Source organism: Herbidospora daliensis, assembly GCF_001570585.1.
GTDB classification, from domain to species: Bacteria; Actinomycetota; Actinomycetes; order Streptosporangiales; family Streptosporangiaceae; genus Herbidospora; species Herbidospora daliensis.
This window is the reverse complement of record NZ_BBXF01000002.1, coordinates 1-228,531: the sequence shown is the minus strand read 5'-3', so window position 1 is coordinate 228,531 and position 228,531 is coordinate 1. Positions and strand designations below refer to the sequence as shown.

At 70.4% G+C, this 228,531-nt stretch carries 215 protein-coding genes, 1 pseudogene and 1 riboswitch (1 of these 217 only partly in view); of the genes and pseudogenes, 112 read left to right on the top strand and 104 right to left on the bottom strand.

What is annotated here, in order from left to right; genetic code table 11:
• The 12 genes in view from AW274_RS07330 to AW274_RS07275 are tightly spaced (at most 24 nt apart) and all read right to left on the bottom strand, a layout consistent with a single transcriptional unit that may run on beyond the window.
• Positions 1–254: the start of a GAF and ANTAR domain-containing protein gene (locus AW274_RS07330; RefSeq protein WP_062430330.1), read on the bottom strand. The gene continues 373 nt to the left of window position 1, outside the view; only the first 254 of its 627 coding nucleotides appear in the window; the start codon lies at positions 252–254; its stop codon lies beyond the left edge, outside the window.
• A gap of 24 nt (positions 255–278) precedes the next feature.
• Positions 279–818, bottom strand: coding sequence for a cysteine hydrolase family protein (locus AW274_RS07325; RefSeq protein WP_062430329.1), 540 nt, complete (start codon positions 816–818; stop codon positions 279–281).
• Positions 815–2,014 carry a glycosyltransferase gene (locus AW274_RS07320; protein ID WP_062430328.1) on the bottom strand — a complete coding sequence of 400 codons (1,200 nt, stop codon included), beginning with the start codon at positions 2,012–2,014 and terminating at the stop codon, positions 815–817. Before AW274_RS07320 ends, AW274_RS07325 begins: the two co-directional genes overlap by 4 nt.
• Positions 2,011–2,916: a glycosyltransferase gene (locus AW274_RS07315; protein ID WP_062430327.1), complete on the bottom strand. Its 906-nt coding sequence runs from the start codon at positions 2,914–2,916 to the stop codon at positions 2,011–2,013. Before AW274_RS07315 ends, AW274_RS07320 begins: the two co-directional genes overlap by 4 nt.
• Positions 2,913–3,896 (bottom strand): glycosyltransferase family 9 protein, encoded by a 984-nt coding sequence (locus tag AW274_RS07310; protein WP_062430326.1) that lies wholly within the window; start codon positions 3,894–3,896, stop codon positions 2,913–2,915. The genes AW274_RS07315 and AW274_RS07310 overlap by 4 nt, the downstream gene beginning before the upstream one ends.
• Positions 3,893–4,837 (bottom strand): UDP-glucuronic acid decarboxylase family protein, encoded by a 945-nt coding sequence (locus AW274_RS07305; protein WP_062430325.1) that lies wholly within the window; start codon positions 4,835–4,837, stop codon positions 3,893–3,895. Before AW274_RS07305 ends, AW274_RS07310 begins: the two co-directional genes overlap by 4 nt.
• Complete coding sequence (locus AW274_RS07300; protein ID WP_083973922.1) at positions 4,834–5,700, bottom strand: glycosyltransferase family 9 protein; 867 nt, start codon at positions 5,698–5,700, stop codon at positions 4,834–4,836. Before AW274_RS07300 ends, AW274_RS07305 begins: the two co-directional genes overlap by 4 nt.
• Positions 5,691–6,368, bottom strand: coding sequence for an SDR family oxidoreductase (locus AW274_RS07295; protein ID WP_062430324.1), 678 nt, complete (start codon positions 6,366–6,368; stop codon positions 5,691–5,693). Before AW274_RS07295 ends, AW274_RS07300 begins: the two co-directional genes overlap by 10 nt.
• Positions 6,350–7,708 (bottom strand): PfkB family carbohydrate kinase, encoded by a 1,359-nt coding sequence (locus AW274_RS07290; RefSeq protein WP_062430323.1) that lies wholly within the window; start codon positions 7,706–7,708, stop codon positions 6,350–6,352. The genes AW274_RS07295 and AW274_RS07290 overlap by 19 nt, the downstream gene beginning before the upstream one ends.
• Positions 7,705–8,256, bottom strand: a complete 552-nt coding sequence (locus tag AW274_RS07285) for a D-sedoheptulose-7-phosphate isomerase (RefSeq protein WP_062430322.1) — start codon at positions 8,254–8,256, stop codon at positions 7,705–7,707. The genes AW274_RS07290 and AW274_RS07285 overlap by 4 nt, the downstream gene beginning before the upstream one ends.
• Positions 8,241–9,212, bottom strand: coding sequence for a glycosyltransferase family 2 protein (locus tag AW274_RS07280; protein ID WP_062430321.1), 972 nt, complete (start codon positions 9,210–9,212; stop codon positions 8,241–8,243). Before AW274_RS07280 ends, AW274_RS07285 begins: the two co-directional genes overlap by 16 nt.
• The gene (locus AW274_RS07275; RefSeq protein ID WP_062430320.1) at positions 9,209–10,837 is read right to left on the bottom strand and encodes a carbamoyltransferase family protein; all 1,629 of its coding nucleotides are present in this window, start codon (positions 10,835–10,837) and stop codon (positions 9,209–9,211) included. Before AW274_RS07275 ends, AW274_RS07280 begins: the two co-directional genes overlap by 4 nt.
• A gap of 142 nt (positions 10,838–10,979) precedes the next feature.
• On the opposite strand from AW274_RS07275, the gene AW274_RS07270 reads away from it, so the two are divergent.
• From AW274_RS07270 to AW274_RS07260, 3 genes are read left to right on the top strand one after another with little or no spacing between them, the layout of a single operon-like run.
• Positions 10,980–11,498, top strand: coding sequence for a D-glycero-alpha-D-manno-heptose-1,7-bisphosphate 7-phosphatase (locus tag AW274_RS07270; protein WP_062430319.1), 519 nt, complete (start codon positions 10,980–10,982; stop codon positions 11,496–11,498).
• A gap of 34 nt (positions 11,499–11,532) precedes the next feature.
• Positions 11,533–11,949 (top strand): CBS domain-containing protein, encoded by a 417-nt coding sequence (locus AW274_RS07265; protein ID WP_062336657.1) that lies wholly within the window; start codon positions 11,533–11,535, stop codon positions 11,947–11,949.
• A 25-nt stretch (positions 11,950–11,974) separates the two neighbouring features.
• Positions 11,975–12,529, top strand: a complete 555-nt coding sequence (locus AW274_RS07260; protein WP_062430318.1) for a hemerythrin domain-containing protein — start codon at positions 11,975–11,977, stop codon at positions 12,527–12,529.
• A 1-nt stretch (position 12,530) separates the two neighbouring features.
• On the opposite strand, the gene AW274_RS07255 is transcribed toward AW274_RS07260, so the two are convergent.
• A complete protein-coding gene (locus AW274_RS07255; protein WP_062430317.1) occupies positions 12,531–13,166 on the bottom strand; it encodes a class I SAM-dependent methyltransferase in 636 nt (211 codons plus the stop codon).
• A gap of 77 nt (positions 13,167–13,243) precedes the next feature.
• On the opposite strand from AW274_RS07255, the gene AW274_RS07250 reads away from it, so the two are divergent.
• A complete protein-coding gene (locus AW274_RS07250; protein WP_062430316.1) occupies positions 13,244–13,924 on the top strand; it encodes a CAP domain-containing protein in 681 nt (226 codons plus the stop codon).
• Here the strand turns inward: AW274_RS07250 and AW274_RS07245 are convergent.
• Together AW274_RS07245 and AW274_RS07240 are read right to left on the bottom strand one after the other, a co-directional pair.
• A complete protein-coding gene (locus AW274_RS07245) occupies positions 13,921–14,613 on the bottom strand; it encodes a VOC family protein (protein ID WP_062430315.1) in 693 nt (230 codons plus the stop codon). The genes AW274_RS07250 and AW274_RS07245 overlap by 4 nt on opposite strands.
• The gene (locus AW274_RS07240) at positions 14,614–15,498 is read right to left on the bottom strand and encodes an NmrA family NAD(P)-binding protein (protein WP_062430314.1); all 885 of its coding nucleotides are present in this window, start codon (positions 15,496–15,498) and stop codon (positions 14,614–14,616) included.
• Positions 15,499–15,581: 83 nt separating this feature from the next.
• On the opposite strand from AW274_RS07240, the gene AW274_RS07235 reads away from it, so the two are divergent.
• The gene (locus tag AW274_RS07235; RefSeq protein WP_198169086.1) at positions 15,582–16,190 is read left to right on the top strand and encodes a 2'-5' RNA ligase family protein; all 609 of its coding nucleotides are present in this window, start codon (positions 15,582–15,584) and stop codon (positions 16,188–16,190) included.
• A gap of 57 nt (positions 16,191–16,247) precedes the next feature.
• Entirely contained in the window at positions 16,248–16,481 is a 234-nt protein-coding gene (locus AW274_RS07230; protein ID WP_083973921.1) for a DUF3040 domain-containing protein, read from the top strand.
• On the opposite strand, the gene AW274_RS07225 is transcribed toward AW274_RS07230, so the two are convergent.
• The 9 genes from AW274_RS07225 to AW274_RS07185 all read right to left on the bottom strand — a co-directional run bounded on the left by AW274_RS07225 (position 16,478) and on the right by AW274_RS07185 (position 23,424).
• Positions 16,478–17,173, bottom strand: coding sequence for a siderophore-interacting protein (locus AW274_RS07225; RefSeq protein WP_062430311.1), 696 nt, complete (start codon positions 17,171–17,173; stop codon positions 16,478–16,480). The genes AW274_RS07230 and AW274_RS07225 overlap by 4 nt on opposite strands.
• 17 nt (positions 17,174–17,190) lie before the next feature.
• The gene (locus AW274_RS07220; protein WP_062430310.1) at positions 17,191–18,264 is read right to left on the bottom strand and encodes a VWA domain-containing protein; all 1,074 of its coding nucleotides are present in this window, start codon (positions 18,262–18,264) and stop codon (positions 17,191–17,193) included.
• Positions 18,264–19,226 carry a VWA domain-containing protein gene (locus AW274_RS07215; RefSeq protein ID WP_062430309.1) on the bottom strand — a complete coding sequence of 321 codons (963 nt, stop codon included), beginning with the start codon at positions 19,224–19,226 and terminating at the stop codon, positions 18,264–18,266. The genes AW274_RS07220 and AW274_RS07215 overlap by 1 nt, the downstream gene beginning before the upstream one ends.
• Entirely contained in the window at positions 19,223–20,083 is an 861-nt protein-coding gene (locus AW274_RS07210) for a DUF58 domain-containing protein (protein ID WP_062430308.1), read from the bottom strand. Before AW274_RS07210 ends, AW274_RS07215 begins: the two co-directional genes overlap by 4 nt.
• Positions 20,084–20,086: 3 nt before the next feature.
• Complete coding sequence (locus AW274_RS07205; protein WP_062430307.1) at positions 20,087–21,079, bottom strand: AAA family ATPase; 993 nt, start codon at positions 21,077–21,079, stop codon at positions 20,087–20,089.
• A gap of 16 nt (positions 21,080–21,095) precedes the next feature.
• Positions 21,096–21,842, bottom strand: a complete 747-nt coding sequence (locus tag AW274_RS07200) for a S1C family serine protease (RefSeq protein ID WP_062430306.1) — start codon at positions 21,840–21,842, stop codon at positions 21,096–21,098.
• 71 nt (positions 21,843–21,913) lie between these two features.
• The gene (locus AW274_RS07195; protein WP_062430305.1) at positions 21,914–22,510 is read right to left on the bottom strand and encodes an HNH endonuclease family protein; all 597 of its coding nucleotides are present in this window, start codon (positions 22,508–22,510) and stop codon (positions 21,914–21,916) included.
• 34 nt (positions 22,511–22,544) lie between these two features.
• Positions 22,545–22,988 carry a VOC family protein gene (locus AW274_RS07190; RefSeq protein WP_062430304.1) on the bottom strand — a complete coding sequence of 148 codons (444 nt, stop codon included), beginning with the start codon at positions 22,986–22,988 and terminating at the stop codon, positions 22,545–22,547.
• 10 nt (positions 22,989–22,998) lie between these two features.
• Positions 22,999–23,424, bottom strand: coding sequence for a helix-turn-helix transcriptional regulator (locus tag AW274_RS07185; RefSeq protein ID WP_232320027.1), 426 nt, complete (start codon positions 23,422–23,424; stop codon positions 22,999–23,001).
• 62 nt (positions 23,425–23,486) lie between these two features.
• Here AW274_RS07185 and AW274_RS07180 point away from each other — a divergent pair, with 62 nt between their 5' ends.
• Entirely contained in the window at positions 23,487–24,179 is a 693-nt protein-coding gene (locus tag AW274_RS07180) for a DsbA family protein (protein ID WP_083973920.1), read from the top strand.
• A complete protein-coding gene (locus AW274_RS07175) occupies positions 24,160–24,690 on the top strand; it encodes a vitamin K epoxide reductase family protein (protein ID WP_062430302.1) in 531 nt (176 codons plus the stop codon). The genes AW274_RS07180 and AW274_RS07175 overlap by 20 nt, the downstream gene beginning before the upstream one ends.
• On the opposite strand, the gene AW274_RS07170 is transcribed toward AW274_RS07175, so the two are convergent.
• From AW274_RS07170 to AW274_RS07160, 3 genes are read right to left on the bottom strand one after another with little or no spacing between them, the layout of a single operon-like run.
• Positions 24,662–25,612: a M56 family metallopeptidase gene (locus AW274_RS07170; protein WP_062430301.1), complete on the bottom strand. Its 951-nt coding sequence runs from the start codon at positions 25,610–25,612 to the stop codon at positions 24,662–24,664. The two genes, AW274_RS07175 and AW274_RS07170, sit on opposite strands and share 29 nt — an antisense overlap.
• A complete protein-coding gene (locus AW274_RS07165) occupies positions 25,609–25,962 on the bottom strand; it encodes a BlaI/MecI/CopY family transcriptional regulator (RefSeq protein ID WP_062336711.1) in 354 nt (117 codons plus the stop codon). The genes AW274_RS07170 and AW274_RS07165 overlap by 4 nt, the downstream gene beginning before the upstream one ends.
• Before the next feature lie 10 nt (positions 25,963–25,972).
• Entirely contained in the window at positions 25,973–26,560 is a 588-nt protein-coding gene (locus AW274_RS07160) for a dihydrofolate reductase family protein (RefSeq protein WP_062430300.1), read from the bottom strand.
• 155 nt (positions 26,561–26,715) lie between these two features.
• On the opposite strand from AW274_RS07160, the gene asnB reads away from it, so the two are divergent.
• Positions 26,716–28,554 carry an asparagine synthase (glutamine-hydrolyzing) gene (gene asnB, locus AW274_RS07155; RefSeq protein WP_062430299.1) on the top strand — a complete coding sequence of 613 codons (1,839 nt, stop codon included), beginning with the start codon at positions 26,716–26,718 and terminating at the stop codon, positions 28,552–28,554.
• On the opposite strand, the gene AW274_RS07150 is transcribed toward asnB, so the two are convergent.
• Positions 28,538–29,047, bottom strand: coding sequence for a hypothetical protein (locus AW274_RS07150; protein WP_062430298.1), 510 nt, complete (start codon positions 29,045–29,047; stop codon positions 28,538–28,540). The two genes, asnB and AW274_RS07150, sit on opposite strands and share 17 nt — an antisense overlap.
• A gap of 253 nt (positions 29,048–29,300) precedes the next feature.
• Between AW274_RS07150 and AW274_RS07145 the strand changes: the two genes are divergently transcribed.
• The 4 genes from AW274_RS07145 (at position 29,301) to AW274_RS07130 (ending at position 40,196) form a co-directional block, all read left to right on the top strand.
• A complete protein-coding gene (locus AW274_RS07145) occupies positions 29,301–30,158 on the top strand; it encodes a COG1361 family protein (protein ID WP_157519873.1) in 858 nt (285 codons plus the stop codon).
• Positions 30,151–39,027, top strand: coding sequence for a DUF7927 domain-containing protein (locus tag AW274_RS07140; protein WP_157519871.1), 8,877 nt, complete (start codon positions 30,151–30,153; stop codon positions 39,025–39,027). Before AW274_RS07145 ends, AW274_RS07140 begins: the two co-directional genes overlap by 8 nt.
• Positions 39,028–39,088: 61 nt before the next feature.
• Positions 39,089–39,598 (top strand): hypothetical protein, encoded by a 510-nt coding sequence (locus AW274_RS07135; RefSeq protein ID WP_198169085.1) that lies wholly within the window; start codon positions 39,089–39,091, stop codon positions 39,596–39,598.
• Positions 39,599–39,650: 52 nt separating this feature from the next.
• Positions 39,651–40,196, top strand: coding sequence for a CARDB domain-containing protein (locus AW274_RS07130; RefSeq protein ID WP_157519869.1), 546 nt, complete (start codon positions 39,651–39,653; stop codon positions 40,194–40,196).
• Here AW274_RS07130 and AW274_RS07125 read toward each other — a convergent pair.
• Positions 40,193–40,792: a TetR/AcrR family transcriptional regulator gene (locus AW274_RS07125; RefSeq protein ID WP_062430294.1), complete on the bottom strand. Its 600-nt coding sequence runs from the start codon at positions 40,790–40,792 to the stop codon at positions 40,193–40,195. The two genes, AW274_RS07130 and AW274_RS07125, sit on opposite strands and share 4 nt — an antisense overlap.
• A 91-nt stretch (positions 40,793–40,883) precedes the next feature.
• On the opposite strand from AW274_RS07125, the gene AW274_RS07120 reads away from it, so the two are divergent.
• The 4 genes from AW274_RS07120 to AW274_RS07105 all read left to right on the top strand — a co-directional run bounded on the left by AW274_RS07120 (position 40,884) and on the right by AW274_RS07105 (position 46,620).
• Entirely contained in the window at positions 40,884–42,917 is a 2,034-nt protein-coding gene (locus tag AW274_RS07120) for an MMPL family transporter (RefSeq protein ID WP_062430293.1), read from the top strand.
• Positions 42,881–43,966 (top strand): LLM class flavin-dependent oxidoreductase, encoded by a 1,086-nt coding sequence (locus AW274_RS07115; protein WP_369408613.1) that lies wholly within the window; start codon positions 42,881–42,883, stop codon positions 43,964–43,966. The genes AW274_RS07120 and AW274_RS07115 overlap by 37 nt, the downstream gene beginning before the upstream one ends.
• A gap of 19 nt (positions 43,967–43,985) precedes the next feature.
• A complete protein-coding gene (locus AW274_RS07110) occupies positions 43,986–45,287 on the top strand; it encodes an FAD/NAD(P)-binding protein (RefSeq protein WP_062430292.1) in 1,302 nt (433 codons plus the stop codon).
• A 70-nt stretch (positions 45,288–45,357) separates the two neighbouring features.
• Entirely contained in the window at positions 45,358–46,620 is a 1,263-nt protein-coding gene (locus AW274_RS07105) for a glycosyltransferase family 4 protein (protein ID WP_232320026.1), read from the top strand.
• Here AW274_RS07105 and AW274_RS07100 read toward each other — a convergent pair.
• The gene (locus tag AW274_RS07100) at positions 46,562–47,446 is read right to left on the bottom strand and encodes an RNA polymerase sigma-70 factor (protein WP_232320025.1); all 885 of its coding nucleotides are present in this window, start codon (positions 47,444–47,446) and stop codon (positions 46,562–46,564) included. The two genes, AW274_RS07105 and AW274_RS07100, sit on opposite strands and share 59 nt — an antisense overlap.
• A gap of 96 nt (positions 47,447–47,542) precedes the next feature.
• On the opposite strand from AW274_RS07100, the gene AW274_RS07095 reads away from it, so the two are divergent.
• Positions 47,543–48,598, top strand: a complete 1,056-nt coding sequence (locus AW274_RS07095; protein WP_062430291.1) for an NAD(P)/FAD-dependent oxidoreductase — start codon at positions 47,543–47,545, stop codon at positions 48,596–48,598.
• Positions 48,599–48,766: 168 nt separating this feature from the next.
• On the top strand, positions 48,767–51,952 hold the full coding sequence (locus AW274_RS07090; RefSeq protein ID WP_157519867.1) for a glycosyl hydrolase family 95 catalytic domain-containing protein: 3,186 nt from the start codon (positions 48,767–48,769) through the stop codon (positions 51,950–51,952).
• Between the two features lie 33 nt (positions 51,953–51,985).
• Here the strand turns inward: AW274_RS07090 and AW274_RS07085 are convergent, their stop codons facing one another.
• A complete protein-coding gene (locus AW274_RS07085) occupies positions 51,986–52,582 on the bottom strand; it encodes a hypothetical protein (RefSeq protein WP_062430290.1) in 597 nt (198 codons plus the stop codon).
• A 149-nt stretch (positions 52,583–52,731) separates the two neighbouring features.
• On the opposite strand from AW274_RS07085, the gene AW274_RS07080 reads away from it, so the two are divergent.
• The 4 genes from AW274_RS07080 to AW274_RS07070 all read left to right on the top strand — a co-directional run bounded on the left by AW274_RS07080 (position 52,732) and on the right by AW274_RS07070 (position 57,274).
• Entirely contained in the window at positions 52,732–54,729 is a 1,998-nt protein-coding gene (locus tag AW274_RS07080; RefSeq protein WP_062430289.1) for a sensor histidine kinase, read from the top strand.
• Positions 54,726–55,370: a response regulator gene (locus AW274_RS07075; protein ID WP_062430288.1), complete on the top strand. Its 645-nt coding sequence runs from the start codon at positions 54,726–54,728 to the stop codon at positions 55,368–55,370. Before AW274_RS07080 ends, AW274_RS07075 begins: the two co-directional genes overlap by 4 nt.
• 278 nt (positions 55,371–55,648) lie before the next feature.
• Positions 55,649–56,131: a DUF4365 domain-containing protein gene (locus AW274_RS38975; RefSeq protein ID WP_083973917.1), complete on the top strand. Its 483-nt coding sequence runs from the start codon at positions 55,649–55,651 to the stop codon at positions 56,129–56,131.
• Between the two features lie 9 nt (positions 56,132–56,140).
• On the top strand, positions 56,141–57,274 hold the full coding sequence (locus AW274_RS07070) for a hypothetical protein (RefSeq protein WP_157519865.1): 1,134 nt from the start codon (positions 56,141–56,143) through the stop codon (positions 57,272–57,274).
• A gap of 62 nt (positions 57,275–57,336) precedes the next feature.
• On the opposite strand, the gene AW274_RS07065 is transcribed toward AW274_RS07070, so the two are convergent.
• Both AW274_RS07065 and AW274_RS07060 read right to left on the bottom strand, forming a co-directional pair.
• Positions 57,337–58,314, bottom strand: a complete 978-nt coding sequence (locus AW274_RS07065) for an aldo/keto reductase (protein ID WP_062430286.1) — start codon at positions 58,312–58,314, stop codon at positions 57,337–57,339.
• A gap of 37 nt (positions 58,315–58,351) precedes the next feature.
• Positions 58,352–58,981, bottom strand: a complete 630-nt coding sequence (locus AW274_RS07060; RefSeq protein ID WP_062430285.1) for an HAD family hydrolase — start codon at positions 58,979–58,981, stop codon at positions 58,352–58,354.
• Between the two features lie 26 nt (positions 58,982–59,007).
• Between AW274_RS07060 and AW274_RS07055 the strand changes: the two genes are divergently transcribed.
• The 3 genes from AW274_RS07055 to AW274_RS07045 all read left to right on the top strand — a co-directional run bounded on the left by AW274_RS07055 (position 59,008) and on the right by AW274_RS07045 (position 60,974).
• Positions 59,008–59,829 (top strand): hypothetical protein, encoded by an 822-nt coding sequence (locus AW274_RS07055; protein WP_157519863.1) that lies wholly within the window; start codon positions 59,008–59,010, stop codon positions 59,827–59,829.
• A 57-nt stretch (positions 59,830–59,886) separates the two neighbouring features.
• The gene (locus tag AW274_RS07050; RefSeq protein ID WP_062430283.1) at positions 59,887–60,468 is read left to right on the top strand and encodes an HNH endonuclease family protein; all 582 of its coding nucleotides are present in this window, start codon (positions 59,887–59,889) and stop codon (positions 60,466–60,468) included.
• 74 nt (positions 60,469–60,542) lie between these two features.
• Positions 60,543–60,974, top strand: a complete 432-nt coding sequence (locus AW274_RS07045) for an ester cyclase (protein ID WP_062430282.1) — start codon at positions 60,543–60,545, stop codon at positions 60,972–60,974.
• On the opposite strand, the gene AW274_RS07040 is transcribed toward AW274_RS07045, so the two are convergent.
• On the bottom strand, positions 60,971–61,702 hold the full coding sequence (locus AW274_RS07040) for a GDSL-type esterase/lipase family protein (RefSeq protein ID WP_062430281.1): 732 nt from the start codon (positions 61,700–61,702) through the stop codon (positions 60,971–60,973). The two genes, AW274_RS07045 and AW274_RS07040, sit on opposite strands and share 4 nt — an antisense overlap.
• A gap of 49 nt (positions 61,703–61,751) precedes the next feature.
• Between AW274_RS07040 and AW274_RS07035 the strand changes: the two genes are divergently transcribed.
• Positions 61,752–62,921 (top strand): cytochrome P450, encoded by a 1,170-nt coding sequence (locus tag AW274_RS07035; RefSeq protein WP_062430280.1) that lies wholly within the window; start codon positions 61,752–61,754, stop codon positions 62,919–62,921.
• 23 nt (positions 62,922–62,944) lie between these two features.
• Here AW274_RS07035 and AW274_RS07030 read toward each other — a convergent pair whose 3' ends face one another.
• Complete coding sequence (locus AW274_RS07030; RefSeq protein WP_062430279.1) at positions 62,945–63,922, bottom strand: polysaccharide deacetylase family protein; 978 nt, start codon at positions 63,920–63,922, stop codon at positions 62,945–62,947.
• A 180-nt stretch (positions 63,923–64,102) separates the two neighbouring features.
• On the opposite strand from AW274_RS07030, the gene AW274_RS07025 reads away from it, so the two are divergent.
• The 3 genes from AW274_RS07025 to AW274_RS07015 all read left to right on the top strand — a co-directional run bounded on the left by AW274_RS07025 (position 64,103) and on the right by AW274_RS07015 (position 66,910).
• Complete coding sequence (locus AW274_RS07025) at positions 64,103–66,103, top strand: cellulose binding domain-containing protein (protein ID WP_062431745.1); 2,001 nt, start codon at positions 64,103–64,105, stop codon at positions 66,101–66,103.
• Between the two features lie 100 nt (positions 66,104–66,203).
• Positions 66,204–66,485: a hypothetical protein gene (locus tag AW274_RS07020; protein WP_062430278.1), complete on the top strand. Its 282-nt coding sequence runs from the start codon at positions 66,204–66,206 to the stop codon at positions 66,483–66,485.
• A 20-nt stretch (positions 66,486–66,505) separates the two neighbouring features.
• Entirely contained in the window at positions 66,506–66,910 is a 405-nt protein-coding gene (locus AW274_RS07015; RefSeq protein ID WP_157519861.1) for a PIN domain-containing protein, read from the top strand.
• 3 nt (positions 66,911–66,913) lie between these two features.
• Here the strand turns inward: AW274_RS07015 and AW274_RS41820 are convergent, their stop codons facing one another.
• From AW274_RS41820 to AW274_RS42580, 3 genes are read right to left on the bottom strand one after another with little or no spacing between them, the layout of a single operon-like run.
• On the bottom strand, positions 66,914–68,023 hold the full coding sequence (locus tag AW274_RS41820) for a shikimate dehydrogenase (RefSeq protein WP_083973916.1): 1,110 nt from the start codon (positions 68,021–68,023) through the stop codon (positions 66,914–66,916).
• Positions 68,024–68,072: 49 nt separating this feature from the next.
• Positions 68,073–68,714 carry a TetR/AcrR family transcriptional regulator gene (locus AW274_RS07005; protein WP_062430276.1) on the bottom strand — a complete coding sequence of 214 codons (642 nt, stop codon included), beginning with the start codon at positions 68,712–68,714 and terminating at the stop codon, positions 68,073–68,075.
• 24 nt (positions 68,715–68,738) lie between these two features.
• Positions 68,739–70,598 carry a sugar phosphate isomerase/epimerase and 4-hydroxyphenylpyruvate domain-containing protein gene (locus tag AW274_RS42580; protein ID WP_062430275.1) on the bottom strand — a complete coding sequence of 620 codons (1,860 nt, stop codon included), beginning with the start codon at positions 70,596–70,598 and terminating at the stop codon, positions 68,739–68,741.
• Positions 70,599–70,718: 120 nt separating this feature from the next.
• On the opposite strand from AW274_RS42580, the gene AW274_RS06995 reads away from it, so the two are divergent.
• On the top strand, positions 70,719–72,032 hold the full coding sequence (locus AW274_RS06995) for an MFS transporter (RefSeq protein ID WP_157519859.1): 1,314 nt from the start codon (positions 70,719–70,721) through the stop codon (positions 72,030–72,032).
• Between the two features lie 4 nt (positions 72,033–72,036).
• On the opposite strand, the gene AW274_RS06990 is transcribed toward AW274_RS06995, so the two are convergent.
• From AW274_RS06990 to AW274_RS06975, 4 genes are read right to left on the bottom strand one after another with little or no spacing between them, the layout of a single operon-like run.
• Positions 72,037–73,773: a glycoside hydrolase family 127 protein gene (locus tag AW274_RS06990; protein ID WP_062430273.1), complete on the bottom strand. Its 1,737-nt coding sequence runs from the start codon at positions 73,771–73,773 to the stop codon at positions 72,037–72,039.
• The gene (locus AW274_RS06985) at positions 73,766–74,545 is read right to left on the bottom strand and encodes a carbohydrate ABC transporter permease (RefSeq protein WP_062430272.1); all 780 of its coding nucleotides are present in this window, start codon (positions 74,543–74,545) and stop codon (positions 73,766–73,768) included. The genes AW274_RS06990 and AW274_RS06985 overlap by 8 nt, the downstream gene beginning before the upstream one ends.
• A complete protein-coding gene (locus AW274_RS06980) occupies positions 74,542–75,417 on the bottom strand; it encodes a carbohydrate ABC transporter permease (protein WP_062430271.1) in 876 nt (291 codons plus the stop codon). Before AW274_RS06980 ends, AW274_RS06985 begins: the two co-directional genes overlap by 4 nt.
• Positions 75,414–76,691: an ABC transporter substrate-binding protein gene (locus tag AW274_RS06975; RefSeq protein ID WP_062430270.1), complete on the bottom strand. Its 1,278-nt coding sequence runs from the start codon at positions 76,689–76,691 to the stop codon at positions 75,414–75,416. Before AW274_RS06975 ends, AW274_RS06980 begins: the two co-directional genes overlap by 4 nt.
• A gap of 149 nt (positions 76,692–76,840) precedes the next feature.
• Here AW274_RS06975 and AW274_RS06970 point away from each other — a divergent pair, with 149 nt between their 5' ends.
• From AW274_RS06970 to AW274_RS06960, 3 genes are all read left to right on the top strand, one after another.
• Positions 76,841–77,830 (top strand): LacI family DNA-binding transcriptional regulator, encoded by a 990-nt coding sequence (locus tag AW274_RS06970; RefSeq protein ID WP_062430269.1) that lies wholly within the window; start codon positions 76,841–76,843, stop codon positions 77,828–77,830.
• A 68-nt stretch (positions 77,831–77,898) separates the two neighbouring features.
• On the top strand, positions 77,899–79,266 hold the full coding sequence (locus AW274_RS06965) for a glycoside hydrolase family 43 protein (protein WP_062430268.1): 1,368 nt from the start codon (positions 77,899–77,901) through the stop codon (positions 79,264–79,266).
• Positions 79,263–82,499: a discoidin domain-containing protein gene (locus AW274_RS06960; protein WP_232320024.1), complete on the top strand. Its 3,237-nt coding sequence runs from the start codon at positions 79,263–79,265 to the stop codon at positions 82,497–82,499. Before AW274_RS06965 ends, AW274_RS06960 begins: the two co-directional genes overlap by 4 nt.
• Before the next feature lie 168 nt (positions 82,500–82,667).
• On the opposite strand, the gene AW274_RS06955 is transcribed toward AW274_RS06960, so the two are convergent.
• Entirely contained in the window at positions 82,668–83,540 is an 873-nt protein-coding gene (locus tag AW274_RS06955) for a hypothetical protein (RefSeq protein ID WP_063813164.1), read from the bottom strand.
• Positions 83,541–83,643: 103 nt separating this feature from the next.
• A complete protein-coding gene (locus tag AW274_RS06950) occupies positions 83,644–84,360 on the bottom strand; it encodes an SDR family NAD(P)-dependent oxidoreductase (protein WP_062430265.1) in 717 nt (238 codons plus the stop codon).
• 71 nt (positions 84,361–84,431) lie between these two features.
• Between AW274_RS06950 and AW274_RS06945 the strand changes: the two genes are divergently transcribed.
• Positions 84,432–85,340 carry a LysR substrate-binding domain-containing protein gene (locus tag AW274_RS06945; protein WP_062430264.1) on the top strand — a complete coding sequence of 303 codons (909 nt, stop codon included), beginning with the start codon at positions 84,432–84,434 and terminating at the stop codon, positions 85,338–85,340.
• Here the strand turns inward: AW274_RS06945 and AW274_RS06940 are convergent.
• On the bottom strand, positions 85,260–86,204 hold the full coding sequence (locus AW274_RS06940) for a phosphorothioated DNA-binding restriction endonuclease family protein (RefSeq protein ID WP_157519857.1): 945 nt from the start codon (positions 86,202–86,204) through the stop codon (positions 85,260–85,262). The genes AW274_RS06945 and AW274_RS06940 overlap by 81 nt on opposite strands.
• A gap of 64 nt (positions 86,205–86,268) precedes the next feature.
• A complete protein-coding gene (locus tag AW274_RS06935) occupies positions 86,269–87,435 on the bottom strand; it encodes an endo-1,4-beta-xylanase (RefSeq protein ID WP_062430262.1) in 1,167 nt (388 codons plus the stop codon).
• 253 nt (positions 87,436–87,688) lie between these two features.
• On the opposite strand from AW274_RS06935, the gene metH reads away from it, so the two are divergent.
• On the top strand, positions 87,689–91,225 hold the full coding sequence (gene metH, locus AW274_RS06930; protein WP_062430261.1) for a methionine synthase: 3,537 nt from the start codon (positions 87,689–87,691) through the stop codon (positions 91,223–91,225).
• A 94-nt stretch (positions 91,226–91,319) separates the two neighbouring features.
• Here the strand turns inward: metH and AW274_RS06925 are convergent, their stop codons facing one another.
• From AW274_RS06925 to AW274_RS06905, 5 genes are all read right to left on the bottom strand, one after another.
• Positions 91,320–91,706, bottom strand: coding sequence for a YybH family protein (locus tag AW274_RS06925; RefSeq protein ID WP_062430260.1), 387 nt, complete (start codon positions 91,704–91,706; stop codon positions 91,320–91,322).
• A 4-nt stretch (positions 91,707–91,710) separates the two neighbouring features.
• The gene (locus tag AW274_RS06920; protein WP_198169083.1) at positions 91,711–92,520 is read right to left on the bottom strand and encodes a sigma-70 family RNA polymerase sigma factor; all 810 of its coding nucleotides are present in this window, start codon (positions 92,518–92,520) and stop codon (positions 91,711–91,713) included.
• A gap of 40 nt (positions 92,521–92,560) precedes the next feature.
• Complete coding sequence (locus AW274_RS06915; protein ID WP_157519855.1) at positions 92,561–93,400, bottom strand: hypothetical protein; 840 nt, start codon at positions 93,398–93,400, stop codon at positions 92,561–92,563.
• A 90-nt stretch (positions 93,401–93,490) separates the two neighbouring features.
• Positions 93,491–94,171: a hypothetical protein gene (locus tag AW274_RS06910; RefSeq protein WP_157519853.1), complete on the bottom strand. Its 681-nt coding sequence runs from the start codon at positions 94,169–94,171 to the stop codon at positions 93,491–93,493.
• Positions 94,172–94,240: 69 nt separating this feature from the next.
• On the bottom strand, positions 94,241–94,732 hold the full coding sequence (locus AW274_RS06905; RefSeq protein WP_198169082.1) for a MarR family winged helix-turn-helix transcriptional regulator: 492 nt from the start codon (positions 94,730–94,732) through the stop codon (positions 94,241–94,243).
• Positions 94,733–94,796: 64 nt separating this feature from the next.
• Here AW274_RS06905 and AW274_RS06900 point away from each other — a divergent pair, with 64 nt between their 5' ends.
• Positions 94,797–95,936: an amidohydrolase family protein gene (locus AW274_RS06900; protein WP_062430256.1), complete on the top strand. Its 1,140-nt coding sequence runs from the start codon at positions 94,797–94,799 to the stop codon at positions 95,934–95,936.
• Here AW274_RS06900 and AW274_RS06895 read toward each other — a convergent pair.
• Together AW274_RS06895 and AW274_RS06890 are read right to left on the bottom strand one after the other, a co-directional pair.
• Positions 95,933–96,346, bottom strand: coding sequence for a hypothetical protein (locus tag AW274_RS06895; protein ID WP_157519851.1), 414 nt, complete (start codon positions 96,344–96,346; stop codon positions 95,933–95,935). The genes AW274_RS06900 and AW274_RS06895 overlap by 4 nt on opposite strands.
• Entirely contained in the window at positions 96,261–97,958 is a 1,698-nt protein-coding gene (locus AW274_RS06890; protein WP_157519849.1) for a CopD family protein, read from the bottom strand. The genes AW274_RS06895 and AW274_RS06890 overlap by 86 nt, the downstream gene beginning before the upstream one ends.
• Before the next feature lie 125 nt (positions 97,959–98,083).
• Between AW274_RS06890 and AW274_RS06885 the strand changes: the two genes are divergently transcribed.
• A complete protein-coding gene (locus tag AW274_RS06885; RefSeq protein ID WP_157519847.1) occupies positions 98,084–98,317 on the top strand; it encodes a hypothetical protein in 234 nt (77 codons plus the stop codon).
• On the top strand, positions 98,314–98,604 hold the full coding sequence (locus tag AW274_RS06880) for a hypothetical protein (protein WP_062430252.1): 291 nt from the start codon (positions 98,314–98,316) through the stop codon (positions 98,602–98,604). The genes AW274_RS06885 and AW274_RS06880 overlap by 4 nt, the downstream gene beginning before the upstream one ends.
• A 34-nt stretch (positions 98,605–98,638) precedes the next feature.
• Here the strand turns inward: AW274_RS06880 and mmuM are convergent, their stop codons facing one another.
• Genes mmuM through AW274_RS06865 form a run of 3 tightly spaced genes read right to left on the bottom strand, consistent with a single transcriptional unit; the run spans position 98,639 to position 100,700 of the window.
• Positions 98,639–99,451 carry a homocysteine S-methyltransferase gene (gene mmuM, locus AW274_RS06875; RefSeq protein WP_062430251.1) on the bottom strand — a complete coding sequence of 271 codons (813 nt, stop codon included), beginning with the start codon at positions 99,449–99,451 and terminating at the stop codon, positions 98,639–98,641.
• Positions 99,448–100,248: a GNAT family N-acetyltransferase gene (locus AW274_RS06870; protein ID WP_062430250.1), complete on the bottom strand. Its 801-nt coding sequence runs from the start codon at positions 100,246–100,248 to the stop codon at positions 99,448–99,450. The genes mmuM and AW274_RS06870 overlap by 4 nt, the downstream gene beginning before the upstream one ends.
• Complete coding sequence (locus AW274_RS06865; RefSeq protein ID WP_062336855.1) at positions 100,245–100,700, bottom strand: GNAT family N-acetyltransferase; 456 nt, start codon at positions 100,698–100,700, stop codon at positions 100,245–100,247. Before AW274_RS06865 ends, AW274_RS06870 begins: the two co-directional genes overlap by 4 nt.
• A gap of 18 nt (positions 100,701–100,718) precedes the next feature.
• On the opposite strand from AW274_RS06865, the gene AW274_RS06860 reads away from it, so the two are divergent.
• Positions 100,719–101,444, top strand: coding sequence for a GNAT family N-acetyltransferase (locus AW274_RS06860; protein WP_062431741.1), 726 nt, complete (start codon positions 100,719–100,721; stop codon positions 101,442–101,444).
• Here the strand turns inward: AW274_RS06860 and AW274_RS06855 are convergent.
• A complete protein-coding gene (locus AW274_RS06855; RefSeq protein ID WP_198169081.1) occupies positions 101,416–102,528 on the bottom strand; it encodes an alpha/beta hydrolase in 1,113 nt (370 codons plus the stop codon). The genes AW274_RS06860 and AW274_RS06855 overlap by 29 nt on opposite strands.
• A 116-nt stretch (positions 102,529–102,644) precedes the next feature.
• Here AW274_RS06855 and AW274_RS06850 point away from each other — a divergent pair, with 116 nt between their 5' ends.
• The 4 genes from AW274_RS06850 to AW274_RS06835 all read left to right on the top strand — a co-directional run bounded on the left by AW274_RS06850 (position 102,645) and on the right by AW274_RS06835 (position 106,019).
• Positions 102,645–103,214, top strand: coding sequence for a class I SAM-dependent methyltransferase (locus tag AW274_RS06850; RefSeq protein ID WP_062430248.1), 570 nt, complete (start codon positions 102,645–102,647; stop codon positions 103,212–103,214).
• Positions 103,215–103,462: 248 nt separating this feature from the next.
• Positions 103,463–104,209, top strand: coding sequence for a molybdate ABC transporter substrate-binding protein (modA, locus tag AW274_RS06845; protein ID WP_062431739.1), 747 nt, complete (start codon positions 103,463–103,465; stop codon positions 104,207–104,209).
• A gap of 35 nt (positions 104,210–104,244) precedes the next feature.
• Positions 104,245–104,991: an ABC transporter permease gene (locus AW274_RS06840; protein WP_083974220.1), complete on the top strand. Its 747-nt coding sequence runs from the start codon at positions 104,245–104,247 to the stop codon at positions 104,989–104,991.
• A complete protein-coding gene (locus tag AW274_RS06835) occupies positions 104,988–106,019 on the top strand; it encodes an ABC transporter ATP-binding protein (RefSeq protein ID WP_062430246.1) in 1,032 nt (343 codons plus the stop codon). The genes AW274_RS06840 and AW274_RS06835 overlap by 4 nt, the downstream gene beginning before the upstream one ends.
• Here AW274_RS06835 and murG read toward each other — a convergent pair.
• From murG to AW274_RS06820, 3 genes are all read right to left on the bottom strand, one after another.
• Complete coding sequence (murG, locus tag AW274_RS06830) at positions 106,007–107,146, bottom strand: undecaprenyldiphospho-muramoylpentapeptide beta-N-acetylglucosaminyltransferase (RefSeq protein WP_062430245.1); 1,140 nt, start codon at positions 107,144–107,146, stop codon at positions 106,007–106,009. The two genes, AW274_RS06835 and murG, sit on opposite strands and share 13 nt — an antisense overlap.
• A gap of 64 nt (positions 107,147–107,210) precedes the next feature.
• Positions 107,211–108,107: a sporulation protein gene (locus tag AW274_RS06825; protein WP_062430244.1), complete on the bottom strand. Its 897-nt coding sequence runs from the start codon at positions 108,105–108,107 to the stop codon at positions 107,211–107,213.
• A gap of 44 nt (positions 108,108–108,151) precedes the next feature.
• Positions 108,152–108,952, bottom strand: coding sequence for an ion transporter (locus AW274_RS06820; protein ID WP_232320023.1), 801 nt, complete (start codon positions 108,950–108,952; stop codon positions 108,152–108,154).
• Positions 108,953–109,038: 86 nt separating this feature from the next.
• Here AW274_RS06820 and AW274_RS06815 point away from each other — a divergent pair, with 86 nt between their 5' ends.
• The gene (locus AW274_RS06815) at positions 109,039–109,677 is read left to right on the top strand and encodes a LysE family translocator (RefSeq protein ID WP_062431737.1); all 639 of its coding nucleotides are present in this window, start codon (positions 109,039–109,041) and stop codon (positions 109,675–109,677) included.
• Positions 109,678–109,681: 4 nt separating this feature from the next.
• Here AW274_RS06815 and AW274_RS06810 read toward each other — a convergent pair whose 3' ends face one another.
• Entirely contained in the window at positions 109,682–110,398 is a 717-nt protein-coding gene (locus AW274_RS06810; RefSeq protein ID WP_198169080.1) for an SDR family NAD(P)-dependent oxidoreductase, read from the bottom strand.
• An 86-nt stretch (positions 110,399–110,484) separates the two neighbouring features.
• Between AW274_RS06810 and AW274_RS06805 the strand changes: the two genes are divergently transcribed.
• From AW274_RS06805 to AW274_RS41120, 8 genes are all read left to right on the top strand, one after another.
• The gene (locus tag AW274_RS06805) at positions 110,485–112,095 is read left to right on the top strand and encodes an ABC-F family ATP-binding cassette domain-containing protein (protein WP_062430241.1); all 1,611 of its coding nucleotides are present in this window, start codon (positions 110,485–110,487) and stop codon (positions 112,093–112,095) included.
• A gap of 64 nt (positions 112,096–112,159) precedes the next feature.
• Entirely contained in the window at positions 112,160–112,963 is an 804-nt protein-coding gene (locus AW274_RS06800) for a hypothetical protein (RefSeq protein ID WP_232320022.1), read from the top strand.
• A gap of 23 nt (positions 112,964–112,986) precedes the next feature.
• A complete protein-coding gene (locus tag AW274_RS06795) occupies positions 112,987–114,069 on the top strand; it encodes a saccharopine dehydrogenase family protein (RefSeq protein WP_062430239.1) in 1,083 nt (360 codons plus the stop codon).
• A 158-nt stretch (positions 114,070–114,227) separates the two neighbouring features.
• Positions 114,228–114,539, top strand: coding sequence for a hypothetical protein (locus AW274_RS41125; RefSeq protein ID WP_062350187.1), 312 nt, complete (start codon positions 114,228–114,230; stop codon positions 114,537–114,539).
• Positions 114,536–115,501: an alkaline phosphatase family protein gene (locus tag AW274_RS38960; RefSeq protein ID WP_198169079.1), complete on the top strand. Its 966-nt coding sequence runs from the start codon at positions 114,536–114,538 to the stop codon at positions 115,499–115,501. The genes AW274_RS41125 and AW274_RS38960 overlap by 4 nt, the downstream gene beginning before the upstream one ends.
• 118 nt (positions 115,502–115,619) lie before the next feature.
• Positions 115,620–116,918, top strand: coding sequence for an RNA polymerase sigma factor (locus AW274_RS06780; protein ID WP_062430237.1), 1,299 nt, complete (start codon positions 115,620–115,622; stop codon positions 116,916–116,918).
• Positions 116,890–117,537 (top strand): hypothetical protein, encoded by a 648-nt coding sequence (locus tag AW274_RS06775; protein ID WP_062430236.1) that lies wholly within the window; start codon positions 116,890–116,892, stop codon positions 117,535–117,537. Before AW274_RS06780 ends, AW274_RS06775 begins: the two co-directional genes overlap by 29 nt.
• A 57-nt stretch (positions 117,538–117,594) precedes the next feature.
• Complete coding sequence (locus tag AW274_RS41120; RefSeq protein ID WP_198169078.1) at positions 117,595–118,644, top strand: C40 family peptidase; 1,050 nt, start codon at positions 117,595–117,597, stop codon at positions 118,642–118,644.
• Position 118,645: 1 nt separating this feature from the next.
• Here the strand turns inward: AW274_RS41120 and AW274_RS06765 are convergent, their stop codons facing one another.
• Complete coding sequence (locus AW274_RS06765) at positions 118,646–119,125, bottom strand: inorganic diphosphatase (protein ID WP_030452941.1); 480 nt, start codon at positions 119,123–119,125, stop codon at positions 118,646–118,648.
• Between the two features lie 83 nt (positions 119,126–119,208).
• On the opposite strand from AW274_RS06765, the gene dacB reads away from it, so the two are divergent.
• The 11 genes from dacB (at position 119,209) to AW274_RS06710 (ending at position 129,834) form a co-directional block, all read left to right on the top strand.
• A complete protein-coding gene (gene dacB, locus AW274_RS06760; protein WP_063813304.1) occupies positions 119,209–120,591 on the top strand; it encodes a D-alanyl-D-alanine carboxypeptidase/D-alanyl-D-alanine endopeptidase in 1,383 nt (460 codons plus the stop codon).
• 23 nt (positions 120,592–120,614) lie between these two features.
• Complete coding sequence (locus AW274_RS06755) at positions 120,615–121,691, top strand: zinc-dependent metalloprotease (protein WP_198169076.1); 1,077 nt, start codon at positions 120,615–120,617, stop codon at positions 121,689–121,691.
• Positions 121,688–122,665: a tRNA lysidine(34) synthetase TilS gene (gene tilS, locus AW274_RS06750; RefSeq protein WP_062430234.1), complete on the top strand. Its 978-nt coding sequence runs from the start codon at positions 121,688–121,690 to the stop codon at positions 122,663–122,665. The genes AW274_RS06755 and tilS overlap by 4 nt, the downstream gene beginning before the upstream one ends.
• An 11-nt stretch (positions 122,666–122,676) precedes the next feature.
• On the top strand, positions 122,677–123,234 hold the full coding sequence (gene hpt / locus AW274_RS06745; RefSeq protein WP_062336902.1) for a hypoxanthine phosphoribosyltransferase: 558 nt from the start codon (positions 122,677–122,679) through the stop codon (positions 123,232–123,234).
• Positions 123,235–123,494: 260 nt separating this feature from the next.
• A complete protein-coding gene (gene ftsH / locus AW274_RS06740; RefSeq protein ID WP_062430233.1) occupies positions 123,495–125,501 on the top strand; it encodes an ATP-dependent zinc metalloprotease FtsH in 2,007 nt (668 codons plus the stop codon).
• A 5-nt stretch (positions 125,502–125,506) separates the two neighbouring features.
• Positions 125,507–126,091, top strand: a complete 585-nt coding sequence (gene folE, locus AW274_RS06735) for a GTP cyclohydrolase I FolE (protein ID WP_062336906.1) — start codon at positions 125,507–125,509, stop codon at positions 126,089–126,091.
• 94 nt (positions 126,092–126,185) lie between these two features.
• Complete coding sequence (gene folP, locus AW274_RS06730) at positions 126,186–127,043, top strand: dihydropteroate synthase (RefSeq protein ID WP_062430232.1); 858 nt, start codon at positions 126,186–126,188, stop codon at positions 127,041–127,043.
• Positions 127,030–127,473: a nuclear transport factor 2 family protein gene (locus AW274_RS06725; protein ID WP_062430231.1), complete on the top strand. Its 444-nt coding sequence runs from the start codon at positions 127,030–127,032 to the stop codon at positions 127,471–127,473. Before folP ends, AW274_RS06725 begins: the two co-directional genes overlap by 14 nt.
• Before the next feature lie 1,029 nt (positions 127,474–128,502).
• Positions 128,503–128,865: a dihydroneopterin aldolase gene (gene folB / locus AW274_RS06720; protein WP_062430230.1), complete on the top strand. Its 363-nt coding sequence runs from the start codon at positions 128,503–128,505 to the stop codon at positions 128,863–128,865.
• Positions 128,862–129,362, top strand: a complete 501-nt coding sequence (folK, locus tag AW274_RS06715; RefSeq protein WP_062430229.1) for a 2-amino-4-hydroxy-6-hydroxymethyldihydropteridine diphosphokinase — start codon at positions 128,862–128,864, stop codon at positions 129,360–129,362. Before folB ends, folK begins: the two co-directional genes overlap by 4 nt.
• Before the next feature lie 10 nt (positions 129,363–129,372).
• Positions 129,373–129,834 (top strand): DUF3180 domain-containing protein, encoded by a 462-nt coding sequence (locus AW274_RS06710; protein WP_062430228.1) that lies wholly within the window; start codon positions 129,373–129,375, stop codon positions 129,832–129,834.
• On the opposite strand, the gene AW274_RS06705 is transcribed toward AW274_RS06710, so the two are convergent.
• Positions 129,835–130,980: an NADH-quinone oxidoreductase subunit D gene (locus AW274_RS06705; protein ID WP_062430227.1), complete on the bottom strand. Its 1,146-nt coding sequence runs from the start codon at positions 130,978–130,980 to the stop codon at positions 129,835–129,837. It abuts the gene before it with no gap.
• Positions 130,981–131,017: 37 nt separating this feature from the next.
• On the opposite strand from AW274_RS06705, the gene AW274_RS06700 reads away from it, so the two are divergent.
• On the top strand, positions 131,018–132,199 hold the full coding sequence (locus AW274_RS06700; protein WP_062430226.1) for a cytochrome P450: 1,182 nt from the start codon (positions 131,018–131,020) through the stop codon (positions 132,197–132,199).
• 104 nt (positions 132,200–132,303) lie between these two features.
• Here AW274_RS06700 and AW274_RS06695 read toward each other — a convergent pair whose 3' ends face one another.
• Genes AW274_RS06695 through AW274_RS06685 form a run of 3 tightly spaced genes read right to left on the bottom strand, consistent with a single transcriptional unit; the run spans position 132,304 to position 134,907 of the window.
• Positions 132,304–133,476 (bottom strand): cation:proton antiporter, encoded by a 1,173-nt coding sequence (locus tag AW274_RS06695; RefSeq protein WP_062430225.1) that lies wholly within the window; start codon positions 133,474–133,476, stop codon positions 132,304–132,306.
• 7 nt (positions 133,477–133,483) lie between these two features.
• Positions 133,484–133,966 (bottom strand): cation:proton antiporter regulatory subunit, encoded by a 483-nt coding sequence (locus AW274_RS06690; protein ID WP_061291204.1) that lies wholly within the window; start codon positions 133,964–133,966, stop codon positions 133,484–133,486.
• Positions 133,967–133,971: 5 nt separating this feature from the next.
• Positions 133,972–134,907, bottom strand: a complete 936-nt coding sequence (locus AW274_RS06685) for an SAM-dependent methyltransferase (protein ID WP_062430224.1) — start codon at positions 134,905–134,907, stop codon at positions 133,972–133,974.
• A 120-nt stretch (positions 134,908–135,027) separates the two neighbouring features.
• Here AW274_RS06685 and AW274_RS06680 point away from each other — a divergent pair, with 120 nt between their 5' ends.
• The 7 genes from AW274_RS06680 (at position 135,028) to AW274_RS06650 (ending at position 142,406) form a co-directional block, all read left to right on the top strand.
• Positions 135,028–135,918, top strand: coding sequence for a Rossmann-like and DUF2520 domain-containing protein (locus AW274_RS06680; protein ID WP_062430223.1), 891 nt, complete (start codon positions 135,028–135,030; stop codon positions 135,916–135,918).
• Positions 135,909–136,739 carry a pantoate--beta-alanine ligase gene (gene panC, locus AW274_RS06675; protein WP_062430222.1) on the top strand — a complete coding sequence of 277 codons (831 nt, stop codon included), beginning with the start codon at positions 135,909–135,911 and terminating at the stop codon, positions 136,737–136,739. The genes AW274_RS06680 and panC overlap by 10 nt, the downstream gene beginning before the upstream one ends.
• A gap of 10 nt (positions 136,740–136,749) precedes the next feature.
• Positions 136,750–137,169 (top strand): aspartate 1-decarboxylase, encoded by a 420-nt coding sequence (panD, locus tag AW274_RS06670; RefSeq protein ID WP_062430221.1) that lies wholly within the window; start codon positions 136,750–136,752, stop codon positions 137,167–137,169.
• A gap of 48 nt (positions 137,170–137,217) precedes the next feature.
• Positions 137,218–139,719, top strand: a complete 2,502-nt coding sequence (locus tag AW274_RS06665) for an L-aspartate oxidase (protein WP_062430220.1) — start codon at positions 137,218–137,220, stop codon at positions 139,717–139,719.
• Positions 139,720–139,726: 7 nt separating this feature from the next.
• Positions 139,727–140,509, top strand: coding sequence for a type III pantothenate kinase (locus tag AW274_RS06660; protein WP_062336940.1), 783 nt, complete (start codon positions 139,727–139,729; stop codon positions 140,507–140,509).
• A 54-nt stretch (positions 140,510–140,563) separates the two neighbouring features.
• Entirely contained in the window at positions 140,564–142,021 is a 1,458-nt protein-coding gene (gene lysX / locus AW274_RS06655) for a bifunctional lysylphosphatidylglycerol synthetase/lysine--tRNA ligase LysX (protein ID WP_062431730.1), read from the top strand.
• A gap of 169 nt (positions 142,022–142,190) precedes the next feature.
• On the top strand, positions 142,191–142,406 hold the full coding sequence (locus AW274_RS06650) for a LuxR C-terminal-related transcriptional regulator (protein WP_030452964.1): 216 nt from the start codon (positions 142,191–142,193) through the stop codon (positions 142,404–142,406).
• On the opposite strand, the gene AW274_RS06645 is transcribed toward AW274_RS06650, so the two are convergent.
• On the bottom strand, positions 142,403–143,374 hold the full coding sequence (locus AW274_RS06645) for a C40 family peptidase (protein WP_232320021.1): 972 nt from the start codon (positions 143,372–143,374) through the stop codon (positions 142,403–142,405). The two genes, AW274_RS06650 and AW274_RS06645, sit on opposite strands and share 4 nt — an antisense overlap.
• Positions 143,375–143,376: 2 nt before the next feature.
• A riboswitch (cyclic di-AMP (ydaO/yuaA leader) is annotated at positions 143,377–143,527 on the bottom strand.
• 178 nt (positions 143,528–143,705) lie between these two features.
• On the opposite strand from AW274_RS06645, the gene AW274_RS06640 reads away from it, so the two are divergent.
• The 7 genes from AW274_RS06640 (at position 143,706) to AW274_RS06610 (ending at position 151,933) form a co-directional block, all read left to right on the top strand.
• A complete protein-coding gene (locus AW274_RS06640) occupies positions 143,706–144,215 on the top strand; it encodes an amino-acid N-acetyltransferase (RefSeq protein WP_062430218.1) in 510 nt (169 codons plus the stop codon).
• Between the two features lie 115 nt (positions 144,216–144,330).
• Positions 144,331–145,581, top strand: a complete 1,251-nt coding sequence (locus AW274_RS06635; RefSeq protein ID WP_062430217.1) for an RDD family protein — start codon at positions 144,331–144,333, stop codon at positions 145,579–145,581.
• Positions 145,582–145,768: 187 nt separating this feature from the next.
• On the top strand, positions 145,769–146,539 hold the full coding sequence (locus AW274_RS42575) for an RDD family protein (RefSeq protein ID WP_083973911.1): 771 nt from the start codon (positions 145,769–145,771) through the stop codon (positions 146,537–146,539).
• Between the two features lie 465 nt (positions 146,540–147,004).
• Complete coding sequence (locus tag AW274_RS06625; protein WP_062430215.1) at positions 147,005–147,346, top strand: histone-like nucleoid-structuring protein Lsr2; 342 nt, start codon at positions 147,005–147,007, stop codon at positions 147,344–147,346.
• Between the two features lie 396 nt (positions 147,347–147,742).
• Positions 147,743–150,253, top strand: a complete 2,511-nt coding sequence (locus tag AW274_RS06620; protein WP_062336952.1) for an ATP-dependent Clp protease ATP-binding subunit — start codon at positions 147,743–147,745, stop codon at positions 150,251–150,253.
• A 287-nt stretch (positions 150,254–150,540) separates the two neighbouring features.
• Positions 150,541–151,458 (top strand): TIM barrel protein, encoded by a 918-nt coding sequence (locus AW274_RS06615; protein WP_062430214.1) that lies wholly within the window; start codon positions 150,541–150,543, stop codon positions 151,456–151,458.
• Positions 151,459–151,477: 19 nt separating this feature from the next.
• Positions 151,478–151,933 carry a hypothetical protein gene (locus AW274_RS06610; RefSeq protein WP_062430213.1) on the top strand — a complete coding sequence of 152 codons (456 nt, stop codon included), beginning with the start codon at positions 151,478–151,480 and terminating at the stop codon, positions 151,931–151,933.
• A 1-nt stretch (position 151,934) separates the two neighbouring features.
• Here the strand turns inward: AW274_RS06610 and AW274_RS06605 are convergent, their stop codons facing one another.
• The gene (locus AW274_RS06605; protein ID WP_062430212.1) at positions 151,935–152,801 is read right to left on the bottom strand and encodes an iron-sulfur binding domain-containing protein; all 867 of its coding nucleotides are present in this window, start codon (positions 152,799–152,801) and stop codon (positions 151,935–151,937) included.
• Positions 152,802–152,878: 77 nt separating this feature from the next.
• Here AW274_RS06605 and AW274_RS06600 point away from each other — a divergent pair, with 77 nt between their 5' ends.
• The gene (locus AW274_RS06600) at positions 152,879–153,550 is read left to right on the top strand and encodes a hypothetical protein (protein WP_062430211.1); all 672 of its coding nucleotides are present in this window, start codon (positions 152,879–152,881) and stop codon (positions 153,548–153,550) included.
• A 148-nt stretch (positions 153,551–153,698) separates the two neighbouring features.
• On the opposite strand, the gene disA is transcribed toward AW274_RS06600, so the two are convergent.
• The 3 genes from disA to AW274_RS06585 all read right to left on the bottom strand — a co-directional run bounded on the left by disA (position 153,699) and on the right by AW274_RS06585 (position 157,092).
• On the bottom strand, positions 153,699–154,784 hold the full coding sequence (gene disA, locus AW274_RS06595; RefSeq protein WP_083973910.1) for a DNA integrity scanning diadenylate cyclase DisA: 1,086 nt from the start codon (positions 154,782–154,784) through the stop codon (positions 153,699–153,701).
• A gap of 59 nt (positions 154,785–154,843) precedes the next feature.
• Positions 154,844–156,277: a DNA repair protein RadA gene (gene radA, locus AW274_RS06590; protein WP_062430209.1), complete on the bottom strand. Its 1,434-nt coding sequence runs from the start codon at positions 156,275–156,277 to the stop codon at positions 154,844–154,846.
• A 116-nt stretch (positions 156,278–156,393) separates the two neighbouring features.
• Positions 156,394–157,092 (bottom strand): class I SAM-dependent methyltransferase, encoded by a 699-nt coding sequence (locus AW274_RS06585; protein WP_062430208.1) that lies wholly within the window; start codon positions 157,090–157,092, stop codon positions 156,394–156,396.
• Between the two features lie 53 nt (positions 157,093–157,145).
• Here AW274_RS06585 and AW274_RS06580 point away from each other — a divergent pair, with 53 nt between their 5' ends.
• From AW274_RS06580 to AW274_RS06555, 6 genes are all read left to right on the top strand, one after another.
• Positions 157,146–158,000, top strand: coding sequence for a sugar phosphate isomerase/epimerase family protein (locus AW274_RS06580; RefSeq protein WP_232320020.1), 855 nt, complete (start codon positions 157,146–157,148; stop codon positions 157,998–158,000).
• Positions 158,001–158,013: 13 nt separating this feature from the next.
• Positions 158,014–158,754 carry a class I SAM-dependent methyltransferase gene (locus AW274_RS06575; protein WP_062430207.1) on the top strand — a complete coding sequence of 247 codons (741 nt, stop codon included), beginning with the start codon at positions 158,014–158,016 and terminating at the stop codon, positions 158,752–158,754.
• A complete protein-coding gene (locus AW274_RS06570) occupies positions 158,751–159,338 on the top strand; it encodes a TetR/AcrR family transcriptional regulator (RefSeq protein WP_062430206.1) in 588 nt (195 codons plus the stop codon). Before AW274_RS06575 ends, AW274_RS06570 begins: the two co-directional genes overlap by 4 nt.
• Positions 159,339–159,407: 69 nt before the next feature.
• Positions 159,408–161,507, top strand: a complete 2,100-nt coding sequence (locus tag AW274_RS06565) for a (Fe-S)-binding protein (RefSeq protein WP_062430205.1) — start codon at positions 159,408–159,410, stop codon at positions 161,505–161,507.
• Positions 161,508–161,638: 131 nt separating this feature from the next.
• The gene (locus AW274_RS06560) at positions 161,639–162,424 is read left to right on the top strand and encodes a hypothetical protein (RefSeq protein WP_232320019.1); all 786 of its coding nucleotides are present in this window, start codon (positions 161,639–161,641) and stop codon (positions 162,422–162,424) included.
• Positions 162,421–163,494 carry a glycosyltransferase gene (locus AW274_RS06555; RefSeq protein ID WP_062430203.1) on the top strand — a complete coding sequence of 358 codons (1,074 nt, stop codon included), beginning with the start codon at positions 162,421–162,423 and terminating at the stop codon, positions 163,492–163,494. Before AW274_RS06560 ends, AW274_RS06555 begins: the two co-directional genes overlap by 4 nt.
• A gap of 445 nt (positions 163,495–163,939) precedes the next feature.
• Here the strand turns inward: AW274_RS06555 and AW274_RS06550 are convergent, their stop codons facing one another.
• Entirely contained in the window at positions 163,940–165,304 is a 1,365-nt protein-coding gene (locus AW274_RS06550; RefSeq protein WP_063813160.1) for a hypothetical protein, read from the bottom strand.
• 121 nt (positions 165,305–165,425) lie between these two features.
• Here AW274_RS06550 and AW274_RS06545 point away from each other — a divergent pair, with 121 nt between their 5' ends.
• A complete protein-coding gene (locus AW274_RS06545; RefSeq protein ID WP_198169075.1) occupies positions 165,426–166,586 on the top strand; it encodes a mannosyltransferase family protein in 1,161 nt (386 codons plus the stop codon).
• Complete coding sequence (locus tag AW274_RS06540) at positions 166,579–167,100, top strand: gamma carbonic anhydrase family protein (RefSeq protein WP_062430201.1); 522 nt, start codon at positions 166,579–166,581, stop codon at positions 167,098–167,100. Before AW274_RS06545 ends, AW274_RS06540 begins: the two co-directional genes overlap by 8 nt.
• Positions 167,101–167,105: 5 nt before the next feature.
• Here AW274_RS06540 and AW274_RS06535 read toward each other — a convergent pair whose 3' ends face one another.
• Complete coding sequence (locus AW274_RS06535; protein WP_062430200.1) at positions 167,106–167,900, bottom strand: alpha/beta hydrolase; 795 nt, start codon at positions 167,898–167,900, stop codon at positions 167,106–167,108.
• A 137-nt stretch (positions 167,901–168,037) separates the two neighbouring features.
• On the opposite strand from AW274_RS06535, the gene AW274_RS06530 reads away from it, so the two are divergent.
• Both AW274_RS06530 and AW274_RS06525 read left to right on the top strand, forming a co-directional pair.
• Positions 168,038–170,752 carry a helix-turn-helix transcriptional regulator gene (locus AW274_RS06530; RefSeq protein ID WP_062430199.1) on the top strand — a complete coding sequence of 905 codons (2,715 nt, stop codon included), beginning with the start codon at positions 168,038–168,040 and terminating at the stop codon, positions 170,750–170,752.
• Positions 170,753–170,849: 97 nt separating this feature from the next.
• Positions 170,850–171,917, top strand: a complete 1,068-nt coding sequence (locus AW274_RS06525) for a DivIVA domain-containing protein (protein ID WP_083973909.1) — start codon at positions 170,850–170,852, stop codon at positions 171,915–171,917.
• 257 nt (positions 171,918–172,174) lie between these two features.
• Here the strand turns inward: AW274_RS06525 and AW274_RS38950 are convergent, their stop codons facing one another.
• The 3 genes from AW274_RS38950 to AW274_RS06515 form a co-directional block, all read right to left on the bottom strand.
• Entirely contained in the window at positions 172,175–172,393 is a 219-nt protein-coding gene (locus tag AW274_RS38950; protein WP_083973908.1) for a hypothetical protein, read from the bottom strand.
• A gap of 140 nt (positions 172,394–172,533) precedes the next feature.
• On the bottom strand, positions 172,534–173,286 hold the full coding sequence (locus tag AW274_RS06520) for a GntR family transcriptional regulator (protein ID WP_030454864.1): 753 nt from the start codon (positions 173,284–173,286) through the stop codon (positions 172,534–172,536).
• A gap of 178 nt (positions 173,287–173,464) precedes the next feature.
• Positions 173,465–173,989, bottom strand: a complete 525-nt coding sequence (locus tag AW274_RS06515) for a VanZ family protein (RefSeq protein ID WP_062431726.1) — start codon at positions 173,987–173,989, stop codon at positions 173,465–173,467.
• A gap of 185 nt (positions 173,990–174,174) precedes the next feature.
• Between AW274_RS06515 and kynU the strand changes: the two genes are divergently transcribed.
• The gene (kynU, locus tag AW274_RS06510; protein ID WP_062430198.1) at positions 174,175–175,392 is read left to right on the top strand and encodes a kynureninase; all 1,218 of its coding nucleotides are present in this window, start codon (positions 174,175–174,177) and stop codon (positions 175,390–175,392) included.
• Here kynU and AW274_RS41110 read toward each other — a convergent pair.
• Together AW274_RS41110 and AW274_RS06500 are read right to left on the bottom strand one after the other, a co-directional pair.
• Positions 175,389–175,790, bottom strand: a complete 402-nt coding sequence (locus AW274_RS41110; protein ID WP_030454867.1) for a ClpX C4-type zinc finger protein — start codon at positions 175,788–175,790, stop codon at positions 175,389–175,391. The two genes, kynU and AW274_RS41110, sit on opposite strands and share 4 nt — an antisense overlap.
• A gap of 27 nt (positions 175,791–175,817) precedes the next feature.
• Positions 175,818–176,156 (bottom strand): MmcQ/YjbR family DNA-binding protein, encoded by a 339-nt coding sequence (locus tag AW274_RS06500; RefSeq protein WP_062430197.1) that lies wholly within the window; start codon positions 176,154–176,156, stop codon positions 175,818–175,820.
• Between the two features lie 70 nt (positions 176,157–176,226).
• Between AW274_RS06500 and AW274_RS06495 the strand changes: the two genes are divergently transcribed.
• Positions 176,227–176,508 (top strand): YiaA/YiaB family inner membrane protein, encoded by a 282-nt coding sequence (locus AW274_RS06495; protein ID WP_062430196.1) that lies wholly within the window; start codon positions 176,227–176,229, stop codon positions 176,506–176,508.
• Positions 176,509–176,513: 5 nt separating this feature from the next.
• On the opposite strand, the gene AW274_RS38945 is transcribed toward AW274_RS06495, so the two are convergent.
• The 7 genes from AW274_RS38945 to AW274_RS06460 form a co-directional block, all read right to left on the bottom strand.
• On the bottom strand, positions 176,514–178,319 hold the full coding sequence (locus AW274_RS38945) for a L,D-transpeptidase family protein (RefSeq protein ID WP_157519843.1): 1,806 nt from the start codon (positions 178,317–178,319) through the stop codon (positions 176,514–176,516).
• 69 nt (positions 178,320–178,388) lie between these two features.
• Entirely contained in the window at positions 178,389–179,408 is a 1,020-nt protein-coding gene (locus tag AW274_RS06485) for a polysaccharide deacetylase family protein (protein WP_062430194.1), read from the bottom strand.
• A 212-nt stretch (positions 179,409–179,620) separates the two neighbouring features.
• Positions 179,621–180,451 carry a formate dehydrogenase accessory sulfurtransferase FdhD gene (gene fdhD, locus AW274_RS06480; RefSeq protein ID WP_062430193.1) on the bottom strand — a complete coding sequence of 277 codons (831 nt, stop codon included), beginning with the start codon at positions 180,449–180,451 and terminating at the stop codon, positions 179,621–179,623.
• An 86-nt stretch (positions 180,452–180,537) separates the two neighbouring features.
• Entirely contained in the window at positions 180,538–181,404 is an 867-nt protein-coding gene (locus AW274_RS06475) for a 2Fe-2S iron-sulfur cluster-binding protein (RefSeq protein WP_062430192.1), read from the bottom strand.
• Positions 181,401–183,263 (bottom strand): NAD(P)H-dependent oxidoreductase subunit E, encoded by a 1,863-nt coding sequence (locus tag AW274_RS06470; protein WP_062430191.1) that lies wholly within the window; start codon positions 183,261–183,263, stop codon positions 181,401–181,403. The genes AW274_RS06475 and AW274_RS06470 overlap by 4 nt, the downstream gene beginning before the upstream one ends.
• A 7-nt stretch (positions 183,264–183,270) precedes the next feature.
• Complete coding sequence (locus tag AW274_RS06465) at positions 183,271–185,205, bottom strand: molybdopterin oxidoreductase family protein (RefSeq protein WP_198169074.1); 1,935 nt, start codon at positions 185,203–185,205, stop codon at positions 183,271–183,273.
• 37 nt (positions 185,206–185,242) lie between these two features.
• Positions 185,243–186,226 carry a 2-dehydropantoate 2-reductase gene (locus tag AW274_RS06460; protein ID WP_062430189.1) on the bottom strand — a complete coding sequence of 328 codons (984 nt, stop codon included), beginning with the start codon at positions 186,224–186,226 and terminating at the stop codon, positions 185,243–185,245.
• Positions 186,227–186,299: 73 nt separating this feature from the next.
• On the opposite strand from AW274_RS06460, the gene AW274_RS06455 reads away from it, so the two are divergent.
• From AW274_RS06455 to AW274_RS06425, 7 genes are all read left to right on the top strand, one after another.
• A complete protein-coding gene (locus AW274_RS06455; protein ID WP_062430188.1) occupies positions 186,300–187,493 on the top strand; it encodes a molybdopterin molybdotransferase MoeA in 1,194 nt (397 codons plus the stop codon).
• Between the two features lie 130 nt (positions 187,494–187,623).
• A complete protein-coding gene (locus tag AW274_RS06450) occupies positions 187,624–189,306 on the top strand; it encodes a thiamine pyrophosphate-binding protein (protein ID WP_062430187.1) in 1,683 nt (560 codons plus the stop codon).
• 8 nt (positions 189,307–189,314) lie between these two features.
• Positions 189,315–190,541: a formyl-CoA transferase gene (frc, locus tag AW274_RS06445; RefSeq protein ID WP_062430186.1), complete on the top strand. Its 1,227-nt coding sequence runs from the start codon at positions 189,315–189,317 to the stop codon at positions 190,539–190,541.
• Between the two features lies 1 nt (position 190,542).
• Positions 190,543–192,669, top strand: a complete 2,127-nt coding sequence (locus AW274_RS06440) for an acetate--CoA ligase family protein (RefSeq protein ID WP_062430185.1) — start codon at positions 190,543–190,545, stop codon at positions 192,667–192,669.
• Positions 192,670–192,906: 237 nt separating this feature from the next.
• On the top strand, positions 192,907–194,313 hold the full coding sequence (locus AW274_RS06435; protein WP_062431725.1) for an Nramp family divalent metal transporter: 1,407 nt from the start codon (positions 192,907–192,909) through the stop codon (positions 194,311–194,313).
• A 1-nt stretch (position 194,314) separates the two neighbouring features.
• Positions 194,315–194,872, top strand: a complete 558-nt coding sequence (locus AW274_RS06430; protein WP_062430184.1) for a hypothetical protein — start codon at positions 194,315–194,317, stop codon at positions 194,870–194,872.
• A complete protein-coding gene (locus tag AW274_RS06425; protein ID WP_062430183.1) occupies positions 194,869–195,888 on the top strand; it encodes a TerC family protein in 1,020 nt (339 codons plus the stop codon). The genes AW274_RS06430 and AW274_RS06425 overlap by 4 nt, the downstream gene beginning before the upstream one ends.
• A gap of 141 nt (positions 195,889–196,029) precedes the next feature.
• Here AW274_RS06425 and AW274_RS40045 read toward each other — a convergent pair whose 3' ends face one another.
• The 3 genes from AW274_RS40045 to AW274_RS06415 form a co-directional block, all read right to left on the bottom strand.
• A complete protein-coding gene (locus tag AW274_RS40045) occupies positions 196,030–196,206 on the bottom strand; it encodes a hypothetical protein (RefSeq protein WP_157519841.1) in 177 nt (58 codons plus the stop codon).
• 1,275 nt (positions 196,207–197,481) lie between these two features.
• The gene (locus AW274_RS06420; RefSeq protein WP_062430182.1) at positions 197,482–198,210 is read right to left on the bottom strand and encodes a GntR family transcriptional regulator; all 729 of its coding nucleotides are present in this window, start codon (positions 198,208–198,210) and stop codon (positions 197,482–197,484) included.
• 127 nt (positions 198,211–198,337) lie between these two features.
• Complete coding sequence (locus AW274_RS06415; RefSeq protein ID WP_157519839.1) at positions 198,338–199,618, bottom strand: MFS transporter; 1,281 nt, start codon at positions 199,616–199,618, stop codon at positions 198,338–198,340.
• A 99-nt stretch (positions 199,619–199,717) separates the two neighbouring features.
• On the opposite strand from AW274_RS06415, the gene sucC reads away from it, so the two are divergent.
• The 7 genes and pseudogenes from sucC to AW274_RS42910 form a co-directional block, all read left to right on the top strand.
• On the top strand, positions 199,718–200,869 hold the full coding sequence (gene sucC, locus AW274_RS06410) for an ADP-forming succinate--CoA ligase subunit beta (RefSeq protein WP_062430180.1): 1,152 nt from the start codon (positions 199,718–199,720) through the stop codon (positions 200,867–200,869).
• Between the two features lie 13 nt (positions 200,870–200,882).
• Entirely contained in the window at positions 200,883–201,752 is an 870-nt protein-coding gene (gene sucD, locus AW274_RS06405; protein ID WP_062430179.1) for a succinate--CoA ligase subunit alpha, read from the top strand.
• Positions 201,749–202,543 (top strand): hydroxypyruvate isomerase family protein, encoded by a 795-nt coding sequence (locus AW274_RS06400; protein WP_062430178.1) that lies wholly within the window; start codon positions 201,749–201,751, stop codon positions 202,541–202,543. The genes sucD and AW274_RS06400 overlap by 4 nt, the downstream gene beginning before the upstream one ends.
• Positions 202,540–203,409 (top strand): 2-hydroxy-3-oxopropionate reductase, encoded by an 870-nt coding sequence (locus AW274_RS06395; protein WP_062430177.1) that lies wholly within the window; start codon positions 202,540–202,542, stop codon positions 203,407–203,409. The genes AW274_RS06400 and AW274_RS06395 overlap by 4 nt, the downstream gene beginning before the upstream one ends.
• A 14-nt stretch (positions 203,410–203,423) precedes the next feature.
• Positions 203,424–205,130 carry a glyoxylate carboligase gene (gene gcl, locus AW274_RS06390; protein ID WP_062430176.1) on the top strand — a complete coding sequence of 569 codons (1,707 nt, stop codon included), beginning with the start codon at positions 203,424–203,426 and terminating at the stop codon, positions 205,128–205,130.
• Between the two features lie 14 nt (positions 205,131–205,144).
• Positions 205,145–206,683, top strand: a complete 1,539-nt coding sequence (locus AW274_RS06385; RefSeq protein WP_062430175.1) for an aldehyde dehydrogenase family protein — start codon at positions 205,145–205,147, stop codon at positions 206,681–206,683.
• Between the two features lie 404 nt (positions 206,684–207,087).
• Positions 207,088–207,231: pseudogene (locus AW274_RS42910) on the top strand (pentapeptide repeat-containing protein); the annotation flags it as partial.
• Positions 207,232–207,266: 35 nt separating this feature from the next.
• Here the strand turns inward: AW274_RS42910 and AW274_RS06380 are convergent.
• Positions 207,267–207,836: a dihydrofolate reductase family protein gene (locus AW274_RS06380; protein ID WP_062430174.1), complete on the bottom strand. Its 570-nt coding sequence runs from the start codon at positions 207,834–207,836 to the stop codon at positions 207,267–207,269.
• A 152-nt stretch (positions 207,837–207,988) separates the two neighbouring features.
• Here AW274_RS06380 and AW274_RS06375 point away from each other — a divergent pair, with 152 nt between their 5' ends.
• The 4 genes from AW274_RS06375 to AW274_RS06360 are packed head-to-tail and all read left to right on the top strand — an operon-like array spanning position 207,989 to position 211,437.
• On the top strand, positions 207,989–208,243 hold the full coding sequence (locus tag AW274_RS06375; RefSeq protein ID WP_157519837.1) for a hypothetical protein: 255 nt from the start codon (positions 207,989–207,991) through the stop codon (positions 208,241–208,243).
• 59 nt (positions 208,244–208,302) lie between these two features.
• Positions 208,303–209,370 (top strand): glycosyltransferase, encoded by a 1,068-nt coding sequence (locus AW274_RS06370; protein WP_062430172.1) that lies wholly within the window; start codon positions 208,303–208,305, stop codon positions 209,368–209,370.
• Positions 209,367–210,506 carry a glycosyltransferase family 4 protein gene (locus tag AW274_RS06365; protein WP_062430171.1) on the top strand — a complete coding sequence of 380 codons (1,140 nt, stop codon included), beginning with the start codon at positions 209,367–209,369 and terminating at the stop codon, positions 210,504–210,506. The genes AW274_RS06370 and AW274_RS06365 overlap by 4 nt, the downstream gene beginning before the upstream one ends.
• A complete protein-coding gene (locus AW274_RS06360; RefSeq protein WP_062430170.1) occupies positions 210,493–211,437 on the top strand; it encodes a DNA polymerase domain-containing protein in 945 nt (314 codons plus the stop codon). The genes AW274_RS06365 and AW274_RS06360 overlap by 14 nt, the downstream gene beginning before the upstream one ends.
• Positions 211,438–211,572: 135 nt before the next feature.
• On the opposite strand, the gene AW274_RS06355 is transcribed toward AW274_RS06360, so the two are convergent.
• A complete protein-coding gene (locus tag AW274_RS06355; protein WP_232320017.1) occupies positions 211,573–212,847 on the bottom strand; it encodes a carotenoid oxygenase family protein in 1,275 nt (424 codons plus the stop codon).
• A gap of 89 nt (positions 212,848–212,936) precedes the next feature.
• Between AW274_RS06355 and AW274_RS06350 the strand changes: the two genes are divergently transcribed.
• Positions 212,937–213,482, top strand: a complete 546-nt coding sequence (locus AW274_RS06350) for a PadR family transcriptional regulator (protein WP_062430168.1) — start codon at positions 212,937–212,939, stop codon at positions 213,480–213,482.
• Here the strand turns inward: AW274_RS06350 and AW274_RS06345 are convergent, their stop codons facing one another.
• On the bottom strand, positions 213,483–214,616 hold the full coding sequence (locus AW274_RS06345; RefSeq protein ID WP_062430167.1) for a hypothetical protein: 1,134 nt from the start codon (positions 214,614–214,616) through the stop codon (positions 213,483–213,485).
• Position 214,617: 1 nt separating this feature from the next.
• Positions 214,618–215,106: an NUDIX domain-containing protein gene (locus AW274_RS06340; protein ID WP_198169072.1), complete on the bottom strand. Its 489-nt coding sequence runs from the start codon at positions 215,104–215,106 to the stop codon at positions 214,618–214,620.
• 37 nt (positions 215,107–215,143) lie between these two features.
• Here AW274_RS06340 and AW274_RS06335 point away from each other — a divergent pair, with 37 nt between their 5' ends.
• The gene (locus AW274_RS06335) at positions 215,144–215,680 is read left to right on the top strand and encodes a cadmium resistance transporter (RefSeq protein WP_062430166.1); all 537 of its coding nucleotides are present in this window, start codon (positions 215,144–215,146) and stop codon (positions 215,678–215,680) included.
• Here AW274_RS06335 and AW274_RS06330 read toward each other — a convergent pair.
• The 12 genes from AW274_RS06330 to AW274_RS06275 form a co-directional block, all read right to left on the bottom strand.
• On the bottom strand, positions 215,658–215,990 hold the full coding sequence (locus AW274_RS06330) for a YnfA family protein (protein WP_062430165.1): 333 nt from the start codon (positions 215,988–215,990) through the stop codon (positions 215,658–215,660). The genes AW274_RS06335 and AW274_RS06330 overlap by 23 nt on opposite strands.
• Positions 215,991–216,004: 14 nt before the next feature.
• Complete coding sequence (locus AW274_RS06325; protein ID WP_062430164.1) at positions 216,005–217,165, bottom strand: NAD-dependent formate dehydrogenase; 1,161 nt, start codon at positions 217,163–217,165, stop codon at positions 216,005–216,007.
• Positions 217,166–217,265: 100 nt separating this feature from the next.
• Positions 217,266–218,186, bottom strand: coding sequence for a LysR family transcriptional regulator (locus tag AW274_RS06320; protein WP_062430163.1), 921 nt, complete (start codon positions 218,184–218,186; stop codon positions 217,266–217,268).
• Between the two features lie 56 nt (positions 218,187–218,242).
• Positions 218,243–219,718: an L-arabinose isomerase gene (araA, locus tag AW274_RS06315; protein WP_062430162.1), complete on the bottom strand. Its 1,476-nt coding sequence runs from the start codon at positions 219,716–219,718 to the stop codon at positions 218,243–218,245.
• Positions 219,715–220,362 (bottom strand): L-ribulose-5-phosphate 4-epimerase, encoded by a 648-nt coding sequence (locus tag AW274_RS06310; RefSeq protein ID WP_062430161.1) that lies wholly within the window; start codon positions 220,360–220,362, stop codon positions 219,715–219,717. The genes araA and AW274_RS06310 overlap by 4 nt, the downstream gene beginning before the upstream one ends.
• Positions 220,359–221,960 (bottom strand): ribulokinase, encoded by a 1,602-nt coding sequence (araB, locus tag AW274_RS06305; RefSeq protein WP_083974212.1) that lies wholly within the window; start codon positions 221,958–221,960, stop codon positions 220,359–220,361. Before araB ends, AW274_RS06310 begins: the two co-directional genes overlap by 4 nt.
• A 7-nt stretch (positions 221,961–221,967) precedes the next feature.
• Positions 221,968–222,972: a galactofuranose ABC transporter, permease protein YjfF gene (gene yjfF / locus AW274_RS06300; RefSeq protein ID WP_232320016.1), complete on the bottom strand. Its 1,005-nt coding sequence runs from the start codon at positions 222,970–222,972 to the stop codon at positions 221,968–221,970.
• Positions 222,969–224,000 (bottom strand): ABC transporter permease, encoded by a 1,032-nt coding sequence (locus tag AW274_RS06295; protein WP_062430159.1) that lies wholly within the window; start codon positions 223,998–224,000, stop codon positions 222,969–222,971. Before AW274_RS06295 ends, yjfF begins: the two co-directional genes overlap by 4 nt.
• Positions 223,997–225,496 carry a sugar ABC transporter ATP-binding protein gene (locus AW274_RS06290; protein ID WP_157519835.1) on the bottom strand — a complete coding sequence of 500 codons (1,500 nt, stop codon included), beginning with the start codon at positions 225,494–225,496 and terminating at the stop codon, positions 223,997–223,999. The genes AW274_RS06295 and AW274_RS06290 overlap by 4 nt, the downstream gene beginning before the upstream one ends.
• 62 nt (positions 225,497–225,558) lie before the next feature.
• Positions 225,559–226,551 (bottom strand): ABC transporter substrate-binding protein, encoded by a 993-nt coding sequence (locus AW274_RS06285; protein ID WP_232320015.1) that lies wholly within the window; start codon positions 226,549–226,551, stop codon positions 225,559–225,561.
• 134 nt (positions 226,552–226,685) lie between these two features.
• Entirely contained in the window at positions 226,686–227,879 is a 1,194-nt protein-coding gene (locus AW274_RS06280) for an MFS transporter (RefSeq protein WP_062430157.1), read from the bottom strand.
• Between the two features lie 139 nt (positions 227,880–228,018).
• The coding region (locus tag AW274_RS06275) for a hypothetical protein (protein WP_198169071.1) at positions 228,019–228,531 on the bottom strand (513 nt) is incomplete at its 5' end.

Sequence of the window (228,531 nt, the reverse complement as noted above, 5' to 3'; positions counted from 1 at the left end):
TCCCGCCCGAACCTGACCCAGCGGGGGTCGCGGGCGAGGTCGGGCACGGTCACCGGCCGCTCCGAGCGCAGGGCGGCCAGGCCGGGGCCGTCGCCGAGGAGGTGCTCGAGTTCGACCAGCTCCCCGAGTTCCGGCTGGGAGGCGACCAGCGCGCTCGTGGCACCTGAATGGGCCCAGACCGCCGCCGTCGCGCCGCAGCCACCCGACATCGCCGCCGCCTCGTCGGCCAGGGCGTGGAGCACGTCGTCTCGCATCAGATCTCCGTCACAGGCAGTCGGTCACAGGCAGTCGGCGGCCGGGAGCAGGTCGGCCCGCATGTTCCGCTCCATCATGCGCAGGGCCGCCGTCCCGAGGTCGTCGTGGATGGCCGCCACGCCGTCGACGGCGATCCGCACCGTGAACTCGCGCACGTAGGCGTCGAGGGCGCTGTAGAGCACGCACTGCTCGGTCACCTGGCCCGCCAGGACGACCGTCTCGACGTGCTCGCGGTTGAGCGCGTACTCCAGCGGGGTGCCGTAGAAGACGCTGTGGCGGACCTTCGGCAGGAACGCGAAGTTCCCCGGCGGCACCAGCGGTTCGACCAGGTCGGGCCGCCGGCCCGCCAGGGCGCGCCGGATCAGGTCGTCGCGGGTGGCGCTGAAGTCGCCGTGGTTGTCGTTGACGAAGATCAGCTCCACGCCGGCCCGCCTGGCCTTGTCGATCAGCCCGCTGATCGGGCCGATCGTCCCCTCCACGTTGGCGGCCAGCGCCTCGGCGTCCTCGTGGTCGTAGGGGTTGAGCACGTCCATCACGATGACCGCGGTCGAGGAGCCGCTCATGAGGCCGTGCGTTCCACGCGGCGCATCGCCTGGGCGTAGGCGGCGACGGTGTCCCGCGCCACCCGGTCCCAGCCGTAGCGGGTGGCGGCGCGGTCGGCTCCGGCGATCCCGAACGAGTCGCTCTCCAGGGGGTCGTCCAGCAGTCGCCGGACCGCCCCGGCGACGGCCGTCGGCCGGCGCGGCGGCACCAGCAGGCCGGTCACCTCGTTGACCACGGTGTCCTTCTGGCCGCCGACCGCCGACGCGATCACCGGCACCCCGCAGGCCATCGCCTCCAGCACGACCATGCCGAAGGGCTCGTACCAGGGCACGCAGACCACGGCGGCGGCCGAGCGCATCAGGCCCGGCACGTCATCGCGCGCCACCTGGCCGGTGAAGGTCACCCGGTCGGCCACGCCGACGCGGCCGGCCTCGGCCCGTAGCCGGGTCGCCTCCTCGTCGTGGTCGAGGTCGTCGACGGGCCGCCCGCCGCCGATGACCAGCTCGGCGTCCGGCAGGTACGGCAGCGCCTGGATCACCGTGTCGACGCCCTTGCGCGGCACCAGCCGCCCGATCGACAACAACCTCGGCCGCGCCCGGCGTTCACCGGGCTCGCCGGGACGGAACAGGCCGAGGTCGACCCCGCACGGCACCACGCGGGCGCGGTGGCGGGGCACCCCCATCCGGGCCAGCTCGTCGACCTCGTCGGGGCAGGTCGAGACGATCACGTCGGCGGCGCGGCCGATGGCCGTCTCGGCGGCGATGCGCTCGGCCGGGCTGGTGTCGGCCGGGCCCTGGTGGCGCCGCTTGACGGTGCCCAGCGCGTGGAAGGTGTGCGCGACCGGCACGCCCAGCCGCCCGGCCGCGCCGAGCGTGGCCAGGCCGCTCATCCAGAAGTGGCTGTGCGCCACGTCGGGCCGCTCGAAGGCCCACTGCTCCCGCAACCAGGAGGCGAAGTCGGGCACCCACGGCAGGATGTCGTCCTTCGGGATCGGCGCCGGCGGCCCGGCGGGCACGTGGGCGACCGTGACGCCGGGGCAGAGCGGCACCCGTTCGGGCAGGCCGGGGTCGTCTCTACGGGTGTAGACGGTGACCTCGTGGCCGAGCGCCGCGAGCGCGGTCGCCAGCGCCGCCACGTGGACGTTCTGGCCGCCCGCGTCCGGGGTGCCCAGCCCGGCCAGCGGGCTGGCGTGCTCCGAAACCATCGCGATCCTCATCGCACCACCTCCTTGAGCAGCCGGTCCCAGTCGGCGAGGAACCGGTCGAGTCCGTAGCGGCCGAGGGCCGCCGCGCGGGCCGCCTCACCCGCGTGGCGGGCGAGATCGGGGTCGGCGGCGAACTGCCGCGCCGCCTCGGCGAGCCGGTGGGGGTCGGTGGACAACACGCCCGCCTCGGGCGGCACGGCCTCCCCGGCCTCGGTCGAGGCGACCGCGACGACGGGCATGCCGAGGGCCATCGCCTCCAGCAGCGACAGCCCGAGCGAGGTCCACCGGTACGGATGGACGTAGACCCGCCGCCGCGCCAGTTCGGTCAGCATGCGGTCGTGGGGGAGGTCGCCCTGGCCGTTCTCCAGCGCCTCGGTGCCGATGCCGAAGACGTCCACGGGCGAGAAGAGGGGCAGCAGGTCGGTGCCGGCCACGCGGGTCCGGCGGACCGGCTCGTTGATCACGGCGGCCGACCGGGCGAGCTCGCCGGTGTAGCGCCCGCCGGGGTCGGGCACGCCGTGCTCGATCACGGTGGCGGCGGCCCGGCCGTTGTCCCAGAAGAGGCGGTTGAAGTGGGTGACGTGCACGAGCGGCCCGCCCCGGTCGGCCATGGGGTGGCGGGTCCGCACGTCGGGCGGGGTGTTGTGCTCGACGTACACCCACGGCACGTCGCGGCCCAGCCAGCGGCGGGCCAGCTCCAGCTCGTCGGGGCGCTGGAGGACGACGACGTCCACGTGCTCGTCGCGCAGCCGCTCCGGGGCGACCTCGCGAGCGTTGGCCGGCCAGTCGTAGGTGCGGGCGCGGCCCCTGCCGTAGGGGCCACGGTCGGGGGTGACCGGGACCAGGTAGTCGTGCGGGCCGTGGACGAACGCCGTCATCCAGGAGCCGTGCACGTGCCAGGCCAGGATCCTCATCGCCGGACCTCCTCGATCGCCTCGTACACCTCGGCCGGGACCACCGAGCTCAGGCACGGGTGCCCGGCGACCGGGCAGACCGTGGCCCGGGTCCCGGCGCAGGCGGCGTGCTGGTCGCCCAGCAGCCGGTGCGGGACTCCGTAGGGCGCCCACCTGACGGCGGGCACCGTCGGCGCGAACAGTGACACGACGGGCGTGCCGACGGCGGCGGCCAGGTGGGCGGGGCCGGTGTTCCCGGCCACCACCACGCGGGCCCCGGCCAGCACCCCGGCCAGTTCTTCCAGGGTGGTGCGCCCGCCGAGGTCGACGCCGTGCCGCCCGGCGACGCGGGAGGTCAGCTCGCGTTCGCCGGGGGAGCCGGTCACCACCACCGGGTGGCCGTGCCGGGCGAGCAGTTCGACCAGCTCGGCGCAGTGGCCCGGCGGCCACGCCCGCGCGGGCACCGAGGTGCCCGGATGCACGACGAGGTAGCCCGCGGGCAGGCCGGGATCGGGCAGCGGCCGCCGCACCGCCAGATGGAAGCCGCGCGGCGTGTATCCGGCGGCCGTGGTCAGGCTGAGGGCGCGTTCGGCCTCCGGAATGTCGTCGGGCACCCGGTGCCGCAGGTCGAGCAGCGAGCCCGGGTAGTCGTCGCTGATCGCGCCGATCCACGGCACCCCGGCCATCCGCAGCAGCAGCGCCAGCGGCAGCGGCGACTGGTGGAACGAGGTGAAGATCAGCGCCCGGTCGACGTCGTCGGCCATCTTGACCAGCAGCCGCAGGTGCTCCGGATCGACCGGGTCGGGTTCGGGCTCGATCCAGGGCGCCGGCCACTCCAGCACCCGGTCGACGCCCGGCAGCAGGTCGGCGGCCGACCGCCCGCGCGGGCCCGCCAGCAGGGTCACCCGGTCGGCCCCCGCCGCCACGGCGCGGACCGCCGGGCCCATCAGCAGCACGTCCCCGACGCTGTCGAGGCGGGCCAGCAGGACGTGAGCGCTCATCCCCTCGTCGGCTCCCTCTCCTCCGCGAACCAGCGGATCGTGCGGCGCAGCCCCGCCGTGGCCGGGACCGAGGGCCGCCAGCCGAGCCGGGCGGCGGCCAGTGAGGTGTCGGGGCAGCGCCGGTGCGGGTCGTCGACCGGACGGTCGACGTACACGATCGGGGACGACGACCCGGCCAGGTCGCGGATCTCCCTGGCCAGCTCGGTCATGGTCGTCTCGGCCGGGTTGCCGATGTTCACCGGGCCGCCGAAGTCGCTGTCGGCCAGGGCGAGGATGCCCGCGACGGTGTCGTCGACGTAGCAGATCGAGCGGGTCTGCTCGCCGCTGCCGGTGACCGTGATCGGCTCCCCGGCAAGGGCCTGGCGGATGAACGTCGGGATGGCGCGGCCGTCGTGGGGGCGCATCCGCGGCCCGTAGGTGTTGAAGATGCGGACGATCGCGGTGTCCATGTCGTGGGCGTGGCCGTAGGCGGTGGTGAGGGACTCGCCGAACCGCTTGGCCTCGTCGTACACGCTGCGGGGGCCGACCGGGTTGACGTTGCCCCAGTAGCCCTCCCGCTGCGGGTGCTCGAGCGGGTCGCCGTAGACCTCGCTGGTGGACGCCAGCACGAACCGGGCGCCCTTCTCCCTGGCCAGGCCCAGCGTGTGGAGGGTGCCGGTGCTGCCGACCTTGAGGGTCTCGACGGGATAGGCCAGGTAGTCGGCCGGGGACGCGGCCGAGGCGAAGTGCAGCACCAGGTCGACCGGCCCCGACACGTGCAGGAACTCGGTCACGTCGCAGTCGACCATCCGGAAGCCCGGCCGCTCCATCAGGTGGGCGACGTTCTCGGGGTCGCCGGTGAGCAGGTTGTCGAGGCAGACCACCTCGTCGCCCCGGTCGAGCAGCCGTTCGCACAGGTAGGAGCCGAGGAACCCGGCCCCGCCGGTCACGACGGTCCTCATGCGACGCTCACCTCCAGCCGGTCCCGGGCCGCGCCCAGCACCTCGGTCACCGTGATCTCCAGAAGCCCCGGGTCGGGGGTCCGGCCGTGCGGGTCGCCCGTGCGGCCGTGCCAGATGACCCGGTGGGGTCCCGGCGGCGGCCCCCACGCCGAGGGGGGCGTGGGGCCGAACAGCACCACCGACGGCGTGCCGTAGGCGGCGGCGAGGTGGGCCACGCCGGTGTCGCCGCAGATCACCAGCCGGGCCCGGCGCACCAGCTCGGCCAGTTCCGGCAGCGTCGGCGTCAGCACCGGCAGGTCTCCCGCGACCCGCGCGGCCAGGCCGCTCTCGCCGGGGCCGGCCGTGACGACCACGGGCCGTCCTTCGGCGCGCAGCGCGGCGGCCACGCCGGCGAACCGTTCGGGCGGCCAGCGACGGGCCGCGAAGGCCGCGCCTGGGTGGACGACGATCGGCCCGCCGCCCTCGTGCGGGCCGAGCCGGAGGTCGGCCGGGTCGGCGGGCACGCCGTACCAGCCGAGCAGGTCGCACCACCTGGCGACCTCGTGCGCGGCCGGGTTCCAAGGCGGCCCGGCCGTGTGGCTCATCAGCAGGCGGGGCTCGGCCGCGCGCAGCGCCGCGACGCTCTCGGGCCCCCGGCCGTGCAGGTTGACCGCGACGTCGCAGCCGGTCACCGGCACCGGACCGGGCCCGCGCACGTCGAGCCACACGTCCGCCTCCCCGCCCAGCAGTTCCCGGTACGTCGCGGGCGCCGCCAGCACCAGCCGGTGGGCCGGGAAGGCCCGCCGCAGGGCGCGCAGCGCGGGCAGCCCGGTGAGCAGGTCGCCGAGCCCCAGGCCGCGCAGCACCAGCAGGTCTAGGGCCACGACGTCTCCATCGAGTGGCAGACGACCAGTTCCCGCAACTCGCACCCGGACGGCTGGGACAACGCGAACACGACCGTCTCGGCGACGTCCTCGGGGCGGTTGAGCTGGGCGTCCGGGCCGGGTTTGTACTGGTCGGGGCGGCCGTCGAAGAAGCTGGTGCTCATGCCGCCCGGGATCAGCAGCGTCACGCCCACCGTCCCGGCCAGTTCCGCCGCCAGCGCCCGGGTGAACCCGACGACGCCGAACTTGCTCGCGCAGTAGGCCGTGGCGTCGCCGACGGCCTTGATCCCGAGCGTGGACGCGCAGGTCACCACCCGCCCCCGGCTCTCGACCAGGAACGGCAGCGCGGCCCGCACCACGGCGGCCGTGCCCAGCAGGTTCACCCGCACGACGCGTTCCCACGTCCCGGCGGGCACGTCGGTGAGCGCGCCGCAGGCGTCGGTCCCGGCGGCGGTGAAGACGCCGTCGAGCCCGCCGGCCGACCGGGCGAGCGACCGGACGGCCGCCTCGGTCGCCTGGCCGTCGGCCAGGTCGGCGCGGACGTGCTCGAAGTCCTCCGGCACGGCGCGGTCGATGATCAGCGGCCGCCCGCCCGCCTTGGCGACGGCCCGCGCGGTGGCCAGCCCGAGGCCGGACGCGCCTCCCGTGATCAGGATGTTTCCCAGCATCGATGTTCCTTCCAGAGGTCGGGCCGTCGGGCGGCGGCCGTGATGAGCCGGGTGGTGGAGCGTTCGGGCACCGTGTCGAGCAGCACCAGTTCGGCGCCGACGTCGGCCAGCACCGCCGACTCGGGCAGCGCCCGGCCGCCGTAGTCGGAGCCCTTGACCCACACGTGGGGCCGCAGGGCGCGGATGACCTCGGCCGGGGTGTCCTCGTCGAACACGACGACCCCGTCGACGTCCTCCAGCGCGTGGAGCACGGCCATCCGGTCCTCCTGCCGGGAGACCGGGCGGCCCTTGCCCTTGAGGCGGCGCACCGACAGGTCGGAGTTGAGGCAGACGACCAGCAGGTCGCCGAGCTCCCGGGCCCGGCGCAGCAGGCTGACGTGACCGGCGTGCAGCAGGTCGAAGCAGCCGCCGGTGGCGACCACCCGGCCGCCCGCCCGGCGCACCCGGTCGGCCCGGCGCAGCACGTCGGCGTCGCCCTCGGGCGCGGCGACCGGAACCGTCGCGACGCCCCCGGCCGCGACGAACGCGGTGGCCGCCGCGGTCGCCGCCACGGCCGCCTCGGCGCAGGTCGCCCCGCCGAGCAGGGCGGCGGCCGCCGCCGTGGCGAACCGGTCGCCCGCGCCGCAGGTGTCGCCGCTCGTGACCGGCTCGGGCACCGGCACGTGGAAACCGCGGTCGCCGGAGTGGAAGCGGGCGCCCTCGGCCCCGAGGGTGACCGCCACGGCCTCCCCGCCGAGCATGGCCAGCAGGCGGCGGGCCGCCTCGGCGGGCTCGCCGGAACCGGTCAGCGCGGCCGTCTCGGCCAGGTTCGGGGTCACCATCGTGCACTCGGGCGGCAGCGGGCCGCGCGGGTGCGGATCCCACACCACCGGGGCGGCGGCCAGGCCGGGCAGCAGCTTCGCGACCAGGTCGGCGGTGCCGCGCCCGTAGTCGGAGACGAGGACCGCGCCCGCCCGCCGCAGCACCGGCAGCGCCCGGCCGGTCAGCTCGCCCGCCACGCCGTCGCCGGAGTCGAGCCGGGCGAGCGTGTCGCCGCCGACCCTGATCCGGGTCTTGCGCACGGTCGTGCCGCGCATCGGCAGCGGGACCACGATCAGGTGCCGGGCCAGCAGGCGGTGCAGCAGCCGGCCGTCCGGGTCGTCGCCGAGCGGCGTGACCAGCACGACCTGCGTGCCGTCGGCCGCCGCCAGCAGCGCGGCCAGCCCGGCCCCGCCCGGCCGCACGCGCTCCGCCGCGTCCTCGATCACGGGCGCACCCGAGTCGGGCGCGACCCGGTCGCTGCGCCCGTCGAGATCGCAGTCCAGCAGGGTGTCGCCGATGACGACCAGAGGTCCGGTCACGGCAGCGCCTCCTCGATCGCCTCGCACAGCAGGTGGACGAGCACCAGATGCACCTCCTGGACGACGCACGGGCTGCCCGACGGGACCGGGATCGCGTCGTCGCAGAGGGTCGCCAGGTCGTTGGGCGGCGGGCCGGTCAGCGCCCAGGTCATCAGGCCGCAGTCGCGGGCGGTGCGGGTGGCGGCCAGCACGTTCGGGCTGGCCCCGCTGGTCGACAACGAGAGCAGCACGTCGCCGGGGCGTCCGTGCGCCCGCACCTGGCGGGCGAAGACCTCCTCCGGGCCGTAGTCGTTGCAGATCGCCGTGGTCGACGAGGTGTCGGCGTGCAGGGCGATGGCCGCGTACGGCCGTCGGTCGGCGCGGAACCGGCCGACGAGCTCGGCGGTCAGATGTTGCGCCTCGGCCGCCGACCCGCCGTTTCCGCAGGCCAGCAGGCGTCCCCCGTCGTCGAGGACGCCGGCCAGCTTGCGGCCCCACACGCGGACGCGGGCCGTCTCGTGCTCCAGCCGGTTCAGCGTGGCGGTCAGATCGTTCAGGTGCGGATGCACGCGCCTCCCCCTCTCACTCGGACCCGCAGTTCGCCGCCCAGCCGGTGCAGGCAGGCGGCGGGCGGTATCAGCACGCTGGTCGCGGCCATGCGCAGCACCTCCGACGGCGTCCTCGGTCCCGGGGCGATCCGGCTCCAGGCGAAGCGGGCGGTCAGCCCGGCCCAGCCCGCGAACGCGAGCCGGGCGGCGGCGGGGTGGCCGCGCCAGGCCAGGCCGGCGGCGGTCAGCCCGAGCGCGGTCGTCACCAGGTGCTGGCTCAACCGGCCGGGAGCGCCGACGCGGGCCCGCCAGCCGGGGCCGTGGATCCGGCGCATCAGCGCGTCGTCGGCGTTGCCGCGCTGCCGCCGCAGGCTCGCCCAGAAGCCCTCGTCCCTGACGGGGTGGACGGTGGTCCGCCGGCCGGTCACCAGCCGGTGCCCGGCCGAGGTCAGCCGCAGCGCCAGGTCGGCGTCCTCGCGGTAGGCGCGGGGGAAACGTTCGTCGAAGCCGCCCACGGCGGCCAGCGCGCTGCGCCGGAACGCCATGTCGGCGGTGATCCACCGGGCCGTGGTCAGGCCCAGGGTGTTGCGTTCGGCGTCGGTCGGCGGCCTGCCCCCGTCGAGCGGCACCACGATCCGGGCCTGCGAGCCCGCCGCCTCGGGCGGCAGATCGCGCAGGTCGTCGCCCAGCTTCTCGGCCCATCCGGGCCCCGGCAGCACGTCGTCGTCGAGGAAGACGACCCATTCGGTCGAGGCCGCGCGCCACCCGTGGTTCCGGGCCGCCGCCGGGCCGCGTCCGCCCGAGGGCAGGATGACGAGCGTCGCCGACGGCTCCCCGACGGGCAGCCGGTCGACGCGCCGCCACGGCCGGTCGTCGACCACGATGAGCGGGAACCGTTCCGGCACCGCCTCGGCGACCGCGCGCAGCGTGCCGCGGCCCACGGTCGGGATGACGACGGTGATCTCCGGTTCGCTCATGCCGACCTCCGCACCAGGAACGGCCCGAGGGCCAGCACGTCGACCGGCGCCGACCCGAAGCACTCCAGGGCGTCGCGCGGATCGTCGACCATGGGCCGCCCGGCCGTGTTCAGCGACGTGTTGACCACCACGGGCAGCCCGGTCAGCGACTCGAAGGCGTTCAGCACGGCCGCCATGAGCGGGTCGCGCCCCGCCGACACCGTCTGGATGCGGGCCGTCCCGTCGACGTGCACGACGGCCGGGATGCGGTCGCGCCACACCGGGGCCACGTCGTGCACGAACAACATGTACGGGCTGGGCACCGGCCCCCGCGAGAAGATCTCGGCGGCCCGGTCCTCCAGCACCATGGGCGCGACCGGCCGGAACTGCTCACGGCCCTTCACGTCGTTGAGCCGTTCGGTGTTGCGCGGATTGCCCGGGTGGGCCAGCAGCGACCGGCGGCCCAGCGCACGCGGCCCGTATTCGCTGCGGCCCTGGAACCAGGCCACGATCCGGTCCTGGGCGAGGGCGTCGGCCACCGCCACCGCGATGTCGGGCGGGCGGGAGTAGGGGATCTGGGCGACGTCGAGCCAGGCCGCCAGCTCGGCGTCGGTGAAGCCCCGGCCCAGGTCGGCCCCCGGCATCGGGGCGACCGGGTCGCCGTAGGTCTTCGCCAGGTGGAGCGCGCCGCCCAGGGCGGTGCCCGAGTCGCCGGCCGCCGGCTGGGCCCACACCTCGCGGAACGGGCTGCGCTCGAACAGGCGGGTGTTGGCCACGCAGTTCAGCGCCACGCCGCCGGCCAGGGCGAGCCGGTCGAGGCCGGTGCGGTCGTGCAACCACGCGGCCAGGTCGAGCAGCACCTCCTCCAGCCGGGCCTGGACGCTGGCCGCCAGATCGGCGTGCTCGCCGTTCCAGGCGCCGCCGCGCGGGACCTGCTTGGCGAAGACGTTCCAGTCGATCGGGTCGACGTGGAAGCCGCCGTCACCGGTCGCGCCGATCAGCTCGCGGAGCGCGGGGAGGTGCTTCGGCGTGCCGTAGGAGGCCATCGCCATGACCTTGTACTCGTCGCTGGAGCGCAGGAAGCCGAGGTGGTCGGTGACGTCCTCGTACATGAGCCCGAGGGAGTGCGGCAGCGCCTGGCTCGCCAGGACGGTCAGCTCGCCGTCGCGGTAGGCGCCCGCCAGGTGGGAGACCGCCTCGCCGCGGCCGTCGCAGACCAGCACGGCGCAGTCGCCGAACGGCGCGGCCAGCCCGGCGGAGGCGGCGTGGGCGACGTGGTGGGGGACGAACATCACCTGCGCGGGGTCGAGCCCCGGCAACGCGGTCGCCAAGAAGGCGGGGGCCCGCACGGCGTAGGCGGTGCGCAGCATCTCCCAGCCGCCGTCCTGACCCGGCCCGTCCTCCTCCACCAGGGCGGGATCGTAGGAGTACGCCACCCCGTCGAGGTCCTCCGGCCGCAGCCCCGCCTTCTCCAGGCACCAGGCCGCCGCCATTTCCGGCAGCTCCCAGGCCGAGAACGCCACCGGTCGTTTGCCGTGTTTCCGCCTGCTGAACCGCTCCTCCTCGGCGGCGGCGACGGTCCGCCCGTCGACGACCAGCGCGGCGGAAGGGTCATGGAAGATCGCGTTGATTCCCAGAAATCTCATGGGACCCGCTTTCGCGTTTTTCGCGTGGAGAACACCACTCGAGAAGCGCTCCTCGGAGTAGCGCTTCACCAGCGTCGGAAACGACCGCACCTGGTTTGGCGGCGTTGACATCTCCGGCCGGAGTCACGGGTAGCGCGAGATCATGCGCGCGATTCTGTTCGACCGGGATGGGACCCTGATTGTCGACCTCCCCTACAACAACGACGCCAAACGTGTGCTCCCGATGCCCGGCGCGCGGGCCGCCCTCGATCGCCTGCGGGCGGCGGGGGTGCCGATCGGAGTGATCACCAACCAGTCGGGGGTGGCCCGGGGCCTCATCACTCTCCGTGAACTCTCGGAAGTCAACGACCGGGTGGAGGAGCTCCTCGGCCCCTTCGACGTGTGGGAGGTCTGCGTCCACGGCGAGGACGACGGTTGCCCCTGCCGGAAACCGGCGCCGGGCATGGTCCTGTCGGCCGCGCGGCGGCTGGGGGTGCCGCCCGCCGAGTGCGTGGTCATCGGCGACATCGGCCGCGACATGGAGGCCGCACGGGCCGCCGGGGCGCGGGGCATCCTGGTGCCCACGGCCGTCACGAAGATCGGCGAGATCAGGGCGGCCGAACGGGTCGCCGCCGACCTTCTGGAGGCGGTCGAGGCGGCGCTGGCTTTTCAACCGCCGTGAGCGGGGCAGCGGGGTCGTGACGGAAGGAGAGGCCATGACCACCGCACGTGAGATCATGACCCCGAACGCGGAGTGCGTGAACTCCGATCAGACCATCGCCGAGGCGGCCGAGAAGATGCTCAGCCTCGACGTGGGCTCGCTGCCGATCTGCGGCGAGGACAACCGGCTCCAGGGCATGCTGACCGACCGCGACATCGTCGTGAAGGTCATCGCCCAGGGCCGCGACCCGAAGTCGTGCCTGGCCGGTGAGCTGGGCGGCGCCGAGGTCGTCACCATCGGCGCCGACGACGACGCCCGCGAGGTCCTGCGCACGATGGGCTCCCACAAGGTCCGCCGGCTGCCCGTGATCGACGGGCACACCCTGGTGGGCATGGTCGCCCTGGCCGACGTCGCCCGCGCCGTGCCCGACGCGACCGTCGGCGACCTGATGGACGCCCTCACCACCGACTGACCCTCTTCGAACTTCTGGAGACGAGATGAGCCAGACCGTCATCGACCTGATCATGGCCGACCACCGCGACGTCGAGCAGCTCTTCGAGAAGCTGAAGACCGAGCGGGAGAACCGCCCCGCCCTGGTGGCCGAACTGGCCGCCAAGTTCGTCGCGCACGCCCGCGCCGAGGAGGTCCACGTCTACTCCGCGCTGGCCAAGGCCGCGCCGAGCGAACGGGGCGAGGTGCACCACGGCACCGAAGAGCATCACGAGGCCGAGGAACTGCTGGCCGCGCTGATGGCGGCCGACCCCGACAAGGCGGAGTTCACCTCGGTTCTGGAGCAGATGGAGAAGGCCGTCAAGCACCACGTCGAGGAGGAGGAGAGCGACATCCTCCCCGTCCTCGCCAAGGTCGTGCCCGGCGACAAGCTGGTCCGGCTGGGCCGCGTGTTCAGCCAGGCCAAGGCCGACGAACTGGCCAAGCCGCCGAAGCCGCGCGGCCGGACCAAGGAGGAACTGCTCGAACAGGCCAAGGAGAAGAACGTCGAGGGCTACAGCTCGATGACCAAAGACGAACTCCTGGCCGCACTCGGCGAGTGAGTCAGCCGGTCGGCTTCTCCCAGGTCAGGAGGTAGCGCCAGAAGACCAGCCGCCGCACCCGCACCCCGGGCAGCAGCGCGGCGGCCTCACGGGCGACCTCCCGGGTGGTCAGCGGCGGGTTCAGCACCATGGGCATGGCGTCGTGCGCCGCGTCCTTGGCGAAGAACCCGCCGCCGCCGTTCAGCAGCCGTCTCGTCAGGTACGCCGCCCCGAGGGCCCGGTGCCCGGCCGCCGCGGCGAGTTCGAGGTGCGGCTCCCTGAGCAGGTCGAGCCGGGGCAGCGCGATCGCCGCCAGCACCCCGCCGGGCCGCAGGGCCGCCGCCAGGATCGGCAGCACCTCGCGCAGCGACATGTGGTGCAGGGCGCAGATCGAGAAGACCGCGTCGTAGCCGTCGCCCGGCAGCGGGTCGGTCAGGACGTCGCCGAGCACCCAGGAGACGTTGCCGAGGCCGCGCGCGGCGGCCTCCTCGATCATCTCGGGGGCGCGGTCGAGGGCATCGACGTGCGCGGCACGGGCGGCCAGTTCGGCGGCGAAGGCGCCGGAGCCGCAGCCGACGTCGAGCACCCGCGCGGGCTCCGGCGGCAGGTGGCCGAGCAGGAGCCGGTGGTAGTAGGCGTTGTGATCCCAGTCGAGCACAGCCAGAGGCTAGCCCAGCCCGATTGAGTAAAGGCGTACTCAAGCCGACGGCAAGGACGTCGGCGCACGCTCGCACCATGAGAAGCCTGCTCGTCCTCGGCGCGGTAGCCGCGCTCGCTTTTCCCGCCGCCCCCGCGTCGGCGACCACGTCGGCCCCCTGCGCCGACGCCGACCTCGTCTACCGCGAGAAGTCCGCCTTCCCCGACACCGCCCGCGGCCGCTACGACCACCTCATGCAGGGCAGCAAGATCGAACAGTCGGTGCTCTGCCTGGTCAACGCCGAACGCACCGCCCGGGCTCTCCAGCCGCTGAAGCGGTACGTCGGCCTCGGCGGCCGGCAGGTGCCGCTGCGCGCCGCCACCTCCAAGGAGGTCGCCGCCGCCGTCCGGATCCGCTGGTGGGGCACGGTCGCCCAGGTGGGCAACTGCACGCCGCTCAAGTCGGATCCGGCCCGCTGCGACGTCCACATCAACCCCGAGACCGGCACCGACCCGGCGGCCCGCGCGAAGGCGGCGGGCTACTGCCGCAGCGGCACGTCGTGGGCGGTCGGCGAGAACGCCTACCTCGGCTGGGGCCGCGCCTCCGTCACCCCCCGCGCCGCCGTGACCTGGTGGATGGGCAGCCCCCCGCACCGCGCGACGATCCTGACCCCCGGCTACACCGAGATGTACACCCGCGCGGCCTACGGCAGCGCCGACCCGTCGGTGTCGGCGACCCCGGCCATGACGTACGTGCAGATGTTCGGCCGCTGCGGCTAGGGACGCAACACGCAGAACTCGTGCCCTTCGGGATCGGTCAGGCACGACCACTCGACCTCGCCCTGACCGAGGTCGAGATCGAGGGCGCCCAGCGCCCGCACCCGCGCCACCTCGCCCTCGCGACCGGGCAGCAGATCGAGATGCACCCGATCGGGCACGGTCTTCACCCCGGGCGACCGGGAGAAGTCGAGGAAGGGGCCCCCGGCCGACCGGAACCCGGCGTGGTCGTCGGTCACGTGAAGGAGCTTCCAGTCGAGCGCCGCCCCCCAGAACCGCGCCATGGCCCGCGGATCGACGCAGTCGACGACGATCGCCGCGATGGGCCCGGTATCGCGGTAGACCTCCCTCGGCTCCAGCACGCAGAACTCGTTGCCTTCGGGGTCGGCGAGCACCGTCCACGGCACCTCCCCCTGCCCGATGTCGACGGGCGTCGCGCCGAGCTCCAGCAGCCGCCCGACGGAGGTGGGGTTGAGATCGAGGTGCACCCGGTTCTTCACCGCCGGCTTGCCCTCGGGCACGGGCACGACGTCGACGCCGACGAACACCGGGTCGGGCCAGACGAGCCCGCCTGGAGGCCCGACATAGGTGGTCACACCGGGACTGTAGGCACTCCACCCGAGCGCCTCGGCCCAGAACCGGCCGACGGCCGAGGCGTCGAGAGCCTTGATGTTCACCTGAACAGGTCGCATCTACGCGGCCGCTCCCGCGAACAGGTCGCGGTTGGTTCTGACGTACTGTTCGACGGTTTGGGGTTTGCGGCCGGTGATGCGCTCGATCACGTCGTCGGTGCCGGCGAAGACGCCGTTGCGGTAGTCGACGGCCACCTCCGACAGGTGCTGGATCAGGTGTTCCGGGCTGCCGGCCTTGCGTAGCGCCTCGGCGAAGGCGTCGATCTCGATCGGGTCGTAGCGGACCGGGATGCCGAGTTCCCTCGACATCGCCGCGGCGATCTCGTGGTGGTTCAGCTCGACCGGGCCGTAGAGCGGATACGTGTGGCCGACGTGGTCGTCGGGGGCCACCAGGATGGCGGCGATCACGCGGGCCTGGTCGCCGGCCGCGATCGGGGCGTGCCGGCCCTCGCCGAAGGGCAGGGGCAGCACGCCGGAACCGTCGATGAAGCGCCAGTTCACCGGCAGCCACTCGGCGAAGAAGGTCGGGCGCAGGTGGACGGCGCCCGCCGGGGCCCAGTCGAAGACGCGCTCGGAGAGCCAGTGCTGGCGGGCGGCGTCGCTCTTGGCGGTGCGGCGGGCCGAGATCTGGGACATGTTGACGACCACGTCGAGGCCCGTCTCCGCGCCCGCCTGGGCGAAGGCGGTGGTCGCCTCGACGAGGCCGGGGCGGATCGGGTAGACGAAGTAGGCGCGGCGCACGCCGGTCAGGGCTCGGGCGACGGCGTCGATGTCGAGCAGGTCGCCGCTGACGATCTCGGCGCCCTGTTTCGCCAGCCAGGCCGAGCGGTCGTCTTCGCGGTGGACCATGGCGCATACGCGCCGGCCCCTGTCGAGCAGGTCGCCGACCACCTGGGCGCCCGTCTTGCCGGTCGCGCCGGTGACCAGGATCGGGTTGTCGTTCATCACCGCCTCCTGCTCTCACACTAAGCGCTATGCGGGACGACCCATGGTGGCCGTTTGATCACCGAGGGTCGACACTGGACGGCGTGAGCGATGAAGAGCGGATGGCCGACCACTGGTGGTGGCGGCCCGGCTGGCGGGTGGGGCGGCGGGGGTACGCCTGGCATCTCACCTTCCGCGACGACCCCGACGTCCACCGCCTCGCGGCCGTCTACCGGCAGGGGCTGGCCGGGCTGACGGAGCTCGACCTGGTGCCCGACGCGTCGTTGCACCTGACCATGCAGCAGGTCGGGTTCGTCGACGAGGTCACCGACGAGCAGGTGCGGCTGATGGTCGAGGCGGCCAAGCGCAGGCTGTCGGTGCTGCCCCCGTTCGACCTCGAACTGGTCCGGCCGGTGATCACCCGGGAGGCGGTGCGCTGGGATCCGGTGCCGGTCGGGCCCGTCGTGGCGGTGCGGCTGGCGATCCGGCAGGCGATGGCCGAGGTGTGGCCGCTGGTGCCGGGCCGCGAGGCGGGCTTCGTCCCGCACGTCTCGATCGCCTACAGCAACGCGCCGGTCGCCTATGCGGCCGTCGCCTCGGCGCTCGCGCTGATCGAGGCGCCCCCGGCGCGGGCGCGAATCGAGAAGGCCGACCTGATCGTGATCCACCGCGACCAGCGCATGTACGAATGGGCCGAGCACGCCGCCGTGTAAAAGCGGTCCTTCCGGGGTAGCAGGGCATGCGATTGCCCCTCGAGAAGGATCACGCCCATGGGAATGTCGGCGGCTGAACAGCGCATCCTGACGGAGATCGAACACTCGTTGCGCACGAACGACCGGGCCTTCGCCACCCGGATCGACCGCATGAACACCGCCTGCGCCCATCGGAGCCAGAACCGGCTCGCCTGGCCGGGCACGGTGAAGAAGACGACGCTGCTGGTGCTGGCCGGGGTCATGACGGGGATCATGGTGGCCGTGCTCGTGCTGGCCGTCATCAACACCTAGTCGAGCCCGGCGCGCCCCTCCGCCCAGTACGCCTTGCCGACGACCTTGCCCGGGGCGGGCGTCCAGTCGCGGGCCGCGCGCCTGACCGGGCCGACGGTCGCGGCGTCGCCGGTGACGACCAGGTCATATCCGTCGGGCCGGGCGGCGGCGAGCAGGTCGTGCCGGTCGGCGGTCTTCGCCACGACCGTCGCGGTCACCCCGAGCGCGGCCAGCACGTCGGTGTACTCGGCTGGGTCGGCGGCCTCCAGCAGGTAGGTGACGCCGTCGGGGCGGGTCTGCCCGAGCACGGCGGCCAGGCCGACGCTGGTCTCGTCGCCGACGAAGACGAGCGGCGACGCGGCGGCGGTCAGGTCGATCGAGCGGCGCGGGCCGAGCAGTTCACACGGGTCGCCCGGCTTCACCCGGTCGAACCAGCGGGCGGCCGGGCCGGTGCCGTGCAGGTAGGCGACCAGCGAGACGGCGCCCTCGGCGGGGTCCCACGCGAACGGGGTGTAGGTGCGCATCGTCATGGTGCCGCGGTCGGTGCGCAGCTGGACCTTGCAGCCGGGCGTCCACGAGGCGGTCCGGAAGCGGTCTGATCGGAGTTCGACCCGCACGAAGTGCGCCGACAACGGCGTCTTGGCGGTGACGACCGCCTGGGTGAGGAAGGCGCCGCTGGCGAGGTCGGCGAGCCGTTCGGTGATCCGTGCCATGGCGCCCGACTCTAGCGTCACCGCGCCACGAGTTGGCGCCCCCGGTTCCACCACATCGACAGGCCCACTCCGGCGAACGTCAGCAGCGTGCCCGCCAGCACGAACCAGACCGTCGTCTCGCGTTCGGCCTCGTGCAGGCCGATCTCGCTGGGCAGGTCGGTCAGCACGTCGGTGAGCTGCCCGGCGTCCTCGGCGCGGAAGTACTTGCCGCCGGTGGTGTCGGCCACCTGGGTGAGGGTCGCCTCGTCGATCTGCATGATCCGGCGGCGCAGGCCGCTGTCGTCGCCCCAGCGGCCGAAGCCCCCGCCGCCGCCGCGCCAGTTGTCGCCGCTCACCTGGTCGGCGGTGCACACCATGGCGGCCGGTTCGGTCGTGCCGAAGCCGATCGTGAAGACCCGCAGGCGGCGGGCGGCGGCCTGTTCCGCGGCGGTGAGCGGCTCGACGCCGGTGGTGTTGGAGCCGTCGGTGAGCACCACGATCGTGTCGGGCTCGAAGCCGGTCTGCCCGGCCGCCGGGGCGCTCAGGTCGACGCCGGTCTCGGCGACGTCGGGGTTGTACTCGGCGATCGTGTCGATCGAGGTGAGGATCGCCTGGCCGATCGCGGTGCCCCGCGAGGTGCGCAGGCCGTCGATGGCCTCCAGCAGCTGGTCTTTGTCGGTGGTCGGCGGGACGAGCAGGCCGGCGATGCCGGCGAAGGCGACCAGGCCGATCCGGGTGCCGTCGTCGCTCTGCTCGACGAACGCGCGGGCGGCCTCGATGGCGGCCGTCAGGCGGTTGGGTTCGACGTCGGTCGAGCACATCGAGCCCGACGCGTCCATGGCCAGGATGATCGAGGTGTTGTCGGCCGGGACCGAGACCGTGGCCTGCGGGCGGGTGAGGCTGAAGCCGATCAGCAGCAGGCCGACGAGGAACAGCGCGACCGGGATCCGCCGCCGCCACGCGCTGCGGCCGGGGATCGCCGCCCGGATCAGCCCGACGCTGGAGACGACGATCGCGGAGCGTTTGCGGCGGCGGTCGAAGAACCAGCGCGCCAGCAGCAGTAACGGCACGACCAGCAGCGCGAGCAGGGCCAGCGGCCAGCTGAGCGACATCAGACGATCCTCCCGTGCCAGCGGGTGCCGAGCAGGCCGCCCAGGGTGAGCAGCAGCAGCCCGGCCCCGGCGAACGGAGCGGTCAGCTCTAGGGGCTCTTTCTTCATGGTGAGCCGCAGGTCGATGGCGTCGGCCGAGGCGGCCAGCGCCTGCGCGTCGGCGGCCTCGTGGTACTTCCCGCCGGTGACCTCCGCGACGGAGGACAGCAGCTCCGCGTCGAGCGCGGTGGCCAGGCGGAAGCCGTCGACCTCGACGGTCGAGCCCCGGGCCGTGCCGACGCCGACGGTCTGCACCCGCACCCCCGACGCGGCCGCGAGTTCGGCCGCCGCCGCGACGTCGGGGCCGCCGGTCTCCTGGCCGTCGGAGAAGACCACGATGGTCGCCTCGGGGAAGTAGCCGAGGCTCTGCGGCTGCTGTCCCTCCTCGGGCAGGGCGACCGGCTTGCCGGTGACGGCGCCGAGGCCGACGAGGATGGCCCGGCCGAGCGAGGTGCCGCCGCTCGCCGCCGCCCGGCCGATCGCGGCCAGCGCCGCGCCCCGGTCGTCGGTCGGGGCCTGGGTGAGCAGCGCCTGGTCGCCGAAGACGATGACCCCGACGTCCACCGACGAGGGTTGCCGGTCGACGAACTCCTTGGCGGCGGCCTGCGCGGCGGCCAGCCGGGAGGGCCGCACGTCGTCGGCCTTCATGCTGTTGGAGACGTCGAAGGCCAGCAGCACGGTGCCGGAGATGCGCGGCACGCTGACCTCGGCCTGCGGGCGGGCCAGCCCGGTCAGCAGGATCGGCAGGGCGGCGAGGAGGAGGGCGTACGGGAGATGCCGGCGCAGGCCGCCCCCGGCCAGACCGGCGAAACCGGCCGCCGCGAGGGTGGCGGTGCGCCGTCGCTGGATCGCGACGTACGCCGCCACCGCGCCGATCGTGAGCAGCACGCCGAGCGCCAGCATGAGCGGTTGGTCGAAGGTCACCGGGCCCTCCGTCCGTTGACCAGCCCGAGGAGGGTGGCCACCAGGTCGTGGTCGGTCGTGACGCGGTGGGCGTCGACCCCCGCCGTCCGCATCGCGGCGGCCAGCTGGGCCTCCCGCGCCGCGACCTGGTCGGCCAGCCGGCCGCGCAGCAGCGGGTCGCTGGAGTCGACGAGCAACTGCTCGCCGGTCTCGGCGTCCTCGACGACGATGAGGCCGAGGTCGGGCAGTTCGAGCTCCGAGGGGTCGACGATGCGGACCACCACCACCTCGTGGCGGTGGGTGAGCATGCCGAGCGGCTTCTCCCAGCCGGGCTCGCCGATGAAGTCGGACATGACGACGACCAGGCTGCGCTGCCGGATCGTCGCGGCGGCCAGCCGCAGCATGCCGGCCAGGTCGGTGCTGGCCTTCGCGAACGCGGTCTCCCGCATCAGATCTCTGGCCAGGCGCAGCACCTGGTCCCGGCCGCCGCGCGGGGGGATCAGGCGGTGCTCGGTGTTGTCGTACAGGATGGCCCCGACCTTGTTGCCGCCACGGGAGACGACGCGCGCGATGCTGACGGCCAGGTCGGTCGCGGCCGCGGTCTTCCCGGCGCGCATCGAGGCCGACCGGTCGACGACCAGCCAGGCGGTCATCTCGCGGTCTTCGGTGTAGAGACGCACGAAGGGCTCGTCGAGCCGCGCGGTGACGTTCCAGTCGATGTGCCGCACGTCGTCTTCGGGCAGGTAGCCGCGCAGGTCGGTGAAGTCGATGCCGGCGCCGCGCCACACCGTGCGGTAGGCGCCCTGCAACCGGCCGTCGAGCCGTCTGCTCAGCCGCCACTCCAGGCGGCGCAGCAGCCGGTCGGGCGGGGTGGCCATCGGTCAGCGTCCCCGGCCGGCGGGCCTCGGCACCGGCAGGTTCGCCAGGATCTTCGCCAGGATCAGGTCGGCGGTCACGTCGTCCGAGAGGGCCTCGTACGACAACACCAGCCGGTGCCGGAAGACGTCGAGGGCCAGGTCGAGGAGGTCTTCCGGGACGACGTACTCCCGTCCCCTGATGTAGGCCAGCGCGCGGCCCGCGAGCACCAGGTTGATCGACGCGCGGGGGCTCGCGCCGTAGGTGACGTAGCGGGCCAGGTCGCCTTGACCGACGCGGGCCGGGTCGCGGCTGGCGTGGGCGAGCTGGACGGAGTACTCGATCAGCGACGGGTCGACGTAGACCTGGTCGGCCTCCCGCTGGAGGTCCTTCAGGTTCTCGGGTTCGAGGATCTTCTGGATGGCGGCCGTGGGGGCGAGGGCCCGTTCGACGACCACGAACTCCTCGGTCGTGCTCGGGTAGCCGACCACGATCTTCATCATGAACCGGTCGACCTGCGCCTCCGGCAGCGGATAGACGCCCTCGTTCTCGATCGGGTTCTGGGTCGCCATGACCAGGAACGGATTGGGCACCCGGTGGGTCTCGCGGCCGATGGTGACCTGGCGTTCCTGCATGACCTCCAGCAGGGCGCTCTGCACCTTCGCGGGGGCGCGGTTGATCTCGTCGGCGAGCAGCAGGTTGGTGAACACCGGCCCGAGCTGGACCTGGAACTCGCCGCTCGGCTGGTGGTAGACGCGGGTGCCGACGATGTCGGCGGGCACCAGGTCGGGGGTGAACTGCACCCGCCGGAAGTCGCCGCCCATCGCCTCGGCCAGCGACTTCACGGCCAGCGTCTTGGCGAGGCCGGGCACGCCCTCGACGAGGACGTGCCCCCGCGCCAGCAGCGCCACCAGCATGCGCTCCAGGAGGGCGTCCTGGCCGACGATGGTCTTCTTGACCTCGTACAGGAGCTTCTCGATCGGGCCCGACGGGACGGTCTCGGGGTCGTTCCAACTCACGGGGGAGGGTCCTTCCTCACAGGGGCGGGGCGGGGCCGTCGCCGATCGCGGAGCCGATGGGCATGGCGAAGCCGATCCCGATGAACGTGCCGGCGTCGGTGGGGTTCGCGAGGGAGACGACGATGCCGATCACCTGGCCTCGGTCGTTGACGAGCGGGCCGCCGGAGCTGCCCGGGTTGACCGTCGCGTCGAACTGGATGTGCCCTTCGGTGCCGGCGACCTCGCGGTCCAATCCGGAGACGACGCCGGCGCTGGTGCTGAAGGTGAGGCCGAGCGGGTTGCCGATCGCGACGACGTCGTCGCCGACCTGGGCGCCGCCGCCGAGCGTGGCGGGCACGAGCGTGCCGGGGAGTTTCTCGGGCAGCAGGGTCGCGATGTCCTTGTCGTCGTCGCTGGCCGCGACCTTGGCGGCGGTCCGGCTGCCGTCGGTGTAGGCGACCTCGATGGACGAGGCCCCCGCCACCACGTGGGCGGCGGTGAGGATGGTGCCGTCGGCGTTGGCGATGACGCCGGTGCCGATGGCCGAGGTGGTCATGCTGGCGTGGTCGGAGCCGTCACGCTTGGTCTCGATGCGGACGACCGACGGGATGAGCGTCTGGTAGACCTCGGCGGCGGACAAGGGGGTGTCGGAGGGGGAGGGCGACGGGCTTGGCGAGGCGGCTTCGGGCACGTCGCCGCCGCGGACCAGGACCATGACGGTGATCACCACGGCCCAGACCACGGCGGCCGCGACGAGCAACCATGACTTCGGCCCTTTGGTCATGGAATCGACGGTACGTCCGACTCCTGAAAACTTCCTTAACGTGTTTTCACGGCCTTGAGCGCGGCCACTTGTCAGCACGTGTGGAGCATGACGCGCAGGGCCGCCCTCTCCCTCGGCGTGACCGACAGGTCGTAGTGGTCCTTCACGCTGATCCAGTCGCGGGCGTACGCGCACCAGTAGCCCCGCACCGGCGGACGCCAGTTGGCCGGGCTGCGGCCGCCCTTGGCGAGGTTGACCGCCTCGCTCACCACGACCAGCTCGGGCCGGGTGAGGTCGTGGGCGAAGGCGTGGCGGCGGGCCGGGCTCCACCGCCAGGCCCCGGAGATCCAGGCGTTGGCGAGCGGCACGACGTGGTCGACGTCGATCTCTGCCGAGTCGGTCAGGGTGCGGTCGTCGTAGGGGCTGTGCCAGCGGCCGGTCGCGTCGCCGCAACCGCCCGAGCCGGGCGACCGGTCGTCGCGCATCAGCACGGTCTGGCGGGTGTCGCAGCCCCCGGTGCCCGGCCGCCGCCAGCCGGTCATGAACTTCGAGCGCTCGTAGCGGGCCAGCACCGCGGCGCTGGCGGGCCGGACGTGCAGCCGCTCCAGCGCCGTGCGGGCCGGGAGCGTTCCAGCCGAGGTGGGCAGGGAGGTCGAGACGAGCAGGACGGTCATGAGAGCGGCGGTCATGACCCGATCGATACCCTGCGATTACGTTGCGTAGTCAGCAGGGCCAGCCGAGCTCCGGCTCGATCTGGTCACGGCGCTGGGTGAAGGAGAACCACGTGCCCGAGTCGTCGCGGAAGATGGCCTCGGTGCCGTAGGGGCGCTCGACCGGCTCCTGCAGGAACTCCACGCCGCGCGCCTTCATGGCGGCGTAGTCGGCGTGGATGTCGTCGGTGCCGAACACCCCGGCGCCCAGGACGCCCTTCGCGATCAGGGTCTTCAGCGCCTCGGCCGACTCGGGGTCGAGGGCGGGCGGGCCGGGGACCATGAGCGTGATCTCGACGTCGGGCTGGTCTTTCGCGCCGACGGTGAGCCAGCGCATGCCGCCCTCGCCCATGACCACGTCGGAGCGGACCTCCAGGCCCAGTTTCTCGGTGTAGAACGCCTTGGCCCGATCGTGGTCGAGCACCCAGACGTTCGCGATGGACAGTCCCTTAATCATGCTGTCGAGGCTAGTCAGCGGGGTGCGGCCCCGGCTTCTCCTGGATTGCGGTCTTGAAGGCGCCGTGCCAGAGCAGCGCGTAGCAGCCGGGCACCATCGCCGTGCCGGCGTGCCGCGACCGGTATTCGCCGGGCGTCAGGCCGGTCTCCTTCTTGAACGCCGTGGAGAAGGAGCCGAGGCTGGCGAACCCGACCAGGGCGCAGATCTCGGTGACCGACAGGTTGGCCGTACGCAGCAGGTTCTCGGCGCGTTCGATGCGGCGGCGGCTCAGGTAGCGGCCGGGGGTCAGGTCGTAGACGGCCCGGAAGAGCCGGACGAAGTGGTAGCGCGAGTAACCGGCGTGGGCCGCGACGGCGTCGAGGTCGAGCGGGGCGGCCCAGTCGCGGTCCATGGCGTCTTTGGCCCGGCGGACCTGTCGCAACTGTTCGAGCCGCACTTTACGATGCTCTCACAAGCCATCTTCTACATTGGGTAAAAGTTCAGTGAAGGGAGCGGGCCATGGGGAGTGTCCGTACCAAGGTCACGGCGATGCGGGAGAAGGACCGGCAGGCCGCCGCCCGGCGCCGGGCGCGGCTGGTCTCCGTGGGAGTGGTCGGCCTGTTCGTCGTGGTCATCGCCGCTTTCCTGGTGTTCGACCGGAACCAGACCGCCTCGGCCGACGGCCGGTACGTGCGCGAGGACAGCCACGTGTTGTCGAAGGCGGCCGACGGGAAGGCCACGCTGGTCGAGTTCCTCGACTTCGAGTGCGAGTCGTGCCGGGCCTACTTCCCGGTCGTCGAGGAGCTGCGGAAGAAGTACGAGGGCCGGGTCACGTTCGTGGCGCGCTATTTCCCGATCCCGAGCCACTTCAACGCCGAGCGCGCCGCCCGTGCGGTCGAGGCCGCGGCGCAGCAGGGCCGGTTCGAGGACATGTACAAGCGCATGTTCGAGACCCAGCAGCAGTGGGGCGAGCGGCAGGTGCCCGCCGATCCGCTGTTCCGGTCCTTCGCCCAGGAGCTCAAGCTCGACCTGGCCGCCTGGGACAGGGTGTACGCCGACCCGGCCACGCTGGAGCGCATCCGCAAGGACCAGGCCGACGGCGAGGCCCTGGGCGTGAGCGGCACGCCGACCTTCTTCCTCAACGAGAAGAAGATCCAGCCCGATTCGGTCCAGGCGTTCGAGGCGGCGCTCGATGCGGCCCTGGCCGGCTGACCGGGCCGCCGCGCGGTGGCTGCTGGGCGGCGGCCTGATCGGGTTGATCGCCGCGTTCGTCCTGACGGTCGAGAAGATCGCGCTGCTCAAGGACCCGTCCTACGTGCCGACGTGCAGCATCAACCCGCTGCTGTCGTGCGGGTCGATCATGAAGACGGCCCAGGCCGAGGTGTTCGGCTTCCCGAACCCGCTGCTCGGGATCGCCGGGTTCGCCGTCGTGGCCTGCGTCGGCGCGGTGCTGCTGACCGGCGCGGAGCTGCCGTCGTGGTTCGGGTGGGCGGTGCGCGGCGGCCTGCTGTTCGGGGCGCTGTTCGTACACTGGCTGATCTACCAGAGCCTGTACGTCATCGGCGCGCTCTGCCCCTATTGCATGGCGGTCTGGGCGGTCATGATCCCGATGTTCGTGTACGGCTGGTCGCGCAGCCCCTACCGGATCCTGATGGTGACCGGGTGGTACCTGCTGATCATCGCCCTGATCCTGATCAGGTTCTGGAGTCAGGTACGCATGTGAGCAGGTCGGCCGACGGGTGGCAGTCCCACACCAGCCACGGCGCGACCAGCACCGCCACCGGCCCGCTCAGCACCAGCACCGACGACGAGTAGGCCAGCACCGACACCCACCACACCGCCTGCCGGCCCCGGGCCAGCAGGCGGCGGACCCGCTCGACCACCCCGGCGTCGGCGACGCCCAGCCCCCCGGCGGGGGCCGGGGCCGTCATCGTCACCAGGGCGCGGGCCAGCGGGATCGGGTCGCGGGCGTGGTCGTCGGCGATCATCTCCAGCAGCACCGCGACGGCCTGCCGGGCGGTGCGCGCGAACGGCAACCACGCGAACGCCTTCGCGAGCGCCACGAACGGCAGCAGCACCAGGTCGTGGCGGCCGTTCGCGTGGGCCCGCTCGTGCTTCAGCACGGCCTGGAGCTCGGCCGCCGACAACGCGTCGACGGCCCCCTGGCTGAGCACCACCCGGCCGCCCGCCCCCGGCACGCAGTAGGCGAGGCGGCGGGCGCTCGGGAGGACGTACACGTCGACGTCGGGCAGGTGCTCGGCGGCCACGTCGACCAGCAGCCGCTGACGGCGGCGTTCGGCCAGCGCGACCACGGCGGCCCTGACCGTGTGGGCCGTCAGCCAGAGCAGCACCCCGGCCGACCAGGCCAGCGCGGCGAACTCGGGCCAGCCCAGGCCGTGGAGGCCGTGCCCCCACGCGAGCTGGCGGACGAAGGTGTGCATGCCGTGGGGGAAGACGGCGTCGAGCGGGGCGACCGCCGCGACCAGCCCGGCGGTGATCACGCCCAGCCCGGCCGACAGGGCGATCGCCTGCCAGAGCACCAGCGCCGCCCGAGGGTGCCGCCAGGTCCAGGCGGCCGTCGCGAGCCGCGACGCGAAGCTCATCGGCAGCAGCGCGACCAGGGCCGACAGTAACCAGGGCGTCATCGGGAGTCTCTCGCGTCGAGGGCCTCGCGCAGGGCGGCGGCGACCTCGGGGGAGACCGTGCCGACGAACCGCTGCACGGCCCCTTCGAGGTCGCCCGCCTCGTCGAGCGCGGCCCGCATCGCCTCGGCGACGACGGCGTCCTTCTCGACGGCGGCCCGGTAGAGGTGGGCCCGGCCGACCCGCTCGCGGGAGACCAGGCCCTTGTGGGTCAGCCGCACCAGCACGGTCAGGACCGTGGTGGTGGCCGGTCGCGACGGCAACTTCGCCGCCAGGTCGTGGGCGAAGACCCCGTCGGGGTGGTCCCACAGGGCGTCCATGATCGAGCGCTCGAGAGTGCCCAGCCGTGCCATGCCCTCCAGGCTAACGCCGGACGCGGTAGCGCAGGTGGGTGACGCCGACGCCCTGGACCACTTTGACCGGTCCGTCGAACTGGACCGGCGCGATGCCGAGGTCGGCGAACAGCGGGGTGCCGCCGCCGAGCAGCACCGGGACGAGCTCCACGCCGACCTCGTCGATCAGGCCGGCCTCCAGCGCCTGGCGGGCCATCTGGCCGCCGTTGACCACGACGTCCTTGTCGCCGGCGATCTCCTTCGCCGTCGCGACGGCCGCCTCGATGCCCTGGTCGACGAAGACGAAGTTCGGCCGCTCCTCCGGCACGCGGTGCGTCAGCACGACCACCGGGACGCCCATCGGGTGGATGCCGCCCCACGCGTCGGTCATGTCGTAGAGGTGGCGGCCGACGACCAGCGCGCCGGCGTTGCCCCAGTCGTCCTTCAGCAGGTCGGCGCTGACCTGCGACAGCCGCAGCGGCGGCACGTTCGGGCTCGCGCCGGGGATCTCGACGTCGCCGTTTCCGTACCACTGGAACAGCAGGTCGAAGCCGCTCTCGCCGGGTCCGGCGATGAAGCCGTCGAGGGACATCGTGCCGCCGGTGATGACCTTGCCCATCTTTGGTGTCTCCTTCGGATTCTTGGTCTTCCGTCAACGCGTCGTCCGGGTTGCCGTGGTTTCGACATCGGGTCGCCAAAAAACTTTTATCCGGGCATATCGAGCCCCCGGGTGCGGGTTGGCACAGGTGTGCGAGCGATTGGGGGATCGGGAGCATGTGTGGAATCACCGGCTGGGTGGACTACGAGCGCGACCTGACGGGGGCCAGGGACATCGCGCAGGCCATGACCGACACGATGAGCTGCCGGGGGCCCGACGACGAAGGATTGTGGCTCTCTCCGCATGCGGCGATCGGGCATCGCCGCCTCGCCATCATCGACCTCGCCGGAGGACGGCAGCCGATGATCGCCGAGGCCGACGGGCGCGAGCTGGCGGTGCTCACCTACAGCGGTGAGGTCTACAACTTCCAGGAGCTCCGCGACGAACTGGTGTCGCGGGGGCACGCCTTCCGGACGTACAGCGACACCGAAGTCCTCCTGCACGCCTACCTGGAGTGGGGCGAGGACCTCGCCGAGCACCTGAACGGCATGTTCGCTTTCGCCGTCTGGGACACCCGCAAGGAGCAGCTGATCCTGGTCCGCGACCGGATGGGCATCAAGCCGCTCTACTACTACCCGACGCACGACGGGGTGCTGTTCGGCTCGGAGCCGAAGGCGATCCTGGCCAACCCGATGGCCGAGCGGGTCGTCGACGCCGACGGGCTGCGCGAGATGCTCGCGTTCGTGAAGACGCCCGAGATGGCGATCTTCAAGGGCATGTACGAGGTCCGTCCCGGCCAGATCGTCAGGATCCGGCGCGAGGGGATCACCAAGCGGCGCTACTGGCAGCTGACCGCCTACGAGCACACCGACGACGTGGCGGAGACGGTGCTGAACGTGCGGGGCCTGCTCGACGACATCGTCGCCCGCCAGCTGATCAGCGACGTGCCGCTGTGCACCCTGCTGTCGGGCGGGCTCGACTCCAGCGCCGTGACCGCGCTGGCCGCGCACGACCTCAAGGCCCAGGGCCTGGGCAAGGTGCGCTCGTTCTCCGTCGACTTCCTCGGCTACACCGAGAACTTCAAGCCCGACGCCGCCCGCGCGACGCCCGACGGCCCCTACGCCCACGACCTGGTCAGGCACGTCGGCTCCGACCACACCGACATCGTGCTCGACTCGGCCGACCTGATCGACCCGGCCGTCAGGGCGGCGGTGCTTCGCGCCCGCGACCTGCCGGTCGGCATGGGCGACATGGACACCTCGCTCTACCTGCTGTTCCGCGCGATCCGCAGCCACTCGACGGTGGCCCTGTCGGGCGAGTCGGCCGACGAGGTGTTCGGCGGCTACCAGTGGTTCCACGACCCGGTGGCCGTCAACGCCGACACCTTCCCGTGGCTGGCCGTCGGCGACATCGTGGGCCACATGGATCTCGGCCTGCTCGACCAGGACCTGCTGCGGCTGCTCGACATCCCCGGCTACCAGGCCGACAGCTACCACGACTCGATGGCCGAGGTGCCGCGTCTCCCCGGCGAGACCGGGCTGCAGGCGCGCATGCGCGAGATCAGCTACTTCAACCTGACCCGGTTCGTGCAGATGCTGCTCGACCGCAAGGACCGCATGAGCATGGCCGTCGGGCTGGAGGTCCGGGTGCCGTTCTGCGACCACCGTCTGGTCAACTACGTGTTCAACGCGCCGTGGGCGATGAAGACGTTCGACGGCCGGGAGAAGAGCCTGCTCCGCGCGGCCTGCGCGGACATCCTGCCCGACTCGATCCTGCGCCGGGTCAAGTCGCCCTACCCCTCGACCCAGGACCCGTCGTACGGCGTCGCGCTCCGCGACGCCGCCCGCGAGCTCCTGGCCGGCGACTACCTGCCGAGCCAGGAGGTCATGGACCTCGTCGACGCCCGCAAGATGGTGAGCCGGGCCGACGGCGAGCCGCTTCCCAGGCCCCCGCTGGAGCGGCTGCTCCAGCTCGACGCCTGGCTGAAGGACTACGAGGTCAAGGTGAGCGTCTGAACCGGCGGCGGGTCAGCACGATCAGGGCGACGCCCTCCAGCGACGCCACCGCGCCGGCGAGCGCGAGCACCAGGAGGGCGTCGCCGTTCATTCCGGTGAACGGCAACTCCTCGGGACGCGCGCCGGTGACTCCGGAATCAGGCTTTTCCGGAGAAACGCCCGTGATGTCGGAATCGCGCGGAATTGCCGAATCGGCGTCGCGCTCATAATTCAGGCCGTCGACATTGCCGCGAATGCCGTCTATGCCGCCCCGGTGGCCGTCGTCGACATGATGAGTCATCGGCTTTCCGCGGTGCCCGTCCGGTTCCTCCCTTTCCGGTTCCTCCACGGGCGGGTCGACGGGCTTCTCCGGCTTCTCCGGGTCGACCGTGCCCTCTGGGGGCAGCACCCGGATCGAGACCCCCGTCGAGCCCGGATCCGGCGCGGCCAGCGCGGCTGCCGGTGTCACGGCCGCGAACAACAGGCCCGCCAGCGCGGCGATGCTTTTTCTCATTTCTCCCCCGTATATCCCTGCCCTCCGGCCCATATACCCAATTGGCGGAAGTAAGGCGCATCGGGGGAAGCTTTACGGAATATGACCCCGCTCAAAACCATGGGCGGAGACTAGGAATCCACGGACGATCTTGAGCAGTCCTCTTGGCGGTCGATTGACTACCTTCTCGAATTGATCGCTATGGGGGGCATTGCGGATGGTCAATTCGTTTCGGGGCGGCACGGCGGGATTCCTCGTCGTGTTGTGTCTTTTCTTGACCCAAGGCACACCGGTTCGGGCGGCCGAACCGGAGCCCGCCTTCTCGATGCAGGTCACGCCGACCCGGCTGGTCGTTCCATCGGGCACCTCCGAGCACCGGTTCGAGGTGAGCAACAAGGGCCGGGAGGCGTTCCAGGTCACCGTCGAGAAGTCCGACTTCGTCGCCGGTGAGTCGGGGGCGATGCGCTTCCAGCCCGGCGCCCCCTACGCGGCGGCGGACTGGGCCTCGGTCGAACCGGTCCAGCTGACGGTGCCGCCGGGGGAGACCCGGCCGGTGACGCTGCGCGTGACCGTGCCGGAGACCCCGGAACCCGGCGACCACCAGTTCGCGGTGATCTTCAAGGTCCCGGCGGCCAAGACCAACGCGAACATCCGCATCAACCGGGGCATCGCCGCGCCGGTGTTCGTCACCGTGCCCGGCGCGATCGACCGGTCGGCGGAGATCGCCGACCTGCGGGCGCCCGGGTTCGTGCTCGGCGGGCCGGTGCCGATCACCGCGCGGATCCGCAGCACCGGCACCGTGCACCGGGACTTCCGGGGGCCCGGCCGCCTCAAGGTGCTGGCCGGCGGGTCGGAGCTGCTGCTCCCCGACTTCACCGTCGTGCGCGGGGCCACCCGAGAGGTCGCGGCCTCCTGGGACGCCCCGCTCGTCTGCTTCTGCGACGTGACCGTGGCGGTCCCCGGCGGCAACAGCCGGACGGTGCAGGTGGTCGTCTTCCCGCTGCACCTGCTGGTCGTCCTGCTCGCCCTCGTGATGGGCGGCGCGCTGGTCTGGGTGGTCGTCCGGCACCGGTACCGGCGCCGGGTCGAGTCGGCCGCGCGTGAGCTGGCGGGGAGTGGCAGCCGTGTTTAAGCGGTTCCTCGCCGTCGCCCTCGTCGCCTCGGCCGTGCACGTCCCCGCGTCGGTGTCGCACGCCGCCGGGTCGACGCTCTTCGTGCAGACGTTCAAGAACAACACGATCGACCCCGCCTACCCGGTGACGATCCCGGCGCTGCCGGCCGGCTCGACCGGGACCAACGCCGCCTGCCTGTCGGCCGCCGGGAACCTGGTCGGGACCGGGCTGAAGAGCTGCCTCACCTCGACCGACCTGAACGGGTCGGGGGTGCTGCGGCTGACCAGCGCGGTCACCACCCAGCAGGGCGGCATCTTCGGCGCGACCGCGGTGCCGACCTCGCAGGGCCTCGACGTGACGTTCAACATGTACCAGTACGGCGGCGGCGGGGCCGACGGCGTGGCGTTCGTCGCCGCGGCCGTCGACCCGGCCAGCCCGGTGCCGCCCGCCAACATCGGACGGCCCGGCGGCTCGCTGGGGTACTCGCCGTTCTCGTCCGGGGCCGGGCTCGCCAACGCCTATCTGGGCTTCGGGTTCGACGCCTACGGCAACTTCAGCAACTCCTCCTACCAGGGCAGCGGCTGCACGAACCCGGCGTACATCTCGACCTCCGGGCTCGTCCCGGGCCAGGTCGTGGTGCGCGGGCCGGGCGCGGGCACCGCCGGCTACTGCGCGATCAACAGCACGGCCACCACGACGAGCTCGCCGGCCCTGCGGCTGCGCGGCACCACGCGGGCGGCCTCGGTGGTCCCGGTCGCGATCGGCATCAACCCGACGGGGAGCACGCTGAGCACCGCCGCCGGGCTCGCGGTCCCGGCGAACAGCTACGCGGTCCAGTTCACCCCGGTCGGCGGCGCCCCCCGCACGCTGACGGGCCCGCTGCCCTCCGTGTCGTCGGGCCTCTACCCGTCGTCCACGTGGACGACGGCGGCCGGCATCCCCCGGCAGCTCGCGTTCGGCTGGGTCGCCTCGACCGGCGGCGTCACCGACTTCCACGAGATCGACAACGTCGTGGTCAACAGCCTCAACCCGGTGCCCGACCTGACCGTGACGCAGACGAGCTACAACGGCTCGTCGCCGAAGCCGGGCGACCCGGTGACGTACACGGTCAGGCCGGTCGTGTCGACGTCGGGCGCGAACGAGACGCAGCCGATCTCGGTGACCGAGACGCTGCCCGCCGGGGTGGTGCCGGTGGGCGCGTTCGGCACCGGCTGGGTCTGCGGGGCCCCATCAGGGCAGAAGATCACCTGTACGAACTCCAACACCCCCTTCGCCACCGGCACCAACCTGCCGACGATCACCGTCGTCGGCATCGTCACCGGGAGTTCGGTGACACCGTCGACCGTGCAGAACGGGTCGACGGTGACGGTCTCCTCCAACGACGGCAACCCGGGCATCGCGACGACCACCACGGCGGGCACCATCCCGGCGGCGCCATCAGGCATCACGTTGTCGTCGACCAGCGGCACCATCGCGGGCGGCGGGAGCGTGATCGTCAGCGGCTCGAACCTGACCGGCGCGACCGCCATCGAGATCGGCACCACGGCCGAACAGCAGGCGGGCACGCCGGTCGTGCTGCTGCCGTGCTCCAGCGCGATCACCACGAACTGCTTCACCGCGAACGCCAACGGCACGCTGACGATCTCGCCGATGCCCGCGCGCTCCTCCGCCGCCGCCGTGACCGTGACGGTGGTGACCCAGGGCGTGGCCGGATCGGCCGCCTACACCTACACCTCGGCCCCGGGCACGGCCGCCGCGCCGACCGCGACGGCGGGCGCGACCAGCGCCACCGTGACCTGGACGGCTCCGGCCGCGAACGGCAGCCCGATCACAGGCTACGTCGTCACGCCCTACCTGAACGGCGTCGCGCAGACGCCGGTGTCCTACCCCTCGACCGCGACGACCCAGACGCTGACCGGGCTGACGGCCGGGGCCTCCTACACCTTCACCGTCGCGGCGGTGAACGCCATCGGGACCGGCACGGCCAGCCCGCAGTCGAACGCGGTGGTGCCCTACACCGTGCCGGGGCGGCCGACGATCACCGCGGCGACGGCCGGCGACCTGTCGGCCACGCTGACCTGGTCGCCGCCGGCCTCGAACGGCGGCAGCGCGATCACCGGCTACGTCGTGACGCCCTATCTCAACGGGGTGGCGCAGACGCCGATCTCCTACTCGTCCACGGCGACGACGCAGACCGTCACCGGGCTGACGGCGGGGGCGGCGTACACCTTCACGGTGACGGCGGTGAACGCCGCCGGGCCCGGCCTGCCGTCGACGCCGTCGGCGACCGTGACGCCGAACGCCAACCCGCAGCTCACCTTCGGGCCGCCACCGGGCGGGCAGGTGAACGTGGCCTACAACGTGCCGCTGACGATGACGGGCGGCACCGCGCCGACCACCTGGTCGATCAGCGCCGGGTCGCTGCCGCCGGGGGTGACGCTCAACCCGTCGACCGGCTTGTTGTCGGGCACCCCGACGACGGCCGGCACCTACAACTTCACCGTCCGGATCGTCGACGCGAGCGGGCAGAGCGACACCCGGGCGGCGACCGTGACGATCGCGGCGGCCCCCGTGCTGACCATTCCCGCGCCGCCGGCCGCGCAGGTGGCGGTGGCCTACAACCTGCCGCTGTCGGTGTCGGGCGGCACCGCGCCCTACACCTACTCGCTCGCGTCGGGGGCGCTGCCGCCGGGGCTGACGCTGAACACCACGACCGGCCTGATCTCGGGCACCCCGACCACGCAGGGCGCCTACGCCTTCGCGGTGAAGGTCACCGACGCCAACGGGCAGAGCGACACCAGGTCGGCGACGATCAACGTCGGGGCGGGGCCGCTCGTCATCACCAAGACGGCCAACCAGTCGGCGGCGACGCCGGGGTCGACGCTCTCGTACACGATCACCGTGGCGAACACCGGCCCGTCGGCCTTCACCGGGGTCACCCTGAGCGACCCGCTGGCCGACGTGCTCGACGACGCCACCTACAACGGCGACCTCGCCGCCTCGCTGGGCAGCGCCTCGCTGACCGGGCAGACCGTGAACTGGACCGGCAACCTGCCCGCCGGGGCGACCGCGACGATCACCTACTCGGTGACCGTGCGGACCGGCGGCAACGGGATCCTGACCGACACGGTCGTCTCGCCGACCTCGGGCACCAACTGCCCCGCGTCGAGCTCCGACAGCCGCTGCCGGTCGACGGTCACGCTCCAGGCGCTGACCATCGGCAAGACCGCCGACACCGCTAACCCCACGCCGGGGGCCACCGTGACCTACACGGTCACGGTCACCAACACCGGGAAGACGGCGTACTCCCCGGCCACGTTCTCCGACGCGCTCGCAGGAGTGCTCGACGACGCGACGTACAACAACGACGCGACGGCGACCTCGGGCACCGTGACCTACGGTGCTCCGACGTTGTCGTGGTCGGGCAACCTGTCCGCGGGCGCGTCGGCCACCATCACCTACTCGGTGACGGTCCGCGACCCCGACCCGGGCGACCGCGCGCTGACCAACACGGTGACCTCGGCCAGCCCGGGGAACAACTGCCCGTGCACGGTCAGCGTCACGACGCTGGTGCCGAGGCTGACGATCACCACCGCCACCGACGTGTCGAGCACGACGCCCACCGGGGTGGTGCGCTACACGGTCACCGCCACCAACACCGGGCAGACGACCTACCCGGCGGCCAACTTCACGCTGGCGCTGGCGGGCGACGCGACCTACGCCAACGACGCCACCGCCACCTCGGGCAACCTGACGCTGAACCCGAACGGGACCATCACCTGGACCGGCCCGCTCGCGCCCGGCCAGTCGGTGACCGCGACCGCCTCGGTCACCGTCAACAACCCCGCCTCGGGCACGCTGACCAGCAACGTCACCTCGACGACGGCCGGCCTGAACTGCGTGTCGTGTACGACCTCCGTACCGATCCTGCAACCCAGGCTCACCCTGACCAAGACCGCCGGATCGCCGACCACCACACCCGGCGGCACGGTCACCTACACGATCACCGCGACCAACACCGGTCAGACGCCCTACCAGGGCGCTACCTTCACCGACTCGCTGACGGGCGTGCTCACCGACGCCGTCTACAACGGCGACGCCTCGGCCACCTCCGGCACGGTCGCCTACAACGCGCCGGTGTTGTCGTGGACGGGCGACCTCGCGGTGGGGGCGTCGGTGACGGTGACGTACACGGTGACCGTGAAGAACCCCGACCCGGGCGACCGGCTCATGTACAACGCGGTCGTGTCGCCGACGCTGGGCAGCACCTGCCCGCAGGGGTCGTCGAACCCGAACTGCACCACCGTGGTGAACGTGCTGGTCCCGGGATTGACGATCACCCGGCAGGCCGACCGGAGCAGCGCCGCCCAGGGCGACGTGATCAACTACACGATCACCGCGCAGAACACCGGCCAGACGCCCTACACCGGCGCGAGCCTGACCGACCAGCTGGCCCAGCTCCTCGACGACGCCGTCTACAACGGCGACGCCGTCGCGAGCACCGGCACGGTGGCGTACACCGCCCCGAACCTGACCTGGACGGGCAACCTCGCCGTCGGCGCGACCGCGACGATCACCTACTCGGCGACGGTACGCAACCCCGACCCCGGCGACGGGCTGATCACCGGCACGGTCGTCTCGACCGTCGCGGGGTCGACCTGCGCGACCGGCTGCTCGTCGACGGTCCGGCTGTCGCGGCTCGCCCTGAGCCAGGGCTTCACCGAGACGAGCACCACCCCGGGTTCGGTCATCCACCTGAGCGCGACGTTCGCCAACACCGGCCAGACGCCCTACACGGGCCTCACCGTGTCGGCGTCCAGCGCCGACGTGATCGACGACGCCACCCCGAACGGCGACCAGGTCGCCACCTCGGGCAACCTGGTCCTGGGCCCGACCGGCATCAACTGGACGGGCGACATCCCCGTCGGCGGCACGGTGACCGTCACCGGCACGCTGACCGTGAAGAACCCCGACACCGGCAACAAGATCATCCGGGGCACGCTGGTCTCCGACGCGCCGGGCAGCTCCTGCCCGACCGGCGGGGGCGACCCGGCCTGCACCGCCCGCGTCGACGTGCTGATCCCGGCCCTGACCATCACCACCACGCCCGACACCGCCACCCAGGAACCCGGCGGCGTCGTCCACTACACGACGACGATCACCAACACCGGCCAGACGCCCTACACGGGCGTCACCGTGACCGACGACCTGAGCGGTGTGCTCGACGACGCCGTCTACAACAACGACGCAGCGGCCACCTCGGGCACGGCCGCCTTCGCCACGCCGCAGCTGACCTGGACGGGCGACCTCGCCGTCGGGGCCGCCGCGGTCGTCACCTACAGCGTGACCGTGCGCGATCCCGATCCGGGCGACAAGCAGCTCATCAACGCGGTCACCTCGGCCGCGCCGGGCAGCACGTGCGTGTCGGCCTGCGTGTCGCGGGTGGTCGTGCTGACGCCGGCGCTGACCATGGCGACCTCGGCCGACCGGCAGACCGCCGTCCCTGGCGACACCGTCACCTTCACCACGACGATCACCAACAGCGGCCAGACGCCCTACACGGGCACCACGGCGCTCACCGACCTGTCGGGCCTGCTCGACGACGCCGCGTACGGCGGCGACGCCGTCGCCACGTCGGGCTCGGTGGCCTACACCGCGCCGAACCTCACCTGGACGGGCGACCTCGCCGTCGGCGCCAGTACGACGATCACCTTCACGGCCGTGGTGAACAACCCCGACCTGGGCGACAAGCGGCTGACCGCGGTGACCACCTCGGCCGCCAAGGGCACGAACTGCCCGGCGGGATCGGCCGACACGCCGTGCGCGGTCACCGTGGTGGTCACCGACGCGACCGACCTGACCTTCACCAAGACGGCCGACCCGGCCTCGGTGGTGCGGGGCGGGGTCGTGACGTACACGATCACCGTGGCCAACTCCGCCGCCACGACCTACGTGGGGGCGGCCTTCACCGACCCGCTGGCGGGGGTGCTGGACGACGCGTCGTACAACGGCGACCTGGCCGCGACGTCGGGATCGGCCGCCTTCACCGCGCCGAACGTGACCTGGAGCGGCAACGTGCCCGCCGGGGGCACGGTGACCGTCAGCTACTCGGTGACGGTCGACCCGGCGGGAGGCTCGGGCGATGACCTGCTCACCGGCACGCTCGTCTCCCCGTCACCGGGCGGCAACTGCCCGGCGGGCGGGACCGACCCGCGCTGCTCGGCCACGGTCACCGTGTCGGAGCTGTCGATCACCGCGTCGTCGAGCGCCGGCAGCGTCAAGCCGGGGCAGACGGTGGAGCTCACCGCCGTGTTCACGAACACCGGGCAGACGCCCTACTACGGGATCCGGGTGGCGATCCCGGTCGGCGACCTCGTCGACGACGCCACGCCGACCGGCGAGACGACGCTCACCTCGGGCACGTTGTCGGTCGAGGGTCTCGACCTGGTCTGGACGGGTGACATCCCCGTCGGCGGCAGCGTCACGGTGGCCTCGCCGTTCACGGCGAACGCGCCGCCGACCGGGAACCGGCGGATCGCGACCCGGCTGGTGTCGGCCGCGCCGGGGTCTACCTGCCCGGTGGGCGGCACGGACCCGGCGTGCGCGGTCGACATCCCCGTGCTGGTGCCGCAGCTGACCATCGCCAAGACGGCCGACCGCGCGACGGTCGAGCCGGGCGATGTGGTGGCGTACACGATCACGATCGCGAACACCGGCGAGACGCCCTACACGGGGATCAGTGTCACCGACCCGCTGGCGGGCGTGCTCGACGACGCCGTCTACGGCGGGGACGCCGCCGCCACGGCCGGTTCGGTCGTCTTCGCCGACTCGACGCTGACCTGGACCGGCTCACTCGCGGTCGGGGCGTCGGCGACGGTGACGTACACGATGACCGTGCGGTCGCCCGACCCGGGCGACAAGATCATGGCGAACACGGTGACGTCGGACGCCGAAGGGCTGTCGTGCGGGGCGTGCACGAGCAACGTCCAGGTGCTCACCCCGGCGCTGACCATCGTGAAGACGGCGAGCCCGGCCTCGACGGCGCCCGGCGGGACGGTGACCTACACGGTCACGGTCACCAACTCCGGGCAGACCAGTTACCCGGTGGCCACGTTCACCGACGCGCTGGCGGGGGTGCTCGACGACGCCGTCTACAACGGCGACGGCAGCGCCACGAGGGGCACGGTCGGCTTCTCGGCGGGTGACATCGGCTGGACGGGCGCGCTGACCCCCGGCCAGTCGGCGACCGTCACCTACTCGGTCACGGTACGGAACCCCGACCCGGGCGACCGGATGTTGTCGAGCCGGATCACCTCGCCGACGGTGGGAAGCAACTGCGGCGCCGATCCGCGCTGCGAGACCGACGTGCCGGTGGCGGTGTTCACCGTCGTCACCGCCACCGACCGGACGGTGGCGATGCCGGGAGACGTCGTCCGCTACACCGCGACCGCGACCAACACCGGCCGGACCACCTTCTCGCCCGCCGACTTCACCCTGTCGCTGGCGGGCGCGCTGGCCAACGCCCAGTACAACAACGACGCCACGGTCAGCAGCGGCACCCTGACCTTCAACCTCGACGGCTCGGTCACCTGGAACGGCACGCTGGCCCCGGGCGAGTCGGTCACCGCGACCGCCTCGATCACGGTGATCGACCCGGGCGGCGACGGCGGCACGCTCACGAGCGAGCTCACCTCGACGACCCCGGGCCTCGACTGCCAGGTCTGCACGACCGAGGTCACCGTCCTCATCCCGGAGCTGACCCTGACCACGGTCGCCGACCGGCAGACCGCGACCCCGGGCGACGTCGTGACGTACACGATCACCGCCGCGAACACCGGCGAGGCGCCCTACCAGGGCGCGACCTGGAGCACCTCGCTGGTCGGCCTGCTCGGCGACGCGGTCTACGACGGCGACGCCATTGCGACCTCGGGCACGGTGGCCTACGCCGAGCCGCAGTTGTCGTGGACGGGCGACCTGGCCGTCGGCGCCGTCGCCGTGGTCACCTTCTCGGTGCGGATCAAGGACCCCGACCCCGGCGACGGCCGGCTGGTCCAGGAGGTGGTGTCGCCGACGAGGGGCGCGACCTGCCCGGGCGGCCCGTCGTGCTCGACGACCGTACGGGTGCTGACGCCCCAGCTCACGATCACCAAGCACGCCGACGTGGCGAGCATCGTGGCCGGCGGCATCGTGCACTACACCGTGACGGTCGCCAACACGGGGCAGACGCCGTACGCAGGGGCGACCTTCACCGACCCGATCGGCACGGCCATCTACGGCGGCGACGCCTGGGCCTCCTCGGGTTCGGTGTCGCCCATCGACGACGAGCTGATCTGGACGGGCGACCTGGCGGAGGGCGCGAGCGCGACCGTCACCTACTCGGTGCGCATCGACCCGGCCGCCGGGGACGGCACCCTGACCACCACGATCACCTCGCCGACGCGGGGCTCCAACTGCGCGGTGGGCTCGGCCGACCAGCGCTGCTCGACGAGCATCGCCGTGATCGCCCAGAGCATCGCCGTGGCCGACCTGACCAGGAGCTTCACCCTGACGGGCCCACCTGACACCACCCAGCGCGGCGACGACATCGTGACGATGAACGTCATCACCAACAGCCCGACCGGCTACACGGTGACCGTACGCTCGTCGGCGCCCGCGCTGACCTCGCCGGTGACCGGGGCCTCGATCCCGATCTCCGCGCTCAAGGTGCGCTCGCCCGAGACCGCCGGCTTCGAGCCGCTGTCGACGACGACGCCGATCGTGGTGCATCAGCAGCCGGGGCCGTCGGCGCAAATCGGGGATTCGCTGTCGAATGATTATGAGGTCGATATTCCTTTTGTCCCGAGCGGCAACTATTCGGTGACCCTCGACTACATTGCCAGCACATCGTGAGTTTAACTACGGGAAATCGCGGTGATCATGGCGTCGAGGTTAATCGAAAGGGATGGCACAAATGCCTGACATCAGAATCGCGTGCGCGGCTTTCGCCTGCCTGGCGGGCCTGCTGCACGTCGCGCCCGCGGCGGCCGACACGGCCACCGGCAACACCGAGGCGATCGTCGTGGTGACCGATGAGATCACGCTCACCGAGCTGACCCCGTCGTTCACGCTGACCGGTGCGCCGGGCGCGGTCGTGACCACCGCGTCGCCGGTGACCATGCGCGTGACCACGAACAACTTCGCCGGTTACACCGTCACGGTGCAGCCGACGACGCCCAACCTGCTGCCCTCGATCGCCGGCAGCACCGACGTCATCCCGGCGTCGCTGCTCGAGGTGAGCGGCCCGGCCCAGGCGGGCACCTTCGCCCCGCTGAACCCGGGAACGCCGGTCGTGGTCGACACCAAGGCGTCGGCCTCGGCGCCCACGGGCGACATTATCGCGAACAACTACCGCATCACCATTCCGTTCGTCCGCCCCGACACCTACACGGGCACGCTGAATTACATCGCCACCACGCTCTAATGCCGGAGAATGGCCGGCGGAATATCCGTCCGCCGGTCCTTCGGAGGAGCACGTGATTTTCAGCGGAATGGCGGCCCTGGTGTTGTTCGCGACACCCGCCGCGCAAATCGAACCGAAGACGCCGCAACTCACCATCGCGGTCGAAGGCGGCAGTGACGCGGTCCAGCAGGGGCAGCGGCTGACGTACACGACGACGGTGACCAACACCGGCGCCGCCGACGCCAAGTCCCTCGACATCAGCCAGACCGTCGACCCCGGCCTGACGCTGGTCTCGTCGTCGCCGTCGGGCAAGGCGGCCGGCGGCCGGGTGCGCTGGACGCACCCGCTGCGGGCCGGCGAGACCGTGACGTTCAGCGTGACCATGGACGTGAAGCGGCTGGCACCCGGCCTGAAGCGCCTGGCGGTGGTGTCGTGCGCGGCCCGCGCGGGTGCGGCGCGGCCGCTGGTGTGCGCGACCGACTCGGCCCCGGTGACCGCCCCGGCTCCGGTGGCGATGAAGACCCAGAGGTCGTCGGTGCCGGTGGCGTGGGGGGCGGGCGCGGCCCTGCTGCTCGTGCTGCTCGTGCTCGTGTGGCGGCGCCGGGCGGGCGCCCGCTAGCCGCCGAGCGAGGTCAGATATCCCCCCAGCACCTTCTTGAGCTCGGCGATCTCGGCCGGGCGCTCCTCGTCCGGCGCGGCTGTGACCAGCGGCGTCATGGCCTGGAAGATCCGGACCAGCACCCGCGCGCTGCGTGCCCGGTCGGCGGGGGCGAGGCCCGGCACCCGCGCGCCGAGGATCGCCTCGACCTGCCCGAGCATGGCCGCCTGGATCGGCTGCGACGACTCGGCCAGCGCCGAGGGCATGTCGGGCCGGGCGAACAGGGCCTTGAACCCCGGGTTGGCCAGGTTGAACGCCACCAGCGGGTCGACGACCCGGTCGAGCAGCTCGCCGAGGTCCATGGCCGCGACGTCGGCCTCACCGAACGCCGCCGCGTGGGCGGACGCCATGTCGGCCACGAACCGGTCGGCCAGCGCGCGGGCCACCGCCTCCTTGCCCGGGAAGAACTGGTAGAGCGAGCCGGGCGAGATCCCGGCCCGCGCGGCGATGGCGTTGGTCGACGCCTTCTCGTAGCCCAGTTCGGCGAAGGCGTCGGCCGCCGCGTCGAGGATCTCAGCCATCCGCCGCTCACCGCGCGCCTGCCGGCGTCGCTCCATCACGATCTCCCTTGAAAATGCGAGCGACCGCTCGTATTGTTCAAACGCGAGCGATTGCTCGCAAAAATCCTACCAAGGGGATCGATTCGTCGTGCGCGGAGCCAGCTGGGTGCTCGTGGTGGGCCTCCTGATCACGCTCGCCGCCGGGGCCGTGGCCGCCGGAACGCTCAACGCCCTGTCCCTCAACCGCTTCGAGGCCCCCGGCTCGGAGTCGATGCGGGCCAAGGAGGTGCTCGCCGACCGGTTCGGCACCGGCAGCCCCAACCTCGCCCTCCTCGTCACCGCCAAGCAGGGCACCGTCGACGACCCCGCCGTCGCCTCGGCGGGCCGGGAGATCACCCGTGAACTGGCCGGGCGGACGGGCGACGCCTGGTCGTACTGGACCCGCGGTTCAGCGACCCTGCGCAGCCAGGACGGCCGCCAGGCGCTCGTGCTCGCCTGGGTGCCGGGCGACGCCGACACGGTCCGGCGGACCCTCCTGCCGGTGCTCACGCCCGCGTTCACCCGCGACGGCCCGCTGGTCAGGGTCGAGGTCGGCGGCGGCGACGAGGTGTTCCGGCAGGTCATGGAGCAGGCCCGCACCGACTTCCTGCGCGCCGAGCTGGTCGTGCTGCCGATGGTCCTGCTGCTGCTCTGGCTGGTCTACCGCCGCTTCGCCGCCGCGCTGGTCACCCTCGCCGTCGGCGTCGCCGCCGTGGCCGGATCGCTGGCGCTGATCCGCGTGGTGACGCTGTTCACCGACGTCTCCACGTTCGCCGCCAACCTCGCCCTCGTCATGGGCGTCGGCCTGGGCGTCGACTACGGCCTGTTCGTCGTCTTCCGGTTCCGCGAGGAGCTCGGCCGGGGCGCGCAGGTCGCCGAGGCGGTCGCCCGGACCGTGCGGACCGCCGGGCGGACCGTCGTGTTCAGCGGCGTCACCGTCGCCGCCGCGCTCGCGGTCCTGCTCGCGTTCCCGTTCCCGTTCCTCCGCTCTTTCGGGTACGCCGGCCTCGCGGTCGTCGCCGCCGCCGTGCCGAGCGCGACCGTGCTGCTGCCCTCGGCCCTGCGGCTGCTGGGCCACCGGGTGACCCGGCGGCGCCCGGCCCCCGCTCCGGTCTTCTGGGGCGAGGTGGCCACCCGGGTCATGCGCCGCCCGCTGCTGCTGGGCGGGGCCGCGCTGGCGCTCGTGCTGCTGCTCGGCTCGCCGTTCCTCGGCATCAGGTTCGGCCTCCCCGACGACCGCGTGCTGCCCGCCACGGCTCCGGCGCGTGTCCTGTACGACCAGGTCAGGGCCGGTTTCCCGGTGGAGGAGGCGGACGCCGTCCAGGTCGTCGCGCCCGCCGGGACCCTGCCGGCCGCCTACGCGGCGGAGCTCTCCCGGATCGCGGGCGTCGCGCGGGTCGATTCGGCCGCCGGGTCGTTCACCGCCGGTCGGCCGGTCGAGGCCCCGTCGGGCGTGCGTTTCACCGCCGGAGACGCGAGCCGGCTGGTGGTCGTGGCCTCCGAAGCCCGGCTCGACCTGGTCGCGGACATCAGGGCCCTGCCCGCGCCGGTCGGGGTCGTCGTCGGCGGATATCCAGCCGAGCTGGCCGACTACCGCGACGGCGTCGTCGGCCGCCTGCCGCTGGTCGCCGGGCTGATCGTGCTGGTCACCTGCGTGGTGCTGTTCGTCATGAGCGGCAGCGTGGTGGCCCCGCTGAAGGCGGCGGTGCTGAACCTGCTGAGCCTGTCGGTCATGTTCGGCGCGCTGGTCTTCCTCTTCCAGGACAGAACGGGCAGCATCGAGCCCAGCATCCCGATCCTGATGTTCTGCGTCGCCTACGCCCTGTCCATGGACTACGAGGTCTTCCTGCTCTCCCGGATCAAGGAGGAGTACGACCGCACCGGTGACGTCGTGAGCTCTGTACCGAACGGAATCGCGCGGAGCGCGCCGCTGGTCACCGCGGCGGCCGCGATCCTGGCGGCCTCCTTCGCCGTGTACGCCGCCTCCGGCGTCGTCTTCCTCCAGATGCTCGGCGTGGGCATGGCCCTCGCGGTCGTGGTCGACGCGACGATCATCAGAGGGGTGCTGCTGCCCGCCGCGATGGCGCTGGCCGGGCAGGCGAACTGGTGGGCCCCGCGACTACTGACAAGGAGACGCCGCTGATCCGCATCGGGATCTTCCTGGTCGGCGCGCTGTTCCCCGGCCAGACCTCGGGCGAGGTGCTGCGGAACACCGTCGAGACCGTCGTCGCCGCCGAGCGGGCCGGCTTCGACGACGCCTGGCTGGCCGAACACCACTTCATGTCCTACGGGGTGATCCCCTCACCCGTCACGCTGGCCGGCGTCGCCCTCGGCCGCACGTCGCGGATCCACGTCGGCACCGCCGTCAGCGTGTTGTCGGCCCGCCATCCGGTCGCCCTCGCCGAGGAGGCCGCGATCCTGCACCACACCTCGGGCGGCCGCTTCGAACTCGGCGTGGGCCGCGGCGGGCCCTGGGTCGACCTGGAGGTCTTCGGCACCGGCCTGCCCCGGTACGAACGCGGCTTCGCCGAGTCCCTCGACCTGCTCCGCGCGGCGCTGACCAGCGAGAAGGTCTCGGCTGACGGGGAGTTCTTCCGCTTCCGCGAGGTGCCCGTCACGCCCTCGCCGCCGGGCCTGCGCCCGATCGTCGCCTGCACCTCGGCCGAGACCGCCGACCTGGCCGCCGCGCGCGGCCTGCCGATGCTGCTGGGCATGCACATCGGCGACGCCGAGAAGGCCGCGATGCTCGCCCGCTATCAGAGCCGGGCGACGCCCCCGCCGCCCGAGCACAGGGGAGCCGTGGCGGAATCGGCGCCGGTCGGTCACGTCGGGGCCGCCGTCGGGTTCGTCGGCGACACGACCGACAAGGCCGTGGCCGAGCTCAGGAGTGCGATGCCCCGATGGCTGCGGCCCGGCCTGGCCGGATACGTCCCGATCGACGGCCGCCCGCGCCCCGCCCGCGACGTCGACGCCTATGTCGACCTGCTGTGCCGCATCCATCCGGTGGGGTCGCCGGAGCACTGCGTCCGGGTCCTGGGCGAGACCATCAGGACGACCGGCCTCACCCGCGTGATCCTGCTGGTCGAAGGCGCGGGAGACCACCGCAGGACCTTGGAGAACGTGGCCCGGCTGGGACGTGACGTGCTGCCGTCGCTCCGTGAACACCAGATTGCCTATAAAAGAGGTAGGTAAAGTTGCTTATCCTGGGGGCATGACTCCCGTCATCGTGGTCGTGGGCGGTGGGGCCAGTGGCACCCTGGCCGCCGTCCACCTGCTGCACAACGCGCGAGCCCGCCGCCTGCCCCTGCACGTCGTGCTGATCGACCGGTACGCCCGCCACGGTCTCGGTCAGGCCTACTCCACCACCGATCCCGCCCATCTCCTCAACGCCGCCGCGGTGAAGATGAGCGCGCTCCAGCACGACCCGCACGACTTCGTCCGCTGGGCCGGCGCCCCCGACTGCGCCTACCTGCCCCGGCAGACCTACGGCCACTATCTGCGCGACGTCCTGGAACGTGCCCAGGACGGGCCCGAGCGCACCGTCGAGCGGGTCACCGGCGAGGTCGTGACGGTCTCGCGGCGGCCCTACCGGGTGGCGCTGGCCGACGGGAGGGGCTACGACGCCGACGCGATCGTGCTGGCCACCGGGAACGCCGCGCCGGGGCTGCGGCTGCCCGGCGAACGATGTACCAACGACCCGTGGGCGGCGGGCGCGCTCGGCGAGGTCGCCGACGGCGACGTCCTGGTCGTCGGGACCGGGCTGACGATGGTCGACATGGCCGTCACGCTCAGCCGCGCGCCGGGCCGGACCGTCTACGCGGTGTCGCGGCACGGGCTGCTGCCGCGCGTACACCGGGAAGGGCCGGTGACGCCCCGGCCGGTCGTGCTGCCCGACGGGCCGCTGACCCTGCGGGTGCTCTTCCGCGCGGTGCGCGAGGCGGCCTCCCACGACGACTGGCGCGGCGTGGTCGACGGGCTGCGGCCCCGGGTGCCCGAGTTGTGGGCGCGGCTGCCGCTGCGGGAGCAGCGCCGGTTCCTCGCGCTGGCGGCGCGCCACTGGGAGATCCACCGGCACCGGATCCCGCCCGTCACCGCCGCGAAGATCGACGGCCTGCGGGCCGCCGGCCGGCTGAGGCTGCTCAGCGGCTGCGTCGACGGGGTCACGGCCCGCGCCGACGGGGTGACCGTCCACCTGAAGGACCGCGACCTGCGCGTCTCCTGGGTGGTCAACGCGACCGGGCCCGGCTCGGTCTGCGCCCGCGACCCGCTGCTGACCCGGCTCATGGCCGACGGCCTGGTACGCGCCGACCGGCTGGGGCTCGGCGTCGACGCCGACGCGCGCGGCCGTCTCGTCGACGTCACCGGCCGGGCCGACGACCGGCTCGTCACCCTCGGCCCGGTGCTGCGCGGCAGCCGCTACGAGACCACGGCCGTGCCCGAGATCCGCGACCAGGCGGCCGCCCTCGCCCCTCACGTCATCGACACGATCGCGCGGTGGCCAAGTGTGATCTAGATCACATAAGCGAATTGTGTGTTCACCGCGTCTTAATAGCGGGGAAATGACACATTTCAAAAAGGGGAAAATGTTGCCGATTTCGGGAGCTTTACGACGGGCGGTCATCCGACTCCTGGAGAAACGCGATCAGCGCCGGGCCAGAAAAGCTCCACCACCCGACACACGCGAGATCCGCATTCTCCTGCTCCACGCGTACGGTCTGGGCGGCACCATCAGAACGGTCTTCAACCTGGCCGCCCACCTGGCCGAACGGCATGACGTCGAGATCGTCAGCGTCGTCCGGGAACTGCCGGATTTCTTCTTCGAACCGCCGCCCGGCGTGCGGATCACCTATCTCGACGATCGGGTGAACGGCAGAAAAGGACTGCTCAACCGTTTCCGCAGCCGCCTGACGCCGCCCGACGAGGCCGCCGCCCACTGGTTCACCCTGAAGACCGACCTCGCCCTGGCGCGTTACATCCGCAGCCGGCGCGGCGGCGTCCTGATCGGCACCCGGCCGGCCCTCAACCTGCTGATCGCCCGGTTCGCCGGACCCGAGGTGATCACCATCGGCCAGGAGCACGCCAACCTCCCCTCGCACGGCGAGGAGACCACGAAGCAGATCGTCCGCCGCTACGGCCGCCTGACCGCCGTGGCCACGCTCACCGAGACCGACCTGCGGTCGTACCGCAAGGCGCTGAAGAAGCGCCCGGCCCACCTGGTGCGCATCCCGAACGCGGTGCCGAAGCTGACCGGCGCGTCGGCGCACCGCACTGCGCCGGTCGTGGTGGCCATCGGGCGGCTCGCCCACGTCAAGGGCTACGACCTGCTGATTCGCGCCTGGGCCCACGTCCACCGCGCCCACCCCGAGTGGGAACTGCGCATCTACGGCTCGGGGGCCCGCCACGACAAGCTCCAGGAGTCGATCGAGAAGAAGGAGCTGACCGGCTGCATACGCCTCATGGGCCCGGCCACCGACGTGGGCGCGGTGCTGGCGGAGGCGTCGATCAACGTGCTCAGCAGCCGCCGAGAGGGCATGCCGATGACCATCCTGGAGGCCATGAGCGTCGGCGTCCCGGTCGTCGCCTACGACTGCCCGACGGGCCCGGCCGAGATCATCGACGACGGCCAGAACGGCCTGCTGGTCCCGGCCGGCAAGATCCACGCCATGGCCGACGCCATCGGCCGCCTCATCGTCGACCCCGACCTGCGCACCCGGCTGGCCGAGAACGGCCTGGTCACGGCCAAGGACTACGACATGGCCGCCATCGGGCCCCAGTGGGAGGACCTGCTCACCGCGTGCTCAGCGGCGTCTCCTCGGTCAGGCGGGACAACTTCTCCGGGTTCCTGACGTAGTAGACCTCGGTGATCAGGCCGTCCTCGACGCGCATGGACATCAGCCCGTCGAGGACGCCGTCGAGGTAGGCGAGGAAGGCCGGGCAGCCGTTGGCCTCGGTCGGCTCCAGCGTCATGACCGCGCCGAAGGCGCGCAGGATGCCCTCGTAGAAGCGGATCATCTTCTCGGCGCCCACAAGAGGCCGGTGCATGGCCTGGATCCGGCCGCCGCCGTCGGCCAGCAGCACCACGTCGGGAGCCAGCAGGTCGAGCAGCCCCTGCGGGTTCCCGGTCTCGATCGCCTGCCGGAAGGCGGCCATCGCGTCCCTGGTCTCCTGCTGGGAGGGGGCGCCCCGGGGGCGGCGCGCGGCCACGTGGCCCCGGGCTCGGTGGGCGATCTGCCGGACCGCCGCCTGGGTCTTGCCGACGGCCTCGGCGACCTCGGCGTACTCGAAGGCGAAGACCTCGCGCAGGACGAAGACGGCCCGCTCGGTCGGGGTCAGGGTCTCCATGACCAGCAGCATCGCCGTCGACAGGCTGTCGGCCAGCTCGACGTCGTCGGCGACGTCGGGGGAGGTCAGCAGGGGTTCGGGCAACCACGGGCCGAAGTAGGTCTCCTTGCGGCGGCCCAGCACGCGCAGCCGCCCCAGCGCCTGCCGGGTGGCGATGGTGACCAGGTAGGCGCGCTGGTCGCGAACCTCCGAGAGGTCCACGCCGGTCCACTTCAGCCACGTCTCCTGGACGACGTCCTCGGCGTCGGCGGCCGAGCCCAGCAGCTCGTAGGCGACGGTGAAGAGCAGGGTGCGGTGGGCGACGAAGGTCTCCGTGGCGGGATCGGTCATATCCATCAGACGCCGGAACCCCTCTTCCTGTGACATGTCACAAGGAAGTGCTCCGGAGCATCTCCATGTCTGACGCAACCAGACAAGGAGACGGCGATGCAGATCGTGGTGATCGGAGCCGGATACGCGGGCACCTACGCGGCCAACCGGCTGGCCAGGAAGACCGAAGCCGAGATCACGGTGGTCAACCCGCGCGGCCACTTCGTGGAGCGGCCCCGGCTGCACCAGACGTTGTCGGGCACCGGCCGCGACGTCACCCCCCTCACGTCGATGATGCGCGAGGGCGTCGCGGTCCGGGTCGCGGCCGTGGAGAAGATCGGCGACGGGGTCGTCATGCTCGACGACGGCGACGCGCTCGGCTTCGACCACGCCGTGCTCGCCGTCGGCAGCACGGTCACGCCGATGCCGGGCACCGTCGCGGTCGGCACGTGGGAGGGGGCCCAGGAGGGGCGGGCCCGGCTCGCCGCGCTCGGCCCCGGGGCGTGGGTGACCGTCGTCGGCGGCGGCCCGACCGGGCTGGAGACGGCCTCGGAGGTCGCGGCGGCCCGGCCCGACCTGCGGGTCAGGCTGGTCGGCGCGCGGATCGGGGAGGCGTTCGGGCCCAAGGCGCGGCGGCGGCTGCTCGCCGCGCTGGCCGGGCTGAAGGTGGAGGTCGTCGAGGACACCCTCACGGCGGCGGGCGACGGGTTCGTCCGGGTCGGCTCGGGCCGGGAGCTGGAGTCGGGCCTGACCCTCTGGGCGATCGTGTCGGGCGTCGGCGACCTCGCCGCGCGCAGCGGCTTCACCGTGAACGAGGAGGGCCGGATCGCCGTCGACGACCATCTGCGCAGCGTCGACGACCCCCGGATCTTCGCCGCCGGCGACTGCGCGGCCGTGCCCGGGGCGCGGTTCGCCTGCCAGACCGCGATCCCGCAGGGGGCCCGCGCGGCCGACAACCTCATCCGCCTGATCGAGGGCCGCCCGCTGCGGCCGCACGAGTTCCGCTACCAGGGCATCTGCATCAGCCTCGGCCGCAAGGACGCGCTGCTCCAGGTCTCGCACGCCGACGACAGCCCGGCTCGGGCGTTCTTCGGCAGCGGCCCGGCCGTGCTGGCCAAGGAGACGGTGCTGCGGGGGATCAAGCTCGGGGTGCGGATGGGCGTGGGCATGTGAGGTCATCCCAACTACTCGAAATACATCCGACCTGTTGATCGTCTGGAGGGGTCGGAGAAGGGTTTTGGGGGGTCGTCGGCACGGAAACATCGGATGCCAGCCCTTGTTTCACGGGTATTTCGGTGCTATTTCCTTGACTACCCCCCTCACCTGACCGGAGGACCCCCCGTGCGCCGAAGATTGTGCATCGCCGGATTGGCGGTGTTCGCCATGGTGGCCGGTATGACCGCGATCACCCAGACGCAGGCGTCCGCGCTGGCCCTGCCGCCCACCGACGACCTGACCCTCTGGTACAACTCCCCGGCCACCAACTGGGAGACCCAGGCACTTCCGATCGGCAACGGCCCGCTGGGCGCCAAGTTGTTCGGCGGCGTCGCCTCCGAGCAGATCCAGTTCAACGAGAAGACCCTGTGGACCGGCGGGCCCGGCGCGCAGGGCGGCTACAACCACGGCAACTGGACGTCCGCCCGTCCCGGCGCCATCGACAACATCCAGTCGCAGATCGACCAGCAGGGCCGGATCACTCCGCAGACCGTGGCCAACGCTCTCGGCCAGGGCAAGACGAACTTCGGCTCATATCAGACCTTCGGCGACCTGTTCCTCGACTTCGCCAACCCGCCGACCAGCACCAGCGAATACCGCCGCGAGCTGAGCCTGCGCGAGGCCATCGCCCGGGTGGGCTACACGGCCGGCGGCGTCGAGTACACCCGCGAGTACTTCGCCAGCAACCCCGGCAACGTGATCGTGGCCCGCATCTCGGCCAGCCAGACCGGCCGGGTGTCGTTCACGCTGCGGCACACCTCGCCGCGCAGCGACAAGACGGTCACCGCCGCCAACGGGCGATTGACCATCAAGGGCGCGCTGGCCAACAACGGGCTGAAGTTCGAGGCCCAGGTCCAGGTCGTCAACCAGGGCGGCACCCGCACCGACGCCGGCGACCGGGTCACCGTCACCGGCGCCAACAGCGTGCTGCTGGTGTTGTCGGCCGGCACCAGCTACTCCGACGTCTACCCGACCTACCGGGGCGCCGACCCGGCCTCCGGGGTCACCTCGCGGGTGACGACCGCCGCCGCCAAGAGCTGGGACGACCTGAAGGCCGCCCACCTGGCCGACTACAAGAACCTGTTCGACCGGGTGAAGCTGAACATCGGCCAGAGCAACCCGACCGTGCCGACCAACACGCTGCGCGCCAACTACACCGGCGGCTCGTCGGCGCAGGACCGGGCGCTGGAGGCGATGTTCTTCGCCTACGGCCGCTACCTGCTCATCTCGTCCTCGCGGGAGAACGACATCCTGCCCGCCAACCTGCAGGGCGTGTGGAACAACGTGGTGAACCCGCCCTGGGACGCCGACTACCACGTCAACATCAACCTGCAGATGAACTACTGGCCGGCCGAGCAGACCAACCTCCGCGAGACCACCCGCCCCTACGACCGCTACGTGAACTCGATGGTCGCCCCCGGCCGGGTCACCGCCCAGAACATGTACGGCGCCCGCGGCTGGGTCGTCAACAACGAGACCAACCCCTACGGCTTCACCGGCGTGCACAACTACCCGCAGTCGTTCTGGTTCCCCGAGGCCGCCGCCTGGACCACCCAGCACCTCTACGACAGCTACCGCTTCAACGGCGACGTCAACTACCTGCGCAACACCGCCTACCCGGCGATCAAGGGCGCGGCCGAGTTCTGGCTCGACTTCCTGCACGTCGACCCGCGCGACAACCGCCTGGTGGTCTCGCCGTCGTACTCCCCGGAGAACGGCGACTTCTCGGCGGGCGCGTCGATGTCGCAGCAGATCGTGCGCGAGGTCTTCACCAACGCGCTGGCCGCCGCCCGCACCCTGGGCGTCGACACCTCGCTGCAGAACGAGCTGACCACCGCGTTGTCGCGGCTCGACCCGGGCCTGCGCATCGGCCGCTGGGGCCAGCTCCAGGAGTGGAAGACCGACTGGGACTCCCAGACCGACACCCACCGCCACGTGTCCCACCTGTTCGCGCTGCACCCGGGCAACCAGATCCTCCCGGGCACGGCGGAGGCCGGCGCGGCCCGCGTCTCGCTGAACGCGCGCGGCGACGGCGGCACCGGCTGGTCGAAGGCGTGGAAGATCAACTTCTGGGCGCGCCTGCTCGACGGCACCCGCGCCCACAAGCTCCTGTCGGAGCAGCTGAAGTCGTCCACCCTCGACAACCTGTGGGACACCCACCCGCCGTTCCAGATCGACGGCAACTTCGGCGCGACCTCGGGCGTCGCCGAGATGCTCGTGCAGAGCCAGCACGACACCGTGCACGTGCTGCCCGCCCTGCCCGCCGCCTGGGCGAACGGCTCGGTGACCGGCCTCAAGGCGCGCGGCGACGTCACCGTCGACACGACGTGGAAGTCGGGCGCGGCCGAGACGATCATCCTGAAGACCGCCCGGACCGCCCCGATCAAGGTCCGCACCGCGGCCGCCACGGGGACCTACTCGGTCAAGGACGAGACCGGCGCGACCGTCACCGCCACCCGGACCGGCGACACGCTGAGCTGGAACACGACCGCCGGGAAGACGTACACGATCAGTTTCACCACCACCGGCGGCGGCACCAGCCAGACCGTCGAGGGCGAGGCGTTCACGTCGCAGTCGGGCGTGCAGCCCGCCGGGCACGCCACCGCCAGCGGCGGCCAGACCGTCGGCTACATCGACAACGGCGACTGGGCGGCCTACTCGCAGGTCAGCACGGCCGGCCTGCGCACCTTCAGCGCCCGGGTCTCCTCGGGCGGCCCCGGCGGCACCATCACGATCAGGGCCGGTTCGCAGACCGGGACCGTGCTCGGCACGGTGGCGGTCGCGCCGACCGGGAGCTGGGACACGTTCACGACGGTGAGCACGACGCTGACCGGATCGGGTTCCGGCCCGCTCTACCTGACCTTCTCCGGCGGGTCGGGCAGCCTGCTCGACGTCGACACCATCACCGTGTCGACCACCGGCAGCGGCCCGCAGCCGGTGACCGTGCAGGGTGAGGCCTGGACCTCGATGAGCGGCGTGCAGCAGGCCGACCACCCGAGCGCCCAGGGCGGCTACTCGGTCGGCTACATCGACAACGGCGACTGGGCGGCCTACTCGGGCGTCAACACCTCGGGCCTGCGCAACTTCAGCGCCCGGGTGTCGTCGGCCGGGGCCGGCGGGACCATCCAGGTCAGGTCGGGGTCGCAGACCGGGACCCTGCTCGGCTCGGTGGCGGTCGCGCCGACCGGCGGCTGGGACACCCACGTGACGGTGTCCACGACGCTGACCGGCTCGGCCTCCGGGCCGCTCTACCTGGTCTTCACGGGAGGGGCGGGCTCCCTGTTCGACGTGGACTCGTTCACGGTCTCCTGACGCGGAAGGGCGCCCCTTCACGGGGCGCCCTTCTCACTTCCCGGGACGGACCAGTTCCGGCCGGAAGGCGACGATCAGGCCGAGCGTGGCGTAGCCGACCAGCAGGTGGCCCGCGCCGACGACGTTGCCGACCTCCGGGCCGAGGACGCCCATGGCCGGGATCGTCACCACGGCCCAGCTCTCGGCCACCACCGGCCAGACGCGGGCCAGGCCGCGCCACCGCCCGGCGGCGGCGACCTTGATCCCGATCACGAACATGCCGAGCATCGACAGCGGCCAGAAGACGTCCAGGATCGCCAGCCAATCGGCGTCGCGCTGGCCGGGCAGCAGGGCGTGCAGCAGGCTCCAGACCATGGCCGGCACGAGCAGCACCCGCTCGACCTGGAGCATGGCCCTAGCCACCTTGGAGGTCCCGGTCGCCCGGGTGCGGATCATGAGGGCGAGCAGGCACATCAGGCCGAACTGGAAGGCCAGCCCGCCCAGGTCGGTCAGCTTCCAGCCCAGCTCGGTGGTCGGCTGGAACCCGTAGACGAGGCTGGCGGCCGACCAGATCAGCGCGCCCGACGACAGGCCCAGGGCCAGTCTGCGGGTGGTGGTGTCGGTCTCGGCGGGGGTGATGGTGAGGGTCATCGTCTCGGTCCTTCGTTCGTCGGCAACGAGGACGATCCTCCGGACCGCACGGCCCGGCCCGTCAGGGCGCGGCGTCCCGTTCCGCTGCTCAGCACAAATGGGACACGAGTCCTAGGGACTTCCCTGACCAGCTAAGGCATGCTTTTCGGATGCGGAAGGTGCTCTTCGCGGTCGCGGTGGCCGCCCTGCCCGCCGCGGCCCTCATCGATGTACGGGTCCCGGCGGCCCACCGTGCCGAACTGGTCCTCCAACCGGGCGCGTTCGACGCGCTGGCCGGGATCGCGCTGGCGGCGGCCGGCCTGGTCGTGCTGGGCAGGTTCCCGCGGCACGCCCTCGGCCGGCTGATGTCGGTGTTCGGCGCGTGGTGGGCGCTCGACGGGCTGGCGTCGTCGTGGCTGGCCTACTCGACGCTCGAAGGGCTGCCGGGCGACTCGGCCGCCTTCCTGATCTACCAGCGCTTCGGCGCGGGCCTGCTGCTGCTGTTGCCGCTGCTCCTGCTGCTGTTCCCCGATGGAAGCCTGCCGGCGGGCCGCTGGCGGGCGGTCTCGCTGGTCAGCCTGGGCCTGACCAGCCTGCTCCCGCTGGCGTTGATCGCCGCGCCGTCGCGCATCGCCCAGGCGACCTCGGAACCGGGCCCCCTGCCGGCCGCCCTTCAGGGGGTCGATCTCGACCTGCTCTACCTGCCGCTGCCCGACGAGGTCTGGACCGTCGTGCTGCGGGCAGCCCAGCTGTCGGTGCCGCTCAGCCTGGTCGCGCCGTTCGCCCTGGTCGTCCGGCGGTATCGCCGCTCGACCGGGCTCGACCGGATGCGGCTGCGCTGGCTGGTCTGGGCGGGCGTCGTCGACCTCATGGTCATGCTGACGTTCCGGCTGCTGCCCGGCTCGTGGACGGCCATCGGCCTCCTGGCCGGCGTCGTGCTCACCGCCGCGGCGGTCACGGTCGGCGTCGTCCGGCCCGACCTCGTCGACGTCGACCGCCTGCTCGGCGGGACCGTCGTGTACGCCCTCCTGCTGGCCCTGACCTTCGTGCTCGACCTGGTCGTGCTGGGCAGCGCCGGGCAGTTCCTCGGCTCCCGCCTGAACGACGGCGAACGCCTGGTCATCGCGGTGTTCGCGGTCGCCATCGCCTACGCGCAACTGCGCCACCGGTTGTGGCGGCTGGTCCGCCGCTGGGTCGTCGGCGACCGCGACGACCCCTACCACGTGGTCTCCGGCCTGGCCGAACGGCTGGAGGCGACCGACGACTCCGAGGCGCAGCTCCTCACGCTGGCCCGCACGGTCAGGAAGGCGTTCCGGACGTCGTACGTCGGCGTGGAGATCACCGACGCGCTCCTGGTCGAAGACGGCGAACGCCCGACGGAGACCCGGGCGCTGCCCATCGCCTACCGGGGCGAACGCATCGGCCGCCTGGTGCTGCCCGCCCGGGTCACCCGCCCCACCTCGGGCGACGAGAAGCTGCTCGCCGACGTCATCCGCCAGGCCGCGGCGGCGGCGCGAGCCGTCCACCTGGCCGAAGAGCTGCAACGCGGCCGGGAACGCATCGTGTCGGCCGTGGAGGACGAACGCCGCCGCCTGCGCCGCGAACTGCACGACGGCCTCGGCCCCACCCTGGCGGCCGTCGCCGCCCGCATCGACATGGCCAGGATCACCGCCCGCCGCTCCGGCGACGACGCCGACCAGATCCTCGGCCAGGCCCGCCAGGAGCTCACCGGCCTGCTGGCCGAGGTCAGGCGCCTGGTCCACGGCCTGCGCCCCCCGGCGCTCGACGACGTCGGCCTCGTCGGAGCCATCCGCCAGCTGGCCCCCGACCTGACCATGACCGTCGAGGAGCATGGCGACCTGACCGGCCTGCCCGCCGCCGTGGAGGTGGCCGCCTACCGCATCACCGCCGAGGCGATCGCCAACGTCCGCCGCCACGCCCACGCCACCACCTGCACGGTGACCCTGACCCGCGCCGACGGCGCCCTGGCCGTGGAGATCACCGACGACGGCGTAGGCGTGGGAGCGGCCGCGACGACCGGAGTGGGCCTGCTGTCGATGCGCGAACGCGCCGCCGAACTCGGCGGCACCTGCCAGGTAGGCCCACGTGAACCGAGAGGAACCCGGGTGTGGACGAGCCTCCCGGCCCGCGACGAGGTGACGGTATGACGATCAGCGTCCTGGTCGTGGACGACCACCCGGTCTTCCGCGAGGGCTTCGCCGCCCTGCTCGGCAGCATCGACGAGATCGACGTGCTGGGCACCGCCGCGAACGGCGCGGAGGCGGTGGCCCAAGCGGCCGGTCGGCACCCCGACGTGATCGTCATGGACGTCTCCATGCCCGAGATGGATGGCATCGAGGCCACCCGCCGCATCCTCGCCGCCCGCCCCGAGACCGGCGTGGTCGTCCTGACCATGTCGGAGGAGGACGGCACCATCTTCGACGCCCTCCGCGCCGGCGCCCGAGGCTACCTGCTGAAAGGCGCCGAACCCGACGAGGTCGTCCGCGCCATCACGACGGTGGCCGGGGGAGGCGTGGTCTTCGGCGCGGTCCTCGCCGCCCGCATCGCCGACTTCCTCGCCCCCCGCCCACCGGCGACCTCGGGCGAGACGTTCCCGACCCTGACTGCCCGGGAACGGGAGGTGCTCGACCTGGTCGCGGCGGGCCTGTCGAACGCCCAGATCGCCGCCCGCCTGTTCCTGTCGCAGAAGACGGTCCGCAACCACGTGTACGCGGTCATGGGCAAACTCCAGGCCGCCGACCGAGCCGAGGCCATCATCCGAGCAAGAGACGCCGGCCTCGGCCGCTAGCCCTTGAATCCTTGGCATAGCCGGCGGTAGCGCTGTGACTTTGCGCACAGGGTTTGGCCGGCGAAATCAGGAAATCGCGAAGTGTCGAATTCCGGGGAAGTGGTCGGTCACTTGCAAGCCATTTCCAGTGGAAGTGATTCCGCAGGTCACGGTATCGCTGGACAATGCAGGCGGGTTTTCGGAGATCAGAATAATGTCCATTATGGACGTCTTGTATCAAGATCACAATCTGGTTGCGAGATTGGACTTCAAATCTGCGTGTGACGTAAAGTGCATATGTGGGCACATTGGACATATCTGCCAGCAAGGAATGGTTTAGTGTCTCGTATGTTCAAGCGCTTGCCTATGCTGCCGGATATGCCGTCACGGTGAGTAGCGTCGACCACTTCGGGGTGGACCTCGAGATCAAGGATCGCGCTTTCCGGGTGGATGTCCAGATGAAATGTACCGCTGCCGCGTCGAAACTTGAGCGTGACCACCTTATGTACGATCTGGACGTCAGAACGTACAACCTTCTGACGGATCCCGGACGGAATGTGCCGGCCTACCTTTTCGTGGTAGAGGTGCCGCCTAATCGGGAAGAGTGGATGCACTGTACATCCGAGGGTGTTCACCTGCGGAAGTGCGGATATTATGCAAATATGTCCAGGCTGTCTCCGACGCCGAATGGATCGAGCAAGTCGGTTCGGCTGGAGAGGGTCAATCGATTGACGGTCGATTCGCTCGACCGCCTCATGAAGGAATCTCGGGGAATGGGGTGAGTGGTCTTGATGACTGCAGCGACTATTTCTCCGGCAGGACTCAAGGCTTATCTGCGCGCCAACTCATGGGAGTTGCAGTCGCAACCGTTGCCCAGGGCTGAGATCTGGGAGCGTGACTCCCACGAGGTCCTGGTCCCGCTGAACAGCGACGCCTCCGACTACCCCCGACGCATAAAGAACTTCATCGAGGACGTCGCCAGCGAGAGCGGGCAGGACATCGACGACATCGCCCGGGAGTTGCAGTACATCGAGGACGACGTACTGAACCTGCGGTTCAAGGACGATCGTCCGTACATGCCGCTGTCCCAGGCGAGCAAACTCCTCACCGGCGCGAAGGAGTTCGCGGTCGCGAACGCGTGCTCGGTGCTGAAGCGGAAGTCCTACCACGGAAGATCGCGGCCGCGTATGGCGACGAGGCATGCGGACATCGTCGGCATGGGACACACCGTCACGGGCAGTTTCATCATCCCCATCGTGAGCCCCATCGGGATCATGCAGAAGGTCGTCCTGGACGATTCGCAGGAACCGCTGATCGATGCCGACCTCGAGCGGAACAACTTTCCGCGCCGGGTGACGGGGATGATGGCCGACGTCCTCAGGCAGTTACAGGTGCTGGCCGTCGAGCGCGGCAGGTTGCCCGCCGCCGATGAGCTTCGAAAGGCCGCCTACCAAGGGCTCTGCGCCGACGCCTGCTTCGCGCTGGCGAGCATGGTCGCCACACCGGAGACCGGCGACCTCGACATATCGGTGCGGTGGGCGCTGACTTCCGCCCCGCCGCGTATGGGTGGCGAATCCCTCGAATTCCCGAAGGAGTCGGCGGACGCCATACGGAAGATCGGTAACATTCTGCGCGACGAGGTGAAGATCTCCGACACCGTCATATACGGATACGTGAGCTCGCTTGAGCGTGACCCCGATGACGAAGACGGCGTTGTGAAGGTGAAGGCCCTCATCAATGGTCGGGTACGCCCGGTGAGGATGGTTCTCGGGCCTGAGGCCTATCACATCGCGGTGGAGGCGAACGACTCGAAGTTCCGCGTCGTGGTGACGGGCGCCATGTACGAGAGCAGCGCGGGAAGAATCGTCATGCCTCGTGTGGATCTCTTTCGCATAGACGACTTCCTTCCCCTTGAGGCCAACTGAACAAGGCCGCAGACCGGCTCCGCCGTGGCAGGGCCGGTCCCGTACGGCTTTCGATTCGCGTCCTACCAGCGGTCGCCGATCTGGGGTGCGATCAGGGCGTCGTAGATCTCGTTGACCGCGGCCAGCGTCTCGCCCGTCAGCGGGGTCAGGTCGGCGGCCGCGCTGTTCGAACGGGCCTGGCCCGGGTTGCTGGCGCCCGGGATGATAGCGCTCACACCCGGCTGGTCGATGATCCAGCGCAGCGCGAACTGGGCCATCGTCGCGCCCTCGGGGACGAGCGGGGCCAGGCGGCGGACCGCTTCCAGGCCCGTCTCGAAGTCGACGCCCGAGAAGGTCTCGCCGACGTCGAAGGCCGCGCCGTGGCGGTTGTAGTTGCGGTGGTCGTTCTCCGGGAAGGTCGTACGGGTGTCGTACCGGCCCGAGAGCAGACCGCTCGCGAGCGGGACCCGGGCGATGATGCCGACCCCGGCCTTCTGGGCGGCGGGGAGGACTTCGGCGAGCGGGCCGAGGCGGAGCATGTTCAGGATGATCTGCACGCTGGCCACGCCCGGACGGGCGATCGCCTTGAGCGCCTCCTCGCGGGTCTCCACGCTGACCGCGTAGTTCTTCATGCGGCCCTCGGCGACCATGGTGTCGAGGGCGTCGAAGACCTCGTCGTCGGAGTAGACCGGCGTGGGCGGGCAGTGGAGCTGGACCAGGTCGAGGGTGTCGACGCCCAGGTTCTGCCGCGACCGGTCGTTCCAGGCGCGGAAGTTGTCGAGGTTGTAGTTCTCCGGGGTCTGCTCGACCCGGCGGCCCATCTTGGTCGCCACCAGGATGTCGGGGTGGTCCTTGATGAAGCGGCCGATGAACTGCTCGCTGCGGCCGTCGCCGTAGACGTCGGCGGTGTCGAAGAAGTCGACGCCCGTCTCGACGGCGGTCTCCAGGACGGAGAAGGCGGTCTCCTCGCTGACGTCGCCCCAGTCGGCGCCGAGCTGCCAGGTGCCGAGGCCGACCACGGACACGTCGCGGCCGGTCCGGCCAAGTCTGCGGTGCTCCACGTCATTCCTTCCATAGTGGAATCTGCCGGGTCCGAGACTAGTCACCCCAGATCAGGGCTTCCGACTCCAGGACGTCCGCGACGACGTGGTCGGCCTCGGAGCCGTTCAGCTCCCGCGTGATCCAGATCGTGCGCAGCCCGGCCGCGCGGCCGCCTTCGATGTCGGCGGCGTGGTTGTCGCCCACCATCCAGCCGCCCCCGGCCAGCGCCGCCCCGCACCGCTTGGCGGCGATCTCGAAGAGGGCCACGTCGGGTTTCCTGATGCCCTCGACCCCGGCCACGGCGAACCCGTCGACCGCGTCGGCCAGCCCGGTCGCCCGGAGTTTGCCGAGCTGGTTGTCGGCCATGCCGTTGGCCACGATGCCGACCTTCCACCCGGCGGCCCGCAGCCGGGCCAGCATGGCGAGCACCTCCGGGCGGCATTCGACCAGGAACGGCATGCGGGCGCGGTAGGCGGCCCACAGTTCGTCTGCGGACGGGACGAGGTCGAAGTGATACTTGATCCACCGGAACATCAGGTCCCGGTGGGGGATGTCCAGATCGAGGAGCCACCGCACCCCGTCGTCGCCGAGGCCGTGGGCGTCGGCGAATTCGGCGGCCCAGGCGCCGAACGCCCCGTCGAGATCGATCAGCGTGTTGTCCATGTCGAACAGGACCAGCCGTTGCACACGGCCGACTCTATAGAGGTGCCGGGATGAAACGTGTGCTGGCGGCCCTGGCCCTGCTGGCGACCTCGCAGTGCGCGGCCGATCTCGAGGCGGTCTACCTGGTCGCGAACCACGACCGGTCGGTGACCGTCCACAACATGATCGGGCTCGCGGTCGGCGACGACCTGAGACTGCCGGAGGTCGAGCACGTCCAGCGCATCACCGCCGCCGACGACGGTTTCCACGTGCTCGGCATGACCGGCGACTTCCGGCCGCGCTACTTCCGGCTGCGTGCGCCCGCCTACACGCCCGAACCCGTCGAGGCTCTCAAGGGCGTCGGCACCGCCAAGCTCGCCTGGGCGATGACCCGTGACGGGTCCAAGGTCGCCTTCGAGACGGTCAAGGGGCCGTCGATCGTGGTCCGCGAGGTCGCGACGGGCCGCCAGACCGTCACGAAGATGATCGGCGTGAACCGGCTGGCCTGGTCGCCCGACGGGAGACGGCTGCTCGTCACCGTCTCGCTGCCCTGCACGCCGCCGCCTCCGTCGGAATCGGGACCCGCCTTCTGCCTGCCGGCACAGCAGATCCGGTTCCTGGACGCCGACCGTCCGCTCAGGACCTTCGAGGAGCTCACCGCCGATCCTGTGGTCACCGATGACGGGATCCTCGTCGGCGTGCCCGGGGAGATCCTCCGCCTCGACGGCGACGGCGGGATCGTCGGCCGCTTCACGGGGACCGGCCGGCTCTCCGTCCGCGACGACCAGCTCATGATCCAAGGTGGTGGACGGCTCTCCGTCGGTCCGCTGACCGGCGGAAACCGGCGCGACTTGCCGTGGGAGGACAGGATCATGGCAACGGCGGCCTGGTGACGTCATGATCGCGTTCGCCGGACCACGGGGGCCCGGCGGGAACGTGAGGAATGACCGATGAGCTGGGTTCTGGCCGCTTTGCTGCTGGCCGAGGCGCCGGGGGTGCCGACCGTCGCGGAGGCGCTCAACCACCTGGAGACGCTGGAGGTCGCCGCGGAGCGGAACGCGTCCACCTATGACCGGGTGCTGTTCCCCCACTGGTCGACCGTGTCGGGGACCTGCAACACCCGCGAGACCGTGCTCCGGCGCGACGGCTTCGAGGTCGTCACCGACGCCGCCTGCCGTTCGGTCTCCGGCATGTGGCACAGCCCTTACGACGGCGGCATCTGGACCAAGGACTCCGACGTGGACATCGACCACATGGTCCCGCTCAAGGAGGCGTGGCGGTCGGGGGCCTGGGCGTGGACGACCGAGCAGCGCCGCCGGTTCGCCAACGATCTCGACGGGCCGCAGTTGTGGGCGGTGACCGACAACGTCAACCAGTCGAAGGGCGACAAGGACCCGGCCGCCTGGAGGCCGCCGCTGCGGGCCTTCGAGTGCGTGTACGCGAAGTCGTGGATCGCCGTCAAGCACACGTACACGCTGACTCTGCAGGCCGAGGAGAAGGAGGCGCTCCTGGACATGCTGCTCACCTGCTGAGGCAACGTCTCGGGAAAATGCCTTCAAACCACCACGAATCGGTTGTTAGTTTCGGCGGAAGGGGGTGGTTTGCGATGACCAGTGCCCGGGAGCTCAAAGACCACTGCATCGAGGCGTACAACCGGCACGACGTCGGCGGGATGATGAAGCACTTCGCGGACGCAGGAGTTCTGGTCACACCGGCGGGGATCCAGGAGGGGCGGGACCAGGTCGCCTGGTACTACTCCCACTGGTTCTCGGCCTTCTCCGACCTGAAGGTGACCGCGTGGACGCTGCCGACGTCGTGCGACCCGGCCGTCACCGAGTTCACCATCACCGGCACCCATGACGGGCCGTTCCTGCTCGCCGACGGAGTGGAACTGCCCGGCACGGGGCGGCGGATCGCGTTGCGCGGGGTGTCGGTCTGCACGATCGAGGACGAACTGATCGTCACCGACCGTGACTACTACGACCAGCTGGAGCTCTACAGCCAGCTCGGCGTCCCGGTGGCGGTGGGGGTCGCCTAGGCCGCCGGGGCGGGTTTGCGCGCCTCGACGACCAGCGGGAACGGCCGGGGATAGGGGGCGCCCACGCCGAACTGACCCGCCAGGGTGTCGGCGAACGCCGCCGCGATGCGGAGCTCGCCCTGGCCGTTGGGGTGGGTGCCGTCCCAGGTGTGGGCCGAGGCGACGAACTCGGCGTGGGTCGCGGCGATGACGATCGGGGAGCGCGCGGTCGTCATGTCGCACGCCGTGAGGATCAGCCGGCGGTTGAACTCGGACACGCGGGCGTTGAACTCGGGGTCGACGGAGGCCCGGTGGGTGTCGAGCACGGTGCCCAGAATGATCTTCACGTCGTGGTTGCCGGTTCTGGCGTTGGAGATGAAGGCGCGCAGGTTGGCCTCGTTCTGGTCGGCGGAGTGGCCGTACCAGAACAGATCGTTGATCCCCAGCAGGACCAGCAGGAATTGCGGCCGGTGGGCGGCCACCTTCCGGGCGATGTCGGCCATCTCCAGGCAGTAGGGGCGGCCCCACTGCGCGTTGTGGTCGGGGTCGAAGTCGGGGTCGGCGTAGGTGTCGTCGCCGTCGCCGTGCTCGGGGGTGGCGATGGCGTCGAGGTCGTTGCGGGGGCCGACGAAGTCGGGGGTGACGTCGTGCTGCCTGAGGTGCTTGAACAGCCGGTAGCGCCAGGTCCAGTCGCCGCTGCTGCCGTGGCTGATGGAGTCGCCGACGATCATCAAGGTGACAACGCTCATAATCACTGAATGTAGCCTTATGAACACGGTTCGTCATTCAGGAGTTGTCATGCTGCCGCTGCACATGCGCCGCGAGGAGTTCGACCCGCACCCCGGCCTCACCGGGCTGCTCCACCAGGAGGGGCTGGTCAGGGTGCCGACCCTCTACGGCGGACCGGAGGCGTGGCTCGTCACCCGCTACGACGAGGTCCGCGACGTGCTGCGCGACCCCGAGACGTTCAGCAACGCGGCCGCCCTGAACCTGCGCTTCCCCGACCTGCCGCAACCGACGCCGGAGGAGGAGGCGCAGATGCGCGCGGGCGCGATGCTCATGATGGACCCGCCCGAGCACACCCGGCTGCGGCGCATGCTGACGCCCGAGTTCACGATGCGGCGCATCCGCCGCCTGGAGCCCCGGGTGACGGAGATCGTGCACGACCACCTCGACGCGATGGAGGCCAAGGGGCCGCCCGCCGACCTGGTCACCGACTTCGCCATGCCGGTTCCGTCGCTGGTCATCTGCGAGCTGCTCGGGGTGCCCTACCAGGATCGCGCGGCGTTCCAGGAACGTACCGCGACCATGATGGACCTCAACTGCCCGCCCGAGAAACGACTGAGCGCGCAGCGGGAGGCCCGCGACTACATGGCCGACCTGGTCGCCCGGCACACCGCCACCCCCGGCGACGACCTGCTCGGCATGCTCATCCGGGAGCACGACCTGGAGATCGACGAACTGATCGGGATCGGCGGGCTGCTGCTGATCGCGGGGCACGAGACCACCGCGAACATGCTCGGCCTGGGCACCCTCGCCCTGCTGCGCAACCCCGGCCAGCTGGCCGCGTTGTCAGACGACGTCGACGGCGTGGTCGAGGAGCTGCTGCGGTACCTCACCATCCTGCACGCCGGGGTGGCCAAGGTCGCCACCCGCGACGTCGAGCTCTCCGGCACGAAGATCCGCGAAGGCGACGTCGTGATCGTCTCCCTCCCGGCCGCCAACCGCGACCCCGCGTTCGCCGAAGACCCCGACCGGCTCGACGCCGGCCGGGAGAACCGCGCGCACGTCGCCTTCGGCTACGGCGCGCACCACTGCCTCGGCGCGCCGCTCGCGCGAATGGAGCTGCGCATCGCCTTCCCCGCGCTGTTCGCCCGTTTTCCGGGCCTGCGCGAGACCGAACCGGCCGCGCGGTTCCGCTCCCATCACTTCGTGTACGGGCTCTCGACGCTTCCCGTCGCCTGGTAGGCGGCGCCGAGAGCCCGAAACTTTCAGCCCACCCGGCAGGACACCGTGGGCCAGGTGCTGTTGCCGTTGCGCATGATCGTCACGCCCCAGTTGTTGCCGCTGCCGTTCGGACGCGCGGTCAGCGTCTGGGCGTTGGGGTAGCTCGCCGAGATGTTCCACGTCGAACTGATCTTCGCAGGCGACGGTACGTTCATCGTCACCGTCCAATTGCTCGAGCCGGTGACCGAGACGTTCAGGTTGTAGCGGTCACTCCACGACTGACCTGCGGAAAGGCTGGCCGTGCAGGAGCCGCCGCCACCCGTGGGCGTGGGCGTCGGCGTGGGGTTCGGGCTCGGGTTGCCGCCGGTCGGGGCCACCGCGCGGCCGGTGCTGGGGGAGATCATCCCGGCGCACAGGTTGCGGCTCGCCAGGTTCTGGGCGATCTGCGGGATGGCGTTCACGGTGGTGGCGTACTGGTCGTGCATGAGGATGACCTGGCCGTTCTGCAGGCGGCCGGCCGCCTGGACGATGGCCGAGGTGCTGGCGCCGTTCCAGTCTTGGGAATCGACGTCCCAGATCACCTCGGTCAGGCCGAGGCTCTGCGCGATCGAACGGACCGTTCCGTTGGTCTCGCCGTAAGGCGGGCGGAACAGGCGCGGGGCGGTGCCGGTGGCCGACTGGATGGCGGACTGGGTGCGGGACAGTTCCGACTGGATCGCCGAGCTGCTCATCTGGGTCAGGTGCGGATGAGTGTAGCTGTGGTTGCCGACCCACATCCCGGCGCTGACCTGGGCCCGGACCAGCGAGGGGTTGGCGGCGGCGTTCTGGCCGGTGTTGAACATCGTGGCCCGCAGGCCGGCGTTGCGCAGCGCGTTCAGGAGGGTGTTGGTGTTCCCTCCCGGGCCGTCGTCGTAGGTCAGGCCGACGTAGCCGGCGCTGCAGTCGGCGGCCTTCGCCGGGACGGAGACGAGAGCTCCGGCCAGGGCGACTGCCGCGGTGAGCAGGATGGTTCTCAGACGCATCGGGAAACCTCCGGGTGGCGAGCGGTTACCGACGCATTCTGAGAACGTGTTCCGAAAATTGTCAACAAGTAACAGAAAGTTTCGGGGGTTGACGGGGGCGGGGTGTCCGGCGCACGATCATCGTGCCTTCTGGTCAGGAGGAGGCTTCCCGTTCACCGCTCCCTAGCCAGGTGTTTTGTGATGCCGAAAATCCTCCTGCGGGCCGCGTCAGTGCTGCTGCTGGCCCCGCTCCTCACCCCGACCGCCGCCCATGCCGACCCACCCGCACCCGTTCCGGTGACCATCAACGCCCGGGCCGGGCTCGCCGTCGTACCGGAAACCGGAATCGGCGCCAACCACGCCATCTGGGACACCACCCTCGGTTCGAACGCGACAGCCGACCTGCTCAAGGACGCCGGGGTGCAGCTCGTGCGCTATCCCGGCGGGTCCTACTCGGACATCTACCACTGGGAGACCCACACCGCCCCCGGCGGCTACGTCGCGCCCGACACCGACTTCGACACGTTCATGGCGGGCGCCCGGCGTACCGGCGCGGTCCCGATGATCACCGCCAACTACGGCACCGGCACCGCCGAGGAGGCCGCCGGCTGGGTCGAGTACGCCAACGTCACCAAGGGCTACGGCGTCAAGTACTGGGAGATCGGCAACGAGAACTACGGCAACGGCCGCTACGGCACCCCCTGGGAGGCCGACAACCGCGAGGACAAGAGCCCGGCCGAGTACGCCCGCCAAGTGGTCGCCTACGCCGACGCGATGAAGGCCGTCGACCCGACCATCAAGATCGGCGCGGTGCTGACCACGCCGGGCGAGTGGCCCGACGCCATCACGGCCTCCGGCGACGCCGGGCCGTGGAACCAGGTCGTGCTCACCAACGCCGCCGCGAAGATCGACTTCGTCATCCTGCACTGGTACCCGGGCGCGACCGACCGCACCGACCGCATCGCCGACATGCTCCAGCTCGCCAAGGAGCAGGTCGCCAAGTACACCGGCCGCTCCGACATCGGCATCGCCATGACCGAGTTCAACACCGGCAGCAGCGCCAACGGCGCGACCACCCAGCCCGGCGCGGTCGCCGCCGCCGACTCCTACGCCCAACTGCTCGCGGGCGGGGTGTTCTCGGTCGACTGGTGGAACGTCCACAACGGCATCGGCGCTATCAGCCAGGTCGCCGGCCACACCGACTACGGCGACTTCGGCCTGCTGTCGAGCGGCGGCTGCACCAGCGACGGCACCGTCTGCGAACCGGCGTTCAACACCCCCTTCGCGCCCTACTTCGCGCTCCAGATGATGAGCAGGTTCGTGCGCCCCGGCGACCAGTTCGTCAAGGCCACCACCGGCGACCCGTCGGTGGTCGCGCACGCCGCCCGCCGCCCCAACGGCGACCTCGCGGTCATGCTGCTGAACACCTCCCACGACACCGCCCACACGGTCAGCCTCGGCTACCAGGGCTTCACCCCGTCGGCCGCCGCCCCCACCGGCTGGTTGCACACCAACGGCGCGACCGCCCTGTCGACCACCCCGTCGACGACCCTCGCGCCGCTGTCGATGACGACGTTCGTGGTCAAGACCGCGTCGAACCCCGCGGGCCTCCCCGGCCGCCCCGGCCAGCCCGTCGTCTCGGCCGTCACCGGCACCACCGCCACCGTCACCTGGTCCACCGCCACCGCGGGCTCCCGCCCGATCGTCAAGTACGAACTCCACAACCAGACCGGCGGCCAGTTCGGCGAGACCCCCGGCACCACCCTCACCCTCAACAACCTGATCCCGAACACCCGCTACGTCGTCAACGTGATCACCCGCGACGCCGGCGGCGGCGTCTCCCGCCCGTCGCTCCCGCTGACCTTCACCACCGGCAACCCCGCGCCGGGCGGCTGCAAGGTGACCGTCACCGACGCGGCGAACTGGGGCAACGGCTACGTCGGCTCCCTCGACATCACCAACCTCGGCGCCCCGATCGACGGCTGGACGCTGACGTTCACCTGGGCCCGGCCCTGGCAGAACCTCGGCAGCGGCTGGAACGGGACGTGGACCCAGACCGGCCAGACGGTGACGGTCACCAACGCCGACTTCAACAAGACCGTGGCGACCGACGCGACCATCAACATCGGGTACGTCGGCAACTACTCCGGCCCCAACCTCTATCCGACCGGCTTCAAACTCAACGGCCGCACCTGCGGCTGACGCCCCACGACCCGGGCCGCCTCGAGACCGAGACGGCCCGGGTCGCGCAGGCTCTGCGGAAGCGCTGGCGACCGCCTGACGCCCTAAGTATGATTTTTGTATGAGCGAGACGAAGAAGCGGATCACCGTCACGGTGGATCACGCGCTGAACGACTTCGCCGAGCGCATGGTCGAGACCGGACGTGCCGCTTCCGTCAGCGCGGTCGTCTCGACGGCGCTGGCTTCCCTGCACGCCCGCGATCTGCGGGCGGCTAAGGCGTGGCAGGACAAACTCGACGAGGCGGCCGCCGACCCTGCCGCGAGTGAGAAGGTCGACCGGATGATGGCCTCGGTGAACCGGCAACTCCGTGAGCAGGGGCTCCCCGCCGCCGGTGCCGCGTGACCCACGTCCCCACTCCGTGGGTGCTGGACGTCAGCGTCCTGGACGAGGTCGCCCGGGGCGAAGCCCAGCTGATCACGTTTCTCCAGCGTTGTGACGGTATCGGGCAGCCACTCGTCGTCCCCTCGCTGGCGCTGGCAGGGGTCGCGAACTCGTTGCATCACAGCGCCGAGGCCGAAGACCTCTTGACCGGCGTGACCAATCTGGAGGTGGTCACGGTCGCGCCGCTCAAGGGCGTCGAACAGGGGTTCCGCCTCGCCCGCGTCACCGCTGCCACCGGCCTCGACCCATGGGACGGACATGTCGCGGCCATCGCCGACGCCAGCGTCTGCCCGATCCTGACCGTCAATGCCAAGAAGTGGCAGGACTCGTCGGGGGCGCTGGAGCATCCACTTCACATCATCGAGATCACGGAAGACCCCGAGTAGCGCTCAGATCAGTCTCGCCAGATGGGCGAGCATTCGCTCCACATCCGGCTCCACTCCCGTGAACAGCCGGAACGACCCGGCCGCCTGGAAGACGACCATCCCGCTCCCGTCGAGAGTCCGGCACCCGAGCCGCCGCGCATGTTCCAGCAACGCGGTCTCCAGCGGCCGGTAGACCACATCGGCCACCCACAGGTCCGCACGCAGCAACCCGGGATCGAGCGGGAGACCGGGATGGGCGGCCATGCCGACCGGGGTCACGTTGACCAGCCCATCGGCGTCGGCCATGAGCGCGGGCAAGTCGGTGGGAGAAGCCGCGCGCAGCCGGCCAGGTCCGGCGGCGAAACCCGAAAGGCCGGCCCGCGCCGTCACCCCTGCTTGGCCCAGGTGGGCGGCACGGCGTTCTCGCCCCGCATCAAAGCTGGTCTGGTCGATCGGCGTGTGCAGGCGGGTGTCCTCCACGGTCTCGTGTTCGGCGAGGTGGGGTTCGTCGGCCGATGTGTTCATCCGGGCGGTCGCATCCGTCGCCTGGGCGGAGTCGACGTCTCCCGGCGTCACGCCTTCGGTCGCGGCTTCCAAGCGGGTGGGGTCGAGGTTGCCCGCCGTCACGTTGTCGGTCGGGGTGTTCAGGCGGGTGGTCAGTTCCGTTGCTCGGGTCGTGTCGACGTCCACTACCGTCACGCGCTCGGCTCCCAGGGTCAGCAACGCGTGGGCGACGGCCGCGCCCGCGCCTCCCGCGCCGAGTTGAACCACGTGCCGCATCGCCGCGCCCGGTAGCCCACGCCGGAAGGACTCGGCGAAGCCTGTCCAGTCGGTGTTGTGGCCGATCGCCCGGCCGTCGCGGAAGAGCACGGTGTTGACCGCGCCCAGGTGTGCCGCGTCTGGTGAAAGGGCGTCGAGGTGGGCGATCACGGTCTGTTTGACCGGGTGGGTGACGTTGAGGCCGTCGTACCGGGCGAGTCTCGTGGCGCGGATCAGGTCGCCGATGGGGGCGGTGAGTTCGAGACGGCGGTAGAGGTAGCGGAGGCCGTGGTGGTCGGCTTCGTGTTCGTGGAGGGCGGGGCTGAGGGAGGGGCCGATGCCCGCGCCGATCAGGCCGATGAGGTAGGACGTCATGGCGGTCCTCCTATGTACGAACTAGTGAGTTAACTTATAACCCACTTCGTCACCTCCCGGCACCCTTGAGATAGGCCACGACCATCTCGCCGACCATGGTCCGCAGGCGCTCGCGGTGTTCCGGGGCGGTCATGTCGCGGCCGAAGAGGGCGCCGAAGGTGTGCTGGTTGGCGACCCGGAAGAAGCAGAACGAACTGATCATCATGTGGACGTCGATCGCGTCGGCCTCGGTCGTGAAGTCGCCCGTGGCGTGGCCCGCCTCGAGGATGCGCGAGATCAGGTCGAGCACCGGCGCGCCCAGGTTGGCCAGCACCTCGGACTTGCGGATGTGCTCGGCCCGGTGGACGTTCTCGATCGCCACCAGCGCGATGAAGTCGCGGTGGGCGTCGTGGTGGTCGAAGGTGAGCTGGGCGAGGGTGCGGATCGCCTCGACGGGGTCGAGGTGGTCGACGTCGACCGTCTTCTCGACCGCTCTGACCTCGGCATACGCCTTCTCCAGCGCGGCGATGTAGAGCTGTTCCTTGCCGCCGAAGTAGTAGTAGATCATGCGCTTCGTGGTGCTGGTCAGGTCGGCGATCTCGTCGACCCGGGCGCCGGCGTAGCCGCTGCGGGCGAACTCGGCCATCGCCACGTCGAGGATCTCGGCGCGCGTGCGGTCGGCGTCGCGCTGGCGGTCCCCGGGGGTGGACATTCGGCTCCATGAGGTGGACGGGATCTACTCGCGCCTCATTTTATGGCCGTGCTGCGCCGCCAGCCTGACAGGCGTGTTCGCGGCGCCATAACCGGAATATCCGCCGATGCGCTGCACGACTTCGAAGAAGACCCGGCCGATCGTGGCGGTGTAGAGGTGCAGGAACTCGCCGTCGCCCGCGCGGTCGTACAGGACGTCGGTGCCGCGCAGGTCGGGCGCGCCGGGGAAGCGGGCGTCGAGGTCGTCGTAGTAGTTGGCCGGAATGCGCAACGGCGGCTCCCCAGCTGCGGTGAGCCGCCGCGCCATACCGACGACGTCGTCACAGGCGACGGCGACGTGCTGCCACGGGACGTTCGAGGTGGTGTCGGCCATGTTGAGGGCCAGCATCACCTTGCCGTTGGTGCTGGTCATGGCCCGGCTGCGGACCAGCCCGTAGGGGTCGGGCAGTTCCAGGCTCTCGTGTGGACGCAGCCCCAGCACGCACCGGCACCAGAGCGACGCCTCGGCGAAGGGCGCGGTCAACGCCACGTGGTCGATGACCGACTCTCCCGGCGTGGGCGCACAGAAGACGACACGCGTACCGTCGGGCGCGTGGGCCGGAGCCGACAGGGCCGCCACGTGGGCGTCGGCCGCCGCCGGATCGGGCGTGCCGATACCGATCGCCCGTAACTCCGCCGCCTCACCGCCCTCCACGAGCCGAACCCGATCGAAGCCGAGCACCTCGACCAACCGGCGCAACCGATCGCCATCGGGGCCGGCGGCAAGCTCGACATAGGCGAAATCCGTAAGGTCAGGCGGAGCACCACCACCAAGATCGCCACCCCGGCCACGGCTGCGAATGCCACCGCCACCCAGGTCGCCGGCACCCGGCTCGCCAGCACGCAGGTCGCCGTCACGCAGCTTGCCGCGATCCCGGTTTCCGCCACCCCGGTTTCCGCCACCAACATCGCTGCCACTCAGATCGCCGTCACCTAGCCTGCGGCCACCCAGATTGCGGCCGCGAAGATCGGCATCGGCCGGGTCACCGTCGGCCGGGTCACCGCCCAAAATGCCGCCGCCCAACATGCCGCCGTCCGCCAGGACGCCGTGTTCCAAAAACCGCAGGGACAACATCGCGTCGGTGGCCGTTCGCGTCGGGTCCGAGCGGCGGAAGACGTCGTTGAAGACCTCCAACGACAGCGGTCCCCGGTAGCCAGCCGCCATGACGTGGTGGGTGAAGCCCGTTAGGTCGAAGTCGCCCTGACCGGGGAAGCAGCGGTAGTGGCGGGACCACTGGAGGGTGTCCATGGTCAGTCTGGGCGCGTCCGCCAGCTGGATGAAGAAGATCTTGTTGCCGGGGATGGCTTCGATGCCGACCGGGTCGGTGCCCTTCGACAGGATGTGGAAGCTGTCGAGGCACACCCCGAGCGCCGGGTGGCCCGCCATCCGGACGATGCGCCACGACCGCAGGTAGTCGTCCACGTGCCGGCCCCAGGCCAGTGCCTCGTAGGCGATCCTCACGCCGTGTGCGGCGGCCCGGTCGGCCAGCGTGTGCAGTTGTTCGGCCGCCAGGGCGTCGTCGTCGATGGCCTGGGGTGACACGTTCGAGCAGACCAGCAGGAGGTCGGCGCCGAGCCGGGTCATCAGCCGGAACTTGTGGTCGGCCCGCCGCAGGGCGTCGGCGAAGCGCTCAGGCGGCAGCGCCTCCACGTCGCGGAACGGCTGGTAGAGCTCGACGCGTAAGCCCAGGTCGGCGGCCATGAGGCGGATGTCCGAGGGGGAGAGGGGGCAGGCCACCAGGTCGTGCTCGAACAGCTCGAAGCCGTCGAACCCGGCCGCCGCGACGGCGCGTAGTTTCTCCGGCAGCGTCCCGCTCACGGAGACGGTCGCGATCGACTTCCGCACAGGGCCTCACCACTAATGTACGAACTAGTGAGTTATTTGACTCCATCATCTTGACACGCTGAAGGCGTGAACGCAGCATTGCGGCCACACGTTATGAACTATCCAGTTAGGACAAGCTTCATGACCCAGGCCACCCCCCGCCGCGCCGCCCTCGCCGCCTGGATCGGCAGCGCCCTGGAGTACTACGACTTCTTCATCTACGGCAGCGCCGCAGCGCTGATCTTCTCCAAGGTCTTCTTCGACGACTCCGACCCCGCGACCGCGACCCTCCAGTCGCTCGCCTCGTTCGGCGTCGCCTACGCCGCCCGCCCCGTGGGCGCGCTGATCCTCGGCCACATCGGCGACCGGTTCGGCCGCCGCCGCATCATGGTCTTCACGCTGGTCCTGATGGGCGTGGCGACGTTCCTGATCGGCTGCCTGCCGACCAGGGAGCAGATCGGCGGCCTCGCGCCCGTGCTGCTCGTCGTGCTGCGCATCCTGCAGGGCCTGTCGGCGGCGGGCGAGCAGGCCAGCGCCAACTCCATGACGCTGGAACACGCCCCGGAGAACCGGCGCGGCTACTTCACCAGCTTCACGCTGAACGGCACCCAGTTCGGCCAGATCCTGGCCACGCTGGTCTTCATCCCGGTCGCCGCGCTGCCCGAGGAGCAGCTGCTGTCGTGGGGCTGGCGGGTGCCGTTCTGGTTCAGCGTCGTCGTGGCGATCGTCGGCTACTTCATCCGCCGCCACCTCGACGAGACCCCGGCCTTCCAGGCCCAGGTGGCCGACGGCTCGGTGCCGCGCATGCCGCTGGCCGAACTGTTCCGCACCCACTGGGCCGACGTGCTGCGCGTCGTCGGGGCCGCCCTGATCGCGACGGTCAGCACCATCTTCACCGTGTGGGCGCTCAACTACGCCACCAGCGACGCCGTCGGCCTCGACCGCGCGGTCATGTTGTGGGTGGGCGTGCTGGCCAACGTGGTCGCGCTCGGCGCGATCCCGTTGTGGGCCCGGTTGTCCGACCGCATCGGCCGCCGGCCGGTGTTCCTGGTCGGCGCGGTCGGCAGCCCGATCATGATCTTCGCCTACCTGGCCGCGATCAACTCGGGCAACTACCTCCTCATCTTCCTGGCCGGGTGCGTGTGCTTCGGCGTCGTCTACTCGGCGTCCAACGGCATCTGGCCCGCCCTCTACGGCGAGATGTTCACCACCCGCGTCCGCCTGTCGGGCATGGCGATCGGCACCCAGATCGGGTTCGCGGTGGCCGGCTTCGCGGTCGCGTCGGCGGCCGGGATCATGACCGACGACGGCTGGCTCGGCCTCCAGGGATGGGTCGGCGTGGGCATCTTCACCGCCGTCCTCTGCGCGGTCAGCGCGATCTCCGTGCTGACCGCGAGGGAGACGTACCGGGTGCCGACGGCCGACCTCGGCCGCCGGGAGACCGCCGGGGTCTGACGGGTCACCTCCGGGGCAACCACACCCGCATCGTCGCGGGGCCGTGGTTGCCCCACTGGTAGTAGGGGCGCAGCCGCAGCCTGACCGGTTCGGTCTCGGTCTTGGCCCGCGGCCCGTACGGCCAGGGCCGGTCTTCGGCCGCGGTCAGGTGGGCGTCCACCTCGATCTCCTCGTCGACGACCTCGGGGGCGTGTGAAGTGTCGACCGTGATCCGGGTCAGCGGCGGCTCGTCGCCGGGGGACTCGGCGCAGTAGACGAGCGGGCCGCGCTCGATCGCGACGCAGCCGCGCAGCGCGTCGATCCGGGGGTCGGGTTCGACCCAGCGCGGGGTCATCCGCAGGTCGACCGATACCTCCTCGCCGGGCGCCCAGACCCGCGACCACTCGGCCGTGCCGCCGCCCGCCCAGATCGGCAGCCGCAACGACAGCACCTTCAGCCGGTCGGGGGCCTGGAGCACGCGCATCGTCGCGGCGCCCTGCCACGGCATCTCGGTGTCCACCTCGACCACGAATCCGTCGTGCTCGACGCGGGCCGGGGTCAGGTGGTGGATCTGCACGCCGGCGTCGGTGCCGGTCGCGACGTAGGCGGGCAGGGCGGCGAAGGTGCGCGCCAGGTTGGTGGGGCAGCAGGACACCGCTCGCCAGGAGGCCCGCAGTCCGCCGTCCGCGCGCGGGCTGACTCCCGATGTGGCCTCTCCGGCGACTCTGACCTGCAGGGGGTTGGTGTAGAAGAACGACCGGCCGTCGAGCGCGGGCCCGGCGGCGATGACGTTGTAGAAGGTGCGTTCGGCCTGGTCGGCGTAGCGGCGGTTGCCGGTCGCCAGCAGCAGGCGGTGCGACAACATGAACGAGGCCACTCCGGCGCACGTCTCGTTGTAGGCGCGGTCGGGCGGCAGCTCCCAGTCCTCGCCGAACGCCTCGCCGTTGTGCCGCGACCCCATGCCGCCGGTGAGGTGGGTGCGGCGGGCGACGGTCCGCTCCCACTGGCGTTCGACCAGGTCGAGCAGGTCGCGGTCGTTGGTCTCGACGGCCAGGTCGACCACCGCCGCGGCCAGGTAGAGGGCCCTGACGGCGTGGCCGCGGAACACCTCGGCCTTCCTGATCGGTACGTCGTCCTGGAAGTACTCCCGCCCCAGTTCGATGTCGGCCAGCGCCGGGGTGCCCCGGCGGTCGACGAACCGGCGGGCCATCTCCAGGTAGCGCTCGGCCCGGGTGACCCGGTAGAGCTCGATCAGGGCCATCTCGACCTCGGGGTGCCCGCAGACCGCCCGGCTGGTCAAGAACACGTCGCAGACGTGGTCGGCGGCGCGTTTCGCCAGCTCGAAGAGCTCGCCGCCGCCGGACGCCCGCGCCTGGGCCACCCCCGCCTGGATGAGGTGGCCGTAGCAGTAGAGCTCGTGGCCCCACTCGAGGTCGCTGTAGCGGGCGTGGCCCCACTTCGTGTTCAGGTAGCCGTCGGGCTGCTGGGCGCCGGCGATCACCGTGGTCAGTTCGTCGAGGCGGGGGTCCTTGGTCCAGGCCATGCCCTCCATCAGCTTGTAGACCTCGGAGTCGCTGAACTCCCGGCCCCGGCGCGCGACGCCGGTGAAGTTGGCGACCCAGCCGACCCGGCCGATCCATTCGTAACAGTGGTCGATGATCGTCTCGGTGGGCAGCGAACCCCAGAAGCCGGGATTCAGACGTACCGAAGAGACCCCCAGAGGCGTCAGCACGCCGCCCGACGGAACGACAGGACTATCCACGCAGAGCTCCCGACATGAATCCGCGCACGTAGTGGCGCTGGAGAACGAGGAACAGGACCAGGCACGGAACGGCCATGACCATGACGCCCGCCTGGAGCACGCCGTAGTCGATCGCGCCGAAGGTGCGCTGCGTCATGCTCACCACGGCCACCGGCAGCGGGAAGCTCGCCCCGTCGCTGAGCAGGATCAACGGCGCGAAGAAGTCGTTCCACGACGCCAGGAACGCGAACAGCCCGACGGTCACCAGGCCCGGCCTGACGGCGGGCAGCAGCACCGTCAGCAGCACCTTCAGCGACCCCGCGCCGTCGACGAGCGCCGACTCCTCGATCTCGCGCGGGATCGCCTCGAACGAGTTGCGCATCATGTACAGCGCGAACGGCAGCTGGAACATGACGAACACCAGGCTCAGCCCGAGCAGCGAGTTCTGCAGCCCGACGTAGTCGAGCAGCACGTAGAGCGGGATCAGGATGGTCGCGTAGGGCACCATGAGGATCGCCAGCGCGGTCAGGAACAGCAGGTTCTTGCCGGGGAACTGGAACCGCGCGAACGCGTAGCCGCCCAGGGTGGCGACGACCAGCGTGCCGACGACGGTCAGGCCCGACAGCGCCAGGCTGTTGCCGACGTAGGTCGCCAGCCCCTCGCCGAAGCCGATGATGCTCCGGTAGTGGGTCAGGGTGAAGCCCTCGGGCCCCTGCACCGACGCCCAGCCGCTCCAGATGAGCGGGAACAGGAAGATGACGGCCAGCGCGAGCCGGGGAGAGTAGTACCTCACTTGGTCGTCGCCCCCCTCAGGATGCGCATCTGGACGGCGTTCAGGGCGACCAGCACGACCAGCAGCACCACCGACAACGCCGCCGCGCCGCCCAGGTCGAAGCGGAAGAACGCGTTGCGGTAGACGACCATCACCATCGACACCGTGCTGTTGTCGGGCCCGCCGTTGGTGAAGATGAAGAACTGGTCGAAGGCCAGCAGCGACCCCGTGATCGACAGGATCAGCATCAGCGCCAGCGTCGGCCGCAGCAGCGGCAGGGTGATCCGGGTGAAGATCTGCCAGCGGTTGGCGCCGTCGGCGCGAGCCGCTTCGTACACCTCGATCGGGATCGCCTGGAGACCGGTCAGCAGGATCAGCATGTTGAACCCCGCGAACCTCCACAACACCAGCAGGATCGTCGAGGTCAGCGCCATGTTCGGGGAGCCGATCCAGTTGACGCCGAGGAAGCCGAACGGGCCGAAGTCGTTGTTCAGCAGGCCGTAGAACAGCAGCGCCGCCGCGGCGAACCCGACCGCTCCGGGCAGGAAGAACGCGGTACGGAAGAAGCCGACCCCCGGTCGGCGATCCTGCACCAGCAGCGCCAGGCCCAGCGCCACCGCCGAGAGCAGGATCGTGATGATCACCGTGTACTTCAGGGTGAACAGCACCGAGTCGAGGAACAGCGGGTCGTCGGGGATCTTCGTGTAGTTGGCCGGCGCGTTGGGCCTGGCCGGGCCCAGCAGCGGCCACTTGTGCAGCGACATGACCACGACGAGCACCAGCGGCGCGATGAACAACACCGCCACGATGATCGCCGTGGGAGCGGCGTACGCCCACCCGGCCAGCGCACGGCTGCGCCGGAACCGGGTGGGCCTCGTCAGGACGTCGTTCACTGGGTGAGCGACTGGTTGAGGGTCTCGTTGAGTTCGGGCAGCTTCGAGGCGTCTCCGAACAGCGCCTCACGGGCGAACCTGAGCCACGGCCCCTGCGGGTCGTTGTACGTCTCCCCGAACTTCAGCGCGTAGGGCGTCTGGCCCTTGCCGACGAGCGAGTTGATCAGCACCACCCGCGGGTCCTCGGCCGAGTACTTGTTGTCGGCCAGGTCGGTGCGGGCGACCACGTCCTTGTTCTTCGCCATGATCTCGACCTGGGCCTCGTCGGAGACCGTCCAGGACAGGAACTCCCAGGCGGCGTCGACGTTCTGCGAGGTCGAGGAGATGCCCACGGAGTCGCCGCCGACGAACGTCGACTCGCCGCCGTCGGGCCCGGCGATGGGGGCGACGCCGATCTTCATGTCGGCCGGCATCGAACCGAGCGTGGTGGACGGCATCGGCATGACGCCGATCTCGCCCTTCGGGAAGAAGCCGGTCCAGGTCGGGCCCTGCTCCTCCTTGGTGGTCGGGCCGGTGACGCCGTTGTCGTACAGGCCCCGGTAGATGGAGAACACGTCGGTCATGGGGGAGGAGGCCACGGTCGACGCGGTGCCCTCGGCGTTCATGACCGTGCCGCCGGCCGCCCAGACCGAGGGCCAGAAGGTGAAGACGTAGCAACCGCCGCAGTTGCCGCCGAAGAAGGTGCCGTGCACCTTGCCGTCGGCGCCGAGCTTCTCCTGGACGGTGGTGGCCTGCGCGGCGAACTCCTTCAGGGTGGTCGGGCCCTTCTCGGGGTCGAGCCCGGCCTTCTCGTACAGGTCCTTGTTCCAGAACCAGACCGACAGGTCGAGGGTGTGCGGCAGGGTGTACTGACGCCCCTCGTAGGTGCCGAGCTTCATGTGCGAGGGGGCTAAGGCGTCCTTGAACGGCAACGCCGCGATGCGGTCGGTGACGTCGGCGAACAGGCCCTGCGAGGTGTAGTTGGGCACGAAGATGACGTCGGCCGCGAACACGTCGGGCAGCTGCTTGGCCCCGGCCGCGGCGGCGATGCGCGGCTGGTAGTTGTCCGTCGGAATGACGGTGAGTTTGACCTGGTTCGTGTGAGACTTGTTGTACGCCTCCACCAGGCGCTCACTCTGCGCCTGGGTGGCCGCCCGGGTCCACATCGTGATGGTGGTCGGACCCGAAGCAGCCGTGCCACCGGGGGCGCTCTCCTCCGGGGCGGCAGAACCACATGCGGCCATGGATGTCGCGAGGAGCGCCGACGCGGCGAGCGCGGGGAGTCTTCTGAGCATGGGGGGTTCCTCTCGACCGAAAAACTGAAAAGGTTTTCGGAAATGTAGCCGCAACATACGCCCCGATCGGGGACGTGTGAAGCCCTTGCTCTGTCACAAATGCGCAGCTACCTTCTGCGGGTATACCACCACTACGGAAAAGGCTTTCGATGCAACGTATCGCCACGATCAGCGACGTGGCCCACCTGGCCGGGGTGTCGATCGCCACCGCGTCGAAGGCGCTCAACGGCAAAGACCAGGTCCGCGCCGAGACCCGGCAGCGGGTCCTGGAGGCGGCCGAGCAGTTGTCGTTCCGGCCCAACCCGGCCGCCCGCAGCCTGCTGGGCGGCCCCACCAAGACCGTCGGCCTGCTGACCAGCGACAGCGTCGGCCGTTTCGGCATCCCGGTCCTGCTCGGCGCGGAGGACGCCTTCGGCGCCGGCGAGATGGCCGTGCTGCTCTGCGACGCCCGCGGCGACTCGATCCGGGAGCAGCACTACATCCGCACCCTGCTGGCCCGCCGCGTCGACGGCATCATCGTCGTGGGCGAGAGCACCGACGCCCGTCCGTCGATCACCCGCGACCTGGGCGTCCCGGTGGTCTACGCCTACGGTCCCTCCGACGACCCCGACGACGTGTCGTTCGTCCCGGACGACCTCGAAGGCTCCCGCACGGCCATCAAGCACCTGGTGACCCTGGGCCGCCGCCGGATCGCGCACGTCACCGGCCTGGCGACCTACCAGGCGGCCCGGGAACGGGCCGAAGGCGCCGCCGCCGCGCTCGCCGACGCGGGCCTGGAGCCTGGCCCGGTGTTCTGGGGCCAGTGGTCGCAGCGCTGGGGCCGCCAGGCCGCCGCGATGGTGCTGCACGCCGACCCCGAGGTCGACGCGGTGTTCTGCGGCAGCGACCAGATCGCGGCCGGGTTCATCGAGGCGGCGAGGGAGCGCGGCCGGCGCGTCCCGGAGGACATCGCCGTCGTCGGCTACGACAACTGGGAGGTGCTGGCCGCCGAGAGCCGGCCTCCGCTGACCACGATCGACCCCAACCTGGAGGTGCTCGGCCGCACGGCGGCGCAGCACCTGTTCGCGGCCATCGACGGGCGGGCGACGCCAGGCGTGCACCGCATGCCGGTCCAGCTCGTCATCCGCGACTCCACCTGATCCAAGCACCGCCATCCGGGTGGTGCTCCAGAGATGTTAGCGCTAACATCGAGGAAGGAACCGCTCCCGTGAAACGCCGATTAGCCATCCTGACCCTGCTCCTGCTCGGCACCACGGCCATCCCCGCCCAGGCGGCCGCCCCCATCACCACCCAGATCTACACCGCCGACCCCGCGGCGCTCGTCGTCGGCGACACGCTCTACCTCTACACCGGCCACGACGAGGCCTCGTCCAGCGGCCAGAACTTCGTCATGCGCGACTGGCACGTCTACTCCTCCACCGACGCCGCCACCTTCACCGACCAGGGCGCCCGCCTGGCGATCTCGAACTTCTCGTGGGCCGGCCTCGACGCCTGGGCCGGCGAGGTCGAACGCGGCGCCGACGGCCGCTACTACTGGTACGTCTCCATCAACGGCAACGGCCCCGGCTGGATGAACATCGGCGTGGCCGTGGGCGACAGCCCCACCGGCCCGTTCACCGACGCCATCGGCGGCCCGCTGATCAGCGACTCGACCCCGAACTCGTCACCGCTGAACATCGACCCGACCGTCTTCCGCGACGACGACGGCCAGGTCTACCTGTACTGGGGCTCCTACTACGGCCTGCGCGCCGCCCGCCTGAACAGCAACATGACCTCTCTCCAGGGTTCGGTCGTCACCCCCTCGGGGGTGTCGAACTTCTGGGAGGCGCCGTGGATGTTCAAGCGCAACGGCGTCTACTACCTGGCCTACGCGGCCAACGACTCCGGCTGCGCCAGCCCGGGATACGCCTGCATCCGGTACGCGACCGCGTCGAACCCGCTCGGCCCGTGGACCCATCGCGGGGTGGTGCTCGACATGGTCAGCTCGACGACCAACCACCCGGCGATCATCGAGTTCAAGGGCCAGTGGTACATGGTCTACCACAACGCCGCAGCCCCGGGCGGCGGCAACTTCCGCAGGTCGGTGACGCTCGACAAGCTCTACTTCAACGCCGACGGGACGATGCAGAAGGTCGTGCAGACCTCCGGCGGCGGCGGCGGAAACCTCGCCGCGACCGCGACGGCCTCCACCTCCTACGTCTCCTCGTGGGAGACGCTGAGCGCGATCAAGGACGGGTTCACGCCGACGAACTCGGCCGACCGGTCCCACGGCGTCTACGGCAACTGGAACCAGCAGGGCACCCAGTGGGTCGAATACCGCTGGCCCACCGCGCAGAACATCTCGAAGAGCGCCGCCTACTGGTTCGACGACAACCAGGGCATCGACCTGCCGGCGTCGTGCCAGCTCCAGTACTGGAACGGATCGTCCTACGTGAACATCGGCTCGTGCGGCGTCGCCGCCAACCAGTTCAACACGATGACGTTCCCGCAGATCTCGACCACCCGGCTCCGGCTCAACATGACCTCTCGTACCGGTTTCTCGACCGGCATGATCGAATGGACGGTGGGCGTGTGAGACTCCTCCGCGTATCCGCAGCTCTGGCACTGTTAGCCGGGCTGATCGTCGCAGGACCGGCCGCCTCGGCGGCGCAGACGATCGGCTTCCCCACGTTCGGCGGCGGGACCATCCCGGCCGCCCCGGTGTCCTACACGACCGGCGACATGATGCGGGCCATGTACGACGCCGAATCCTCCGGCACCGACTTCTGGATGGACCGCCTCCTCGGCAGGACGGGCAGCGACCCGGCCGGGAACTGGCTGATGACGCGGGGCCGGGCGCTCTACATGAAGACGCACAACCCCGGCACGCTCGGCTTCTCCGGCCAGGTGGCGTACTGGGAGGCGATCGGCGGATCGTCCGCCTTCACGGTCGCGATCACCCCGGGGACCTTCTCCGAGCAGGTCTCCCAGCGGTTCCAGGCGCCGTCGTACTGGCGCAGCGTGCACACGAGCGGGTCACTCGTGGTGACGCAGCAGAAGTTCATCACCAACAACAACGTCGCCGTGGCGAACCTCTCGATCGTCAACAACGGCACGTCGTCGTCGACCCTGCAACTGCGGGCCACCTCGCCCTATGCCACCAGCGGCTCGGGCAGTGAGCTGACGGGGCAGGTGAACGCGTACAACAACCTGACCACGCTGTTCCCCCGGCTCGGCGGAGACGGCTTCAGCGTCAGCAGCGGCGGCCTGAACCGGTCGGTCACCGTGGCGCCGGGCGCGACCGTCACCGCGAAGGTCGTGATGGGCTTCGTCACGAACGAGATCCCCGACTCGCTGACCGAGTACAACGCCTACCGGGGCTACACCAACGCCACGGCCTTCGCGACGCACGTACGGGCCTACAACCTGTGGTGGGCGCAGAACCTGCCGTACATCGACCTGGCGGAACCGGCGATCAAGAAGAACGTCTACTACCGCTGGTGGTTGATGCGCTACAACAACCTCGACGCGGACATCCCCGGCCAGACGTTCCAGTTCCCGGTGTCGATGGAGGGCGTGCTCGGCTACAACAACGCCATCGCGCTCACCCAGCCGATGCACATCGACGACCTGAAATACCTGCGCACCCCGCTCTACGCCTACGGCAACTGGTTGTCGACCGGGCAGACGTCCAGGAACGGCCGTTTCATGGACAACCCCGGCGACCCGGAGAACTGGTCGAACAGCTACACCCAGTACATCTCCGAAGCGGCCTGGCGCGCCTACCAGATCCACGGCGGCCAGCCCGCCATCGCCGGCGCCCTCGCCCGCTACGCCGAACGCGACGTCAAGGGCCAGCTCAGCTACTACGACACCGACAACAACAAGCTCATCGAGTACGACTGGGGCGCCCTCACCGGCAACGACGCCGACGCGGTCTCGTTCCACTGGAAGCCGGGGCGGATGGACCGCGCCGAATCGGCCTACCAGTACAGCGGCGCACTGGCGTCGGCCCAGGCCTACGAGGCGGTCGGCAACACCGCCAAGGCCACCGAGATGCGCACCCTGGCGACCGACATCCAGAACGCCATCGTGAACGTCTTGTGGAACCCGTCGCGCCAGCTCTTCGAACACCGGCTGAAGTCGACCAACGAGTACGTGCCGTGGAAGGAGATCAACAACTACTACCCCTTCTCCGTCGGCGCGATCCCCAACACCGCGACCTACCGGCAGGCGCTGCGGCTCTACGACGACCCCGCGCAGTATCCGATCTTCCCCTTCTACACCGCCAACCAGGTCGACAAGGCCGCCGCCGCGGCCCAGGGCGAACCCGGGTCGAACAACTTCTCCACCATCAACTCGACCGTGCAGTTCCGCCTCTACTCGTCGGTCCTGCGCAACTACCCGAACACGTGGATGACGGCCACCGACTACAAGAAACTCCTGTACTGGAACACCTGGGCCCAGTACGTCGGCGGCAACACCGCCTGGCCCGACGCCAACGAGTTCTGGGCCGACTGGAACGGCTCCACGGTCCAATACCGGTCGTGGATCCACCACAACATCCTCGGCAGCAGCAACTGGACGGTCATCGAGGACGTCGCCGGCCTGCGCCCCCGCAACGACGCCAAGGTGGAACTCTCCCCGATCAACATCGGCTGGACCCACTTCACCGTCAACAACCTGCGCTACCGCAACGCCGACCTGACCATCACCTGGGACGACCCCGCTGACGGGGTGACCCGATACCCGGGCGTGCCCCAGGGCTACTCGATCTTCATCAACGGGACCCGCGTCGCCACGGTGAACTCCCTGGTGCCCTTCACGTGGGACCCGGCGACCGGTGCCGTGACGACGTCGGGAACCGTCGCCTACAACCAGGCGTACTCGGGCCTCCAGACGCCGTCGCAGGTGTCGTTCACGAGCGGCCGGATGACCGACGTGCTGGCCAAGGCCGGCATCAACGTCGCCGCCGGGCTCATCCCCGCCTCCGGGAGCGCCTCGACGACGGCGTCGGGATCCGGCACGGCCGGCGCGGTCGACGGCTTGCCGGTCAACGAGCCGTTCTGGGGCGGGACCGGGTCGACGAGCGACTGGTACGAGCTGAACCTGGGCTCGTCGCAGCCGGTCAACGAGGTGCGGTTGTGGTTCAAGGACTCGCGGCCCGCGTCGGGGACGTATCGGGCGCCTTCTTCGTACACGATCCAGTATCTGAACGGGTCGACGTGGACGGCGGTGCCGTCACAGACGAAGACGCCTGCGACGCCACGGGCGAACTACAACGTGGTGACCTTCCCGTCGGTGACGGCGGCCCGGGTTCGGGTGCAGGTGACCCACGCGGGGAGTGCCAAGACCGGGTTGACGGAGGTCGCGGCCTACAACCGCGGCGGCACCCCGCCGCCTGTCACCAACCTGGCCTTGTCGGCGACTCCCTCGGCTTCTTACACGTCGTCGTGGGAGACGGTGGCGGCGTTGAACGACGGTGCTCAGCCGCCTTCGTCGAACGACACGGTGAATCCCCGGTGGGGGACGTGGCCGGAGACCGGGCAGCAGTGGGCCGAGCTGACGTGGCCTGCTGCTCAGACGCTCGGGCGGGCGGAGGTGTACTTCTTCGACGACGAGCAGGGGATCGACATGCCTTCGGCGTGGAAGCTCCAGTACTGGAACGGGTCGTCTTACGTGGATCTGCCGGGGTCTTATGGGCTGGCGAAGAACCAGTTCAACTCGGTTTCGTTCACGGCTGTTAGCAGCACCCGCCTGAGAGTGGTGCTGACCAGCACGGGGACGGCGTCGCTCGGGCTTCTTGAAGTGCGGGCGTTCGCGAACTAGGTCTATCGGCGGGTGCCGTCACTCTCCTGGACGGCACCCGCTCCCAGTAAGGCGGACATCCCCTGTGGCTTTATCGGTCATGGGCGCCGCAGTTCCTTAATCAGGGCAACCGCCTGATCGAGTCGGCGGTCATTCCGAATCGCCGACGGGCGCGGCGGATTTAGCCGTTTAGCGGAATATGTCCTCTAGCTGCTCCGCGGAGATCGCCCGTTGTGCCCAGACCTCGAGTTTGTCGGGATCGGTGCATTCGGCGATTTGGCTGCGCGTCTCGGCGGTCAGAACGAAACCGCGGTGCTCGATGGTGAACAGGAGCATTTTGCGGAAGGTCTCGATTTGCCCGACGGTTTGCCCATCGGCCTGGCCGGCCGCGTAATTCGTCACCGCGACGATGCTGTGGCGTTCGGGCTCGATCATCGTCATGAGAGTCTCCAGCTCCCTCTTCGCGGCCTCAGACAGACGCTTGGCCACGTACTCAACGTACACGACGGTCTTGGACGGCTCGATGGCGTTCAGCGCGTGGACGACCGCTTCGAGCACGTCGCGGTTGTGATCTCCGTGAACCGCGCCCGACAGCACCGCCAGTTCGGGCGACTCGCGGGCGACCTGGGGATCGGTGATGACGGGAACGGCGTCGGGGCCGATCACCAGCGGGGTCAGAGCCAGGCCGGGATGGCCGATCTGGATGGGCGCGGTGTATCGGCGGGCGGTCTTCCGGTCGGGGGCGTAGACCACGAGTGTGGTGGGGCAGCGGCGGCGGGCCCAGAGATTGGCGACGTAGGGGAACCAGTCGTAGATCTTGTCCTTTTCGAATCGGAGCTGGACTTCGACGATCACGGCCATGACGACTTTGTCGCCGTTGAGGAGAAGGACCACCGAGTCGCAATGGTGCTCGGTGACCTTGGTTTCGTTGAGTGCGGAGGAGTCGACACGAAGCGAGGTGTGTTTCGGGGGATCGACTCCTAATTCGGTGAGGAATCGGGTGACGAGTGATGGCGAATCCCGGATGAGTTCCAGGGGGACCTCGTGCTCGGTTGACACCATGGCGAGGAATTTACCTGACCCGAATCGAACTGGCGATCGAACATTTCTGGCGAAATTCGGGCCAATATCGACAATTCGCGAGTGAAATATTATGGCCGCGTGGCTAAGCCGTTTGTCCGCCATCGAGGGGGATCCTGGCCCCGTTGAGGTAGCCCGACTCGTCCCCCGCGAGGAAGACGGCCAGGTCGGCGACGTCGGTCACGGTTCCGATGCGGCGAGACGGGATGGCTTCCAGGTCGACGTGCGGCTGCGCGGGCAGCGACATCGGCGCGTCGACGACCGGCAGCGTCACCGCGTTCGCGGTCAGCCCGTGGGGCCCGTATTCGTGCGCCCACGTCTGCGTCAGGTTCTCCAGCGCCGCCTTGCTGGCGTTGTAGACCGACGCCCCCGGCCAGGCCCTGCGCACCCCCGAACTGGAGATGTTCACGATCCGCCCACCGGGCTTCCTGATCAGGTACGGCACCACGTCCCGCGTGACCAGGAACGCCGCCCGGAAGTTGAGCTCCACGATCCGGTCGAACTCGTCGTCGGTCACCTGATCGGTCACCGCCTCCCCGAAGGCGGCGGCGTTGTTGACCAGCACGTCCAGCCCGCCAAGCGTCTCGACGGCCGCGACGAGGGCCTTGCGGGTATCGGGCGAGGTCAGGTCACCCGGCACGAACGTGGCGGTCCCGATCTCACGAGCGATCCGCTGCCCGAGGTCGGCCCGCCGCCCGGTGAGCACCACGGTCGCCCCCTCGGCGGCGAAACGCCGCGCGATGCCCTCGCCGATGCCCGAGGTGCCGCCGGTGACGAGCGCGATCTTGCCTGTAAGTCTCATGGCTCCGACGCTAGGAGCCTGGCGTACATAAGATCAAAGACCGATTCCCGATGCGTCGATAAGCTGATCGCATGAACTTCGAGCTGCGCCACCTGGAGGGCTTCGTCGTCCTGGCCGAGGAGCTGCACTTCGCCCGCGCCGCCGAACGTCTCCACATCGCCCAGCCGGCCCTGTCCCAGCAGATCCAGAAACTGGAGTCGGTCCTGGGCGTCGACCTCCTCATCAGGGAGAAGCGCCGCACCCGCCTGACCCACGTCGGCGAGCTCTTCCTGATCGAGGCCCGCCGCACCCTGGCTCAGGCCAAGGCGGCGCAGGCGGTCGCCGAGCGGGCCAGACGCGGCGAGCTGGGGCGGCTGAGGGTGGCGTACATGCCGACGACCTCGTCGGGCCCCTTCCTCGCCATGCTCGCCGCCTTCCGCGACCGCCACCCCGGCGTGGAGATCGACCTGCTCGAACTCCCGCTGGGCACGACGGGTCAGCCGCCCGACGTGGACGTCGCCTTCATCTCCCGCATCGGCGACATCGTCTGCCCGGAGGGCACGATCCTCTCCGTCGAACCGTTCATCGCCGCCCTGCCGGTGAACCACCGCCTGGCGTCCCACCCGGTCATCGAGCTCGCCGACCTGGCCGGGGATCCGTTCGTCGTGCTCGACCTGGACGACTGCCCCCAGTGGGCGGAGACCGTCCACGGCATGTGCGCGGGGGCGGGATTCCGTCCCGACGTCACCCACCGCGTCTGCCAGGTCTCCACCCAGCTCATGAGCGTCGCAGCTGGACTGGGCGTCGCCCTGGTCCCGGCCTCGACGGAGGGGCTGCGCAGGGAAGGTGTGGCCTTCGTCCCGCTGAAGGGCCCGACGGCGACGATCACCGCCGCGGCCCTGTGGCGAGCCTCCGACCTGTCACCGGTCCTGGCAAGATTCGTCGCGAGCCTGCCTACGGAAGACGTTCGTGGCGTGCCAGGCGAAGTAGCCCCTGCTTGAGTCCTGCCACACCGCCACAGGGCGTCCGGCGAGGCGGCTCGCGCGATCGTGCAGGTCGGGGTGGCTGGCGAGTTCGGGGCTGAGCTCGACCAGGCCGTCGTCCGAGATCTTGATGTAGCCGTGCTCGTAGAGGCTGTCGCAGCCCAGCGTGCACGCCAGCATGGCCACGTTGTCGAGATCCCGCCGTTCCCGCTCGTCGCAGTCGGTGCGCCTCTTGATGTGCGCCGCCACGAGAAGCCGCTCGGGCAACTCGGCCCCGCACAGCGCGCATCTGGCTCCGCCGCGGATCAGCAGCCTTCGGAGCATCGCCTGTTCGCCGCGCCTGGCGACGGTGGCCTCATAGGTCAGCGCGCCCGTGAAGTCGCGGCGGGCCGCCGCCGTGTCGGTCAGGCCGACCGCTCCCAGTAGCGCGGCCTCGTCGACGCCGTCGAAGTAGTCGTGCAGCAGCTGATCGACCACGAGGTCGGCGGCGTCCCGCGAACGGGTCAACAGATCATGGATGGCTGGCCGGAAGCCGCCCCTGATGGCCGGATCCGCAGAGTTCAACCATGTCAGGTGGCGAGTGCCCTCTTCGGGCGGGGTCTCGGACAGTTCCCAGAGCGGGGTGTTGCGCAGGGCGAAGAACGGATAGTGCGGGGTGGCGGCGTCGCCCGCTCGGCCGAACTGCCGTATCAGGCCGGCGACCTTCCGCTTGACCTCGGGCCACTCCGCCATGCGTTCCTCGCCCCGGACCGCCCTGCCGATGGCCCACAACAAGGTCAGCGGCTGATGGCGTTTGGGGGAGCCATCTCGTGAGGGCTGGACGTTCAATCTGATCACCGAGGCCAGAACGGTCTCGATGGGGCTGACCAAATCGGGTTCCACTCATGGTGATCGTTCACGACCGGGGCCGTGTCACACGTCGTGTGCGACACGGCCCCTTCGTGAACTAGCGGCGCGGTCGGGGCTGGACGTTCGGCGGGCCCGCGAACACCAGGTCAGCCTTGATCGAGTTGTACGCCCGCTTCGGCTGATAGTTCTCGTCGTACAGCGTCGCCAGGCCCTCCGGCGGGTTGGTGAACCACGTCGGCACCCACGAGTGCTTGTCCGTGAAGCCCCACACCGTGTACGACAGGCAGTTCCGGTTCAGCAGACACGCCTGCATCAGCACGCTGAAGTTCGACGCCGACGCCTGGAGGCGCGGGTTGATCTCGTTGGTGTCGCCCGACTGCACCCCGGCCGTCATCTGGCTGCGCACGTCGACCTCGGTCAGGGCGGAAACCATGCCCAGGTCGGAGAACGCGTCCAGGACCTCCTTCACCTGGAAGGTGTCGAAGTTCCCGTACTGGGTCCCCAGGTGGCCCTGGGAGCCGAAGCCGTCGATCGGCACGCCCTGGGCGCGCAGGTTCTTGATCAGGTTGTAGATGAACCACACCTTGTCGGAGGGGCCGCGGTCGCCGAAGGCCTCCATGTTGTAGTCGTTGTAGAACAGCAGCGCGTGGGGGTCGGCGGCGCGGGCCCAGCGGAAGGCGTCGGCGATGTAGGTCGGGCCGAGGTTCTGCGCCCAGAAGCCCTTCAGGTGGATCTCCGAGGGGCTGTCCCACGGGTCGCTGGCGGCCTCGTTGACGACGTCCCACTGCCAGATCTTGCCCTTGTAGCGCTTCACCACGGTCGTGATGTGCTTCTTGAGCAGGTCGCGCAGTTCGGTCTTGGAGATCGTGCCGTTGGCGACGCCTTCGGTCAGCCAGGCCGGCAGCTGGTTGTGCCACACGAGCACGTGGCCGCGGACCTTCTGGTTGTTCTTCTTGGCGAAGTCCATCAGCGCGTCGGCGGGGCCCCAGTTGTAGGTGCCGCGGGTGGGTTCGAGGCTCTCCCACTTCATGGCGTTCTCGTGGGTGACGCTGTTGAACTCCCGGGTGGCGATGGCCTTGTACTGCGGCTCCGCCAGGGCGTCGTTGCTGATCGCGGTGCCGATCGCCAGGTTGTGCCGGGCGGCCAGGGCTTTCAGGCTCTGGTCCTGTACGGCCGGGGGCCGCCCGTTAGCCGACACGGGTCCCTGGCTGAGCACAGCCACGAGTCCGAGCGCCGTGGCCGCGATGACCACCAGTCGTCTCATCGAACGTTCTCCTTTGGGGGGTCAGGCTCCAAAATGTTTCGGAGATGTTCCGAAATCGGATGCTAACCTTCTCGGGCAAAGTGAGAAAGACCCAGTTTGAGAAGCCGAAAAGTTTCGATGGTCTTGACACGCGGGGCGTTTGTTAAACTAGTCGGCAGGTCGAGAGGCGCTGCAACGGGCTGGTCAACGCCCGCCACGCTCGGCTGGAACCACCCCGACAAGGTCGCCTCTTCCATCGTTCGGAGGAGGCTCAGTGGATCTTCGTCAGCTGCTCGCCGACCGGGTCGCGGTGCTCGACGGCGCCTGGGGAACCATGCTCCAGGGCGCCGGGCTCACCCCTGCCGACTACGGTGACGAGCGCTACGCGGGTGACCCCGACATGCTCAACATCACCCGGCCCGACGTGATCCTCGACGTCCACCGGCAGTACCTCGCCGCCGGGGCCGACATCACCACGACCAACACCTTCACCGCCACGAGCTTCGGGCAGGCCGACTACGGCGCCGAGCACTTCGTGCGGGAGCAGAACCTCCAGGGTGCGCGGCTGGCGCGGCAGGCCGCCGACGAGTTCGGCGGGCGGTTCGTCGCGGGCTCGGTCGGTCCCCTCAACGTCACGCTCTCGTTGTCGCCGAAGGTCGAAGACCCGGCCTACCGGGCGGTGACGTTCGACCAGGTCAAGGCCTCCTACGTCGAGCAGATCGCGGCGCTCGACGAGGGCGGGGTCGACCTGCTGCTGATCGAGACCATCTTCGACACCCTCAACTGCAAGGCGGCCATCGCCGCGGCCCGCGAGGTCGCGCCGCACCTGCCGCTGTGGATCTCCGTCACCATCGTCGACCTGAGCGGGCGCACCCTCTCCGGGCAGACCGTCGAGGCCTTCTGGCGCTCGATCGAGGTCGCCGAGCCGCTGGTCGTCGGCGTCAACTGCTCGCTCGGCGCGACCGAGATGCGGCCCCACGTGGCCGAGCTCTCGAAGATCGCGGGCGTGTACGTCGCCAGCCACCCCAACGCCGGCCTGCCCAACGCGTTCGGCGGCTACGACCAGACGCCCGAGGAGACCGGCGCGCTGCTCGGCGAGTTCGCCCGCCAGGGCATGGTCAACATCGCCGGCGGCTGCTGCGGCACCACTCCGGCCCACATCGCCAAGATCGCCGAGGCGGTCAAGGGGCTCACGCCGCGTGAGGTGCCCGCGCCCGCGAAGGCCACCCGGTTCTCCGGCCTCGAACCGTTCGCGATCGGGCCCGACACCGGCTTCGTCATGATCGGCGAGCGCACCAACGTGACCGGCTCGGCCAAGTTCCGGCGGCTCATCGAGGGCAACGACCACCAGGCGGCCGTCGACGTCGCGCTGGAGCAGGTGCGCGGCGGCGCGAACCTCCTCGACGTCAACATGGACGCCGACCTGCTCGACAGCGAGCAGGCCATGACCACCTTCCTCAACCTGATCGCGACCGAGCCCGAGGTGGCCCGGGTCCCGATCATGGTCGACAGCTCGAAGTGGACGGTCCTCGAAGCCGGCCTCAAGTGCGTGCAGGGCAAGGGCGTCGTCAACTCGATCAGCCTCAAGGAGGGCGAGGAGGTCTTCCTCGACCACGCCCGGCAGATCAGGAACTACGGCGCCGGCGTCGTCGTGATGGCCTTCGACGAGCAGGGCCAGGCCGACACGACCGAGCGCAAGGTCGCGATCTGCGCCCGCGCCTACGACCTGCTCACCCAGCAGGCCGGGTTCGCGGCCGAGGACATCATCTTCGACCCCAACGTGCTGGCCGTGGCGACCGGCATCAGCGAGCACAACGCGTACGCGAAGAACTTCATCGACGCCCTCCCGCTGATCAAGGAGCGCTGTCCCGGGGTCCGCATCAGCGGCGGCATCTCGAACCTGTCGTTCTCGTTCCGGGGCAACGACGTCGTCCGCGAGGCGATGCACTCGGCGTTCCTGTTCCACGCCGTCAAGGCGGGGCTCGACATGGGCATCGTGAACGCCGGGCAGCTCGCCGTCTACCAGGACATCCCCGCCGAGCTGCTGGAACTCGTCGAAGACGTGATCTTCGACCGGCGTGAGGACGCCACCGACCGGCTCGTCTCCTACGCCGAGACCGTCAAGGGCAGCGGCACCGCCCGTGTCGTCGACCTGTCGTGGCGCGAGGCGCCCGTCGAAGACCGGCTGGCGCACGCGCTCGTCCACGGGATCGTCGACTTCATCGTCGAGGACACCGAGGAGGCGCGGCAGCAGGCGGCCCGGCCCCTCGACGTCATCGAGGGCCCGCTGATGGACGGCATGAAGATCGTCGGCGACCTGTTCGGCAGCGGCAAGATGTTCCTGCCGCAGGTCGTGAAGAGCGCCCGGGTGATGAAGCGCTCGGTCGCCTACCTCGAACCGTTCATGGAGGACGAGAAGTCCGAAACCGGCCAGGGCACCGTGGTGCTGGCGACGGTGAAGGGCGACGTCCACGACATCGGCAAGAACATCGTCGGGGTCGTGCTGGGCTGCAACAACTACAAGGTCATCGACCTGGGCGTGATGGTCCCCGCTGCCAAGATCCTCGAAGTCGCCGAGGCCGAGGGCGCCGACGTGATCGGCCTGTCGGGCCTGATCACGCCCTCGCTCGACGAGATGGTCTCGGTGGCCGGCGAGATGACCCAGCGCGGCATGTCGACCCCGCTGCTGATCGGCGGCGCGACGACGTCCAAGCAGCACACCGCGGTCCGCATCGCGCCCGCCTACAACCACCTCACCCTCCACGTGCTCGACGCCTCGCGCGTCGTCGGCGTGGTCTCCGACCTGCTCGACCCGGCGCGGGCCAAGGAACTGGCGATCTCGTCGAAGGCCGACCAGGAGCGGCTGCGCGTGCAGCACGAGACCCGCATCCGGCAGCCGCTGCTCTCGCTGAACAAGATCCGGGCCAACCGCACCGCCGTCTCCTACGACGACCTGCCGACGCCCGAGTTCACCGGCGTGCGCCGGGTGAGCCCCTCGATCACCGAGCTGCGCGAGTTCGTCGACTGGCAGTTCCTCGGGCTGGCCTGGGGCCTCAAGGGCAAGTACCCGGCGATCCTGGAGCGGCCCGAGGCGCGCGAGCTCTACGACGACGCGTTCGCCATGCTCGACCAGATCATCGCCGACGGCTCGTTCCGGGCCGAAGGGGTCTACGGCTTCTGGCCGGCCCACTCCGAGGGCGACGACATCGTCATCGGCGACCGCCGGTTCCCGATGTTGCGGCAGCAGACGCAGAAGCCCGAAGGCCGCCCCAACCGCTGCCTGGCCGACTGGGTGGCGCCCGAGGGCGACCACATGGGCGGCTTCGCGGTGGCGATCCAGGGCGCCGAGGTGCTCTCGGCCCGCTACGAGGCCGACAACGACGACTACAAGTCGATCATGGTGAAGGCGCTGGCCGACCGCCTGGCCGAGGCGTTCGCCGAGTGGATCCACCTGCGGGCCCGCCGCGAGTGGTTCGAGCCCGGCGCCGAGCCCGCGCTCGAAGACCTGCACGCCGAGAAGTTCCGCGGCATCCGCCCGGCGCTCGGCTACCCGGCCACGCCCGACCACAGCGAGAAGCGCGACCTGTTCGAGCTGCTCGGGGCCGACGAGGTCGGCATCGGCCTGACGGAGTCGTACGCGATGACCCCGGCGGCGGCGGTCAGCGGCCTGATCCTGCAGCACCCCGACGCCCGCTACTTCACGGTCGGCCGCCTCGACAAGGACCAGATCCACGACTACGCCGCCCGGCGCGGCATGCCGGTCGACGAGGTGGAGCGCTGGCTGCGCCCCAACCTCGCCTACGAGCCGTAAAGAGCCCCGGACGCCTTTCAACGGCCGCCGAGGTGCCGGTTCGGGCACCTCGGCGGCCGTCGCTCAGGCCCTAGGGCCGGGCGTCGCGGATGGTTCACTCATCCGCGTGCTCCATGGGGAACGAGTGGTGCTCGTGGGCGATCTGCCACGTCCCGTCGATCTTCTTGAGGCCGAAGGTGAGGCGCAGCCGCGCCGGGCCGTCGTCGGCGGCGTCGGCGCAGCGAGCCAGGGCGTGGGCGAACGCGACGTCGGTCCCCTCGACGACGTCGAGCGACTCGATGTCGAAGACCGCCCCCGAGCGCTGCCACTCGAAGAAGCCGGGCCAGGTGGCCCGGTAGGCGTCGAGGCCGCGCACCCCCTCGTACGGGGGCGGCACGTCGAACATGACCACGTCGTCGGTGTGGTGGGCGGTGACCTGCTCCAGGTCGCCGTCGTGGACCGCGCGGGCCCAGGTCTCGATCAGCTTGCGGATGTCGTCCATACCCCTACAACCCGAGGAACTTCACGAATTCGTCGCCGATGAACGAGATGACCGCGGAGATCTTCGACCTGCGGAAGACGAGGATGTCGAGGCTGACAGGCACCTCGACGCCGTCGTCGATCAGGTAGGTGAGCCAGACCTTCGGCGACGCGGTCGGCGCGAAGCGCCAGCCGTACTGGAGCGGGCCCTCCACCAGGAACCGCCTGATCTCCGCGTGGCCGTGGTAGCGCTCGTCGAGCGGCGGCATCGTGTAGCGGGCGTCGTCGGTCAGCATGCCGACGATGGCGTCGAGGTCGCCGGCGGCCCAGGCGTCGGCGTAGCGGGCGGCGGCTTCGCGCTGGCCCTCCTCGCCGAGCGCGTCCTGCTCGGCCAGCGCCGCGCGGGCCCGCCTGACCGCGCTGTGCACCGCGGCGGGCGAGGTGCCGAGCAGGTCGGCGGCCTCCCGGGCCGAGTAGCCGAGCACGTCGCGCAGCAGCAGCGCGGCCCGCTGCGGCGGGGTCAGGTGGTGGATGGCGGCCACGAAGGCCAGCTCGACGCTCTCCCGGATGAGCACCTGTGATTCGGCGCTCTCGACGAAGATCGGCGGCCCGAGCTCGATCGGCTGCCGCCGCTGCCCGATCATGGTCAGCGCCCGGTTGGTGGCGATCTTGTAGAGCCAGGGCCGCACCGAGCCCTCGAACCCGTCGAGGTTGCGCCAGGCGCGCTGGAGGGTCTCCTGTACGGCGTCCTCGGCGTCGTCCATGGAGCCGAGCATGCGGTAGCAGTGGGCCCGCAGTTCGTCGCGGTAGCCGGCGACTTCCTCGAAAGACGTCACCCCGCCGATTCTGCCGAACCGGCGGGGCGGGGGTCGGGCGTCAGTCGCCCAGGTTGATCGCGCCGATGACGTTCGGCTTGAAGCTGGAGAAGGTCTCGCCGATCTCCGCCACGTACTTCTCGGCGGGAGCGTCGATCCAGACCTTCTTGCCCCAGTTGGTCAGGTGGGTGTCGCTGCCCAGGATGACCTTCTGCTCTTTGCCGTTCTTGTCCCAGGTCTGCAGGACGTCGTGGGTGGTGATGCGGCGGATCAGACCGTCTTCGGTGCCGATCCACAACTTCCAGTTGAGCGTCCAGAGGAGCGGGAAGTCGGGCAGGCTCAGGTTGAGGCGCTGCTTGCCCGTGTAGAGCGTGGTCGCCACCCCGTTGACGGTCCCGCCCGCCTTCTTCGACGTGGTCGACTTGAGCAGGTTGCGCAGTTCACTGGGCGACAGCACGTTGATGGCCGTGCCGCCCAGCCCCGACTGGTTGCCCTTGCCCTTGACCCGGAGCCAGGTCTTGCCCGGAGGCAGGTCGAGGTAGTCGACCATGCCGCCGCTCACATACGTGGCGCCCTTGACGTTGATCGTCTGAGAGGCCGTCTCGGAGAAGTCGCCGAAGAGCTCGGTGAGCTCCTTCGGGATCTCGCCGTCGTAGGAGCTCGTGCTGATGACGTCGCTCGCCGTCACGCGCGAGCGGCCGAACTGAAGGTTGCCGTACGACCTGCTCTTAAACCCGAGCGTGGGTCGGATCTGGCTGACCGAGTTGAAGTGCACGCCGTGGGCGCTCTTGAGCTGCGCCGCCAGCGCCGCCACCGGGTCTGCCGCCTTGGCCTGCGCCGCCCCCGTGGTCAGCGCGGTCACCATGACGAACGCCGCAGCGGTCGCGATTAATCGCCTCATTGTTAAACCGTCACCCCGTTTGTTCGTGATTGCCGATAACCCTGTCCTATCCGGACAGGGTTATCAACGGACGTTACGAAACTGGTTCTATCAAGAAGTGGAAGTGACAAACCGCTGGTCAGGGGCGTAGATCCAGACCTGCTTGCCCCATTCCGTCAGATAGGTGTCGCGGACCGTGCGGTCTTTTCCATTCTTTTTCGCCGTGTCACTCGTGATCCGCCGAATCAGACCGTCACTGCCGATCCAGACCTTCCAGTCCGTCACACGCGTCTGCCCGCGTCTCCGGCCTTCGTAGACCGTCGTCGACACTCCGTCGAGGACGCCCCCGGGGGACTTCTTCTTCGCCGATTCCAGCAGTGCGCCGACTTCCGCCACCGACAACGCGTGCAAGGCGGGATCGTCGAGCCCGGCGGCCGTCACGTCTTTCTTCAGCTTCCATCCGCCGTTGTCGTCGTCGTGGTAGACGGCGTCGCCGACCCAGATGGTCTCGCTGATGTTCTCGTGCCGCTCCTCCTGCGTGGCGGTCGGCCCGAGGGCCTTCTCCACGATGGCGCGGTTGGCCTTCACCCGGGACCACCCGAACTGCAGGTCGCCGTAGATTCTGAAGGTGGTGTCGTCGGTTCTCTGCACCGTCTCGTAATGCACCCCGTGGGCGCTTTCGAGTCTGGCCGCGAGTGCCTGGAGGGGGTCGGCGGGCGCGGCGGCGGCCGGGGTGGCGAGAACCGTGCCCACCATGGCCGCGCTCCCGGCGAATGCGATTAATCGCCTCATGGCGGACAGCGTATTGGTGGGAAGTCTTCAGGTGTTGAACTTTGTGCCCGCAATCACAAAACCTTCACATCAGACGCCGTCGCCCAGGTCGGTCAGCACGTCGCGCAGCAGGTCGGCGAGGGCGCGAAGGCGTTCGGGCGGGACGGGCGACAACAAGTCCCGATGGGCTTGCGTCGTCTCCAGGGAGAGTTGTTCGGCCTTGGCGACGCCCTCGGGCGTGAGCCTGACCCAGGACGACCTGCCGTCGGCCGGATCGGGCTCGCGGACGATCAACCCGGCCGTCTGGAGGCGCTGGAGGATGTTGCTGGTGCCGCCCGTGGTGAGCATCAGATGGTTCGACAACCCGCTCGGCTTGAGGCGGTAGGGCGCGCCCTCGCGGCGCAGCGTGGCGAGCACGTCGAAGTCGGCGTAGGTCAGGCCGTGGGCGCCCAGGACGCGGGCGGTGACCTCCTCGATCATCCCCTTCAGCCGCCCCGACCGCTTGACGATCTCCAGCTCTGTCGTGGCGGCCCGGGGGAGTTCGGCCCGCCACCTGGCGATCATCTCGTCCACACGATCCACGGCTTGAGTGTAGATGCCTCGCTTGATAGCTTTCTGAAAAGCTTTCCTGAAAGGAATTCGCGGCATGCGCACGCTCATCACCAACGCGACCCTGCTCGACACCGTCCCGGAGCCCCATGTGGTCGAGGGCGACCTGCTCGTCGAAGACGGCCGGATCGCCGTCGTCGGCCACGGCCTCACCGCCGACCACGTCGTCGACGCCGAGAGGGCGATCGTCATGCCCGGCCTCGTCGACGCCCATCGCCACGTCTGGCAGAGCGTGCTCAGGTCGCTGAACCCCGACTCGACCCTCGGCGACTACCTCGACCTCGTGCTCGGCCGCCTCGCGCCCGCGTTCACCGAGGACGACGTCCACGCCGCCAACCACTGGGGCGCGCTCGACGCGCTCGACGCGGGTGTCACCACCGTCTACGACTGGTCGCACGTCCCCCACCCGGAGGCCGCGCTCGACGGGTTACGGGAAGCGGGCATCCGGGCGGTGTTCGCCCATCCCGACCGGGCGGCGCTCGACCGGCTCCGGCCACCGGCGCACATCACCCTGGCCCTGGCCGCCACCGGTCCCGTCTACGGGCCGGTCGAGGAGGCCGTACACGACTGGAAGGCGGCGCGGGACCGCGGACTGCACATCAGCCTGCACGCCACCGGGACCGGCGCGGTCGAGAGCCTGCACCGGCACGGGCTGCTCGGCCCCGACGTGATGGTCGTGCACGGCAACGGCTTCACCGACGACGCGATGCAGACGATGGCCGACGCCGGCGCGACCGCCACGGTCACCCCGGCCGTGGAGGCCCAGATGGGCCACGGGAATCCGGAGACCGTCAGGTTCCGGGCCCACGGCGTCACGACCGGGCTGGGGGTCGACACCGTCGTCACCGTGCCCGGCGACCTGTTCTCGGTCATGCGGGCCGCGCTGCCGGGCACCCCGGCGGCCGAGGTGCTGACTATGGCGACCATCGAAGGCGCCCGCGCGATCGGGCTCGACCGGGAGATCGGCTCCCTCACGCCCGGCAAGCAGGCCGACCTCGTCATGATCTCCACCGACAGCCCCGGGATGGCCCCGGTGACCGACCCGGTGCGGGCGGTCGTCGGGTCGGCGGGGCGGGGCGACGTGCGGGCCGTCTTCGTCGCGGGCCGCCGCGTCGCGACTACCTCGGCCGCGGCCAGGGAGCGGGCCGAGCGGGTCAGGGCCCGCCTGACCGTTTAGGAGTGGCCGCCGTGCTCGGCGACTTCGACGTGGCCGCCGAGACGGGGAATCAGCCCGTTGAGCTCCTTCTCCGGGCCGACGACGACCCAGCGGGTGCCGACCAGGTAGGTGCCGCCGTAGGCCTGGGCGCCCTTCAGCCAGTCGGTCTGGTTCTTGTCGGCCTGGAAGGTGAGCACCACCGACTGGTAGGTCGGGGCGGTGCACATCGCCTGGCGCATGTCGGGCTGCTGACCCTGGATCTCCGGGGTGCAGCCGATGACGCCGGTGATCTCCTCCAGGGTGTGCGTGGGCGCGACCGCGTGGTGGCCGGTGGCCTGGGACTCCTCACCCCCGATGGCCCACCAGATCACGGGGATCGCCGCCAGCGCGAGGATCGGAAGCGTCCAGCGTCTGGTCACGACTAGCGGCATGACCGTCCTCCTTCTTCGGTGTGAGCCGCGCCGTCGCGACGGCGACGGCCGCGATCGCGGCGTAGACCAGGGCGCCGAGCCACTGGTCGCCGACGGGCAGCCAGGTGATGTCGCCGAGCTGCGAATACCAGCCCCGGCCCTGGGCCGGGCCGAACAGCAGATAGAGGGCGACCAGCGCCTGGGTCCCGGCCATGACCGGCCAGATCCCACTGCAGATGGTCGTGTACGCCGCCACGGCCAGCCCCAGCAGCACGAGCAGCCGCACCGCCAGCACCGACTGCGACAGCTCGAACAGCGGCGTGGTGAACAGGGCGAGAGCGGGCACCGTCGCGGTCACCAGGCCCAGCCAGGCCGGGGGCCGCCACGGCCGCCAGGCCATCGCCAGCATCGCCGGGACCAGCGCGCCCACGATCGCCCACTGGATCAGCTGCACCGACACCATCGCGCGGGCGTAGGTGCCCAGGCCGCCCACGGTCGCGTAGGCGAACAGGGCCAGGCCCGCCGCCCACATCACCGGACGCCGGCGGTCGGACCAGCGGAAGTAGGCCGCGCAGGCGAGCGCGACGGCCAGCAGCAGGATCGGGTCGGGCCGCCACTCGGTGACGAACCGGCCGGGGGCCAGGATCGGCAAGTAGAAGCCGAGCACGCCGTGGGCCGGCGACTCGCCGGGCGGCGGCGGGGTGCGCGAGAGCGCCACGGCCAGGCCCATCGTGGCGGCCATCAGCACGACCTCGCCGGCGGCCAGCCGCAGGAAGGGGACCCTGGTGGTCGTGAGGGCCGCGATGGTGCGGGTCCGGTGGCGCCATCCGAACCACCCCAGCGCGCCCATCGCGGCCAGCTTGAGAAGCACCAGGACGCCGTACTCCGACGTCCAGAGCAGCTCGATCCGGCCGAGACGGACCCAGGCGTTCAGCAGGCCCGACAGGGCGACCGTGACGTAGCACCAGAGCGCCAGCGTGCTGAACCGCTCGACCGCCCTGACCGGCGCCTCGCGCATGAACACGATCAGGCCGAACAGCCCGCCCACCCACAGGACGACCCCGCCGAGGTGGACGAGCAGGCTCGACACCGCGAAGTCGTGGTCGACGGCCGAGGCCGAGTGGCCCACGTAGGCGGGCGGCAGCACCGCGAGCACGGCCACGGCGAGCGGCAACCACGGCCTGCCCCGGGCCACGAAGCTCAGCAGGGTGACGGCGAGGGCCAGGACGTACACGATCAGGAACGACAGGCCCTGCGGGACGTACAGGATGAAGGTCGAGAGCATGCCCGACCGCAGCGCTTCGAGCACCGGCGCGCCGACGAAGTCCGACAGCGTGAGCAGCACGGTCGCCGCCGCGCTGCCCGCCCACGCCAGCGCCCAGCGGGGGACCGCCCGCGCCAGGATGTCCTTCTCGCCGAGCAGCACCGTCGCGAGCAGCGAGCCGACCGTGCCGACCGCGCACAGGTCGTGCACCAGCCGCATGATGGGCAGGCCCCACGTGGTGAAGGCCCCGGGCGACGGAAGCCCCCGGATGGCGGGCAGGTCACGCGGCCCGCCGAACAGCTGGACGAGCACGAGGGCGCCCAGCCCCGCGGCCAGGGCCAGCGCGCACACGAGCACGGGTCGCCTCACGACCGGAGATACGCCGCCCGGCGCGATCGGGTTCGGCCAACGAAAAGGTAACAATGTGCGCCGCCCCGCACCGGGCGGTCCGCGCCCTCATTGAGCTGCGCATTTCCGCCCCGCACAGTGGAGTCATGGTGACCTCCTATCGCGACGTCGTCGACCGCATCTACACCCTGGCCCGGTTACATGCGCTGTCGGTCAGATGGCGCGAAACGACGACGGCCAGTCGCCTACTCTTGCTCTACGACGGAACCGAGGTGGTCGTGGGACGGTCGATGGTGCCGATACGGAACATCACCAGAGCGGCTCTCGAAGACGTCGAGCACGACCTCGAACACGTCTTCGGAAGGGGCTGGTTGCGGTGACGACCGCCGTCCACCGGCTGACCGTCAGGGTCAGCAGGGAACGCGCACTCGACCGGGACATCGAGGTCTGGTACGCCCGCCCGGTGGACGCCCCGATCCGCTCGGGGGTGTCGGCCGAGACCCTCACCGAGCTCCGCGACGCCGTGAACGGCGTGAAGCACTTCATCCTCGACGTCTCCGCCGACACCGCGGTCGAGGTCGACTACCAGTACGACCGTGAACTGCTCGCCCACCTCGACGAGGCCGGTCTGTCGGCGGCCGACCGGGCGGCCCTGCTCGCGGGCTGAGACGGGTCAAGAATGTTTCACGTGAAGCAACCGGTCAGCCGAGCTGCCGCCTGATCGCCGTGATCTGCGCCGGTGTGGTCCGGCAGCAGCCGCCGATGTGGGTCGCCCCCGCCCAGTCGGCCACCGGGAAGTCGTTCCCGACGCCCTCCCACGTCTTCTCCCGCCCGTTCCAGGTCTCGCCCGAGTTCGGGTAGACGACCCGTGCCCCCAGTGAGATCAGATTGGCGATGTAGGCCGGGCTGGTGCAGTTGGCCCCGACCGGGACGTCGACCTCGGCGGCGGCTTCGGCGTACGGGGTGCCGTCGCTGATGGTGCGGTCGTCGCGGCAGGAGAAGCTGATCCAGCCGTCGGCCCCGGTCTCGTGGAACAGCCGCAGCAGCGCCTTCGCCTCGGGCAAGGAGGGGATGGTCTCGGCCACGACCAGGTCGGCGCCAGCGCCGGCCAGCAGGTGGAACCGGTCGCGGTGCCAGGTGTAGAGGTCGTCTTCGGTCAGGCCGCCGTAGTCGCCGGTGTACTCCTGCCCGTCGGCCAGGTAGGCGCCGTAGGGCCCGACGCTGGCCGCGACCAGCCCGGCGCCGTGTTCGTCGCGGGCCTGCCGGGCCAGCTCGACCGACGATGCGATCAGCTTCGCCGCCTCAGAAGGAGACGCGCCGTGGCGGGTGAAGCCCTCGATCGTCGCCTGGTAGCTGGCCGTCGTCGCGACGTCGGCTCCGGCGGCGAGGAAGTCGAGATGGGCGCGGCGGATCACGCCGGGGTCGTCGGAGAGCAGCCGCGCCGACCAGAGGTCGTCGCCCAGATCGCAGCCGAGGGTCTCCAGATGGGTCGCGAGCCCGCCGTCGAGGATCACGCGATCGCCTGCATGACCGGGGTGTAGAGGCGGGAGACGTCGGTGTCCATCGGCGTGCCGTATTCCATCAGGGTGGTGCTGAACGCGGGGGTGAGGCCCTGGCCGCGGGCCCACCGCGCGGCGGCGGGCAGCAGCGACTCGACCCGGATCGGGCCCGTCACGTCGGCCGCCAGGTCGGCGAGCAGGTCTTCGGCGTCGGCGGCCGAACTCGCCACGACGGGACCGATCACGTTGACGTGGCCGTTGTGCCAGACGCCGCCGAACCCGCCCTCGGTCTCCCGGAAGCTCTCGCAGAAGCCGGGCAGCCGCGCGAACAACTCGGGCCGGGGAGCGCCGTAGACCTCTTCGTCGAGCTTGGTGACCGCCGCGAGGTCGGTCAGTTTTCCGGTACGCCCGGACGCCGCCCCGGAGAAGGTCCCGGTGTAGACGTCGCAGACGCCGGTCGCGCGGAAGCCGAGGCGTTCGTAGAGCGGGCGGCCGTAGGCGGTGGCGGTCAGGGTGACGGTGTCGGTGCCGGCCACGTCGAGGGCGTGCCGCATCAGCCGGCCGCCGAGGCCCCGCCGTTCGTAGCGGCGGGCCACCAGCATCATGCTGACCGCGGTCGCCCGGGTGCCGAAGCGCACCAGCGCCACCGTGGCCGCCAGGCCGTCGCCGTCGGGGGCGTCGATGCCGTGGACCTCGCCGACCTCGTAGAGCAGCCGGCACTTCTCCCGCTCGGGCGTCCATTCGCGGTCGACCGCGAGGGCGAGGAAGTCGTCGAGGCGGTCGACGCCGAGTCGGTGGATCGAAAACGTCATTCGTCAATCAATCGGTCGAAATAGACACGGTCCGCACCTGGGCCATCGTAGTCGGCGATGGGTTCGCTCACGCGGAAGCCCATCGCGGTGTGGAAGGCGATCGACCGGGTGTTGCGCGGCGAGGTGACGGCCGCGACCCGGGTGCGGCCGACCGAGTGGACCAGGGAGAAGAACCGCCGGTAGAGCTCGCGCCCCACGCCGCTGCGCCGGAACGTCGGGGCGACCCCGACGAAGTGGATGTACGCCAGGTCCCGCTGCCCCTGCGAGAGGAAGCCGACGAGGAAGGCCACGAGGTGGCCGTGGGCGTACACGACGAAGCTGGTGTTGTGGAAGTGGTCGAGGAACAGCCGGGTCAGCCCACCCTGGACCGGCACGCCCCACCAGTCGTCGACGACCGCCTTGATGGCGTCGTAGTCGGAGGGCTTCGCCGGGCGAACCTCTATCTCGGACACGAGCCTATTGTGGGCCGCATGCGACAGATCAGGGCCAACGACCACGGGGTGGCGGCGATCAGCTTCGTCGAGGGCGTGCGCGACGGCCGCCCGTGGGCCGACTACCTCGAAGTGATCGGCCCCGGCGCGATCGAGGTGATCATGACCCAGCTGAAGGGCTGGGCCGTCTCCGCCGACGTCGACCTCGGCCGCGAACTGGTCGCGCGCGGCGCCCGCAGGCTCCGGCACGCCCACTCCATGTACGCCGACCTCACGGCCCTCCCCTCCGCCCCCGGCACCCCGCCCGAAGGGCTGCGCTTCACCCCGGTCGACCGTTCCCCCGAGGACATCTATCCGGCCGTCAGCGCGGCCTACCCGCCCGGCCACGTCGACTACTCGGCCCGCGACCGCGACCACGCCATCGCGACCGAACTGGTCCCGCTGATCGACGGCAGCCTGCTCGGCCCGCTGATGCCGTGCAGCGCGCTGGCCGTCGACGACGACGGCGCGGTCGTCGCGGGGGTGTTCGTGAACGACTTCAAGACCGTCCCGTGGGTGACCGAGGTCTTCCGCCACCCCGACCTCGCGCCGCCCGGCACCGGCGGGCGGCTGCTGCGCCACGTGCAGCTCAAGGCCGCCGCCGACGGGCTCGACCGGCTGGGGCTGGCCGTCAGCGACGGCAACCCGGCCCAGCGGGTCTACAGCAGGCTCGGGTTCGCCGTCACCCACACCGCGTTCACCGTGGCGATCGAAGGAAGTCCGTGACCGCCCGCTCGTAGGCGCGCGGGTCGACGTTCCACGACCCGGTGTGGCCGCCGCCCTTGGTCTCCACCAGCGTGGTGAGGTCGGGCCGGGCCCGCGCGAACGCCTGCGCCCGGTCGACCGGCACGGTCGCGTCGTCGTGGTCGACGAAGATCAGAATCGGCAGGTCGAACTCGGCGGCGTGCTCCACGTGGTCGAGGTCGTCGAAGCTCAGCCCGGTCCGCGCCATGATCACCCATTCGCCGACCGTGGTGAGCAGGCCCGGCACCCCCATCTGCCGCGCCCCGAGCGCGATCGGCGACCGCCAGTCGAGCACCGGGCTGTCGAGGATCAGCGCCGTGACGCCCGCGCGGGGGAGCCGCCGGGCCGTGACGGCCGAGATGCCGCCGCCCATCGACCAGCCGTAGAGGACGAACTTCTTCGCGCCCTGGCTCCGGGCGTGGTCCATGGCCGCCCGGACGTCCTCCCACTCGGTGTCGCCCAGGTGGAACCGGCCGTCGGGGCTCGCGGGCGCGCCCTCGTCGTTGCGGTAGGAGATCGCGAGCACGGGATGGCCCAGCGCGTGGAGCGTGGGCAGGATGCGCAGCGCCTCGCCCCGACCGCCGTTGCGGCCGTGCACCGCGATCACCCAGGTGTCCGACGTGCCCTCGGTCCGCCAGGCGGGGAGGACGCCCAGCGGCGACTTCACGCCGACCTCCTCGTAGGGCACCCCGACCGACTCGGGCGTGCCCTCGCCCCACATCCAGCGGTCGAGATAGGCGAACACGCCCGGCCGCAGGTCGCCGCGGCTGATCTTCTCCACCCTGCGGGTGACCGTGCCCGCTCCCACGGAGATGGTCTCGCCGAGCACGGCGTTGCCCCCGGCCCAGGTCAGGCCGTAGGTCCCCGGCGCTCCGGTGTCGCCGCCGCCCTTCAGCGTCACCTGGCCGTCGCCGACGGCCGTGACCTCGATCGGGTAGTTCGAGGCGTGGACGGGGTCGATGACGAGACCGGAGTAGTAGTAGCCCGCCGCGCCCAGGGCCAGCGCCACGACGACGACCGTGCCGGTCGCGCCCAGCAGCACGCGACGCCGCCACTTTCTCCGCATGCGAGCCACCATCTCGCGGCCGACGACCCCGTGGCGATGGTTCCCGGGCGAATTGGCAGATATGTTCGCCCCGCCGCGCCCTGCTCCGATTGATCGCCGGCCCTAGAGTCGCGGACATGGACAAGGACGAGACCAGAGCCTTCTTCGCGGCCCGCGCCGCGACCTGGGACGACACGTTCCCCGACGACGGCCCGGCCTTCGCGGCGGCCGTCGCCCGCCTGGAACTGCGCCCCGGCCTGGTCGCCCTGGACGCGGGCTGCGGCACCGGCCGGGCGATGCCGCTGCTGCGCGAGCACACCGATCGGGTGGTCGGCGTCGACCTGACCCCGGAGATGGCCGCCGTGGCCGGTCGGCGCGGCCCGGTGCTGATCGCCGACGCCTTCGAGCTGCCCCTCGCCGCCACGACCGTCGACGGCATCCTGGCCGCCGGTCTGATCGGCCACCTGGGCGACGCCCGGGGCACCCTGCTGGAGTTCGCCCGGGTGGCCCGGCCCGGTGCCCGGCTGGCCCTCTTCCACCCGGTGGGCCGGGCCGTGCTGGCCGCCCGCCGGGGGCGCGAGCTCTCCCCTGACGACATCCGGGCCGAATCCCGTATCACGCCGCTGCTCCGGGCTGCCGGGTGGGAGCTCGTGCACTTCCACGACGACGACGATCACTACTTGGCGTTGGCGCGGAGGGCCGGGTAGCGGGGTTTTCGGCGGCACCTGGTTCGTCGGGTGCGCGAGCGGGAGCGGCCGGTTGGCGCCGGATACGGCGCGGGCCGGGAGCGGGGGGCGGTGCGGGGGTGGGCGGAGCCGTAACGGAGAAAGTCCTTATCTCGCAGAAGCGAGGTTTCCGCGCGATCAGTGTGGGCTATTGCGATGCATTAGCTATCGAATGGTTGGCGGATGCCGCGTAATCTTGGGAGGAGTCCTACGGTAAGGAGTGCTCGGTGTTGAAGCGCTTGTCCCTTCTCGCGGCCGTCGTGTCCGTGTTCGCGCTGGCGGCCTGTGGATCGTCGTCGACGGAAGGCGCCCCCACCCAGGTGACGGTGTTCGCGGCGGCGTCGCTCACCGGGACCTTCACCGAGCTCGGCAAGCGGTTCGAGGCGGCCAACCCCGGCACGAAGGTGACCTTCAACTTCGGGTCCAGTGCCACGTTGGCCCAGCAGATCACCCAGGGTGCGCCCGCCGCCGTGTTCGCGGCCGCTTCTCCTGCGACGATGAAGACCGTGGCCGACGCCGGCCTTGCGGGCACGCAGACCGTGTTCGTGAAGAACAAGCTGGAGATCGCGGTGCCGCCGGACAACCCCGCCAAGGTCGAGAACCTCAAGGATCTGACCGACCCGAAGGTCAAGGTCGCGTTGTGCGCCGAGCAGGTGCCGTGCGGGGCCGCCGCCGTCAAGGCGCTCGACGCCGCCGGGCTGAAGGTCACCCCGGTCACGCTGGAGCAGGACGTCAAGGCCACCCTCACCAAGGTCGAACTCGGCGAGGTCGACGCCGCGCTGGTCTACAAGACCGACGTCATCGCCTCGGCCGGGAAGGTCACCGGCATCCCGTTCCCCGAGGCCGACCAGGCGGTCAACGACTACCCGATCGCCACCCTGAAGGACGCGCCCGCCCTGGCGCAGAAGTTCGTCGACCTCGTGTTGTCGCAGCAGGGCCGGGACGTGCTGACGAAGGCCGGTTTCGAAGCGCCGTGAGAAGCCGTGTGCCCTGGCTCCTGGTCGTCCCGGCCATGCTGGGGATGGTGTTCCTCGTCCTGCCGCTGGCCGGGCTGCTGGTCCGGGCGCCGTGGTCGACGCTGCCGGAGCGGCTCTCCGAACCCCAGGTGCTGGAGGCGCTGCGGTTGTCGCTGGTCACCGCGTCGCTGGCGACGGTGATCTGCCTGGTGCTCGGGGTGCCGCTGGCCTGGTTGCTGGCCCGCACCGACTTCCCCGGCCGCCGGTTGCTGCGCGCCTTGGTGACCGTCCCTCTCGTGCTGCCGCCGGTGGTCGGCGGCGTGGCGCTGCTGCTGGTGCTCGGGCGGCGCGGGCTGGTCGGCCAGTGGCTGGAGTCGGCGTTCGGGTTCTCGTTGCCGTTCACGACGGCCGGGGTCGTCGTCGCGGAGGCGTTCGTGGCGATGCCGTTCCTGGTCATCGCCGTCGAGGGCGCGCTGCGCGCCGCCGACGTGCGCTACGAGGAGGCCGCCGCGACCCTGGGGGCCTCCCGCTTCACCGTGTTCCGCCGGGTGACGCTGCCGCTGGTCGCGCCCGGCGTGCTGGCCGGGGCGGTGCTCTGCTGGGCGCGGGCGCTGGGGGAGTTCGGCGCGACGATCACGTTCGCGGGCAACTTCCCCGGCCGCACCCAGACGATGCCGCTGGCCGTCTACCTGGCTCTGGAGACCGAACCCGAGGCGGCGATCGTGCTGAGCCTGGTGCTGCTGGCCGTGTCGGTGCTCATCCTGGTCGCGCTGCGCGACCGCTGGGTGGGGGCGGCGGCATGACGTTGCGCGCCCGGATCGTGGTCGAACGGCCGGCCTTCCGGCTCGACCTCGACCTGACGGTCAGCCGGGGCGAGGTCGTCACGCTGCTCGGCCCCAACGGCGCGGGCAAGACGACCGCCCTGCGCGCCCTCGCCGGGCTGACCCCGCTGACCGAGGGCTCGATCGAGCTCGACGGCGTCCGCATCGAGAAGGAACCGGCCGAACGCCGCCCCGTCGGCGTCGTCTTCCAGGACTACCTGCTCTTTCCCCACCTGTCGGCGCTCGACAACGTCGCCTTCGGCCCCCGCTGCCAGGGCAGGTCGAAGGCCGAGGCCCGGTCCCGGGCCCGGGACCTGCTCGACCGCATGGGCCTCGCGGAGTTCTCCTCCGTACGCCCCCGCCGCCTCTCCGGTGGGCAGGCGCAACGGGTGGCGCTGGCGCGGGCGCTGGCCGTCGAGCCGCGCCTGCTGCTGCTCGACGAGCCCCTGGCCGCGCTCGACGCGCACACCCGCCTGGAGATCCGCTCGGAGCTGCGCCGCCGCCTGACCGGCTTCGACGGCGCGACCGTGCTGGTCACCCACGATCCGCTCGACGCGATGGTGCTGGCCAACCGTCTGGTGGTCGTCGAGCACGGGGTGGTCGTCCAGGAAGGCGCCCCGGCGGAGATCGCCCGCCGCCCCCGGACCGATTACGTGGCCCGGCTCGTCGGCCTCAACCTCTATCGCGGGGAGGGCGACGGCGACCGGGTGCGGGTCGGCGAGTTGTCGTTCGCCGCCGAGGAGCACGTGACCGGCCCGGCGTTCGTGGCGTTCGCGCCGCGCGCGGTGGCGCTCTACCGCGCCCGTCCCGACGGCAGCCCCCGCAACCTGTGGGAGGGCCGGATCGACGGCGTCGAACGGCACGGCGACAACGTGCGTGTGCACGTCGACGGCCCGGTGCCGGTGGCCGCCGACGTCACCCCGGCGGCCGTGGCCGAGCTCGACCTCACGCCCGGCCGCCCGATCTGGGTGTCGGTCAAGGCGACGGAGACGCACGCCTACCCGGCGTGAAGCACCTCGTCGGCGAGGCGTTCGGCCGCGTCGGGGCGGCCGTGCCGGCGGGCCTGGGCAGCCAGCGCCGTACGCCGGGCCGGGTCGTCGACCAGCGGGCCGACCGCCGCCGCCAGCCTCTCGGGCGTCACCTCGCCGAGCAGCGCCACCGCGGCTCCGGCCCGCTCCAGGTGGGTGGCGTTGTGGGCCTGCTCATTTCCGGCCGAGGTGGCCAGCGGGATCAGCACGGCCGCCTTGCCGAGCGCCGTGACCTCGGCGACGGTGCCCGCGCCGCTGCGCGAGACCACCACGTCGGCGAGCGCGAGCACGTCGGGCAGCTCGGCCCCGACGAACCCCTTGACCTGGTAGCGGGCGGCCAGCGCCGGCGGCAGGGCCCGCGCGGCGGCGGTCACCTGCTCCTCCTCGGCCGGGCCGCACTGGTGGATGACGTTCGCCCGCTCCAGCAACCACGGCAGGATCGCCGTGACGAGCCCGTTGATCTGGCGGGCCCCTTGGGCGCCGCCGGTGACGTACACGGTCGGCAGGGCGCGGTCGAAGCCGTCGACCGGCGCGCGGTCGGCCCGCCCGGTGAGCACCTCGGCCCTGACCGGGTTGCCGGTCACCACGGCCCGCTTGCGGGCCGCGCCCGACAGCAGCTCCAGCGACGCCTCGGCCGTCACCGCGACGCGGGCCGCGCCCCGGGCGAGCACCCGGTTCGCCAGCCCGAGCCGGACCGTCTGCTCGTGGATGACCAGCGGCACCCGGCACACCCGCGCCGCGACGCCGACCGGCACCGCGACGTAGCCGCCGGTGCCCAGCACCACATCAGGACGGAACCGCCGCACGATCGACACCGCCTGGAAGACCCCGAGCGGCACCCGGAACATGTCGCGCACGTTCTCGGCCGACACCATCCCCAGCAGGCTGCGCGCCCGCCGCACCTTCCCGGTCGCCACGGCCGCGAACGGGATGCCCTCGGCGGTGGCCACCCGCTCCTCCAGGCTGCCGGCCGCGCCGACCCAGAGCACCTCCAGCCGCCCGCCGGTCCGGGCCCGCAGCGCGCGGACCGTGGTCAGCGCCGGAAAGGTGTGCCCGCCGGTGCCGCCCCCGGAGACGATCAGGCGGAAGGGTTCTGCCTCGAAGATCACGACCTGGGACGATAGCAGCCGGAACGGCGGCCACCGACACGGTGACCGCCGTTCGCGGGGGTGCTCACTCCTCTTCGAAGACGTCCTCGAAGACCTCTTCCACGACCTCGCCGAGGATCATGCCGCCGACGACGCCGGCCGCGGCCCCGGCGACCACGCCGCCCATGCCGATGCCGCCGCCGTGGTGGTCGTCATGGTGCCCGTAGTGGCCGCCGTGGTGGCCGCCATGGTGACCTCCGTGGCCGCCGTAGGAGCGCTGGGCGAGCCAGCCGCCGAGGACCGACGTCCAGTCGGTGCTCAGCGCCTCCTGGTGGGTGGTCGGGAAACGGCCGATCGCGTCGTGGCCGCCTTCGATCACGATCTCCAGGTGGTGGGGGTCGGAGATGAAGGTCACCTCGATCTCGCCGTACTGGTGGGAGGTGAACTCGATCTCCTGGTAGAACGGCAGCGTCTGGCGGGAGCCGCCGATGTGCCCGGCCTCCAGGTCGGCCGACCTGAAGTGGAAGCCGAGCCGCGACAGCGACTCGAGCACGTGGACCTGCGAGGGGAGCGGCGCGACCTCGATCATGTCGAGGTCGCCCTTGTCGACCGCCTTGGCGATGGCCAGTTCGGTGCGCACGCCGATCGCCATGCCGCGCAGGCCCTCGCTGATGGGGGTCTCCCACGGCACCGGGAGCTGGAACGGGATCGTCCGCTCCTCGCCGGTCCGGAGGGTGAAGGGCCCGGAGACCGGGAAGCCGAAGAACTCGCGCAGCCCGCTGCTCTCGCCTTCGCTGTGCTCGATCTCGACGCGGGCGACGAGGCTGAGGGTGATGTGCTCGATCTCCGCGTCGACTTCGCCACCCTTGATCCGCACCTCGCCGGAGAGGGCGGCGCCGGGCTGGGTTCGGGGGTTGTGCAGGACGGTGTCCACCGAGGGGGCGCCGACGCCGAATGCGCTCAGCATCCGTTTGAAGACCACGTTTTCTCCTGTGAGTTGGACGTCTCGGCCGCACGCCAGAACGCTCAGCGGCGGCGTACGGTTCCGCGTTCCAGCAGAAGATCGATTTTGGCGTGCAGCGCGGCGACCTCCTCGCGGAGTTCGACCAGCTCGGCCTGGGCCAGCTCCTCCGACGGCGAGGGTTCGGCGTCGTTCATGGCGTTCACCACGACCGCGATGAAGAGGTTCAGCGCGACGAAGGTCGAGATGAGGATGTAGGAGATGAAGAACAACCACGCCCAGGGCTTGTGCGACATGACCTCCTTGGCGACCGTGCCCCAGTCGTCGCCGGTCATGATCTGGAACAGGGTGAAAAGGGAGTCGGGGAGCTCGTCGAACCGCTCGGGCGCGACCTCGCCGAACAACTTGGTCGATATCACCGCCGCGATGTAGATCATCAGCAGCAGTAGTCCGATGATCGAGGCCATCCCGGGCACGGCCGTGAGCAGCGCGCTGACGACCCGCCGCATGCTCGGCACGGCCGACACCAGACGGAGCGCCCGCAATATGCGGAGCGCCCGGAGCACCGATGTCGGTCCCGAGGCGGGCACGAGCGCGATCACCACGATGATCAGGTCGAACCAGTTCCAGGGGTCGGTGAAGAAGTCGCGGCGGTAGGCGTAGAGCCGGGCCAGGATCTCGATCGCGAAGATCGTCAGTGCGATGTGGTCGATGGCGACGAGCAACCCGCCGACCTGGGCCATGAGGGTGGCGCTGGTCTCGCAGCCGATGGTGATCGCGTTGACGACGATGAGGATGACGACGGCACGCTGAACGGAAGGTCGTTCCAGAAACCGGCGAACACGTTCATGTCGGGCTAATTCCACGCGGAAGATCATCCCACCGGGCAGTCGATTGCCGGTCAGCGCCACATGTCAACGCAAACGAGGGGCTTTGCGCAATCATGGGCGCCATGGACCTCCACCTGCTCGCGGCCTTCGCGGTCGCGACGTTCCTCCTCAACATCGCCCCCGGGCCCGACCTGCTCTTCGTGATCACCAACGGCGTGGCCGGCGGGCGGCGGGCCGGGGTCCTGGCCGCCCTCGGGGTCTCCACGGGGCTCCTGGTGCACTCGGTCGCGGCCGCGTTCGGCCTCGGCTTCCTGATCGCCAGGGCTCCCGAGGCGCTGACCGTGGTCAGGATCGCGGGGGCGGTGGTGCTGCTCTATCTGGCGTACACGACCTGGAAGGGCAGCCGCGAGGCCCTGCACGTGACCGACGCGCCGCAGCGGTCGCTGCGGCGCACCTATGTCATGGCCGCGCTCACCAACCTGGCCAACCCGAAGGTCATCCTGTTCTACCTGGCGTTCGTGCCCCAGTTCGTCACCAAGGGCGACCAGGCGTGGCCGGTCACGGTCCAGATGCTGGTGCTCGGCCTGATGTTCATCGTCTCGGGCCTCATGGTCGACGGCTCGGCCGGCCTGCTGTCGGGCCACCTGTCGGAGCGCATCGCCCGCCGCCCCGGCTTCCGCACGTGGATGGAGCGGATCTCCGCCGGGGTCTTCGCGGCGCTGGCCGCGCGGCTGGTCCAGGAGACGACGACGGCCCGGTAGCCGCCTAGAGCGCCGAGCCCCCGCCGTCGACGGGGATGACCGCCCCGGTCATGTACGACGCCTTGTCGGACGCCAGGAACGCCACGACGTCGGCGATCTCCTTCGGGTCGGCGGCCCGGTGCAGCATGGTGCCCTCGTCGAACTCCTTGGCCCGCTCGCCCATGCTGTGGTACATCGCGGTGACCACCGGGCCGGGCGCGACGGCGTTGACCCGGATGCCCCGCTCGGCGAACTCGGCGGCCCACGTCCGGGTGAGCTCGTTGATGGCGGCCTTGGTGGCGCCGTAGACCGACAGGAACGGCACGGCCACCACGGCGGCGATGGTCGAGATGTTGACGATCGCGCCGCGCCCGCGCTCCATCATCCCCGGCACCAGCGCCTGGGTCAGGAAGTAGGGCGCCCGCAGGTTGAGCGAGAGGGTCTTCTCGAAGACCTCGGGGTCCTGGCCGACGGTCGCCGAGACCGGGGCCATGCCGGCGTTGTTGACGAGCACGTCGACGTCGCCCGCCTCGGCCGCCAGGTCGTGCAGCGCGTCGAAGTCGGTCAGGTCGGCGGGCACGAACCGGGCGGAACCCCCGTTCTGCACGATGTCGTCGACGACCATGGCGCCCTTGGCGGCGTCGCGGCCCGAGACGATGACGTCGTCGCCCTGGGCGCCGAACACGCGGGCGCTCTCGGCGCCGATCCCCTCGGTGGACCCGGTGATGAGCACAGATCTCATAACAGACATAACCGGCAAATCGGTCAGCTCAGTTCCGCCCGGATAACTGTTGGCACCCGATCTCCCGTCTCAATACCCTCGACCCCATGGCCCACGTCGAGATCGCCCATATCACCCATGTGCTCCCAGACGGGCGGCCATTGCTCAACGACGTCTCCTTCCGCATCGGCGAGGGCGTCAAGGCCGCCCTCGTGGGCCCCAACGGCGCGGGCAAGACGACGCTCATGCGGCTGATCGCCGGCGATCTCCAGGCGGTCGAGGGCACGGTCGCCAGCTCCGGCGGCCTCGGCGTGATGCGCCAGTTCATCGGCAGCATCCGCGACGGCCGGACCGTCCACGACCTGCTCCTGTCGGTGGCCCCGACCCGGGTCAGAGAGGCCGCCGAACACCTCGCCAAGATCGAGCTCCTGATGATGGAGCGCGACGACGAGAAGACCCAGATGCGCTACGCGCAGGCGATCACCGACTACACCGACGCCGGCGGATACGACATCGAGGTCCTCTGGGACACCTGCACGATGGCCGCTCTGGGCATCCCGTACGACCACTGCAAGTACCGCGAGGTCAACACCCTCAGCGGCGGGGAGCAGAAACGCCTGGTCCTGGAGGCCCTGCTGCGCGGCCCCGACCAGGTCCTCCTCCTCGACGAGCCCGACAACTACCTCGACGTGCCGGGCAAGCAGTGGCTGGAGCAGGTCCTGCGGGAGACTCAGAAGACGGTTTTGCTCGTCTCTCACGACCGCCAGCTCCTCGCCAACGCCGCCGACCGCATCGTGACCGTCGAGTCGGGCAACATCTGGGTGCACGGCGGCGGCTTCACCACCTACGCGCAGGCCCGCAGAGAGCGCAACGAGCGCCTCGACGAACTCCGCCGGCGATGGGACGAGGAGCACGCCAAGCTCAAGCGCCTGGTCAACATGCTGAAGCAGAAGGCCACCTACAACGACGGCATGTCGGCCGCCTACCACGCGGCCCAGACCCGGCTCCGCAAGTTCGAGGAGGCGGGCCCGCCCGAGATGGCGGCCAAAGACCAGAACATCAACATGCGCCTGCGCGGCGGCCGCACCGGCAAACGGGCGGTCATCTGCGAACGCCTGGAGCTCACCGGCCTGATGAAGCCGTTCGACCTGGAGATCTGGTACGGCGAACGGGTCGCCGTGCTGGGCTCCAACGGCTCCGGGAAGTCCCACTTCCTGCGGCTGCTCAGCGGCGACGACGTCAACCACACCGGCGTCGCCCGGCTCGGCGCGCGGGTCATCCCGGGGCACTTCGCCCAGACCCACTCCCACCCCGAGCTGATGAAGCGCACCCCGTGCGAGATCGTGATGACCGAGCACGCCCGGCTCAAGAACGAGGCCATGAAGATCCTGGCCCGCTACGAACTGGCCGGCACCATCGCCGAGCAGCGTTTCGAGACCCTGTCGGGCGGCCAGCAGGCCCGCCTGCAGATCCTCCTGCTCGAACTGTCGGGCGCGACGCTGCTGCTCCTCGACGAGCCGACCGACAACCTCGACCTGGCCAGCGCCGAGGCGCTCCAGGAGGGTCTCGACGCCTTCGAGGGCACCGTCATGGCGGTCACCCACGACCGCTGGTTCGCCGCCGACTTCGACCGCTACCTGGTCTTCGGCGCCGATGGGAAGGTCTACGAATCGTCAGAGCCCGTCTGGGACGAGGGGCGGGTCGTCCGCGCGCGTTAAAGATTGGGTCCGCTGTTGGCGGGTCGAGGTGAACGGGGCCGCACGTACGCGTTATCACGGCCTGGTGACGCACCGTATGACAGCCCTGGCCCTGTCGTTCCTCTCCGTGACGCTCCTGGTTTCCGGGTGCTCGGGGGACGAGGAGACCAAGAAGACCGAACTCGCCCCGCTCGCGCTGAAGGAGCAGACCTCCTCGGTCGTGCAGGCCAGTGGCGGTTACCTGGTCAACTGGGCCGCCGTGCTCAACAACGGCAACAAGTGGCACTTCGGCGAGAACGCGGTCGCCACGATCACCGGGAAGGACGCCGCCGGCAAGGAGGTCGTCCGGATGGAGCAGCCGCTCGACGCGGTCGCTCCTGGCGGGTCGATGGCGTTCACCGGGGAGGCGCTGGCGGTCGAGAAGCCGGTCAGCGTCAAGATCGACTACAAGCCGGCCTCGTGGCACCAGGCGGCGCGGGTACCGTCGGCGTACAAGACGTTCCCGGTGAGCCGGGTGTCGACCGAGAAGCTGGGCGCCTCGTCCTACCTGATCACCGGCTACGTCGAGTCGCCGTTCACGCGGCCGGCCGGGAGCCTGGTGGTGACCGGGCTGCTGCGCGACGCCACGGGCAAGCTGATCGGCGGGGGCACCGCCTTCGTCGACGACGTCCGGCCGGGGGCGAGCCGCCGGTTCATCATCACGGTCGAGAGCGTCAGCGCCGGGGTCGCCGCCGCCACCGCCGTGACCGCCCGCACCTGGGGGGCCACCGCCAAGCCCTATGAGGACCTGGCCGCCGGCGGGGCCGCGCCGATCTTCACCCAGGCCCCGAAGACCGCGCCGTTCGCCAAGGACCGCGGCTACACCGTCATCACCGAACAGAAGCCGTGAACCCGTGAGGTTACGGTAATGGCATGACCACCCCCCGTATCGTCCTGTTCGGCGCCACCGGCTACACCGGGCGGCTCACGGCGAAGGCGCTGGTCGCGCTGGGCGCCGAGCCGTTGCTGGCCGGGCGGGACCCCGCCCGGCTGGCCGACCTGGCCGCCACCTTGCCGGGCACGTTGCCCACGGCGGTGGCCGACGCGACCCGGCCGCGCTCGGTGGCCCGCCTGCTCGAACCCGGCGACGTGCTGGTCTCGACCGTGGGACCGTTCCTGCGGTGGGGCGACGCGGCGGTCATGGCGGCCGTCGAGGCGGGTGCGGTCTACCTCGACTCGACCGGCGAGCCGCCCTTCGTCAAGCGCGTCTTCCAGCGCCACGGCCCCGAGGCCGCCGCGGCGGGCGCGACCCTGATCCCCGCCTTCGGGTACGACTACGTCCCCGGCAACCTGGCCGCCGCCCTCGCCCTGCGCAAGGCCGGCAACGACGCGATCAGGGTCGACGTGGGCTACTTCCTGCGCGGCAACATGGCCAAGCGGGCCAGCGCCGGCACCCGCGCCTCCGCGCTGAGCATGATCCTCGAACCCATGTACGGCTTCCGCGACGGCCGCATCGTCCGGGAGACCGGCCGCACCCGGGCCTTCGCCTTCGGCGCGAGAAAGAGACACGGCATCGCCGTGGGGGCCAGCGAGCACTTCGCCCTCCCGCGCACCCACCCCCGGCTGCGCGAGGTCAACGTCTACCTGGGCTGGCTCGGCGGCCTGACCCGCGCCGCGGGCGTCTTCGCCAGGGCGACCCCGCTGCTGCGGGCCCTGCCGGGCTCCCAGCGGCTCATGGCGGCCATGGCCGAGCGGGCGGCCCGGTCGACCAGCCAGGAGAGCCACCCGATCGCCTCCCAGACCATCGCCGAGGCGTACGCCGACGACGGCACCCTGCTCGCCACCGTCCGCCTGAACGGCGGCGACCCCTACGACCTGACCGCCAGAATGCTCGCCTGGGGCGCGACCAGCGCCCTGGTCGGCGGGGTGGGCGGCATCGGGGCGCTCGGCCCGGCCGAGGCGTTCGGGCTCGACGCCCTGGCCGACGGGTGCGCGGCGGCCGGGCTGGCCCCGTGAATCACCAAGAAACAGCGCGTCGCGGAGGTATCACTCAGCGTTCGTGATATTCCCCCGAATAAGGCTCGATCTTTCTTCCGGGGGCGATTGCCATGAAGAACCTCAAAGTACGGCCTACACCTCGATTCGGGCGTGGCACCGCCTCCACGAAAGACCTGATGACCTCCTGGGCCCTGGTCGAGGCGGCGGTGGCGCGGCGCGACGCCCCGTACACCTCGGTCGTCTGGACCGCCCGGCTCGGCTACCTCTCGCTCCCGCTGCTCTTCCTGGGCGGCGTGGGCGTCTTCCTCGCCCTGGGCGCGCTGGTCATGGGCGTGCGGGCGCTGCGGGAGATCGCCGACGACCACCCCCGGTCGATCAACCGGGGCGTCGTCGAGACCGCCATGGTCTGCGCCGGGGTGACCCTCGCGCTGGGCGCCTCGGCCGCCGCCGCGGCGGGCCTCGCGATCGTGGCCGGCGGCCTGGCGTGAGACCCCGGCCACGGCCGGCGTCCTGCGGGTGGATCCGCGGATGTCCTCCGGTCGTCCGCGTCTCGCTCACCCTCGCCACGGTCGTGGCGCTCGGGTGCGGGCCGGTCAGCCACGTCGAACCGGTCCGGCCGGAGCCGGTGCCGAAGGTCCTGGTGATCGGGGTCGACGGGGTGCGCACCGACCGGGTGCTCACCACGAAGGCGACCTATCTGCGCGCGCTGATGAGCGAGGGCCTCTATGCGACCGGGCAGCTCGATCTCGCGCCGGGCGTGAAATCGCTGAGCGGTCCGGCGTGGTCGACCATTCTCACGGGTGTCAATCCGGAAAAGCATGGCGTACACGACAACACCTTTGATGGACGCCAATACACGAGATATCCCGATTTCCTGACCCGGCTGGAAAGACTGCGTCCCGATCTCGACACGCTGGCCGTCACCCTGTGGCGCACCTTCTTCGAGACCGGCCTGCTGCACCAGGTCGACTGGCACGCCACCCTGCGCCCCGGCGTCGACTACGCCGAGCACCTCAAGGACGAGATGATCATCCGCCGGATGACCGACCTGATCTCCCGCCACCGGGCCGACGTCGTCTTCCTGCACCTGGTCAACCCCGACAAGGTGGCCCACAAACACGGGCCTCTCGGCCCCGAGTACACCACGGCGCTCGACACCATGGACCTCGGCGTCGGCCGCCTCGTCGACGCCGTGAGACGACGGCCGACGTACCCGGAGGAGAAGTGGTCGGTCATCGTGGTGACCGACCACGGGCACCGCGATGAGGGCGGCCACGGCGGCCGGTCGCCCGAGGAACTGCAGATCTTCCTGCTCGCCGCGGGCCCCGGAATCCGGCACGAACGCCGCCACGAGGCGAAACTCGTCGACGTCGCGCCGACCGTTTTCGCCCAGTTGGGGATACGAATTCCGGCCGACTTCGAAGGTGTTCCGCTCGGTGGAGAAAAGTGAGCCGAGGGCCGGCCGTGGCTCGGGCTCATGAATCTGCCCCAATTAACCAGGAAAATAGCAGCGGAGAATGCGGCAGAAATCCTGAACTCCAAGTTACGGATCCATTACCTTCTGTGACATGACCGATCGCGATCTGGTTCAGGCCCTGCGCGCCCGCGATCCGGGTGCTCTCGCAGCCCTCTACGACGCCCACGCCGAAGGCGTCTACCGCTTCTGCTGGTTCCTGCTCGGCGCCGAGGGCGCCCAGGTGGCGTTACGCGACACCATGATCGCCGCCGAGGCCCACATCGACGCCCTGCGCGACCCCGACCGCCTCTACGTCTGGCTGCTCGCGCTGGCCCGCGCCGAGTGCCGCCGCCGGTGGCAGGCCGGGCAGCCCGCCGAACCCGAGGAGGCCCCCGACGCCGCCGCCTGGCACGCCGTCCACGGCCTGCCCCCGGCCGACCGCGAGATCCTCGAACTGTCGTTGCGCCACGGCCTGGCCGCCGCCGACCTGGGCGTGGTGCTCGGCCTGAGCGCCCGCCACGCCGAGGCCCTGCGCGAGTCGGCCTCGCTGCGCCTGCAAGACGCGATCACCGCCGAGGTGCTGGCCCGCCGCGACCCCGGCGACTGCCCGGCCCGCTCGGTCCTGGTGGCCGACGCCGAGGGCGGCGATCCCGACGAACGCCGCGCCCGCGTGGTGAACCACATCTTCACCTGCGAGACCTGCCGCCCCCACCGGGCCCGCCAGGTCTCGGCCGGCAAGGTCTTCGCCCTGCTGCCCCTCCCGGTCATGCCCGACACGGTCCGCGTCCGGGTGATGAGCTGCTTCATCGACCCCGAACTGCTGGCCTACCGCCGCTACGTCGCCCGCCGGGCCGGGCCGCTCGACTCCGACGGCTTCCCGGGCGGCGAGAGCCGGCGCGGCCGTCACGTGGCCGCAGGCGCGCTGGCGGCCGTGGTCGCGGCGGCCGTGGTGGTCGTGCTGGTCATGCAGGTCACCGGCGAGACGATGGACGAACGCGCCGGCGTGGCCGCGCCGACCGCCCGGCTCTACACCCCGGCCGCCACGGTCAGCGACTTTCCGCCGAAGGTCCCGCCCAAGGTGCCGCCGCCGATCCGCACGCTCGACCCGGTCGAGGAGCCGTCCGAGAGCGCGGTGGCCCGGCCCCGGCCGACCGTGCTCGGCGTCCACTACCCCCGGCCCGAGCGCGCCGCGCAGCCGCGCCCCCGGCCCACGAAGACCGCCCAGGGCGAGCCCCCGCACAGCCGTCCGCCGGGCCCGCGCCCGTCGCCGACCCCGGTCGCCACGGTCACCCCGTCGGCCGAGCCGGTCGTCGTCGACCTGGCGTCCACCACCGACGAGACGCACGAGCACGAGGCCCACGAGCACGTGAAGGGCGAACACCATGGCCGCCGACGGCTTTGCCGTTCGTGATCGCCGGGTCTACCCCGACCTGCCGCCCGCCCCGCTGGCCGACCTCGTCACCAAGGCCCACGAGGCGGCCTGGCCGGTCTGGCTCGACCCCGGCCCCCGCATGCTCCGCGACGTCCTCGACCTGAGCCGCCTCCAGGCCGCGCGGGCCCTGGCCATCCTGACCTGGCTGGCCGAGGCCCACACCCCCGACGACGTCACGTGGCTGCTGTCCTCCCGCCGCCTGACGGGCCCCCGCCAAGACCGCATGTACGGCGAGGCCGCCCGCCTCCCCGCCCCGGTCCTGAACCTGGTCGTCGCCAACTGGACGTGGGTGCAGAGCACCCCCCACGGGGGCCGGGTCACCGCGCCCTACCTGGCCGGCACCGCCTACCCCGACGACGGCTACGCCGCCGCCCACGCCGCGATCACCCTGGCGCAGATCCACGAACGCCACCCCGAGGCCCGGCCGGCCCTGTCGGTCGCCTGGGCGGCCTGCCGGACCGCCGCCGACTGGTGCAAGGCGGCCGAACTGCGGGCCACCCACGGCGGCGACGCCCCGGTGTTCGCCTACCCGCGCGGCCCCGACCCGGTGACCACGGGCATGCGCCCCTGGATCGCCCGGCTGCTGAAACTCGTGTGAACTCCTTTGCCATTGGGGCCGGTGTTCCTTGAGTGACCTGCGGGAATGGGCCTGCGCATGTCGAATCGCAGGTCGAGGGCGCTGCCCGCGGCGCTCATCGTCGCCGGGCTGCTGGCCGGGGCGCCGGGAGAGGCCGCGGCGACCCCCGGCCCCCGCGACACGATCTCCGCGCAGGTTCAGGAGCTGGCCCGCAACCAGGTGAAGCTGGCGCGGGCCAAGGAGCGCCGCCGCGTGCTCGTCAGAGACGCCGAGCGCCTTGTGGAGGCGTACAACGGCGAGCTGGTCACGGTGCGGCGGGCCGAGGCCGAGCACGCCGAGGTCACCGCCGACCTGCTGGCGGCGGAGCAGACCGTCGAGGAGGCCAGGAGCCGGGCCGCGGCCCTGGCCGCCGACGCCTACGGGGTCGACCTGGCCAACCCGATGATGGCCCTGCCGGGCGCCCCCGACGCGCTGATGCGCCGGGCCAGCCTGGTCACCCAGATCGGCGACGAGCGCGCGGCCGTCCTCGACCGCCTCGACGACAGCCGCGAGGTGCTGCGGATCCTGCAGAACCAGGCCGCCGACGTGCTCGACGAGGCCCACCGGGCCGCGGCCGAGGCGGAGCGTCTCAAGACGGCCGCGGAGGAGGCCGTGAAGACGCAGCTGGCGGAGACCAGGGACCTGCGCGAGGAGCAGCGGGAGATCGAGGAGCGCCTCGACCTGGCCAGGTTCCGTATGGGGGCCGGTCCGGCGGCGCCCGGCTGGGCGCTCACCGCCGGGGGAGCGGGCGGCGAGGCGGCCCGCTGGGCGCTGGCCCAGCTCGGCAAACCCTACGTGTGGGCGGCCGACGGCCCCGAGAGCTTCGACTGCTCGGGGCTGACGATGCGGGCCTGGGAACGGGCCGGCGTGCCGCTCGACCACTGGACCGGCACGCAGTGGACCGCCGGGCCGCACGTCGAATCAGCCGACCTGCGCCCCGGCGACCTCGTCTTCTTCGGCGACCCGATCCACCACGTCGGCATGTTCATCGGACGCGGCCTGATGGTCCACGCCCCCCAGACGGGAGACGTGGTCCGCATCGCGTCGATGTGGCGGCCCGACTACGTCGGCGCCACGAGACCGGGCTGAGTCAGTGCTTGGCGCGCTTGTAGGAGCGCTCGATCTCGGCCTCGGCCTCGGTCCGGCCGACCCAGTTGGCGCCCTCGACGGACTTGCCGGGCTCGAGGTCCTTGTAGACCTCGAAGAAGTGCTGGATCTCCAGCCGGTCGAACTCCGGGACATGGTGGATGTCGCGGATGTGCTCCTGGCGGGGGTCGCGTGAGGGGACGCAGAGGACCTTGTCGTCGCCGCCCTTCTCGTCGGTCATGCGGAACATGCCGACGGCGCGACAGCGGATGAGACACCCGGGGAAGGTCGGTTCCTGGAGAAGGACGAGGGCGTCGAGGGGGTCGCCGTCCTCGCCGAGGGTGTTCTCGATGAAGCCGTAGTCGGCAGGGTACTGAGTGGACGTGAAGAGCATCCGGTCGAGCCGGATGCGGCCAGTCTCATGATCCACCTCATATTTGTTGCGTTGCCCTTTGGGTATCTCAACGACAACGTCGAACTCCACTGCCATTTCCTCCGCTCAAGCCATCCGAGTGGTCCCGGAGTGGCGTTAGTGTCTCGTAGGCGTAACTAGGGAGAGGTCACGTGGTGCGACGCGAGCGTTGGGTGGTTGTCGCCACCCTCGCGCTGCTTCAGATGTTCGTCATCGCCGCGGGCGTCTACCTCGTGGTCAACGGCAGCGAGCGGAATCCGATACAGGCCGCGGCCCCCAAACCGGCCCCCACACCGATCGTCACGGCACCGCCTGTTCTGGTCGCCGCGCTCGACGGCCCTCTCCCGGCTAAGAGTACTTTGACCACCCTGCTCCGTGACGCCATGGGTGACCCGGGAATCGGGGGCAAGGTCGCAGGTACCGTCATCGACACGGAAACCGGGCAAACGCTGTTCGATGAGGGCTCGACCACCGCGCTGACCCCGGCGTCCACCACCAAAGTGGTCACCGGCGCCGCGGCGCTCGCCTCGATCGGCGCCGATGTGACGTTCGCCACCACGGTCGTGCAGACCGCCCCCGGCAAGATCGTTCTGGTCGGCGGCGGCGATCCGACCCTCGCCGGGCCCAAGGCCGACCCCCGCGACCACTATCCGAGGGCGGCCAGCCTCCAGACCCTCGCCTCCCGCACCGCCAAGGCGCTGAAGGCCGCCGGAGTGAAGTCGGTCACGCTCTCCTACGACGCCTCGCTGTTCCAGGGCCCGGTGACCGCCCCCGGCTGGAAGCCGACGTACGTGCCCGAGGGCAGCGCCTCCCCGGTGACCGCGCTGGCCATCGACGAGGGCCGCGTGGTGCCCCGCAACGACGCCCCCCGCTCGGCCAACCCGCCGGCCGACGCGGCCCAGGCGTTCGGCGACCTGCTCGCCAAGTACGGCGTCAAGGTGGGCAAGACGATCAAGCCCGGCAAGGCCGCGCAGCCCGGCCAGGAACTGGCCCGGGTCGAGTCGGCCCCGGTCTACGCCCTGGTCGAGCGCATGCTGACCGAGAGCGACAACGACCTGGCCGAGGCCCTCGGCCGCCACGTCGCCATCGCCGAGAAGCAGCCCCACACCTACGCCGGCCAGGCCAAGGCCTACCGGGCCGTGCTGGCCCGCCTCGGGGTCACCCAGGGCGTCGAGGTCCACGACGGCAGCGGCCTGTCGACCGCCAACAAGATCACCCCGGCGGCGCTGGCGAAACTCGTCGCGCTGGGCGCCTCTCCGCAACACCCGAACCTCCACTCGCTGATCAGCGGAATGCCCGTCGCGGGCTTCACCGGCACCCTCCACGGCCGCTACGGCGAGGCCGACTCGAAGGCCGGGGCCGGATTGGTCCGGGCCAAGACGGGCACGCTCGACGGAGTGAACACACTGACGGGCCTGGTCCACACCGCCGACGGACGGCTGCTGAGCTTCGCGTTCATGGCCAACGGCGTCACCGACCCCGGCAAGACCGTCAAGGCGCTCGACCGGCTGGCGACCCTGGTCTCGCGCGCCGCCTGAACCGACGACATACGGTGGTGAACATGCAGGTGATCGACTGGGATCTCGCCGTCGCTACCGGAGTCCGGCTCGTCCGCCCGGGGCCACAGGTGAGTCGTGAAGAGGCCAGACAGGCCGTCAGCGAGCTTCGGCGCCTGTCGCGCGAGGCCGAGGTCCACGTCAAGGAGTTCACCGGGATCGACTCGGCGCCTCCAGAGGAGGCCACCGTCGTCGACCGTCCCGGCTGGATCCGGGCCAACGTCGAAGGGTTCAAGGTCGTCCTCGAACCCCTGTCGGAGAAGGTCGGCACCATGCCGGCCATCGTGAGCGCCGTCGGGTCCCGCATCACCGGCGTCGAGGTCGGGGCCGTCCTGGCCTTCCTGGCCAGCCGGGTCCTCGGGCAGTACGAACTGTTCCTGCCGCCCGACCCCGACGGCAACGCCCCGACCGGCCGCCTCACCCTGGTGGCCCCCAACATCGTCAACACCGAGCGCGAGCTGCGCGTCGACCCGCGCGACTTCCGCCTCTGGGTCTGTCTCCACGAGGAGACCCACCGGGTCCAGTTCACCGGCGTCCCGTGGTTGCGCGAATACCTCCAGGCCCAGATGAAGGAGTTCCTCACGATCTCCGACATGGACCTGTCGACCCTCCTCGACCGCATGCGCGACGTCACCGACGCGGTCGCCGACGCCTTCCGCGGCGGCGACGGCAACCTCATCGAGGCCATCCAGACCCCCGAGCAGAAGGCCGTGCTCGACCGGGTGACCGCCGTGATGACCCTGGTCGAGGGCCACGGCGACTACGTGATGGACGCCGTCGGCCCCAGCGTGGTGCCCTCGGTGGCCGAGATCCGGGCCAAGTTCCAGCAGCGCCGCTCCGGCGGCTCCCGCGTCGACCAGGTGATCCGCCGCCTGCTCGGCGTCGACCTCAAGATGAAGCAGTACGCCGAAGGCTCCAGCTTCGTGACCACCGTGGTCGAAGAGGCCGGCATGGACGGCTTCAACCGGGTCTGGACCTCCCCGGAGACCCTGCCCACCCGCCAGGAGATCTCCGATCCCCACGCGTGGATGCGCCGGGTCCTGGTCACCAACGCGCTGGAGCCTGATCACAAGTCCGCCTGATGGGTCCTCATCCGGCGGTCGCCGACGTCCGCCGCGCGATCCGCGAATCGCTCTCCGACCTCGGCCCGGGCCGTCTGGTGCTCGCCGCCTGCAGCGGCGGCGCCGACTCCCTGGCGCTGGCCGCCTGCCTCGGCTTCGTCGCGCCGCGCCTGGGCCTGCGCGCCGGGCTGGTCACCGTCGACCACGGCCTGCAGCCCGGTTCCCGCTCAAGAGCCGATGACCTGGTACGTCTGGCGCCCGGCCTCGGCCTGTCCTTCGGCGAGGCCGTCACGGTCCAGGTCGGCACCCTGGGCGGGCCCGAAGCGGCGGCGCGCATCGCCCGCTACGCCGCCCTCGACGAGACGGCGGCCCGTCTGGAGGCGGTGATCCTGCTCGGCCACACCCGCGACGACCAGGCCGAGACCGTGCTGCTGCGGCTGGCCAGGGGCAGCGGTTCGCGCTCCCTGTCGGGCATGGCCGCGGTGTCGGGCGTCTACCGCCGGCCATTGCTGGGCGTCAGTCGTACAAGAACCGAAGAAGCCTGCGCGGCACTCGGCCTGAGCCCCTGGCACGACCCCCACAACGACGACCCGCGCTTCACGCGGGTCAAGGTACGGCAAACCTTGCTGCCCCTTCTGGAGTCGGAGCTCGGCCCCGGCATCGCCGACGCGCTCGCCCGAACCGCGCGGCTCTGCCGCGACGACGCCGACGCCCTCGACGACTGGGCCGACCGGGTCTACGCCGAGGCCAGAGACCTCAACACCGGCCTGTCGACCGCCCTGCTCGCCGAACTGCCCGCGGCCGTACGCCGCCGGGTGATCCACCGGGCCGCCGTCGCCGCCGGGTCGCCGCCCTCGGCCCTCGCGGCCGTGCACATCGAGGAGGCCGAGCGGCTGATCACCGGCTGGACGGGGCAGAAGGGGGTGGACCTACCCGGAGGGGTGGGTGTGGTTCGCCGATATGGCAGGCTGATGTTCACCAGCTCCCTCTCGTAAGGAATTCGCAGGTGGACGCAGCCGACATGGGCAGAGACCTGTCCAGGGTCCTCATCTCCGAGGAAGAGCTCCAGACCAAGATCAGGGAACTCGCCGGGAAGATCGACGCCGACTACGCGGGCCACGAACTGCTGATCGTCGGGGTGTTGAAGGGCGCCGTCATGGTGATGGCCGACCTCGCCCGCGCGCTCCACGTGCCCGTCCAGATGGACTGGATGGCGGTGTCGTCCTACGGCGCCGGCACCAAGTCGTCGGGCGTGGTGCGGGTGCTGAAAGACCTCGACACCGACATCGCCGGCCGTCACGTGCTGGTCGTCGAGGACATCATCGACTCGGGCCTGACCCTGTCGTGGCTGCTCAACAACCTTCAGTCGCGCAACCCGGCGTCCGTCGAGATCTGCACCCTGCTCCGCAAGCCCGACGCGGTGAAGGTTCCCCTCGACGTCAAATATGTGGGTTTCGACATCCCCAACGAGTTCGTCATCGGCTACGGGCTCGACTACGCCGAGCGCTATCGAAACCTCCCATTCATCGGCACTCTCGCGCCACATGTCTATGGCGGCGAATAAGCCCTGAGCGAAGTGGCCCCTCCGGGAGCTTGATATTTGCTCTCCGCGAAGGGAACACGCCTGTCCCTGACGTACGTTGGATGAGCAATGCCCGAGCCTGCCGGGCGGTGACCCTCACCGGCGGCTCGGTGTACCTTCTGATAACCCGGGGGCGGCCCCGGGTAGTCAGAAGCAGCGGCAAAGGGTGCCGCGACCCCCTTTACCCAAAGGGGGCCAGGCCTTGGTCAGGAAGGGACGGGCCCGCCGGGGTTCCGCATCGGATGGATCTCAAGCGATTTACACGTGGGCCACTGCTGTGGATCCTGGGCATCGTCGTGCTTCTGCTGCTCGTCACGACGTTGATGAACACCGGCGGCAATTACACCACCGCCGACACCTCCACTGTTCTCCAGCAGATCAACAGCGGCAATGTGGTCAGCGCCAAGGTGACCGACAGAGACCAGGTCGCCGCGGTGACGCTGGCCAAGCCCATTCAGGTCGGCGGCAAGTCGACCGACCGCATCCAGGCCTCCTGGGTGACCGGTCAGGGCGTCCAGATCACCGAGGCGCTCGCGAAGGCTAACCCCAAGAACGGGTGGACGGTCGAGGTTCCCAAGGAGAACTTCTTCGTCACCCTGCTGTTGAGTTTCCTGCCGATCATTCTGATCGTGCTCTTCTTCTTGTTCTTCCTGAACCAGATGCAGGGCGGCGGCTCCCGGGTGATGAACTTCGGCAAGTCGAAGGCCAAGCTCATCACCAAGGACACGCCGAAGACCACCTTCGCCGACGTGGCCGGCGCCGACGAGGCCATCGAGGAACTCCACGAGATCAAGGAGTTCCTGCAGGCCCCAGCCAAGTTCCAGGCCATCGGCGCGAAGATCCCCAAGGGCGTCCTGCTCTACGGCCCGCCCGGAACCGGTAAGACCCTGCTCGCCAGGGCCGTCGCCGGCGAGGCCGGGGTGCCGTTCTACTCGATCTCCGGCTCCGACTTCGTCGAGATGTTCGTGGGTGTCGGCGCGAGCCGCGTCCGCGACCTGTTCGAGCAGGCCAAGGCCAACGCCCCCGCCATCATCTTCATCGACGAGATCGACGCCGTCGGCCGTCACCGGGGCGCGGGCCTCGGCGGTGGTCACGACGAGCGCGAGCAGACGCTGAACCAGCTCCTCGTCGAGATGGACGGCTTCGACGTCAAGGGCGGCGTGATCCTCATCGCCGCGACGAACCGGCCCGACATCCTCGACCCCGCGCTGCTGCGTCCCGGCCGGTTCGACCGGCAGGTCACCGTCGACCGTCCCGACCTCGAGGGCCGCAAGGGCATTCTCAAGGTCCACGGCCGCGGCAAGCCGTTCGACGACACCGTCGACCTCGACGTCATCGCCCGCCGGACCCCGGGCTTCACCGGCGCCGACCTGGCCAACGTGATCAACGAGGCGGCGCTGCTGACCGCCCGCCAGGACAAGAAGCTCATCACGATGGAGATCCTCGAAGAGTCGATCGACCGCGTGATGGCGGGCCCCGAGCGCAAGTCGCGGGTCATGTCCGACCAGGAGAAGAAGATCATCGCGTACCACGAGGGCGGCCACGCCCTGGTGGCCCACGCGCTGCCCAACTCCGACCCGGTCCACAAGATCACGATCCTGTCGCGCGGCCGCGCCCTCGGTTACACGATGACGCTGCCGATGGAAGACAAGTTCCTGGCCACCCGCTCCGAGATGAACGACCAGCTCGCGATGCTGCTGGGCGGCCGCACGGCCGAGGAGCTCGTCTTCCACGAGCCCACGACCGGCGCCTCCAACGACATCGAGAAGGCGACCTCCATCGCCCGCCGCATGGTCACCGAATACGGCATGAGCGAGAAGCTCGGCGCCCGCAAGTTCGGCTCCGGCAACGGCGAGGTCTTCCTCGGCCGCGAGATGGGCCACGAGCGCGACTACTCCGAGCAGATCGCGTCGTCCATCGACGACGAGGTCCGCCGCCTGATCGAGTCGGCACACGACGCGGCCTGGGAGATCCTGGTCGAATACCGTGACGTGCTCGACAACCTGGTCCTGGAGCTGATGGAGAAGGAGACCCTGTCCCGCGAGCAGGTGCTGGAGATCTTCAGCCCGATCGTGGTCAGGGAGAAGCGGCCGTCCTACGCCGGTTACGGCAAGCGGCTGCCCTCCGACCGTCCTCCGGTCATCACGCCCAAGGAGGTCGCCGCGGCCAACGGTCACGGCGCCCCCGCCATCGCCTCCGGCAACGGCTCGCCCGTGGCGCAGCCCGCACCCCAAAAGGACGAGGCGTAAGAACAGTGGTTGGCAAGCCTCTCCAGGTCGACAACGCCCGGATCGAAGCGGCCGTACGCGAGATTCTGATCGCGATCGGCGAAGATCCGGGCCGTGAGGGCCTGGTCGAGACTCCGGCGCGCGTCGCCCGAGCCTACGCGGAGCAGTTCGCGGGGCTCGGGCAGAAGCCGGAAGACGTGCTCACGACGGTGTTCGACGCCGACCACGACGAGATGGTCCTGGTGCGCGACATCGAGATCTACTCCACGTGCGAACACCACCTGGTGCCCTTCCACGGGGTGGCCCACATCGGCTACATCCCCAACGACAAGGGCCAGGTGACGGGCCTGTCGAAGCTGGCCCGGCTGGCCGACCTCTACGCCCGCAGGCCCCAGGTCCAGGAGCGGCTGACCTCCCAGGTCGCCGACGCCCTCATGGAGGTCCTGAAGCCCCGGGGCGCGATCGTGGTCATCGAGGCCGAGCACATGTGCATGACCATGCGGGGCGTCCGCAAACCGGGCGCCAAGACGATCACCTCGGCGGTCCGCGGCATCTTCCGCGAAGACGACAAGACCCGCGCCGAGGCGATGTCCCTGATCATCGGCCGCTAGTTTTCGATCGTTATCCACAGGTGGCCCCCGGGCGGCGGATCGTGATGCCGGAACGCCTAGGCTTGATCCCGATCGACCACATGAGGAGCCGTTGATGAGCGCGTTCACCGTGCCGGGGCTGCCCGACGCCGGGCGCTGCCTCGTCATGGGCGTGGTCAACGTCACCCCCGACTCCTTCTCCGACGGCGGCCGCTGGTTCGACCCCGAGATCGCCATCGCCCACGGCCTGGCGCTGGTCGAGCAGGGCGCCGACATCGTCGACGTGGGCGGCGAGTCGACCCGTCCCGGGGCCGCCCGGGTCTCCCTCGACGAGGAGCTGCGCCGGGTCGAGCCGGTGATCCGCGCCCTGTCCGCCGAGGGCGTCGCCGTCAGCGTCGACACCATGCGCGCCGAGGTCGCCGAGGTGGCCGTGGCCGCCGGGGCCCGGCTGGTCAACGACGTGAGCGGCGGCCTGGCCGACCCCGAGATGCCCCGCGTGGTGGCCGCCTCCGGCGTGGCCTACGTGGTGATGCACTGGCGCGGCCACAGCAGAGACATGGAGAGCCGGGCGATCTACAGCGATGTGGTCACCGAGGTGAGCGAGGAGCTGCGCAAGCGCGTCGACTCGGTGCTCGCCGAGGGCGTCCGCGAGGAGCAGCTGATCCTCGACCCCGGCCTGGGGTTCTCCAAGCAGGCCGACCACAACTGGGCGCTCCTGGCCGGTCTCGACCGGCTCCGGGAGCTGGGCCGTCCCCTGATCATCGGGGCGTCCCGCAAGCGCTTCCTGGGCCGGCTGCTGGCCGGTCCCGACGGCGAACCCCGCCCGTTCGCCGAGAACGACGACGCGACCCTGGCGGTCACCGCGCTGGCCGCCCGAGACGGCGCCTGGTGCGTACGCGTCCACGACGTCCGACCCAACGCCGACGCCGTACGGGTTGCCGCGGCGTGGAGGGCAGCCGATGAAAGAGGTTGAAGACCTCAACCAGGCCTTTTACGCCGCGATCGAAAGCGCCGACCTGGATCGCATGTCGGAGATCTGGGTGGAGGACGTGCCTGACCACCTGGTGGCGATGTGCGTCCATCCGGGGTGGCCGATGTTGTCCGGTCGTGGCGAGGTGCTGCGGTCGTGGGCACTGATCATGGCGAATACGCCCTACATCCAGTTCGTGCTGACTGACGTGCAGACGACGGTTTTAGGGAATGTCGCGGTGCTGACCTGCGCCGAGAACATCCTCACGGCGGCCGACGCCGAAGACACGGGAGACACGGGGTTCGCCGCCGGGCGGGTGGTGGCCACCAACACGTTCGTGAAGACGGCGGGCGGCTGGCGCCTGTGGCACCATCACGGGTCCCCTGTGCTGCAGACGGGCGACGACGACGAGGAAGAGGAAGAGACTCCCTGACCCAAGCGGCACTCTTCCGCAGCCTCACCCACTGAGAGCACCGGGGCGGGCCACCGGAGGGCGGCGTCTGATGCTGGCAACCTTGGAGCGCGTCTTACCCGAGTGCAAGCCACCACAGAGCCAGATCGTGGTCGAGGATGCCTCACGGCTGAGCACACGGCGGTGATCCACCAGCGGCGTCCCTCGCCGAGCGCCCAGCCGCAGAGTTACCACATGGGCGCTCTGATCTGGGCGCGAGCCAACGCAGGGCGGCATCTAGGGCGGCGCGCGAGGTTCTAGATGGCGAGATCGCGTTCGGGCGTGGGTCGTCGGAGGGCGACATCGCGTTTTGGGTGTGGACTGTCAGAGGGCGAGAGGCAGCCAGCAGTCGGCTATGCAGGACGCATTTCAGCTGGGCGTGGGCTGTTGCGGAGCGCCGCCTCGGCCGGGCGTGGGGTTCTGCGGAGCGTGACCTCGGCCATGCGCGGGTTCTTGCGGAGCGCCGCCTCGGCCGGGCGCGAGTTTCTGCGGAGCGCGACCTCGGCCATGCGCGGGTTCTTGCGGAGCGCCGCCTCGGCCGGGCGCGAGTTTCTGCGGAGCGCGACCTCGGCCGGGGTTTATTTCCGAACTCGATATCAGCTGGTCCCAACCGGGCACGATCGGCCGGTGCGGGCCATTACGGGCGCGATCACGGCTGAGCGTCCTTCAGCGCGCGTCTCAGCTGGGTACGACTGCGAAGAACGTGGGCTCGGCTGGCGCGCGGCAAGGTAGCCCTCTCCGCTGCCGGTTGTGTCGCCGCGCTCCGGCGCGGGGCCCAGATGCTCGATCACCCCGTTCCACGGCAGTGCGACTCCGAGACGTTGGCTTTGTGGGGGCAGAGGTTGCGGCATCCGACGAGGTCCCCCAAGGGCTGGCTCACGAAGATGTTGAGGTTTGGGGTGTTTCGTGGAATGTGCGTTTGGGCGGGGGGCGTTGTCGTCGTCGGAATCGGTTGGCGGTAGAAAGTGATCTCGGGCAGCTCGCCCGGGTGAAGATCGGTGCGGAGGTGTCGTGGGCCTCGATACGGTGAGCCTGAAAGGGCTTCGGGCGAGGGGGCGGCATGGGTGCCTGCCCGCTGAACGGGAGCTGGGGCAGGAGTTCGTCGTCGACGCGACGTTGTTCCTCGATGTGCGGCCGGCGGCCGCGTCCGACGACCTGACCAAGACCGTCGACTACGGGGCGCTGGCGCTCGAGCTGGTCGCCGTGGTCGAGGGGGAGCCGGTCGATCTCATCGAGACGCTGGCGGAGCGGCTCGCCCAGGTCTGTCTGCGTTATGAGCTGGTGGAGGACGTCGAGCTGAGCGTGCACAAGCCGGCGGCTCCCATTCCGCTGCCGTTCGACGACGTGGTGGTGACGGTCAGGAGGTCGCGGTGAGGGTCGTCTTCTCGCTGGGCTCCAACCTGGGGCAGCGGATGGACTATCTGCAGAGTGGTCTCGACGCGCTGTTCGACGCGCCCGGGATGGCGTTCGTGGCGCTGTCGCCGGTCTACGAGACCGATCCCGTCGGCGGGCCCTCGCAGGGGGCCTTCCTGAACGCCGTGGTGATCGCGGAGAGCTCGCTCGACCCGCGCACGCTGCTCGATCGCGCCCTCGGGGTCGAGGACGCGTTCGGGCGGGTGCGGAAGGAGCACTGGGGGCCGCGTACGCTCGACGTCGACATCATCATGATCGGCAGTCTGATGTCCGACGAGGCCGAGCTGACCCTGCCTCATCCGAGGGCGCACGAGCGGGCCTTCGTGCTGGTGCCGTGGGCGCAGGCCGACGCTTCGGCGGTGTTGCCGGGGCGGGGGTCGGTGGCGGCGCTGCTGGCCGGTCTCGACCAGAGCGGCGTACGCCTCCGGGCCGACCTGTCGCTGGAACCCCCGCTTTAGGAGTCGTGTCGTGAAGCCCAGCAATCCCGGTGTGCTCGTCGGCGTTGTGGTCGTGTTCGCCGTCGTGACCTGGGCGTTTCTGCAGGGCGCCTACGCGAGTCTGCCGCAGGTGCCCTGGACGGCCATCCCGACGTTCCTGCTGCTGGCGATCGGCGAGGCGTACACGGGGTGGCTGACGCGCGGGCGGATCATGCGGAAAGAGGACACCACGCCGCCCGAGCCGCTGGTGGTGGCGCGGCTCGCGGCGCTGGCCAAGGCGACGGCTCTGGCGGGGGCGGCGTTCGCGGGGGTGTTCGCCGGGTTCTTCATCCACACCCTGGGGATGTTCGACATCCCCGGGCCCCGGCAGGACGCCCTCGTGTCGGCGGGGTCGCTGATCTCGGCCATCCTGCTGGTCTGCGCGGCGCTCTTCCTGGAGTTCTGCTGCCGGATCCCGGGCGACAAGAACAACCAGAACCAGCGGCCAGCCTGATCACTTGTCGATGTCGCCCACGACGAAGAACATCGACCCGAGGATCGCGACCATGTCGGCCACCAGGTGGCCGGGCAGCATCTCGCGGAGGACCTGGATGTTGTTGAAGCTGGCGCTGCGCAGCTTCAGCCGCCACGGCGTCTTCTCGCCCCGGCTGACCAGGTAGTAGCCGTTGATGCCGAGCGGGCTCTCCGTCCAGGCGTAGGTGTGGCCCTCGGGCACCTTCAGGATCTTGGGGAGCCGCTGGTTGATCGGGCCCGGCGGCAGGTCGGCGAGCCGGTCGAGGCAGGCGTCGGCGAGGTCGAGCGAGACCTTGACCTGGTCGAGCAGGACCTCGAAGCGGGCGTGACAGTCGCCCGCCTCGCGGGTCACGACCTTGACCGGGAGCTCGCCGTAGGCCAGGTAGGGGTCGTCGCGCCGCAGGTCCCAGTCGACGCCCGAGGCGCGGGCGATGGGGCCGCTGACGCCGTACTGGCGGATCGTCTCGGGGGTCAGCACGCCGACTCCCCGGGTGCGGGCCAGGAAGATCTCGTTGCCGGCGATCAGGTTCTCGATGTCGGGCAGGCGGCGGCGCACGTCGGCGACGGCCTGGCGGGTGCGCGACATCCAGCCCTCGGGGAGTTCCTCCTTCAGGCCGCCGACGCGGTTGAACATGTAGTGCATGCGGCCGCCGGAGATCTCCTCCATGACCGCCTGGAGGGTCTCGCGCTCGCGGAAGGCGTAGAAGACCGGGGTGATGGCGCCCAGTTCGAGGGGATAGCTGCCGAGGAACATCAGGTGGTTCAGCACCCGGTTCAGCTCGGCCAGCAGGGTGCGCGCCCAGACGGCCCTGACCGGGACCTCCATGCCGAGCATGCGCTCGACGGCGATGACCACGCCGAGTTCGTTGGCGAAGGCCGAGAGCCAGTCGTGGCGGTTGGCCAGCACGATGATCTGGCGGTAGTCGCGGACCTCGAAGAGTTTCTCGGCCCCTCGGTGCATGTAGCCGATGATCGGCTCGGCGGTGCCGATACGTTCGCCGTCGAGGGTGAGGCGGAGCCGCAGCACCCCGTGGGTCGACGGGTGCTGGGGGCCGATGTTGAGGATCATGTCCTCAGTCGCGAGTTCCTTGGCGCCCGCGCCCATGCCGACCACGATCTCGCTCATGGTGTCATCGTGTCACGACCCGTCTAGCATGTGAAATGTGCGGTTTGACCCTTGGAACCCGGATTTCGTGGCCCATCCTTACGACGTCTACGCCGATCTTCGCGCCGACGGGCCGGTTCACCACTTCGACAAGACCGACCAATATCTGATCCCGCGATACGAGGACGTCAACGCCCTGCTGCGGGATCGGCGGCTCGGGCGGTCGTATCTCCACCTCGACGACCACGCCGTCTTCGGCCACGAGCCGGAGCCGGAGTTCCAGGAGCCGTTCTGGCGGGTCGTCAGGGCGGGCATGCTCGACGTGGAGCCGCCCGTCCACACGCGGCTGCGGCGGCTGGTGTCCAAGGCGTTCACGCCGCGCATGGTCGAGGCGCTGCGGCCCCGGATCAAGGTGATGGCGGCCGAGCTGGCCGACGCGCTGGCCGCCAAGGGCGGCGGCGACCTGATCGCCGAGGTCGCCGAGCCGCTGCCGGTGACGGTGATCGCCGAGATGCTGGGCGTGCCCGAGCAGGACCGCCAGTACCTGCGGCCGTGGTCGGCCGACATCTGCGGCATGTACGAGCTCAACCCGTCGCTCGAAGCGCAGCACACCGCCGCGCGGGCGGCCGAGGAGTTCGCCGCCTACCTGCGCGACCTCTCCCGGATCAGGGCCGGGAACCCGGGCGACGACCTGATCAGCGCGCTGACCCAGGTCGGCCTCACCGAGGACGAGCTGATCGGCACCTGCGTGCTGCTGCTCAACGCCGGGCACGAGGCGACGGTCAACGTGACCGGCAACGGCTGGTGGTCGCTGTTCCGCAACCCCGCCGAGCTCCAGCGGCTCCGCGAGGACCGGTCGCTGCTGCCCACCGCCGTCGAGGAGATGATGCGCTGGGACACCCCGCTGCAGATGTTCGAGCGCTGGGTGCTGGAGGACATCGAGGTCGGCGGCACCCCGATCCCGCGCGGCAGCGAGGTGGCCCTGCTGTTCGGCTCGGCCAACCGCGACCCGTCGGTGTTCGCCGAACCCGACCGCTTCGACGCCGGGCGTACCGACAATCCACACATCTCGTTCGGGGCGGGCATCCACTTCTGCCTGGGCGCGCCGCTGGCCCGCATCGAGCTCATCGAGTCGTTCGGCGCCCTGCTCGACCGCGGCGTCGACCTGGTCGAGGAGCCGACGTGGAAGCCCGGCTACGTGATCCGCGGCCTCACCGAACTGCGGGTCTCCACAAGCTGATTCCGTTACGGCTCCGCCCACCACGGCGCCGACCGCCGTCTCCGGTCAGCGCCGTATCCGGCGCTACGCTCCCGTTGTCCACAGGCTGTGGACAACGGGAGTGCTCAGTGCGGGGCCGGAGTGGACTTGGTCAGGGCCGCCACCAGCGGGGCCGTCAATCGGGCCGCCAGCGGGCCGAAGGCCGCCAGGATCAGCACGTAGGCCGCGGCGAGCGGCCCCAGGTCGGGATGGGCCCCGGCCGCCACGGCCAGCCCCGCGATGACGATGTTGAACTCGCCCCGGGGGATGAGCGCGATGCCGGCGCGGACCCGGCCGGCCCGGCCGATGCCCGCCCGGCGGGCCGCGAAGGCGCCCGTGGCGAGCTTGGTGACCATGCTGACGAAGGCCAGGATCGCGGCCAGCCACAACACCGGCACGATCTTCGCCGGGTCGGTCTGCAACCCGAAGAACACGAAGAACACGGCCGCGAACAGGTCTCTGATGGGCATCAGGAGCGCCCGCGCGTCGTGGGCCAACTCGCCCGACAGGGCGATGCCGACCAGGAACGCGCCGACCGCCGCCGAGACCTGGAGCTGCTGGGCGAGGCCGGCGACCAGCATGGCCAGGCCGATGACCTTCAGCAGCAGCACCTCGGAGTTGGGGCTGGCGACGAACTTCTCGATCCAGTCGCCGAACTTCAGCGCCACGACCAGGACGACCGTCACGGTCGCCAGGGCGATCGCGACCGTGATCGCGCCGCTCAGCAGCGACACCCCGGCCAGCAGGGCGGTCAGGATCGGCAGGTAGAGCGCCATCGTCAGGTCTTCGAACACCAGCAGTGAGAGCACGACCGGCGTTTCGCGGTTACCGATCCAGCCCAGGTCTGACAGGACCTTCGCGGTGATGCCCGACGACGTCGCGTAGGTGACGCCGCCCATCGCGACGGCCGCGACCGGGCCCCAGCCGAGCAGCAGCGCGGCGATCACGCCGGGGGCGGCGTTGAGGACCAGGTCGACCAGGCCGCTGGGGGCGTTGCTCTTGAGGCTGGTCATGAGCTCGTCGGCGTTGTACTCCAGGCCCAGGGTGAGCAGCAGGAGGATCACGCCGAGTTCGGCGCCGGTGGCGATGAACTCCTCGCTGGTCGCGAGGGGCAGGATGCCGCCCGTGCCGAAGGCGAGGCCCGCGACGAGATAGAGGGGGATCGGCGAGATGCCGACACGCAGGGCCAGGGCCCCAAGAATGCCGAGCGCGAGGATGACCCCGCCGAGCTCGAGGAAAAGTATCGCGGTGTGGTGCACCCGTCTCCTACCCGTCAGCCAGGATGTCGGCGACCGCCGCGGTGTTCTCGGCGTCGCCGACCACCACGACCACGTCTCCGGCCCGGAACCCGAAATCGGGGGTCGGGCTGGCGTGTACCTGATCACCGCGCACGACGGCCACCACGGAGGCGCCGGTGCGGGTGCGGATGCGGGCGTCGCCGAGCGTGCGGCCGTCGTAGGGCGAGCTCGGGGTCACCGGGATCTGCACGCTGACCAGACCTTCGACCTCGCGGTGGAGGGCGTTGAGGCGCTGGACGATGCGGGGCGCGCCGAGGAGCTCGACGAGGGCGTCGGCCTCCTCGTCGGTGAGCTGGACGCTCTCACATGCCCGATCAGGATCGTCGCGGTCGTAGATGATCAGATCGCGTCTGCCGGAACGGTGGGACACGATGCCGATGCGACGGCCCGTGTGGGTCGTGAACTCGTGTTTGAGGCCGATTCCTGGCAATGCGGTCTGCTCGATCTCCACGCCCTTTACCGTACCTGTTCTAACCAGCCGAAACCTCCCAGCCCCCGAGGGTCGATGAGTTCGGCCTCGGCCGAGGCGCGGGCCAGCGCCCGCAGGTAGCCGCGCGGATCTTCGGAGGCCAGTGCCAGCGGCGGGCGGGCGCCGGTGAGGCCCAGGTCGCGCAGGGCCGCACGCTGAGTGGTGAGCACGCCCTCGCCCCGGGCGCAGGCGTCGAGGGCGACGTGGGCGGTGATGTCGCAGGTCCCATCAGGTACGGGGGCCACCGCGTGGCCGTCTCGGTAGCCCGTCAGGGTGCCCAGCTCGGGGCGGTCGGCCCGGGTGTGGGCGTAGTCGACGGCGACGCACGCGCCGCGCGAAAGACGTCCAAGAAGGTTCTGCCACGCCTCGTCGCGCGGGCGGCCGATCTCGGCGCGCGACCCGGCGCGGGGGAGCGGCCACCAGGCGGCGAGCCAGTCGAGGTCGGCGGGATCGCTGAGCGGGGGCCCCAGGCGCTCCGCGCCGGTCTCCGGGTCGACCAGGACCACCCGGGGGCCGCCGGGGGTCTGCTCGACCACGTCGAGCGGCACGTTGTCGAGCCACTCGTTGGCCACCACCAGACCGGTGATCTCCCGGGGCGCCTCCTCGGCCCACTCGACCGCCTCGGGAAGCCCGGCCGGACGCGCCGCCACCTCGACCGCCGTCACCCGCAGCCGGTCGTCGCCGAACGCCGCCAGCACCCCCGCCGCCAGGCGCCCGTCACCGGCCCCCATGTCCACGAAGTCGAGCCGCGCCGGACGCCCCAGCCGTTCGTCGACCCGGCCGAGCAGCCGGGCCACGGCCTCGGCGAAGATCGGGGAGGCGTGGACGGACGTGCGGAAATGCGCCGAAGGGCGCTCCTTCAGGTAGAACCCGCCGTCTCCGTAGAGCGCCCGATGGGCCGCCTCCCGCCACGAAACCCACATCCGCACGACCCTACCCACGAAGCGGTGTCCGAATGTGGACAGTCGTGATCGCCGCGACCCCCCGGACCCTTACGGCTTCCAGTAACGCGCCGCCGTTACTCTGGCGGTCGGGAGGACGGCATGGACACAAGCGATCGCCCCGCGCGGCTCAGCGTGGGGGTGCTCGGAGCCGGACGGGTGGGTTCCGTTCTCGGTGCCGCTTTGGCCCAGGCGGGACACCGGGTGGTAGCCGCCAGCGGGGTCTCCGACGCGTCCCAGCGACGGGCGCACGACCTGCTGGGCGTCGACCTGAGCAGGCCCGACGAGGTCATGCGCAAAGCCGAACTGATCCTGCTGACGGTGCCCGACGACGTGCTGCCCGGCCTGGTCTCCGGGCTCGCGGCCACCGGCGCCGACCTGCGGGGCAAGCTGCTGATGCACGCCAGCGGGGCCTACGGCCTGGGCGTCCTGCAGCCCGCGACCGACGTGGGGGCGCTGCCGCTGGCGCTCCACCCGGTGATGACCTTCACCGGGCGCGGCGACGACTTCGGCCGGCTCAACGGCTGCACCTTCGGCGTGACCGCGCCCGAGCAGCTGCGGCCGGTGGCCGAGGCGCTGGTGATCGAGATGGGCGGCGAACCGGTCTGGATCAACGACCGCGACCGCCCGCTCTACCACGCGGCCGTCGCCGGGGCGGCCAACCACATGGTCACCCTGATCGCCGAGTCGCAGGACCTGCTCTCGCGCATCGGGGTGGAGCACCCCGGCCGGATGCTGGGGCCGCTGCTCGGGGCCGCGCTCGACAACGTGCTGCGCCTGGGGATCAACGGGCTGACCGGGCCGGTCGTCCGGGGAGACGCCGAGACCGTGCGCAAGCACGTCGACGCCCTGATACTGGCGGCGCCCGAGGCGGCCGACGCGTACATCGCGCTGGCCCGGCTGACGGCCGACCGCGCCCTGGCCGCGGGCCTGTTGAAGCCCGAGGCGGCCGAACGGCTCCTCGACGCGCTGGGAGGCAACATATGGACCTGACGGTCGCCGGGAACCGCGCGGAGCTCGCCGGAGCTCGCCGGCCCGGCTCCTACGCGCTGGTGCCCACGATGGGCGCGCTGCACGAGGGCCACCGGTCGCTGATCCGGCTGGCCCACGAGCAGGCCGACCACGTGATCGTCAGCGTCTTCGTCAACCCGCTCCAGTTCGGGCCGGGCGAGGATTTCGGGCGTTATCCGCGTACCTTCGAGCACGACCTGGAGGTCTGCGGCGAAGAGGGCGTGAGCGTCGTGTTCGCGCCCGCCGTCGAGGACATGTACCTGCCCGACCGGCAGGTCTCGGTGTCGGCCGGGGCGATGGGCACGGTCGCCGAGGGCGCGTTCCGTCCGGGGCACTTCGACGGCGTGCTTACGGTGGTGCTGAAACTGTTCAACCTGACCCGGCCCGACGTGGCCGTGTTCGGGCAGAAGGACGCCCAGCAGCTCGCCCTGATCCGCCGGATGGTCGCCGACCTCGACGTGCCCGTGACGATCGTGGCCGGCCAGACGGTCAGGGAGCCCGACGGCCTGGCCCTGTCGAGCCGCAACCGCTACCTGTCCGACGACGACCGGGCCACCGCGCTCTACCTGTCCAAGGCCCTCAGGGCCGGCGCGGCCGGCCCCCACCGGGCCAAGGAGGCCGCCAGGGCGGTGCTCGAGGAGGCCGCCCGGCTCAAGCCCCCGCTCCTGCTCGACTACCTGACGCTGGCCGACCCCGCCACGTTCGACGAGGTCCCCGCGGGCCACCGGGGGGAGGCGATCCTCGCGGTGGCGGCCAAGGTCGGGACGACCCGCCTGATCGACAACGTCGTAGTGACCCTGTGAAAGGACCCCGATGCTCCGGACCATGCTCACGGCCAAGATCCACCGGGCCACCGTGACCCAGGCCGACCTCCACTACGTGGGGTCGCTGACGGTCGACGAAGACCTGCTGGACGCGGCCGGCCTGCTGGCCGGTGAGCAGGTCCACGTCGTCGACGTCGACAACGGGGCGCGGCTTGTGACGTACACCATTCCGGGCCCCCGGGGGTCGGGGGTCATCGGCATCAACGGGGCCGCCGCCCATCTGGTCTCACCGGGCGATCTGGTGATCGTCATCGCGTACGGGCAGCTCACCGACGCCGAGGCGCGGGTGTTCCGGCCGAAGGTCGTCCATGTCGACCGCGACAACCGCATCGTCGAGCTGGGCGCCGATCCGGCCGGATCCCCCCTTCCGGGCCTCGAAAGGGGCGACCAAGTGGCCACCCGGGGATGAGCCCTTCCGTCGCGGGCGTTATCGTCATATTGACGAAAGGGGCTCGCGATGACCGACACCTCCCTCCCCCGCAGACTGACCGCGCCGCCGCCCGGCTGGACGACGTCCGCCGACGTGGTCGTGGTCGGCTCCGGGATCGCGGGCCTGACCGTGGCGCTGCGCTACACCGAGCTGACCCCGGCCGGCCGGGTGCTCGTCGTCACCAAGGACGTCCTGTCGGCCGGATCGACCCAGTGGGCCCAGGGCGGCATCGCCGCCGTGCTCGCCCCCGGCGACACCCCTGACGAGCACCTGAGCGACACTCTGCTGGCCGGGGCCGGGCTCTGCGACGAGGAGGCGGTCAGGGTCCTGGTCACCGAGGGCCCCGACGCGCTCAAGCGCCTGATGGAGCACGGCGCCCGCTTCGACCGCGACGACCGGGGCGAGCTCCAACTGACCCGCGAGGGCGGCCACCGCCGCAACCGCATCGTGCACGCGGGCGGCGACGCCACCGGCGCCGAGGTCCAGCGGGCCCTGGTCGAGGCGGCCACCCACGAGCCGCGCATCGAGATCATCGAGCACGCGCTGGTGCTCGACCTGCTCACCGACGCCCAGGGTCGCGCCTGCGGCATCACCCTCCACGTGATGGGCGAGGGCGCCCGCGACGGCGTGGGCGCGGTCAGGGCGGGCGCGGTGGTCCTGGCGAGCGGCGGCATGGGCCAGGTGTACGCGTCCACCACCAACCCCCTGGTCTCCACCGGCGACGGGGTTGCACTGGCGCTGCGCGCCGGGGCCGTGGTCCGCGACCTGGAGTTCGTCCAGTTCCACCCGACGGTCCTGTGGCTCGGCCACGAGTCGACCGGGCAGCAGCCGCTGGTCAGCGAGGCGGTCAGGGGCGAGGGCGCGGTGCTGATCGACTCGACCGGCGAGCGCTTCATGGCGGGCGTCCACGAGCTCAGGGATCTGGCCCCCCGCGACGTCGTGGCCAAGGCGATCATGCGGCGGATGGCCGAGACCGGCGACGACCACGTCTACCTCGACGCGCGGAGCTTCGGCGAGGAGAAGTGGCAGGCACGCTTCCCGACCATCCTCGCGGTCTGCCGGGAGCACGGCATCGACCCGGTCACCGAGCCGATCCCGGTCGCCCCCGCGGCCCACTACGCCAGCGGCGGCGTGCGCACCGACCTGTTCGGCCGCACCAGCGTCCCGGGCCTCTACGCGTGCGGTGAGACCGCCTGCACCGGCGTGCACGGCGCGAACCGGCTGGCGTCCAACTCCCTGCTCGAAGGGCTCGTGTACGCCGAACGCATCGCCTCCGACCTGATCACCCCCCGCGCGGTGCCGGGGCCCGACGTCTCCGACGGGGAGAGCGGCCTGGTCGACCCGCGCGCCCGCGGCCGGGTCCAGGCGTTCATGAGCCGCGGCGCCGGGGTACTGCGCAGCGTGGAGAGCCTCTCGGGGGTCGCCAAGGCGCTGCGCGACGCGCAGTGGACCCCGATCGCCGTCGAGCCCTGTCTCGAGGCGTGGGAGGCGACCAACCTGCACACCGTGGCCACGGCCCTGACCTGGGCCGCCGCGGCCCGGCAGGAGACGCGGGGCTCCCACTGGCGGGAGGACTTCCCCGACCGCCGTGACGACACGTGGCTCGGCCACCTCGACATCACGCTCACCGAGAAGGGCGAACTGGTCATGGAGCACGTACCGCACCTCAGCGCCGACGCCGACCTGCTGGCCGCCGGGCTCGACCCGGCCGAGGTCCACACCCTCATCGAGACCGCCTTCCGCGAGGACCTCTCGACCGGCGAGGACGTCACCTCGGCCGCCACCATCCCGGCCGGCCAGAAGGCCGTCGGGGACATCGTGGCCCGCCGCAGCGGCGTGGTCGCGGGCCTGCCGGTCGCCGCCGCCGCGTTCCGGTACGCCGGCCTGGAGGTCGAGCTCCGCGTCAAGGACGGCGACCAGGTCTCCTACGGCGACGTGCTGATGACCGTCAAGGGCGAGACCCGGGAGCTCCTCACGGTCGAACGCACCGCGCTGAACCTGCTCACCCACCTGTCGGGCATCGCCACCGCGACCGCCCAGTGGGTCAGGGCGATCGACGGCACCGGCGCCCGGGTCAGAGACACCCGCAAGACCCACCCGGGCCTGCGCTCCCTGGAGAAGTACGCCGTCCGCTGCGGCGGCGGCGTCAACCACCGCATCGGCCTCTACGACGCCGCCCTGATCAAGGACAACCACGTGGTGGCCGCCGGCGGGGTCGCCGAGGCGTTCCGCGCGGTGCGCAAGGCCTACCCCGACATCCTGATCGAGGTCGAGGTCGACCGCATCGACCAGATCGAGCCGGTGCTGGCCGAGGGGGCCGAGGAGATCCTGCTCGACAACTTCACCGTGCCGCAGCTCAAGGAGGCCGTGGAACTGGTCGCCGGGCGCGCCCGGCTGGAGTCGAGCGGCGGTCTGACCCTCGGCACGGCGCGCGCGGTCGCCGAGACCGGGGTCGACTTCCTGGCCGTCGGAGCGCTGACCCATTCGTCCCCGGCGCTCGATATTGCACTAGATCTTCGTGGTGCATAATCGGGGCATGCTCCTCACCATCGACGTCAGCAACACCCACACGGTGCTTGGCCTGTTCGAGGGTGAAGAGGTCATCGAGCACTGGCGCATCGCCACCGACGCCCGGCGGACCGCCGACGAGCTCGCGGTGATCCTCCAGGGGTTGCTGGCCCAGTCGGCCATCCTCAAGAACACCGACATCTCGGGCATCTCGATCTGCTCGACCGTGCCCTCGGTCCTCAACGAGATGCGCGAGATGTCCCGCCGCTACTACGGCGACGTGACCTCGGTGGTCGTGGAGCCCGGCGTCCGCACGGGGGTGCCCGTGCGGATGGACAACCCGAAAGAGGTCGGCAGCGACCGCATCGTCAACGCGCTGGCCGCCATCAGCCTGTTCGGCGGCCCCTGCGTGGTCGTCGACTTCGGCACCGCGACCTCCTTCGACGCCGTCTCGGCGCGGGGCGAGTACGTCGGCGCGGTGACCGCCCCCGGGCTGGAGATCAGCGTCGACGCGCTGGCCGAGGCGGGCGCCCAGCTCCACAAGGTGGAGCTCATCCGGCCCCGCTCGGTGATCGCCAAGAACACCGTCGAGGCCCTCCAGTCGGGCATCATCTACGGCTTCGCCGGTCTCGTCGACGGCATCGTCGACCGCATGACCGCCGAGCTCGCCGCCGACCCCGACGAGGTCACCGTGGTCGCGACCGGCCCCGGCGCGCCGCTGGTGGTCAGCGAGGCGCGGACGATCGACGTACACGAACCCTGGCTCACCCTCATCGGCCTGCGGCTGGTCTACGCCCGAAACACCGCGTAAACGCCGCTAATCTGTAGTGCCGTGAGCGAAGAGCTGAACGAGCTTCCGGAGCAGATGCGCGTCCGCCGCGAAAAGCTGGACCGCCTGGTCTCCGAAGGCGTCGATCCCTATCCGGTGAACTACCCGCGGACCGCGACCAACGCGGAGGTCCGCGAGAAATACACCGACCTCGAGCCGGGCGCCGCGACCGGCGACGTCGTCGGCGTGGCCGGCCGCGTGATGCTCTCCCGGATCGGCGGCAAGCTCTGCTTCGCGACCATCCGCGACGGCTCCGGCGACCTCCAGATCATGTTGTCGCTCGACAAGCTCGGCGACGACGCGCTGGCGGCCTGGAAGCGCGACGTCGACCTGGGCGACCACGTCGGCATCACCGGCGAGGTCATCACGTCCAAGCGCGGCGAGTTGTCGATCATGGCCGACTCGTGGGCCATCACCGCCAAGTGCCTGCGCCCGCTGCCCGAGAAGCACGCCGGGCTCAGCGACCCCGAGGCCCGCGTCCGGCTGCGCTACGTCGACCTCATCGTCAACGACGAGGCCCGCAAGATGGCGCACATCCGCAGCGCCACCGTGCGCGCGGTCCGCGACTTCTGGCACGAGGAGGGCTACCTCGAGGTCGAGACCCCGATGCTGCAGCCGATCCACGGCGGCGCGGCGGCCCGGCCGTTCAAGACCCACATCAACGCCTACGACATGGAGCTCTACCTTCGCATCGCGATCGAGCTCTACCTCAAGCGGCTGGTCGTCGGCGGCATCGAGAAGGTCTTCGAGATCAACCGCAACTTCCGCAACGAGGGCGCCGACTCGACCCACAACCCCGAGTTCACCATGCTCGAGGCCTACGGCACCTACCTCGACTACAACGACATGGCCGACCTGACCCAGCGCATGTACCAGAAGGCCGTCGTGGCCGCGCTCGGCACCAGCGTCGTCCGCCACGGCGACCAGGAGATCGACCTGGGCCTGGCCGAGTGGCCGCGCATCACCCTCTACGGCTCGGTCTCCGAGGCGCTCGGTGAGGAGATCACCACCGCGACGCCGCTGGAGACCCTGCGGAAGCTGGCCGACGGCCGCGAGATCCACTGGGACCCGAAATGGGGCCAGGGCAAGCTCGTGCAGGAGGTCTTCGAGGCGCTCGTCGAGCACACCCTCGTCCAGCCCACGTTCGTGATGGACTATCCGCTGGAGACCTCGCCGCTGACCCGTCAGCACCGGGAGAATCCGCTGCTGACCGAGAAGTGGGATCTGATCGGCTTCGGCACCGAGCTCGGCACCGCCTACTCGGAGCTGGTCGACCCGATCGAGCAGCGCCGCCGCCTCACCGAGCAGTCGATCCTGGCGGCCGGCGGCGACGCCGAGGCGATGCAGCTCGACGAGGACTTCCTGCAGGCCCTGGAGTACGCGATGCCCCCCACAGGCGGTATGGGAGCGGGCATCGATCGCATGATCATGGCGTTCACCGGAAAAAACATTCGCGAAACAATTCTGTTCCCGCTGGTCCGCCCCAGCCATTGAGTCGTCGTTTAGCAGCAGGTGAGGCCCCCACAGAACGTGGGGGCCTTACGTTACTAGGCGTTCACATACGCCCTGGCCTGTCAATACCGCTGCTTGACGTCCATTCTCCCCGACGTTTACCTTCCCTGAGGGGTGGCGAGAATCATTCGTCGTGGGAGAGGGGCTCACGATGTCAGTTTCCGAGACCGAGCGCGTCGGCCTGACCGACGACGAGTTGCTGCTGCTGGCCGAACTGGCCAAGGGCGTGACCGTCGACCGTGTCGGGCGGAGCCTTGATGTCAGCGGGCGGACGGTTCGTCGTCGGCTGCGCGGCATCTGTGACCGCATCGGCGTCGCCACCGCCATCGAGGCCGTCGCATGGGCGGCCCGACGGCGATTGATCTAGTCGGCGATGCGAACGGCGCCCGCGAACGGCCTGTTGCCGATCGCCGCGACCCGCACGACGTCACCCGTGCGGGGAGCGTGGATCATGTAGCCCCCTCCGATGTAGAGGCCCACATGGTGCAGGTCGTTGTAGAAGAACACCAGGTCTCCCGGGCGCATGTCCTCGCGTGAGACGTGCGTGCCGGCCGTCCACTGGCTGCCGGTGTAGTGGGGGATGCTGATGCCGACCGTGGCGTAGGCCGCCATGATCAGGCCCGAGCAGTCGTAGGAGTTGGGTCCTTCGGCGCCCCACACATAGGGCTTGAGCTGCTGGGAGAGCGCCCACCTGACCGCCTGGGCGGCCTTGCCGTCGCCGACGACGGGCAGGCTGAGCCGCTTCGCCACCGACACCTGGCCGGCGACCTGCGAGTAGAGCTCGCTCTCGGTCTTCTTGATCAGGCCGCGGATCGAGTTCTCGCGCTTGTCGAGGCTCTTGATGAGCTTGCTGACCTCGTCCTGCCGGGCCTTGGCGCTGACGCGGGCCCGCTGGGCGGCCTGGCGCGCCTTGGTGAGCTGGACGACCTCCTCGCCGCTCTGCAGCTGCAGCGCGTAGGTGGTCGAGGCGACGTCCATGTAGGCGTCGGGGTTGGGGGCGTTCATCAGCGCGATCCCGCTGGCGCCACCCGTCATGTAAGCGTTGGTGGCGAACACCATCGCGCGCTTGCGACGGGCCTCCAGGTCGGCCTCGCTCGTGTCGAGCGTCTTCTTGGCTGTCGCGGCCGACCGCTTGGCCTCGTCGAGCCTGATGCGTTCACCGTTGTACTGCTCGGTGAGCGACTCGATCTCCTCGTGCAGCTTCTCGACCTCGGCGGTGAGCTCTTTCAGCGTCGGCTCGGGGTCGGCGGTGGCGGAGACCACCGGGGCGCAGATGGTGATGAGGGCCAGCGCCGAGCCCACGAACACGACCCTGCGGACGGTTCGACGAAACAACCATGCTCCTTCCAGAGGGCCTGCCGGGTTAGCTGACGGGTTCGGACGGAAGCAGCCCTACCTTGCGGATTCACCCCATCGGGCCGCTCGATGGCGGCCCCGGTGGGTCCCCGGCTCCTCCGCCACAGACGGAGGACTCGGCCGCCTGGACATTAGTGCACGTCATGTTCGTGCTCAACCGGAACTGCGATTTCTGTCTAGGTTCGACAACCGAACAATCACGGACAGATCACGCAAGAGGCCACTGTAACGCAGGTGACCACAGGGGTTTCGGTCGCCACGTGGGGCCGGAGGCTTCGTCGATTTGTGCTGGGCCGTTAAGGTCCTTGCCATGGTCAAGGTCCGCCGGGCGCGTACCCCTGACGTCCGGGCGATCCGCCGGTTCGTCGACTCCTACTCCGGATCGGGTCCCCGGTTGCTCATGAAGAGCACCGTCACCCTCTATGAGGACGTCCAGGAATTCTGGGTGGCCGAGCTCGACGGCGCGGTCGTCGGCTGCGGCGCGCTCCACGTGTTGTGGGAGGACCTGGCGGAGATCCGCACCGTCGCGGTCGACCCGGCCTGCCGCGGGATGGGCATCGGCCACGAGATCGTCGGGGCCCTCATCGCGACCGCCCGCGAACTCGGGGTGCGCCGCGTCTTCTGCCTCACCTTCGAGGTCACGTTCTTCGAACGCCACGGCTTCCGCGAGATCAACGGCACCCCCGTCTCTCCCGAGGTGTACGCCGAACTGCTCGCCTCCTACGACGAAGGCGTCGCGGAATTCCTCGATCTTGAACATGTGAAACCCAACACTTTGGGCAATACACGCATGATCCTGCACTTGGAACCGCGTGCTTGACCGTGGCCATAACGGGCCGGGAAGGTGACTGTAGATCCGGCTATCGATACTTTTGGCTATGTCAAGCGTGCGTGTCTCACGTGTACCGCATGCGTACTCGAAGTGAGGTGACACGGTGAGCGCTCAGCCGCCATACCGCCCGGACGACCGTGAAGGGCAGCAAGGCCAGGACAAGCCCGCGCAGGACTACGACCCGGACATGACGATCGTGAGCCGTAACCCCACCGGGGGGACCGGCCAGCAGCCCGTCTATGGCCAGCAGCAGCAGAACTACGACCCCTACGCCCAGCAGGGCCAGCAGCAGGGGCAGCAGCAAGGGCAGCAGGGCCAGCAGGGCTACGGCCAGCAGCCTGGATATGGGCAGCAGCCCGGATACGGCCAGCAGCAGGGCTACGGCCAGCAGCAGCCCCAGCAGGGTTACCCCCAGCAGCAGGGTTACCCGCAGCAGGGCTACGGCCAGCAGCAGCAGGGTTATGGCCAGCAGCAGGGCTACGGCCAGGAGCCCGGTTACGGGCAGCAGCCCCAGCAGGGCTACGGCCAGCAGCCCGGTTACGGGCAGCAGCAGGGCTACGGCCAGCCCCAGCAGGGCTACGGCCAGCAGCAGGGTTATGGCCAGCAGCCCGGCTACGGCCAGCAGCCCCAGCAGCCCCAGCAGGGCTACGGCCAGCAGCAGCAACAGGGATACGGCCAGCAGCCCGGCTACGGGCAGCAGCAGGGCCCGACCTACCAGCAGCAGCCCGGCTACCCCGGCCAGCCCCAGGGCAGCTACGGCCAGCAGCAGTACTCCGCCCCCGCCTACAACCCCGGCTACCCGGCCCACGCCCTTCCCCCGGGCGTGCCGGCTCCGCTGGCCGACTGGTGGCAGCGGCTCGTGGCGCGCATCGTCGACGGCCTCATCATCGGCGTGGTGTTCTTCGTGTTGTCGTTCGCGATCACCGCTCTGGTGGTCACGCAGCCGTCGATCAACATCGACGACCTGAGCGTGACCGAGGGCAGCGGACTGACCCTCGCGACCATCCTGATCACGCTCGTGAGCGCCACGGCCTGGTTCGCATACGAGTTCTTCATGCTGAAGTCGCGCGGCCAGACCCTCGGAAAGATCGTGATGGGAATCCGCGTCATTCCGGTGGGCGGCGACCTCTCGAGGCCCGGACTTTCCGTCGAGACCGCCGGCAAGCGCGCCGCCGTCATGTACGGCCCACAGTTCATCCGCGCGTTGTCGTTTGTTCCCGTGGTGGGCCAGATCCTCAACCTCGTCGCGGGCCTGTTCTCGCTCCTGAACGTTCTGTGGCTGCTCTGGGACAAGCCCCTGCAGCAGGCGCTTCACGACAAGGTGGCGAATACGATCGTCGTCAAGGTCAAGTAGTGACATAGCGCACCGGACAAACGGGGCTCGGGGCCGATGGATCGCGCCATCGGCCCCGTTTCATGCACACAGCGTGTTCGGTCCGTTCTATCCGAAATAACTTCCTAAAGCGGTATGCGGTTGGTGCTAGCGTGCCTTGGGACCATGAACACTCACGTCCCCACTTAGAAGTCACGAGAGGTAACCAATGCACCCGGAACCGCCCCCCGGTCAGAACCCATATGGTTCCGTCCCGCCGCCGCAGCAAGGCGGATACCCTCCGCCCCAGGGTTACCCGCCGCAGGGCGGTTACCCGCCCCCGCAGCAGGGTGGCGGATACCCCCCTCAGGGCGGATACCCGCCCCAGGGTGGATATGGTGCGCCCCAGGGTTCTCAGGGATATGGCGACCCGCAGGGTTATGGCGCCGCCCCCGCATATGGCACGCCGCACGGCGCACCTCTTCCTTCGGGAGTTCCCGCTCCGCTGGCCGAGTGGTGGCAGCGTTTGGTCGCCCGCCTCATCGACGGCGTAATCCTGGGCATCGTCGTCTACCTGCTTATCGGCAACCTGATCTCCGGCGCGTTCACCACGACGACGACCCAGGACATCGGCGGCCTTAGCATCGAGCTCCCGACGGTTTCGTTCGTCGGCCTTCTGATCCAGGCCGTCGTCTCCTTCCTGTTGTACGGCGCCTACGAGTTCTTCCAGATCTCGCGGGACGGTCAGACAATCGGCAAGAAGGTTATGAAGATCCGGATCGTTAAGCTCGGGCACCCCGCCCAGGGCGGCATCGACACCGAAAGCGCCATCAAGCGCATCGGCGTGCTGTGGGGCCCGCAGCTGCTGTCGTTCAACCTGATCCTGAACTTCATCGGCGGCGTGTTCAGCCTGGTCAACGTGCTGTTCCCGCTGTGGGACAAGCCCCTGCAGCAGGCGATTCACGACAAGGTCGCCGGCACCGTGGTGGTCAAGCTCTGAGGCTCCCGGAAGCGTTCCAAACAGAGGGGCGGTCGCTCGGCGACCGCCCCTCTCGCTTTTCATCGGTACGATTCTTAAGCATCGGGTAAGCGGCCTGACCACCCCGCGCGACCCACCGGTCACGGACTCCGCTATCGTCAGGGACGTCTCCGTGGACCATCTGACACGAAAGCCCCGATTTCATAGGGGTTCCCGGCGTTTTCCCAGGGAAGGAGTGAGGTCGAATGTCAGAGGTATTGTCCGCCCTCATACCGCCTCTCGTAGTCGGCGCCGCCGTCGTCTACGGCGTCGTAAAGTTGCTGCGTTCTGATGCGGCAGGGCTCCGGGGAAGGCGCGAACCGGACGAGAAGACTTCCGACAACGCCTGAACCTGAACGCCTCCTGGGAATCCTGAATTGTCAGCGGCGGAAACCGGGTATATGTTTGGCTGACGAATCAAACTTTGCTCTGCGAAAGGATTGCCGGATGGCCAAGCACACGCAGGTGATTCTCATCGACGATCTCGATGGCGGCGAGGCCAATGAGACTGTCACCTTCGCGCTTGACGGCACGTCATATGAGATTGACCTCAGCGACTCGAACGCCAAGAAGCTCCGCGAAGCGGTCCTGCCTTTCGTCAACGGTGCCCGCCGTGCGGAATCGGCTCCTTCACGTGGACGTCGTCGTGGCGGCGGTAGCTCGCAGCGCGCGATGACTCGCGAGAAGAGCGCGGAGATCCGCGCGTGGGCCAAGGCGAACAACCACCCCGTGAGCGAGCGCGGTCGCATTGCCGCCTCGATCGTGGAGGCCTACGAACAGGCTCACTAACGAGCCGAGCCAGGCGCGGGCCGAGGGCTCGCGTCGGGGAATCCGCCTAAAAGACACGAGACACGGACGGGCTCAGGCCGGCCGGGCTCGTGCGGGGGAATCTGCCTCAAAGAAGCGATCGTGCGGTTATACCGGTCGCCGGGTGTCCCGAAGTCGAGGGGATGTCGCGGCCATCGGGATGATCGCACGATCGTGTTTTGTGCCCACATAAACGTCGTTCGCTTGCGGCGTATCGGGAACACCGCACCCTCCGGCAGTAGTTGGATGGAGGGTGAACGCCCTGCGCCCGGGGAACGCCTACTCCAATAGACTTGACTGTTCTCCGTGCCGGGGCTGGCATGCGGAACGACGGAGCCGGAACTCCCGGTCCGCCCGACCGCTCGTGAGGAGCGACGAATGTTCGAGAGGTTCACCGACCGTGCGCGGCGGGTGGTCGTCCTGGCCCAAGAAGAGGCCCGGATGCTCAACCACAACTACATCGGTACGGAGCACATTCTTCTTGGTCTGATCCATGAGGGTGAAGGTGTGGCGGCCAAGGCTCTCGAGAGCCTGGGGATCAGCCTCGAGGGGGTGCGCCAGCAGGTCGAGGAGATCATCGGCCAGGGGCAGTCGGCCCCGTCCGGGCACATTCCCTTCACGCCGCGTGCCAAGAAGGTCCTTGAGCTGTCGTTGCGTGAGGCGTTGCAGCTCGGTCACAACTACATCGGGACCGAGCACATCCTGCTGGGCCTGATCCGTGAGGGCGAGGGTGTCGCCGCTCAGGTCCTGGTGAAGCTGGGTGCCGACCTCAACCGGGTCCGCCAGCAGGTGATCCAGTTGCTGCACGGCTACCAGGGCAAGGAGCCCGCCGCGGCGGGCGGCCCCCAGGAGGCGGCTCCGTCCACGTCCCTTGTTCTCGACCAGTTCGGCCGCAACCTCACGCAGGCCGCTCGCGAGGGCAAGCTCGACCCGGTGATCGGGCGCGAGAAGGAGATCGAGCGGGTCATGCAGGTGCTGTCCCGCCGCACCAAGAACAACCCGGTCCTGGTGGGCGAGCCCGGCGTCGGCAAGACCGCCGTGGTCGAGGGCCTGTCCCAGAAGATCGTCAAGGGCGAGGTGCCCGAGACCCTGAAGGACAAGCAGCTCTACACGCTCGACCTGGGCGCGCTGGTGGCCGGTTCGCGTTACCGCGGTGACTTCGAGGAGCGCCTGAAGAAGGTGCTCAAGGAGATCCGCACCCGCGGCGACATCATCCTGTTCATCGACGAGCTCCACACCCTGGTGGGTGCGGGCGCGGCCGAGGGCGCGATCGACGCCGCGTCGATCCTCAAGCCGATGCTGGCCCGTGGCGAGCTGCAGACCATCGGCGCGACCACTCTGGACGAGTACCGCAAGCACCTGGAGAAGGACGCCGCTCTGGAGCGTCGTTTCCAGCCGATCCAGGTCGCCGAGCCCAGCCTCAGCCACACGATCGAGATCCTCAAGGGTCTGCGTGACCGCTACGAGGCCCACCACCGCGTCTCGATCACCGACGGCGCGCTCGTCGCGGCGGCCACCCTGGCCGACCGCTACATCTCCGACCGGTTCCTGCCCGACAAGGCGATCGACCTGATCGACGAGGCCGGCTCGCGCATGCGCATCCGCCGCATGACCGCGCCCCCGGACCTCCGGGAGTACGACGAGAAGATCGCCGTCGTCCGCCGCGACAAGGAATCGGCGATCGACGCGCAGGACTTCGAGAAGGCCGCGGCCCTGCGCGACTCCGAGAAGCAGCTCATGCTCAAGCGTGAGCGCCGCGAGAAGGAGTGGAAGGCCGGCGACATGGACGTCGTGGCCGAGGTCACCGAGGAGCTCATCGCCGAGGTGCTCGCGACCGCCACGGGCATCCCGGTCTTCAAGCTGACCGAGGAGGAGTCCCAGCGCCTGCTGCGCATGGAGGACGAACTCCACAAGCGCATCATCGGCCAGGACGACGCCATCAAGGGTCTGTCGCGGGCGATCCGGCGTACCCGCGCCGGTCTGAAGGACCCGCGCCGTCCCGGCGGCTCGTTCATCTTCGCCGGTCCGTCCGGTGTCGGTAAGACCGAGCTCTCGAAGGCGCTGGCCGAGTTCCTGTTCGGGGACGAGGACGCGCTGATCATGCTGGACATGTCGGAGTTCATGGAGAAGCACACCGTCTCCCGGCTGTTCGGTTCGCCTCCCGGTTACGTCGGTTACGAAGAGGGCGGTCAGCTGACCGAGAAGGTGCGGCGCAAGCCGTTCTCGGTGGTGCTGTTCGACGAGATCGAGAAGGCCCACCCCGACATCTTCAACAGCCTGCTGCAGATCCTGGAGGACGGTCGCCTGACCGACGCCCAGGGGCGGGTGGTCGACTTCAAGAACACGGTCATCATCATGACCACCAACCTCGGCACCCGTGACATCAGCAAGGGCATCGGGGTCGGGTTCGCCAAGAACAACGACGTCGAGGGCAACTACGACCGGATGAAGGCCAAGGTCCAGGAGGAGCTCAAGCAGCACTTCCGGCCCGAGTTCCTCAACCGCGTCGACGACACCGTCGTCTTCCACCAGCTGACGATGACGGAGATCATCCGCATCGTCGACCTGATGCTGGCGCAGGTCGACGCCCGCCTGAAGGACCGGGACATGGGCCTCGAGCTGACCCCGGCCGCCAAGCAGGTGCTCGCCGACCGCGGTTACGACCCGGTGCTCGGCGCCCGTCCGCTCCGTCGCACGATCCAGCGTGAGCTGGAGGACTCGCTGTCGGAGAAGATCCTCTACGGGGAGCTGCGTCCCGGCCAGGTCGTCAAGGTCGACGTGGAGGGTGAGGGCGAGGCCGCCAAGTTCACCTTCGTCGGCGAGGCGAAGGCCGAAGGCGTTCCCGACAGCGCCGCCGCGATCGTCGACGCGATCACCAAGGGCGCGTAGGGCCTGACGGTTTCAGACAGCGGGTCGTCCCTCCGGGGGCGGCCCGCTGTTTCACGTTCACGTCACAACTGGGTGAAGGGACGTGGCCGCGCCACCAAAGGTAGTACTACACTGCGTAGAGCGAAGGGACGTCCTCCTGCAGGCGTACCTCCGAATCAACTGCGGGGTGGACGCACCGGAGTGCCGTACGACGGCATGCTCGGGAATCCCGGCGTCCCGGGACTCAAAGCCCATGCGATCAGGACAACTGACATGGGTGGATTTGAGTCGGACCTTTGGAGGCAACGATGCGGCTGCGCCATGACGACGGAACCGTCGTCCACCTGGCCTACAACGCGGGCGTTCACCCGGCGGAAGATCTGGAGAACCTGATCGCCCACCTGACCCGCTACGCCGTGCCGGTCCGGAAGAAGCTCGGCGTCGACCGCCTGGGCATCGGCCTCTGGCTGGCCCCCACGGTCGCCGACCACCTCGTCTCCGACCGCATCGAGCTGGTGCGCCTGCGGCGCTCGCTGGAGGAGCGCGGTCTGGAGGTGGTCAGCCTCAACGGCACCGGCGGCCGCCACCAGGAGGTGCCCGGCCCCGACTGGGCCAAGCCCGAGCGCTACCGCTACACGATGTCGCTGGCCAAGATCCTCGCCTTCCTGCTGCCGGAAGACGTCCGCTTCGGCTCGATCTCCACGATCCCGATCGGCTGGCGCCGCGACTGGCCCGCCGACCTGCACGCCATCGCCTCCCGCAGGCTGGAGCGCCTGTCGCGTGAGCTGCGCGGTATCTACAGCGTGACCGGCAAGCACATCAGGGTCGGCTTCGAGCCGTGGCCCGGCTGCGTCCTGGAGACGACCGAGCAGGCCCTGGAGCGGGTCTGCGGCATCGACTCCGAGCACCTGGGAGTGTGCCTGGACGCCTGCCATTTGACCTGTGGCGGCGCGGAGGAGCCCGGGAAGGCCCTCAGGGGCCTGGCCCAGGCGGGAGCGCCTGTCGTCAAACTGGGGCACGTCCACAACAACATGGACGAAATCCCCAACACGCTCAACGCTCTCCTGTCGGGCGCCGTCCACGGCAGCGCCCACATCGAGGTCGAAGCCCACGAGTGGGTCGCCCCGAAGACCAAGGGCCCGGCGGCCCTGGTGGCCCGCCTGGCTCACGACCTCGACTGGACCCGCAGCAACCTCACCGCCCTGGGCCTCAAACTCGCGGCCTGATCCTTCCCGGCAGGTTCTCGTGCCGCCGAATCTCGACGCCTATGTGTGGGTCGCCGATCCGCAGCCGGGCCTGCTCGGCGAGTTCATCACCCGCTACGCGGCCGGAGACGGGCACAGCGCGCGTCACCTGGCGGCGTTCCGGCGTGTCCACGTCGTGGGGGCGGCCGACGACGGCGATCTGGCCGTGCTCGACGAGCTCCGGGCCGGCGACGGCTCCCTGACCCTCTATCTCAAGGGTCGGGGGCCGTACAGCCCGATCGTCTCCCTCACCGGCGACGGCGCCGCCGTTCTCGGCCTCAGCGTGCACGCCGACGATGATCTCCCGACGGTGTCGGCCCATGCGGAGGAGCTTCTTAGGCGTCTGCGGGAGGAACTCCACGCCGGCGCGGGGATCGCCGGCGTCGAACTGCCGCCACCGGGCAACCGGTGCGAATGGGACCAGGAGGACCCGGCGGTCCTCCTGCGCTTTCCGTGAGTCAGCCGGGCAGGGCGTAGAGGTCGTCGTCGACCAGTTCGGCCAGGCCGTCGGCCAGGAGGCCGTCGAGGGCGCGTTCGCGTTGGACGGCGTCGGCCCAGACCGCGTCCAGCAGCGCCTTCTCCACCGGGCCCGGTGCGTCGCGCAGGACCGCCAGGAGGCGGCCGCGGCACTGGCGGTCGGTGCCGGCGTAGGTCTGGCCCTTGCGTTCAGGGCCGTCGTGGGCGGGTTTGCCGGCCAGCAGCCAGGCGCAGCGGGCGGCGACCGGGCAGTCGGCGCAGCGGGGGGAGCGGGCGGTGCAGATCAGGGCGCCGAGTTCCATCACCGCGACGGCCCAGCGGGGGGCGCCGACCGGTGGGATCAGGGTCTCGGCCAGGCGTTTCTCGGCGGTGGTCGTGGCCTTCGGGGGATACTCCTCGCCGCGGATCGTGCGGGCCAGGACGCGGCGGACGTTGGTGTCGAGGACCGCGTGGCTCTTCCCGTAGGCGAAGCTGGCGACCGCGGCGGCCGTGTAGTCGCCGATGCCGGGAAGGGTGCGGAGTTCGTCGTAGGCAGCGGGGACCGTACCGCCGAAATCCGCGGTGATCGCCTTGGCGCAGGCGTGCAGGTTCAGCGCCCGCCGGGGGTAGCCGAGGCGGCCCCAGTGCCGCACCGCCTCGCCCGGCGCCTCTTTGGCCAGGGCCTCGGGGGTGGGCCAGCGGGCCATCCATTCGTCCCAGATCGGGAGGACACGGACCACGGGCGTCTGCTGGAGCATGATCTCGCTGACCAGGATGCCCCATGGGGTCGCCTCGGGGCGGCGCCAGGGGAGGTCGCGGTTGTGCTCGGCATACCAGTCGAGGATGGGGGAGTGAAGCGGATGAGCCACGTTTCGGCACTGTAGTTGACCTCGCTCCCCGGCGAGGCGCGTCCGCCGAGACCACCGGGTCTATTAATACTGTGAGTATGGATCCGGACACCTTCCGTGGTGAGGTAGTCGAGGGCCCGGACGTCTACTGGCGGCGCCGAGTGCTGGTGCTGACCGGCGTGCTCGTCGTGGGGGCCGTCATCGCCTGGGCCTTCACGAGCGGCCCCGACACTCCGCTGGCCGGCGCCGCCCCCGCCAAGGGCGCGTCCGACGCGTTGATCGTCTCGCTGCCCTCACCACGCGCCCCAAGCACCGCTCCTTCCGGTACGCCCTCGCCTTCGGCCTCCCCGACCCCGTCGGGCGCGCCGGACAAACGCGAGAGCGGCACCTGCCATCCGAAGGACCTGGTCGTCAACCTGACCGCCGGCCGTGAGATCTACACGGGCGCCGACCGCCCCGGATTCATGCTGACCGTGGTCAACACGGCCAAGAACCCGTGCAAGGTGGACGTCGGCCCGAGGGCCCTGGAGATGCGCATCACCTCGGGCCCGGCCCGCATCTGGTCGACCGCCGATTGCGTCAGCGGCTCGGGCACCGACCGCCAGTTGCTGAAGCGCGGCATCCCGTACGTCCGCTCGATCGAATGGGACCGCAACCGCTCAGGCGACTCCTGCACATCGAAGTCGAGCGTGGCGGGCAAGGGCACCTACATCGCGATAGCCAGGTCAGGCCCCCTGCGCAGCAAGAAGAACGTCTTCCATCTGCGGTAGTCGTATGGCCCGCTGCGTTAGTCGTATGGCCCGCGAGGGCGCGCCCCCGTCTGGACTGAGGAGCGCAGGAGAGCGAAGCGAACCGGAGCGACGAGGGAAGACGGGGGCTGAAAGCGCCCGAGCCTGCCGCGCCGGAGGCGCGGCAGTTCTACACGTACCGTTCGAGAATCGATGACTCGGCCAGGCGGGACAGGCCCTCGCGGACGCTGCGGGCTCTCGTCTCGCCTACCCCGCCGACCATTTGCAGGTCGACGATGCTGGCGGCCAGGAGTTTCTGCAGGCCGCCGAAGTGGCCGACCAGGCGGTCGACGATCGACGCCGGGAGGCGGGGCACGCGGGCCAGCAGGCGGAAGCCCCGGGGGCTCACGGGCGAGTCGAGGGCCTCGGGGCCGGTGGCGCCGAGGATGCCGGCCACTCTCGACAGGTCGAGCAGGTCGGTCGAGCTCAGGTCGTCGAGTTCTCGAAGCGCTTCGCTGAAGCCGCGCTGCTTGGGGCCGAGGGCGTCGGGCAGGTAGTCGCGGACGATGAAGGAGCGGTCGTCTTCGACCCCGGCGACCAGTTCGTCGAGCTGCAGGGAGATCAGGCGGCCGTCGGTGCCGAGTTCGACGACGTAGCCCTCGATCTCGCGGGCGATGCGGCGGACCATCTCCATACGCTGCACGGCCGCGACCATGTCGCGCACGGTCACCAGGTCTTCGATCTCCAGGGCCGACAGGGTGCCGGAGACCTCGTCGAGGCGCAGCTTGTAGCGCTCGAGGGTGGCCAGCGCCTGGTTGGCCTTCGACAGGATCGCGGCCGACTCTTCGAGCACGTGTCTGACACCGTCGAGGTAGACGGCGATGATGCGCATGGATTTGCTGATCGCGACGACCGGGTAGCCGGTCTGGCGGGCGACCCGCTGGGCGGTGCGGTGGCGGGTGCCCGACTCGTCGGTCGGCACGCCCGGGTCGGGGACCAGGTGGACGGCCGCCCGGAGAATACGGTGATCGCCTTCGCCGAGCACGATCGCGCCGTCCATCTTGGCGAGTTCGCGCAGGCCGGTGGCGGTGAACTCGACGTTCAGCTGGAACCCGCCGGTGCACAGCTCTTCGACGGTCGGGTCGTAGCCCAGCACGATCAGACCGCCGGTGTGGCCCCGGAGGATACGTTCGAGCCCGTCGCGCAACATGGTTCCCGGGGCGAGCGTCGCCAGGACGGCGCGCCTGCGCTCGTCGGCTTGTTTGTCGTTTTGCACGTAAGTGACCCCCGCTGGTTCACACGGCTACTACGCAGTTTACCGACGTAACGGGCTCCTCACCGGATGTGTGTCAGAGCGTCCCAGACGTTCTCGGCCTCGGTGACGGTGAATCCGGGGGCGAATGTGGTGGTTCGCAGCGGTTCGCGGACGGCCACGACCTCGCCGCGGCGGGTCCTCGGGGGCGGGTCGAGGCGGGGCGGGGTGACGGCCTCCATCGAGCCGGCCGGGACCAGCGCGCGGGTGAAGCCCAGGCGGGCGGCCTCGGCGAGGCGGCGGCGGACCTCGCGGACCGGGCGCAGCTCGCCGGCCAGGCCGACCTCGCCCATCGCGATCAGGCCCTGCGGGAGTGGGTTGTCTCCGGCGGCGCTGACGACCGAGAGCATGAGGGCCAGGTCGACGGCCGGGTCGGTGAGGCGGATGCCGCCGACGGTGGCCGTGAAGACGTCGCAGCGGCCGATCTTGGCATTGAGGCGGCGTTCCATGACGGCCAGCACCATCGCGACGCGGTAGGAGTCGAGGCCGGAGGAGGTGCGCCGGGGCTGGGGGGCCTCGGTGGGGCCGACGAGGGCCTGGAGCTCGGCGGGGATCGGGCGGGTGCCCTCGATCGTCACGGTCACGCAGGTGCCCGGGACCGGCTCGGGATGGCGCGAGACGAACAGGCCGCTCGGGTCGGTGATGCCGGTGATGCCCTTCTCGTGGAGGTCGAAGCAGCCGACCTCCTCGATCGGGCCGAACCTGTTCTTGATCGCCCGCACCATGCGCAGCCGCGAGTTCCGGTCGCCCTCGAAGTGGAGGACCACGTCGACGAGGTGTTCGAGCACGCGTGGCCCGGCGATCGAGCCGTCTTTGGTGACGTGGCCGACCAGGACGGTCGCCATGCCCCGCTCCTTGGCCAGCCGCACCAGGTTCCCGGCCACCTCGCGGACCTGGGTGACCCCGCCCGGCACGCCGGTCGCCTCGGCCGACCCGATCGTCTGGACGGAGTCGACGATCAGCAGCCGCGGATTGACCCGCTCGACGTGGGTGACCAGGGCGCCCAGGTCGGTCTCGGCGGCCAGGTAGAGGTTGTCGACGACGGCCCCGATGCGGTCGGCCCGCATGCGCACCTGCGAGGCGGACTCCTCACCGGTCACGTAGAGCACGGTCTCGCGCCGCCCGGCGTGGGCGGCGGCCTCCAGCAGCAGGGTCGACTTCCCGATGCCGGGTTCCCCGGCCAGCAGCACCACCGCCCCCGGCACCAGACCGCCCCCGAGCACCCGGTCGAGCTCGCTCACCCCGGTGGGCCTGGCATGCGCGACCTCGGCCTTGACCTGCCCGATCGGAATGGCCGGCGACGTGATCGCCCCGGCCTTGACCTCGGTCACCCCGGCCCGGACCCCGGCCTCCTCGACCGTGCCCCACGCCTGGCACTCCCCGCACCGGCCGACCCACTTGACGGTCACCCAGCCGCACTCGCCACACCGATAGGACACCTTGGTCGCTTTAGCCACGAGCCGCAGGCTACCGGCGCCCTCCGACAGATTCGGAAACCGACGCCGCACGGGACCTCTCTTGCCTGGGGGCTCACGTGCGAATCAGGGAAGCTCCTCCTCGCTGAGCGGAGCGGTCAGAAAAGACGCCATCTCAGGAGGTTCGGGTAGGGGATCTCCAAGCCCTCCGTCTCGCGGATGGCCGCCTTCGCGACCGTGTGGGTGAACTCGATCTTGAGGACGGCTTCCAGGTCGGCGCGGCGTTCGAAGACCATGCGGAGGTCGAGTTCCTGCCTCGACCACCCCTGCCGGGCCCAGAACGCCTCCACGGCCTCCGGGGAGTAGGTCGGGACCGTCGCCTGGAACCAGCGTCCGAAAGAGCCTCGGGTCGCGTCGAGGTCGACGACGAAGGCCGCGCCTCCCTTCCGCAGCACCCGCGACAGTTCCGCCAGGCCGGGTTCGCAGCCGGGGCCGAAGAAGTAGGCCCAGCGGGCCATGGCCACGTCGACCGAGTGGTCGGGGAGGGGGATCTCCTGGGCGGTCGCCGTGTGGACGGTCACGTTGGGCACCCGGGCGCACCGCCGGCGGGCCAGGGCGGCCAGGTCGCCGTGGGGTTCGACGCCGATCACCGAGGACGCCTCGGCGGCCAGGGCGGGGAGGTGGTAGCCGGTGCCGCAGCCGATGTCGAGGACCGTCGCGCCCGTCCACGGGCGGAGGGCGCGCATCGCCGATTCGACGCGCCGGTCGGGGTCGACGGCGTGGTTCTCCAGCTCGTAGACGGCCGGGGTGTTCCAGATGTTGGGGCTGGGCACGGCGCCCTTGACGATGCTGGCCATGACGCAACCCTAGGTTCGCCTCGACCGGACACACGCCCGCTTAGGCTGGCAGGGTGAGCAAGAGTCGTGGCGAGCGTACATATATCGGAAGGAGCGAGGTCGTCCGGGTGCCGAATGCGAAGATCGCATTGTCGACCGCATCGGTCTATCCCGAGCGAACCCCCGACGCCTTCGAGCTCGCGGCGCGTTTGGGTTACGACGGCGTCGAGATCATGGTCGGGCAGGATCCGGTCAGTCAGGACGTCGACGTGCTCCAGCGTCTCCGCGACCACTACGAGCTGCCCATCCTCGCGATCCACGCGCCCTGCCTGCTGGTCACCCAGCGCGTGTGGGGCAAAGATCCGTGGCTGAAGCTGCAGAAGGCCCAGGCCGCCGCCGAGCGGCTGGGCGCCGGCACCGTCGTGGTGCATCCCCCTTTCCGCTGGCAGCGCGACTACGCCCGAGACTTCGAGATCGGGCTGGCCCGCATGCGCGACGAGACCGACGTGGTCTTCGCGGTCGAGAACATGTTCCCCCTCCGGGCCCGGGGCAACGAGGTCGTGCCCTACTCGCCCGACTGGAACCCCCTCGACTACGACTTCCCCCACGTCACCCTCGACCTGTCCCACACGGCCGTGTCCGGTTCCGACGCCATGGAGATGGCCACCAAGCTGGGCGACCGGCTGGCGCACCTCCACCTGGCCGACGGCGTCGGCACCACGAACAAGGACGAACACCTCGTTCCGGGACGGGGCAACCAGCCCTGCGCTCCGATGCTGGAGCGGCTCGCCAACGCGGGCTATGGTGGGCTGATCGTGCTGGAGATCAACACGCGGAGGGCGGCGACCCGCAGCGAGCGGATCGACGACCTGGCCGAGGCGCTGGCCTTCGCCCGGCTCAACTTCGCCGCCTCGTCCGCGAGGAAATGAGCGCTACTACCCCATGAGTCACCTGGTCTTCGACGCGCCCAGGGTGGCCGAGGCGTACGACGCGGCCCGACCGGAGTACCCCGCCGCGCTCTACGACGCCCTGTCCGAACTGTCCGAGACGACGCTCGACGGCGCCACCGTGGTCGACGTCGGCGCCGGGACCGGCATCTCCTCCCGGGGCATGCAGCGGCGCGGCGCCCGGGTGGTGGCGGCCGACCTCGCCGGGCACATGCTGGCCTACCACGACGGCGCCTCGGTTTTGGCCGACGGCAACGTGCTGCCCTTCCGCGACGGCTCGGCCGACCTGGTGACCTACGCCCAGGCGTGGCACTGGCTCGATCCGGCGCGGTCGATCGAGGAGGCCAAGAGGGTCAGCCGCCGGGCCGTCGCCGGATGGTGGAACTCCGTCGACACCCGCAAGGCCGGCTGGCTGGCCGAATGCCAGATCAGGCTGTCCGACGTGCCGGGCTACACCGGGCCCGAGGGCAGGGACCTGCCGGCCATCGCGCGGGCGATGACCGACGGCGGGCTCGACGTCCGCGACCGGTGGATCCACTGGACCCGCCACGTGGCGCTCGACGTGTTCCTGACCAACCTGCGCTCCCACTCCTACATGGCCCGGCTCGACCCGGCCGAGGCCGACGAGCTGATCGAGCGCGAGCGGGCGGAACTTCTGCGCGTCTGCCCTGGTGGTGATCTTGTCGTGCCGATGCGCGTTTACCTCGCGGTCGGCCGGAAAGAGCCCGCCGGATGACGGAACAGCGGCGGCGCAGGCCCGGTAGACGGCCCGGATCCCTCGACACCCGCGGTGAGATCATCACCGCGGCCAGGGGGGTCTTCGCGGAGAAGGGGTTCGACAAGGCGACGGTCCGGGGGATCGCCCGGGAGGCGAACGTCGACCCGGCCCTGGTCCACCACTATTTCGACACGAAAGAGGGCCTGTTCGTCGCGGCGATGCAGTTCCCGGTCGAGCCGAGCGTGGCGGTGCCGATGATCCTGGCCGGGCCCCGCGAGGAGCTGGGGGAGCGGCTGATCAGGTTCATCCTGACGGTGGCCTCCGACGAAGACCGCCGGGCGCCGATCATCGCGATGATCAGGTCGGCGATGTCGAACGAGCAGGCGGCCACGATGGTGCGCGAGTTCCTCGGCGAGGCGGTGCTCCAGCGGCTCGCCCAGGGGCTGGGCATCGATCCGATCAGGATCGAGGCGGCCTTCGGGCAGATGATCGGCGTCGTGATGCTGCGGTATATCGTCAAGATCGAGCCGATCGCGTCGGCGACGCCCGATGAGCTGGTCGCCCTGCTCGCGCCCACGTTGCAGCGATATGTCGACCCCTGACGGAGCGCCTTCTAGAGGTTTGTTCTAGGGTCTGATTATGGTGACCACGATGGCGATGAGGAGGCCCCAATGTTGCTGGTCTGCATAATCGGGCTGCTGATGACGGCGCTGACGATCGCGGTGGTGGCCAGGCGGGTGGGCTTCCTCTACCGGCTCGCCACGGTGGGCCAGCCGGCGCCCGAACGTATTGAATACGCCCGTGCGAACATGGGCGCCGAGATAAAGGCCCAGCTGGTCGAGGTGTTCGGGCAGAAGAAGCTGCTCAAGTGGACGCCTTCCGGCATCGCCCACTTCTTCGTCATGTGGGCGTTTTTTATCCTTTTGACGGTTTATATCGAGGCGTACGGCGCGATGATCCAGGGCGCCATCACCGGGCGGCCCGACTTCCACATCCCGCTGATCGGCCGCTGGCCGGTCCTCGGCTTCCTGCAGGACTTCATCGCTTTGGCCGCGCTGCTCGGCCTGGTCGCCTTCGCGGTGATCCGGATCAGGAACGCGCCCTCGAAGCTGGGCCGCGACTCCCGCTTCTCCGGGTCTCACCTGGGCGGCGCGTGGCTGATCCTGTTCATGATCTTCAACATCATCTGGTCGTTGTTCCTGTTCCGGGGCGCGGCGATCAACACCGGCAACTTCCCCTACGAATCGGGGGCGTTCGTCTCGGAGCTCGTGGCGCGGGTCCTGCCGACCTCGTCACTGCTGGAAGAGATCACGCTGCTGCTGCACATCGGCCTGATGCTGGTGTTCGCGGTGATCGTGGTGAACTCCAAGCACCTGCACATCTTCACCGCCCCGCTGAACGTGCTGTTCTCCCGTCGTCCCGACGGCCTGGGCGCGGCCCAGGAGATGCGCAGCGGCGGCAAGGTGCTCGACTTCGAGGAGGCCGACCCGGAGACCGACGTCTTCGGCCGCGGCAAGATCGAGGAGACCACCTGGAAGGGCTTCCTCGACTTCTACACCTGCACCGAGTGCGGGCGCTGCCAGTCGCAGTGCCCGGCGTGGAACACCGACAAGCCGCTGTCGCCCAAGATGCTCATCCTCGACCAGCGCGACCACGCCTTCGCGGTCGCGCCCTACCTGCTGATGAGCGAGGAACAGCGCGCCCACGCCGGTCAGGACGTGCTGGCCCTGCTGGAGAAGCCCCTCGTCGGCGAGCAGGGCGTCATCCACCCCGACGTGCTCTGGTCGTGCACCAACTGCGGCGCGTGCGTCGAGCAGTGCCCGGTCGACATCGAGCACATCGACCACATCCTCGACATGCGGCGTTACCAGGTCATGATCGAGTCGGCCTTCCCGTCGGAGGCCGGCGTGATGCTGAAGAACCTCGAGAACAAGGGCAACCCGTGGGGCATGCCCGAGATGAAGCGGGCCGAGTGGATCGAGGAGCTCGACTTCGAGGTCCAGATGATCGACGAGAAGATGCCCGAGGACACCGAGTACCTGTTCTGGGTCGGCTGCGCGGGCGCGCTCGAAGACCGGGCGAAGAAGACCACCAAGGCGGTCGCCGAACTGCTGCACATCGCGGGCGTCAAGTTCGCGGTGCTCGGGCCGATGGAGGCGTGCACGGGCGACCCGGCCCGCCGTCTGGGCATGGAGTTCCTGTTCAACATGCTGGCCCAGCAGAACATCGAGACGCTCAACGAGGCCGGGGTCAAGAAGATCGTGGCCACCTGCCCCCACTGCTTCAACACCCTGGCCAACGAGTATCCGCAGCTGGGCGGGCACTTCGAGGTCGTACACCACACGCAGTTGTTGTCGCATCTGGTCGACACCGGGAAGCTGACCCCGATCACGCCGATCGAGGAGAAGATCACCTACCACGACCCGTGTTTCCTCGGGCGGCACAACAAGGTCTACTCGCAGCCGCGCGACATCATGGCGAAGGTGCCCGGCGTCACCACCCAGGAGATGCACCGCCACAAGGACCGGGGGTTCTGCTGCGGGGCCGGCGGCGCGCGGATGTGGATGGAGGAGCGGATCGGCAAGCGCATCAACACCGAGCGGGTCGACGAGGCGCTCACGACCGATCCCGACACGGTGTCGACGGCCTGTCCGTTCTGCCTGGTGATGCTCGGCGACGCGATCAACGAGAAGAAGAACACCGGCAAGGCGAAGGAGACGCTGGAGGTCGTCGACGTGGCCCAGCTCTTGATCAAATCCATCAAGGGCTGACTGGTCCGTTGATCGGTTGTCGAATCCGCTGGTCAGGGCCACATGCGCGCCACCCTGTTCTCCACATAACGGGAGAATCACGGTAACCTCAACGTTGGCTCAATCAACGGGGAGGGGGCTGAACGGTGGGTGTGGTCGTAACAGACGCCGAGGTAACTCTTGCCGACGTGCTCTCCCTGCGGATGGCGATCGACCATCCGCTGGAGGCGGGCACGCATCTGGTGCTCCGGCACCGCGGCACCGGCTCGGAACGGAAGGTGCGGCTCGGGACCCCGGGCCGCCCCGCCAGAGACGCCACCGTCGCGGTCTCGCTGGCCGGGCTGAAGCTCACGCCCGGCCGCTGGGACGCTTATCTCCAGCAGAGCGGCCCGCGCACCCGCATGCAGAGCGTCGACCCGGGCTTCTCGCTCGACCGCCTCGACGCCTACGCGCTCGGCCGCCGGACCATGTCCTACCGCGCCTATCGCACCCGCAACGGTTTCCTGGCCATCAAGATCGCCGACGCCGAGCCGGTGGCCGACGTGCGGGCGGTCTGGTTCCGCGAGGGCCGGTTCGAGGTGACGGGGCTGCTGGCGTACACGGGGCTCGGAGACGACGACCAGCACCACCGCGCCCGGCTCTCCTTGAAGCACAGTGACGCCACCGTGACCGCGATTGCCACGGTCCAAGGTGTACGGTTTCACGCCGCGCTCTCCCTGTGCGACGTCCTGGCCGCCACCCCCGACTCCGAAGGGGTGTGGGAGCCCTCCCTCGAAGTCGACGGGGTCGAGGGCCCCATGGCTTTGGGAGCGCTCCTCGACGACGTCGAGGGCAAGCGCCGCCGGGTCCACTACCCGGCGACGCAGATCGACGGTGTGCCGATCAAGCCGAGCTTCTCGCCCGCCGACCATCTCCGGCTCGAGGTGGGCGCGGCGTGAAGATCACGTTCCTGGTGCCGTCCGCGTACGGAATGCGCGGTGACATACGGGCGATGCTGAACCTCGCGGCCGCCCTCACCAGCGGGCACCAGGTCGAGGTGGTCAGCGTCAAGCGCACCAGGGACGCCCCGTTCTTCCCCGTCGACCCCGCGATCAGGCTGCGCTGGCTGGTCGACGCCCGGCCCGGCCGCCACCTGCTGCCGCGCGGCCAGGTGCGCACCGAGGTCGCCCTGTGGCGGACGCTGCGCGCCATCCGCTCCGACGTGCTGGTCACCGCCCGGCCCAGCCTGAGCGTGCAGTCGGCCCGTTACGCCCCCCGCGAGGTGGTCAGGATCGCCCGCGAATGGACGCGGCCGGCCGTGCCGACCCCCGTCCAGCGCTACTACCCCCGCCTCGACGCGGTCGTGACCAGCACCGACACCGGGCGTGGCGAATGGACCCGGCTGCTCGACGACGAGCTCAGCGTGCACACCATCCCCGACCCGCTGCCCAAGGCCCCGTGGCCGAGGTCGCGCATGGACAACCGGATCATCAGCGCCGGGGGCCGGTGGGTGGCCGACAAGGCGTTCGACCGGCTGATCAGAGCCTTCGCGATGGTGGCCGACAAGCGGCCCGACTGGCGGCTGCGCCTCTACGGCGCCGGCTCGGAGGAGAAGCGGCTGCGCGCCCTGGTCGCCGAGCTCAGCCTGCACAACCACGTCTACTTCATGGGCACCACGCCCGACCTGCCCGGCGAGTTCGCCAAGGCGTCGATCGTGGCGGTGCCGTCGCGCCACGAGGTGCTGGGCATGACCGTGAACGAGGCGCTCAGCACGGGGGTGCCCATCGTGGGCTTCGACGGCCCGAAGGGGCTGGCCCAGTTCGTGCGGCCGGGGGTCGACAGCGTGCTCGTCAGCGAGGGGGCCGGGGAGATCGAGGCTTACGCGGGGGCGCTGCTGTCGCTGGTCGACGACGAGCGCAAACGGATGACGCTGGCCGCCGGGGCGCTCGAATCGGCCTCGCAGCGGGCCGCCACCGCCATCGCCGCCCGCTGGCAGGATCTGATGTACGGCTTGCGCTCCCGACCATGATCGTCGTGGAATAACAGATCCCGAGCCCCCCATATTCGGAAGCCCGGGACCGTGATCTTCGTCTTCAGCGGCTCGCCGAAGTCCGCAACCCGAGCGCGTTGTCGAGCTCTTCCAAGGTCAGTCGGTCATCCGTGAAGTTGACGGCCTCCAGAACCTCGGCGTAGAGCGCGATTTCGTCCAACGCGACACGGTCATGGACCCGGGAGTCCAAGTCGTCGTGCCCCACCGCGTCGTCCTTCCTTCCGCAGCCCACACCCTCTTCGAGGTTACGTCCGCGTCGGTTTCGGCGACATGGCCCATCGGGACCATTCCCGCCGCCGGACCCCCCTCGACTGACCATTTCCCGCTAAGCGCGATCACAATTCGGTCAATTTCCCAAGGTGGGTGAGACCTGATTGCTAAAGGATGATTTGTCGGTCTTTGCGGGGTAAGGGGGATCTGGCGGTCAGGAGTGGTACAACCACTCCGAGGTGATCTCCGAGACGGGCCTTCCGGGCATCCGCAACGGCGAAGGAACCGTGTCGTCCCGCTCGTGAATCAACTTCCCAGAGACGGCGGAAGCCGACGGGAATCCTCTTTCCGGCACCGCCCTGCCGATCATGGCAGACCATGCCAGACCTGTGGCGTAGGCCGCGCCGAGCAGTGCCGAGGCGGCCTCGCGGCCCGGCGGCGACAGCACGTCGGGAAGCCCGCCGTCGACGGGCCACAGGGCCCTCAGCGGGTGGGCCGAATCGTCAAGGGCCTGCCGGGCGGCCCGGCGCACCTCGTCGTCGAGCAGGGGGAAGACATCTGTCACCTCGGCGTCAGCCACCGTTGACAGGTCACAGGCGAGGAGGCTCGCGGCGGCCAGGCGCGGCTCGACGCCCCGGCCGGCCAGGTAGCCCAGGGCCTCGGTCAGGTCGTAGAAGGTGTGCTGGAAGTGGTCCTTCGGGGCGGTCTCGTGGACGGTCGTACTGGTCAGATGGGGTGGCAACCGGTGCAGCCAGTGTCTGGCCAGATCTGACCCCCGCTCGGCGTGGCCGTGGTCGAGCCAGGGTTGCCGCAGCAGGGGCTCGATCATCACCGTGAGGGCCTGGGCGCGCGGCCGGAAACGCGGGTCGTCGCTCAGCACGGTCGCGACCTCCGCCGCCAGCCCGGCCAGGCGCAGCGCCGTCTCGGGCGCTCCGGCGGCCAGCCGTTCCCTGTACGGCTCCAGCACGCTCTCAAGCCGTATCCCCGGCAGCCACCTGACCCAGTCGTCGCCCGGCAGCGGCCGGCCGAGGAACTCGCCGAACATGGTCAGCAGCTGCTCGTTGCCGTCGAAGGCCGGCGCGTAGGCGCACCACATGACCACGCCCCACACCGTCGCGACCGGTGAGGTCACCTCGGGGGCGAACAGGTCTTTCAGCGGGCCCGCGACGAGCGGGAAGTCGTCCTGGCTCAGCCCCCGATGGGCGGCCAGGATCGCCCGGATCCGCTCGGCGACCTCGGGCAGCACGTCGGGCCCCACGAAGCCCTGAGTCGACCCCCGGTCGGCCGCGAAGTCGGGCCCCTGCGGCACCAGCCACCAGGGGATGGCGGGATTGACGCGTACACAGGTGTTGCGCACCCCGGGTTCTGCGGGGGGCGGGGCCAGCATCCACTGGCCGTCGGCGTCGCGCCGGTACCAGCGCGCGCCCAGCCCGAAGATCCAGCACGAGCCGTCGCGGGCCGACAGGCCCCGGCGGGCGAGCGCCTCGGCGCGTGACTCCATCCGGCGCAGCGACCACTGAGGGTCGGCCACCATCGCCCGGACGTCCTGCTCCACGGCCGCGAAACCGTCAAACTGCACGAGCCTCATGCTAGAACATGTGAAACTTTCACCCGCCTGAGCTGGATAAATGGCGATGAGCTGGGGGACTCGCGGCCCACCCTCTTGGCATGTCCGCTGTTGTTCCACTTCGATGGTCTTCGTGACGGAGACCCAGCAGGCCAAGACCGACGCGGACCAGCCGGAAGACGCTCCCACCGCGAGGCGGAGATGGCTCGGGCAGCCCGGCGACCTGACGGCGCTGGGCATCTGGTTCTTCTGGCACGTCGCGACCTACGTCTACATGGTGCTGGCCGCCCCCGGCCGAACCGAGGCGCCCCTGCTCGACCGGCTGACGCCGTGGGACGCCGAGAACTTCATCACGATCGCCCAGTTCGGCTACGACGGCTCTCCCGGCATGACCGACGCGCCCAAGCTGGTGGCGTTCTTCCCCGGGCTGCCGCTGCTGCTGCGCGACCTCAACTGGCTGGTGCCCAACTACGACCTGCTGATCGTGCTGGTGTCGGTCGTGGGCAGCGCGGTGGTCGCCGTGTTCCTGTCGCGGCTGAGCGAGTCGTACAAGGAAGGGACCGGCACCTGGACGGTGCTGGCGTTCTTCCTGTCGCCGTTCGCGGTGTTCATGTGGGCGGGCTATTCCGAGGCGCCGTTCCTGGCGCTGGCGATCCCGGCCTGGCTGCTGGCGCGTCAGGGGCGCTGGGAGTGGGCGGCGGTCCTCGCGGCGTTCGCGGCCTCGATCAGGATCACCGGGTTGTTCCTGGCGCTGGGCCTCGCGGTGATGTTCCTGGTCTCCGAGAAGGGGCTGCGGGCCGACTGGCGGAAGATCTTCTGGCTCGTGGTGCCGGGGTTGCCGGTGCTGGCGTACATGATCTTCCTGAAGATCCGCGTCGGCGACTGGATGGCCTGGAACGACGCCCAGGCGCAGTACTGGGGGCGCTTTCCCGTCGACCCGATCGAGGTGCTGACGAACACCTGGAACAGGTCGCTGGAGGAGCCGGTCCTCCAGACGTCGTATCGTGAAGAGATCCTGGCGGCTTTCGTGCTGGTCGCCCTGATCGTGTGGCAGCTGGTGCGGCGCAGATGGGCGGAGCTCGCCTACCTGGCGCCCCAGGCGGTCGCACTGCTGGCGATGTCCTCGTTCTACATGTCGGTCGGGCGGGCATCGTTGTTGTGGTGGCCGCTCTACATCGGGATCGGCATCGCCGCGGCGCGCAACAGATGGGCGTTCATGGCGTATGTCGCGGTGGCGGCGCCGGTCATGGCGATCAACGTAGGAAACTTCACCACGGGGGCCTGGGTTGGCTGAGGTGTTCGCTCTCGACGACGACCTGCCGTCGATCGACCCGACGGCGTGGATCGCGCCGGGCGCGGTCGTGGCCGGCCGCGTCCGCGTCGGCACGCACGCGAACGTCTGGTACGGCAGCGTGCTGCGGGGAGACGACGAGTCGATCGAGGTCGGCGCGCAGTGCAACGTCCAGGACCTGTGCTGCCTGCACGCCGATCCGGGCTTCCCCGCCGTCCTCGAACCGAGGGTCAGCGTCGGCCACCGGGCGGTCGTCCACGGCGCCTACGTGGAGACCGGCGCCCTGATCGGCATCGGCGCGATCCTGCTCAACGGCGCCTACATCGGCGCGGGCACCCTGGTGGCGGCCGGCGCGCTGGTCACGCCGGGCAAGAAGTTCCCCGGCGGGGTGCTGCTGGCGGGCAGCCCGGCGAAGATCATCCGAGATCTCGACGAAGACGACGTCGCGACCTTCGCCGAGACCCCCGATCGCTACATGGACAAGGCCCGCCGGCACGCGCGGGCCCGTCGCTGGTGAACTGACTACCGGGTGGCGCGGTCGGCCGCGGCGACCAGGTCGGCGGCGGCGTCCGCGTGGGAGATCAACACCAGGTGCGAGGCGCCCTTGACCTCGGTGGTGTGCGACCCGGCGCGCTTGGCCATGAACTTCTGGGCCGCGGTCGGGATCGCCTGGTCGGCGCCCGAGACGAGGTACCACGACGGGATCTTCTTCCACGCCGCCGTTGTGGCCTTGGCGTCGAGCGCGGCGTAGGAGACCGGCCGCTGGGTCGCGGCGGCCAGGGCGGTGTCGCGGGCGGGCAGGTCGGCGCCCACGGCGGCGCGGAACTTGGCCGGGTCGACGTAGACGTCGGTGCCGCCCGGGTAGTCGCGGGTGAGGAGGCTGGTGGGCAGTTGGCTGCCCGGGAACTTGCCGGTGAGGTCGAGGGCCGACTCGCCCACCTCGGGGGCGTAGCCCGCGACGTACACCAGCGCCTTGACGTTGGTGTGGCCGCCGGCTGCGGCGCTGATGACCGAGCCGCCGTAGGAGTGGCCGACCAGGATCACCGGCCCCGGGACGGTGGAGATCACGCTGGACACGTAGTCGGAGTCGCCCTTGAGGTCCCGGAGGGGGTTGGCGGGCGCGATCACCGGGTAGCCGGCGTGCTGCAGCTTGGCGACGACCTTGGTCCAGCTCGACGCGTCGGCGAACGCGCCGTGGACCAGGATGACGGTCGGCTTGGCCTCATGCTGGTGGTGGCCGGTCGAGGCGAACGCGGGCGTGGTCATGGCGGGGACCAGCGCGGCGAGCGCGACGGCCAGCAGGAGCTTTTTGGGCATGGCGTTCTCCAGGAAATGGACGGCTTTCTGCGCCCTAAGCTAGAAACGGCGGGTTCGGCGGGGCATGCGTCACCTGACTGCGTCACCGACTGAGGCCTGTTGGACAGGACCCTGATCCGAGGCGAAAATAGTCACATATGGCACTTTTCGGGCGTGAGCTTGAGCGGGCACGTCTCACCGACCTCGTCGACGGGGTTCGCGACGGCGGTGCGGCGATCCTGATCCGGGGCGACGCCGGGATCGGCAAGTCGGCCCTGCTGCTCGACACGGCCGCCACGGCCGCCGACCGGGGCATGCGGATCCTGCGGACGGCCGGGGCGCAGGCCGAGACGGACATGCCGTTCGCCGGTCTGCACCAGCTGCTGCTGCCGTTCACGGCCGAGATCGCGGAGCTGCCCGCGCCCCAGCGCGACGCCCTGGGGGCGGCGTTCGGGCTGATCGCGGCCGGGACGCCCGAGCTCTTCCTGGTGGCCCTGGGCACGCTGAACCTCCTTCGTGAGGCGGCCGCGCGCACGCCCGTGCTCCTGCTGGCCGACGACGTGCACTGGCTCGACCGGCCCAGCGCCGAGGTGCTCGCGTTCGTCGTGCGGCGGCTGGAATCCGCGCCGATCCTGGTGGTGGCCGCGCTCCGCGACGGGTCGCAGAGCCCTCTGGAGGTCGCGGGGCTGCCGGAACTGGTGCTCGACCGGCTCGACGACGACGACGCCACCGCCCTGCTCGACGCCCGCAGCCCCACCCTGACGCCGGAGGCGCGCGCCCGGGTGCTCAGGGAGGCGGCGGGCCACCCGCTGGCCCTGGTCGAGCTGCCGATCGCCGTGGAGACGCTGCGGCCGGAGCCCGGCCGGCTCCCGCTGACCTCCCGGCTGGAACAGACCTTCACCGCCCGCCTGTCGGGGCTGCCCTCGGTCACCCGCACCCTGCTGCTGGTGGTCGCGGTCAACGACTCGACCGCGTTGTGCGAGGCGATGGACGCCGCCACGCTGATCCTCGGCACGGAGGTGACCGCCGACGACCTCGCCCCGGCGGTGGCCGTCCGGCTGGTCGACCTCCACGAGACCGTGGTCTGGTTCCGCCACCCGCTCATGCGCGCGGCCATCCAGCAGGAGGCGAGCCGGTCCCGGCGGCACGCGGCGCACGCCGCCCTGGCCGAGGTCCTGATCGACCACCCCGACCGCAACCGCTGGCACCGGGCGGCCTCCACCAACCGTCCCGACGAGGAGATGGCGGCCGAGCTGGAGACCTCGGCCCGCCGGGCCCGGCGGCGCGGCGACCTGCTGTCGGCCGTCGAGGGCCTCGAACGCGCCGCCCGGCTCAGCGTCGACCCCGCCCTGCGGCGCGAACGGCTGGTCCACGCGGCCGAGTGGGGCGCCGAGGCGGGCCGCCGCGACCTGGCCACCCGGCTGGTGACCGAGGCCGAGCCCTGGACGTTGTCGCTCCGCCAGCGCGCCCGCGTCGTGTGGATCCGCGAGAGCTTCGAGGAGGACGTCCGCGACGACGCCGCGGCGGTGCGCTCCCTGGTCGAGCTCGCCGAGACCGTGGCGAAGGAGGGCGAGCTCGAACTGGCGATGAAGCTGCTGTCGAGCGCGTCCCTGCGGTGCTTCTGGGCCCACACCGACGCCGAATCGCGCGAACTCGTCGTCGCCGCGGCCGAGAGCCTGCCCGTCGACGAGCACGACGGCTGGCTGCTCTCGATCCTGGCGTACGCCGCCCCGATCGAGCGCGGCCGGGTGGTGATCGAGCGGCTCCGCCGGCTGGCCGCCGACCGGCCCGACGGCTGGCGGGCGGCCCGGCTGCTCGGCAGCTCGGCGCTGACGGTGGGGGCCTTCGACCTGTCGGAGGACTTCTGCGCCCTGTCGCTGCCCCGGCTGCGCGTCCAGGGCCGGCTCAGCCATATGTGCCGCGACCTGGGGGCACAGGCGTTCAGCGCGGCCCGGCTGGCCGATCTCGGCGTGGCGATGTCGGCCGCCGAGGAGGCCGGGCGGCTGGCCCAGGAGACGTCCCTGCCGCTGATGCACGCCATGGCCCACGCCTCGGGCGCCGTGGTCGCCGCGCTGCGCGGCAACCCCGACCGGATGGAGAACCTCGCGGCGGTGGCCGAACAGGCGGCCCTGCCGATGGGGGCGCGTCCGGTGCTGGCCACCGTGCAGCACGCACGCGGCCTCGCCGCCCTCGGCGAGCGGCGCTACGGCGACGCGTACGACCACCTGCGCCGGATCTTCGACCCCGCCGACCCCGTCTACCACGAGGCCCTGCGCTGCTACAGCCTGGCCGAGCTCGCCGACGCCGCGACGCACTGCGGCCAGGGCGACGCGATCACCGGGATCGTGGCGGAGCTGGAGGAGGTCGCCCTCCGCACCCCGTCACCCGCCCTGCACGCCGACCTGCGCTACGCCAGGGCCGTGCTGGCCGACGACGAGGCCGCCGAGGCCCTCTTCACCGCCGCGCTCGACGCCGACCTGCGCCGGATGCCGTTCGCCCGCGCGCGGGTGCAGCTGGCCCACGGCGAATGGCTGCGCCGCCAGCGGCGCCTGGCCGAGTCGCGCACGCCGCTGCGGACGGCCAGGGAGACCTTCGACGCGCTCGGCGTCATCCCGTGGAGCGAGCGGGCCTGGCAGGAACTGCGCGCCTCCGGCGAGAGCGGCCGCCGCCGCACCGGCGACGCCCGGGACGTCCTCACCGCCCAGGAGCTCCAGATCGCCCAGATGGCGGCCGACGGCATGACCAACCGGGAGATCGGCGAGAAGCTCTACATGTCCCACCGGACCGTGGGTTCGCACCTCTACCGGATCTTCCCCAAGCTGGAGATCACCTCGCGGTCGGCGCTGGCCGCGGCATTGCGCGGGTCAGACTGAGGCGCGGGCAATAACCAGGTTCGGGTTGCAGGTTGACGCTGATAGCAGGAAAGTCGTGTCTTGATACGTCTTCCCGCCATCTCCCCCAAGGCTCTTCATGACGAACCAGACTGACAGTTTCCCCGACCTCATGAGCGACGACTCCTTCGAAGTCGTCATGCGTGGATACAGCCGCCGTCAGGTGCACGACTACATGATCCGCACCCGGAACCAGATCCGTGATCTCGAGGAGCGTCTGGCACGTACCATCGACCAGGCCGAGCAGAGCCGGCTGGAGCTCGCCGAGGCTCGCCGGAAGCTGACCGAGGCTCCGCAGAGCCCCGATGAGCTGGGTGAGCGGCTGAGCCAAATCCTCAAGCTGGCCCACGAAGAGGCCCGTGCCAACAAGGAGGCCTCGGAGAGCGCGGCGTCGCAGATGCGCGACCAGGCGGCGACCGAGGCCGACCGTGTGGTGTCGACGGCGCGGGAGCAGGCCGACTCCATCCGGGCGGCGGCGCAGGACGAGGCCGAGCGGCGCATCCACGACGCGACGGCGTCGGCCGAGCGGCTGCTGTCGCAGGCCGGGGCCGAGGCGGAGGAGAAGGTGGCGACGGCCAACGCCGAGGCCGAGGAGACGTTGCGGGACGCGCGGGCCGAGGCCGACCGGCGGGTGACCGCCGCGACGCTGGAGGCCGAGAAGCTGGTCACCGACGCCAACGCGGTGTCGGAGCAGACCTTGACTTCGGCCAAGCACCGTGCGGGATACCTTGACGAGCACACCGGCCGGCGTGTGGTCTATCTGACCGACACCCACACCGAGGTGATGCGCCGCCTCAACGAGATCGGCGCCGTGCTGGGCGATCTGCTGCACCGCGAGCAGGCCGCCGGTCCGCTGATCGACGAGGCGTCGGTGCTGCCGCCGGCTCCGTCGATCGACGAGGAGCTCCCGGTCGAGCGGGCCGAGCTGGTCGAAGAGGTCGAAGAAGACGAGGTTCCGGCGCCGGCCGCGCAGCCGGCAGCCGCGCCTTCCCCGGCCGCCGCCGGTCCCGCCGTGCTGGCCGATCAGGCCGCCGAGGAGGATGACTCCGATGACGGGCATGTGATCGTCGATCACGACCCGGCCGTCGTGGCCGCGCCGGTTGACCTGCGACGCGGGCTGCCTCCGATGGATGCCCGCGGCGCGTGAGTGTGGAGATGGGCCCGCCAATGGGGTGGCGGCGGGCCCATCGCCGTTCGTGAGCGGGGGCGGCTGCCGGTCGTACCCGCTGTTCGACTCCGGCCGGCTTCGTCGGCGGCCGGTGTGGTGCCCCGTGAGAGCGCCTCGTCGTTGGCTGGCACCAGTGGAAAGCGCCCCCACGGGGGTCTGTGGTTATTCATGGATGAGAAAGCGGAAGCCTCCGCCCCCGATAGGGTCGGAGGCTTCCGCGCTTCGGTGGGGACATCTCACGGATCCGCCGTATTGGCACGTTCCTCCTGGTCGCGTAACAATTGGCGTAATCCGTCCGGCTCGTCCGCGTCGATGGTCATCGCGCAGCCGGCCTCCCGCTGGGCGGAGCTCAGGGGATGGTGGCGGGTTGCCCACCACCGTCCCGCATCGCTCCGCCAGATAGTCCATTCCGGATACTCGCGGGCAATTTCGGCAAGATGCCGGTCAAAGGACATCTGCCCACCTTTCCCTCGCCGAGCCGCCCCGGGTGTGCCCCGTTCTCCTTGACGTCTCACTATCAAGGTGCGGGACATCTCTAGAGAAGACAAGATCCTGGGAGGACAGGTCCACCTATCGTCCGATTTTTCAAGTTGAACTACGCGTCGAAGTCGTACTGGAGTACATACGACGCGGCGTCGAGTGTCATCTCGTTGAGCTCAACTGGTATGCCTCCCGACGTGTACGCCGTGCGCACGACGACGATGATCGGGTTGCCCGGAGGCAGATGGAGGAGCTCGGCCTCCTGGGGCTGGGGCATGCGGGCGCGTAACTCCTCGGTGAAGTGGGCCGGGAGGTAGCCGAGGTCGCCCAGGCGGGCGTACACGCCGCCGGGGCCGGTGTCGGGCAGGGTGATGGCGGTGCCCTCCACCAGGTCGGCGGGGAAGTGGGAGACGGCCAGCTGGACGGGCCTGCCGTCGACGTTGTAGCGCCTTCGGCGGATCCACACCTCGTCGACGTCGAGGACGCGCCCGATGTCCTCGCTCGCCGGCAAGCGTTCGATGTGCACCTCGTCGACGGTGTAAGCACGACCTCGGGTGTCGGAATCCCAGATCGCCCGCCCCTGCCCCCACTGTTCACGGGACAGACGTCGTGACCCATGCCGTCTGATGGGTCGAAACAGCCTCACGTATACCCCCGAACCTCGCCGCGGAACAGCCAGGCCCTCATTGATGAGTACGGCCAGCGCCTGCCGCGCGGTGGCGCGGGCGATGCCGTACTCGGTCATGAGGGCGTTTTCGCCCGGTAGCCGCTCCCCATCACGGAGTTCGCCGGACAGGATCTGCGTGCGCAGCCGGTCGGCGATACGCCGGTAAATGGGGGGCTCGTGATGCACCGGGGACTCGGTCACGTTTGATCACCCTCTGTCACCAACGGGGGGTTAGCGTCTCCAGAGAACTTGCCCCGTCTTGTCCACGATCGCACAGAGAGAATGGTTGGTCCCGAGCCGAATTTGGGCGGATCGGGCCCCTGTGGCGATCTTCAGCGGTTAGTGCAGCCCGTTACCCTGGAACGGTCCTAGCCGCTATTCACCGTGCCCACCAACGCTGCGTCATGACCGCAGCCAGGACCGCCCCTATTGTGTTCAGCAGAATGTCATCGACCGACGACACACGGTGGAGCTCCAGGCCGTATTGAAGTAACTCGACGGTAAGAGATCCGGCCGCCGCGACGGCCGCGACGATCTTCAAACGAGCCAACTTTTGAGACCTGAGGGGCAAAAGCGCGCCCAGTGCGGCGAACACCAGGAGGTTGCCTCCGACCTGCACGAACGCCGTTCCGGCGGGTCCCGTCACTACCTGTGCAAGATCGTGAAACGGGAGCAGACCGACCGCCCGGTCAGGAGCCGAGGGGTCACCGGGAGTGAGGATCATCCAGAGCCAGGGCGCCGTGCCGATCACGATGAAGACGTCGGCGTAGGCCGTCCGCGCAGGTTCCGGGTGGTTGGAACGCTCCCGGAGCCGAGTGAGCAGGTGGGCGACACCCCATCCGGCCGGAATGGTCAAGAGGGTGGCGATGACGACATGTCCCCATAGATCCCACGCCAGCAACATGACTGTGTCCTTTTTGGCATCCATTAGGCCCGTCGTTCCGGACGCCCCATGGCACTTTCGGTCAGGGATAAAAGCAGGCAAAAACGTAGCCGGAAACGGTCACCAGAAGGTGGCCCCTTGGGAAGCCGACCCTTGGTGACGCATTGGGCTGCCGAGTCAGGATATTTCTGGAGATGATGTCTGGCATGAGCATCACCCGCGCCGGCTGTGCCGCGCTCGACTCCGCCGATCCCCTTCGTGGTTTCCGCGCGGAGTTCGTCCTGCCGGAGAACGTGGTCTACATGCTCGGCAACTCCCTCGGCGCGCTGCCCCGGCGCACGATCGAGGCGGTCTCCCACACCGTCACCGCCGAATGGGGGCGTGACCTGGGACAGAGCTGGAACACCGCCGGATGGTGGGACCTGCCCGAGGTGATCGGCGACCGGATCGCGAATCTGATCGGCGCCGGGCCCGGCACGGTGCTCACCGGGGAGTCGACCTCCGTCTCGATCTTCAAATTGATGTCGGCGGCCATCCGGCTGCGTCCGGGCCGCCGGACCGTTGTCGTGGAATCCGACGGCTTTCCGACCGATCGGTACGCCGTCCAGGGGCTCGCGGCCGGCTTCGACCTGAACGTGCGAGATTTCGGTCCGGACGGCGCGCTCGCCGACTGTCTCGACGACGACGTCGCCGTGGTGCTGCTGTCGCACGTCGACTACCGGACCGGCGCGCTGCGCGACCTGGCCGCCGACACCGCGACCGCCCATGCCGCCGGGGCGCTGGTGATCTGGGATCTGTGCCACAGCGCGGGGGCGCTGCCCGTCGACGTGGGCGCGGCCGACTTCGCCGTGGGGTGCACGTACAAATATCTGAACGGCGGGCCCGGAGCGCCGGCCTATCTCTACTGCGCGCCCGCGCACCTGGCGGAGGCCGAGCCGGCGTTGCGCGGCTGGCACGGGCACGCCGCGCCGTTCGCCTTCGAGGCCGATTACCGGCCCGCCGACGGCGTGCGCCGTTTCGGCGCCGGCACCCCGCCGATCCTGTCGATGAGCGCGCTCAACGCGTCGCTCGACCTGTGGGGGAAGGTCGACATCAGGTCGGTGCGGGCCAAGAGCGTCGCGCTGACCGAGTTGTTCATCGCGCTGACCGAGCCCCTCGGGCTCGACCTGGCCACCCCGCGCGACCCCGCCGGGCGCGGCAGCCAGATCAGCTTCCGGCACGAGCACGGCTACCCGATCATGCGGGCGCTGCTCGACCACGGGGTGCACGGCGACTTCCGCGCCCCTGACATCATGCGGTTCGGGTTCACCCCGCTCTACCTGCGCTATGTCGACGTGTACGACGCCGCCGACACCCTCGCCGAGATCATCGGCAAGGGCATCTGGCGGGACGAGCGCTACCAGCGCCGGGTGACGGTCACCTAACGCGTCTTGGCCTTGTCGGCGACGATCTCGGCGGCCAGGGCGACGCATTCGGCGCAGATCCGGCCGCCCTCGCCGTAGACCATGTGCAGGTGCGGGTTCGGCGGCTTGCGGCAGAACGAACAGGCCGCCGCGCGCCGCGTCTTGCGGGCCGAGAACGGGTGGGTGAAGTTGCGGGTGAAGCGCTTACGGGCGGCCTGCTTCGACACGCCGAGGCGGTCGCCGATGGCCGTCCAGGAGGTGCCCGCGGCGCGGGCGTCGCGGACCGCCAGATCGATCAGGGCGTCGGCGTCGCGGGTCATCTCCTGGCTCAGCTCGTTGGCTGCGGCCAGGGTGTCCAGCGGGTCAGAGGGGTTGGCCGCGCGTTTGCGTGCGCGGGCGAGTAACTCTGATGGCTCCATATCGACAACATTAGGTTGTCATCTGGGTCAGAGCAACTTGCTGAGCCGTTTCGGCGCGACGAGCCGGTAGCTCTCCTCCACCCAGTCCTGGAGCACGTCGAACTCGGGCAGATCGGCGTCGTAGGGAACGGTCACCCAGCCCGAACGGCCCAGGCCGTAGCGGCTCGGGATGGCGCCCGGCACGCTCAGCGCGTGCCCGTGGGCGACGACCAGCTTCACGCCGAAGCCGGTGGCCCGCTCGGCCGAGCCGAGGAACAGGAAGATCTTCTTGTTCACCTTGACGACGGCGTCGTCCTCCCAGGGGAAGTCCTCGAACGCCTCGGGGAGGGTGAGGGCGAAGGCGCGCAGATCGGTCCGTGTACTCATGTGCTACTCACCGGTAACTTGGGATGGCGGGCTCAGGTCCGGCCCCGGGCTGGGCCTCCAGCATTGCCCCATGAACAAGCCCGTGCCAAACAAGACCACATCCGCCTATTTCGCGCAGTCCGTCATCTCGTTCGGGCTGGCGCTCGGCGCCCTCACACTGGGGGTCGCCTACCTGCCCGTCGACCCCTGGATCAGGTCGTTCTTCGCCGTCGGGGTCTTCTACCTGGTGACCGCGACGTTCACGCTGGCCAAGGTGGTGCGCGACCGGCAGGAGGAGTCGGCCGTGGTGGCCCGGGTCGACCAGGCGAGACTCGACCGGCTCCTCGCCGAGCACGATCCCTATCAGAACTGACCGCCTTAGGTGTACTTGCTCTGCGCGCCACGGACGTGCACCGGTTCGCCCGCGGTGACCATGGCGTAGATGATCTTCGAGGTGTGGATCGGAATCCGGATGCATCCGTGTGAGGCCGGATATTTCGGTACCTCCGAGGATCCGTGCATGGCGATGCCGCCGTTGAAGTAGATCGAGTTGAACATCGTGCCAAGCGGACTCGTCGTCCAGCCCGGCGCCCGCGTCCCCGCCCGGAAGTCGCCCGCGGGGGTGCGGGCGAAACCGCAGTGCCCGTTGTCGCAGTACGACCGGTTCGCGCCCGTGGAGATGTGGGTCGTGAGATCGGGCTTGCCGTCACGCCAGATGGTCATCAGCTGCCGCCGGACGTCGATCTCGACCCGGTTGGTGAGCTTCGGCCGGACCAGCGGCTTGACGCGGCGCGGGTGGTGCAGCGCCCACATGGTGTCCCGGTCGATGCGGTTGGTCATCCGGAGGCCGTTGACCTTCTGGAAGGCCCAGACGGCGTAACGGGTCGTCTCGCCGTAACGGCCGTCGTCGACGCCGGAGTCGAAACCGAGCTGCCGCAGGCGCTGTTTCATGGCGCGGATCTGGTGACTCTTGTCCCCGAACTTCATGACCTCGGGACGGCGGGGGCGCTGGTGGCGCTGGTGGGCGGCCGGGCGGGCGTGGTGCGTGCCGTGGTGGACGGCGTGATGAGCGGCGTGGTGGGCGTGCGCGTTGGCGTGACCGTGATGGGCGACGGGGTGGTCGTGGTGACGGCCGTGTGCGTCGTGGTGGCGGCCGTGTGCTTCATGGTGGCCGTTGCGACGGCCGTCTGCGTCGTGGTGGCCGTTGCGCAGGTCGTGCTGTCTGTCGTGTGAGTCGTGGTGCCTGCCGGGCGTGTTGCGTGGCCCGTCGTGGTGGCCGCGGTGCCCGTCGTGGTCGCCGCGCATGTCGTGCTGGCGGCCGTGGTCGTGGTGATGGCCGTTGGGCAGGTCGTGGCGCCTGTCGTGTGAGTCGTGGTGCCTGCCGAAAGCGTCGCGCTGCCCTTCGTGATGCCGGCCTTGCCCGTCGTGGCCGTCGTGGTGCCTGTTCTGCATGTCGTGGTGGCGGGCGTGGTCGTGTGGGCGGTCGCCGTCGTGATGTCGCTCGCGGTCCCCTTCATGGTGGCGGGCGCGCATCTCCGGGCGGTCGGCGTAGTGGAAGCGCATGTGCCGGCGGCCGTCGGGGTGTCTGCGGATGTCCGCCGAGCGCCGGTGGTTCGCCTGGGCGTGGACCGCGCGCCCGTAGGCGGCGCGCTGGACGGCCGCGCCGCTGATGGTGCGGCCCGTCGTCGTGTTCGGGGCCGCGCGTCGTTGTGTCGTCGTCTGCTGGCCGGCCAGGCGGGTGAAGGCGCGGGCGGTGGCCGCGTTCAGGGCGGCGTGCTGGTGCCCGGCGGCCGAAGTCGCGCGTTGGCGCTGGTGCATGGCGGCCTGGTTCGCCCGTTGGTGCGCGGCGAGCAGGGCCGCGCGGTTGGCCGTCGCGTCGTGGAGCGCGCGGCGCTGGGCGCCCGTGCGGGCCGCCTGCCGGTTCGTCGTGGCGGCGGTGCCGAGGGTCGCGGTCGAGCGTCGTTCGGCCGTGCCGTGGGCGCGGGTGGCAACCGGGCGCCGGTCCCGTGTGTGGTCACGGTGCACGGTCGGGCGCCCGTGCTGCTTGTTCTCCTGTACGTGCTTGTGGTGCCGGTCCTTCACGGCTTGGTGGCCGTGCTCTCTATCCGCCGAGTCGGCGAAGGCCGCCGACCCGGTGATCAGCGCCAGCCCGAATCCGAGGCCGACGACCATATATGTCCGCATGGGGGCGAAATTCCCACGACGATCCCCGGACAGACCGGACTTAGGCGATCTTGATGGAAAGATGATCTTTTAATAGGCGAGTGCCTTTGTCTTGGCGCTCGGCGCCAGCATCGTCTCCTGGAACTTCGGGAACGCGACCGTGCGCGCGTCGCCGTCACTGGTGTAGCGCTCGCCCGGGTTGTCCTTCAGCCAGTCGAGCCACCCCGTCGAGCAGAACTTCGCGCAGTCGCCCTTCTTGTCCATCGACCGGATGCGCGGGATGCCCAGCGGGTCGAACGCGCCGCTGAACGGCGACTGGGCCGGCATGTAGCCCGCCAGGAACACGCCGGAGTAGTTGTACTTCACCCCCTTGTCGGAGCCCTTGAGCGCCCACTCCTTGGTCTTCGGCTGGTTGCCGTAGGGGAGCGCGAAGGTGACGACCTCGCCGCCGTTGAGGTCGGTGATCAGCTTGTGCCCGGCGGTGACCTCGTCGAGCACGACCTGCTTGGGCTTGCCCATCAGGTTCGTGTGGTCCTTCGTGTGGTTGCCGAGTTCCATGCCGTGCTGCTTCAGCCAGGCGACGATCTGCGCCTGCTCCGACGGGCTGCTCTTGCCGAACATGTCGCGCGTCACGTAGAAGGTCGCCACCGGGCGGAAGCCCGGGTGCTTCGCGCCCGCTTCGAGCAGGATCGCCACCGCCGTGTCCTTGGCGGGGGTGCCGGTCCCGTCGAGGGTGACCTGCGACGGCGACGAGTCGTCGAAGGTCAGCACGACCGGGTGCTTCCCGGCCGGAATGTCGATCTTCCCGGTCACGTACTCGGCGGCGGTGATCGGCACGTAGCCTTCCTTGGCCAGCCGGTCGAGTTCGGTGCGGAACTGCTTGGGCGTGCGGTCGTCCTGGGTGGTCGGGTTCTCGATGATGCGGTGGTACATCAGCACCGGGATCTGACCCAGTTCGTTGGCCTTGACCGCCTTCGCGTTGGCCGCGCTCACCGGCTTGATGGCGGCCGGTTTGACCTCGACCGCCGAAGCGGGCTTCTGACCTTGGTTGGCGCCACATGCCACACACCCGGCCAGCACGATCAATCCGACAGTCGCCGCGGCTCTCATCTCTGGTGCCCCTCCGATAAGTCATGTCATTGACACGGAGAGTGATCCCCTTAGGTGAGGGCGAAGACGGCTAAGAGATTTTAAAGTTCACGTACAGGGCGAAATGTGGCATTCGGGATGCCGGTGGCGAGGGGGCGAAGTGTCGCCGGCCGGCATCCCGTCCGCCATCGTGAAGACGCCACCGGCCATGCCCCTGGCCTCGGGCGGCGATCTCATGATGACGCGCTGATCCGCTCCTCTCCGGAGTAGACGTTCATGGACCGGCCACGCACGAACCCGAGCAGGGTCAACCCGGACTCGGCGGCCAGTTCCACCGCCAAGCTTGACGGCGCCGACACCGCTGCCAGCACCGGAACGCCCGCCATGACGGCCTTCTGGACGAGTTCGAACGAGGCCCTGCCCGACACCATGAGCGCCGTTTGCCGAAGGGGCAGCCGGCCGTCGCGCAGCGCCCACCCGACGAGCTTGTCGACCGCGTTGTGCCGCCCGACGTCCTCCCTGACCGCCAGCGCCCGCCCGCTCGGCGTGAACAGCCCGGCGGCGTGCAGGCCGCCGGTCCGGTCGAACACCTTCTGGGCGGTACGCAGCCTCTCGGGCAACTCGGCGATGACCTCCTCGGAGAAGGTGACGTCGTCGGGGGCCACCTCCCACCGCGCGACGGTCCGGACCGCGTCGAGCGAGGCCTTCCCGCAGACCCCGCACGACGAGGTCGTGTAGAAGTTGCGCTCCAGCGAGGTGGCCGGCGGGTTCACGCCCGTCGTGAGCCGCACGTCGAGCACGTTGTAGGTGTTCAGGCCGTTCTCCAGGGCCCCCGCGCAGTAGCGGATGGCCTCGATGTCGCCCGCCTCGCCGATGACGCCCTCGCTGACGAGGAACCCGGCCGCCAGGTCGAAGTCGTCGCCGGGGGTGCGCATCGTGATGGTGAGCGGCTTGCCGTTGAGCCGGATCTCCAGCGGCTCCTCGGCGGCCAGCGAGTCGACCCGGTGACTCGGCCCGGCCTCCCGGATCCGCAATATGCGCCGCTGCACGGTGACCCTACCCACGCCGCCACCCCGCCGGGACCCGTGACGCGAGCCAGGTGCCGTCAGGCGGCTTGGCCGCCTTCCTGTCGGCGGAGGGGGTCGGCGGCTCAGCCATCGGAGGCCACGTTCTGGACGTGCTGGAAGCCGAACCGCCCCTTGATGCACAGGTTGCCGTGGGTCACCGGGTTGTCGTGGGGTGAGGTGACCTTCACGATCGTGTTGTCCTGCACGTGGAGGGTCAGGTTGCAGCCCACGCCGCAGTAGCTGCAGATCGTGGTGGTCTGGGTCTGGCGGTCTTCGGCCCAGGTGCCGGCCTCGCGCATGTCGAACTCGTTCTTGAACGACAGGGCCCCCGTCGGGCAGACCTCGACGCAGTTGCCGCAGAACACGCAGGCCGAGTCGGTCAGCGGGGCGTCGAACTCGGTCGAGATCGTGGCGTCGAAGCCGCGCCCGGCGACCGAGATGGCGAAGGAGTTCTGCCACTGCTCGCCGCACGCGTCGACGCACTTGTAGCACAGGATGCACTTCGCGTAGTCGCGCACGTAGAGGTCGTTGTCGACCTTCGGGGGCTCGGCGACGGTCGCGGCGTCTTCGCCGAAGCGGGCCGGGTCGGCGCCGTATTCGGCCATCCACTCCTTGGCGTTCGGCGTGGTCGACAGGTCGACCGAGGAGCCGAGCAGCTCCAGCACCACCTTGCGGCTGTGGCGGGCCCGGTCGGAATCGGTCTTCACCACCATGCCGGGCTCGGCCTTGCGGGAGCACGCCGGGGCGAGGGTGCGGGCGCCCTCGACCTCGACGACGCAGACCCGGCAGGCGTTCTTCGGGTTGAGGGTGTCGCCGTAACAGAGGGTCGGGATGTCCTTCCCGGCCGTCTGGCAGGCGTCGAGCAGGGTGTCGCCTTCGGGGACGCGCATCGCCTCGCCGTCGACGGTGATCTCGATGAGCCGCCGTGGCGGACGCAGGGGGACGCTCATGAGCTCTCCTTAGCGGTGAACACACCAAGCCGGTCGATGGCCGATTCGACGGCGTTCCAGGCGGTCTGGCCCAGGCCGCAGATCGAGGCGTCGCGCATGGCCTGGCCCACCTCGCGCAGCAGCACCAGATCACCCTCGTCACGCCGCTTGGAGAGCCGGTGGAGGGCCTCCTCCTGGCGGACCGTGCCGACCCGGCAGGGCACACACTGGCCGCACGACTCGTCGCGGAAGAACTCGGCGATGCGCAGCAGCACGCCGGGCAGCTCGACGGTGTCGTTCAGCACCAGCACCACCCCGGAACCGAGGGTGGCCCCGGCGGCGCGGGTGCCCTCGAACGTCAGCGGGATGTCGAGCTCGTCGGCCCTGACGAACGCCCCGGCCGCGCCGCCGAGCAGGACCGCCCGGAGCTCACCGGTCGCGCCGCCGGCGAGGTCGAGCAGGTCGCGCAGGGTGGCGCCGAACGGGACCTCGTAGATGCCCGGCCGCTCGACCGTGCCCGAGACGCAGAACAACTTGGTGCCGGTCGACGACGAGGTGCCGACGGCCGCGTAGGCGGCGGCGCCCATCTCGAGGATGTGGGGCACGTTGACCAGGGTCTCGACGTTGTTGACGACCGTGGGCTTGCCGAACAGGCCCTTCTCCACCGGGAACGGGGGCTTGGTGCGCGGCTCGCCCCGGAACCCCTCGATCGAGTTGAAGATCGCGGTCTCCTCGCCGCAGATGTAGGCCCCGGCGCCGCGCCGGATCTCGATGTCGAACGAGAATCCCTGGCCGAGGATGTCGTCGCCGAGCAGCCCCCGCGACCGCGCGACGGTGATCGCGTTCTCCAGCCGCCGAAGCGCACGCGGGTATTCGCCCCGGAGATAGAGGTAGCCGAGGGCGCAGCCGTTGGCGTAGCCCGCGATGGTCATGGCCTCGATCAGGGCGAACGGGTCGCCCTCCATCAGGACCCGGTCTTTGAAGGTGCCCGGCTCGCTCTCGTCGGCGTTGCAGACGAGGTAGTGGGGACGGTCGAGCTGGCGGGCGGTCGCCTCCCACTTGCGGCCGGTGGGAAAGGCCGCGCCGCCGCGCCCGACCAGCCCCGACTCCAGGACCTCGCGGATGACCCCGGTGGGGCCGAGCTCGAAGGCCCGGCGTAAGCCGGTGTAGCCGCCGGTGGCCCGGTAGTCGTCGAGGCTCAGGGGATCGACGACGCCGATGCGCCGGAGCAGGACCAGACCGTCGGGCCCGGACCCGCCGCCGTCATCCGAGACCGATGCTTCGTCGCGGCGCGGCCGGGTCTGCGGCACCGCGGCCTCGACCGGAGGCTCCTCGGTCGTGGCCGGCCAGTCTTGCCCGACGGAGCACGGCCCGTAGACCGCGTTGACCGGGGGATCGCCCGCCTCGATCGCCAGGGCGGCCGGGGCGCGTTCGCACAGGCCCAGGCACGGGCTCGGCTGCCACGACACCCCGGGAGGGCCGAAGCGCTCCTCGACGTCGCGGCGGACCGCCTCGGCGCCCTTGGCGGCGCACGCGAGGTCGGTGCAGACGTGGAGCACCCGGGCCTGGCGGGGCTTGACGGAGAACAGCGAGTAGAAGGTCGCCACCGAATAGGCCTCGGCGGGCGGGATGGTCAGGCGGCGGCAGATGTAGTCGAGCGTGCCCTCGCTGATCCAGCCCACCCGGTCGTTGACCGCGTGGAGGGCGGGCAGCAGCAGGTCGCGGCGGTCGCGGGCGACCCGGGGGGCCTGCGTGGCGAACCGCAGGTCGAACTCGGTGCGGTCGCCGCCGTCCCAGGCGGACGACGGCGCTCCGAGGAGCGCGTCGACTGCGGCGCGCTCCTCGGCGGTCGGTTCGGCGTCGCGGAACCGAAGATCCATGCGTCGGTCACCCGGCCTTCGCGGGAACAAGACGGTCGATGCGCACCGCCGCGGCCTTGAACTCCGCGGTCCCGGCGATCGGGCAGGTCGCCTCGATCGTCAGGGCGTTGGTGTCGACCTCGTCGGGGAAGTGCATCGTCATGAAGACAAGGCCGGGACGCAGCGCCGGGTCGATGTAGACGGGGGCCACGACGGTGCCCCGCCGTGAGGAGATGCGGACCTCCTCGCCCGCGGAGACGCCCAGGCTCGCGGCGTCTTCGGGGGACAACTCGATGTTCTCGCCGCGCCGCAGCGGGGAGGCGAAGCCGGAGCTCTGCACCCCTGTGTTGTAGGAGTCGAGGCGGCGGCCGGTGGTGAGCCGGAGCGGGTATTCGTCGTCGAGCAGGTCGACCGGTGGTGAGTGGCGCAGGATCGCGAACGGCGCCAGGCGGCCGCGTTTCTCCGGGTCGGTCTCCCACAACCGGCCGTGGAGGAACGGCGGTTCGAGCTCCTCGGTCGAGGGGCACGGCCACTGGATGCCCTGGTGTTCGGCCAGCCGCTCGTAGGTCATGCCGTAGTGGGCGGGCGAGACCGAACGCAGTTCGTCCCAGACCTCTTCCGAGCCGTCGTACTTCCATTCGTGGCCGAGCCGGCGGGCCAGCTCACACAGGATCCAGATGTCGTCGCGGGCCTCGCCCGGCGGCACCAGCGCGGCACGCACCCGCTGGACGCGGCGCTCGCTGTTGGTGAAGGTGCCGTCGGACTCGCACCAGGCCGCCCCGGCGGGCAGCACCACGTCGGCCATCTGGGCCGTCTTGGTCAGGAAGATGTCCTGGACGACGAGGTGGTCGAGCATGCTGAGCCGTTTGATGCAGCTCAGCGAGTCGGCCTCGGACTGGACCGGGTTCTCGCCGATCAGGTAGCAGGTGGTGACCTCGCCCTCGGCCATGGCCTCGAGCATCTCGGTCAGGTTGAGGCCGTAGCGGGGCTGGATGGGCACCTGCCACGCCGCCTCGAAGCGGGCCCGGATCGCGGGGTCGAGGATGTCTTGGAAACCGGGGAGCCGGTTGGGGATGGCGCCCATGTCGCCGCCGCCCTGCACGTTGTTCTGGCCGCGCAGCGGCGACAGGCCCGAGCCGTAGCGGCCGACGTGGCCGGTCAGCAGGGACAGGTTGATGAGGGCGCGCACGTTGTCGGTGGCGTTGTGGTGCTCGGTGATGCCGAGGGTCCAGACCAGCTGCGCGCGGTCGGCGCGGGCGTAGGCGTGGGCCATCTCGCGGATCGCCTCGGCGGGCACGCCGGTGACCTGCTCGGCCGCCGACAACGTCCACGGTTCGACGCTGGCGGCGTATTCGGCGAAGCCCTCGGTGGCGCGCTCGATGAAGGTGGTGTTGTGGAGCCCCGCGTGGATGATCTCGCGCGCCACGGCGTGGGCGAGTGGGATGTCGGTGCCGACGTTGAGGCCCAGCCAGCGGTCGGCCCACTGGGCGGTGCCGGTCCGGCGGGGGTCGACGGCGAACATCTTGGCGCCCTTGCGGATGCCCTTGAGGACGTGCTGGAAGAAGATGGGGTGGGCGTTGCGGGCCGCCGAGCCCCACATCAGGATCACGTCGGCCTCTTCGACCTCCTGGTAGGAGGAGGTGCCGCCGCCGCTGCCGAAGACGGCCGACAGGCCGGCCACGCTCGGGGCGTGGCAGGTGCGGTTGCACGAGTCGACGTTGTTGGTGCCGATGACCACGCGGGTGAACTTCTGCCCGATGTAGTTCATCTCGTTGGTCGACCGGGCGCACGACAACATGGCGAACGCGTCGGGCCCGTGGGCCGCGACGTTGCGCCGGAAACCCTCGGCCGCCCGGTCGAGCGCCTCATCCCAGGTGGCCCGCCGCAGCACACCGTTCTCGCGCACCAGGGGATGGGTCAGCCGGTCGTAGTGCTCGGCCTTCTTCCTCTTCATCGACCTCATCCTTTCGCATTCTGTATGCAGCCTACGGTATGCCGGGTCATGCGGCGCCAACAAGCCGGGTCTGGGTGTCGAGGAGATCGGTGACGGCGTAGATGGCCCGGAGCGTGGGCACCGGGGTCTCGGTCAGGCCGGCCAGCTCGACCACCGCCGAGAGCAGCACGTCGAGTTCGAGCGGCTTGCCCTTTTCCAGGTCCTGGAGCGTGGACGTCTTGTGCTCGCCGGCCTTCTCGGCCCCGGCGAGCCGCCGCTCGATCGAGATGTGGGGGTCGCAGCCGACCGCACGGGCGACCGCGACCGTCTCTTCCATCATGGTTCTGACCAGCTCACGGGCGCCGGTGTGGCGGCAGATGCCCGCCATGGTCGCGCGGGCGAGCGCGCTGATCGGGTTGAACGCGACGTTGCCCATCAGCTTGACCCAGATGTCCTGGCGCAGATCGGCCTCGACCGGGCATTTGAGGTCGCCGGCGACCATGGCGTCGCTGAACTCGGCGCACCTGGGCGACAACTCGCCGCTGGGCTCGCCGATGGAGAAGCGGGTTCCTTCGAGGTGGCGGATCACGCCGGGGGCCTCGATCTCGGTGGCGGCGTAGACGACGCAGCCGATGGCGCGCTCCAGGGGGAGCGCCTCGGTCACCGAGCCGCCGGGGTCGACGCTCTCGATGCGGTAGCCGTCGTAAGGGCCGCCGAGGCGGTGGAAGTACCACCACGGGATGCCGTTCTGGGCGGCGATGAGAGTCGTGGACTCGTGGAGCATCGGCGCGATCATCCGACCGGCCGCGGCGTAGGAGTTGGCCTTCAGGCCGAGGAAGACGTGGTCGACGGGGCCGACCTCGCCGGGATCGTCGGTGGTGTGCGGGTGGGCGGTGAAGTCGCCGCGCGGGCTGAGCACACGCACGCCTGACTTCCGCATGGCCGCGAGATGCTCCCCGCGGGCTATCAGATGCACCTCGACGCCGGCGCGATGTAGGGCGGCCCCCACATACGCGCCGATGGCGCCGGCGCCAAGAACAGCGACCTTCACACTAGCTCCGTTCTCGCGTCGACAGTGCATTCGGTATACGGTATGGCAACGGTGTCGTCAAGGAGGTCGACCGATGACCGTGCTGTCGCATACCCGGCCCGAATCCGCCGCCGGGCCAGCCGACCTGCCCTGGGATCGAGCCCGCCGGATGGCCGCCGCGGCGACGTTGCCGCTGGTCGCCGCCGAGGTCCCGCTGCGGGCAGCCCACGGCCGCCGGCTGGCCGCCGCGCTGCGTGCGCTCGTCGCCCTGCCGGGCGCCGACGTCGCGGCGATGGACGGTTACGCGGTCGCCGGCCCCGGCCCGTGGCACGTGGTCGGCGACGTGCTCGCCGGGGGCGTCCCGTTCCCGCGGGAACTGGGGCCGGGCGAGGCCGTGGAGATCGCCACGGGGGCGCCCGTGCCGTTGGGGGCCGTCTGCGTGGTGCCGTACGAGAAGACGAAACAGGCCGGGCTGTCGATCGACGGGCGCTGTGAGCCGGGCCGCCACATCAGGCGGCGGGGGGAGAACGTGTCCGAGGGCGAGGTCGTGCTGACCTCGGGGGCGTTGGTGACGCCGGCCGTGCTCGGGCTGGCCGCCGGGCTCGGCCACGACACCCTGTGGGTGCGGCCGAGGCCGGTCGTGTCGGTGCTGGTCACCGGCGACGAGGTGATCAGTTCGGGCGTTCCCGGGGCCGGGCTGGTGCGCGACGCGGTCGGGCCGATGCTGGCTCCGCTGATCGCCTGGGCCGACGGCGAGGCGCTGCCGCCGCGTCACCTGCCCGACGGCGCCGAGGTGCTGGAGGCCGCGCTGGGGGAACCGGGGGCCGACGTCGTCGTGGTCTGCGGCGCGTCGTCGAAGGGCCCGGCCGATCACCTGCGCGGGGTGCTCGGCCGGCTCGGCGCGGCGGTCCTGGTCGACGGCGTCGCGGTGCGGCCCGGCCACCCGCAGGCGCTCGCCCGGCTCCCGGGCGGGCGGCTGGTGGTCGGGCTGCCCGGCAATCCGTTCGCCGCCCTGGCGGCGGCGCTGACGCTGCTGGCGCCGGTGCTGCGCGCGCTCGACGGGCGGCCCGAACCCGAGGGCGAACTCAGCGCGATCACCGGGCCGGTGCGCGCCCATCCGCGCGACACCCGCCTGGTGCCCGTCTGGAGATCGGCGCGCGGCGCCATCGCCGTGGGCCACGACCAGCCCGGGTCGCTGCGCGGCGCGGCGATGGCCGACGCCCTGGCCGTGATCCCGCCCGGGTGGGAGGGCGGCCCGGTGGAGCTCCTCGCGCTGCCCGCGCGGTAACCGGTTCGAAATCTTGTAACCCGCCGGAAAGGTATGGACATCCTCGGAGGCCGGGGGTAACCATGTTCCTCATACGGTATGCAGTATGGCGTAGACGCAAAGCAGAAACGTCTTTGAGAGGACGGCCCTGATGACGGAAGAAGCCCCGGAACAGATCTCCGGTGGTCACCTGGTCGCTAAGGCGCTCAAGGCGGAGGGGATCGACGTGATCTTCACCCTCTGCGGCGGCCACATCATCGACATCTACGACGGCTGTGTCGACGAGGGCATCGAAGTGATCGACGTGCGTCACGAGCAGGTCGCCGCCCACGCGGCCGACGGCTACGCGCGCATCACCGGCAAGCCCGGTTGCGCCGTGGTCACCGCGGGCCCCGGCACCACCGACGCCGTGACGGGAGTGGCCAACGCCTTCCGCGCGGAGAGCCCGATGTTGCTGATCGGCGGCCAGGGCGCCCTGAGCCAGCACAAGATGGGCTCACTGCAAGACCTGCCACACGTCGACATGATGACCCCGATCACCAAGTTCGCCGCGACGGTGCCCTCGACCGAGCGGGTGGCCGACATCGTGTCGATGGCGTTCCGCGAGTGCTACAACGGCGCTCCCGGCCCGTCGTTCCTCGAGATCCCGCGCGACGTGCTCGACGCCAGCGTCCCGCTCGCCAAGGCCCGCATCCCCCAGGCCGGCCGCTACCGCGCCTCCACCCGCCAGGCCGGCGACCCCGAGGCGATCGAGCGCCTGGCCGACCTGCTCGTCCACTCCGAGAAGCCCTGCGTGCTCCTCGGCAGCCAGGTCTGGACGACCCGCGGCACCGACGCCGCCATCGACTTCGTCCGTGCCCTCAACGTGCCCGCCTACATGAACGGCAGCGGCCGCGGCACCCTCCCGCCCGGCGACCCCCACCACTTCCAGCTCTCGCGGCGCTACGCGTTCAACGAGGCCGACCTCATCATCATCGTCGGCACCCCGTTCGACTTCCGCATGGGCTACGGCAAGCGGCTGTCCAGCACCGCCAACGTCGTGCAGATCGACCTCGACTACCGCACCGTCGGCAAGAACCGCGACATCGACCTCGGCATCGTCGGCGACGCGGGGCTCATCCTGGCCGCCGCCGCGCAGGCCGCCTCCGGCCGGGTAGACAACGGCGCCGCCAAGCGCAAGGAGTGGATCGAGGAGCTGCGCGCGGTCGAGACCCAGGCGTTCGAGAAGCGGCTCCCGCGCCAGCTCTCGACGGCCGCGCCGATCGACCCCTACCGGCTGGTCCACGAGATCAACGAGTTCATCACCGAAGACACCATCTACATCGGCGACGGCGGCGACATCGTCACCTTCTCCGGCCAGGTCGTCCAGCCGAAGTCGCCCGGCCACTGGATGGACCCGGGCCCCCTCGGCACCCTCGGCGTCGGCGTCGCCTTCGCGATGGCCGCCAAGTACGCCGAGCCCGACAAGGAGGTGCTGTGCCTGTTCGGCGACGGCGCCTTCTCCCTCACCGGGTGGGACTTCGAGACGATGGTCCGCTTCGACCTGCCGTTCATCGGCGTCATCGGCAACAACTCGTCGATGAACCAGATCCGCTACGGCCAGGCCGCCAAATACGGCCAAGACCGCGGCCGCGTCGGCAACACCCTCGGCGACGTGCGCTACGACGAGTTCGCCCGCATGCTCGGCGGCTACGGCGAAGAGGTCCGTGACCCCGCCGACATCCGGCCGGCGCTCGAGCGCGCCCGCGAGTCGGGCAAGCCCGCGCTGATCAACGTGTGGGTCGACCCGGACGTCTACGCCCCCGGGACCATGAACCAGACGATGTACAAGTAGGGAGCGGCATGCCCAAGGCCTTGGAGGGCGTGCGCGTCCTCGACATGACCCATGTGCAGTCGGGCCCGTCCGCGACGCAGCTGCTCGCGTGGCTCGGCGCCGACGTCGTCAAGCTGGAGGCCCCGACCGGCGACATCACCCGGAGCCAACTGCGTGACGTGCCCGGCGTCGACAGCCTCTACTTCACGATGCTCAACTGCAACAAGCGCTCCATCACGCTGAACATGAAGAGCGAGCGCGGCAAGGAGCTGTTCGTCAAGCTCGTGCAGGAGTCCGACGTCCTGGTCGAGAACTTCGGCCCCGGCGCGGTCGACCGCATGGGCTTCCCCTGGGAGCGGCTCCAGGAGCTCAACCCCCGCCTCATCTACGCGTCCATCAAGGGCTTCGGCGGCGGGAAGTACGCCAAGTTCAAGGCCTACGAGGTGATCGCCCAGGCGATGGGCGGCTCGATGGCCACCACCGGCTTCGAAGACGGCCCGCCGCTGGCCACCGGCGCGCAGATCGGCGACTCCGGCACCGGCGTCCACGCCGTCGCCGGCATCCTGGCCGCGCTCTACCAGCGCGAGTCCACCGGCCGGGGGCAGCGGGTGCAGGTCGCCATGCAACACGCCGTGCTGAACCTGTGCCGGGTCAAGCTGCGCGACCAGCAGCGGCTGGCCCACGGCGCGCTCAAGGAATACCCGAACCGGACCTTCGGCACCGAGGTGCCCCGGTCGGGCAACGCCTCCGGCGGCGGCCAGCCCGGCTGGGCGGTCAGGTGCGCGCCCGGCGGGCCCAACGACTACATCTACGTCATCGTGCAGCCCGTCGGCTGGAAGCCCGTCTCCGAGATCATCGGCCGCCCCGAGCTGGCCGACGACCCCGAGTGGGCCACCCCCGAGGCGCGGCTCAACAAGCTCGACAAGATGTTCCAGCTGATCGAAGAGTGGTCGAGCCAGCACGACAAATGGACCGTCCTCGACCGGCTCAACGCGGCCAACGTGCCCTGCGGGCCGATCCTGTCCACCGCCGAGCTCATCGACGACGAGTCGCTGCGCGCCGAGGGCGCGGTCGTCACCGTCCCCCACCCCGAGCGCGGGGAGTTCTCGACGGTCGGCAGCCCCCTCCAGCTCTCCGCCTCCCCGGTCGACATCACGACGCCGCCGCTGCTCGGAGAGCACAACCACGAGATCTACACGCGGCTCGGGGTCACGGCCGAGGAGCTGGCCGAGCTGAAGACGAACGGAGTGATCTGAGATGTCGGCAGAAGTCCGGGAGATCCTGGACAAGGCACGGGCCGAGGGGCGCACCGCGCTCACCGCTCCCGAGGGCAAGCTCGTCTGCGACGCCTACGGAATCGCCACCCCCGGTGAGGGCCTGGCGACCTCGGCCGACCAGGCCGTCGAGCTGGCCGCCTCCATCGGGTTCCCGGTCGTGCTGAAGATCGTCTCCCCGGACATCCTGCACAAGACCGAGGCCGGCGGCGTCCTGGTGGGCGTGGGCTCGGCCGAGGCCGTCCGCGCAGGCTACGACCAGATCATCGCCAACGCCCAGGCCTATGATGCCGGGGCCGTCATCGACGGCGTCCAGGTGCAGCAGATGGTCGGCGGCGGGCACGAAGTGATCATCGGCGCGGTGACCGACCCGACCTTCGGCAAGGTGGTCGCGTTCGGCCTCGGCGGAACGTTGGTCGAAGTGTTAAAGGATGTGACCTTCCGGCTCGCCCCCCTAACAGTGCATGATTCCCTGGCGATGCTGGACGACATCAAGGCGGCCGAGGTGCTGCGTGGGGCCCGCGGAGCCGCACCGGCCGACCGGGCGGCTCTGTCGACCATGATCGAACGCGTCGGCGCGCTGGTCGCCGACTTCCCCGACATCGCCGAGGTCGACCTCAACCCCGTCTTCGCCTCCGCGAACGGCGCCGTGGCCGCCGACGTGCGCATCATCCTGTCGGCCGAACCGCCGGTGGAGACCCCGCGCATCCCCCGCGAGGAGATCCTCGCCAAGATGAACCGCATCTTCCACCCGCGGGCCGTCGCCGTCATCGGCGCCTCCGGCGAGACCGGGAAGATCGGGAACTCGGTCATGCGCAACCTGATCAACGGCGGCTTCCGGGGCAACATCTACCCGATCAACCCGAAGTCCTCCGAGATCCTCGGGTTACCCGCCTACCCGAGCATCGCCGACGTGCCCGGCGAGATCGACGTCGCGGTCTTCGCCATCCCGGCCGCGTTCGTGCCGGCCGCCTTGGAGGCCGCGGGGGAGAAGGGCGTCGCCGGCGCGATCATGATCCCCTCGGGCTTCGCCGAGACCGGCAACGTCGAGGGCCAGCAGGAGGTCGTCGAGATCGCCCGCAAGCACGGCGTACGCATGCTGGGCCCGAACATCTACGGCTACTACTACACCCCCGAGAACCTCTGCGCGACCTTCTGCACCCCCTACGACGTGCGGGGGAACGTCGCGCTGACGTCACAGAGCGGCGGCATCGGGATGGCGATCCTGGGCTTCAGCCGCACCACCCGGATGGGCGTCTCCGCGATCGTCGGAGTCGGCAACAAGGCCGACGTCGACGAAGACGACCTCCTCACCTTCTTCGAGCAGGACGACAACACCAAGTGCGTCGCCATGCACCTCGAAGACCTCAAAGACGGCCGCGGCTTCGTCGAGGCCGTGCAGCGGGTCGTCAAGGAGAAGCCGGTCATCGTGCTCAAGGCGGGGCGCACCTCCGCGGGCGCGAAGGCCGCCGGCTCCCACACCGGCGCGCTCGCCGGCGACGACAAGGTCTACGACGACATCCTCCGGCACGCCGGTGTGGTCCGTGCCCCCGGGCTCAACGACATGCTGGAATACGCCCGATCCCTGCCGATCATGCCGACTCCGCAGGGGGAGAACGTCGTCATCATCACCGGAGCGGGCGGCTCCGGCGTCCTCCTCTCCGACGCCTGCGTCGACAACGGGCTGACTCTCATGGAGATCCCGCCCGACCTCGACGAGGCGTTCCGCGCCTACATCCCGCCGTTCGGAGCGGCGGGCAACCCGATCGACATCACGGGCGGCGAGCCGCCCTCGACCTACGAGAACACCCTCAGGCTGGGCCTCACCGACCCCCGGATCCACGCGCTCGTGCTCGGTTACTGGCACACCATCGTCACCCCCCCGATGGTCTTCGCCGAACTGGTCGCGCGCGTCGTGGCCGAGGAAAGGGCCAAGGGCAACCACAAGCCGGTCGTCGCCTCACTGGCCGGTGACACCGAGGTCGAAGAGGCCTGCGAATACCTCTTCGACCACGGCGTGGTCGCCTACCCCTACACCACGGAGAAGCCCGTGGCCGTGCTCGGCGCGAAATACCGCTGGGCCAGGGCGGCAGGGCTCATGCCCGGCTGACGCACCACCCGCACACACACCGCGGCGGCCCGCCGCACCTGAGCACGGCGGGCCGGCGCACGACGCTCCGGTGACCAGGGCCGGAGACCCAAGAGGGGGGCGAATCGGGGACAGGCGGGACCAATCAACTCCCGAGGAGGTCCATACGTGGACACGTCAAGTACACCGGCGACCGAACCCACGGCTGCCACCGCAGGACAAGAAGAGAAAGTGTGGCGGGCGGGCAAGCTGGAGCCGATGCCCATCCGCACCCTGCCCGACGCGCCTCCGTCGGTGCACATCCTCGGGCCCACCGTGTTCCTCGTCGCCCTCGGCGTGGGCATGGGCGAGTCGTACATGTGGCCCCGGTTGGTGCTGCTGTTCGGGCCGGAGATCCGCTGGCTGTTCCTCGTCGGCGTGACGCTGCAGGCCGTCGTCATGCTGGAGATGGCCCGCTACGCCATGGCGACCGGCGAGAGCATCTTCTTCGGCGCGGCGCGTGTCTTCAAGCCGCTGATGTGGTTCTTCTTCGTCGTCGCCATAGCCGTCTACATCTGGCCGGGCCACCTGTCGGCGGGCGCGGCGGCGTTCGAGGAGATAACCGGCATCCCATGGACAGTGACCGCGGTATGCGGCCTGCTCCTGGTCGGGGTGGTGTTCAGCCTCGCCAAGGTCATCTACAGCCTGCTCGAAAGCCTGCTGTCGATCCTGATCGGGGCGCTGGTGATCGGCACCGCCATCGTCGCCGCCATGGTCGGCACGTGGGGCGACGTCGTCAGCACCGTCACGGGCATGTTCGCCATCGGCTACATCCCCGAGCAGGCGCTGTCGGCCGCGTGGTTCCCGGTGATCGTGGGATCGATCGCCTTCGCCGGTCCGTCCGGAATGCAGCAGATGTGGTACACCCTGCACCTGCGTGACTCCGGCGCCGGCATGGGCGCGCACATCCCGCAGATCCGCGGCCTGCGGCACGCCGGCGAAGAAGAGCAGATGCCCTCGCGGGGCTTCATGTTCGACACGGACAACCCCGAGGAGATGAAGAAGTGGCGCGGCTGGCGCCGCTGGGTCACCTTCGACGCGTTACTGCTCTTCTGGGGCGTCACCATGCTGGTCACCATCTCCTTCACGGTGATCGCGCAGGCGGCGACCCGGCAGACGCCGGGCATCAAGGAGATCATCGCCAACGGCGAGCGCGAGGCCGCCCTCTCGGCCATGGCCGACTCGTTCGCCTCGGCGGGCAGTTCCGTCCTCGGCGTCATCTTCCTCGGCTTCATCTCGCTCATCGGTCTCAACGCGACCCTCGGCCTGTTCGACTCGTTCTCGCGCGGCCAGGCCGACATGACCTACCACTTCGTCAAGGGCGCCAAGAAGATGCGCATGTCGCACCTCTACGCGGCCTTCCTGTGGGGCGTCATCGCGTTCGGCATCCTGATCCTGCTGTTCGGCCCGGCCGACGGACCGAGCGGCATCCTCGACACGCTGGCGTTCCTGTCGACCTTCGCCATGGGCGCCTACTGCGTGACACTCCTCCTGGTCAACAACCGCATGCTGCCGAAACCGATCCGCCCCAAGTGGTGGTCGAACCTGATCATCGGCTTCGGCGCCGTGTTCTACCTCGGCATGCTCCTCTACAGCCTCTTCGCCTACGGCGTCGTGGTCGGCTGACATGGCGCCCGACCGACCCTCCATCCGGCAGGCCGCGGAGCTCGCCCTCCCCGGCCTCGCGATCGGAGCCGTCGGCGGCGCCATGGCCGGCGGGCTGACCCTCATCGCAGGGCAGCCCGTCGGTTGGGCCGCCGTCTCGGCGCTCACGCTCGCCCTCCCGCTGGGCCTGCTCGGCGGCCTGTTCAGCACGCTGTGCGGGCTCGGCGGCCCGTTCCGCCCGGGCGTGTTCGCCCCGGCCGGGCTGTTCTGGCTGCTGGCCTTCCCGCTCTCACGGCTGACCCAGGAGGTCAGCACCGGACTCATCCTCGACGGCCAGGTCGTCCTCGCGGGCGGCGTGGCGGGCTTCCTCGCCTATCAGGCGCTGGTCAGCCTGGGTTTCGCGATCGGTTTCGTCTGGCTGCACGAACGGCTCATGCCCCATTGGCTGATCCGGTTGGCAGGACGCAACCCCGTGGCGCGTACCCTGCTTCAGCGCTATATCGAGCACGCCGAGGCCCTCGACCACCAACGCCGTAACCGGAAGGCACGTGGAAAGGGCCAGACGAAAGGAGTCCGATGAACCTTCCCGCCTGGGTCTGGGTGGCCACGGTCGCGGGATTCGCCCTCGTGCTCGCGTTCGACTTCTGGCTGGTCGCACGCAACCCGCATGAACCGACATTCCGCGAGTGCGTCAGCTGGGTCCTGTTCTACGTGGGCCTGGCCGTCGTGTTCGGCATCGGCCTCTGGATCCTGTGGGGCGGCGACCACGGCGGAGAGTTCTTCGCCGGGTGGATCACCGAATACTCACTGAGCGTCGACAACCTGTTCGTCTTCCTCATAATCATGAGCCGGTTCCAGGTGCCGCGGCAGTATCGCCAGAAGGTCCTGCTCATCGGCATCATCATCGCGCTGGTCATGCGGGGCGGCTTCATCGCCGCCGGCGCAGGGGCGATCTCGCGGTTCGACTGGCTGTTCTACATCTTCGGCGCCTTCCTGATCTACACGGCGTGGAAGCTGATCGGCCACGAGGAGGAAGAGGCCGAGTTCTCCGAGAACATCGCCCTGCGCACCGTCCGCCGGGTCCTGCCCTCGACCGACAAGTACCAGGGCGCCGCGATGACGGCCCGCATCGACGGCCGCCGCGTGGTGACCCCGATGCTGATCGTCATGGTGGCCATCGGCACCACCGACCTGCTGTTCGCCCTCGACTCGATCCCGGCCATCTTCGGGCTCACCCGCGAGCCCTACATCGTGTTCACCGCCAACGCGTTCGCGCTGATGGGCCTGCGCCAACTGTTCTTCCTGATCGGCGGCCTGCTCGACCGGCTCGTCTACCTGAGCAAGGGCCTGTCGGTCGTGCTCGCCTTCATCGGCGTGAAGCTGATCATGGAAGCCCTGCACCACGACGGCGTCTCGTGGGCGCCCGAGGTCCCGATCGCGGTCAGCCTCGGCGTCATCATCGGAACCCTGATCGTGACCACCATCGCGAGCCTGATCAAAACCCGCATGGACGACCGCCGCGCCGCGGCCGCGCCCCCCGCCCCCAAAGACGACGCGGGCGAGGAGGACCGCCAGAAGGCCGACGTCGACGGCTGACCCGGCTTCACCCGGCCTCCGTGGGTTCCGCTCCCACGGGGGCCGCTTCGGCCATCAGTGTTGGATTAGCCGGCCCCCGGAAGACGCCGGACCTCGGCGTGGATCACACGCGTCAGTCCGACGCCGGAGGCAAGGGGCGGGTCAGCGCTGCTCGGCCTTGACGGGCTCGGTGGCCCACTGGCGGACGTGGCTCTCGACGCCATCGGCGGAACGCGCCTTCCGCAACGCGGCGGCGAGGCCCAGCCCGATGGGGCGGCCGTCGGCCGAGGCGCCCAGCGGGCCCTCGAAGGCGCGCAGCTTCTCGAAGAACGACTTCATGCGAATACACCTCCTTCGGGACTGTTCTCCACTACCCGGGAAGGTCCCGGATACCGGGTGCGCCGGCTGCCGCAGGTGCGGGTCTTGCCGGCGGGTCTTGGGGCCGCGGCCCGGTGTGGGCGGCGACATCGTGCGTGGCTTTCCGTATCCGGAAGCACTTATGAGTTTCTCATCAGGGCATCAGGGCCGCGTTTCACGGGTGGAAACACGGGTGTTCTCAGTGCCGGGACCGGACGACAAAAGCGGCGTTTTGCCAGGATCGGCCCCCGAACAGGGGACTGGTTGTCGGGATCGGACGCAGCACGAAAGGAACCGGCTAACAGCAGCCGATCACTCCGTGCCGATGAATTCACCGCCTGGAATTCACATGACGATTTCCCGCGTCAGTTTCGTTCGGGAAGCGGCCGATTCGGCTGCTAAGCGGTAGGCGTCGGGCGGTTCATAAGCGAGTCAGGCGCCGGGTTGCCCGGGGGTTCCGTCGCACGATCACGCTTCGGACGGGGCGATTGGGCCCGCTTACCCGGGGTCACCGGGGCATTCGCTTGCGTGCCCGCTTCACCTCGGCAGATTTCCCTCAACAGGTGTTCCAAGGAGGCTCCACCAAGAGGTTCTCCGAAGAGGGTCCGCTCAGGAGGCTCCTCGAGAAGGTTCCCAGCAGGTTCCCTCTGGAAAGTTCCCTAACAGGTACTCCAGAAGGGTCTCCTAAGCTGATACCCCGAGGCGGTTCCCCGAGGAGATTCCTTTGGGACGTCCCGTAACGGGTTCCCCGGGAGGTTGCCCTCAGCAGGTACCCCGAGGCGGTTCCCCGAGGAGATTGCCCTGGGGCGTTCCCGTAACAGGTTCCCCGGGAGGTTGCCCTTAACAGGTACCCCGAGGAGGTTCCCTAAGGAGGTTTCCCCTAGGACGTCCCGTAACAGGGCCCCAGGAGGTTGCCCTCAGCAGGTAACCCGAGGAGGTACCTCGATAAGGCTCTCCTAGGACAACATGCCCCACAGACTTCCTTCCGCAGGTTCCCCGAAAGGGTCCCTCGAGAGGTTCCTCGAGGAGGCCCCGCAGGACGTCCGTCTGAGACGTTCCCGCAGCGGGCCCCAGGAGATATCCCAGCAGGCGGGTTCCGTGCGTAGGTCCCTTCATCAGTTCTCTGTGTAGGTTCCTCCGGCAAGTCCCGGGTGCAGGTTCCCTCACCACGTTGTTCCGGCAGCTGGGACCCGCGAGCGGCGCTTTTACAGCCTGGTCGTTCTTTCCTCCCCTTGGGCCGGTTGGCCCGGCGCCGGTTCAGCCGGATACCGCGCGCGGCCGGCGGCGGCGGATGGGGGCCGGGGGCTCCTCCACCGGGTTGGCGGCGCGGGACTCCAGGTAGGACTGGCGCGTGTGTTCGGTGTGGCGGCGCATGATGTCGGCGGCGACGTCCTCGTCGCCTGTCTCGATCGCGTCGATCAGGGCGGCGTGCTCCTCCCACGAGGCCCGGCCGCGGTGGCGGGCCACGGGGGTGTGATACCAGCGCACCCGGCGGGCGACCTGGGAGGTCAGATCGGCCAGGACGCGGTTGTCCGACATGTTCACCACGGCGGTGTGGAGCTCGCTGTTGGCGGCGACCGCGGCGTCGACGTCGTCGGCCACGCACGCGGCCAAGCCGCGGTTGCAGATGTCGCGCAGGTCAGAGATGTCGGTCTTGTCGGGGTTACGGGCGGCCAGGCGGGCCGACTCCGTCTCCAGCAGCGTGCGGACGGCCAGAAGCTGGTCGGCTTCTTCGACCGTCGGTGAGTGGACATAGGCGCCGTGACCGGGCCGCAGATCGACCCAGCCCTCACCGCTCAGCAACTGAAGGGCCTCTCGGACCGGCTGGCGGGAGACGCCGAGGTTGTCGGCAAGTTCGTTTTCGACCAGGTGCTGACCCGGCTTCAAGCTGCCGATGATGATGAGCTCGAGGATCCTCTCCAAAACGCTCTCCCGCAGGGTTGTGGGACGAACGATCTTCGCGGTGGAGCCCTGGTTGGCGAGCATCGGGTTTCTCAACTCCTGGAAACGACCACTCAAAATGTTTGTCGTCGACTGCCTACAGCATACATTCCTGACATTATCGCTGGCCGTGACATCGCTCACATCGGCCTGCCGTAATTCGTAATCGTCTTTACAGAGACGGCGCGGGAAGAGTGGCCGGCACTCCCGGCCGTCGCAGAGTGGCGCAGAGCAGGGCGGTCGTGGTGGCGACGAGGGTGGCCGCCACGAAGACGGGCGCCCCTGCGCCGGCCGCCAGACCGGGCAGGGCGATGATCGCGAGCCCCACCCCGGCCGGGCCCGCGACGGCCTTGGCGGTGTAGACCAGCCCGTGGATGCCGTGGACGCGGTCTTCGCCGAAGTACTCCCGCACGAGCGCCGCGATGAGTGGGTAGATCGCCCCGCCGCCCAGGCCCGCCGGGATCGCGGCCGCCACGGCGATCATTGGAGCGGCGGCCGCAGCGGCGGCGATGGCCAGCATGCCCTGCGCCAGTGCCAGCAGCGCCAGCGCCGAGGCCAGCACCCGCACCCGGCCGAAACGTTCGGCCAGGGGGACCGCCGCCGCCCGGCCCGCTCCGGTCAGGGCCAGCAGGACGGCCAAGGCCAGCCACGGCGGCGTGAGGAAGGCCAGGGCGATGACGTCGAAGATCGCGACCGCGCCCGCCCCGACGAGGATCGTCGTGAGCACGACCAGCGTGGGGGTGCGGACCGCCTCGCCCAGCGAGAACTGGCGCGCGGCGCGGGGCTGGCGGTGCAGAACCCGCCGGTCGAGGGCCCACGCGCGGGGGTCGATCTCCGGAGGCCACCAGCTGGCGGGCGGGGTGCGCAGCACGGCCGCCGCCCAGGCGATCGCGGCGAGGCCGAAGCCCGCCATGACGGGCCATAAGCGCAGGTCGAGCGCCAGCGGTAGCGCGCTGCACGAATAGGCGCCGGTCACGAAGGCGACCCGCACGCCCGGTCGTTCGGGATACCAGCGGGCGATGGTCTCGGTGCAGGCGGCGTACACGAGCCCTGCCCCGGTGCCGCCGAGCAGGCCGTAACCCACCAGCAGCGGAATGCCCGGAGCGGTCAGCGACGGGATCGCCAGCGCGCACAGGAGCGCGCCGAGCCAGAGGGCGACGCGGACGCCGACGACCCCGCGCGAGAGCAGGCGGGTCGCGGGCAGCGCGACGGCGGCCTGGCAGGTGAGCCAGACCGCCAGGGGAAGCAGGACCTCGGCAGGGGAGACGCCGTGGGCGCGGGCGATCGACGGAGAGAGGGCGGCGTAGCCGTATTGCATCGGGCCGACCGCCGCCATGGCCGCCATGGCGGGCCACACCATCGCTGATCTGGGACGGCCGGTGATCTGCGGGGCGGTCGGGCCCACCTTGTAGAGGCGTCCGCGCCAGTCTCTGACTTCCAATGTATCCTGCATACCGTATGGAATATCCCAAGCAACGCCTCTTGTCGAGAGGGGTTTACGACCTCACTTCCATACGGTATACCGTCTACAAGATGCGTTGAAGGAGGCCCCATGGACCTGTTCGAGCACCAGGCGAAGGAGCTGTTCGCGCGCTACGGCGTTCCCGTCCCCGAGGGGGCGGTGGCGGCGACGCCCGAGGAGGCGCGCGCCATAGCCGCCGAGCTGGCCGGGCCGGTCGTGGTCAAGGCCCAGGTGAAGACGGGCGGTCGCGGCAAGGCCGGCGGCATCAAGCCCGCTCCCGGCCCGGCCGCGGCGGAAGACGCCGCGCGAGCGATCCTCGGCATGGACATCAAGGGTCACCTGACCCGGCGGGTCCTCGTCGAGGTGGCGAACGTGCCCGCAGAGGAGTATTACGCGGCCTTCCTGGTCGATCGCGCGGCCGGGTCGTTCCTGGCAATGTGCTCGGCCTCGGGCGGCATGGAGATCGAGGAACTGGCGGCCACCGACCCCGGCGCGCTGGTCAAGGTGCCGATCGATCCGCTGCGCGGCGTCGACCACGAGACGGCGACCTTCATCGTCACCGAGGCGGGGCTGCCCGCCGACGTCGCGGGCGAGGCGGCCGAGATCCTCGTCGGGTTATGGAAGGTCATGGCGGGCGAAGACGCCGTGCTCGTCGAGGTCAACCCGCTGGCCCGCACCGCCGACGGCCGCGTGCTCGCCCTCGACGGCAAGGTCACGCTCGACGAGAACGCCGACTACCGGCACAATCGCCCCGCCGACGACACCGAGGGCGGCGACGACCTCGAGAGCCGCGCCAAGGCCAAGGGGCTCAACTACGTCAAGCTCGACGGCTCCGTCGGCGTGATCGGCAACGGCGCGGGGCTCGTCATGAGCACCCTCGACGTCGTCGCCCAGGCCGGGGCCAAGCCGGCCAACTTCCTCGACATCGGCGGCGGCGCCTCCGCCCAGGTCATGGCCGACGGCCTCGGCGTCATCCTGTCCGACCCCGACGTGAAATCGGTGCTGGTCAACGTGTTCGGCGGCATCACCGCCTGCGACGCGGTGGCCGACGGCATCGTGGCCGCCCTCGCCACGCTCGGCGAGCAGGGTGCGACCCACCCGATCGTGGTGCGGCTCGACGGCAACAACGCCGAGGCGGGCCGCCGGATCCTCGATCAGGCCGCACACCCCGCCGTCCGGCAGGTCCCGACCATGGACGGCGCCGCCGAAGAGGCGGCCAGGCTGGCCAACGCGGCCGCGTGAGGAGACCCCCAGAATGTCGATCTTCCTGAGCAAGGACAGCCGCGTCGTCGTGCAGGGCATGACCGGCGCCGAAGGCGGCAGGCACACCGCCCGCATGGTCACGGCGGGCACCAACGTCGTGGCCGGGGTGACGCCGGGCAAGGGCGGGCAGGTCCACCAGGGCATCCCGGTGTTCTCGTCGGTCGCCGAGGCGATGGATTCGACCGGCGCCGACGTGTCGGTGGTGTTCGTGCCGCCGAGGTTCACCAAGGGCGCGGTCCTGGAGGCGGTCGACGCCGGGATCGGGCTGTGCGTGGTGATCACCGAAGGGGTGCCCGTCCACGACAGTCTCGAGTTCCTGACCCTGGCCAGGCAGAGCAGGACCCGGATCATCGGGCCCAACTGCCCCGGCCTGATCTCGCCCGGCGCCTCCAACGCCGGCATCATCCCCGCCGACATCACCGCTCCCGGGCGCATCGGCCTGGTGTCCAAGTCGGGCACCCTCACCTACCAGCTGATGTACGAGCTGCGCGACATCGGGTTTTCCACAGCTGTGGGAATCGGCGGCGACCCGGTCATCGGCACCACCCACATCGACTGTCTCCAGGCGTTCCAGGACGATCCCGACACCGACGCCATCGTCATGATCGGCGAGATCGGCGGCGACGCCGAAGAACGCGCCGCCGCCTACATCGAGCAACACGTCACCAAGCCGGTCGTCGCCTACGTCGCCGGGTTCACCGCGCCCGAGGGCAAGACGATGGGCCACGCGGGCGCGATCATCTCCGGTTCCGCCGGCACCGCCCAGGCCAAGAAGGAAGCCCTGGAGAAGGTCGGCGTCAGCGTCGGCCGCACCCCCAGCGAGACCGCCCGGCTCATGCGCGCGCTGCTGGAGGCCGCATGAGCGCGCTCCGGTTCAGCGTCAACCTGTCGATCCTGTTCACCGAGCTGCCGCTGCTCGAACGCTTCGAGGCCGCCGCGAAGGCCGGGTTCGACGCCGTCGAGTTGTGGTGGCCCTTCGACGGCCCGCAGCCGTCGGAGCCCGAACTCGACCGGTTGCGAACGGCGATCGACGACGCCGGGGTGCGGCTCGTCGGGCTCAACTTCGACGCCGGGAACATGGCCGGGGGCGACCGCGGGCTGGTCTCCTCGCCGGGTGGGTCGGCCCGGTTCCGGGCCAACGTCGAGGTCGCGTGCGGGCTGGCCGAGTCGCTCGGCTGCCGGCGGCTCAACGCGCTCTACGGCAACGCCGAACCCGACGTGTCGGTCGAGGTCCACCGGGCGATCGCGGTCGAGAACCTGCTCTACGCCGCCGAGGTGGCCGACCAGGCGGGCGCGATGGTGCTGGTCGAGGCGCTCAACTCCTACGAGAGCCCCGACTATCCGATCGTCTCGTCCGAAGAGGCGTTCGGGCTGCTCGACCAGGTCGGCGTGGCCAACGTCGGCTTCCTGGCCGACCTCTACCACCTGCACCGCATGGGAGAAGACGTGCTCGACCTGATCGGCCGCCAGTGGGAGCGGTTCGGTCACGTGCAGATCGCCGACGACCCCGGGCGGGGTCAGCCCGGCACCGGCGCCATGCCCTACGACCGCATCTTCGCGCGGCTGGCCGCCACCGACTACGACGGCCACGTGGGCCTCGAATACCGTCCGGTCGGCCCGAGCGCCGACAGCTTCGCCTGGAGGAACGGATGAACGTCGGCTTCATCGGCCTCGGCATCATGGGCACGCCCATGGCCGCCAACCTCGTCCGGGCCGGGCACACCGTGATCGGCTACGACGTCAGCACCGCCCGGCTCGACGAACTGGCCGAGCTCGGCGGCAAGGCCGCGGCGAGCATCGGCGAGGCGGTCGCGCAGGCCCACGTGGTGATCACGATGCTGCCCGACTCCCCGCAGGTCGAGGAGGTCGTCTTCGGCGAGGGCGGCGTGCTCGACCACGCGCCCGCCGGGCTGCTCCTGATCGACATGAGCACCATCCGGCCCGAGACCTCGCGCCGGGTCGCGCAGGCGGCGGCGGTGAAGGGCGTACACGCCATCGACGCGCCCGTCAGCGGGGGTGAGAAGGGGGCGGTCGACGGCACCCTGTCGATCATGATCGGGGGCCGGGCCGAAGACGTCGAGTCGGCCCGGGAGATCCTGCGGGTGCTCGGCACCACGATCGTGCACGTCGGAGCCGCCGGGGCCGGGCAGACCGTCAAGGCCGCCAACCAGCTCGTCGTCGGCGGCACCTACGCGCTGGTCGCCGAGGCGATCGTGCTGCTGGAGGCGTCGGGCGTCGACCCGAAGGCGGGCATGGACGTGCTCGCCGGCGGCCTGGCCGGGTCGCGGATCCTGGAGCTCAAGCGCCACTCCATGATCGAGCGCAGCTTCAATCCGGGCTTCCGCATCGACCTCCACCACAAGGACATGGGCATCGCCACCGCCGCCGCCCGTGAGGCCGGGGTCGCGCTGCCGATGACCGCACTGGTCGCCCAGCTCATCGGGGCGGCCAGGGCCCAGGGCCACGGCGCGCTCGACCACTCCGCCCTGCTGAAAGTGATCGAAAGGATCAATTCGTGAAGCGGATCCCCTGCATGGAGGCGGCCGTCGCGGTGATGGAGAGCGAAGGCGTCGACACCGTCTTCGGCATCCCGGGCGCGGCCATCCTGCCGCTCTACGCGGCCCTGCAGCACAGCTCGATCAAGCACATCACGGTCCGCCACGAAGAGGGCGGCACCCACGCCGCCGACGGCTGGGCGCGGGTCACGGGCAACGTCGGCGTCTGCATCGGCACCTCCGGCCCGGCCGGCACCAACATGATCACCGGCCTCTACACGGCGATGGCCGACTCGATCCCGATGATCTGCATCACCGGTCAGGCGCAGAAGAGCAAACTCCACCAGGAGTCGTTCCAGGCCGTCGACATCGTCGAGATCGCCAAGCCGGTGACCAAGTGGGCGGTGCAGCTCAAGGAGCCGGCGCAGGCGGCGTGGGTGTTCCGTGAGGCGTTCCGCATCGCCCGGTCGGGGCGGCCGGGGCCGGTCCTGATCGACCTGCCGATCGACGTCCAGCGCGGCACCTGCCTCTACGACCCCGAGCTCGACGCGCCGCTGCCCGTCGACGTGCCGCAGCCGTTACCGAAGGCCATCGCGGCGGCGATCGACCTGCTGTCGGCCGCCGAGCGCCCGCTGATCCTCGCGGGCGGCGGCGTCGTCATCGCCGACGCCTCGACCGAGCTGCGTGAGCTGGCCGAGCACCTGCAGGTGCCGGTGCAGGTCACCCTGATGGGCAAGGGCGCTTTCCCGGAAGACCACCCGCTGTTCGCCGGCATGGCCGGCATCCAGACCCAGACCCGGTGGGGCAACGCGGCGTTCCTCGAGAGCGACCTGGTGCTGGCGGTCGGCGCCCGCTTCGGCGACCGGCACACCGGCGACCTCGACGTCTACCGCAAGGGCCGCCAGTTCATCCACGTCGACATCGAGCCGACCCAGATCGGCCGGGTCTTCGAGCCCGACCTCGGGGTTGTCGGGCACGCCCGGCCGACGCTGGCGGCGATGGCCACCGTGGCGCGCGCCCGCGGCAAGGCCAGGCGCCCGTCGGCGTGGGCCCACCGGGTCGGCGAACTGCGCCGCACGCTGCCCCGCCGCGACGACTTCGACGAGGTGCCGATCAAGCCGCCGCGGGTGTTCCGCGAGCTCAACGAGTTCTACGGCCCCGACACCACCTTCGTGACCGCCATCGGGCTCTACCAGATCTGGTCGGGCCAGTTCCAGAAGACCTACCTGCCGCGCCGCTACCTCGTCTGCGGCCAGGCCGGGCCGCTGGGCTGGGAGGTGCCGGCCGCGATGGGGGTGAAGTGCGCCCACCCCGACCGCGAGGTCGTCGTGGTCGTCGGCGACTACTCCTTCCAGTTCCTGATGGAAGAGGTCGCGGTCGCCGCGCAGTACCAGATCCCGTTCGTCATCGTCATGATCAACAACGAGTACCTGGGGCTGATCCGGCAGGCCGAGCTGCCCTACGACATGAACTTCGCCGTCGACCTCCACTACGGCGAGGGCGGCATCGACCACGTGAAGGCCATGGAGGCGTTCGGCTGCCCGGCCCGCCGCGTCGAGGAGCCCGGCGACATCCGGTCCGCCCTCGAATGGGCCACCGCCGAAGCCCACCGGTCACGGCTCCCGGTGCTGGTCGAGGTCATGGTCGAACGCGAGGCCAACGCCGCGATGGGCCCGTCGCTCGACGCCATCAAGGAGTTCGAGCCGCTGCCCGTGCTGGCCGAAGACATCGACTGGTCCGACTGAGAGGGACGACAGCCATGCCGCTCATGCTCAAGCCGGGCACGGCCTGGTCCGACGCCTACGGCCGCTGCGTCGACCTGGCCCCCGAGGCGTTCAACGACGACCGCGTGCTCAACCACTGGGGAGGCATCTGGCACCGCGACGGCCGCACCACCCCCTCCGTCACCCCCGTCGACGGCACCTCCATCGCCGGCCCGCCCCGCCTCGACCGGTCGGCGGCGGCGCGGGCCGTGCACGCGTCCGTCGACGAACACCGCCGCTGGCGGCACACCCCCGTCGCCGAACGCGCCGCCCGGGTGTCGGCCGCGCTCGACGCGATGGAGGCCCACCGCGACCTGCTGTCGCTGCTGCTGGTCTGGGAGATCGGCAAACCGTGGAAGCTCGCGACCGCCGACGTCGACCGCTGCATCGAGGGCGTCCGCTGGTACGTCGGCGAGATCGCCCGCATGACCGACGGCCGCGTCCCCTTGAGCGGCCCGGTCTCCAACATCGCCAGCTGGAACTACCCGATGAGCGTGCTGATGCACGCCATGCTGGTCCAGGTCCTGGCCGGCAACGCGGCCATCGCCAAGACCCCCACCGACGGCGGCCTGTCGTGCCTGACCCTGGCGACCGCACTCGCGGTCCGCGAGGGCCTGCCGCTGACCCTCGTGTCGGGCAGCGGGTCGGAGTTGTCGCGGGTGCTGGTGCGCGGCCAGGAGATCGGCTGCGTGTCCTTCGTCGGCGGCCGCGACACCGGCGGCCAGGTCGCCACGTCGCTGGCCGACCTCGGGCGACGGCACATCCTCGAACAGGAGGGCCTCAACACCTGGGGGGTGTGGGAGTACAGCGACTGGACCACGCTGACCGGTCAGATCCGCAAGACGTATGACTACGCGAAGCAGCGGTGCACGGCCTACCCGCGTTTCGTGGTGCAGCGGTCGGCGTTCAGCGAGTTCCTGGCCGCCTATCTGCCGGCGGTGCGGGGGGTGCGGTTCGGGCACCCGCTCGCCGTGGAGTCGGCCGACGACCCGCTGCCCGAACTCGACTTCGGGCCGCTGATCAACAACGCCAAGGTGAAAGACCTCACCGATCAGATCGACGAGGCCGTCTCGAAGGGCGGGGTGCCACTGTTCCGGGGGGCGCTGGATGACGGGCGGTTCCTGCCGGGGCAGGACATCTCGGCCTATCTGGCGCCGGTGGCGATCCTCGCGCCGCCCCGTTCGTCGCCGCTGTTCCACGCCGAACCGTTCGGCCCGGTCGACACGGTGGTGCTCGTCGACACCGAAGCCGAACTGCTCGCGGCGATGAACGCCAGCAACGGCGCTCTGGTGGCGACCATCTCCTGCGACGACACCCGCACCGCCTCACGCCTCGCCTCGGAGGTGCGGGCCTTCAAGGTCGGCCACAACACACCCCGGTCGCGGGGAGACCGGGAGGAACTGTTCGGCGGGTTCGGCGGGTCGTGGCGGGGGGCGTTCGTGGGGGGCGAACTGCTGGTCCGTGCGGTGACGCAGGGGCCCGCCGATGAGCGGTTGCCGGGCAACTTCGGCAACCAGACGCTGTTACCGGCGTAGCGGGCGTGGCCTGGCGGCGGAGTTCAGCTCGGGGCCGACCCCGCCGCCAGGCCACTCGCCGAGGGTCGTCGCGACAGCGAAGCCGCGCCAGGCCGAACGCCGCTTCCCGAAACGTTTCCGCTGATAGGGCCGGCGAACAGCTTCTCACTTGGCGTTCGCTCATTTCATGCCACCTCCTCGCCGCAGTCAGGCCCGACTCTGCTGGTCGTGCTCACGCGGTCCGTCGCTGATCTCCTTGTGCGGGCACAATGCTTTTCCGTTACGGCTCCGCCTGGTCGGCACCGCCCGCCGTTCAGGGTGCCGGCCGGTGAGCGGCGGCAACCGGCCGCTCCAAGCCGCGCCGTTTCGCCTTGTGTCCAGGCTGTGCGTTCTAAGGCGCGTCGTTTCGGGGTGCGTTTCGGGGTGCGTCGTTTCGGGGTGCGTCGTTTCGGGGTGCGTCGTTTCGGGGTGCGTCGTTTCGGGGTGCGGTGCGTGAGCCCGCCTCAGGCCGCGTAGCCACGAGCCTTGCGGGCAGGTGCCCTGCCAGAACGGCAGGATCGGCTACCTGACCTCAGGCGGCAGCTCCCGTAAGCCTGCATCCCGTTCAGCCGAACATCGGGTTCTCCGGGATGTCGGCCTTGGCGTAGATCTGGTGGGTCACGCCGTTCTTGAAGACCGTCAGGTCCACCAGTTCCAGCCCGAGCCGCTCCCCGTCGTCGAAGAGCCGCTTCTTGCCCTCGCCCACGATGATCGGGTGGACCAGCAGCCGCAGTTCGTCGAGCAGGCCCTGCCGCAGCAGCCACATCACCAGGGTCCCGCTGCCGGTGATCGAGATGTCCTTGCCCTCGCCGGCCTTGAGCTCGCGGATCTTCGCGGCGACGTCGCCGGAGATGATCGACGAGTCGGCCCAGGTCGTCTCGGTCAGGGTGTCGGAGACGACGTACTTGCGGACGTTGTTGATGAAGCTGGAGAACGGCACCTCGGGGCCCTGGGAGGGCCAGTAGCTCTGGAAGTCGGTGAAGGTGCGGCGGCCGAACAGGACCGTGTCGGCGTTGGCGACGGTGCCGCTGACCGCTTCGCCCATCTCGTCGTTGAAGTAGGGGAAGTGCCACTGGTCGGGTGCCTCCACGACGCCGTCGAGGGAGATGAAGAGGCCCGAGATGATCTTCCGCATGTCTGCTCCTTTGGGGTGATCAGCCCCCCTGGGGGGCCGGTATCCGTAGCCTCTCACCGACAACTTTTCTTGTCAAGGAAAAAAGAGTGTTCGGAGAGAACGCCGGTGTCTTCGGGTGTTCACCCATCCGTCCGGCGGGCAGAAATCGGATCATGGCCATGGTTGAGCCCCACGACATCCGGTCCCTGCTCGCCTCCGAGATCCCCGACGCCGCCCTGGTCGTCGACGACGGCCGGGTGCGCATCGTCAGCGAGGAGCATGCTCACCACGCCGCCGTCGTGGTCACGAAGCAGACCCTCGTCGACAAGCTCGACGCCGGCGGCATGACCCCCGACCAGCTCACCGACGACCACGTCAAGCACATGGCCGCCGCGCTCGATCAGATCGCCCAGAAACCCGGCGTTTAGCCTCGCTGCGGTCATTCGGGCTTTTCGGGTGATTTACTCGCCCTTGCGACACTCCAGCCGTGAAGATCGTGCGGCTCGCCAACTTCGTCACCGCGACCTCTGGTGGGCTGCGCACCGCACTGGCCGAGCTCGGGGCGGGGTACGCCGCCGCCGGGCATGAGCCGTTCCTGATCGTCCCGGGATCGATCGCGTCGGTGCGGGAGTCGGAGTCGGGGCTGGTCGTCACCCTTCCCGGGCGGATCGTGCCGGGGGCCGGCGGCTATCAGGTCATCACGGCGCGCGGCGCGGTCCGGCGGGTGCTCGAACAGATCAAGCCCGACCGCATCGAGGTCTCCGACCGGTCGACGCTGCGGTGGACGGGGCGCTGGGCGCGGGAGCGCGGGATCGGGTCGGTCATGGTCTCGCACGAGAGCCTGGCCGCGCTGGTGCCGCCGCTCGCCGATCCGCTGAACCGGGCCACCGCGCGGGCTTATGACACCGTCGTCTGCACGACCAACTGGGCGGCGGCTGAGTTTCGCCGCATCGGCGCGCCGAACGTCGTCCATGTTCCGCTTGGCGTGGACCTCGATCGGTTCACGCCCGACAACTTCGATCAGGCTACCCGCGACCGGCTGGCGCGCCGCGATGAGGTGCTGCTGGTCGTCTGCTCCCGGTTGTCGATCGAGAAGAAACCCCACCGGGCCGTGGACGCCCTCGCGGAGCTGCGGCGACGCGGGGTGAACGCGGTGCTCGCGGTGGCGGGCGAGGGGCCGCTGCGGGGCCGGCTGGAACGCCGGGCCGCGGGACTGCCGGTCAGGTTCCTCGGACATCTCACCGACCGGGCCGGTCTTGCCGCTCTGCTGGCGACCGCCGACGTCGCCATCGCCCCGGGGCCCGCCGAGACGTTCGGGCTGGCCGCGCTGGAGGCGCTCGCCTCCGGCACCCCGGTGGTGGCCGATCGGCGCAGCGCCCTCGGGGAGGTCGTCGGCCTGGCGGGGAGATGCGTCTTCGGTCATCCCGGTGCCTACGCCGACGCCGTGCAGGAGCTGCTCGGCCACGACGACCGCCGGGATCTGGCGCGGCGACGCGCCGAACGCTTCAGCTGGGCCGCCTCCGTGGCCGGATTCTTGAAGGTGCACTCGACATGAGGGTCGCCGTCATCTCCGAATCGTTCCTCCCCCAGGTCAACGGGGTGACGAACTCCGTCTGCCGCCTGCTCGACCACCTCGCCGCCAACGGCCACGAGGCGCTCGTCATGGCACCCGACCCTGGGCCGGCCAGCTACGCGGGGTTCCCCGTCGTGGCGACGCCGGCCCTCGCCCTGCCCTTCTACCGCGACTTCCGCGCCGGGTTGCCGAGCCGCCTGGTGCTGCGCACGTTGCAGCGTTTCCGGCCGGACATCATCCATCTCGCCTCCCCGGCGGTGCTCGGCGCGTCGGGGATCCGGGCCGCGAGCCGCCTCGGCATCCCCGTCGTCGCGGTGTTCCAGACCGATCTGGTGGGCTTCGCCCGCCAATACGGGCTGCGCGTCGCCGGGCCGTTCATCTGGCGGCGCCTGCGGGCCATCCACGGCGCGGCCGCCCGCACGCTGGCGCCGTCGAGCGCGACGCTGAACGAGCTGCGCGCCAACGGCATCCCCCGGCTGGCCCGCTGGGGGCGCGGCGTCGATCTGACCGGGTTCCACCCCGATCGTCGTTCCGAGGTCCTGCGTGCGGAGCTGGCCGCCGACGGCGAGGTCGTCGTCGGGTACGTCGGCCGCGTCGCCGCCGACAAGCGGGTGCACCTGCTGGCGGGGGTCGCCGACATCCCGGGCGTGAAACTCGTGGTCGTCGGCGACGGGCCGGCCAGGGAGGCGCTCGGGAAGCTCATCCCGCGTGCCGTCTTCACCGGGCTCAAGACCGGGGCGGCGCTGCACGAACTGGTCGCCTCGTTCGACGTGTTCGTGCATCCGGGCGGCAACGAGACCTTCTCGCAGGCGGTGCAGGAGGCGCTCGCCTCCGGGGTGCCGGTGGTGGCCGCCGCCGCGGGCGGACCGCTCGACCTGGTTCGCGACGGCCGTACAGGACTGCTTTACAAAGCCGACGAGCCCGCGGCGATGCGCGGCGCGGTCGAACGGCTGGTCGCCGACGCCGACCTGCGGCGGCGGATGGGCGAGGCGGCGCGGGCGTCGGTCGAAGACCGGACCTGGAACGCCGTCTGCGCGGAACTTCTCACGCACTACCGGGAGGTGCTGCTCGAAACGGGCGTGCGCGACGACCTAGTGTTGACGGATGGCCAAGGGTGAAGAACGTGACGGCGTCGAGCTGACCAACCTCGACGTGCAGCTCTTCGACGGCGCGAACGCGACGAAGCGCGACCTGATCGACTACCTCGACGCCGTCTCGGCGCGGATGTTGCCGGGCCTGCGCGACCGGCCGCTGTCGGTCATGCGGGTCAGGCCCGGCCAGCCGCCCTTCATGCAGAAGAACCTGCCCAAGTACGCCCCCGATTGGATCCGCACCGAGGAGATCTGGGCCGAGGCGTCCAAGCGGGAGGTGCACTATCCGGTCTGCGACGACCGGCGCACCCTGTTCTGGTTCGGCAACCAGCGTGCGGTCGAATACCACGCGCAGCTCTACCGGTCGTCGGGCGAGCCGCACCAGACCCACCTGGTGCTCGACCTCGACCCGCCCGAGGGCGCGGGCTTCGACGTGGTGGTGAAGGCCGCCGCGCTGGTCCGCCAGGCGCTCGCCGAGACCGGCCTCGACGCGGCGGTGAAGACGAGCGGCTCGAAGGGCGTGCACATCCTGGTGCCGCTGGCCGGCGCCCCGTCGTTCGAGGACGTCGCCGCCGCGACCCGCGCCCTGGCGGTCCGGGCCGAGAAGCTGGGGCCCGAGATCGCGACGACCGCGTTCATCCGCGAAGACCGCGAGGGCAAGGTCTTCCTCGACTCGACCCGCGCCGGCGGCGCGACCGTCGTCGCGGCCTACTCGCCCCGCATCAGACCGGAGGTGCCGGTCTCCCACCCCGTGGCCTGGGACGACCTGGAGTCGGTCACCCCGGCCGACTTCACGATCAAAACCCCGCTCCCGGACGAGGACCTCTGGGCGTCCCTGATGCCCGAACCTCAGACCCTGCCCGCCGACCTCATCGAACACGGCCACACGATCCCGGTGGCCCGGGTCCAGGCCATGCACGAGGGCAAACGCCGCGCCAAGGCCCGCCGAGAGAGCTAGCGGCCCGGGCCCATCCGCCGGCGACCCGCCGGCCCGGGTTCAGGTCAGGCACGAGGGCGAACCCGCACCGAAGGCCGGCGGCGGAGCGTCGCCGCGCGTCATCAGGGCGAGCGCGCTCCCGGCCGGGTCGCGGTCTCAGTCGGCGAGCCAGTGGCCGTGGAAGCCGCGCGGCACCCTGCGGGGCAGGTGGACCGAGGCGACGTGGGTGAGGTCCTGCGCGTCGAGGACGAGCAGGTCGGAGCCGTGGTCGGTGAAGACGAGGGAGACCAGCCAGCCGTCGTCCTCCGCGCCGCCCCTGGGCACGAAGACGGCCTCTCCCGGGCCGGTCGCCTCGTGGGTCTGGACGGCGCCGGAGGTCAGGTCGTACTTGACGATCTCGTCGCCGCCCGCCGCGTAGACGTAACGCCCCGGGAGGCCCGTGTGGGCGTCGTTGATGGTCGGGAACTCGATGGTGCGGTCGTCGAGCTGTTCCTCCCTGGCGGTGGTGCCGGAGATGGTCCAGCGGTGGAGGCGTGAGCCGATCACCTCGTGGGCGGGGTTGGGGCTGCCGCTGATGTGGCCCCACATGCCGGTGAAGGTGCCGGGGGAGTAGCGGACGGCGTCCAGGACGATGTTCCCGGCGGCGTCCTCGCGGGCGTTGCCGACGTGGAAGACGTAGCAGGGGTCGACGTCGACCCAGGTCACCGGGCCGCCGGTCTTGCGCATGTAGCCGATGCGGGCGCCGTAGTGGTCGTCCCAGCGGTAGGGCATGCCCTGGGCCTGGAACGCCAGGTCGAGGTCGAACACGACCGGCAGGTCGAGCCAGACGACGTGGTTCTCGGTGATCGCGAAGTCGTGCATCATGGTCGGCCCGGGAACGGGGATCTCGCGGCTCTCGACCAGGACGCCGTCCTTCGACAGGCGGTGGTAGGTCAGGAAGGGCGCGAAGAAGCCGTAGCCGAAGAAGTGGAGGTCGCCGGTGACCGGGTCCTCCTTCGGGTGGGCCGTCATGGCCGTGGTCAGCCGGCCGCCGAAGTCGACCGGGCCGATCGTGTCGAGCTCGGGGCTCATCTCGTAGGGCAGGCCGGCCTCGACCAGGGCGTAGATCCGGTCGTCGTGCCGGATCACGTTGGTGTTGGCCGGGACGACCGCCAGGTCGAATGTGCCCTGGTCGTCGACGTAGACGCCCTCTTTGGTCTTGACCCACCGGTTGCGGTACCACTCGGCCCGGCCGTCGCGGAGCCGGACGCCGTGGATCATGCCCGGCCCGGTGAACCAGTGGCCGGGGTCCTGGCCCGGCAGCGGGTTGGGGCCGTTGCGGAAGTAGCGGCCGGTCAGCTCGGGCGGCAGGGTGCCGGTGATCGGCAGGTCGAACGCCTCGATCTCGTCGGGGACCGGTGCGAGTTGTCCTTCCAGGTACGTCTTCGCCATGTCGCGCTCCTCTGACATTCCTATGATGACATGTCGAAGGTAGACGTTCCATTGGAGACATGTCAACGAGGGAAGGTAAGGTTCGACGCATGAGCCTGCGCCACGCCCTGCTCGGGCTCCTGTCAGAGGACCCCGCGAGCGGCTACGACCTGCTGAAGCTCTTCGAGAACTCGCTCAACAACGTGTGGCCGGCGACGCAGAGCCAGCTCTACGGCGAGCTCGGCCGCCTCACCGACGCCGGGCTGATCACGGTGCGGTCGGAGGGGGCCCGGGGGCGCAAGGAGTACGCGGTCACCGACGCCGGGCGTGCGGAACTGCGCCACTGGCTGCTCGACGTGCCGCCGGCGCCGATCCGGCGCTACGAGATGCTGCTGCGGGTCTTCTTCTTCGGTCAGATCTCCACCGACGACGCCGTCGCCTACCTGCGCGAACAGCAACAGGCGGCGGCGGAGGAGGGCGACCGGCTGGCCGAGCTGGCCAAGATGATCGAGCCCCACCACGACAACTTCACGGTCTACGGACGGCTGGCCCTGGAATGGGGGCTGCGCTCCAGCCGCCTGCACCAGGAATGGGCCGAGTGGGCCATCGCCGAGGTGCGGGCCCACGACCCGACGGCGAACACCGATCCCTGCTGATCAGCCGAGGATCCTGCGCAGCCGTTCTCTCGCCGGGCCGTGCAGCCGTGACAACCAGCGGGTCAGCACCTTCTCGCCGAACCCCTCGATCAGCACCTTCTCCTCGTGGGGCATGAGGTCGCCCTCCAGGCGTTCCTCCACCGCCGGGAGCAGGTCGTCGGCGAACGGGGCCGCCGTGCGGAGCACCAGGTCGCGGCTGACGTTCTGCTCGACCCAGTCGGGGGGCGCGTTCACGAAGCCGCCCAGCGGGCCGGCGATCATGCGCTGCAACGCGGGCACGCAGCGCGGGTCGCCCTGCTTCACCAGCACGCACATCGCGATCTCGCCCAGGTCGGGGTCGTCGGCGAGCTCGGCCACCCGGTCGAGGTAGCCCGGTTCGTCGATCCAGGCCACGATGTTGCGCAGCGCCGCCTGCCGCACGCTGAAGTCGGGGTGGTCGGTCAGCGCCAGCACCAGCGGGCCCAGCGGGCGGCCGTGGTCGCTCTGCGCGGCCAGCCCGGCCGCCTCCCAGCAGCAGGCCGCCGGCGGGCGCTTGCGGCTGAGCAGGATGGTCAGCAGGCGGCCGAGCGCCTCGGGGCGGCAGCGCAGCCGCTCGCACACGACGCCGGTCACCGTGTCCCATTCGGGGTCCATCCACGGCAGGCGTTCGGCGCAGTTGGCGACGCCGTTCTCGGCGCACAGGGAGAGGGCGGCGACCGACGCGTCGTCGGTCTCGCCGGCCCGGATCAGCAGGCCGAACGCCGCGCCGAAGCGCAACTCGGGATGTTCGGAGCGCAGGTAGCCCCGGACGAACGGGACCTGCGCGGGGTGCCGTGACAACGCGACCAGGGTGGCGATCCCGGCGGCGGTGTCGGGCTCGACCTCCATGTGGCCGCGCAGCACCGGGCCGAGGGCGGGGTCGGGGACGTACGAGAGCACGAAGGCCACCACCCGGCGCAGCCCGGGTGACGGGTGGTCGAGCAGGGCGAGCAGCCGGGGCACGTCGTGGGTCACGGCGGCCAGCCGTTCGGGCCATCCCCCGGAGGGTGACGCGTCGACCTCGTCGGCGAGCCAGCGCAGACCGGCGGCGCTCGCGGTGCCAGGTTCGTCGCCCGAGGTGCCGAAGTCCCGGACGACGTCGTCGGCGGCGAACACGCTATGTCGCGGCGAAGTAGGCGGCCATGACCTGCGAGTGCAGGGGGAACGCCAGCTCTTGTGGCTCCTTCACGACCAGCCACTCGGAGGTCTCCGGAGTGGGGGCGAACACGGGGAGGTCGGGGCTCGACAGGGCCGGGCCCCGGCCGAAGACGAGGACCGTGCCGTCGGGGGCGCTGCGCACGTCGAACAGCGTCACGTCGGCGGCGGAGACCGTGATGCCGGTCTCCTCGAAGAGTTCACGGGCCGCGGCCTGCTGCCACGACTCGCCGAGGTCGATGAAACCGCCCGGGAGGGCGAGCTGCCCGAGCCGGGGCTCGATCGCCCGCCGGATGACGAGCAGGCCCTCGTCGACCGGGAGGACCATGACGGCCACCGGCAGCGGGTTCTGGTAGGAGGTGTTGCCGCAGCCGGCGCAGAGGCGGGGCCAGGGCTGGTCGAGCGCGTAGGAGGCGCCGCAGAAGGAGCAGTGTGAATTCCGGATCGCCACGTGCTGAGCGTATCCGGAAAAGGTGCAGGATAGCCGGGTGAACGCGGGCACCGTCGGCCAGGCCATCGGCCTGTTCGCCATTACGAATGTGGACGATCTCGTGCTGATCGCCCTCTTCTTCACCCAGACCACCACGATGCGCATCGTTCTGGGGCAATACCTCGGATTCGCGGCAATTCTCGCGGTGTCGGTGGTGGTCTCGATCGGCGCGGCCGCGCTGCCCGGCGACCTCGTCCGATGGCTCGGGCTGATCCCGCTCGCCCTCGGGCTCAAAGCGCTGTTCAGCAATTCAGATGAGGAGACGGACAGAGCGCCGACCGGCGTGCTCGCCATCGCCGGCATCACCTTCGCCAACGGCGGCGACAACATCGGCGTGTACGTCCCGGTCTTCGCCACCCAGGGCGTCGTCGTCTACGTGGTCGTCTTCCTGGTCATGGTGGGCGTGCTCTGCCTGGCCGGCCGGTTCCTGGCCACCCGGCCCGTGGTCGCGAAGGCGCTGGCGAGATGGGGGCACGTGCTCTTCCCGGTCGTGCTCATCGGGATCGGGCTCTTCATCCTCGTGGCGCATACATGATGACCAGCACCCCGATCAGGCAGATCGCGGCCCCGATCACGTCCCACCGATCGGGGCGGAAGCCGTCGAAGACGATGCCCCAGACCAGCGACCCGGCCACGAACACCCCGCCGTAGGCGGCCAGGATCCGGCCGAACTCGGCCGAGGGCTGGAGTGTCGCGACGAACCCGTAGACGCCCAGCGCGATCACTCCGGCCCCGGCCCAGACGAGCCCGCGGTCTTCGCGGACCCCCTGCCAGACCAGCCACGCGCCGCCGATCTCGGCCACGGCGGCGACGGCGAACAGCACCAGGGAACGGATGATCGTCACCCCGGTGACTGTAATTACTTCTTCGTCGAGTACGCGTGGGCGCCCGCCCCCGCCAGGTGGCCTCCTTCGACGATCAGGTACTCCTCGCGGATCGGCCGTCCCTCGAAGAAGCACTCCAGGATCTCGCGGGTGCCCGCCGAGTAACGGGCCTGGGCCGACAGGGAGGAGCCCGACATGTGCGGCGTCATGCCGTGGTGGGGCATGGTGCGCCACGGGTGGTCGGGCGGGGCCGGCTGCGGGAACCACACGTCGCCCGCGTAGCCCGCCAGCTGCCCGCTCTGGAGGGCGCGCACGATCGCGTCGCGGTCGGTGATGCGGGCGCGGGCGGTGTCGATCAGGTAGGCGCCGCGCTTCATGGTCGACAGCAGCTCGTCGCCGAACAGGCCCTCGGTCTCGGGGTGGAGCGGGGCGTTGATCGTGACGACGTCGCACACCGGCACCATGTCGGCGGCGCTCTCGTGCCACGTCAGGTTGAGGCTCTCCTCGACCTCGCGGGGCAGCCGGTGGCGGTCGGTGTAGTGGAGGTGGACGTCGAAGGGCGCCAGCCGCTTCAGCACGGCGGTCCCGATGCGGCCCGCCGCGACCGTGCCGACGTGCATGCCTTCGAGGTCGTACGACCGCTTGACGACGTCGGCGATGTTCCAGCCGCCCTCCTTGACGACCTCCCACGCGGGCAGGTAGTCGCGGACCAGCGACAGGATCATCATCACCACGTGCTCGGCGACGCTGATGCTGTTGGAGTAGGTGACCTCGGCGACCGTGACGCCCTTCTCCACGGCGGCGTCGAGGTCGGTGTGGTCGGAGCCGATGCCCGCCGTGACGACCAGCTTGAGGTTGCGCGCCTTCTCGAACCGCTCCGAGGTCATGTACGCCGGCCAGAACGGCTGCGAGATCACCACGTCGGCGTCGGGCAGCTCGCGGTCGAACGTCGAGTCGGCGCCGTCCTTGTCGGAGGTGACGACCAGCGTGTGGCCGTTGTCCTCCAGGTACTTGCGCAGGCCGAGCTCGCCCGAGACGCTGCCGAGCAGCACGCCGGGGGCGAAGTCGACCGCCGAGGGGGTGGGCAGGGTCTGCCCGCCGGGATATCCGGTCAGTTCCGGCAACCCGTCGCGGGCGTACTCCTTCGGATAGCCGTCGACGGGGTCGTCGTAGAGCACACACAGGACCTTGGCCATGGAAATCGCCTCTCGTCCGTCAGGGGGGTGGTCTAAGACCAGCCTTTAGGCGGCTCCATACCAGGTCAAAGCGTATGTCCCTATCGTTGATAGGCGTCGCCTATCGAGCGAGGTGGCCGCGCAGGGTGGAGTCGAGGGTGTCGCGCAGGTCGAGCCCGCGGGCGACGTCGAGCAGCGCCCGCACCACGACCGGCTCGGGTGAGCGCTCGGCGGTGACCAGCCCGATCTGGGGCGCGCGCGGCGGGGTCTCCATCGGGATGATGCGCATGCCGTCGGGCACGCCGATCATGTGCAGCCACGCGTGGGCGATCACGCTCGACCAGCGGTGGGTGGCGACGTGCGCGAACAGCGCCGACACGCTGTCGGTCTCGATCGCCGGGACGACCGCCGCCCCGGCTTCGCGGAACAGGTCGTCGAGGATGCGCCGGTTGCGCATCTCCTGGCCGAGCAGGCAGAGGGGCAGCGCCGCCACCTCCGTCCAGCGGGCCCTCGGGCGGTCGGCCAGGTCGCCGTCGTCGGGGGTGAGCAGCAGGTAGCGCTCCTCGTAGAGCGGGATGGCCCGTTCGCCGTCCTCGCCGTCGAGGTAGGTGAGGGCGGCGTCGATCTCGAAGTCGGTCAGCCGGCGGTGGATCTCCCGCGACGACAGGCTGTCGAGGGAGATGCGGGCGTGCGGGTGGCGTACACAGAAGGGGGTGGTGAGCAGTGACGCGGCCGCGAGAGCGGTGGGAATGGCGCCGAGGCGGAGCGTGCCGGAGACGCCGGCCCGCATCTGGGCCAGGTCGTCGTGCAGGCCGTCGAGGTCGGCGAGGATGCGGTGGGCCCACAGGAGCACCCGCTCGCCCTCTTCGGTCAGGCCGGTGAACCGGCGGCCCCTCCTGACCAGGGTGACGTCGAGGTCGGTCTCCAGGCGGCGGATGCCCGCCGACAACGACGGCTGGGAGACGTGGCACGCCTCGGCGGCGCGGGCGAAGTGGCGCTCGCGGGCCAGCGCGACGAGGTATTCCAGCTCGCGGAGCAGCATGCCCCCAACCTAAGCCGCCAGGCCGGCGATCACTCGACGGCCTGGCGGCGGCGGGGTCAGAATCCCTGCGACAGGCGGTAGTACGCCTGGTTCCAGCGCAGTTCCTTGGTGAACTGGCGGGTGGTGGTGTTCGCGTCGATCAGCAGGAGCTCCACGCCGAGCATGTCGGCGAAGTCGTGCAGTTCCTCCGCGCCGACCGCCGCCGACAGCACCGTGTGGTGCGGGGCGCCGGCGGTCAGCCACGACTCCGAGGAGGTGCGCAGGTCGGGGCGGGGCTTCCAGACGGCGCGGGCGACCGGGAGGTTGGGCAGCGCCTCCAGCGGCTCGACCACGTCGATCTCGTTGGCGATCAGGCGGAAACGCTCGCCCATGTCGGCCAGGCCGATGACGACCGCGGGGCCGGGGGCCGCGTCGAAGACCAGGCGGACCGGGTCCTCGCGGCCGCCGATGCCGAGCGGGTGGATCTCGCACGACGGCTTCCCGGCGGCGATGCTCGGGCAGACCTCCAGCATGTGCGCGCCGAGGATGAGCTCCTCGTTCGGCGTCAGGTGGTAGGTGTAGTCCTCCATGAACGAGGTGCCGCCCCCGGGCACCATCGCCTTCAGCGTCCGGAGCAGCACCGAGGTCTTCCAGTCGCCCTCGCCGCCGAAGCCGTAGCCGTCGGCCATCAGGCGCTGCACCGCCAGGCCGGGGAGCTGGCGCAGGCCGCCGAGGTCCTCGAAGTTGGTGGTGAACGCCTTGAAGCCGCCCTCGGTCAGGAAGGTGCGCAGGCCGAGCTCGATCCGGGCGGCGTAGCGCAGCGACTCGTGCCGGGCGCCCTCGCTGCGCAGCTCGGCGGCGACGTCGTAGAGCTCCTCGTACTCCTTCACCAGGGCCGTCACGTCGGCGTCGGCCTGGGCGTCGACCACCGCGACCAGGTCGTTGACGCCGTAGGTGTTGACCGAGACGCCGAAACGGAGCTGCGCCTCGACCTTGTCGCCCTCGGTCACCGCCACGTCGCGCATGTTGTCGCCGAACCGGGCCAGCTTCAGCGAGCCGACCTCGGCCCGGCCGGCCGCCGCGCGGGCCCACGCCGAGATCCGCTCGGCCACGGCCGGGTCGGAGACGTGACCGGTGACGGTCTTGCGGGCCACCCCCAGGCGCGACTGCACGTAGCCGAACTCACGGTCGCCGTGGGCGGCCTGGTTCAGGTTCATGAAGTCCATGTCGATGGTGGCCCACGGCAGCTCGCGGTTGGCCTGCGTGTGCAGGTGCAGCAGCGGCTTGCGCAGGGCGTCCAGACCGGCGATCCACATCTTCGCGGGGGAGAAGGTGTGCATCCAGGCGATGACGCCGCCGCACTCGTCGTCGGCGTTCGCGGCGAGCATCACGTTGCGGATGGACGTCGCGTCGAGGAGGACCGGCTTCCACTCCAGTTCGAACGGCAGGGCGTGGCCCAACTCGGCCGCGATCGCCCGCGACTGGTCGGCGACCTGGGCGAGCGTCTCGTCTCCGTAGAGGGACTGGCTGCCGGTCAGAAACCACAGTTTCACTTGGAACTCCTCTGTCCGTAGACGTTCTGGTAGCGGTCGTACAGAGCGTCGATGTGATCCGGCTCGATGGGGATGACGGAACCGAGCTGGCGGGCGACGTGCACGGTCCGGGCGACGTCCTCGCACATCACGGCCGCCTTCACGGCGGCCCTGGGGGTGGCGCCGATGGTGAAGACGCCGTGGTTCTGCATCAGGACCGCCGGGGAGCGGTGGCCCTTGAGGGTGTCCACCAGGCCGCGGCCGATGTCGTCGCCGCCGATCAGGGCGAACGGGCCGACGGGGATCTCCCCGCCGAACTCGTCGGCCATCGCCGTCAGCACGCAGGGGATCGCCTCGCCGCGGGCCGCCCACGCCGAGGCGTAGGTCGAGTGGGTGTGCACGACGCCGCCCACCTCGGGCATGTGCCGGTAGACGTAGGCGTGCGCGGCGGTGTCGCTGGAGGGCGCGTAGTCGCCCTCGACCAGGTTGCCGTCGAGGTCGCAGACGACCATCGAGTCGGGGGTCAGGTCGTCGTAGGAGACGCCGCTGGGCTTGATGACGAACAGGTCCTCGCCCGGGATCCGGCCCGAGACGTTGCCGGCCGTCCAGGCGACCAGGCCGTAGCGGACCAGCTCCGAATGCAGGGCGCAGACGGTCTTCTTCACTTGGACGCCTCGTTCCGGATCGCGCGCAGCCGGTGGAGCACGGCCCCGTCGGCGAAGTGGTCGTGCAGCTTGCGGTACTCGGCGTAGAGCCGGTCGTAGGCCGCGGCGCGCTCGGGATCGGGGGTGTACGCCCCCGCGATCCGCTTGCCCATCGCCGCCGCCGCCGCGGGGATGTCCGGGTAGGCCCCGGCCGCCACCGCCGCGTGGATGGCCGAGCCGAGCGCCGGGCCCTGGTCGGAGTCGATCACCGACAGGGGCTTGCGCAGCACGTCGGCGTACGTCTGCATGAGGAACGCGTTCTTCAGCAGGCCGCCGGCGACCACGAGCTCGTCGACCGGCACGCCGGACGCCTCGAAGGTCTCCACGATGACCCGGCAGCCGAACGCGGTCGACTCCAGCAGCGCCCGGTAGACGTCCTCCGGCTTGGTTGACAACGTCTGGCCCACGACCACTCCCGAAAGATCGTGGTCGACGAGAACCGACCGGTTGCCGCCGAACCAGTCGAGTGCGACCAGTCCGTGCGCGCCGACGGCCTGACCGGCCGCCAATGACGTCAGATGTTCGTGGACGGACACGCCCGCCTCGGCGGCGTCGGCCACGTAGGACGCGGGCACGTTGTTGTCGACGAACCAGGCGAAGATGTCGCCGACGGCCGACTGCCCGGCCTCGTAACCCCACAGTCCTGGAACGATCCCGTCGCGTACGACCCCGCACATGCCCGGCACCTCGGCGAGGGTCTCGCCGTTCATGACCAGGCACGTCGAGGTGCCCATGATCGCGACCATCTGGCCGGGCCGCACGGCGTCGGCCGCGGCGGCCGTCACGTGGGCGTCGACGTTGCCGACGGCGACCGCGATGCCCTCGGGCAGCCCGGTCCACTCGGCGCCCTTGGCCGAGAGCGACCCGGCCCGCCCGCCGAGCGGCGCGAGTTCGGCGCCGAGCTTGGCGGTGAACCCGGCGAAGTCGGGGTTGAGCGCGGTGAGGAACTCCTCGGAGGGGTAGGCGCCGTCCTGGTGGATGGCCTTGTACCCGGCGGTGCAGACGTTGCGGGTCTCGACGCCGCTGAGCTCCCAGATGATCCAGTCGGCCGCCTCGATCCAGCGGTCGGCCAGCGCGTAGAGCTCCGGGTCCTCTTCGAGGAGCTGGAGGCCCTTGGCGAAGGCCCACTCCGAGGAGATCTTGCCGCCGTAGCGGGGCAGCCACGCCTCGTTCCTGGCCTCGGCCAGCTCGTTGATCCGGTCGGCGTGCGACTGGGCGGCGTGGTGCTTCCACAACTTGGGCCACGCGTGCGGCCGGTCGGGGAAGCGGTCGCTGAGCGGAGTGCCGTCGGCCAGGGCGGGCAGGATCGTGCAGGCGGTGAAGTCGGTGGCGACGCCGATCACCTCCGACGGCGCCACCCCCGCCGCCTCGACCGCCTTGGGCACCGCGATGCGCAGCACGTCGCGCCAGTCTTCCGGCGACTGGAGCGCCCAGTCAGGGGTGGGTCCGGAGATCACCCCCTGGGCGTATTCATGGACGGCGGAGCCGAGCTCGGCCCCGTCCCGGACCCGGACCACGACGGCCCGGCCGGAAAGGGTGCCGTAGTCGACTCCCACCACATAACGGTCATCGTTCACGCGAGACTCCTGTCGTCACAATGAGGCGTTGGAGAAGGATGAAGACCAGGAGCAGGAGACCGATGACGATCTTGGTCCACCACGAGCTGAGGGTGCCCTCGAAGCTGATGACCGTCTGGATCAGGCCCAGCACGAGCACACCGAGAACCGTCCCGAGCAGGTAGCCCGAACCACCGGTCAGCAGGGTGCCGCCGATGACGACCGCCGCGATGGCGTCGAGCTCCATGCCGACGGCGTGCAGGCCGTAGCCCGAGAGCATGTAGAACGACAGCAGCAGGCCGCCGAGGGCGGAGCACAGGCCGCTGATGGTGTAGACGGCGATCTTGGTGCGGGCGACCGGAAGGCCCATGAGCAGGGCCGACTGCTCGTTGCCGCCGACCGCGTAGACGTTCCTCCCCAGCCGCGTGTAGTGCAGCGTGTACGTCGCCACCAGCACCACCGCGAGCGCGATGAGCACCGTGGGCGAGATCCACAACTCGGGGGCCAGGTCGATGCGCGTCTGCGCGATGGCCGTGAAAGTGGGGTCGCTGATCGGGATCGAGTCGGTGCCGATCGTGTAGCACAGGCCTCGGGCCAGGAACATGCCGGCCAGGGTCACGATGAACGGCTGGATCTCGAAGTAGTGGATGATCGCGCCCATCGCCGCGCCGAGCACCCCGCCGATCGCCAGGACCAGCAGGATCACCAGGAACGACGGTGTCGACGGCAGCAGGGAGGCCGCGATCATGGTGGTCAGCGCCACCACCGAGCCGACCGACAGGTCGATGCCCCCGGTGAGGATGACGAAGGTCATGCCGACGGCCACGACCAGCAGGAACGCGTTGTCGATGAAGACGTTCAGGATGATCTGGCCGGTCGCGAAGCCCTCGTAGCGGATGCCGCCGGCGGTGAACATCGCGATGAACAGCGCCCCGGTGACCAGGACGGGCAGGTAGTTGCGCGGCATGCGGTTCAGCCCGGCGGGCAGCCGGCGCGGGAGTGCCACAGTTTTCACGTGCGGACCGTCACTTTCTCCCCGGCGGGCACCGTCGGCGGGGCCGGTTTTCTACGGGATCGGAAGACCTTGGCCCGGAACGCCGGCGACTGGAGCAGGCAGACGATCGTCACGACGAGCGCCTTGAACAGCAGCGTCGTCTCCGGCGGCACGCCGATGGAGTAGATCGTCGTGGTCAGGGTCTGGATGATGAGGGCGCCCAGGACCGTGCCGCCGAGGGAGAACCGGCCGCCGGCCAGCGAGGTGCCGCCGATGACGACGGCGAGGATGGCGTCGAGCTCGATCCACAGGCCGGCGTTGTTGCCGTCGGCGCTGGACACGTTGGAGCTGATCATCAGGCCGGCGATGCCGGCGCAGAGGGCGCAGAAGGCGTACACGACGATGAGCAGGCCGTGGGACCGGATGCCCGACAGGCGGCTCGCCTCGGCGTTGCCGCCGACCGACTCGATCAGCAGGCCGAGGGCCAGCCGGCGGGTGACGAACGCGATCAGCGCGAGCACGACGGCCACGATGATGATGCCGAACGGCAGGGTCAGCCAGTAGCCGCCGCCGATGAGCTTGTAGGGGTCGCTGTTGATCGTGATGATCTGGCCGTCGGTGATGAGCTGGGCCAGGCCGCGCCCGGCGACCATCAGGATCAGCGTCGCGATGATCGGCTGGATGCCGATGACGGCGACGAGGAAGCCGTTGCCGATGCCCAGCGCGATGGACAGGGCGAGGGCGACCCCGATCGCGCCCAGCACGCCGCCGATCGAGTCCTGCGCCTCCAGGGTGCTGATCTGCAGGCACGCCATCGCGCCCGAGATGGCCACCACCGAGCCGACCGACAGGTCGATGCCCTTGGTGGCGATGACCAGCGTCATGCCCAGCGCCACCAGGATGAGCGGCGCGCCGAACCGGAAGATGTCGATCAGGGAGCCGTAGAGGTGGCCCTCCTTGATCTCGATCTGGAAGAAGTGGTCGGTGAAGATCAGGTTGACCAGGAGGAGGGCGGCCAGTATGCCCGCAGGCCAGGCGAGACGCTTCATCGTGCGCCCCCGCTCGCGATCGTCTCCATGAGCACGTCCGTCGTCAGGGTGTCGTCGTTGGGCAACTCGGCGACCAGCCGCCGGTCGCGCAGCACGGCGACCTTGTGGCTGAGCCGCAGCACCTCGTCGAGCTCGGCGGAGATGAACAGGACCGCCATGCCGCCGTCGGAGAGCTCGACGACGAGCTTCTGGATCTCGGCCTTGGCGCCGACGTCGATGCCCCGCGTGGGCTCGTCGAGGATGAGCAGGCGCGGTTCGAGGATGAGCCAGCGGGCCAGCAGCACCTTCTGCTGGTTGCCGCCGGACAGGTTCCTGATGAGCATCTCCGGGTTGTCCGGGCGGATGTTCAGCGCCTTGATGTACTTGGCGACCAGCTCGTCCTGCTTCTTGCGCGGCACCGGGCGGCTCCAGCCCCGGCGGGCCTGCAGGGCCAGGATGAGGTTCTCCCGCACGGTCAGCTCCGGGACCAGGCCCTCTTCGCGCCGGTTCTCCGAGCAGAACGCCACGCCCCGGGCCATCGCGGCCCGCGGGGTGCGCAGGTTGACCTGGTCGCCGCCGATGCGCAGGGTGCCGGTGCCGGCGTGGTCGGCGCCGAACAGCAGCCGGGCGATCTCGGTGCGGCCCGAGCCGAGCAGCCCGGCGAGGCCCACCACCTCGCCCTCGCGGATGGTCAGCGAGAAGGGGGCCACCTTGCCGCCGAGCTCGGTCGCCTCGACGAGGGTGTCGGAGGTGCGGGCCGGCGGGCGCTCGTCGAGGCGCTCCAGCTCGGCCAGCTCGCGGCCGATCATCTTGCCCACGAGTTCGACCTGGGGGAGTTCGGCGGTGACGTACTCGCCGACGAGACGGCCGTTGCGCAGGATCGTCATGCGGTCGGCGATCTCGTAGATCTGGTCGAGGAAGTGCGACACGAACAGGATCGCGATGCCCTGTTCCTTCAGGCGGCGCATCACCCGGAAGAGCTGCGCGACCTCGCCGGCGTCGAGGGAGGACGTCGGCTCGTCGAGGATCAGCACCCGGGCGTCGATGTCGATGGCCCTGGCGATCGCCACCATCTGCTGGATCGCCAGCGAGTAGTGGCTGAGCGGCTTGGAGACGTCGATCGGCAGGTCGAGCTGGCGGAGCAGTTCGGCGGTCCGGCGGCGCATCTCGCGCCAGCGGATGCGGCCGAACTTCCGGGGTTCGCGGCCGATGAACACGTTCTCGGCGACCGACAGGTTCCGGCAGAGGTTGACCTCTTGGTAGACCGTGCTGATGCCGGCCTTCTGGGCCTCCAGGGGGCCGGCGAAGGCCACCCGGCCGCCGGCCAGCTCGATCTCGCCACTGTCGATGGAGTAGACCCCGGTCAGCACCTTGATCAGGGTCGACTTCCCGGCACCGTTCTCGCCCATGAGGGCGTGCACCTCTCCGGGCAGCAGCCGGAAGTCCACGCCGTCCAGGGCCTTGACGCCCGGGAACTCCTTGCCGATCCCGGTCATCCGCAGGATCGCTTCAGCCATGCGCATTTCCTTCGATTGGAAAAGGGGCCGCCCCGATCTCAGGGCGGGACGGCCCCCGGCTCCTAGTACTGACGGGACGGCAGGGCCTGCTTGGCCTGCTCCTGGGTGAAGGTGGTCTCCTCGGTGACGACCCGCTCGGGCACCGTCTCACCGGCGAGGACCTTCTTGGCCAGGTCCATCAGCTGCGGGCCGAGCAGCGGGGAACACTCGACGATGTAGTTGATCTTTCCGTCGGCGAGCGCCTGCATGCCGTCCTTGACGGCGTCGACCGTGATGATCTTGATGTCCTTGCCGGGCACCTTGCCCGCGCCCTCGATCGCCTCGATCGCGCCCAGGCCCATGTCGTCGTTGTGCGCGTAGAGCACGTCGATGTCAGGGTTGGCCTTCAGGAAGGCGTCCATGACCTCCTTGCCCTTGGCGCGGGTGAAGTCGCCGCTCTGGGAGGCGATCACCTTGAACTTGGGGTCGGCGCCGATGACCTCGGCGAAGCCCGACTTGCGGTCGTTGGCGGGGGCGGAGCCGGTGGTGCCCTGGAGCTCGACGATGTTCACGTCGCCGGTCTCGGAGGCGTACTGCTCGACCAGCCACTGGCCGGCCTTCTTGCCCTCTTCCACGAAGTCGGACCCGAGGAAGGTCTTGTACAGCGTCTTGTCGGGGGAGTCGACCGCCCGGTCGGTCAGGATGACCGGGATGTTGGCGGCCTTGGCCTCCTGGAGAACGGTGTCCCAACCCGACTCGACCACCGGCGAGAAGGCGATGACGTCGACCTTCTGCTGGATGTACGAGCGGATCGCCTTGATCTGGTTCTCCTGCTTCTGCTGCGCGTCGGAGAACTTGAGGTCGATCCCGGCCGCCTTGGCCGACTCCTGCACCGACTTGGTGTTGGCGGTCCGCCAGCCACTCTCGGCACCCACCTGGGCGAAGCCCATGGTGATCGTCGAGTCGCCGCCGCCGGAGGTGGCGGGAGCGCCGCCTTCGGCCGTGGTGTCGCCGCCACTGCCGCACGCGGTCGCGAGCACGCCGACCGCCACCAGAGCCATGATCTTCTTGAACAAGGCCAAGTCCCTTCCGTATTTGTTAGCGCTCACACAATTTGCCCGGCCGGGAATCAGAGTGAAGCTTGGTCTGCCGTGTCGACTGTGAGCGTTAACATAGACGAGCGTCAAGAGTCCGCCTCGTCACGGTACGGTCACATGCGCCGAACCGTCTTGTGAGCCGTGGCGCCGTAGGCGAGAGACACCACGACGACCAGCACGGGAAAGGCGATTCCGGCCAGGAGTCCGGTGCTCAGGCCCCCGCCGCTCGCGTCGGCCACGGCCCCCGTCGTCCACGGTCCGACCGCCGCGCCGAGGTCCCCGAAGACGGCCAGCACGCCGAACATCGCCGCCCCGCCGAGCGGGAAACGCGCCGACGCCAGACTGAAGGTGCCGGGCCAGAGCAGGCTCACCGCGAACCCGCACAACGCGCAGCCCGCGAAGGCCAGCACGGGGTTGTCCGAGAGGCTCGCGAGCAAGTAGCAGAACGTCGCCAGCGCGCCCGAGAAGACCATCGCGGGCACCAGGGGGATCTTCTCCCCGAACAACCCGTAGACGATGCGCCCGATGCCCATCAGGACCGCGAAGAGGCACGGCCCGGCGAGGTCGCCCCAGACCTTCGAGGCCCCGAGCCCCTCCTCGGCGAACAACGACGACCACTGCGACATGGTCAGCTCCGACGCGCCCGCCGCCAGCATCAGCACCATCGCCAGGATGAACGCCGGGGTCCGGAACAACGACGCCAGCGAGGTGCGGTGGGCGTCGGGCACGGTCTCGGGCATCGGCACCCGCAGGAACGCCACCAGGTTCGCCAGCGGCACCAGCGCCCAGATCAGCGGCAGCACGTACCAGGCGTCGCGGCCGATCCAGGCCAGCAGCAGGGTCGACCCGGCGACCACCGCGACCTGCCCCCAGCAGTAGAACGAGTGCAGCAGGCTCATCGCCGCCGCCTTGCCCTCCTGCGGCGCGGGCAGCGCGTCGACGACCGGGCTGACCAGCACCTCCAGCAGCCCGCCGCCGATGGCGTAGACGACCACCGCCACGCACAACCCGATGTACGGCGTCGGCGCGACGAACGGCGCCACGGAAAGCAGCACCAGTCCGGTCGCCGACATCACGTGGGCCAGCACCAGCGGCCCCCGGTAGCCGAGCCGGTCGACGTAGCGCACGGCGACGATGTCGGTCAGCAGCTGGGCGCCGAAGTTGAGCAGCACCAGACGTCCGAGCATTTCCAGCGGCAGCCCGTAGGCGGTCTGGAAGACGATGAACAGCAGGGGGGCCAGGTTGTTGACGATGGCCTGGGTGACGTAGCCGGTGTAGCAGGCCCAGCGCGTAGCCGTGTAAGACACCCAAAACCCCCCAAGGGCGACAGAAATCACCCGATGTTAGTGGAAGGTTCCGGGTACGCAGAAGGGCCGCGCACCCCCGAAGGGATACGCGGCCCCCTGACCTTCAGCCGTCAGCTGTCATGGCACCCGAGTCGGAGACTCAGGTGGCCACGCGCAGCGGAGGCGTCTGGTTGGTCCACGCGGTGCAGTTGTTCGGGTAGGCCGGCGGGCCCAGCGGAGCGCCCGGGGCGAAGAAGCCCCCGACGACCGGGATGGGCAGACCCACGGTGCAGCTCGTCCGGAAGATGCTTCCGGAGGTCGTCTGAACCGAGATGTGCATGGTCGGGATGTTGAGGAGAAGATCGATGATCATCTCGCTCGACACCGCCTGCACGCCAGCCGGGTAACCGGGCAGGGTGGACAGGTTGTGCCAGAACGGCGTGGTACGCGGGTCGCGGACCCACGTCGTTCCGTCAGGACGGACTGACACCTGGAGGGTGTCGAGCAGGAGCGGCGACAGCGAGACCGCCGTCGGCACCCCCGCCGGACCCGCCGGGCCCTCGGGGCCCGCCGGGCCGACAGGTCCAACCGCACCCGTCGCACCCGCCGGGCCGGTCGCACCGGTCGCACCCGTCGCGCCGGTCGCACCAACGGGACCCGCCGGACCAGCCGG

Excerpts from the sequence above, each read along its gene's own strand:
- AW274_RS07135 (WP_198169085.1), top strand. The coding sequence starts at position 39,089 with ATGCCTGACATCAGAATCGCGTGCGCGGCTTTCGCCTGCCTGGCGGGC.
- AW274_RS06420 (WP_062430182.1), bottom strand. The coding sequence starts at position 198,210 with ATGCTCGCCAACCAGGGCTCCACCGCGAAGATCGTTCGTCCCACAACC.
- AW274_RS07190 (WP_062430304.1), bottom strand. The coding sequence starts at position 22,988 with ATGATTAAGGGACTGTCCATCGCGAACGTCTGGGTGCTCGACCACGAT.
- AW274_RS06840 (WP_083974220.1), top strand. The coding sequence starts at position 104,245 with ATGCTGGGGATGGTGTTCCTCGTCCTGCCGCTGGCCGGGCTGCTGGTC.
- AW274_RS07295 (WP_062430324.1), bottom strand. The coding sequence starts at position 6,368 with ATGCTGGGAAACATCCTGATCACGGGAGGCGCGTCCGGCCTCGGGCTG.
- lysX (WP_062431730.1), top strand. The coding sequence starts at position 140,564 with ATGCGCGTCCGCCGCGAAAAGCTGGACCGCCTGGTCTCCGAAGGCGTC.
- AW274_RS41120 (WP_198169078.1), top strand. The coding sequence starts at position 117,595 with ATGTCGAATCGCAGGTCGAGGGCGCTGCCCGCGGCGCTCATCGTCGCC.
- AW274_RS07100 (WP_232320025.1), bottom strand. The coding sequence starts at position 47,446 with ATGACCGATCCCGCCACGGAGACCTTCGTCGCCCACCGCACCCTGCTC.
- AW274_RS06570 (WP_062430206.1), top strand. The coding sequence starts at position 158,751 with ATGACGGAACAGCGGCGGCGCAGGCCCGGTAGACGGCCCGGATCCCTC.
- AW274_RS06465 (WP_198169074.1), bottom strand. The coding sequence starts at position 185,205 with ATGAGGTCGATGAAGAGGAAGAAGGCCGAGCACTACGACCGGCTGACC.
- AW274_RS07105 (WP_232320026.1), top strand. The coding sequence starts at position 45,358 with ATGTTGCCGATTTCGGGAGCTTTACGACGGGCGGTCATCCGACTCCTG.
- AW274_RS06755 (WP_198169076.1), top strand. The coding sequence starts at position 120,615 with ATGCAGGTGATCGACTGGGATCTCGCCGTCGCTACCGGAGTCCGGCTC.
- AW274_RS06530 (WP_062430199.1), top strand. The coding sequence starts at position 168,038 with ATGGCACTTTTCGGGCGTGAGCTTGAGCGGGCACGTCTCACCGACCTC.
- AW274_RS06650 (WP_030452964.1), top strand. The coding sequence starts at position 142,191 with ATGTCAGTTTCCGAGACCGAGCGCGTCGGCCTGACCGACGACGAGTTG.
- AW274_RS06325 (WP_062430164.1), bottom strand. The coding sequence starts at position 217,165 with ATGGCCAAGGTCCTGTGTGTGCTCTACGACGACCCCGTCGACGGCTAT.
- gcl (WP_062430176.1), top strand. The coding sequence starts at position 203,424 with ATGGAGGCGGCCGTCGCGGTGATGGAGAGCGAAGGCGTCGACACCGTC.
- AW274_RS06575 (WP_062430207.1), top strand. The coding sequence starts at position 158,014 with ATGAGTCACCTGGTCTTCGACGCGCCCAGGGTGGCCGAGGCGTACGAC.
- sucD (WP_062430179.1), top strand. The coding sequence starts at position 200,883 with ATGTCGATCTTCCTGAGCAAGGACAGCCGCGTCGTCGTGCAGGGCATG.
- AW274_RS07095 (WP_062430291.1), top strand. The coding sequence starts at position 47,543 with ATGCAGATCGTGGTGATCGGAGCCGGATACGCGGGCACCTACGCGGCC.
- AW274_RS06415 (WP_157519839.1), bottom strand. The coding sequence starts at position 199,618 with ATGCAGGATACATTGGAAGTCAGAGACTGGCGCGGACGCCTCTACAAG.
- AW274_RS06290 (WP_157519835.1), bottom strand. The coding sequence starts at position 225,496 with ATGGCTGAAGCGATCCTGCGGATGACCGGGATCGGCAAGGAGTTCCCG.
- AW274_RS06400 (WP_062430178.1), top strand. The coding sequence starts at position 201,749 with ATGAGCGCGCTCCGGTTCAGCGTCAACCTGTCGATCCTGTTCACCGAG.
- AW274_RS06495 (WP_062430196.1), top strand. The coding sequence starts at position 176,227 with ATGAACAAGCCCGTGCCAAACAAGACCACATCCGCCTATTTCGCGCAG.
- AW274_RS06860 (WP_062431741.1), top strand. The coding sequence starts at position 100,719 with ATGCGACAGATCAGGGCCAACGACCACGGGGTGGCGGCGATCAGCTTC.
- AW274_RS06435 (WP_062431725.1), top strand. The coding sequence starts at position 192,907 with ATGCCCATCCGCACCCTGCCCGACGCGCCTCCGTCGGTGCACATCCTC.
- AW274_RS07225 (WP_062430311.1), bottom strand. The coding sequence starts at position 17,173 with ATGGCACGGATCACCGAACGGCTCGCCGACCTCGCCAGCGGCGCCTTC.
- AW274_RS07200 (WP_062430306.1), bottom strand. The coding sequence starts at position 21,842 with ATGACCAAAGGGCCGAAGTCATGGTTGCTCGTCGCGGCCGCCGTGGTC.
- AW274_RS06835 (WP_062430246.1), top strand. The coding sequence starts at position 104,988 with ATGACGTTGCGCGCCCGGATCGTGGTCGAACGGCCGGCCTTCCGGCTC.
- AW274_RS07305 (WP_062430325.1), bottom strand. The coding sequence starts at position 4,837 with ATGAGGACCGTCGTGACCGGCGGGGCCGGGTTCCTCGGCTCCTACCTG.
- AW274_RS07175 (WP_062430302.1), top strand. The coding sequence starts at position 24,160 with ATGCGGCCCTGGCCGGCTGACCGGGCCGCCGCGCGGTGGCTGCTGGGC.
- AW274_RS06870 (WP_062430250.1), bottom strand. The coding sequence starts at position 100,248 with ATGACGTTTTCGATCCACCGACTCGGCGTCGACCGCCTCGACGACTTC.
- AW274_RS42575 (WP_083973911.1), top strand. The coding sequence starts at position 145,769 with ATGCACCCGGAACCGCCCCCCGGTCAGAACCCATATGGTTCCGTCCCG.
- AW274_RS06680 (WP_062430223.1), top strand. The coding sequence starts at position 135,028 with ATGGACACAAGCGATCGCCCCGCGCGGCTCAGCGTGGGGGTGCTCGGA.
- AW274_RS06535 (WP_062430200.1), bottom strand. The coding sequence starts at position 167,900 with ATGCCCAAAAAGCTCCTGCTGGCCGTCGCGCTCGCCGCGCTGGTCCCC.
- AW274_RS07230 (WP_083973921.1), top strand. The coding sequence starts at position 16,248 with ATGGGAATGTCGGCGGCTGAACAGCGCATCCTGACGGAGATCGAACAC.
- AW274_RS07245 (WP_062430315.1), bottom strand. The coding sequence starts at position 14,613 with ATGCGACCTGTTCAGGTGAACATCAAGGCTCTCGACGCCTCGGCCGTC.
- frc (WP_062430186.1), top strand. The coding sequence starts at position 189,315 with ATGCCCAAGGCCTTGGAGGGCGTGCGCGTCCTCGACATGACCCATGTG.
- sucC (WP_062430180.1), top strand. The coding sequence starts at position 199,718 with ATGGACCTGTTCGAGCACCAGGCGAAGGAGCTGTTCGCGCGCTACGGC.
- AW274_RS40045 (WP_157519841.1), bottom strand. The coding sequence starts at position 196,206 with ATGAAGTCGTTCTTCGAGAAGCTGCGCGCCTTCGAGGGCCCGCTGGGC.
- AW274_RS06660 (WP_062336940.1), top strand. The coding sequence starts at position 139,727 with ATGCTCCTCACCATCGACGTCAGCAACACCCACACGGTGCTTGGCCTG.
- AW274_RS06885 (WP_157519847.1), top strand. The coding sequence starts at position 98,084 with ATGGTGACCTCCTATCGCGACGTCGTCGACCGCATCTACACCCTGGCC.
- AW274_RS07045 (WP_062430282.1), top strand. The coding sequence starts at position 60,543 with ATGACCAGTGCCCGGGAGCTCAAAGACCACTGCATCGAGGCGTACAAC.
- AW274_RS06625 (WP_062430215.1), top strand. The coding sequence starts at position 147,005 with ATGGCCAAGCACACGCAGGTGATTCTCATCGACGATCTCGATGGCGGC.
- AW274_RS06320 (WP_062430163.1), bottom strand. The coding sequence starts at position 218,186 with ATGCTGCTCCGCGAGCTGGAATACCTCGTCGCGCTGGCCCGCGAGCGC.
- AW274_RS06685 (WP_062430224.1), bottom strand. The coding sequence starts at position 134,907 with ATGTGGGTTTCGTGGCGGGAGGCGGCCCATCGGGCGCTCTACGGAGAC.
- AW274_RS06585 (WP_062430208.1), bottom strand. The coding sequence starts at position 157,092 with ATGGCCAGCATCGTCAAGGGCGCCGTGCCCAGCCCCAACATCTGGAAC.
- AW274_RS06850 (WP_062430248.1), top strand. The coding sequence starts at position 102,645 with ATGGACAAGGACGAGACCAGAGCCTTCTTCGCGGCCCGCGCCGCGACC.
- AW274_RS06855 (WP_198169081.1), bottom strand. The coding sequence starts at position 102,528 with ATGCGGAGAAAGTGGCGGCGTCGCGTGCTGCTGGGCGCGACCGGCACG.
- AW274_RS07180 (WP_083973920.1), top strand. The coding sequence starts at position 23,487 with ATGGGGAGTGTCCGTACCAAGGTCACGGCGATGCGGGAGAAGGACCGG.
- AW274_RS07275 (WP_062430320.1), bottom strand. The coding sequence starts at position 10,837 with ATGAGATTTCTGGGAATCAACGCGATCTTCCATGACCCTTCCGCCGCG.
- AW274_RS07240 (WP_062430314.1), bottom strand. The coding sequence starts at position 15,498 with ATGAACGACAACCCGATCCTGGTCACCGGCGCGACCGGCAAGACGGGC.
- AW274_RS06350 (WP_062430168.1), top strand. The coding sequence starts at position 212,937 with ATGAGCCTGCGCCACGCCCTGCTCGGGCTCCTGTCAGAGGACCCCGCG.
- AW274_RS06360 (WP_062430170.1), top strand. The coding sequence starts at position 210,493 with ATGGCCAAGGGTGAAGAACGTGACGGCGTCGAGCTGACCAACCTCGAC.
- AW274_RS06900 (WP_062430256.1), top strand. The coding sequence starts at position 94,797 with ATGCGCACGCTCATCACCAACGCGACCCTGCTCGACACCGTCCCGGAG.
- AW274_RS06935 (WP_062430262.1), bottom strand. The coding sequence starts at position 87,435 with ATGAGACGACTGGTGGTCATCGCGGCCACGGCGCTCGGACTCGTGGCT.
- AW274_RS06640 (WP_062430218.1), top strand. The coding sequence starts at position 143,706 with ATGGTCAAGGTCCGCCGGGCGCGTACCCCTGACGTCCGGGCGATCCGC.
- AW274_RS07085 (WP_062430290.1), bottom strand. The coding sequence starts at position 52,582 with ATGACCCTCACCATCACCCCCGCCGAGACCGACACCACCACCCGCAGA.
- AW274_RS06430 (WP_062430184.1), top strand. The coding sequence starts at position 194,315 with ATGGCGCCCGACCGACCCTCCATCCGGCAGGCCGCGGAGCTCGCCCTC.
- AW274_RS06705 (WP_062430227.1), bottom strand. The coding sequence starts at position 130,980 with ATGAGCGAGATCGTGGTCGGCATGGGCGCGGGCGCCAAGGAACTCGCG.
- AW274_RS07070 (WP_157519865.1), top strand. The coding sequence starts at position 56,141 with ATGACTGCAGCGACTATTTCTCCGGCAGGACTCAAGGCTTATCTGCGC.
- AW274_RS06955 (WP_063813164.1), bottom strand. The coding sequence starts at position 83,540 with ATGGTGTCAACCGAGCACGAGGTCCCCCTGGAACTCATCCGGGATTCG.
- AW274_RS06925 (WP_062430260.1), bottom strand. The coding sequence starts at position 91,706 with ATGGACGACATCCGCAAGCTGATCGAGACCTGGGCCCGCGCGGTCCAC.
- AW274_RS07150 (WP_062430298.1), bottom strand. The coding sequence starts at position 29,047 with ATGAGAAAAAGCATCGCCGCGCTGGCGGGCCTGTTGTTCGCGGCCGTG.
- kynU (WP_062430198.1), top strand. The coding sequence starts at position 174,175 with ATGAGCATCACCCGCGCCGGCTGTGCCGCGCTCGACTCCGCCGATCCC.
- AW274_RS06615 (WP_062430214.1), top strand. The coding sequence starts at position 150,541 with ATGCGGCTGCGCCATGACGACGGAACCGTCGTCCACCTGGCCTACAAC.
- AW274_RS06470 (WP_062430191.1), bottom strand. The coding sequence starts at position 183,263 with ATGGATCTTCGGTTCCGCGACGCCGAACCGACCGCCGAGGAGCGCGCC.
- AW274_RS06725 (WP_062430231.1), top strand. The coding sequence starts at position 127,030 with ATGAAAGAGGTTGAAGACCTCAACCAGGCCTTTTACGCCGCGATCGAA.
- AW274_RS07250 (WP_062430316.1), top strand. The coding sequence starts at position 13,244 with ATGAGAAGCCTGCTCGTCCTCGGCGCGGTAGCCGCGCTCGCTTTTCCC.
- AW274_RS06795 (WP_062430239.1), top strand. The coding sequence starts at position 112,987 with ATGACCACCCCCCGTATCGTCCTGTTCGGCGCCACCGGCTACACCGGG.
- AW274_RS07195 (WP_062430305.1), bottom strand. The coding sequence starts at position 22,510 with ATGACCGCCGCTCTCATGACCGTCCTGCTCGTCTCGACCTCCCTGCCC.
- AW274_RS07050 (WP_062430283.1), top strand. The coding sequence starts at position 59,887 with ATGAGCTGGGTTCTGGCCGCTTTGCTGCTGGCCGAGGCGCCGGGGGTG.
- AW274_RS07265 (WP_062336657.1), top strand. The coding sequence starts at position 11,533 with ATGACCACCGCACGTGAGATCATGACCCCGAACGCGGAGTGCGTGAAC.
- AW274_RS06425 (WP_062430183.1), top strand. The coding sequence starts at position 194,869 with ATGAACCTTCCCGCCTGGGTCTGGGTGGCCACGGTCGCGGGATTCGCC.
- AW274_RS06500 (WP_062430197.1), bottom strand. The coding sequence starts at position 176,156 with ATGAGTACACGGACCGATCTGCGCGCCTTCGCCCTCACCCTCCCCGAG.
- AW274_RS07005 (WP_062430276.1), bottom strand. The coding sequence starts at position 68,714 with ATGTCCACCCCCGGGGACCGCCAGCGCGACGCCGACCGCACGCGCGCC.
- AW274_RS07320 (WP_062430328.1), bottom strand. The coding sequence starts at position 2,014 with ATGAGGATCGCGATGGTTTCGGAGCACGCCAGCCCGCTGGCCGGGCTG.
- AW274_RS07280 (WP_062430321.1), bottom strand. The coding sequence starts at position 9,212 with ATGAGCGAACCGGAGATCACCGTCGTCATCCCGACCGTGGGCCGCGGC.
- AW274_RS06620 (WP_062336952.1), top strand. The coding sequence starts at position 147,743 with ATGTTCGAGAGGTTCACCGACCGTGCGCGGCGGGTGGTCGTCCTGGCC.
- AW274_RS06485 (WP_062430194.1), bottom strand. The coding sequence starts at position 179,408 with ATGAGAGCCGCGGCGACTGTCGGATTGATCGTGCTGGCCGGGTGTGTG.
- AW274_RS06775 (WP_062430236.1), top strand. The coding sequence starts at position 116,890 with ATGGCCGCCGACGGCTTTGCCGTTCGTGATCGCCGGGTCTACCCCGAC.
- AW274_RS06665 (WP_062430220.1), top strand. The coding sequence starts at position 137,218 with ATGACCGACACCTCCCTCCCCCGCAGACTGACCGCGCCGCCGCCCGGC.
- AW274_RS06450 (WP_062430187.1), top strand. The coding sequence starts at position 187,624 with ATGACGGAAGAAGCCCCGGAACAGATCTCCGGTGGTCACCTGGTCGCT.
- AW274_RS06995 (WP_157519859.1), top strand. The coding sequence starts at position 70,719 with ATGACCCAGGCCACCCCCCGCCGCGCCGCCCTCGCCGCCTGGATCGGC.
- AW274_RS07035 (WP_062430280.1), top strand. The coding sequence starts at position 61,752 with ATGCTGCCGCTGCACATGCGCCGCGAGGAGTTCGACCCGCACCCCGGC.
- AW274_RS07170 (WP_062430301.1), bottom strand. The coding sequence starts at position 25,612 with ATGACGCCCTGGTTACTGTCGGCCCTGGTCGCGCTGCTGCCGATGAGC.
- AW274_RS41820 (WP_083973916.1), bottom strand. The coding sequence starts at position 68,023 with ATGACGTCCTACCTCATCGGCCTGATCGGCGCGGGCATCGGCCCCTCC.
- AW274_RS07030 (WP_062430279.1), bottom strand. The coding sequence starts at position 63,922 with ATGCGTCTGAGAACCATCCTGCTCACCGCGGCAGTCGCCCTGGCCGGA.
- AW274_RS06440 (WP_062430185.1), top strand. The coding sequence starts at position 190,543 with ATGTCGGCAGAAGTCCGGGAGATCCTGGACAAGGCACGGGCCGAGGGG.
- folP (WP_062430232.1), top strand. The coding sequence starts at position 126,186 with ATGAGCGCGTTCACCGTGCCGGGGCTGCCCGACGCCGGGCGCTGCCTC.
- AW274_RS06355 (WP_232320017.1), bottom strand. The coding sequence starts at position 212,847 with ATGGCGAAGACGTACCTGGAAGGACAACTCGCACCGGTCCCCGACGAG.
- AW274_RS06455 (WP_062430188.1), top strand. The coding sequence starts at position 186,300 with ATGACCGTGCTGTCGCATACCCGGCCCGAATCCGCCGCCGGGCCAGCC.
- AW274_RS07110 (WP_062430292.1), top strand. The coding sequence starts at position 43,986 with ATGACTCCCGTCATCGTGGTCGTGGGCGGTGGGGCCAGTGGCACCCTG.
- AW274_RS38945 (WP_157519843.1), bottom strand. The coding sequence starts at position 178,319 with ATGCGGACATATATGGTCGTCGGCCTCGGATTCGGGCTGGCGCTGATC.
- AW274_RS38950 (WP_083973908.1), bottom strand. The coding sequence starts at position 172,393 with ATGTCCTTTGACCGGCATCTTGCCGAAATTGCCCGCGAGTATCCGGAA.
- AW274_RS06515 (WP_062431726.1), bottom strand. The coding sequence starts at position 173,989 with ATGTTGCTGGCGTGGGATCTATGGGGACATGTCGTCATCGCCACCCTC.
- AW274_RS06395 (WP_062430177.1), top strand. The coding sequence starts at position 202,540 with ATGAACGTCGGCTTCATCGGCCTCGGCATCATGGGCACGCCCATGGCC.
- AW274_RS07220 (WP_062430310.1), bottom strand. The coding sequence starts at position 18,264 with ATGTCGCTCAGCTGGCCGCTGGCCCTGCTCGCGCTGCTGGTCGTGCCG.
- AW274_RS07310 (WP_062430326.1), bottom strand. The coding sequence starts at position 3,896 with ATGAGCGCTCACGTCCTGCTGGCCCGCCTCGACAGCGTCGGGGACGTG.
- AW274_RS07020 (WP_062430278.1), top strand. The coding sequence starts at position 66,204 with ATGAGCGAGACGAAGAAGCGGATCACCGTCACGGTGGATCACGCGCTG.
- AW274_RS06380 (WP_062430174.1), bottom strand. The coding sequence starts at position 207,836 with ATGCGGAAGATCATCTCGGGCCTCTTCATCTCCCTCGACGGCGTCGTG.
- AW274_RS07315 (WP_062430327.1), bottom strand. The coding sequence starts at position 2,916 with ATGAGGATCCTGGCCTGGCACGTGCACGGCTCCTGGATGACGGCGTTC.
- AW274_RS06475 (WP_062430192.1), bottom strand. The coding sequence starts at position 181,404 with ATGAGCGTCCCCCTGCGTCCGCCACGGCGGCTCATCGAGATCACCGTC.
- AW274_RS06565 (WP_062430205.1), top strand. The coding sequence starts at position 159,408 with ATGTTGCTGGTCTGCATAATCGGGCTGCTGATGACGGCGCTGACGATC.
- AW274_RS06895 (WP_157519851.1), bottom strand. The coding sequence starts at position 96,346 with ATGCCGCTAGTCGTGACCAGACGCTGGACGCTTCCGATCCTCGCGCTG.
- panD (WP_062430221.1), top strand. The coding sequence starts at position 136,750 with ATGCTCCGGACCATGCTCACGGCCAAGATCCACCGGGCCACCGTGACC.
- AW274_RS07260 (WP_062430318.1), top strand. The coding sequence starts at position 11,975 with ATGAGCCAGACCGTCATCGACCTGATCATGGCCGACCACCGCGACGTC.
- AW274_RS06810 (WP_198169080.1), bottom strand. The coding sequence starts at position 110,398 with ATGAGATCTGTGCTCATCACCGGGTCCACCGAGGGGATCGGCGCCGAG.
- AW274_RS41125 (WP_062350187.1), top strand. The coding sequence starts at position 114,228 with ATGACCTCCTGGGCCCTGGTCGAGGCGGCGGTGGCGCGGCGCGACGCC.
- AW274_RS07160 (WP_062430300.1), bottom strand. The coding sequence starts at position 26,560 with ATGGGCAAGGTCATCACCGGCGGCACGATGTCCCTCGACGGCTTCATC.
- AW274_RS07165 (WP_062336711.1), bottom strand. The coding sequence starts at position 25,962 with ATGGCACGGCTGGGCACTCTCGAGCGCTCGATCATGGACGCCCTGTGG.
- AW274_RS07075 (WP_062430288.1), top strand. The coding sequence starts at position 54,726 with ATGACGATCAGCGTCCTGGTCGTGGACGACCACCCGGTCTTCCGCGAG.
- AW274_RS06970 (WP_062430269.1), top strand. The coding sequence starts at position 76,841 with ATGCAACGTATCGCCACGATCAGCGACGTGGCCCACCTGGCCGGGGTG.
- AW274_RS06375 (WP_157519837.1), top strand. The coding sequence starts at position 207,989 with ATGGCCATGGTTGAGCCCCACGACATCCGGTCCCTGCTCGCCTCCGAG.
- AW274_RS06365 (WP_062430171.1), top strand. The coding sequence starts at position 209,367 with ATGAGGGTCGCCGTCATCTCCGAATCGTTCCTCCCCCAGGTCAACGGG.
- AW274_RS06385 (WP_062430175.1), top strand. The coding sequence starts at position 205,145 with ATGCCGCTCATGCTCAAGCCGGGCACGGCCTGGTCCGACGCCTACGGC.
- AW274_RS07080 (WP_062430289.1), top strand. The coding sequence starts at position 52,732 with ATGCGGAAGGTGCTCTTCGCGGTCGCGGTGGCCGCCCTGCCCGCCGCG.
- panC (WP_062430222.1), top strand. The coding sequence starts at position 135,909 with ATGGACCTGACGGTCGCCGGGAACCGCGCGGAGCTCGCCGGAGCTCGC.
- AW274_RS07025 (WP_062431745.1), top strand. The coding sequence starts at position 64,103 with ATGCCGAAAATCCTCCTGCGGGCCGCGTCAGTGCTGCTGCTGGCCCCG.
- asnB (WP_062430299.1), top strand. The coding sequence starts at position 26,716 with ATGTGTGGAATCACCGGCTGGGTGGACTACGAGCGCGACCTGACGGGG.
- AW274_RS06945 (WP_062430264.1), top strand. The coding sequence starts at position 84,432 with ATGAACTTCGAGCTGCGCCACCTGGAGGGCTTCGTCGTCCTGGCCGAG.
- AW274_RS06975 (WP_062430270.1), bottom strand. The coding sequence starts at position 76,691 with ATGCTCAGAAGACTCCCCGCGCTCGCCGCGTCGGCGCTCCTCGCGACA.
- AW274_RS06910 (WP_157519853.1), bottom strand. The coding sequence starts at position 94,171 with ATGAGGCGATTAATCGCATTCGCCGGGAGCGCGGCCATGGTGGGCACG.
- AW274_RS06780 (WP_062430237.1), top strand. The coding sequence starts at position 115,620 with ATGACCGATCGCGATCTGGTTCAGGCCCTGCGCGCCCGCGATCCGGGT.
- ftsH (WP_062430233.1), top strand. The coding sequence starts at position 123,495 with ATGGATCTCAAGCGATTTACACGTGGGCCACTGCTGTGGATCCTGGGC.
- AW274_RS06805 (WP_062430241.1), top strand. The coding sequence starts at position 110,485 with ATGGCCCACGTCGAGATCGCCCATATCACCCATGTGCTCCCAGACGGG.
- AW274_RS07210 (WP_062430308.1), bottom strand. The coding sequence starts at position 20,083 with ATGGCCACCCCGCCCGACCGGCTGCTGCGCCGCCTGGAGTGGCGGCTG.
- AW274_RS06815 (WP_062431737.1), top strand. The coding sequence starts at position 109,039 with ATGGACCTCCACCTGCTCGCGGCCTTCGCGGTCGCGACGTTCCTCCTC.
- AW274_RS06295 (WP_062430159.1), bottom strand. The coding sequence starts at position 224,000 with ATGAAGCGTCTCGCCTGGCCTGCGGGCATACTGGCCGCCCTCCTCCTG.
- AW274_RS06915 (WP_157519855.1), bottom strand. The coding sequence starts at position 93,400 with ATGAGGCGATTAATCGCGACCGCTGCGGCGTTCGTCATGGTGACCGCG.
- AW274_RS07125 (WP_062430294.1), bottom strand. The coding sequence starts at position 40,792 with ATGGAGCGACGCCGGCAGGCGCGCGGTGAGCGGCGGATGGCTGAGATC.
- AW274_RS06525 (WP_083973909.1), top strand. The coding sequence starts at position 170,850 with ATGACGAACCAGACTGACAGTTTCCCCGACCTCATGAGCGACGACTCC.
- AW274_RS07325 (WP_062430329.1), bottom strand. The coding sequence starts at position 818 with ATGAGCGGCTCCTCGACCGCGGTCATCGTGATGGACGTGCTCAACCCC.
- AW274_RS06600 (WP_062430211.1), top strand. The coding sequence starts at position 152,879 with ATGGATCCGGACACCTTCCGTGGTGAGGTAGTCGAGGGCCCGGACGTC.
- AW274_RS41110 (WP_030454867.1), bottom strand. The coding sequence starts at position 175,790 with ATGGAGCCATCAGAGTTACTCGCCCGCGCACGCAAACGCGCGGCCAAC.
- AW274_RS07055 (WP_157519863.1), top strand. The coding sequence starts at position 59,008 with ATGAAACGTGTGCTGGCGGCCCTGGCCCTGCTGGCGACCTCGCAGTGC.
- AW274_RS07040 (WP_062430281.1), bottom strand. The coding sequence starts at position 61,702 with ATGAGCGTTGTCACCTTGATGATCGTCGGCGACTCCATCAGCCACGGC.
- AW274_RS06950 (WP_062430265.1), bottom strand. The coding sequence starts at position 84,360 with ATGAGACTTACAGGCAAGATCGCGCTCGTCACCGGCGGCACCTCGGGC.
- AW274_RS07270 (WP_062430319.1), top strand. The coding sequence starts at position 10,980 with ATGCGCGCGATTCTGTTCGACCGGGATGGGACCCTGATTGTCGACCTC.